Genomic DNA, 216,869 nt, shown 5'->3' on the forward strand with positions numbered 1-216,869 from the left:
AAGGACAGGTGCATGGCCCAGCAATGTTCGATCGATGATTTGGGATGGTGTCGATTACGGAAATGAAGCCTGGAGCGAGCGGCGCACTGCCTCAGGCTACAGTGACCGCTCGTCCGGCGCCCCCGCCAATGCCGCCGTTCAAGCCCCCCGCCCGTCCGAACAGCATCGCGTGACGTAACCCCAAGGCCTGTGAATACGCATGCTGCACTGCGATCTGTCAACGCCGCCAATCAGGCTGGTGATAGCCGATTTAACAGCCCGAACAGGCGCTTATGGACGGGTCACAGCCACTCAAAAGTGCCTGAAAAGGCGGTTTTCCGGGCTTTCTGACAAGCTGCCGCTGGAAACGGGCATGACAGCAGCCGGGGCTTTGGCGGGATTTGCGACCGCCTGAATTGTCTGACTTTTTCTGGGTCCTTTTGCCCAGATCCGATCTGTCGCGCACCGGCAGCAAAGAACCCCGGCACAAACCATGCAAGAGCAGACCATCGGAGGACGGCGGGCGGGACGACCGCCAATCCCGACGCGCTCGACGGCCGCTTCCCGAAGGGCCTGGTGGGCGGGCGGAGCTAAGGCCACATGGACTTCATTCCCCAGGGGCGTATGGACACTTCTTCGCCGCGGAGGTGCAGGCGACCGAGACGCAGCTGGAACAAAAAAAGCCCCGGCGAGAGACCGCCGGGGCTTTCTGTTTCTACCAACGCGACGCTTAGGCGGCGGCCGAGACCTCGGCGCTCGCCGCCACCGAAGCAATCGTCTTCAGGATCTGCGAGGCGATCTGGTAGGGGTCGCCCTGCGAGTTCGGACGGCGGTCCTCCAGATACCCCTTGTAGTCGTTTTTGATGAAGGAATGCGGCACGCGGATCGAAGCACCGCGATCGGCGATGCCATAGCTGAACCTGTTCCACGGCGCGGTCTCATGCTTGCCGGTCAAACGCTTGTCGTTGTCCGGTCCGTAGACGGCGATGTGATCCATCAGGTTCTTGTCGAAGGCCGCCATCAGCGCTTCGAAATACGCCTTGCCACCCACTTCGCGCATATAGGCGGTCGAGAAGTTGGCGTGCATGCCCGATCCGTTCCAGTCGGTGTCGCCGAGCGGCTTGCAGTGGTATTCGATATCGATTCCGTATTTCTCGGTCAGGCGCTGCAACAGGTAGCGGGCCATCCACATCTGGTCGGCGGCCTTCTTGGAACCCTTGCCGAAAATCTGGAATTCCCACTGGCCCTTTGCCACTTCGGCGTTGATGCCTTCGTGGTTGATGCCTGCGGCAAGGCAGAGATCGAGATGCTCCTCGACGATCTGACGGGCAACAGAACCGACATTCGAATAGCCGACGCCGGTGTAGTAGGGGCCCTGCGGTGCGGGATAGCCGCTTTCGGGGAAGCCGAGCGGGCGGCCGTCCTTGTAGAAGAAGTATTCCTGCTCGAAGCCGAACCAGGCGCCCTCGTCATCGAGGATGGTGGCGCGCTTGTTGGAGGCATGCGGCGTGACGCCATCGGGCATCATCACTTCGCACATGACGAGCACGCCGTTTGTGCGCGCCGGATCCGGATAGACAGCGACCGGCTTCAACACGCAGTCGGAGCTGTGCCCCTCTGCCTGTTGCGTCGAAGAACCGTCAAAGCCCCACAACGGAAGCTGCTCGAGCGTCGGGAATTCAGCGAACTCCTTGATCTGCGTCTTTCCGCGAAGGTTGGGGACCGGGGTGTATCCATCGAGCCAAATGTACTCGAGCTTGTATTTCGTCATTTTAGCCTCTCGTTGCTTGATCACCAAACCCTGGGTGGCGCCGATTTGTGGGAACCACCCAGCAGCCGACCTGCCGGATCACTAAAATGCAATTCGTGTGCCACTCTCGCCCCGAAAGGTGCGGCAAAATTGACGTCGTGTTCGGTTGAAGTTGGCAAGCCGCCTAAGCAATGCGTCCGGATCAACCACAGTCGCAATTCGCCCAAATATTAGGCAAATACTGATCTTTTCGTAGGCATATTGCCTAATTTGGTCGCAGACCTTATCTTCAGAACAAGTTGAATCGACAAGGTTCGGCAGAAGAAAGGAGCCCGACAATGGAAATCATTTCCACGCGTCCGTCGGCTAAAATTCTGATGTTCCCGGTGGCAGCGCGCGCCTCTGCCTCAAATTTGAGCGGAAAGGCTAAGTTTGCAGCAGAGCTTGCCTCGTTGCGCGGTGTTCAGACGGATTTCGGCGACGGCTGGTATCACGAGGCAGCCATCGAGGATACGAAGCAGGACCGGCAGAGCTAGTCCCTGCCCTCCTCGGGTCTCCACCAGCATTGAAAAACCCGGCGCGATCGCTCGCGCCGGGTTTTCTTTAGCCTACCGAGCCGTCAGCTATTGCTTGGTATGCAGGTCGGTTCCGAGCGTATCCCTGACGAAGATGACGCCGATGATCAGCGACATCGCCGCGACCGCGATCGGATACCACAGACCAAAGTAGATATCGCCCCTGGCGGCACTCAAGGCGAAGACCGTCGCCGGAAGCAGACCACCGAACCATCCATTGCCGATGTGGTAGGGCAGCGACATGCCAGTGTAGCGAATGCGGGTCGGGAACATCTCGACCAGGATCGCCGCGATCGGCCCGTAAACCATGGTCACGTAGAGGATCAGGATGAACAGGATCGCGACGATCTTTGTCCAGTTGACCTGCGCCGGATCGGCAAACATCGAGAAGGCCCCCGACGCGGGTATGTTGTAGACGGTCACGTCCTTGGCGCCGGCGGCTTCCTCGGACGTCAGCACCTTGTCCTTGACTGCCTGCTCGAGCGGAACCGTTGCCTTCTCACCGGCGCGGATGGCCGCTGCATCTAGTTTCAGTTCGGGATTGGCCGCGACGAAGGCGTCGAGCTTCTGGTCGGCCACCTTGGATGCTGCACGCTTCAGCGGATAGCCACCATCCTTGAGTGCCATGCTGACTGCCTTGGTGAAGGCAGCATCCTTGGCCTTGGCCTGATCGCCGGCGGCGATGGCGTCGTAGGATTCGACAGTCTCATTGCCGAGCTTCACCGTTGCCGGGGTCCCAGGCGCCGCCGTGGTGACGATGTCATACGGCACAGAACTCTTGGCAAGGAACGACGTGGCAATGTCGCACGACGTGGTGAACTTCGCCGTGCCGACCGGGTTGAACTGGAATTTGCAGTCGCCGGGCGCCACGGTAACCGTCGCACGCGTATTCTGCTGCGCGGCGGCCAATGCCGGATTGGCGGCCCAGGTCAATGCCTTGAACAGCGGGAAGTAGGTGAAGATCGCCAGAGCCAGCCCCGCCATGATGATCGGCTTGCGGCCGATCTTGTCGGAGAGCCAGCCGAATACGACGAAGAAGATGGAGCCGATCCCCAAGGCGATGGCAATCAGGATGTTGACCGTCTGCAGGTCGACCTTGAGCACGTTCTGCAGGAAGAACAACGCATAGAACTGGCCGGAATACCAGACCACGGCCTGGCCGGCGGTCAGGCCGAAGAGGGCCAGGATGGCGATCTTGGCATTCTTCCACTGTCCGAAGGCCTCCGAAAGCGGGGCCTTGGAGCCTTTGCCCTCGTCCTTCATGCGCTGGAAGGTCGGCGATTCACTCAGCGTCAGGCGAATCCAGACAGAAATACCGAGCAGGATGACCGAGACGAGGAACGGAATGCGCCAGCCCCAGGCGGCGAAGTCTTCCTTGCTCAACATCGCCTGAACGCCGAGGATGATGATCAGCGACAGGAACAGGCCGAGTGTTGCCGTTGTCTGAATCCACGAGGTGTAGAAACCACGGCGGTCGTCTGGGGCGTGTTCGGCGACATAGGTTGCCGCACCGCCATATTCACCGCCAAGCGCCAGACCCTGGAGCATGCGTAGCCCGACCAGGATGACCGGAGCAGCAATGCCCCAGGTCGCTGAACCAGGAAGCAGGCCGACCAGGAACGTCGAACTGCCCATGATCAGGATGGTGACAAGAAACGTATATTTGCGGCCGACGAGATCGCCGATGCGACCGAACACCAGCGCGCCGAACGGACGCACCAGGAAGCCCGCGGCGAAGGCCAGCAGGGCGAAGATGTTGCGCGTTGCTTCCGGATACTGGCTGAAGAAGGTTGCGCCGATGAAGGCGGCAAGCGAGCCGTAAAGATAGAAATCATACCATTCGAAAACGGTGCCGAGCGAGGAAGCGAAGATGACCTTCTTTTCTTCCCGCGTCATGCCGCGGCTTGCTCCGCCGGCGGTCGATGCCATTGCCATTGCTATGTCCTCCCGTGAGACCCTTGTCCTCGATACTGCCCGTCATCATCCGCGTTCTCCTCCGAACACGGACTCAAGCACAGCAATCACGGAAAAATGACAGAAAGCGCCCCCCAACGGCAGAGCGCCTTTGGGATTATGACTTTGGTCTAATGTGCAGTGCGGGAAGAGTTTGAACGAGCGGTGAGACCGTCAGCCCTTGAGCGCTTCGAGCAGACCGGCGGCGGCCATCATGTCGCGCTTGCGGGCGGAGCGGCGCGCGACGGCCTCCGCGTCCTGGCCCCACTGCTCGATCTGCCAGTCCTCGTCGACATGGCCGGCGGACCAGGCCGCCTCCGTGTCGAGTTCACCGAAATCGACAGCCAGCGCCAGCAGCGCCGAGCCGGTCAGCGACGTCATGACATGAATGGCGGCCAGCCGCAGCGGATCGGCACGCTGGCTGAGATGGACACCAAGCACCGCAATGGTCTCGCGCGGCTGCTCGACATGGATGATGCCTTGGGCGAGGTTGAAACGAGCCCCGAGTGTCGCCCTCGCCCAGTCGATCACCGGATCCCAGTGCTGGTTCTGCCGCTCGACCAGCCCTTGCGGCGCATCGGCGCGGTAGCAGAGCAAGTCGGCGGAAGCGAAGCGCAGAATGTCTTCCAGCACCGCCTGCGGGTCGCTGGCGACGCCGTCGATGGCGGTGTTTACGAGGCGCATCACTGGCATCGTTACCGGATTGATGGTCTCGCCCTGGGCGGCGAACTCGGCAGCGACGAGCGCTGCCGCTCTCTCTGTCGGCAGCGCCAGCAGCGCCTTGCCCGGCGTGCGTACCGGCTTGCCGTCGAGATGCACGGCAAAGCCGTCTTCCGCCGGCACGACGGTGGCCGTCTTGTAAAAGCGCTTCGGCAGATGTGCTTTCATCTGGATCTGGGCGCGGCGCACCGGGTCCGGATCGGAAAGATATTTGCCCGCTTCGAGGTCGTCGAGGATATCACGCATAAGAAATCTCTCTCACATCGGCACCAGCTTGCGCGACGGCCGGTTGACGATGATCAGTCCGGCGGCAATGAGGCCAAGTGCCAGAAAAATGCGAATGGTCAGCGGCTCATTCAAGAAGATGCCGCCACACAGCACGCCGAAAACCGGTGACAGGAAGGTGAAACTGGACAGGCCCGAGGCCGGATAGCGGCGCAGCAGCCAGAACCACAGCACATAGGTGAAGGCGACGATGTAGACCGCCTGGAAAAGCAGGGCCAATGTCGGCAACACGGACGGGTCGCGAATGGGCGGACCGGCGAGAGGCAACACCAGCACGCCAACAATTGCCGCGCCGGCGAGTTGATAAAGCAGCAGCTTTTCGGCGCTCGCCTCAACCAGCTTCGACCGTTTGATGAGGATGTTGGTCAGGGCCCACAAAAATCCGGCGCCGAGGCTCAAGAGATCACCGAACAATATGTCGCCGCTACCGCCAAGCTTGTCGGAGAAGACCGCGGCAAGGCCGGCAAAGGCCAGCAACAGACCGAGGAACTTGTGCAAGGTGATCTGCTCGCCGAGCAGGAAGTGCCCGCCGATCAGCATCCAGAAAGGCATCGTGTTGACCAGTAGCGTGTTGCGGGCGACGGTGGTGTGCTCCAGGCCAACATAAAGGCAGAGGAACTCGATGCCGAAAAGCGCGCCTACCGCGATGCCGGCAAGCAGCGTTCCATCGCGGGTGAACAGCGCTATGCCGCGCCAACGGCACCAGAGGAAAACGCAAAGGCCGCCGATGATCGACCGGGCAATCGACAGGAAAACAGGATCGTAGCCGGCGTAGGAGATCTTGGCGGCGACGTAGTTCAGCCCCCAGGAAAAGGTCAGGCCGACCATGATGGCGGCGGCGGCCATATCGACCGTGTCGCGCCGGTCCAGCGCGTCGGTGGCCCCGCTCAAGATCAGTCCTCCGCGCTGGCGTCGTCGAAGCCGATCAGGTTCCAGCTCTGGCGCATATGCGGCGGCATCGGCGCGGTGACATCGATGACGCCCTTGTCCGGGTGCGGAATTATGATACGGCGCGCGTGGAGATGCAGGCGGTTCTGAATGCCGCCGGGGAAATCCCAGTTGGTGTCGGCCTCGAAATACTTCGGATCACCGATGATCGGACAACCAATGTAGGCGGCATGGACACGAAGCTGGTGGGTGCGGCCCGTATAGGGTTCCATTTCCAGCCACGTCATCGTCTGCGCCGCCTGCTCGATGATGCGGTAATAGGAGACGGCATGGTCGGCGCCCTTTTCGCCATGCACGGCGACGCGAACCCGGTCACCGTCAGGCGTCGGCTCCTTGATCAGCCAGGTCGAGATCTTGTCCTCACGCTTGGGCGGCACGCCCTTCACCAGCGCCCAATACGTCTTCTTGGTCTCGCGGGCGCGAAACGCTTCGGACAGCTTCATGGCGGCAAGCCGGGTGCGCGCGACGACCAGCACGCCCGATGTGTCGCGGTCGAGCCGGTGAACGAGCCGCGGCTTCTCACCCTTCTGGTTGCGCCACGCCTCAAGCATGTCATCGACATTGCGGGTGACGCCCGAGCCGCCCTGCACGGCAAGGCCCGCCGGTTTGTTGAAGACAAAAACCTTCGGATCCTCGTGGATGAGCATTTTCGCCAGAACGTCGGCATCGCCCTGGTTGCGGATGGAATGACCGGTCAGCGCGCTCTCGCCCTTCTTGTCGACCTCGAGCGGTGGAACGCGCACCATCTGGCCGGGCTCGACACGGGTGTCGGCCTTCACACGGCCGCCATCGACGCGGATCTGGCCGGAGCGCAGCAGCTTCTGCAGATGGCCGAAGCCAAGGCCCGGGAAATGGGTCTTGAACCAGCGATCGAGCCGCATGCCCGCCTCGCCGGCCTCCACCGTGATCTGTTCAACACCTGCCATGGTTCTCGCTTTATCCGTTTTCCAAGCAGGACGGAGCCTGCTCTCGGCGCGGCAATAGCATTAAGGCAGGCTTCTTGCGAGCCAAAGACCAAAAAACAGGGCGAAGATCGCGCCAGTGACGCTGGCCAGCGCATAACCGAATGCCGGCAACGTCGCTCCCCGCTCCCATAATGTCGCGAAATCGAGCGAAAACGCGGAAAAGGTGGTGAAGCCGCCAAAGATGCCAGTGGCGACGAACAGCCGAAGCTCGTTCGACCCGCCGCGACGTGACAGGGCTGCGATGAACAGGCCCATGGCGAAAGAGCCGACGATGTTGATGGCCATCGTGCCCCATGGAAAATTCGGACCGATGAGCCGCAACGCGCCCATATTGGCTAGGTGGCGGATGCCGGCGCCAATGCCGCCGCCCAGAACAACGAGAAGGAGATTGAGCATGGCGGTTTTCTGCCCTCGCGGGGCGGCCCGGTCAATCCCCCGTGCGTGTGGGCGCTGGCACCGCACAAACAGTTGAACGCGTCAGGAACCGCCTCTCGCGTCCATTGTCGAGCGAGAACATGCCGCCCCTGCCCGCTACCACATCGATGATGAGATCTGTGTGCTTCCACACCTCATGTTGCGAAGCGCTGATGTAGACTGGAGTCTCGCCGATTTCGCCGAGCATGACATCCTTGTCGCCGACGATGAAATCGCTTCGGGGATAGCACATCGGTGAGGATCCATCGCAGCAACCGCCCGACTGGTGGAACAGCACCGGGCCGTGATCGGCGATGATTTCGGCCAGAAATGACCGGGCCGCCGGCGTGGCCGATACTTTTCCCAGGGAAACCTTGTCGAGCATGCCGTCCTCCATCACGAAGCGTGCTCCTCCACAAGGGACCGCGGCGCGGCGATGAAAGCCGCGCCTCTTGTGGAGGTCGCGCATGATCCTTGCGACAGGATCATGCGCTGGCTCGGGAGGTGATCAGAAGAAACCGAGCTTCTTCGGGCTGTAGCTGACCAGCATGTTCTTGGTCTGCTGATAATGGTCGAGCATCATCTTGTGGTTTTCCCGACCAATGCCCGATTGCTTGTAGCCGCCAAACGCCGCATGCGCAGGATAGGCATGATAGCAATTCGTCCAGACGCGGCCAGCCTGGATGGCGCGGCCGAAGCGGTAGCAGCGGTTCGCGTCACGGCTCCAGATGCCGGCGCCAAGGCCGTAGAGCGTGTCGTTGGCGATCGACAGTGCCTCATCGTCATCCTTGAAGGTCGTCACCGAGACCACCGGTCCGAAGATCTCCTCCTGGAAGACCCGCATCTTGTTGTGCCCCTTGAACACGGTCGGCTTGACGTAGTAGCCGCCTGCCAGATCGCCCGGGAGGTGGTTCCGCTCGCCACCGGTCAGCACTTCGGCACCTTCCTGACGGCCGATGTCGAAGTAGCTTAGGATCTTCTCCAGCTGTTCACTCGACGCCTGCGCACCGATCATCGTTGCCGGATCAAGCGGATCGCCCTGGACGATCGCCTCGACGCGCTTCAGCGCACGCTCCATGAACTTGTCGTAGATCTTCTCATGCACCAGCGCCCGGCTCGGGCAGGTGCAGACCTCACCCTGGTTGAGGGCGAACATGACGAAACCTTCGATCGCCTTGTCGAAGAAGTCGTCGTCCTCGGCGGTTACGTCCTGGAAGAAGATGTTGGGCGACTTGCCGCCGAGCTCCAACGTTACCGGGATGAGATTCTGGCTGGCATATTGCGAGATCAACCTGCCGGTCGTCGTCTCGCCGGTGAAGGCGATCTTGGCAATGCGGTTCGACGAGGCGAGCGGCTTGCCGGCCTCGAGGCCAAAGCCGTTGACGATGTTGAGCACGCCATCCGGCAACAGGTCGCCAACCAGATCCGCCCACAGCATGATGGTGGCGGGCGTCTGCTCGGCTGGCTTGAGGACGACGCAATTGCCGGCGGCAAGCGTCGGCGCCAGCTTCCACACCGCCATCAGCAAGGGGAAGTTCCAGGGAATGATCTGGCCGACAACGCCAAGCGGCTCATGAAAATGATAGGCGACGGTGTCGTTGTCGATCTCGGAGATGCCGCCCTCCTGGCTGCGTACCGCGCTGGCGAAATAGCGGAAATGATCGATGGCCAGTGGCAGATCGGCGGCGGTCGTCTCGCGTATCGGCTTGCCGTTGTCCCAGGTCTCGGCGAGCGCCAGAAGATCGAGATTGTCCTCCATGCGGTCGGCGATGCGGTTGAGGATCAGCGCACGGGCGGCGGCACTTGTCTTGCCCCAGGCATCCTTGGCCTTGTGCGCGGCATCGAGTGCCGCCTCGATGTCCCCGGCGTCGGACCAGGCAACCTCGCCCAGCGGCCGGCCGTTCACCGGCGAGATGTTTTCAAAGTATTTTCCGGAAAGCGGAGCGACCCATTTGCCGCCGATAAAGTTGTCGTAGCGCTTGGCGAAGGGAACCTTGGCCGTGCGGGAAAATTCTACCTTGTTCATCGTCTTCCTCCCAAGAAGCAACGCCACGGGATGCGGCGTGTCGGAGGGAAGAGTTGCCGATGAGGTCGGACTTGTCAGCCCAGGTCCAGCACTGGCCGACGCCAACTGTCGCAGAACTGCGACAGTCGCGGGCCTCAAAGGTCAATGTGGACGGCGGATGCCGAAGCGGGCAAGCTTGCGGTGCAAGGTAGCCCGCGAAATTCCAAGATTGCTGGCGGCGGCCGAAACATTGCCTTCGGCGCGCGCGATGGCGCGCTGAACCACGCCGCGCTCCGCTTCATCCAGGTCTTCGGCAGTGTTGGCCGAGCCGCCAAGGATGTCGGCTGCCGGCAGCCCCTTGGCGAGCGCCTGCTGTGTGATACCGAGGGCCAGCCGCGCGGAGCGCGTAGCGCCGACCACGAGATCATCGCCATTGACCGCGATCAGCGCGCCGGCGCCTCGCTCCGCCGCCGAGGCAAGCAGAATGCGGGCATTGGGAAAAGACAGGCGAAAATTCTCGGCCTCGATACGGCGCGCGGCATCGCCGACCGCGATGGCGATCAGGCCGACAAAGCCTTCGGTCAGGTCCGACCTGCACGACGAGACATCGAGCGCGGCCGCCAGATTGCCTTCGTGGTCATAGATCGGCGCGGTGGTGCAGCTGAGCAGCGTGTTGCGTGAAAAGAAATGCTGGTCCCGGTGAATGGTCAGCGCACGCTGATCGGCAAGGCATGTGCCGATGCCGTTGGTACCCTCGGAGTCCTCACTCCAGACGGTGCCCGTCCATAGCCCCCACTCGTCGAACGTGTCGTCGTCCGCGACTGCGCCACGGCGTTCGACCGGGATGCCATTGCGATCGGCAAGCAGCACACAGCAACCGACACCGCCGACAGCCAGATACAACCGGTCGAGGCTCGCATCGGCGGCACGACGCAATGGCTCCATACGCTGCCTTGCTTCGTTCAGCTCGCCCTCGGTCAAGCGTCGTGGCGCCTTGCGCTCGGCCGGATCGAGACCATGCAATGCAAGCGAACGCCGCCAGGAAGCGACCAGCGCCGAGCGGGCCGCATCGCGGCTGGCGATGGATGCCTGTATGAAATCCGCATGATGGCCGGTCGGCTGCTGTCCGCTCACCTATCCTCCCAAGGCGAATGTCGCTTCCAACTCACAGTAGCGTTATATCTGTTGAGATACATCCGCTGCGTCGAGTTGTAGAGGAACAAGGCCCGATCGCGCTATAAGACGTTGGTTCAAGACCATTCGCTGAGAGTAGCCGATCGAGCCTTGCCCAAGCGCAACCAACATGATCGTCACCACCCAGACGTCGTCCAGCCCGGGTATTTTTTTCTGAACTCGCCGTAAAGGGCATCGATTTCGGTTTTGCTGACCGGGCGCACTTGCTCATAGAGGTAACCGTTGACGCCGCCGGACAACTGGTATGCCTCGACTCGCTTATATGCGGCACCGATGCCTTTCCCTTCGACGATGTGTTGGGCCGGTAGCGTGGTACAGATCTGCGCACCCGACTGCAAATGAGTCACGGGAGGATCGGTTACAACAATGTATTTGGATTTCAAAGTTTCCGGCCTGAATTTATCACGACTGTCTACCTGGCAAGACCAGACTATGTAGGGATAAACGTCCTTTTTCATTTCAAACAACAGCGAGTCGCTCATGATCGAACCTGAGGCGAACACTGAAAAATGGTCACCAGGTGCCATTTTTCTAACAAGGTCATCAACAAGGCGCCGGTATTCAGAAAGATTGTCAAGGTGCAGAGGAAGCGTGGCTTCCCTGGCAAAAACGTAGCCGATCGGCGACAGCAGTTGACGACCGATCGGAAAGAAAGTGCCAAAAAAAGCAAAAGCAGCGGCAATGGCTATGACGACGGTCGACCATCGTGATTTCAGCGCCGGCATCGAAACGATCGCAACAATTGCTTGGGCGTATGCAGGAAAGAGCCAAAGAAACATTGGCATTGAATGGTGACGGTCCGGATCCTGCGTCCGGGTAAAGAGGAAAAACGTGAGTGCCGAGGCAACGGCACAGAACAAAGAAAAACCGTTGCGACGTGTCACAGAAATATAAAGGCCAAATACGATCAATAGCCAATTTACATAGCTGAGCCTGGATCCTACCTGGTCAAGCTGGGAGACGAAATTCGTCCTGTATCCGGCGTAAATGTCCCCATAGCTGGTTCCTAGAATCTTGGCGATCAACGGTAACTGAAAACTCCATGCGGACCCGATAATAACGAAAATTGCACACACACCGCCCAATAACGCTTTTCGCAGATCCGGGTAGTTCCGATATTTTGCAACATTCAACAAACAGAACAAGGCTGCGGAAATTCCGACACCTATGACACTGTAGGCGTACCAGCGGCGCAGCATGAATGCCAACCACAGGCACGCGCCAACGCATATTCCGCTGATCACTGGTTCACGGGTCAGAAGCTTTGACTTCCAAAGAAAACAAGTTGCCGCGACAAGCGCCAAACAACCGGCAACATCTGGCAACCCACGAAGCGTCGCCGCCCAGAACGGGGTGTAGAGACAGGCCGCGATCCACACGGCGGGCCAGCTTCGGGGTGGAGATGTCTCGTAGACCGCCTCCAGATAGCTCATTCTTCCCATGAAAAGAGCTGTCGGGACCAGGTAAACCGCGACTATCCCGGCGACATATGAAAGCCTGGAGCCGCCAAAAAATATGTGAAACGGCATCAGAGGCGCCAAAATCGCCGCACTGTAATCTTCCGTCGCGATAGAGGTCTTCAACTGGCTCAGCCACTGAACAGGCGCCTCAGCCAAGAGCGCGCCCTGCTCGTTGAACCTATCGAAATAGCCAGCGAAATCCCAGTAATAGACGGAATCTTCAATTTTTATATAGATTGCCGCTAAAGCAACACCAAGCAACGCGCTGCATATGTAAGTTCTCGCCCAGAATCCGAGGGTCTTGTTCGTTGTCACTTGAGGCCGCCAAGAGTGGGAAGAAACAGAACTGTCGAGGTCAAACCGGAACTAACGCTGATACAGCCGAGAGCCGTTCAGGCGAACAGGAATCCCCACGGGATTCATACGATAAATTGTTGAGGGCTTGAATGGGATCAAAACTTGAACGCAGGGGCGTCGCAAGCGTCGAGCGCGCCTTCAAAGGACAATCGCAGGGATAGAGTTTCCAAACGGGCTTTTGGCATATCGAGGCTTGTGGGCAGTGCATGAGCAGCCGGCAAAAGATGGCCAGACAGCACATGCAAGGCACGCCAAAACGCTGCCGACAGGGCCGGCAGCGTCGACGAATCTCAGGTCAGGGGGTTCCGACCTTTTTGGGCTTGGTCGAACCGATCATCTTCCAGTTCTTGTAGAACATCGAATTGATGCGCTCGACGCTCACCGAGACTAGGGCAAGAAGGCCCGCAATGAGCCCGGGGACCGGGGACGGGCGAATGATGTCCATGAACACGCAGTAGCGCCGCCCGTCATATTCGTTGACCGAGCGGTGCAGCAGCGTGTCGTCGAAGATGAACAGCGGATTGTCGTACCAGTAATTCTTGACGTTGCCGCATTCGACGAAGATTTCCGATTTCACCGGAATCAGGTTGTAGAGAATACGCAGGCTGAGCCGCAGCGGGCCGAAGTGCCAGGACGTCGATTCACGCTTGCTGAAGACGGAAACGGCGATGGTCTTTATGTATTTGAAATCCTTGTTGAACTCGGCGACGTTGTCGATCTTGTGCTTGCCGTACCACTGGTAGACATACATGCCGCGCCGGCCGGCGCCAAAATTGGCGTCGATGTCGGCGATGATCTCGTCCTTGCGCGCCTTGAAGACGTCCAGAACCTCGTTGACCTCGCGCTGATAATCCTCCGGGAACTGCTCCAGCTTCCACACGCCGGGGTTCCTGTAGCACAGGAGATCGACCAGCAGGTTGAACGGCGAAAGCAGCCAGGTGAACAGGCCGTTGCCAAGGAAATAGCCGCTGAACAGCGACATATCCTTGCGGTCGTTGCGCAGGACATCGATGAGGCCGAGGACGATGAAGATCGTCGTCAGGATCGGAATGAAATAGAAGCCGAGGGCAAGAAGCGGAATAGCAATGGCGAATTTGCGAAGGGTTTTGCGAAGGGTTTTTGTCATTTTTGCACGCGCGGAGCGCGATCCTGTTGCGAAAGAGTAGCGCCAAATCGTGGCAGCGACCACCGCCCCGGCCGCGCGCCTTGATAAGGTTTTTTGGGTCGCCACACAACGCCCCTTGGCGTTGCGGGTGGTCAGCCGGGTAGAGCCGATATCGGTCAATGCACCGCCGGCAAGCCGAGTTCGTCCCATTTTTCCCTGGCCACGGGATCGCCAACCAGAAACTCAAAGCCGACGACGCTTTCGCCATCATGCGCCAGTTGGCATTTGAACTTCAGGCCGTACCAGTTCCTGCGGCTGCGAAAGGCAGCGCCGTTGGCGGCGATCGTCGTGCCGGTGATCTTCTCCTCCGCCGTTGCATAGGGCACGACCTGCTCTGGCTGAAAATCCGCACGCCATCGGCGAATCTGATCCATCGCCTCGAGATTGCACAATTGCACCATGCGCTCGTCGGAAGCGAAGGTCGCGAGATCGGCGAGCGCCTGGCGGCTGCGTGGATCGGCGAGCGTCTTGGCCGACAGCATTTCGGTCGGCCGGATCATGGCCGGTGCGCTGGGCGGTTGAGATTGAGGAGCACTCGGCGATGGTGTTCGTGCCGGTGCCGGCGCTTGTGCCTCGAGCGCCGAAGGCGGTGCTGGCGCCGGCGGCGGCCTTGTCGCGGCCTCGAATTGCTGCGGCGTCAGAATGTCGACCGACACCCGCTCCTCATCCAGCCGTTTCGGCCTCTTTGGCAGCGGCATAAGTGCCAGCGTCGCGGCCAATAGCGTGTGGAGAACAACCGAGGTTGAAATGCCCCATGGCGAAGCCTCGTTTTGAAGCGTGACGACGACCGGGCCACGCAAGCCTGCTATTCCCGCTCTTTGCGCAGCTTTGCCCAGTAGTCGAGCCGCTTCCTGATGTCGCGCTCGAAACCGCGTTCAGGCGGATCATAGAAGGTCTGGCGGCCCATCTTTTCGGGGAAATAATCCTGGCCCGAAAAGGCATCCGGCTGGTCATGGTCGTAGCGATAGCCGGCGCCGTAGTCCTCCTCTTTCATCAGCTTGGTCGGCGCGTTGAGGATGTGCTTGGGCGGCAGCAGCGAGCCGTATTCCTTGGCGGCACGCGTGGCCGCCTTGAAGGCGGTGTAGACGGCGTTGGATTTGGGCGCGGTGGCGAGATAGACGGTGGCCTCGGCGAAGGCGAGTTCGCCCTCGGGCGAGCCGAGATAGTCGTAGGCGTCCTTGGCGGCGTTGGCGACGACCAGCGCCTGCGGATCGGCAAGGCCGATATCCTCCATCGCCATGCGCACCAGCCGGCGGCCGAGATAGAGCGGATCCTCGCCGGCATCGAACATACGCGCAAGATAGTAGAGCGCGGCGTCTGGATCGGAGCCACGCACCGATTTGTGCAGCGCCGAGATCAGATTGTAGTGACCGTCCTGGCCCTTGTCGTAGATCGGCGCGCGGCGCTGGACGATGCGCTGCAGCCCCTCGGCATTGAATATCTCGCCTGGCTTGGCGGCGCGCCAGACCTCTTCGGCTAGTGTCAGCGACGCGCGGCCGTCGCCATCGCTCATGCGGATGAGCATCGCCTTCGCCTCGTCATCGAGCGGCAGCGCCCTGCCCTCGATTTCCTCCGCCCGCGCCATAAGCTTGGCAATGCTCTCCTCGCCGAGCGAGTGAAAGACCAGCACACGCGCGCGTGACAAAAGAGCCGCGTTCAGTTCGAAGGACGGATTTTCGGTGGTGGCACCGACGAGCACGACGGTGCCGTCTTCCATGACCGGCAGGAAGCCATCCTGCTGCGCACGGTTGAAGCGGTGAATCTCGTCGACGAACAACAAGGTCTGGCGGCCGTTGGCGCGGCGCAGCTTGGCTGCTTCGAACACCTTCTTCAGGTCGGCGACGCCGGAGAACACCGCCGATATCTGCTCGAAGGCGAGGCTTGTTTCGCCGGCAAGCAACCGTGCCACCGTGGTCTTGCCGGTGCCGGGCGGTCCCCAGAAGATCATCGAGCCGAGCGAACCGGAGCCGATCAGACGGGTCAGCGCACCGTCAGGGCCGGTCAGATGTTCCTGGCCGACGACCTCACCGAGGTTTCTTGGCCGCAGCCTGTCGGCCAGCGGCCGCCCGGGCGGTGCCTTTTCCGGTTCGTCGACGCTGAACAGATCGGCCATGCACTTCTTTTTGGTTGGAGCAGCATGAGCCCGATTGCACGGGCCCGTGCTCTAATAACGCAACACCTGACGCAGTATCTGCCCGCCGCGCTCGACGGTAAAGCGCCACCAGCGCGTATCCTGCTGGGCGACCTGCGCCAACGTTGCCGCTGTATCGATGGTCGTGCCGTTCACCTCACGCACGATGTCGCCGGGCTGGAAGCCGAAATCGGCGGCCGGGGAATCGCGGTTGATGTCGATCACCGTCACGCCTTTGAGGTCGGTGCGCAGGCCGAGCTTCTGGGCGAGCCGCGGTGACAGTTCCGCGACCTTGGCGCCGGAGAATGGGCTGCGGCCATGCAGCGTCACTTCCGAGGCTTTTGCACCTTCCGGCGCGCGCTCGAGCGCGATGTCCATCGCTGCTTGTTGTCCCTTGGTCAGGATCGCGAAGTTGGCCTTGGTACCGATCGACAGCGTCGCCATGCGATAGTCCAGCGCCTCGATGCTCTCGACAGGCTTGCCGTTGATCTGCAGCACGACATCGCCCGGCTTCAGCCCGGCCTTGCCCGCCGGGCCCGCCGCGTCGACCGAAGACACCAGCGCGCCGGTCGGCTTCTCCATGGCAAGCGATTCGGCGATCTGCGGCGTCACCGCTTCGAACTCGGCGCCGATATAGGGCCGCTCGAAGAAATCGAGGCCGGCCTTGGCGGCATCGGCAAAAGCCCGCACCATATTGGCGGGGATGGCAAAGCCGATGCCGATCGAGCCACCGCTGCGGCTGTAGATGGCGGTGTTGATGCCGACCAGCTGGCCGCCCATGTTGATCAGCGCACCACCGGAATTGCCGGGATTGATGGCGGCATCGGTCTGGATGAAATAGCCCGAATCCGAAACGCCGATATGGCTGCGGGCAAGCGCCGAAACGATGCCGCTCGTCGTGGTCTGTCCGACGCCGAAGGGATTGCCGATGGCCAGCACCAGGTCGCCGACCTCGAGCGCATCGGAATCGCCGATGGCGATGACGGGAAACGGCTTGTCGGACTCGATCTTGAGCACGGCAAGATCGAGCGTCTCATCTTTCAGCATCACCTTGCTGGTGAATTCGCGCCCATCGGCGGTCGCCACCTTGACCTCGTCGGCGTCCTTGATGACGTGAAAATTGGTGACGATGACGCCGCTTGGATCGACAAGCACGCCCGAGCCAAGCGAAGACTGCGCCCGCGGCTGCGCGCGGCCGAAAAACTCCTCGAAGAACGGGTCGCCTTCAAAAGGCGACGTGACCTTGGCCGTCTGCGAGGCATAGACATTGACCACGGCGGGCGCCGTCTGCTTGACCAGCGGCGCGAACGACAGTTGCACCTCCTCGCGGCCGAAGGGCACGCGCTTGTCAGGCCCCGATGTGGTGTTCTCGCCTTCCACGCCGTGCAGCAGGTCGGTCAGGACGTCGGAGAGACCCGGGTCAGCCTTGGGGGCATCCTCGGCAAGAGCCTGCCTGACTGCCGGCGCGGCTGCGAACGCCAGCATGGCGCAGAGCAGAACAAGGGACAGTCTTTTGGCGCGCATTCGCGAATCCTCCAAGGCGAGTTCGGGCGCATTGTCCCGACGATTGTGCAAAATGAAAGGCTAAGCCCCTGAAATCCGAATATTTCAGCCAAAAGGCCCTCGGTTCCTGGCAAGAAATCCGGTTCGCCGCAAATTGCCGCTTCAAGAAAACAAAAGGGGCCCGCAGGCCCCTTTGAACTCTCTAGCAAAAGCCGAGCCTTATGCGGCCGCGGCTTCCTCGTCGGTGCCTTCCGCCTCGATGCGGGCGCGGTCGCCGGCGCCCTTGGCCGAGGTGTCGCGGTCGACGAATTCGATGACCGCCATCGCGGCGTTGTCGCCGTGGCGGAAGCCCGCCTTCATGATGCGCAAATAGCCGCCGTTGCGGGTGGCGTAGCGCGGGGCGATGGTGTCGAACAGGCGCTTGACGACGCCTTCGTTGCCGATCTGCGCGATCACCTGGCGGCGGGCGTGCAGGTCGCCGCGCTTGCCCAGCGTCACCAGCTTCTCGACGATCGGACGCAGGTCCTTCGCCTTCGGCAGGGTGGTGAGGATCTGCTCGTGCTCGATGAGCGACACCGCCAGGTTGGCGAACATCGACTTGCGGTGGCTTATGCTGCGGGCGAACCGGCGGCCCTTAAATCCGTGGCGCATGGCTCTTCTCCTTCATTGCGGGTTCGAGAGGCCTCAGCCTCAATACTGATCTTCGTAACGCTTGGCGAGGTCTTCGATGTTTTCCGGCGGCCAGTCCGGCACTTCCATGCCGAGGTGCAGGCCCATCGCCGCCAGCACTTCCTTGATCTCGTTCAGCGACTTGCGGCCGAAGTTCGGGGTGCGCAGCATCTCGGCTTCGGTCTTCTGGATCAGGTCGCCGATATAGACGATGTTGTCGTTCTTCAGGCAGTTGGCCGAACGCACCGAAAGCTCGAGCTCGTCGACCTTCTTGAGCAGCGCCGGGTTGAAGGCGAGCTCGGTGACGGCTTCGGCGGCGACTTCCTTCTGCGGCTCGTCGAAGTTGACGAACAGACCAAGCTGGTCCTGCAGGATGCGAGCGGCGAAAGCCACCGCGTCCTCGCCGGTGATCGAACCATCGGTCTCGATCGTCATGGTCAGCTTGTCATAGTCGAGAACCTGGCCCTCGCGGGTGTTCTCGACCTTGTAGGAGACCTTCTTGACCGGCGAATAGAGGCTGTCGACCGGGATGAGGCCGATCGGCGCGTCCTCGGCGCGGTTGCGGTCTGCCGGCACGTAGCCCTTGCCGGTGTCGACGGTGAATTCCATGCGGATTTCAGCGCCTTCGTCCAGCGTGCAGATGACGTGGTCGGGGTTGAGGATCTCGACGTCGCCAACCGTCTGGATGTCGCCGGCGAGAACCGCACCCGGTCCCTGCTTGCGAACGACCATGCGCTTGGGGCCATCGCCTTCCATGCGGATGGCGATTTCCTTGATGTTCAAGACGATGTCGGTCACGTCCTCGCGCACACCGGCGATGGACGAGAATTCATGCAGAACACCGTCGATCTGCACGGCGGTAACAGCCGCACCGCGCAGCGAAGACAGAAGCACGCGACGCAGCGCGTTGCCCAGCGTGAGGCCAAAGCCGCGCTCGAGCGGCTCGGCGACCAGAGTGGTCAGTGTCTTCTTCTTCGACGAGAACTCGATCTTGTTCGGCTTGATCAGTTCCTGCCAATTTTTCTGGATCATGATGCTTTCCTTCCGTTGACCCGCCACCATCCAATCGTGGCGGGCGACCTGGAATACCGCGGAGGAACGCTCTTGGCGTTCGCGCGGCGTTCGGTAATTTCTTAGACGCGGCGCTTCTTGCGCGGTCGGCAACCATTGTGCGGGATCGGCGTCACATCACGGATCGAGGTGATGGTGAAGCCGGCCGCCTGCAGGGCGCGCAGCGCCGATTCACGACCGGAGCCGGGTCCGCAGACCTCGACTTCGAGCATGCGCATGCCGTGTTCCTGGGCCTTCTTGGCAACGTCCTCGGCAGCCATCTGGGCGGCAAACGGGGTCGACTTGCGCGAACCCTTGAAGCCCTGGGCACCGGCCGACGACCAGGCAATCGAATTGCCCTGCGCGTCGGTGATGGTGATCATCGTGTTGTTGAAGGTCGAATTGACGTGGGCAACGCCCGACGAGATATTCTTGCGTTCGCGACGGCGAACACGAGCGGCTTCCTTGGCCATGATAGTCCTTTCAGTTGATCTCTACACCGCCGTAATGCCAGCGGCTCCACCCTTCCCGTTTTTCAGTTGCCGGGAAAACGCAACCGGCAGCCGAAGCTGCCGGGCGAGACGGACAAGCCGTCCGAAACTTACTTCTTCTTGCCGGCGATCGACTTGGCCGGGCCCTTGCGGGTGCGCGCATTGGTATGCGTGCGCTGGCCGCGAACCGGCAGCGAACGGCGGTGACGCAGGCCGCGGTAGCAGCCGAGGTCCATGAGCCGCTTGATGTTCATCGACACTTCGCGGCGCAGGTCGCCCTCGACCTGATAGTCGCGGTCGATCGTTTCGCGGATCTGCAGCACTTCCGCGTCGGTCAGCTGATTGACGCGACGTTCGGCCGGGATGCCGACCTTGTCGACGATCTCCTGGGCGAACTTCTTGCCGATGCCATGAATGTACTGAAGCGCGATGACGACGCGCTTGTTGGTCGGAATGTTAACGCCGGCTATACGAGCCATGTTCTTCTCTTCTCCATGTGGGCCGGACGAACCGGCGCTATCTTAAGTTGCCCCGCGTCCGGTGGAGGCCGGCCCATGCGGGAGTTTCCAGTTCAAAGCGGCTGCCTTGCCCTTGCGGACAAGCAAAGCCCATGCCTGATAGGAAGACGGGCCGCCATACCGCAGCGAACCGCTCCCGTCAAGCGCAATCGTTAATTTCGCCGCGTTGCCGCCTTGAGCACTGCCTCGATCTGCTCCGTCACCTGATCGATGTCGGCCATGCCGTCGACGCTCCTGAGCTTGCCCTTGGCATAATAGTAGCCAATCAGCGGCGACGTCTTCTTGTAGTACTCTCTCAGGCGTTCCTCGAAGACGGCCGGATTATCGTCCTTGCGTACGGGCAGACCGGCGGCCTGTGCCTCATTGGCGCGCTTGACGATTCGACCAACCAGCGCCTTGTCGTCGACGACAAGTTCGACAACGGCATCCAGGCCCTGGGAACGATCCGAAAGCATTGCTTCCACCGCGTCCGCCTGAACCAGGGTTCGCGGGTATCCGTCGAGGATGAACCCCTTCGCGCAATCGGCCTGATCGATACGCTCGGCGACGATCGCATTAACGATGGCATCGGACACCAGTTCACCGGCATCCATCACCGCCTTGGCGCGCTTACCGACTTCGGTACCGGCCTGGACGGCAGCACGCAGCATGTCGCCCGTCGAAAGCTGGGGTATGCCGTGTTTTTCTACCAGTCTTTGTGCTTGTGTCCCCTTGCCCGCCCCTGGCGGCCCAAGCAAAATCAACCTCATCTGGCTTTCTTCCCCCCGCGCAGCTTCGACTTCTTGATCAGGCCTTCATACTGGTGCGCGATCAGGTGTCCCTGAATCTGCGCAACCGTATCGAGCGTGACACTGACCACGATCAGAAGCGATGTGCCACCAAGGTAGAATGGTACGCCAGTCGCCGAGATCAGGAACTCCGGCAGCAGGCACACCAGCACCAGATAGATGGCGCCGACGACGGTGATGCGGGTGAGAACGTAATCGATATAATCGGCGGTGCGCTCGCCCGGGCGATAGCCCGGGATGAAGCCCGAATGCTTCTTGAGCTGATCGGCGGTGTCCTTCGGGTTGAAGACAATCGCAGTATAGAAGAAGGCGAAGAACACGATCATCGCCGCATAGAATGCCATGTAGAGCGGCTGACCGTGGCCGAGCGAAGCCAGGATGGTGCTCGCCCAGGCCGGCATGTTGGTCGTCTGCGAGAAGCCGGCAACGGTGGCCGGCAGCAACAGCAGCGAGGAGGCGAAGATCGGCGGAATGACGCCTGATGTATTGAGCTTCAGCGGCAGATGCGAGGTGTCGCCCTGGAACATGCGGTTGCCGACCTGACGCTTCGGATACTGGATCAGCAGGCGGCGCTGGGCACGTTCGAAGAACACAATGAGGGCGATGACGACGATGGCCAGGACGATGATCGCCAGGATGAGGCCGGTCGACAAGGCGCCGGTGCGGCCAAGCTCCAGCGTGCCGGAAATGGCGCGCGGCAGGCCGGCGACGATGCCGGAGAAGATGATCAGCGAAATGCCGTTGCCGATGCCGCGCGCGGTGATCTGCTCGCCGAGCCACATCAGGAACATGGTGCCGCCGACCAGCGTGACGACGGTCGAGAGGCGGAAGAACATGCCGGGATCATTGACGATGCCGTTGCCGTTCTCCAGGCCCACCGAAATGCCATAGGCCTGAACCAGCGCCAAAAGCACGGTGCCGTAGCGCGTGTACTGATTGATGACCTTACGGCCCTGCTCGCCTTCCTTCTTCAGCGCTTCCAGCGACGGGATGACCGAGGTCATCAGCTGCATGATGATGGAGGCGGAAATGTACGGCATGATGCCCAGCGCGAAGATCGCCATGCGCTGCACGGCACCGCCGGCGAACATGTTGAACATGCCGAGCACACCCTTGCTCTGCGAGGAGAAGGCCTGCGCGAAGGCGTCGGGATTGATGCCGGGAAGCGGAATATAAGTGCCGAGTCGATAGACGAGCAACGCGCCGATGGTGAACCAGATGCGTTTCTTCAGGTCCTCCGCCTTGGCGAAGGCCGAGAAATTCAGATTCGAGGCTAGTTGTTCAGCAGCCGAAGCCATGCCTGATTCTCCGCTTGGTAACGCTTGATGGCCCGAAGGTCAGGCGGTGCGTTTCACCGAAGCTCACGAGATAAGCTCCGGGCTCTAAACATGCAAGCGGCCGCGTTGACGCGGCCGCCTAATTGAGCAGATCAAAGCGCAATCGTGAGCAAAAACGGATCCCACTCTTGCCGATCGCGCTTCAAATTGCCGTTACTCGGCAGCTGCCTTTTCCGGCAGCTTGACCGAACCACCGGCCTTTTCGATCTTCTCGATCGCGGCCTTGGAGGCGCCGGCAACGTCAAAGGCGAGCTTCGCCTTGATCTCGCCATCGGAGAGGATGCGCACGCCGTCCTTGACGCGGCGAATGACGCCGGCGGCAACGAGAGATTCAGCCGTCACGGTTGTCTTCGCGTCGAGCTTCTTGGCGTCGATGGCGACCTGGATACGGGCCAGCGACACAACGGTGAAGCTCTTGGCGAAGATGTTGTTGAAGCCACGCTTCGGCAGACGCCGATAGAGCGGCATCTGGCCACCCTCGAAGCCGTTGATGGCGACGCCGGAGCGCGCCTTCTGGCCCTTGACGCCGCGACCACCGGTCTTGCCGGAGCCGGAGCCGATGCCGCGGCCGAGACGCTTCTTGGAATGCGTCGCGCCGTCCTTGTCACGCAGATCGTTGAGTTTCATCTGGGTTCTCCTGCGCTTTGGCTCAGCCCTCGTCCACGACGCGGACGAGATGCTGGACGGCGGCGATCATGCCGCGCACGGAGGGCGTATCTTCCAGCGTGCGCTGCTTGTGCATCTTGTTGAGGCCGAGCCCGACCAGCGTCGCGCGCTGCTCCTTCGGACGGCGGATCGGCGAACCGATCTGCTCAACGGTGATGGTCTTGGTTGCTTTCTTGGCCATGGTCAAAATCCCTGGTCAGCGTCGACTATTCTTCAGCCGCAACGGCGGTGCCGCGGCGGGCCTGAAGGGTCGAATACTTGATGCCGCGCGCAGCAGCCACATCCTTGGGATGCATCTGGCTCTTCAGCGCGTCGAACGTGGCGCGAACCATGTTGTACGGGTTCGACGAACCCATCGACTTGGCGACCACGTCATGCATGCCGAGCGTCTCGAAGACAGCGCGCATCGGGCCACCGGCGATGATGCCGGTACCTTGCTTGGCGGCGCGCAGCAGAACACGGCCAGCGCCCCAACGCCCTTCGACGTCGTGGTGCAGCGTGCGACCCGAGCGCAGCGGCACGAAAATCATGTCGCGCTTTGCCGATTCAGTTGCCTTGCGGATAGCTTCCGGCACTTCGCGCGCCTTGCCGTGACCAAAGCCGACACGGCCCTTCTGGTCGCCGACGACGACGAGTGCTGCAAAACCGAAGCGACGGCCGCCCTTGACGACCTTGGCGACGCGGTTGATGTGGACGAGCTTGTCCACCATGCCGTCATCGCGTTCTTCACGATCGCGGCCGCGGCCGCCATCCCTACGTTCCTGTGCCATATCCTGTTCCTTGTTTTTTTCCGGAAGCACGGTTGCTGATAAGATCCGGCGCCTCTGTGGGTCACCGGGGGCGAAAGTCATTTTTTCCTTCGCATGATCCTTATCCGAAAAGTCTGCAACTTTTCGGGATCATGTTTAGAAGCTCAGACCACCTTCACGGGCAGCCTCGGCCAGCGCCTTGACGCGGCCGTGATAGATGTAGGCGCCACGGTCGAAGACGACTTCCTTGACGCCAGCCTTGGTGGCGCGCTCGGCGATCAGCTTGCCGATCGCGGCAGCGGCGGCGGTGTCGGCGCCGGTCTTGAGCGAACCCTTGAGGTCCTTCTCGAGCGTCGAGGCCGCGACGATGGTGTGACCCTTGGCGTCGTCGATGACCTGCACATAGATGTTCTTCGATGTGCGGTGGACCGACAGACGCGGACGCTCACCGGCGACCTTCTTGATCTGACGGCGAACGCGCTGCGCGCGGCGCTGGATGGATTCCTTGGTAGCCATGATAGTTCCTTGCCTTCACAAAACGGGGGCCGCCCTATGCGGTAGGCGAAAGCGCCTCCCGCGACCGCTCCCCGCGGCGTTACATCTCTTTAGCTTGGTCCTTTCCGAAAAGTCTGCAACTTTTCGGGGCCAAGCCTACTACTTCTTCTTGCCTTCCTTGCGGACGATCTTCTCGCCAGCGTAGCGGACACCCTTGCCCTTGTAGGGCTCAGGACCGCGATATTCGCGGATCTCGGCGGCAACCTGGCCGACCTGCTGCTTGTCGATGCCGGTCACGGTGATTTCCGTCGGCTTCGGCACAGTGATCGTGATGCCAGCCGGGGTCTCGTAAACGACATCATGGCTGAAGCCAAGGGCCAGTTGCAGGTTCTTGCCCTGCATGGCGGCGCGATAGCCGACGCCGGTGATCTCGAGCTTCTTCTCGAAACCGTCCTTGACGCCCTGCAGGATGTTGACGATCTGCGTGCGCGACATGCCCCACTTGGAGCGGGCCGTCTTGGTCTGGTCGCGCGGCTGGACAGCGATCTCGCTGCCTTCCATCTTGACCAGGACTTCTTCGTTCACCACGAACTTCAGCTCGCCCTTGGGGCCCTTCGCCGTCACGGTCTGGCCGTTGACGGTCGCGGTCACGCCCTGCGGCAGCGAAACGGGTTTCTTTCCAATACGAGACATTTTGTTGTCCTCGTCACTTCTCTTGTTTCAGGTCTCTGTCTTCGGGCATGATCCCGAAAACCGGATTCCGATTTTGCCGGTCACGCGCCAGATCAGAAGATCTGGCAGAGGATTTCACCGCCGACGTTCTGTTCGCGTGCTTCGTGGTCGGCCATCACGCCTTTCGGTGTCGAAAGGATGGCGATGCCGAGGCCGTTGGCGACGTGCGGGATCGACTTGGCCGAAACATAGACGCGGCGGCCAGGCTTCGAGACGCGGGCGATTTCGCGCACCACCGGTGCACCGTCGAAATACTTCAGCTCGATTTCGATTTCGGACTTGCCGTTGTCGAAGTCGGTCTGGCTGTAGTCGCGGATATAGCCTTCAGCCTTCAGCACGTCGAGGACGCGGGTGCGCAGACGCGAAGCCGGCGTCGAAACACTCGACTTCTTGCGGCCGTAGGCGTTGCGGATGCGGGTCAGCATATCGCCGAGAGGATCGCTCAATGACATGTTATGTCCTCCTTACCAGCTCGACTTGACCAGGCCCGGGATCTGGCCGTTGTTGCCGAGATCACGAAGCGCGATGCGCGATACTTTGAGCTTGCGATAGTAGGCGCGCGGACGGCCGGTGACTTCGCAGCGGTTACGGATGCGGATCTTGGCCGAGTTGCGCGGCAAGGCAGCAAGCTTGAGCTGAGCGCGGAAGCGCTCCTCCATCGGCTTGGACTGATCCATGATGATCGCCTTGAGGGCTGCACGCTTGGGACCGTACTGGTCGGCAAGCTTGCGGCGCCTGTTGTTCTTCTCGACTGAGCTGGTCTTTGCCATTTCAGATTTTTCCTTTTCTCGCTGCCGTTACTGGCGGAAGGGGAAGTTGAAGGCCTTGAGCAATGCCCTGGCTTCGTCGTCCGTCTTCGCAGTCGTACAAACGATGACGTCCATGCCCCAGATCTGATCAACCTTGTCGTAGTTGATCTCCGGGAACACGATGTGTTCCTTGATGCCCATGGCGTAGTTGCCACGGCCATCGAAGCTCTTCGGATTCAGCCCGCGGAAGTCGCGGACGCGTGGCAATGCGATGTTCACGAGGCGGTCGAGGAACTCGTACATGCGTTCCTTGCGCAGCGTGACCTTGGCGCCGATCGGCATCTTCTCGCGGACCTTGAAGCCGGCGATAGAATTGCGAGCGCGGGTGACGACGGCCTTCTGGCCGGCGATCATCGCCAGGTCCTCGGCGGCGATCGAAGGCTTCTTCGAATCGCCGGTCGCTTCGCCGACGCCCATGTTCAGCACGATCTTGTCGATGCGCGGAACCTGCATCTCGTTCTCGTAGCCGAACTGTTCCTGCAGCGCCTTGCGAATGGTCTCGTTGTAGACCTGCTTGAGACGCGGCGTGTTCTGGGCAGTCGCCTGCTTGGATTGAGCCTTAGCCATTGATGACTTCTCCCGAGCGCTTGGCGACGCGCACCTTCTTGCCGTCCTTCTGGAAGATGAAGCCGACGCGGGTCGGCTTGCCATCCTTGGGGTCGGCCAGCGCGATGTTCGACAGCTGGATCGGCGCTTCCTTGGTTATGATCCCGCCCTCTTGGGACTGGGATTGCTTCTGGTGACGACGGATCATGTTGACGCCGCGCACCAGCGCGGTATCTTCCTTCGGCTGTACCGAGAGGACTTCGCCCGAACGGCCCTTGTCCTTGCCGGCCAGCACGACGACCTTGTCGCCTTTTCTAATCTTTTGCATTGGTCCGGCTCCTTACAGCACTTCAGGCGCGAGCGAGATGATCTTCATGTGGTTCTTGGCGCGGAGTTCGCGCGGAACCGGTCCGAAGATACGCGTGCCGATCGGCTCTTTCTTGTTGTCGACGAGAACGGCCGCGTTCTTGTCGAAACGGATCACGCTGCCGTCCGGGCGGCGGATGTCCTTGGCCGTGCGAACCACGACCGCCTTCATCACATCGCCCTTCTTCACGCGGCCGCGCGGAATGGCTTCCTTGATCGACACCACGATGATGTCGCCCACGGAAGCGTATTTCCGCTTCGAGCCGCCCAGCACCTTGATGCACATGACACGACGGGCGCCGGAATTATCCGCGACGTCGAGGTTTGTTTGCATCTGAATCATGACTGGCCGCCTTCTTCTTTTCTAACGGGACGGGCTCAAAGCCCCTCCCCGGTCTGTCCAAAATTCGTTTGTTTACGCCTGGTCCGAAGACACGACGATCCAGCGCTTATCCTTGGAAATCGGCTTCGATTCCTGGATGAACACCTGATCGCCAACCTTGTGGGCGTTGTTTTCGTCGTGCGCCTTGTACTTCTTGGTCATGCGCACGGTCTTCTTCATCACGGGATGCGTGAAGCGCCGTTCGACCTTGACGACAACCGTCTTCTCGTTCTTGTCGCTGACGACGGTGCCCTGCAGAATGCGCTTTGGCATGGTTTTCGTCCTTAAGCCTTCTTAGCCGCGGACTTTTCCGCAGCGATGGTCTTGATACGCGCGATGTCCTTGCGGACCTGCCTCACGCGTGCGGTCTTCTCGAGCTGGCCGGTGGCCTTCTGGAAGCGCAGGTTGAACTGCTCCTTCTTCAGGCTGGCCAGGTCGTCGGTCAGCTGGTCCTGGGTCTTGGTCCGGATGTCTTCGGCTTTCATGATCAGCCCGTCCTTATTCTGCGATGCGCTGCACGAAGCGCGTCTTGACCGAGAGCTTGGCCGCGCCGAGACGCAGTGCCTCACGGGCGGTTTCTTCATTGACGCCGTCGATCTCGAACATGATGCGGCCCGGCTTGACGCGCGCCGCCCAGTAGTCGACCGCGCCCTTGCCCTTACCCATACGAACTTCGGTCGGCTTCGAAGTGACCGGCACGTCCGGGAAAATACGGATCCAGACGCGACCAGCGCGCTTCATTTCGCGAGTGATCGCGCGGCGAGCCGCCTCGATCTCACGCGCGGTGACGCGGTTCGGCTCAAGCGCCTTCAGCCCGAAACCACCGAAATCCAGATTGGTGCCGCCCTTTGCGGTACCATGGATACGGCCCTTGAACTGCTTGCGGAACTTTGTGCGCTTTGGCTGCAGCATCGTTCTAACTCCAAATTCCTAAATGTCTCAGGCGTTTTCGCGACGACGACCGCGTTCGCGATCACCACCACCGCCATGCGCATTGTCGCCTTCAGTGGCGCGACGCTCCGAAGCCATCGGGTCATGCTCAAGGATCTCGCCCTTGAACACCCAGACCTTGACGCCGCAGATGCCGTACGCCGTATGCGCCTCGGCCGTGCCGTAGTCGACATCGGCGCGCAGCGTATGCAGCGGCACGCGGCCTTCACGGTACCATTCCATGCGCGCTATCTCGGCACCGCCAAGACGGCCGGCGCAGTTGATGCGGATGCCTTCGGCACCGAGGCGCATCGCCGACTGAACGGCACGCTTCATGGCGCGGCGGAACGCGATGCGGCGCTCGAGCTGCTGGGCGATCGACTGGGCGACCAGGGTCGCGTCGATCTCCGGCTTGCGCACTTCAACGATGTTGAGGTGCGTCTCGGACTTCGTCATCTCCATCAGCTTCTTGCGAAGCTTCTCGATGTCAGCGCCCTTCTTGCCAATGATCAGGCCCGGACGCGCGGCATGGATAGTGACGCGGCACTTCTTGTGCGGACGCTCGATCACGACCTTCGAGATCGCGGCCTGCTTGAGTTCCTTCTCAAGATACTTGCGGATCTTGATGTCCTCATGCAGCAGCTTGCCGTACTCGCCGGTGTTCGCGAACCAGCGCAAATCCCAGGTGCGGTTGATGCCGAGGCGAAGACCGATCGGATTGACTTTCTGGCCCATTATGCGGCCTCCCCTTTTTCTTCGACTTCACGAACAACAATCGTGAGGTGCGAGAACGGCTTCTCGATACGGCTGGCGCGACCACGTCCACGGGCATGGAACCGCTTCATGACGATCGACTTGCCGACGTAGGCTTCCGCCACGATCAGCGCATCGACGTCGAGGTCGTGGTTGTTTTCCGCGTTGGCGATCGCCGATTCCAGCGTCTTCTTGACCGTGCCGGAAATCCGCTTGGCCGAGAATTCGAGGTCGGATAGCGCTGTCGCGACCTTCTTGCCGCGGATGAGCGCGGCAACCAGGTTCAGCTTCTGCGGGCTGATACGGATCGTGCGCAACACGGCGCGCGCTTCGTTGTCAGCAAGCCTGCGCGGAGCTTTGGCCTTGCCCATGATTATTTCCTCTTCGCCTTCTTATCCGCGCCGTGACCGTAATAGGTCCGGGTCGGAGCGAATTCACCGAACTTGTGACCGACCATGTCCTCGTTCACCGAGACGGGAACATGCTTCTGGCCGTTGTAGACACCGAAGGTGAAGCCGACGAACTGCGGCAGGATGGTGGAGCGACGGCTCCACATCTTGATCACCTCATTGCGACCACCTTCACGAACCTTGTCCACCTTCTTGAGAAGGTAGCCGTCAATGAAGGGGCCTTTCCAAATCGAACGAGTCACTTGGCGTTACCTCTTCTTAGCTCTTGCGCTGATGGCGCGAGCGCAGGATGAACTTGTCGGTCGCCTTGTTGGACCGCGTCTTCTTGCCCTTGGTCGGCTTGCCCCAGGGGCTGACCGGATGACGGCCACCCGAGGTGCGGCCTTCACCACCGCCGTGCGGATGGTCGACCGGGTTCATGGTCACGCCGCGATTGTGCGGACGCTTGCCGCGCCAAACCGTGCGACCGGCCTTGCCGTCGTTGATGTTGCCATGATCCGGATTGGACACGGCACCGACGGTGGCCATGCAGGAGCCGTGAACGACACGCTGCTCGCCCGAGTTGAGGCGCAGGATCGCCATGCCCTGGTCACGACCGACCAGCTGGCCATAACCGCCTGCCGAACGGGCAACCTGGGCGCCCTTGCCCGGCTTCAGCTCGATGTTGTGGACGATCGTGCCGACCGGCATCGAAGCCAGCGGCATCGCATTGCCCGGCTTCACATCGACCGATTCACCGGACACGATCTTGTCGCCGGGAGCCAGACGCTGCGGAGCGATGATGTAGGACAGCTCGCCATCGTCGTACTTGATCAGCGCGATGAAGGCGGTGCGGTTCGGATCGTATTCAATGCGCTCGACCGTGCCGACGACGTCGAACTTGCGGCGCTTGAAGTCGATGATGCGGTACGAACGCTTGTGACCACCACCTATGAAGCGGGCGGTGATGCGACCGTGGTTGTTGCGGCCGCCCGACTTGGTCAGGCCTTCGGTCAGACCCTTCACGGGCTTGCCCTTGTAGAGGCCCGAGCGGTCGACGATGACCAGCTGGCGGGTGCTCGGCGTTACCGGGTTGAATTTTTTCAGTGCCATTGTTCTGTCCTCGCGGCCTTGCTCAGAGACCCGTCGCGACGTCGATCGACTGGCCGTCGGCCAGCGTCACAATCGCCTTCTTGACGTCGCTCTGGCGGCCGATCGTGCCGCGGAAGCGCTTGATCTTGCCCTTGCGGACAAGCGTGTTCACGGCCATCACCTTGACGCCGAACAGCGCTTCGACGGCAGCCTTGATTTCCGGCTTCGACGCCTTCTTGGCGACGTTGAAGACGACCTGGTTCTGCTCGGAAGCCATGGTCGACTTTTCGGTGATCGCCGGGCTGACGATCACGTCGTAGTGACGAAGGTCGGTCATTTAAAGCGCTCCTCGAGAGCCTCGACGGCGGCCTTCGAAAGGACCAGCGTGCCGCGGCGCAGAATGTCGTAGACGTTGATGCCCTGGATGGGCAGCACGTCGATGTTCGGGATGTTCGTCGCGGCCAGCTTGAAGTTCTTGTCAAGCTCGGCGCCGCCGATCAACAGGGCGTTGCTCAGGCCCAGCGTCGCGAAATTCGCGAGCAGCGCCTTCGTCTTGGCCTCGGTCAGCTTCAGCTCGTCGATGATGATGATCGACGCGCTCTTGGCCTTGGCCGAGAGGGCATGCTTGAGGCCGAGCGCGCGCACCTTCTTCGGCAGATCGTGCTCGTGGCTGCGGACGACCGGGCCGTGGGCCTTGCCACCGCCGCGGAACTGCGGAGCGCGTGCCGAATGGTGACGGGCGCGGCCCGTACCCTTCTGCTTGTACATCTTGGCGCCGGTGCGCGCGATCTCGGCGCGGCCCTTGGCCTTGTGCGTGCCCTGCTGCTTCTTGGCTAGCTGCCAGCGCACGACGCGCTGCAGGATGTCCTCGCGCGGATCAAGGCCGAAAATCTCCTCGGAGAGTTTCACCTTGCCGGCGTCCTTGCCGCCAAGCGTTGTGATCTTGAGATCCATTATTCCGCTCCCTCTGTGGCCGGAGCCTCGTTCTTAGCAGCTGCCGCAACTGGGCGGATCGCGGCGGGCTTCGGCGCATTGGCCGGCAGTGCCACCTTGGCCGCATCGCGGACCAGGATCCAGGCGCCCTTCGATCCGGGAACCGCACCGCGGATCAGGATCAGGCCGCGATCGGCGTCGGTCGAAACGATCTCGACATTCTGCGTTGTGACGCGGGTGTCGCCCATGTGGCCAGCCATGTGCTTGCCTTTGAACACCTTGCCGGGGTCCTGGCGCTGACCGGTCGAACCGTGGGTACGGTGCGATACCGAGTTACCGTGGGTCGCGCGGCCACCACCCATGTGGTGACGCTTGATCACGCCCTGGAAGCCCTTGCCGATCGTCGTGCCCGTCACATCGACCTTCTGGCCGGGAACGAAGTGCTCGACAGTGATCTCGGCGCCGACATCGATCATGTTGTCCGCGGAGACGCGGAACTCGGCGACCTTCGCCTTCGGCTCGACGGAAGCGGTCGCGAAATGGCCGCGCATCGCCTTCGACGTGTTCTTCACCTTGGCAAGGCCAACGCCGAGCTGAACGGCGGTGTAGCCATTCTTCTCCTGCGTGCGCTGCGCCACGACCTGGCAGTTCTCCATCTGGAGAACGGTGACGGGAACATGTTCCCCGGCATCGTTATAGATGCGGGTCATTCCCACCTTCTTTGCAATCACACCTGAACGCATCGGTTCAATTCCTTTAGAGTTCCGGGCCAGGGGCACCGCCCCTTACCGCGCTCTCATTCCCTTAGAGCTTGATCTCGACGTCCACACCGGCGGCCAGATCGAGCTTCATCAAAGCATCGACCGTCTGCGGGGTCGGATCGACGATGTCGAGCAGACGCTTGTGCGTGCGCATCTCGAACTGCTCGCGGCTCTTCTTGTCGACGTGAGGCGACCGGTTGACCGTGAACTTTTCGATCCGCGTCGGCAGCGGAATGGGGCCGCGGACGTTGGCACCGGTGCGCTTGGCCGTCGACACGATTTCCTTTGTCGAGGCGTCGAGCACGCGGTGATCAAACGCCTTCAGGCGGATGCGGATATTCTGTCCGTTCATGCGTCACTTCCTTGTTCTGGCGCGGCGCGGGCATATCCTGCGCCCGCGACAGATCGGTTTAAGTCCAAATTACTCTTTGATGGTGACGACGATGCCGGCACCGACGGTGCGGCCGCCTTCACGGATGGCGAAGCGCAGCTTCTCTTCCATGGCGATCGGCACGATCAGCTCGACATCGACCGTGATGTTGTCGCCCGGCATCACCATCTCGGTGCCTTCCGGCAGCGACACGATGCCGGTCACGTCCGTCGTGCGGAAATAGAACTGCGGACGGTAGTTGGTGAAGAACGGCGTGTGGCGGCCACCCTCGTCCTTGGTCAGGATGTAGGCTTCGGCCACGAACTTCTTGTGCGGCTTCACCGTGCCGGGCTTGGCCAGAACCTGGCCGCGCTCGACACCTTCACGGTCAACGCCGCGCAGCAGCGCGCCGATGTTGTCGCCAGCCTGGCCCTGGTCGAGCAGCTTGCGGAACATCTCGACGCCCGTGCAAGTCGTCTTGGTCGTCGGACGGATGCCGATGATCTCCAGCTCCTCGCCGACCTTGACCACGCCGCGCTCGACGCGACCGGTCACCACCGTGCCACGGCCCGAGATCGAGAATACGTCCTCGATCGGCATCAGGAACGGCTTGTCGAGCGGACGAACCGGCGTCGGGATGTAGGCATCGACCGCCGCCATCAGCTCGCGGATCGCGTCCTCGCCGATCTTCTTGTCCGAATCTTCCAACGCAGCCAGCGCCGAACCCTTGACGATCGGAATGTCGTCGCCGGGGAACTCGTTCTTGGTCAGAAGCTCGCGAACCTCGAGCTCGACCAGTTCGAGCAGCTCGGCGTCGTCGACCTGGTCGACCTTGTTCAGGAACACGACGATCGACGGCACGCCGACCTGGCGGGCAAGCAGGATGTGCTCGCGGGTCTGCGGCATCGGGCCGTCGGCAGCCGAAACAACCAGGATCGCGCCGTCCATCTGCGCGGCACCGGTGATCATGTTCTTCACATAGTCGGCGTGGCCGGGGCAGTCGACGTGAGCGTAGTGGCGGTTGGCCGTCTCGTATTCAACGTGAGCCGTCGAGATCGTGATGCCGCGCGCCTTCTCTTCCGGCGCCGCATCGATCTGGTCATAGCGCTTGTATTCGCCAAAATACTTCGTGATCGCCGCCGTCAGCGACGTCTTGCCATGGTCAACGTGACCAATCGTGCCGATGTTCACATGAGGCTTAGTGCGCTCGAATTTACCTTTTGCCATGTGATGTCTCCAATCCTGCTCGCCCGTGCGGGCCTTGAATTAAGTTACCGCTGCAACCCGTTCGAGTTACGCGTATTTCTTCTGGACTTCCTGGGCGACCGCGGTCGGCACAGGCTCGTAATGGTCGAACTGCATCGTGTAGGCCGCGCGGCCCTGGCTCATCGAGCGCAGGTTGTCGACGTACTTGAACATGTTGGCCAGCGGCACCATCGCGTTGATGACAACTGCAACACCACGCGCTTCCTGGCCCTGGATCTGACCGCGACGGCCGTTCAGGTCGCCGATGACGCTGCCGACGTAGTCCTCCGGTGTCACCACCTCGACCTTCATGATCGGCTCGAGCAGCTGCACGCCAAGCTTGGGCGCGGCTTCACGGAAGCAGGCGCGGCCGGCGATTTCGAAGGCCAGAACGCTGGAGTCCACATCGTGATAGGCGCCGTCGATCAGCGTCGCCTTGACACCTATCATCGGGAAGCCCGCGAACGGACCCGAGGTCATGACGCTGTTGATGCCCTTTTCGACACCGGGGATGTATTCCTTCGGCACAGCACCGCCGACGATCTTGGTCTCGAACTCGAATTCGCTGCTGTCCGGATTCGGCTCGAAGAGGATCTTGACGCGAGCGAACTGGCCGGTACCGCCGGTCTGCTTCTTGTGCGTGTAGTCCTGCTCGTGCTTGCGGGTGATCGTCTCGCGATAGGCCACCTGCGGAGCGCCGACATTGGCTTCGACCTTGAACTCGCGACGCATGCGGTCGACGATGATGTCGAGGTGCAACTCGCCCATGCCGGAGATAATGGTCTGACCGCTTTCCTCATCGGTCTTGACGCGGAAGGACGGATCCTCGGCGGCCAGACGGTGAAGGGCGAGGCCCATCTTTTCCTGGTCGTTCTTGGTCTTCGGCTCGATCGCGATCTGGATGACCGGATCGGGGAATTCCATGCGCTCGAGAATGACCGGATGCGCCGGATCACTGAGCGTGTCGCCGGTGGTCGTATCCTTGAGGCCGGCCAGAGCGACGATGTCGCCGGCGAAAGCCTCCTCGACGTCGGCGCGCGAATTCGCATGCATCTGCAACATGCGGCCGATGCGCTCTTTCTTGCCCTTGACGGTGTTGTCGACCGAAATGCCCTTGGTGAGCTTGCCCGAATAGATGCGGGCAAAGGTCAGCGAACCGACGAACGGGTCGTTCATGATCTTGAAGGCCAGCATCGACAGCGGCTCGCTATCGTCGGCATGACGCTCGATCTCGGCGTCGGTCTTGGCGTCGACGCCCTTGATGGCGGGAACATCGGCCGGCGACGGCAGATATTCGACGACGGCGTCGAGCAGCGGCTGCACGCCCTTGTTCTTGAAGGCCGAGCCGCAGAACATCGGATAGAACTTCACCGCGATGGTGCCCTTGCGGATCAGCGCGCGGATCTCGTCATTCGACGGCATCTTGCCTTCGAGGTAGTTCTCGAGCGCCGTCTCGTCCATTTCGACGGCGGCCTCGATCATCTTCTCGCGGTATTCTTCCGCACGAGCCTTGAGGTCGGCGGGGATCTCGACAACGTCCCAGGCAGCGCCCAGCGTCTCGTCGCGCCAGACCAGCGCGTTCATCTCGACGAGGTCGACAACGCCCTTGAACTCGGTCTCGGCGCCGATCGGCAACTGCATGACGACGGCATGTGCACCAAGGCGCGAACCGATCATCTCGACCGAGCGGTAGAAGTCGGCGCCGATCTTGTCCATCTTGTTGCAGAAGATCATGCGCGGGACGCGGTACTTGTCGGCCTGACGCCAGACGGTTTCCGTCTGCGGCTCGACACCGGCATTGGCATCGAGCAGCGCGATGGCGCCGTCGAGAACGCGCAGCGAACGCTCGACTTCGATGGTGAAGTCGACGTGTCCGGGAGTGTCGATGATGTTGAAGCGGTACATCTTGCCGCTGCGACCCTTCCAGAAGGTCGTGGTCGCGGCCGACGTGATGGTGATGCCGCGCTCCTGCTCCTGCTCCATCCAGTCCATGGTGGCAGCGCCGTCGTGGACTTCGCCGATCTTGTGCGACTTGCCCGTGTAATAGAGGACGCGCTCGGTGGTCGTCGTCTTGCCGGCGTCAATATGCGCCATGATACCGAAATTGCGGTAGTCTTCGATTTTGTATTCGCGGGCCATCGTAGCTGCCTCTCAGTCTCGTTCGCGCTTTACCAGCGGTAGTGCGCGAAAGCGCGGTTGGCTTCAGCCATCTTGTGGGTGTCTTCACGCTTCTTGACAGCCGTGCCGCGGTTGTTGGCCGCGTCCATCAGCTCGCCGGAGAGGCGGTCGACCATGGTGGTCTCGTTGCGGTTGCGGGCAGCAGCGATCAGCCAGCGGATGGCCAAGGCCTGACGGCGCTCGGGGCGCACGTCGACCGGAACCTGGTAGGTGGCACCGCCGACGCGGCGCGAACGCACTTCGACATGCGGCGCGACATTGTCGAGCGCCTGATGGAAGACGGTGACCGGCTCCTGCTTGGTCTTCGACTGAACCTGGTCGAGCGCACCGTAGACGATGGTCTCGGCAACCGACTTCTTGCCGTCATACATGACGGCGTTCATGAACTTGGTAACGATCAGATCGCCGAACTTCGGGTCCGGATTGATCTCACGCTTTTCTGCACTGTGACGACGGGACATTTTTTCTCTGCCTCAATTATGCGTGGTGGCCTGGATCCCGGATATTTGCCGGGATGACCTTCGCTACGCTTCGGTCACTTCGGACGCTTGGCGCCGTACTTCGAACGACGCTGCTTGCGGTTCTTCACGCCCTGCGTGTCGAGCACGCCGCGGATGATGTGGTAACGCACGCCCGGAAGATCCTTGACGCGGCCGCCGCGGATCATGACCACGGAGTGTTCCTGAAGGTTGTGGCCTTCGCCGGGGATGTACCCGATCACTTCAAAACCATTGGTCAGGCGGATCTTGGCCACCTTGCGCAGCGCCGAGTTCGGCTTCTTCGGCGTCGTGGTGTAGACGCGCGTGCAGACGCCCCGCTTCTGCGGGTTCTGCTGCATGGCCGGGACCTTGTTGCGCTTCACCGGCGCTATGCGCGGCTTGCGGATCAGCTGGTTGACGGTAGGCATTAAACCCTCTTGTCTCTCAATTCCGTGTCTCGCCCGGTCAGGGCCGCTCAAAGCGTCATTTCCATACGCAAATTCGGGCCACAAACCGCGCCTCGCGGTCTTGCCCGAACAAATGGCAGAGGAAGCGGAAGCCGCTTCGTGCACGCCGGAAATGTCTTTTCGCTCGTAAAACGAACCCTGTTTGAAGCAAACTCCAAAGCGTGTCGCTTCGGAAGGGAGAGCCTCACATCGGTTCTGACTGGCCGGCTTCTACTCGTAAGCCCGCGAACCGTCAACCCCGGAGTGGCAAATATTGCATTGAAGCCGGGGCTTGGCAGCCATGCGAAAATCGCATGTAATTTTCTTTCGCCATTTTGCAAGGGCGAGGAAGAAAGTGACCGGCTGTAGGCTGTTGCGCGGCCCTGCTTTCATGCGAAAAAGCCGCATGAGCAGTCAAGATCCCCTCGCCCGGAGGAATCGGCCCGTGAACGACAATGAAGAACGCCCGGTCACCATCATCACCGGCAGGGTGTGGAAGAGAAAGGGCGGCAAGCCGGAAGGCGTGCACGTGATGCTGGTTGCGCCCGATGACGATTCGGCGGTGCGCCGCGTGCTCGAATCGCTTGCCGCGGAGGGGTACGCGGAGGCCGAGCTCGACCAGATCGGCGATATGGAGGGCGTGCCGGACGAGGAGCCGCATCTGTCGGCCTTCCAGGGCGCGCTCGAAGGTGAAGTGTCTATCGTTACCTTTGACGTGCCGATCTGAAACCAGGTCACTAATGATGGCTGGATCAAAAGCGGCTGGACCTGCATCCCGAGCCTGGGCCGACAGGGCGGTCGCCGCGATCGAGGCCGACCAGCGCCGTTCGGCCGACACGCATCTCTGGAAGCTTGATCTGCCGGCGGTGGCCGGCATCGACTTCTACCTCAAGGATGAATCCACCCATCCGACCGGCAGCCTGAAGCACCGGCTGGCGCGCTCGCTGTTTCTCTATGCGATGTGCAATGGTCTCATCCGCGAAGGTGCGCCGGTGATCGAAGCGTCGTCGGGTTCGACGGCGGTCTCGGAAGCGTATTTCGCCCGCATGATCGGCGTGCCGTTCTATGCCGTGATGCCGCGCTCGACGTCGCGCGAAAAGATCACCGCGATCGAACACTATGGCGGCACCTGCCACTTCATCGACGATGGCAGGCGCATCTATGCCGAGTCGGCCGAACTGGCGGCGAAACTCGGTGGCCATTTCATGGACCAATTCACCCATGCCGAGCGGGCGACCGACTGGCGCGGCAACAACAACATCGCTGAATCGATCTTCGGGCAAATGCGCGAGGAGCGTCATCCGATCCCGGCCTGGATCGTTATGAGCGCCGGTACCGGTGGCACCACCGCCACCATCGGCCGCTTCCTGCGCTACAAACAGCATTCGACGCGGCTGTCGGTCGCCGACGTCGAGCGTTCCGCTTTCTTCGACGGTTTTGCCACCAAGAACGCCGACTGCCGCTGCGAACAGCCGTCGCGGATCGAAGGCATCGGCCGGCCGCGCGTGGAGCCCTCCTTCGTGCCGGGCGTTATCGATCATATGCTGCGGGTGCCGGACGCGGTGTCGCTGGCGGCGATGCGGGTTCTGTCGCGCCGACTCGGTCGCCGAGTCGGCGGCTCGACCGGCACGAACTTCATCGCCATGTGCCTCCAGGCCGCGCGCATGGTCGAGGAGGGCAAGACCGGCTCATTGGTGACGCTGATGTGCGATTCCGGCGACCGCTATGCCAACACCTATTATTCCGACGAATGGCTGGCAGCGAACAATCTCGACCCCTCGCCTTTCGAGCCGGCGATCGAGGCTTTTCTGGCGGGCGGAAAATTGGCGCTGCAGTTCGAGGAAAGCTGGGGCTGACCTTCCGGCTTCGGCTTGCCCGGGGCAAGTGTTCTGATAAGAAACGCTCACCATCATCCAACAGACGGAGCGGCCGTGTCCCAGCCCATCAAGATAGGCATCGTCGGTGTCGGCAAGATCGTCCGCGACCAGCACCTGCCAGCCCTGGCGAAAGACCAGAACTATCGTCTCGTCGCGGCCGCCAGCCGGCATGGCAAGGTGGATGACATCCCGAATTTCCCCGATATCGAATCCATGCTCGACGCGGTGCCGGAGCTCGAGGCCGTATCGCTCTGCATGCCGCCGCAATTTCGTTATGACGCCGCGCGCGCGGCGCTCGAAGCGAAGAAACATGTCTTCCTGGAGAAGCCCCCGGGCGCCACTGTCAGCGAGGTCGAGGACCTGAGGGCATTGGCGGTGAAGAACGGCGTCTCGTTGTTCGCCAGTTGGCACTCGCGCTATGCGCCGGCGGTCGAGGCCGCGCGCGCGTTTCTGAGCTCGGCCCGCATCAGCTCTGCCGCCGTCAACTGGAAGGAAGATGTGCGCCGCTGGCATCCGAACCAGGAGTGGATCTGGGCCCCCGGCGGCTTCGGCGTCTTCGATCCCGGCATCAATGCGCTGTCAATCGTGACCCACATCCTGCCGGCACTGTTCATCACCTCGGCGGTTCTCGACTTTCCAGCGAACCGCGACGCTCCGGTCGCGGCACACGTCGCCTTCCGCACCTCGAACGGGTTGCCAGTGACGATGGAACTCGACTGGCTCCAGACCGGCCCGCAAAGCTGGGACATCCTGGCCGACACCGACAAGGGCGCGATGGTGCTGTCGGGCGGCGGCTCGAAGCTCGCCATCGACGGCCGCGTCGTCCATGACGAACCCGAAGCGGAATATCCGATGCTATACAAGCGCTTCGCGGAGATTGTCCGTGCCGGCACCTCGGATGTCGATCTCGCTCCGCTCCAGCACGTGGCCGACGCTTTCATGCTCGGCAAGCGCAACGTCGTCGAGGCGTTTTTCGACTGAGCCACGAGGTTGCAAAAAGCGACCTCTGCTCCGATTCTCCGATCATCTCACGCGCGGCGCGCCGCCCTACTCCGTCGCCACTGGCATGGATTGGCCGACTGCAACGCAGAAAAAATAGGCCGCCGGGTTGCCCCGACGGCCTCGTTGCCTGAGATTTCTACCGTCGCGTTTACTGAGCGGCGGTAACCATGTCGGTCAGCATCGGCTCGGCGACTTCCACACCGGAGGCCTTGCGGCGCTCGTCGATGATCAGTTCGTCGCGCGAGGTGGCGATGCGCCGGATCTGGCTCATCGTGCCACCGGTACCCGCTGGGATAAGCCGGCCGACGATGACGTTTTCCTTCAGCCCCTGCAGCATGTCGGTCTTGCCGGCAACAGCGGCTTCCGTCAGCACCCTGGTCGTCTCCTGGAAGGAGGCGGCCGAGATGAAGGACGGTGTCTGCAGCGACGCCTTGGTGATGCCTAGGAGCACCGGCTGGCCTTCGGCCGGCTTCTTGCCGTCCTCGATCAGCCGCTCGTTGACCTCTTCCAGCTCGATCACGTCGACGTGGTCGCCCGGAATGTAGGTCGAGTCGCCCTGCGTGGTGATCTCGACCTTCTGCAGCATCTGGCGAACGATCACCTCGATGTGCTTGTCGTTGATCGACACGCCCTGCAGACGGTAGACTTCCTGGATCTCGTTGACGAGGTAGGAAGCAAGTGCCTCCACGCCCTTGATCGCCAGGATGTCGTGCGGCGCCGGATTGCCGTCGAGGATGTAGTCGCCCTTCTCGATGACGTCGCCGTCCTGGAGATGGAACGGCTTGCCCTTCGGGATCAGGTACTCGACCGGCTCAAGCGTCGAGTCATGCGGCTCGATGATGATGCGGCGCTTGTTCTTGTAGTCGCGGCCGAAGCGGATCGTGCCGTCGATCTCGGCGATGATGGCGTGATCCTTCGGACGACGTGCCTCGAACAGTTCGGCAACACGCGGCAGACCGCCGGTGATGTCCTTGGTCTTGGCGCTTTCCATCGGGATACGCGCCAGCACGTCGCCGGGGCGAACCTGCGCACCCGGCTCGACCGAAAGAATGGCCTCGACCGAGAGCAGGAAGCGGGCGTCGCCACCCTTCGACAGCTTGCCGACCTTGCCCTTGGCGTCCTGGATGGCAATCGCCGGCTTGAGGTCGTTGCCGCGTGGCGTCGAGCGCCAGTCGATGACCTCACGCTTGGTGATGCCGGTCGACTCGTCGGCCGTCTCCTGCACGGAAATGCCGTCGACCAGATCCTCGTACGACACCCTGCCCTCGATTTCGGTGAGGACCGGACGGGTATAGGGATCCCACTCGGCGATACGCTGGCCGCGCTTCACCTTGTCGCCATCGTCCACGAAGATACGCGAACCATAGGTGAGACGGTGCGTGGCGCGCTCCTTGCCGGCTTCATCGAGGATCAGCACCGCCATGTTGCGGCCCATGACCATCTGCTGGCCGTCGGAGTTGCGCACCACGTTGCGGTTGCGGATCTCGACCTTGCCCTCATACGAGGCTTCAAGGAACGAGCTGTCCACCACCTGCGCGGTGCCTCCCATGTGGAAGGTACGCATGGTGAGCTGAGTGCCCGGCTCGCCGATCGACTGCGCCGCGATGACGCCGACAGCTTCACCCTGGTTGACCGGGGTGCCGCGAGCCAGATCGCGACCGTAGCAGACCGCGCAGACGCCAACCCTGACTTCGCAAGTCAGTGCCGAGCGAATGCGAACCGACTGGACGCCGGCCTTTTCGATCTGTTCGACGTCACGCTCGTCCATCAGCGTTCCGGCCTTGACCAGGATCTCTCCCGACACCGGATGGATGATGTCGTCGAGCGACGTACGACCCAGCACGCGCTGGCCGACGGAAGCGACGACCTGGCCGGCATCGACGATCGGCTGCATGGTGAGGCCCTTGTCGGTGCCGCAGTCGACGGAGTTGACGATGCAGTCCTGCGCCACGTCGACCAGACGACGGGTGAGGTAACCCGAGTTCGCCGTCTTCAAGGCGGTGTCGGCCAGACCCTTGCGGGCGCCGTGGGTCGAGTTGAAGTACTCGAGCACGGTCAGGCCTTCCTTGAAGTTCGAGATGATCGGCGTCTCGATGATTTCACCCGACGGCTTGGCCATCAGGCCACGCATGCCGGCGAGCTGGCGCATCTGGGTGGGCGAGCCACGCGCACCGGAGTGTGACATCATGTAGATCGAGTTCATCGGCTTCTGACGGCCATTGTCCTCGAACTCGACCGCCTTGATGCGGGCCATCATTTCGTCGGCGACCTTTTCCGAGCACTTGGCCCAGGCGTCGACGACCTTGTTGTACTTCTCGCCCTGCGTGATCAGACCGTCATTGTACTGCTGCTCGTATTCCTTGGCCAAAGCCTCGGTGTCGGAGACCAGCTTGATCTTGGCGTCCGGGATCAGCATGTCGTCCTTGCCGAACGAAATGCCGGCGCGGCAGGCATGAGCGAAGCCGAGTGCCATGATGCGATCGCAGAAAATGACTGTCTCCTTCTGACCGCAATGGCGGTAGACGGTGTCGATCATCTTGGAGATGTTCTTCTTGGTCATCTCCTGGTTGGCGGTCTCGTAGGGCACGTTGACGTTCTTCGGCAGAAGCTCGCCGATGATCATGCGGCCAGGGGTGGTGTCATGGATCTTCGACACGACCTTGCCTTCGGCGTCGACCGTGCGGAAGCGACCCTTGATCTTGGCGTGCAGCGTCACCGCCTTGGTCTCGAGCGCGTGCTGGAGTTCGCCCATGTCGGCAAACACCATGCCTTCGCCGGGCTCGTTCTGGTTGACGATCGAGAGATAGTAGAGACCGAGAACCATGTCCTGCGACGGCACGATGATCGGCGCGCCGGAAGCCGGGTGCAGGATGTTGTTGGTCGACATCATCAGCACACGGGCTTCAAGCTGCGCTTCCAGCGACAGCGGCACGTGAACGGCCATCTGATCGCCGTCGAAGTCCGCGTTGAAGGCCGTGCAGACCAGCGGATGCAGCTGGATCGCCTTGCCTTCGATCAGGATCGGCTCGAACGCCTGGATGCCGAGGCGGTGCAGCGTCGGCGCACGGTTCAAGAGCACCGGATGCTCGCGGATGACCTCGTCGAGGATATCCCAGACTTCCGGACGCTCCTTCTCGACCAGCTTCTTGGCCTGCTTGACGGTCGAGGAGTAACCCTTGGCGTCAAGACGGGCGTAGATGAAGGGCTTGAACAGCTCGAGCGCCATCTTCTTCGGCAGGCCGCACTGGTGGAGCTTGAGCTCCGGACCGGTGACGATGACCGAACGGCCGGAATAGTCGACGCGCTTGCCGAGCAGGTTCTGGCGGAACCGGCCCTGCTTGCCCTTGAGCATGTCGGACAGCGACTTCAACGGACGCTTGTTGGCGCCGGTGATGACGCGGCCGCGACGGCCATTGTCGAACAGCGCATCGACGGCTTCCTGCAGCATGCGCTTTTCATTGCGCACGATGATGCCGGGGGCGCGCAACTCGATCAGCCGCTTCAGACGGTTGTTGCGGTTGATGACGCGGCGGTAGAGATCGTTCAGATCCGAGGTGGCGAAGCGGCCGCCGTCCAGCGGGACGAGCGGACGCAGATCCGGCGGGATCACCGGAACCACCTTCATGATCATCCATTCCGGACGGTTGCCGGATTCCATGAAGTTCTCGACGACCTTGAGCCGCTTCAGATACTTCTTCTGCTTGAGCTCGGACGTGGTCGAAGCCAGTTCCGAACGCAGGTCGCCGGCGATCTTCTCCAGATCCATGCCGGCCAGAAGGTCATGAATGGCCTCGGCGCCGATCATGGCGGTGAACGAATCCTCGCCATACTCGTCGACGGCGATCATGTACTCTTCCTCGCTGAGCAGCTGGTGCTCCTTCAGCGCGGTGAGGCCAGGCTCGGTGACGATGTAGTTCTCGAAGTAGAGGACGCGCTCGATGTCCTTCAAGGTCATGTCGAGCAGCGTGCCGATGCGCGATGGCAGCGACTTCAGGAACCAGATATGGGCGACGGGCGCGGCGAGCTCGATATGGCCCATGCGCTCGCGACGGACGCGCGACAGCGTGACTTCGACGCCGCACTTCTCGCAGATGACGCCCTTGTACTTCATGCGCTTGTACTTGCCGCACAGGCATTCATAGTCCTTGATCGGGCCAAAAATGCGCGCGCAGAACAGACCGTCACGCTCCGGCTTGAAGGTGCGGTAGTTGATGGTCTCCGGCTTCTTGATCTCGCCGAACGACCAGGACAGAATCTTCTCAGGGCTGGCGAGCGATATCCGGATGGAATCGAACACCTGCGCCGGCGCCTGGGGATTGAAGAGATTCATGACCTCTTGGTTCATGCCGTTCTCCTTTTCGGGGTCCTCGAAAACCCCTTGCATCTAGCGCGGGCCAAACGCCCGCCGTCTTTTGTCGGCCACCGGCCGAAGAATTGGTGCGTCCGGTCGCGGAAACCGCGACCGGACGTCTTGCTTACTCGGCCGCGTCGGGCAGCCGGACAGGGTTGTCGTCGAGCTTGGTGTTCTCCAGCTCGACATTGAGGCCGAGGGACCGCATTTCCTTGACGAGCACGTTGAAGCTCTCGGGAATGCCGGCCTCGAAGGTATCGTCGCCACGGACGATCGCCTCGTAGACCTTGGTGCGGCCGGCGACGTCGTCCGACTTCACCGTCAGCATTTCCTGCAGCGTGTAGGCGGCGCCGTACGCTTCCAGCGCCCAGACCTCCATCTCGCCGAAGCGCTGGCCACCGAACTGCGCCTTGCCGCCCAGCGGCTGCTGGGTGACGAGCGAGTACGGACCGATCGAACGCGCGTGGATCTTGTCGTCCACGAGATGGTGAAGCTTGAGCATGTAGATGTAGCCCATCGTCACCTTGCGATCGAACGGCTCGCCGGTGCGTCCGTCATAGAGCTGCGACTGACCGCTGGTGTGCAGGCCCGCCTGCTCCAGCATGATGTTAATGTCAGCCTCGTGCGCGCCGTCGAACACCGGTGTCGCGATCGAGACGCCGCGGCGCATCTGCTCGCTGAGGCGAACGATGCTCTCGTCGTCATATTCGCGAACCGGCTCGTTGCGGTCGTTGGCCGGGATGAAGCTCTCGAGCGTCTTGCGCAGCGGCTTGATGTCGCCGGCTACCTTGTACGCGTCGATCAGCTCGCCGATCTTCTTGCCCATGCCCGCGCATGCCCAGCCCAGATGCGTTTCCAGGATCTGGCCGACATTCATGCGGCTCGGCACACCCAGCGGGTTAAGCACGATATCGGCATGCGTGCCGTCCTCGAGGAAAGGCATGTCCTCGACCGGAACGATCCGCGACACGACACCCTTGTTGCCGTGACGGCCGGCCATCTTGTCGCCTGGCTGCATCTTGCGCTTCACGGCCACGAAGACCTTGACCATCTTCATGACGCCGGGAGGCATCTCGTCGCCGCGCTGCACCTTCTCGACCTTGTCCATGAAGCGCTGTTCGAGCGCCTTCTTGGAGTCGTCGTACTGGCCACGCAGGGCTTCCAGTTCGCTCTGGAGCTTTTCGTTCTCCACGGCAAACTGCCACCACTGCGAACGCGGATACTCGTCGAGCGTATCCTTGGACAGCGTCGAGCCCTTCTTGAAGCCCTTCGGTCCAGCGATTGCTTCCTTGCCGACGAGCACGTCGGAAAGGCGCGCGTAGACGTTGCGGTCCAGAATCGCCTGCTCGTCGTCGCGGTCCTTGGCGAGGCGTTCGATCTCCTCGCGCTCGATCGCCATGGCGCGCTCGTCCTTCTCCACACCGTGGCGATTGAACACGCGCACCTCGACGACGGTGCCGAAGGTGCCCGGAGGCATGCGCATCGAGGTGTCGCGCACGTCCGAAGCCTTTTCGCCGAAGATGGCGCGCAGAAGCTTCTCTTCCGGCGTCATCGGGCTTTCGCCCTTCGGCGTGATCTTGCCGACCAGGATGTCACCCGGCTGAACTTCGGCACCGATATAGACGATGCCGGCTTCATCGAGGTTCTTCAGCGCTTCTTCCGAGACATTGGGAATATCGCGCGTGATTTCCTCTGGTCCGAGCTTGGTATCGCGCGCCATGACCTCGAACTCCTCGATGTGGATCGAGGTGAAGACGTCGTCGGCGACGATGCGCTCGGACAGGAGGATCGAGTCCTCGTAGTTGTAGCCGTTCCACGGCATGAACGCGACCAGCACGTTACGGCCGAGCGCCAGATCACCGAGCTCGGTCGACGGGCCGTCGGCAATGATGTCGCCCTTGTTGACCCGGTCGCCCATGCGCACCAGCGGACGCTGGTTGATGCAGGTGTTCTGGTTCGAACGCTGGAACTTCATCAGCCGGTAGATGTCGACGCCGGACTTGCCCGGGTCGAGATCCTCGGTGGCGCGAATGACGATACGCGTCGCGTCCACCTGATCGACGATGCCGCCGCGGCGGGCGCCGATGGCGGCGCCCGAGTCACGAGCAACGATCGGCTCCATGCCGGTGCCGACAAACGGCGCTTCGGCGCGCACCAGCGGCACGGCCTGACGCTGCATGTTCGAGCCCATCAGAGCACGGTTGGCGTCGTCGTTCTCGAGGAACGGGATCAGGGCCGCGGCCACCGACACCATCTGCTTGGGCGACACGTCCATCAGATCGACGTTTTCGCGCGGCGCCATCATCACTTCGCCGGCGCTGCGGCAAATGACGAATTCGTCGACGAAACCACCATTCTTGTCGAGCTCGGCGTTGGCCTGCGCGACATGGTGCTTGGCCTCTTCCATCGCCGACAGATAGACAACGTCATTGGTCAGTTTGCCATCGACGATCTTGCGGTACGGGCTCTCGATGAAGCCGTACTTGTTGACGCGTGCGAAGGTGGCCAGCGAGTTGATCAGACCGATATTCGGGCCTTCCGGCGTCTCGATCGGGCAGATGCGGCCGTAGTGCGTCGGGTGCACGTCGCGCACCTCGAAGCCGGCACGCTCGCGGGTCAGACCACCCGGTCCAAGCGCCGACAGACGGCGCTTGTGGGTGATTTCCGAAAGCGGGTTGGTCTGGTCCATGAACTGCGACAGCTGCGAGGAACCGAAGAATTCGCGCACGGCGGCGGCCGCCGGCTTGGCGTTGATCAGGTCCTGCGGCATGACCGTGTCGATCTCGATCGAAGACATACGCTCCTTGATCGCGCGCTCCATGCGCAGCAGGCCGACGCGGTACTGGTTTTCCATCAGTTCGCCGACCGAACGCACACGGCGGTTGCCGAGATTGTCGATGTCATCGATCTCGCCCTTGCCGTCGCGCAGTTCGACCAGCGTCTTGACCACGGCCAGGATGTCGTCCTTGCGCAACACGCGCACGGTGTCCTCGGCCTTGAGTTCAAGGCGCATGTTCATCTTGACGCGGCCAACGGCCGACAGATCGTAGCGCTCGCTGTCGAAGAACAGCGAGTTGAACATGGCTTCGGCGGTCTCGAGCGTCGGCGGCTCGCCGGGGCGCATGACACGATAGATGTCGAACAGCGCGTCCTGGCGGCTCTCGTTCTTGTCGACGTTGAGCGTGTTGCGGATATAGGCGCCGACATTGACATGGTCGATGTCGAGAACCTTGATCTCGTCCTCGCCGGTGCCGAGCAGCACTTTCAGCGTCTTTTCGTCGATCTCATCGCCGGCTTCGAGGAAGATCTCGCCCGTGCCATAGTTGACGATGTCCTCGGCCAGATAGTTGCCGAGCAGATCCTCGTCGGTCGCCTTGATCGCCTTCAGACCCTTCTCGCCAAGCTGACGTGCCCGGCGGGCGGTGATCTTCTTGCCGGCTTCGACAACGATCTCGCCCGTATCGGCATCGACCAGGTCGCCGACGGCCTTGAGGCCGCGGAAACGCTCGACGTTGAACGGAATGCGCCAGTGGTCACCGGCCCGCTTGTAGGTGATCTTGTTGTAGAAGGTCGACAGGATCTCTTCGCCGTCCATGCCGAGCGCCATCAGCAGCGACGTCACCGGAATCTTGCGGCGGCGGTCGATGCGGGCGTGCACGACGTCCTTGGAATCGAACTCGATGTCGAGCCACGAGCCGCGATAGGGGATGACGCGCGCGGCGAACAGAAGCTTGCCCGACGAATGCGACTTGCCCTTGTCGTGGTCGAAGAAGACGCCCGGCGAACGGTGCATCTGCGAAACGATGACACGCTCGGTACCATTGACGATAAAGGTGCCGTTCAAGGTCATGAGCGGCATGTCGCCCATGTAGACGTCCTGCTCCTTGATGTCCTTGATCGACTTGGCGCCGGTATCCTCGTCGATATCGAACACGATGAGGCGCAGCGTCACCTTCAGCGGCGCGGCATAGGTGAGGTCGCGCTGACGGCACTCGTCAACGTCGAATTTCGGTCCTTCGAACTCGTACTTCACGAACTCCAGCATCGAGGAGCCGGAAAAGTCCTGAATCGGGAAAACCGACTTGAAAACGGCCTGCAGTCCCTCGTCCGGACGCCCACCCTTGGGCTCCGCCACCATCAGGAACTGGTCATAGGATGCCTTCTGAACCTCGATGAGGTTCGGCATCTCCGCAACTTCCGGGATCTTTCCGAAGAACTTGCGTACGCGTCTGCGGCCATTGAAAGTCTGGGTCTGGGCCATCGTCGCTCCTTAGCTCTAAACTCGGGACGAGCCTCGCCGCGGCCCGCCTTGCATTCTGAGCCACCTCGGCGGCGGCCCTCTATCTGTTCTCCGGCCGCCTGTCGGCGCCGGCTAAAACGGGAGAAAACCCGTTTCCTGAAGGCCGGTTGGCGGCCCTCAGGAAAGAGGTTCTCGTACGTCTCGCGCTACGCGTGCTCCCTTGGCGCCAAGGGAGTGGCGGACGGCGCGAGGCCGTCCGCCGCTTTTACGCTTACTTCAGGTCGACCTTGGCGCCGGCTGCTTCCAGCTGGGCTTTGAACTTCTCAGCGTCGGCCTTGGAAACGCCTTCCTTGACCGGCTTCGGAGCCGCTTCGACCAGATCCTTGGCTTCCTTGAGGCCAAGACCGGTGATAGCGCGGACTTCCTTGATGACGTTGATCTTCTGAGCGCCTGCCTCGGTGAGGACGACGTCGAATTCCGTCTTTTCCTCGGCCGGAGCAGCTGCGGCCGCACCACCGCCAGCGGCGGCAACAGCCACCGGAGCAGCGGCGGAAACGCCCCACTTTTCTTCCAGAAGCTTCGACAGCTCGGCCGCCTCGAGGACGGTCAGCTTCGAAAGGTCGTCTACGATCTTTGCGAGATCAGCCATTGTTGTATTCCTTCATAAGGTTCGAACGTGTGTTTGTGATAGCGAGGAACGGCCTCATGCCGCCTCGTCCTTCCGGGCGTAAGCGCCGATGACGCGCGCGACCGAGGCCGCTGGCGCATTGACGATCTGGGCGATCCGGGTTGCCGGCGTGGCGATCATGCCAACCAGCCCGGCGCGCAGCTCGTCGAGCGACGGAAGTGTGGCGAGTGCCTTCACACCGTCGGCGTTGAGCGAGGTGGTGCCCATTGCGCCGCCGAGAATGACGAGCTTGTCATTTCCCTTGGCGAAATCGGACGCGACCTTCGGCGCCGCAATCGGATCCTCCGAATAAGCGATCAGCGTCTGTCCCTTGAACAGGTCGATGATCGATGCGGAGTCCGTGCCCTGAAGAGCGATTTTGGCGAGACGGTTCTTCGCGACTTTGACGGTGCCACCGGCGGCGCGCATTTTCGACCGAAGGTCGTTCATTTGCGCGACGGTGATACCGGCGTAGTGGGCCACGACCACTGAACCTGCGTTCGAGAACGCACCGTTCAGGCCCGTGACGAGTTCGCGTTTTTCCGCTCTGTCCACTGCCTATCTCCAGTTGCCCCCATCCTGTTAACGGGAACATTCCCATTCACGAGGACAGGCGTCGGGTTGCCTTTTGTCGGCCGGGCCATCCAGTAACGGATCTCCCGAACGACGCTCGAGGATCCTGCCCCCTTTCGCCACACCGACGGCCAAGCCGACGATGCGCAGACAAAAGGCAAACACGGTTCGAACCTTTCATTGGAGCACTTGCTCCTTTGTCAGGTCTTCACCCGTCTCATGCAGGCCCACATGAATTAAGGCTTTTGGGCCGCCTGCAATCTCGGACAGGATGTCCGGAAGCCTTTCGACTTCCGGCACCGGGCCCAGGATAAATCCGAGGCCCGGAATTCTTTGCAGATCAGCTATGTAGCAGCCGATCCGGATGGTCGTATCAGGACGCGGCGAGCGTCGCGACGTCGAGCTTGAGGCCCGGGCCCATCGTCGAGGTGACCGACACCTTCTTGACGTAGTTGCCCTTGGCGCCAGCCGGCTTTGCCTTGTTCACCGCGTCGGTGAAGGCGCGGATGTTCTCTTCCAAGGCCTTGACCTCGAACGAAACCTTGCCAACGCCAGCATGGACGATGCCGGCCTTTTCGACGCGGAACTCCACAGCGCCACCCTTCGACGCCTTGACGGCGGCGGCGACGTCGGTGGTGACGGTGCCAACCTTCGGGTTCGGCATCATGCCGCGCGGGCCGAGCACCTTACCAAGACGGCCGACCAGCGGCATCATGTCCGGCGTGGCGATGCAGCGATCGAAATCGATCGTGCCCTTCTGGACGATGTCGACCAGATCCTCGGCACCGACGATGTCGGCGCCAGCGGCCTTGGCTTCCTCGGCCTTGTCGCCACGTGCGAACACGGCGACACGAACCGAGCGGCCGGTGCCGTTCGGCAGATTGACCACGCCGCGGACCATCTGGTCGGCATGACGAGGATCAACACCGAGGTTCATGGCGACTTCGATGGTCTCGTCGAACTTGACCGAAGAACGGTCCTTGAGCAGCTTCAGCGCTTCACCCAGGGCATAAGCCTTGTTGGGATCAATGCCTTCGCGGGTCTTCGATACACGCTTTGCAATCTTTGCCATGATCTTAGCCCACCACTTCCAGACCCATCGAGCGGGCGGAGCCCTCGACCATGCGCATGGCCGCCTCGACGTCGTTTGCGTTCAGATCCTTCATCTTCTGCTCGGCGATGGCGCGCACCTTGTCGCGGCCGATCGTGCCGGCCTTGATCTTGCCCGGCTCCTTCGAACCCGACGTCAGGTTCGCCGCCTTCTTCAGGAAGTAGCTCACCGGCGGCGTCTTCATGACGAAGGTGAAGGACTTGTCCTGGTAGTAGGTGATGACGACCGGAATCGGCGATCCCTTTTCCATTTCCTGGGTCTGCGCGTTGAACGCCTTGCAGAATTCCATGATGTTGATGCCACGCTGACCAAGCGCCGGGCCGATCGGGGGAGACGGCGTGGCCGATCCCGCTTTCACCTGGAGCTTGAGCTGGCCTGCAATTTTCTTAGCCATCTCTTTTCCTGCCTTTGTCTGTGCCGGACCCCACTATCTGGGAAACCCCGGCGGTTGCAGTCTGGTGGTGCGGTTCCCGCGGCCGGCTAAGCCGCCTTCGCCTCCCACCGTTCTCAAGACCGCGCAATTGCTTGCGCCGTCTCCCCTGATCGCCAAACCGGCGCCAGGGGTTCCGGATCAGCCCTTTTCGACCTGTCCGAATTCCAGATCGACAGGCACGGCGCGCCCGAAGATCGAAACTTCCACCTTGAGCCGCGCCCGCTCCTCGTCCACTTCCTGGACGAAACCGTTGAACGACGCGAAGGGACCATCCGAAACGCGGATCGCCTCGCCGATCTCGAACGTGACCGACGGCTTCGGCCTCTCGACGCCCTCCTGCACCTGGTTCAGGATGCGCTGGGCCTCGACCTCGGTGATCGGCACCGGCTTGGAGTCGCCCAGGAAGCCGGTGACCTTCGGCGTGTTCTTCACCAATGAGAAGACAGCGTCGGTCAGGTTGGCCTTGATGAGCACATAGCCCGGGAAGAACTTGCGCTCGGCATCGACCTTGCGGCCGCGACGAACCTCGACGACCTTCTCGGTCGGCACCACGATCTGCTCGATATCGGCGGAAAGGCCCTTCTGCTTGGCCTTGTTGACGATGTCCTCGGCGACCTTCTTTTCAAAGTTCGAATAGGCGTGGACGATGTACCAGCGCGCGGTCATTTCAAGACTTCTCCGTAATCGCCGGACTTAGCGTCCGATGCCCAGAATCTGTTCGACCGCAAGGCCCATGAGCTGATCGGCGGTGAAGAAAAAGATCATCGCAATCACAGCGAAGGCCAGAACCATCACCGTCGAGATCATCGTCTCGCGCCGCGACGGCCAAGTCACCTTGGCGGTCTCCGCGCGAACCTGCTGGAGAAAGACGAAAGGATTTGTGGTTTTCGAAGCCATATGCCGCTCTGTCTTCAAGACCCGTTGGCCGGGTCTCCTGGATGATCCCGCTGGCCGGGACGTGCCGCCTGAGCTCAAGTTAGCGCCGAATCAGCGCAATCATTTCGCCCATGCAAATCAGACGCGTAAAGCCGGCTTCCCAGCTCCACGCGTCGCGTGTCTGTTTCGTCTACATAAAACCGATTCTTGATCCACGCAAGTGGCAAGTGTCCGCTTTATGACCAAACGCCGCCTCGGAACCATCCAGTCGTTCCGTCCCGGCTATGGGGCTCTTATGCCTCAGTCGGTCTAATATGGCAAGCGGGTCGCCAATTTTCAAAGGCGCGCCGGCAGAAATATCGTTCTTTGATGGCCATTTCGAGAAATGGCACGGGCAGCAGGGCTCGAACCTACGACCTGCGGTTTTGGAGACCGCCGCTCTACCAACTGAGCTATGCCCGTATCGTGCGCATGTCGGCGCAGCAGGCGCTTCCTAAAAGCTTCCGCACGCTCTGTAAAGAGTGGTTTGCAAGCAAACGCGCCTTAACCCCTTTGCCAGAAATCTGGATAGCTGACGACCAGCCCATCGCGGTCGATCTCAAGCTCACGCCTGAAGTCGCTGGCGCGCGATTCATAGAGATATCGCCTGCCCTCTTCGAGGCATGTGTAGCGCTGCGGGTTGCTCATCACGGTGAGCGCCGGGAAATCGACGAAAGCAGTGATGATCTCGGCACTCTGCCCGGTGGACAGCCGCAATCGCCGGATCGGCAGCGTGTTGGTGAACGGGGTGACGGTGAGATCAGGGTCGAGAACGCCGCCAAGCTCGGGCATCGGCAAGCCGTCCCTGGTCCAGTGACCATCGCCATCGGAGGCAAGAACAAGTGTCTGGCCGGTGCCGATCATGTCGACAGTGACGCTCCTGGCACGCCAACCGACGTCGCAGACGATGCGATAGCGGACGGCGAAGGGCGTTTCGCCGGAACAGATGACGACGGAGTCGGCCGAAATCTCCCCTGCCCGCTCCCGCAACACAAGGTGTTCGAGACCGGGGCCGTCCCACTCGCGCCAGCGCACGATCTTCGTATCTTCCGGCATCGGCCTTCCGTGGCGACTGGAAGCTATTTGGCGTCCGGCACTCGATACGGCCCGCCAGGCACACCCCAGCCCCAGGCGGGCATCGGTTCCGTCTCGGGGTCGCAGGTCTCGCCGAGATTGGAATTCATCTTGGCCAGCCGCGATCCCCATTCGACATAGCCCATGAAGGCCGATCGGAATTCAGGATCGTCGGGCAGGCCAACCGCGTCGGCGGCATCGGCCAGAAGATTGATCCAGCGGCGACGCTGCTCCTCCGTCAGATGCTTGCCCAGATGATGCATGACCATCTCGCGGTGGCCACCAAATTTTTCGCTGTAGGTTTTCGGCCCGCCGAAAACCTCGCCGATGAATGCCGCGACGTGGGCGGGGTGATCGGGCGACATGGTCCGGAACACCGGTCCGACGATCGGGTCTTGCGCCACCTTGTCATAGAAAGTCTGGGTCAGCCGGTTCAGGGCCTCAATGCCGCCGGCCCATTCGTAGAGTGTCGGGATATCCTCGCTCATTCTCTATCCTCCGCCAGCCCCGGCGCCGCCAGCAGCGACGATAGCGGAAGAATCCAGCATGGCTCAACCTACCTCGATGGCCAGTTGCCGCCACGCGCTACAATTTGGCGGGCGCGTCGGCCTCGGCATTGGCGGATGGCAGGATCCGGCAATTTTCGGGCCTGGGAACAGCCTTGCAGATGGTGGCGCCGGTCAGCGCGTCGACCGATTGCGGTCCCGTTGTCAGTCCGACCTTCAGCATCATGTCGGGTTCAAGCCGACGCTCGACCGGGCGTCGCTCAATCGCCGTGAACAGGCCAGGATCGATCGCCATCTCCTCCAGGAAAGCCTTGACCACCTGCTTCTGCCCCGTCAGGTGCAGGCCAAGCCGCGCCTGGGGACCGACAAGCCGCCTGACGCCGCCGGCAAGCATGAGCGCGCAGGCCGAACCGCACTCCACTCCCGCATCGATGCTCAGCCCCGCATAGGCGCCATCTTCGGCCGCACAATCCGCCTCTACCGGGTCGCAGCCAACGAAATCGGTGCGGCCAACGGCGACGTCGAGCTTCTTTTCATGGATAAGTCGTCCAGCCGCCAGAGCGCCAAACAGGTCGCCTCCCCGCGAACTGATCACCACAGGCAGCCGCCGGTCGCCAAGCGTGGCCAGCAACTGGCGCAGCTTCTGCGGGGTCTGGGGCGTAATCGCGCCTTGCGCCGAGATCCATTCCGGGCAGTCGGGATTGCAGAGCGGATTGCTGCCGCGAACCACGACAAAGCGCATGTCTTCATCGCTTTGTGCGCCCTCCACCGGTGGCGGCGAGGGTTTGGCTGCGGCCGTCGGGCCGCCGGCAGGCTTGCTCGCCGGTATTTCCCGGCAGTTCGGAGCCAACTGGTCGGGCAGGCACAGGCTTGCGCTGGTCAACAGGTCTACAGCGTCCTTGCTGGTGGCCAGCTTCATCGTCAGCATGTCATCGAGGCTGATCTGGCGGATTTCGCTGGCCGGCGTGCTCTTCATCGTTTCGAGCACGCCCTGGTCGACACCCATCTCGTCCAGATAAGCCGTCAGCCTTTTCTCCACCGCCTTGCTCATCTCATAGGTCTTGTAGCTGCCGGCATTCTTTCGGCTGACGATCTTTGAGTTGAGTATCTTCTTCTTGCCCCCCACGACGCGATAGGTGGTGCGATATTGCAGTTTCGTGCGGACATAGGTCGTGGTGATCTGATGAACACCAAGATAGGCCCATTCGCCGACGATACGCCGGACACCGCCGGCAAACATCAGCGGACAGGCGGAATTGCACATCGAACCGCTGGCATAGGGCTCACCGAAATAACGGGCACCCTTGCCGTCATTCGCAGTGCAGTCCTTCACATCGGGCAGACAGCCATCGAACCAGGTCTTGCCGACGGCGACATCGAGCTTGTTCTTGCGGATCAGCCGGCCAAGAGTCAGCGCCGCATCGACATTGCCGCCGGGAGAATCCACGACGATCGGCAGTTTTCGCCCGCCAAGCGTCTTCAGCATGCGTTTGAAGAGAGCTGGCGTTGCGGCTTCTATCGAGCCTTCAGCCGAGATCCATTCCGGGCAGATCGGCTCGCAACCCGGTGCATTGCTGCGGACAACGACAAACCGCATCGTCGGACCGGGGTTCGGAGTTGTATCCGTCGCAAAGGCCGAATGCCCCATCACAAGCAACGCCAGCAGGCAGATCAGCCTCAGCAACCACAATGCCTGACGATGGGGAAGGCGCACTGGAAGCATTTGGGAAAAGCCCCTCGATGCAACCATACTAGACAAGGTCCAAGGGCTTGCAACAGGTTCGGGCAACAATATGGGCAACCGATCAAAAGAAGATCAAAAGAAAAGGGCGGCCCAAGGACCGCCCTTTCTATCTCGAATCCAACCCGGCAAATGCCGGCCTCGATTACTCTTTGATGGTGACGACGATGCCGGCACCGACGGTACGGCCGCCTTCACGGATGGCGAAGCGCAGCTTCTCTTCCATGGCGATCGGCACGATCAGCTCGACATCGACCGTGATGTTGTCGCCCGGCATCACCATCTCGGTGCCTTCCGGCAGCGACACGATGCCGGTCACGTCGGTCGTGCGGAAATAGAACTGCGGACGGTAGTTGGTGAAGAACGGCGTGTGGCGGCCACCCTCGTCCTTGGTCAGGATGTAGGCTTCGGCCACGAACTTCTTGTGCGGCTTCACCGTGCCGGGCTTGGCCAGAACCTGGCCGCGCTCGACACCTTCACGGTCAACGCCGCGCAGCAGCGCGCCGATGTTGTCGCCAGCCTGGCCCTGGTCGAGCAGCTTGCGGAACATCTCGACGCCCGTGCAAGTCGTCTTGGTCGTCGGACGGATGCCGATGATCTCCAGCTCCTCGCCGACCTTGACCACGCCGCGCTCGACGCGGCCGGTCACCACCGTGCCACGGCCCGAGATCGAGAATACGTCCTCGATCGGCATCAGGAACGGCTTGTCGAGCGGACGAACCGGCGTCGGGATGTAGGCATCGACCGCCGCCATCAGCTCGCGGATCGCGTCCTCGCCGATCTTCTTGTCCGAATCTTCCAACGCAGCCAGCGCCGAACCCTTGACGATCGGAATGTCGTCGCCGGGGAACTCGTTCTTGGTCAGAAGCTCGCGAACCTCGAGCTCGACCAGTTCGAGCAGCTCGGCGTCGTCGACCTGGTCGACCTTGTTCAGGAACACGACGATCGACGGCACGCCGACCTGGCGGGCAAGCAGGATGTGCTCGCGGGTCTGCGGCATCGGGCCGTCGGCAGCCGAAACAACCAGGATCGCGCCGTCCATCTGCGCGGCACCGGTGATCATGTTCTTCACATAGTCGGCGTGGCCGGGGCAGTCGACGTGAGCGTAGTGGCGGTTGGCCGTCTCGTATTCAACGTGAGCCGTCGAGATCGTGATGCCGCGCGCCTTCTCTTCCGGCGCCGCATCGATCTGGTCATAGCGCTTGTATTCGCCAAAATACTTCGTGATCGCCGCCGTCAGCGACGTCTTGCCATGGTCAACGTGACCAATCGTGCCGATGTTCACATGAGGCTTAGTGCGCTCGAATTTACCTTTTGCCATAGTCTCTTTCCTTGGACGGCCTTGACCTTCAGTTCAGTCGAATGCGGGGCGATTAGCGACAAAGGTCAAAAAACACAAGCGTCTTTTGGCCGGGCGCCGTCTCACTCGGTCCGAACCCGAGATCCGGTTGCGGGATGTGGCGCTGATATAGGAATGCCCGCGGAGGAATGAAATGGGCGAGAGACCGATCGAACGAAGCCGATTGCGTCCTCGTCCTTGCCCACCACTGTCTGATACACGGCCAGCTCATGGCCCATTGCGGTCATCATCCAGGTCTGATCTCCTGACTGGATGCATTTCCTTCCGACGACCGTTCGCGGCCCGCTGTTCATGATCATTTCGACCGGGTCGTATCTCGTCAACGATACGATGATGAAACTCGCAACGTCAGGCCTGCCGTCCTACGAAGTGCTGTTTCTGCGCGGCGCGGCCGCAACGCTCTGGGGCTTCCCGCTGCTGTTCGCGCTCGGCTACGGCAAACAGATTCCGCTGATCTTCGACAAGCGCGTGCTGCGCAGGAACCTGCTCGAGCTGGCGGCGATCCTCTGTTACGTGGTGGCGCTCGCCAACATGCAGATCGCGGATTCGACCGCGCTCGGACAGATCACGCCACTCTTGATGCTGGTCGGCTCGTCGATCCTGTTTGGCGAGCGGATCGGCGGCCAGCGCATGGCGCTGATCGGGCTCGGCTTCATCGGCGCGCTGATGGTGGCGCAACCGACCATGCAAGGCATTTCGGTCTACGCCTTGCTGGCGCTGGGCAACGCGGCGCTGGCGGCGGCGCGCGACCTTGCCGGCAGGCGGGTCTCGGCCGAGGTGCCGGGGATGATCGTGGCGATTTCCGCCGTCGTGGTGGTGCTGATCGGCGCAGGGGCCGCGCATCTGGTCTCAGAGCGCTGGGTGATGCCCGAGACGCGCCACCTGCTGCTGATGGCCGGCGCCGGATTTTTCCTGATCTTCGGTCACTTCTTCATCTTCATGGCCTATCGCGTCGGGCCAACCAGCGCCGTGGCGCCGTTCTATTACTGTTTCACCGTCTGGGCGGTCATTTCGGGCCTGCTGGTGTTCGGGCAATTCCCCAATGCACTTGCCGTCTGCGGCATCCTGCTGGTTGTCGGCAGCGGACTGACCATCGTGTCGCTGGATCAGCGCCAGCGCAGGCTGACCGTCGTCGCATAGCACCCGTCACCGGGCGCAAAGCGTTGGTAAGGATGAAGGTCTGGAGCGAATACCGCCTCCCGATATTCCGTCCGGGAGCCAATAGCGCGCCCTCGAAGCGTTCACGCCCGTGCGCGGCAGGATACCCGCTTGATTGAACGCTTTGGCGTACAACGGGACGTCAGGTCAGAGGTACTTGGCGTAGGCCTTTGGAGCGGGTAGCGGGAATCGAACCCGCACTGTGAGCTTGGAAGGCTCTTGTGATACCATTTCACCATACCCGCATACACTGACCTAGCTAGTCGACGTTGTTGCGAAGGTCAAGGACCGTCAGTCCGGCATTCGGAGCCTGCAAATCCGCCAGCCCATCCGAACACTTTCGGTCAACACGGTGCCAAACTCGACCGTTCAGGGCGCCGATTTTGCCCGTCACGGCTTTGCGTCGACAGCCTGTCGGCGAAACCTGCCGGTTCAACGCTCGAAAGCCGCCCGGATTTGATTTCGCGCAAGGAAGGACGCGGTTGTGATTTCTACCTTCCGCATATGGTCCTCAATCTGCTCATCGGCACCGTCATCATAAGTCTGACAGTCCTGGTCCACACCTTTGGCCTCATCGCTATCACGCATGCGATGGGATACCTTGTCGCGCGGTTTCGCATGCATGGGCGTCGCAGCCGCACTGTTGCTATGATCAGCGTGGTGATGGGGCTTTTCGCCGTCATGACCACCGAGGTCTGGCTTTGGGCCGGGCTGTACCGGTTGCTCGATATCTTCGTCGACTTCGAAACCGCCCTGTACTTTTCAACCATCACCTTTGCCACGGTTGGCTATGGCGACGTCGTGCCTGCTCATGGATGGCGTATGCTGGCGGCGCTCGAAGGCGTGAACGGGTTTCTGCTTATCGGCTGGTCTACCGCCTATCTGATCGCTGCCGGAACGCGCATCGGCCCGTTCAAGGCGGGGGAGCATTTCTGAAGGGGTCCATTGTCGGACCGCCACTGAATGTCAGACCGCCACTGAATGCCTGCTCTTCCCGGTTTCGAGATATTTGTCGAACTTCGCGGCAATGCTTCTGACAAAGGGGCGACTTTCCGCCGGCACGACGAAACAGTCGCCGTCCAGCTCAAGCAACCGGTCGGGATTTTTGAGAGCCATGGAACTTGCCTCGAGAAGGAGCCGTTGGCCGCGCTCGCCGAAGCGCTCCACCAGATCGATTGCCGAGAAGGCGAAATCGCACATCAGGCGCTCGATGATCCAGCCACGGACGCGATCATCATCGGACAATGCGATGCCACGGATCGCGGCCAGTCCGCCGCCTGCGACCATGCGTCCATACTCGGCGGTTGAAGGCATGTTCTGCGCATAGCCTTGGCGAAATTGGCTGATGGATGACGGGCCGAGGCCGATCAGGGTTTCGCAGCGATCCTCGGTGTAGCCCTGGAAGTTCCGGTGCAATGTCCCCGAGCGGGACGCGACCGCCAGCGCATCGCCGGGTTTTGCGAAATGGTCGAGCCCGATGGCCTCGTATCCCTTGTCGACGATCGCCCGCGCGGCCAGTTGCGATTGCGCAAAACGCTCCACGGGACCGGGCAACCATGCCTCGTCGATCATCGTTTGATGTTTCTTGAACCACGGCACATGGGCGTAGCCAAAAAGCGCTATCCGGTCTGGCTCCAGGGTCAGCGCCTGCTCGACGGTGGAGGAGACGCTCTCCCTGGTCTGATGCGGCAAGCCGTAAAGCAGATCGAGGTTCACGGACTTTACACCGCGTGAGCGAACCCCGTCGACGACAGCCTTGGTCAGCAGGAAGCTCTGCTCGCGGTTGATCGCCTTCTGCACCTTCGGATCGAAATCCTGTACGCCGAGGCTCGCTCGCGTCATGCCGATTTCGGCGAGTGCGTCGAGGCGTCCGTCGTCCATATCGTTGGGTTCGATTTCGACACTGATCCTGGCGTCTGGAAGAAAATCGAAGCTGGCGCGCAATGCCGCACCCAGCGCCACCATGTCCTCGGGCTTCAGCATCGTCGGAGAGCCGCCGCCGAGGTGGACAGCACGCACCCCGGCCTTGCCGGCGACGATACGGGCAACCGTGTCGATCTCCGCATGCAACGAACGGAGATAGGCGGTCACCGGTTCATAGTGACGTGTCTGCTTGGTATGGCAGGCGCAAAACCAGCAGAGCCTGTCGCAGTAGGGGATATGCAGATAGAGTGAAATCTCATCGCCGTTCCCGAGCGCTTCCAGCCAGCCTCGACAGACAGCGGCATCGACCCCCGCATGGAAATGCGGCGCGGTCGGATAACTGGTGTAGCGCGGCACGTTCTCGCCAAGTCTGGCAGCTAGTTCCGGTCGCATGTCACGATCCCTATGTTTTTATGGTCGAGGAAATGGCCGCATCGGCACGCCAATGCCTTGATTTCGGTCAAAGCCTCTTCAACGGACAAACTGCCGCAAGGCATTTTCAATGGCCGATGCTATCTTGCCGGCATTCTGGATCCACGGACAACCGCGATGACAGTGCGTCAAGATGTTCACAGCGCCGGCATTCCCGTGCTTTGCCAATCCTGCGAGGCAAGGCATCGCGGCGTTTGCGGTGCGCTTGACCCCGACCAGTTGGTCGCGCTCTCCAAGACCTCATCGAGGTACACGATTGAACCAGGAGCAGAACTGATCGGCGATGCCGAGACCGTCAACAGCTATTCCAACGTGCTTTCCGGCGTGGTGAAGCTGACAAAAGGCCTTTCGGACGGACGTCAGCAGATCGTCGGCCTCCAGTTCGCCCCCGATTTTCTGGGGCGACCTTTCAAGGTTGAAAGCGAGATCAACGCCGAAGCGGCAACAGCCGTCTCCCTGTGTTCATTTCCAAAGGCGTCCATCGAAAGGATGATGAGGGAGTCGCCGGAGCTTGAGCATCGCCTGCTCAAGCAGACGCTGAAGGAGCTCGACGAAGCACGCGAGTGGATGGTGACGCTGGGACGCAAGACCGCTTCGGAGAAAGTGGCGAGCTTTCTGCTGATGATTGCCAGGAATATCGATCCTGCAACTGATCCAGCCACCAATTCGACGAGCTTCGATCTGCCGCTCACACGCGCCGACATCGCCGATTTTCTCGGCCTGACGATCGAGACGGTGAGCCGCCAGTTGACCAGACTGCGGGCGGAGGGCGTAATCCGGATCGAAAACAATCGACATGTGACGGTGGAAAGCCTGAGCCGCCTGGAGCGCCGCTCCGGGGCCTAGCGCGCGTCCGCGATCCCGATCATCGGCAAGACATGCTCGCGTTCAAATGCAATGTGCCTGCGCATGCTTTCGAAGAAACCGCGCAGCATGAAGCCTATGGCCTCTGGATTCTCGACAGGCCTGCCGTGACCGATCGCGAGCAGAATTTCAGTCACCTCGCCGGCAAAGCACTCGTCTTCCACATGTTCGGCCCGCAACCGCCGGGTTGAGGCAAGGTTCGCATCGCTGCCGACCACCGCCTCTTCGTAGGCGGGGAAAATGATCTTCTCTTCATATTGATGAATGTTGCGCAAAAGCGGCAAGATCGCGTTGGCCGTGCTGAGACACATCAGGGGATCGACGCCTGGCAACGCATCGGCGATTTTCTCTAGGGTATCGCAGAGCCGCAGTTTCTCGCCATGCGCGCGCCTCATCACGGCTGCGGGCACGGCCTCCCTGTCGAATCGTCCAGCCAGCGTGGAAATTTCGCGGCGGTTTTCAAACAGCGGCGATCCTCGCGCTTTCTCCGAATTCAATGGCAACCTCCCGGTCGTTTGAGAGACCGACGCTGCCCAATCCGAACGTGCCGAGCTTTGACATGGATCAAGGCGGCGACAAAGCCGCTGCTAAATGGTGCTGCCGCGGATTGATGTCCGCGAATCGGAATCTGAGGTCGGGGATATGTCATGAAATTCGGCACTGAAATCGTGGCTCTAGGCCTGTTCGCGTTTGCGGCCCTGGTGGCGGCCGGGTTTGGCGTGGACGAACCCTTTCGCCAGCATATGTGGGTGCTGTTCGCCGTGCTGGTGGGCTTTACCGTTGTTCTTCTTCGCAACACCAGTTTCGCGCGGGCGGCCGCGGTTGACCCATCGGCCTACATGGATGGGCCGATCCGCTACGGCGCCATCGCCACCATGTTCTGGGGTGTTGTCGGCATGCTGGTCGGCGTGATCATCGCGCTGCAGCTCGCTTATCCGGACCTCAATATCCAACCCTGGTTGAACTTCGGCCGGCTGCGGCCATTGCACACATCCGCCGTCGTCTTTGCCTTCGGCGGCAATGCGCTGCTCTGCACGTCCTTGTATGTGGTGCAGCGCACCAGCCGCGCGCGGCTGTTTGGCGGCGGCCTCGCCTGGTTCGTGTTCTGGGGATATCAGCTTTTCATCGTCATGGCCGCGACCGGCTATCTGCTCGGCATCACCGAGAGCCGCGAATACGCCGAACCCGAATGGTACGTGGACATCTGGCTGACCATCGTCTGGGTCGCCTATCTCATCCTGTTCCTTGGCACGATCCTGAAGCGCAAGGAGCCGCATATCTACGTCGCCAACTGGTTCTACCTCTCCTTCATCGTCACCATTGCGATGCTGCATGTGGTCAATAACCTGTCGATGCCAGCGTCATTCCTGGGCTCCAAGAGCTACTCCGCTTTTTCCGGTGTCCAGGATGCGCTGACGCAATGGTGGTACGGTCACAACGCGGTCGGCTTCTTCCTCACCGCCGGCTTCCTCGGCATGATGTATTACTTCGTGCCCAAGCAGGCGAACCGGCCGATCTACTCCTATCGTCTCTCGATCATCCACTTCTGGGCGCTGATCTTCCTCTACATCTGGGCCGGTCCGCACCATCTCCACTACACCGCCCTGCCCGACTGGGCGCAGACGCTCGGCATGGTGTTCTCGATCATGCTGTGGATGCCGTCATGGGGCGGCATGATCAACGGCTTGATGACGCTGTCCGGCGCTTGGGACAAGCTCCGCACCGATCCGATCATCCGCATGATGGTGATGGCTATCGCCTTCTACGGCATGTCGACCTTCGAAGGCCCGATGATGTCGATCAAGACGGTCAATTCGCTGTCGCATTATACCGACTGGACCATTGGCCACGTGCACTCAGGTGCGCTCGGCTGGGTGGGCATGATCTCGTTCGGCGCGATCTACTACATGGTGCCGAAGCTGTGGAACCGCGACCGGCTCTATTCGCTGCGGCTGGTCACCTGGCACTTCTGGCTGGCGACGCTCGGTATCGTCGTCTACGCCGCGGTGATGTGGGTGTCCGGCATCATGCAGGGCCTGATGTGGCGCGAATACGACGAGCAAGGTTTCCTGGTCTACTCCTTCGCTGAAACCGTCGCCGCCATGCACCCCTACTACGTCATGCGCGCCGTCGGCGGGGCGATGTACCTCTCCGGCGCTCTGATCATGGCCTGGAACGTCACCATGACCATCCTCGGACACCAGCGCGAGGAGGAGCCAATGCCCGGCTCCGTTCCCGCCCTTCAGCCTGCCGAATAAGGAGCCAGAAAATGGGCTTGATGGACAGACACGCAATCATCGAGAAGAACGCCACGCTTCTTCTCGTTGGCTCTCTTCTTGTGGTGACCGTCGGCGGCATCGTCGAGATCGCACCGCTCTTCTATCTCGACAATACGATCGAAAAGGTCGAGGGCATGCGGCCCTATTCGCCGCTCGAACTCGCCGGACGCAACATCTATGTGCGCGAAGGCTGCTATCTCTGCCACAGCCAGATGATCAGGCCGTTCCGGGACGAAGTCGAACGCTATGGTCACTACAGCCTGGCGGCCGAGTCGATGTACGATCATCCTTTCCAGTGGGGATCGAAGCGAACCGGGCCGGACCTCGCCCGGGTTGGCGATCGCTACTCGAATGGATGGCACGTTCAGCACCTTACGGATCCGCGTTCGGTGGTGCCGGAATCGATCATGCCGAGCTACGCGTTCCTGAAGGACCAGCCGATCGAGGTGAAGGATTTCTCGACACATCTGGTCGCCAATGGGCGGGTCGGCGTCCCCTACACCGATGACATGATCGCTCACGCCAATGCCGACCTGATGGCGCAAGCCGATCCCAACGCCGATACATCCGGTCTTGAGACCCGCTACCCCAAGGCCAAGATCGGCGACTTCGACGGCAACCCGCAACAGGTCACCGAAATGGATGCCCTCGTCGCCTACCTGCAGATGCTCGGCACCTTGGTCGATTTCAAGAACTACGACGAAGCCGCCGGCTATCGCTGAGGAGTTTTATCGATGGATTACAATTTGATGCGAGAGTTTGCCGACAGCTGGGGCCTGGTTGCCATGGCTCTCTTCTTTGTCGGCGCAGTCGCCTTCGCATTCCGCCCCGGCAGCCGCGGCCAAGCGGACGAAGCCGCCCGTATTCCTCTCAAGGACGATTGACGATGAGCAACGAGCATATCGACGAGGTCACTGGTGTCTCGACCACTGGCCATGAGTGGGACGGCATCAGGGAGCTCAACAATCCGCTTCCGCGCTGGTGGATCATAACGTTCTACATCACCATCGTCTGGGCGATCGGCTATACCATTGCGTACCCGGCATGGCCGATGCTGACCTCGGCAACCAAGGGTGTGCTCGGCTATTCGAGCCGTAACGACGTCGGCAACGAGCTGGCGGCGGCCGAGGTTGCCAAGGGCAAGTATGTCGCGGCAATTCAATCGAAAACCGTGTCCGAGATCGCCTCCGACGATGCGTTGCGCGAATTCGCCATCGCCGCCGGTAGCGCCGCGTTCAAAGTCAATTGCGTGCAGTGCCACGGCTCCGGCGCGCAAGGATCCAAGGGCTTTCCCAACCTGAACGATGACGACTGGCTGTGGGGCGGCAAGGCCGAGCAGATCCAGCAGACGATCACGCACGGCATTCGCTTCGCGTCCGATACGGATACCCGCGTGTCCGAAATGCCTGCCTTTGGCGACGTCATCACCGCCGACCAGATCCAACAGGTCAGCGCTTACGTCGCCAGCCTGTCCGGCACTGTCAGCGATCAGGCATTGGTCGCGCCCGGCGCCAAGGTCTTTGCGGAAAATTGCGTGGCCTGTCACGGCGACAACGCGAAAGGCAACAAGGAACTCGGCGCCCCCGACCTGACCGATGCGATCTGGCTCTACGGACCCGGCGAAGCAGCCATCGCCGCCCAGGTCCGTGCGCCGAAACACGGCGTGATGCCGGCCTGGGGCGCGCGCCTGGGCGAAACCAAGGTCAAGGAACTGGCGGTCTATGTGCATTCGCTTGGCGGTGGAGAATAGGAAGCGGGGGCCCATTCTCTGGCCATCGTCGCCCAGGCGACGAGGCCCGGCTGAGCCGGGCCTCGATTTGCATTCCGGCGACCCGGTTTGACTTGCATCAACGCGGTGCGGCTTGCCATGCGGCAAAGCTTCGCCGACGCGCGGCACTCAGGACGCCAGTAGAATCGGGAATGTCCGGTTGCACGGCAAACCATCGGTTGCGCGATTGGAGATACTCGTGCTGGACAACACACAGGTAGAACGGCTCGAAGCCGAGGCGGTCAACTCCGCCAAGACCCGTCAGCCACTTTACGCGGCACGCAAGAAGATATTCCCGAAACGCGCCTCAGGCAGCTTTCGCCGCTTCAAGTGGCTGGTGATGGCAATCACGCTGGGCATCTACTATCTGACGCCGTGGTTGCGATGGGATCGTGGCCCATTCGCCCCGGACCAGGCCGTGCTGCTTGATCTCGCCAACCGGCGATTCTACTTCTTCTTCATCGAGATCTGGCCGCAGGAGTTCTACTATGTGGCCGGCCTGCTGGTCATGGCCGGTGTCGGTCTTTTCCTGATCACGTCGACTGTCGGACGTGCCTGGTGCGGCTACACATGCCCACAGACCGTATGGGTCGATCTGTTTCTGGTCGTCGAGCGGGCCATCGAGGGTGATCGCAATGCGCGCATGAAGCTCGATGCCGGGCCGTGGACCGTCCGCAAACTCGTGCTGCGGGTATCGAAACACGCCATCTGGCTGGTCATAGGCGCGGCGACCGGCGGCGCCTGGATCTTCTATTTCGCCGATGCGCCGACGCTGGCTGTCGAGCTCTTCACCGGCACCGCGGCGCCCGTCGCCTACATCACCGTCGCCGTGCTGACGGCAACGACCTATACGTTCGGCGGGCTGATGCGCGAGCAAGTCTGCACCTACATGTGCCCGTGGCCGCGCATCCAGGCGGCCATGCTCGACGAGAATTCCCTCACCGTCACCTACAATGACTGGCGCGGCGAGCCGCGCTCGCGTCACGCCAAGAAGATCCTTGCCGCAGGGCAGCCCGTCGGCGACTGCGTCGACTGCAATGCCTGCGTCGCGGTCTGCCCGATGGGAATCGACATTCGTGATGGCCAGCAGCTCGAATGCATAACCTGCGCGCTTTGCATCGACGCCTGCGACGGCATCATGGACAAGCTCGGCAGGGAGCGCGGGCTGATCTCCTACGCGACGCTCTCCGACTACAACGCCAACATGATGCTGGCGACCGCTGGCGGTTCCAGCTCCGTCAATCCGGCGCTGGTCAGGACGGCAGATGGCACGTTCTCCGACAAGGTGGCCCATTTTCATATCCGCAAGATCTTCCGGCCGCGCACCTACGTCTACATGGCTATGTGGTCGCTGATCGGCCTGGGCCTGCTCTATTCGCTGCTGACGCGCGACCGGCTCGAAGTCACGTGCTGCATGACCGCAATCCGCAGTTCGTCACGTTGTCCGACGGCTCGATCCGCAACGGTTACACCGTCAAACTGCTCAACATGATCCCCGAGCCAAGGACGATCGTCGTCACCATTCAAGGCTTGCAGGGAGCCGAGATGAGCGTCGTTGGCATCGATGTGCCCGTCGGTCGTTCCGTCCCGATTTCGGTCGAACCCGACCGGCTGAAGATGCTGAAGGTTTTCGTGCGCCAGCCGGCAGGTCAGATTCAGGGCACGGCGCAGACCTTCAAGTTCCGGGTCGAGGACAAGGCGAGTTTCGAGTCGGACGAGTACACCGCCACCTTCAACGCACCGGAGACCGCCAGATGACCGCCAAGGCGCAAAAGCCCCGCGAATTCACCGGCAAGCACATGTTGGCCGTCATCCTTGCCTTTTTCGGCGTGATCCTCGCGGTCAATCTGACCCTGGCGACGCTCGCCAACACAAGCTGGACTGGCCTTGTCGTCGAGAACACCTACGTGGCGAGCCAGCAATTCAACAAAAAGGCCGAGGAAGGGCGGGCGCAGGCAGCCCTCGGCTGGACCGGCAAGCTGACCATCGCATGGGGCGAGGTCCGCTACAGCCTCGCTGATGCCGCCGGCAAGCCGGTTGCCTTGCATGGTGTCAAGGTGCTGTTTCGCCACCCGGCTTACGAGAAAGAGGACAAGTCCGTCACGCTCGCCCTCGCCACCGGCCAGGAATTCGCCGCCCAGCACATGCCAAAGGACGGCGTCTGGATCGTCGAGGTGGACGCCGATGCCGGTCTCGCGGAGCCCTATCGCGAGGTCCGCAGGATCATGATTTCCCATGGAGCGCTGCAATGAGTTGTTGTGCGCCGGGCGCGGAAATGGCGCTGGATATGGACAGCGGCACATCCGTCCTGCCGTCGAGCCAGGAGATCAAGCTGGCGAGCCGATCGCTCGGCGATGGTCTCAACCAGACTGACCTTTCAGTTCCGACGGTTCATTGCGCGGCCTGCATCCAAACGATCGAGACGGCGTTGGGAAAGCTCGATCGCGTGGAGAGCGCTCGCGTCAACCTGTCGACCAAACGGGTTTCGGTCCAGTGGCGTGGCGACGACGTTCCGCCGCTCGTCGCCGCGCTTGGGCGGCTCGGCTACCAGGCACATCTGTTCGCCCCCGAGGTCGATGAAAGGGACAAGACGCTTGCGGAGCTGATCCGCGCCGTCGCGGTTGCCGGCTTTGCGGCCGGCAACATCATGCTGCTTTCGGTCTCGGTCTGGTCCGGTGCTGAAGGCCCGACCCGCGATCTGTTCCACTGGGTCTCGGCGCTGATCGCCATCCCGGCGCTTGCCTTCGCCGGCGGCATCTTTTTCCGCTCGGCCTGGAATGCGCTGCGCCACGGCCGCATGAACATGGACGTGCCCATCGCGGTCGGTGTCTCACTCGCCTACGCCATGAGCCTCTACGAGACGATCAACCATGGCGATCACGCCTATTTCGATGCGTCGGTATCGTTGCTGTTCTTCCTGTTGATCGGCCGCACGCTGGATCACGTGATGCGCGAACGAGCCCGAACCGCCGTAAAAGGCCTGTCGCAACTGGCGGCGCGTGGCGCCATGGTGGTGCGCGGCGATGGCGCGCGCGACTACCTGCCGATTGGCGAGATCGAACCAGGCATGCAGTTGCTGATCGCCGCCGGCGAAAGGATTCCCGTCGACGGAAAGATCCTTCGGGGATCGTCGGATCTCGATTGCTCTCTGGTTTCCGGCGAGAGCACGCCCAGAAACGCGGCGCCGGGGGAATCCGTGCAGGCCGGCGTGCTCAACCTTACCGGTCCGCTGACGATCCAGGCGACAGCCGCCGCGAAGGACTCTTTCCTGGCGGAAATGGTTCGCCTGATGGAAGCCGCCGAGGGCGGCCGCGCGCATTACCGCCGCATCGCCGACCGCGTTTCGGCGCTTTACGCTCCGGTGGTTCATCTCACGGCCTTCGCGACATTCCTTGGCTGGATGGCGGCGACCGGCGACTGGCATCGGGCGATGACCATCGCCATCGCCGTTCTCATCATCACATGTCCGTGCGCGCTGGGCCTCGCCGTACCGATCGTGCAGGTGGTCGCGGCGCGGCGCCTGTTCGAAAACGGCATCATGGTCAAGGACGGTTCGGCCATGGAACGCCTGGCTACGATTGATACGGCGGTGTTCGACAAGACCGGCACGCTCACGCTCGGACAGCCCCGTCTCATCAATGCGTCGTCGATCGATCCAGCCATGCTGGCCATCGCAGCCGACATGGCCGCGCATTCGCGTCACCCTTATTCAAAGGCCATAGCCGGCTTCGCAGGTCTTGCCGGCCGGCCGAAGCTCGAATCCGTCAGCGAGCACCCTGGTTTCGGGATTGAAGCCAGCGCGGCGGGAAGCACCTGGCGGCTGGGTCGACGCGGATGGGCTGGATGGAAGGCGCGAACCGGTGGAGAAGGCAGACATGGCCATGGCGGAACGGTTCTGACGAAAGACGGGATCATTGTCGCGACCTTCGACTTCGAGGATGCGTTGCGTGCCGACGCCAGGGCAGCCATACTGGAATTGAGGGATGCCGGGGTGTCGGTCGAGATGCTCTCGGGCGATACCGCCGGGGCTTGTGGCAAAGTCGCGGAGATGCTGAACATCGACAGCTTCGTCCCGGCCCTGCTCCCGTCCGGCAAGGTCGAGCACATCGAAACCCTGGCGAAAGCCGAACACAAGGTCCTGATGGTCGGCGATGGGCTCAACGACACGCCGGCACTGAGCGCGGCGCATGTCTCGATCGCTCCGGCCACCGCGGCCGACATCGGCCGCAGCGCTGCGGATTTCGTGTTCCTGCGCGAAAGCCTTCTGGCCGTGCCGCTTGCCGTGGACGTCTCGCGCAAGGCGGGAAGCCTGATTCGTCAGAACATCGCCATCGCGATCGTCTACAATGCCGTCGCGGTACCGATCGCCATCCTAGGCCACGTCACACCGCTGATCGCGGCGATCGCCATGTCCGCCTCGTCGCTGCTTGTGATCGGAAATGCGCTACGCCTGCAAGGCTTTGTGGCAAACGCACCGGCGCAAGACGCGCGACGGGATAGGCGCGCCAGGGGCGACCAACTGGCACAACCCTCATGACGACGCTTGTCTACCTCATACCCGTGGCCCTTTTTCTCGGCGCGCTGGGCCTGGCTGGCTTCCTGTGGGCCTTGAGGAGCGGTCAATATGAGGATCTCGACGGAGCCGCCGAGCGGATCCTTATCGATCGGGACGACAAGCCGGACCTCTGATCTGGATGGCTTTGCCGACACCGATGTCGGCCGTCAGCGCGTTGCCAGCGCTCCGCACCATGTGACGCGCACGGTTGCCCTTGGTCGAGGGCTCATGCCGGCCAACCAATGAAACTCACCCAGTTTGCGCCAACGCAAAGAGACGCTGCGTCATCTCAGGTATGTTCTGCCCATCAGCAACGGTTGAGAGACAGGAGACTAACATGTTCACGCGACGCGAAGCCCTCTTCGGAGCAGCCATTGGCGCTGCCGCCGTGGCGGCGATGCCGGCATTTTCCGCAACGGTCACACAAGCCGACATCAAGGCGCTGCCGCGCGAAAAGATCAAGCTTGTGGCGCCGCCTTTCGTCCATCCGCACGATCAGGTCGCCAAGACAGGACCGAAGATCGTCGAATTCACCATGACGATCGAGGAAAAGCCTGTCGTCATCGATGCCGACGGCACGAAGCTCAATGCCATGACCTACAATGGCTCGATTCCTGGCCCGCTGATGGTCGTGCACCAGGACGACTATGTCGAACTGACGCTCATCAACCCCGATACCAACTCCCTCGCCCACAACATCGACTTCCACGCAGCGACCGGTGCGCTGGGCGGCGGCGGCCTCACCTTGATCAACCCCGGCGAACAGGTGACCCTGCGCTTCAAGGCAACCCGGACGGGAACGTTCGTCTATCACTGCGCGCCCGGCGGTCCGATGATCCCCTGGCATGTCGTCTCCGGCATGAGCGGCGCGATCATGATCCTGCCGCGCGACGGTCTCAGGAACGACGAGGGCAAGCCGATCAAGTACGACAGGATTTTCTACATCGGCGAGAACGACTTCTACATCCCGCGCGACGAGAAGGGCAACTTCAAGAGCTACGAGTCGGCCGGCGACGGTTACGACGACATCGTCAAGGTGATGCGTGGGCTGATCCCGACACATGTCGTGTTCAACGGCAAGGTCGGTTCACTGACCGGCGACAACGCCATGAAGGCCAAGGTCGGCGAGACCGTGTTGATCGTCCATTCGCAGGCCAACCGCGATACGCGGCCGCATCTGATCGGTGGGCACGGTGATTATGTCTGGGAGCAGGGCAAATTCGCCAATCCGCCGGCCAAGGATCTGGAAACCTGGTTCATCCGTGGCGGCTCGGCGGGTTCGGCGCTTTATACGTTCCTGCAGCCGGGCATCTACGCCTATGTCAATCACAATCTGATCGAGGCCGTGGAACTCGGGGCGACCGCTCATTTCATGGTCGAAGGCACGTGGAATGACGACCTGATGACGCAGGTCGAGGCGCCGAAACCCATCGCCTTGAACTGACGATACCGAAAACTGCCCGGACAGCGATGCTGTCCGGGCTTGGACAAAAGCCATGTCGCTTTCCATCTTGAAGCTTGTGTCGGTCGCCATGGCGGCCGCGACTGTACCGGTAGGACTGTCGATGCAGGCAGTCGGCGGGCATCGACAGTCCGGCCCCGTTGCCATGACAACCTTGCTTCCCGGTTCCATCACCTACCCGATGCCCGGCGAGTTCCTGAAAGGCGGACGCCCGCAAGCCAATCCCCGTCTCGAACGGCAACTCGACAAGCCTCTTGAAATCATGACCTATCAAGTCAGCGTCGGCGACTATGCGGCCTGTGTCGCGGCCGGCGGCTGTCAGCCACCACAGGAGACACGCGCGGTCCCGAGCGATGCTCCCGTGACCGGAGTGAGCTATCTCGACGCCGACGCCTATGCCCGGTGGTATTCGGAAGCGACCGGCGACCACTGGCGGTTGCCATCCGACGAGGAATGGGCATTTGCCGCGGCTGAGCGGTTCGCAGGTGAATTCGAGGGCGTGGAAGACGACGCCAACAACCCCGCCAGGCGCTGGCTGACCAGCTACAAGGCCGAGGTGGAACTCAAAATCAAACCGGACCCCCTGCCCAGGAGCCGTGGCTCCTTCGGAGTGAATTCCCGAGGCCTCGCGGACTTCTCCGGCAATGTCTGGGAATGGACGTCGACCTGCTATGTCCGCATAACGTTGGCCGCCGATGGAACCGGCGTTGCGAGTTCGGTCGATAATTGCGGCGTCCATGTCCTTGAAGGGCGCCACAGAGCCTATATGTCGAACTTCGTCAGCGACGGAAAAAGCGGAGGCTGTGCCGTCGGAACGCCTCCCGACAATCTGGGATTCAGATTGATCCGGGACCATGCGGGATGGGCGAACCGGATCTTCGGCTGGCTGGGCATCGTCTGAACAGCACATCAACGTCTTTTCGACCCGTCACGAGCCCGCCTGCCGCTGCGCCGCTCACCGTGCTTTTGGCGTCATCAACGCGGTTCCATAGGTCAGCATGAAGCCGGCAAATGCCGCCACCCACGCGGTGCCGGCAATGTCGATCATCACGCCGTAGGGAACGAAAGTGGCCAGGATTCTCAGCGATCCCGCGAGAAGGATGGCCACGAAGATAAACGAGGCGCCTCTTCCGGCCTTGAGTTCTCCTCCGGTGTGCCCGAGCGTTGCGCGGATCATCACGGCGAGCGTCATCGAGCCAACCGCACCGGTTCCGAGGGCGTGCAGTCCTGCCGCCGCCGGCACGGCGCCTGGGAAGAAGATCGACGCCGAGACCAAGGCAAGGCCGACCGGCACAAAGGCGTATGCGAGATGAAGTACCAGCACGAGCGGATCCCGCAAGGTGCGCTCGCCAGCCCACCGCGATAAACGCCATGCCTGGCCAATTGCGGCGGTCGCCAACAGCAGCGCGGAGACGATGCTTTCCGGGGCGAATGTCCATGCTCCCAGTGCGATGGCCGAGATGGCTATCGATGCCATGTCAAAACGGTCGAAAGGCGCGGGAAGCCTGCCAGGATTTTCGCGGACGAGCCAATTGCGCGTGAAGCTCGGAATGATCCGTCCACCGATGAGCGAGATGAGCATGATCGCCGCAGCCATGCCAAGCCTTCGGCTGACGTCCGATGTGCCTTGAATATGTGCCTCGATATGAAAGACGCCATTGGCGCAAGCCAGAACGGCAAGCGGCAGCAGCACCTTGAGGTTGCGCCAGTTGCGTCCGGCGACAATTTCGCGTGCCGCCGCCGCGGTGACCGCGAGCGGAAACGCACCGTCGATCAGCGCGCCTGCTTCCCAGCCGATATCCGCCGAGAAGAAAACAGCAGCGCGACCGGCAATCCACAGGACAACCAATGCCAGCAATGGCAAGCCTTGCACAGGCAGCCGGCCCGTCCAGTTCGGGATGGCCGTCAGCAGGAATCCGGTAACGATCGCCGGCAGATAGCCGAACAACATCTCGTGGACATGCCAGTCGACGGGAACGAACGCACTGTGGGCGTCGAGTTCACCCGCATAGATCGGCAGCCAAAGCAGAACGGACAGTCCGGCATAAAGCGATCCCAGGAAGAAGAAGGGCCTGAACCCGTAGGAAAGAAACGCTGGGCCGGTGTAGGCCCGCAGGCGTGGAATTCCCATGACTTGCATCCTCAAATGAAAAGGGCCGGATGAACCGCCGCCCTCGGTCCGTCCGGCCCTAGCCTGCCAGTTATGCCGGCAGGCATGGCTGTATCGATTGCCGGTCAGTTGGCCGGGATCTGGCTGAACAGGTCGGCGAACACCGTCTTTGCCTTGCCTGGGTGCTTGACCGCCTTGGCGGCATCGAGGTTGACCGGCTTGCCGACAACGATCAGGGCGACCATGCCCATGCCGTAGTGAGGTGCGCATCTGACACCGTAGACGCCCTCCTTCGTCAGTGTGACGGTGATTTCCTCGCTGGGCTTTCCCTTGAAGGGTTCAGCGCCATCCGGAAGCATGCCCTTGATCGACTCAGCGTCGTGCGTCTTGTCGGTCGGCACGAACTTGACGGTGTCGCCGGGTGCGGCCTTGACGAAGGCCGGCTGGAAAACCATTGCGCCTTTTTCGCCTTTGTTGAGCATTTGCACCACGTGCTCTTCGGCGCTTGCGCCGCTGGCGAGCGCGAGGATGGAGATTGCGGCAGCGAGGATGGAAAGTTTCATCGATTTGTCCTTTGTTTCGTCTTCGCGGCATTGGCCGTTCCATGCCATTTAGCCTGATATGCGCCGGCAGAATTTGCGCTGGCGCAAACTCGGGGTAGAAAGGTTTCCCGCACGACTGGTGCGGAACAGGCCGTGGGGGATCCGCTTGGCTGCGCTGGACCGATCGCTGATATCGCGACTGCCGCTCTTCCGGGACCTGACGCCCGACGAGCAGACCGAGCTTCTCCGAGGCGCGAAATCGTCACGCTATGCCAAGGACACGGCGATCTTCGAGCAGGAAACCGAGGCCCATTCCTTTTTCGTTCTGATCGCGGGGCACATACGCGTCGTTCGTACCACGCCGGACGGACAGCAGGTCATCGCCAGGTATATCAGCGAAGGCGAGATTTTTGGCGTGGCCGCGGCGCTTGGCCGGACGACCTATCCCGCCAGCGCAGTCGCCGCGGTGGACTGCGTGGTGCTGGCCTGGCCCAACGCGCTTTGGCCGGAGCTGGCGCGACGGTTCCCTGCGTTTGGCGCGACGACCTACAGGACGGTTGGGAACAGGCTGCAAGAAACCCAGACGCGGGTGATGGAGATGTCGACGGAGCAGGTGGAGCAGCGGGTCGCGCATGCGCTGCTCCGACTGGCGAACCAGACCGGCCGAAAAACCGACAGCGGCATCGAAATCGACTTCCCGATCTCGCGGCAGGACATTGCCGAGATGACTGGCACGACACTTCACACCGTCAGCCGTTTGCTCAGCAAGTGGGAAGAGAGGGGGATCATTGTCAGCGGGCGCCAGAAAGTCACGGTCAAGGATCCGCATCGCCTGGTGGTCCTGGCCGAGAACCGGGACAAGGGCTGACGGTCACCGGTCTCCTCGAACAACCGATTCCAATTCGAGGAGAAAGTCGCCCTCGTCGATCTGATGTTCTCGGCATGCCTCCGCCACGGTATGGAAAGTGCCGATCGGACAGCCGACGCAAAGCATCCTGTATCTCAACAGCACCGTCACCGTTGCCGGCCATCGCCTCATGATCTCGTCGACGACCATGTCGGGTTTGATGGAACTGGCTTGCTTCATGGTCGAACCTTCGCCTCCACAAAACGCATTCATATGTCCAGCGCATCCTGCCTTCGTTGCGCTTTCGCAACTTGAAGAACAGCAGAGGCCGGATCGGGCTCCCCGGGCCAGACCCCACGAACTTGGGAAACAGTCGATGCGAGGATTTCGGCGGAGCCGCCGTGTCCGGCAGTCCATTGCCGGCGCGCCCCGGAATGTCACGCCGCCGGCTTTAACGCCGACCGCACCCAACACTGCAAGGACAGCGGAGAGGCAGACACGGCGGCAACAAGTGATGCCGCCGCCAAGACCGGCACCATCGCCAATGGCGTGGTGGCGCCCCCTGACAGCCAATTGACAGCTCTTGCGTGAGATATTGCGGTTGAAGCGATCCGAAACGGATTCGCCAGTGCAACCTGGAATGCAATGCAAATGAAGCAGATTGCCTTGTCACTTTTCGTGATCGCCGCCTCTGGCGCCTATGTGTGGGAACAGGCCGGTACGGCCCCTGCGGACGACATGCTGGGTTCGACGCAGCCCGCCGACGCCGCCGAGGGAGGTACCGCGCAGCCGGTAATCCCCGCCGCGCCAACTGACAACGCCCCGGCTCCGACCATGCCTGTCATTCGCCAGCAGAGCGTCCGGCTCGAGCCCCAGTTCAACACGCCGCCGGCGATTGGCAGGGAAACAACCGCCGCCATCACAGCACCCACCCGGAAGCTGGAACCCGTCGTAAAGCAAGCGCAGGTTTCGCGGACAGTCGCCCCGACACCAGTACCGACTGGAGCCGCAACCGTACCGGCCGCCGTTCCCGCGCCTGAAACGCCATCCTTCGTCATCACTCCGGCCGTTTACATACCCATCCCGCAACCGCGGCCGGACTATGCGGAAGCAACCGCCCGCGTCATCCGTACAGGCATGAAGGCGACCGTGAATGCCGGCACGAAGCCGGCCGCGCATGGCTTCGTCGATGGCACCTACACCGGTCCCGTCGCGGATGCCTATTACGGGCTCATCCAGATTCAGGCTTCCATCCAGGGCGGTCGCCTGACGGCGCTGAAAGTGCTGAAATACCCATCTGACCGCCGCACCTCCGTCAGCATCAACCGGCAGGCACTGCCGATGCTGCGCGACGAGGCGATCAGCGCGCAAAGCGCCCATGTCGACATCATTTCGGGCGCGACGCTGACCAGCAGGGCCTTCATCCAGTCGCTTGGCGGCGCGCTGAAGAAAGCCGCTTCGTAGGTCCATGCGTGAAACCCGGATTTTGATGGGCATGCCCGTCACCGTCGATGTCGGCGGCGCTTCGCACGCGTTGATCGACAAGGTCTTCGATTATTTCGAGCACATCGATCGGCGCTTCAGCACGTACAGGACCGAGAGCGAGATTTCCGCCATCAACCGAGGCGACGTACCGGTCAGGGACTGGAGCGGCGAAATGATGGAAGTGCTGGCGCTCGCCGAACAGACGAAAAACGAGACGGACGGATACTTCGACATCCGCAAGCCTGACGGTTCCCTTGATCCGTCCGGCATCGTCAAGGGCTGGGCCATCCGCAACGCGGCCGAAATCGTTCGACAAGGCGGGGTCAGCGATTTCTTCATCGAGGCCGGCGGCGACATCCAGGCGTCCGGGAGAAACGGCGAAGGAAAGGACTGGAGCGTGGGCATCCGCAATCCCTTCAATGCGGATGAGGTCATCAAGATCGTTTACCCGCGCGGACGCGGCGTCGCGACGTCCGGTACCTATGTACGCGGCCAACATATCTACAATCCGCATGGGGCTGGCACCCCGATCGGCGACATCGTCAGTTTGACGGTGATCGGGGCGGATGTCCTCGAAGCGGATCGTTTCGCCACGGCGGCCTTCGCCATGGGACGGGACGGCATCTTCTTTCTCGAGCAAACGCCAGGTCTGGAAGGCTACGTCGTCGACATCGATGGCCGTGCCACGCCGACCAGCGGCTTCGGAGCCCTTTGCACGCCATGATCAAGACCATTGACCGATTTCTCGACCGGCTGACCATGTACAGGTTGATCCTGTATTATCTCATGGCTTTGGTGGCCACGGCCCTGGTGTTCGGATTTGCCGGCCTGGTGCCGCATGATCCGGTAGCGCTCGCTTTCACCACGGCCCTGGCGTTGGCGGCGTGCTGGATCGCCAACAAGGTCTTCGCCCGCATCTTCGAAGTGCCGGCCAACAGCGAGTCGGTCTACATCACCGCGCTTATCCTGGCGCTTATCCTCGACCCGGTGGCCGTCACCGATCTTGCGGGCATCGGTGCCGTGGCATTCGCTTCCGTCTGGGCGATCTCGTCCAAATTCATCTTCGCCGTCGGCAGAAAGCACCTGTTCAATCCGGCTGCCCTGGGTGTGGCATTGTCGGCGTTCCTGCTCGACAAGCCGGCGACCTGGTGGGTTGGCGGCAATTTGTGGCTGCTCCCCGTTGTGCTGGTTGGAGGTATCCTCATTGTCCGCAAGCTGCGCCGGCTGGATCTTTTCGCGACCTTCGTTGCCGTCACGCTGGCGACGATCCTGGCGACCACCGAGCCCTCGCAATATGTCGTCGCGCTCAAGGAAACCCTGACTTCGTCGCCGCTGTTGTTCTTTGCCTTCGTGATGTTGACGGAGCCATTGACGGCGCCGACGGCGCGTTTGCCGCGCATCGCCTTCGCCGCCATCGTCGGCTTCCTGTTCGCCCCGAACATCCATATCGGCTCGTTCTATTTCACACCGGAGCTGGCGCTGCTGGCTGGCAACCTGTTTGCCTACGCAGCCGGCCCGAGGGGACGCTTCGTGCTGACATTGGAACGCATCGAGCGCTCGGCCGTCGACAGCTATGATTTCATCTTCCGGTCACCACGAAAGCTGGCCTTCCAGGCTGGCCAGTATCTTGAATGGACGCTTGGCCTCGACCGTTCCGATAATCGCGGCAACAGGCGCTACTTCACGATCGCCTCCGCACCCACGGAGGAAACGGTTCGCCTCGGCGTCAAATTCTATCCCGAATCCAGCGCCTTCAAGCGCGGGCTTATGACCCTCAAGCCCGGCGACCGGGTTCATGCCGCGCAATTGGCCGGAAGCTTCACGTTGCCCGCCAAGCCCGAAACCAAGATTGCCTTCCTTGCCGGAGGCATCGGCATCACGCCGTTCCGTTCCATGCTGCAACATCTTCTTGACCGGAAGGAGAGACGGCCGATCGTCATCCTCTATGGGACCGAAGGCCAGCAGGATATCGCCTATCGCGACGTGCTCGGCGCCGCCAGGCGAGAACTCGGCATCCGGACGGTTCATGCCGTTGCCCGCGGTGGTGAACACGGCCAGTATCAAGGCTATATCGACGAGCGTCTGATCCGCTTGGCCATACCCGACTACCTTGAGCGGACATTCTACATCTCCGGCCCTCAGGCGATGGTCAAGGTGTTGCGCCAGAAGCTTCGCGCGATGGGCGTTCGCCGCTCGCGAATAAAGGTCGATTACTTCCCGGGGTTTGCGTGAAGCGGGGTCAACGGTGTCGTGGCAAGGAAATGGTCACCACCAGGCCGGGGTTGGCGTTGGCCATGTCAAGGCGTCCGCCGTAGGCTTCGACAATGTCCGAGACGATGGCAAGGCCAAGCCCGCTGCTGCCACCCTTGCTGTCCAGCTGGACACCGCGCGACAGGGCGGATTGCCGATCCGCTTCAGGAATACCAGGTCCGTCGTCCGCGACGGCAATGACGACTCCGCCGGAAGTCGCGGATGCATCGACCCGCACCTCGGATTTTGCGTAGCGCACCGCATTCTCGACCAGATTGCCGAGGATTTCGGACAGGTCACCTTCATCGATTGACGCCATCAGATCGTCGGCAATCTCCACCTTGAACGAAAGCTGCTCGCCGCCTGGCGTGCGTTTGACCACGGCAATGACGCCCGCCGCCGTTTCCCGAATGCGGCAAAAGGCCTTGGCCGATACGCCGGGCGCGAGGCGGGCGCGCGCGAGTTCCCGCTCGACGTGACGTCGGATCGCCGCCGTGCTCTTCTCGATTTCGTCGGCCAGGCTGGTTTCGCCCTTCTTGCGCAAGGCGCGAATGTCGGCCGACAAGACCTGCAGCGGTGTCTTGAGGCCATGCGCCAGGTCTGTCGCTCGGGATCGGGCGCGCGCCAGCGCCTTCTCCTGGGCATCGAGCAGCCGATTTATTTCATCGGCAAGCGGCTGCACCTCGCTCGGCGCCGCTACATCCAATCGCGCGGCTCGCTGTGCAATCACGTTTCGAACCGCGACCCGCAGGCCTTCCAACGGAGCAAGACCGACGGTGATCTGGATGAAGAATGCTGCCATCAGGGCGAGGGCAAGCAGGATCAAGGCCGGCGCAAGATCGCGGACATATTCACTGACCGCCAGTTCCACGCCGCGATGGTTTTCCGCGACGATGGCGCGAAACGATCGGCCGTCGACATCGGTGACCATGCGCTCGACGGCGATGGCCAGCTCTCCGTCGGGCCCTTTGAATTCCTTGAATTCCCTGAGTTCGCCGCCGGTTCCGAGGGCCGGCAAGGCAAGGGTTGCATCCCATAGTGAACGCGAGCGGACGAGGCTGCCGGAACCGACGTCCTCCACCTGCCAGTAATGACCGGACAAGGGAATGGAAAAGCGCGGGTCTGTCAGGGCCGCCTGAACTGAAAGGCGGCCGTCGGAGCCGTATGTGGTAGCGCCGATCAGGTCGTTGAGGTCGACGGTCAGCTCACTGACGACGCGCCGTTCGACATTCAACTCGAATAGATAGCGCAGTCCGACTCCCGCCACCGCAAGTGCGATGAGGATTGAGACCGTCGCTGCCAACCAGAGCCTGAAGCGGATCGAGTTGCCCATCAAGGGGGCTCATCGGGTATCAGATACCCGAAACCGCGCCGCGTTTCGATGACGTCGCTGCCAAGCTTGCGACGCAAACGCGCGACAATGACCTCGATCGTGTTCGGATCGCGGTCATTGCCTGAATCATACAGGTGCTCGGCCAGTTCGGTGGGCGCCACCACGCTCCCGGCATGATGCATCAGAAACGCCAGGAGCCGATACTCCAGCGGCGAAAGCGAAACGGGAATGCCGCGCAGCGAGATACGCATCTGGCGTGTGTCCAGAAGCAGAGGCCCTGACTTCAGCACGGGCGCCGCCTGCCCGGTCGAGCGCCGCAGAATTGCCCGCAACCGGGCAAGCAGTTCTTCCATTTCGAAAGGCTTGGGGAGATAGTCATCGGCGCCGGAATTGATGCCTTCGACACGCTCCGTCCACATGCCCCTGGCCGTCAGGATGAGAACGGGAAACCGTCGGCCATTGGCCCGCCAGCGTTTCAGGACAGTGAGGCCGTCTAGCTTGGGCAATCCGAGATCCAGAATGGCAGCGTCATAGGTCTCGACGTCGCCTGAGAACCATGCGGCTTCGCCATCGCGCACGATATCGACCGCCATCCCGGATGCCTTTAGGGCAGCCGCGATGTCGGCCGCGATGCGCGGCTCGTCCTCAGCAAGGAGAATCTTCATCAGTCGCCCTCCTCGCCCCCCATGATGACGCCGGCATCGGCGTCGACATCGACGATCTTGCGACGACCATCCGCGACGATGATCTGGAACCGATAGACCCATTTGTCGCCGAGGCGGATGAGGTCGACCGCGACAACATCGCCGGGCGTTTTGGCGCGAACGATGTCCAGGATTTTGGCAAGGCCTTTGATTTCGCCGTGTTCGTAGAGGTCCCGCGCCCGATCGTGGTCGCCGTCGTCATCCTCGTCGGCAAGCGCGGCAAGCGGCTGGACCAGGGCAAGCCCGATCAGACCCATCACCATGAGACACTTCAGCTTGGCTATCATCAACAAGGCATCTCGCACACGGAAGCTGTCAATCTGCTGTCAGCCATCCTCAGCCGCCAGCAAGCAAGAGTTCTCTATTGGGTGTCATCGCGTCCAATCATGGCCGCGCTGAGAAGGATATCGAAATCATGCGCAATTCCATGTTTTTGCTTGTAGCACTTGGAGGTCTCACAATCTTTGCCCTGCCGGCGGCCGCTGAATCGAACGAAGGATCATGTGGAGCGCCAGCTGCCGTCGCCCCTGCCGGCCCAATCGATCTGGAGGCCATCCCGATGAAGGACGCCACCGGCCCGAAGGCAGTCAAAGGCGTCGGCGACGATGAGTGCGATGATCGGTCCGCCAGTGGTGTCGTTGGCGAAAGCGAAGCATCAGACGACGACTAGTTCCTCGATCAGCGCCAGCGGCTCTTTCAGTCTTTCCGGACCCGGTCAATCGTTCTGGCCAACCGCCTGCGATTGATCGGGAAAGGTCGCTCGCGTGCAAGCCAATCCTTCCCATGCCAACGCCACCTGGCCACACGATACGCGACGCTGCCCTTCGCCGAAAATGATTCAGATCAAGGCATGCCGCGGCCATCATGCCGATAAATGGCAAGAACACGCGTTTGAGGAGGCATCCATGCAAGCCGAAACCATAATGACCGCGCCAGTGGTCGGAATAGCACCGTCCGCATCTGTCGCCGACGCGGCTCAGTTGATGCTCTCGAACAGGATCAGTGGCCTGCCCGTCATCCGCGGCGACGGCACGTTGGTTGGAATGGTCAGCGAAGGCGATTTCCTGCGCCGTGGAGAACTCGGCACTGAGCGCAAGCGTTCGCGTTGGCTGGAATTTCTCGTCAGTCCCGGAAAAGCCGCTGATGAATACGTCCGAGCCAACGGGCGACAGGTCGAAGAGGTGATGTCCGATGATGTCGTCACGGCGACCCGCGACGCTTCGCTGGCAGAGATCGTGGAACTGATGGCGCGTCACCGCATCAAACGCGTGCCGATCGTCGAAGCCGGCAGGGTTGTCGGCATCGTTGCCCGCTCCGACCTTCTTAGGGCATTGCTTCTCCCGCAGTCAGCCGTGGCCCCGATGTCCGTCGACGACGAACAGATCCGCCAGACTATCCTGGCCGAACTCGCTGCCCAGAAATGGGCTGTCAAGGACATGATAAATGTCACCGTCGACAAGGGCGTGGTGACACTGAGCGGCGCCATCTTCGATGAACGCGAGCGCCAGGCAGCAATTGTCGCGGCGGAAAACGCTGCCGGCGTCAAAGCCGTCAAGGATGATCTGTTCTGCGCCGACCCTCTGTCCGTCATTCTGGTTTCGTAGCGCCTGAAGCCAGCACCACGATCTTGTCGACGCGAACGGTGTGTTCGCTCGGCGCTCTAACGTTCGCCGGCCGCATGTTGCAGCCGTGCGATCAAGTCACGGTTGCGGCAATAATCCGGCGGGTTATCGGCTTGCTGATGTTCGTCGAGCCAAATCGAGCATTCGCCCTGATGGCCGCAGGAGCGGCAGCGATCCACTGCCCGACTCGTGACGGCTATATGGTCCGGCACCATTTTCAATTGCTTGTCGACGCCCAGCTTGCGCATCATGCGGTCCATCAAGGCGGTCCTGGTATCAACCGAAATCAGGTAGTCGAGAAAGCTCATGTCGGTCACTCCTGCCTTTCTGGCATCATTGCCAAGCTGGCGACCCACGACATTGATCTCGGTCAACAGGCGGAGCCGTTGCCAAGTCCGAGCGGTGAAGCGATGGATTGAAGCTCCCAAGCCGTCAAAACAGGAAGACTTTCAAGTCCAAGCCATGCCGCTGGCTAGATGGACGCCACAAGCCGGTCGAGGAAGGACCGCTGGCCGGCAAGCATCTTTTCCCGAGCCTGGGCAAGATCCAGCCACTCACCACGATCGATCTCGGGAAAGGACTGCACGCGGCCACTGCGCGGCGGCCATTCCATTTCGAACATGTTGCTGCGCAGCGTAGCGGTGTCGAAATCGCCTTCGACCGCGAAGGCCGTGATGAGCTTGCCTCCGCGCTGGCGCAACTCGCGCAAGGGAAGCAGCGGTGCCCCGCTGAGCTCCCAGCCGGTTTCCTCGGCGAATTCGCGACGCGCCGCTGCCTCGGGCTGTTCGTCATCGCCATACTCGCCCTTGGCGATGGACCACGCGCCGAGATCGCGGCTTTGCCAGAACGGGCCGCCCGGATGGACAAGCAGCACCTGTAGGCCGCTGTTCGACCTGCGATAGGGCAGGATGCCCGCGCTTTTCTTGGCCATGACTTCACGCCCTCGCCATACAGCCTGTCACCTGGGGGCAGGCTGAACAGGTCGTCCGCCGCGTAGCGCTCTCGGTCGCCGTGGGCATCAATACGACATGAAGCGGTTGATGCCGCTTTCCTCAATCAGCGAGCGCGTGACGCCGCCGAACGCCCATTCCCGCAGACGGCTATGACCATAGGCACCGGAGACGATCAGGTCCGCATGGATCGACCGCGCAAATGTCAGCAACTGATCGCCGTCAGCCTCGCCGGCGATCGATTCGGTTCGTGCCATGATACCGTGATGTTCGAGAAAGACTGCGACATCGGCGAGGCTGTCGCGAATGCCTTCGTCGCGGTCGGTATCGATTGTGGCAACGACGACTTCGTTGGCCTTGGCCAGAAAAGGCAGGGCATCTGCTATCGCCCGCCGCGCTTCCCTGGTGTCCTTCCAGGCAACCAGCACGGTTTTTGCCATGACATGCTCGACATTGCTCGCGGCAACCAGAACCGGTCGGCCTGCACCGAGCACGAGGCTGCCGACATCCACTGCTCGAAAGACATTTTCCCCTTTCTCGCTGCCGGTAACGATAAGATCGGCCACACGGGCCGAAACGCTCAGAAAACGAGTCGGGCTGGAAACGGATTGCCCCCATTCGCTGAAGATCGATGCGGGAACCAGCCTCTCGAATTCGGCTCGCAATTCGGCAAGCCGCTTTTCGATTTCCGTGCGCTGGATCTGCATGATCTCCCCTTCGTAGACCATCCCGTTGCCTGTCGCGACCAGGGGCGGAACATCCGCAGCCGCCAGGCCGATGAGACGGGCGCCAAACCGCTCCGCAAGCTCGATCCCCAATTTCACCGTCGCTGCAGGAGGTGCATCCACGGCAAGATTCACGATGATTGACTTGTAGGACATGATGGGCGCCTCTCGTTGGACCGGTGGAATGCGAGGATGAAATGCATCCACCGAAGCTCGATGCCTTGATGCGGGTCAAAAAGACTTTTTCTCAATTGCCGGTCCACTCGATCACGAGCCTCTGGCATGATCGGTTTTGCGTGGGCAGAGAGGGCGATGAATGATAACTAGGCCAAATTGCACGTCCCTACATCCAAGGACTTGATGTGAACGACAAGGAAACGCGCGTTTTGCCGACCGGTGAAACCATGCTGAAATCGGTGTCAGCGTTCGGTAACAGCGAGATCGGCAGGCTGATCATGTCTTATGACTGGTCAACTTCGCCGGTTGGCTCGATAGGGTCGTGGTCTCAGACGCTGATCAACACCGTCTGCACCATGCTCCCGGCCCGCACGCCGATAGCCCTGTTCTGGGGGCCCGACCTTGTGGCGCTCTACAACGATGCCTGTGCCTCATTGCTCGCCGGAAAGCATCCGCTGGCGCTCGGTGGCCCGGCGTCGGCAAATCGAGCAAAGCTGTGGGACGACCTCGAACCATCGCTTCACAAGGTACGCACCTCCGGCGAGACTGTCTTTGCGCATGCGAAGCCACTGCAGAGTGAACGGTACGGCATTGCCGAAGAGGTCTATTTCGACATCTCATACTCGCCGGTCATCGAGGTGGACGGCACGGTCGGTGGGGTGCTGTGCATTCTGAGCGAAGTCACCGACCGAGTTCGCGGCGAGCAGCGGACCATGGCCGAGCATGACCGGCTGGCCCTGATGTTCGAGCAGGCCCCGGGGTTCATGACGTTGATGCGCGAGCCGGGTCATGTCTTCGAGTTGACCAATGCCGCCTACCAACGGCTGATTGGCGGTCGGCAAGTGATTGGGAAGTCGGTGCGCGAAGCCCTGCCCGAACTCGAGGGCCAGGGTTTCTACGAACTGCTCGACCAGGTGTATGAAACCGGCGAGCCGTACAGAGGTCGGGCAGTGAAAGTCGCGCTTCGCAAGAAGGATGGCGAATCTGTCGAAGAGCGCATTCTCGATTTCGTCTATCAGCCGATCAAGGCCGACGACGGCCGTATCGCGGCAATCTTTGTCGAGGGCACCGACGTCAGCGAACTTTCCTTCGCAAACGCTGCCCTTCAGTTGCGCGAAGATCACTTGCGTTCGATCCTGGCGACCGTGCCCGATGCCATGGTCGTCATCGACGAAAAGGGCCGGATCCAATCCTTCAGCACCGCGGCCGAAACCCTGTTTGGCTATCAGTCGAGCGAAGCCATCGGTCAAAACGTCAACATCTTGATGCCGGCGCCCTATCATGGCGAGCATGACGCGTATCTCCACCGCTACCTGACGACGGGCGAGCGCCGGATCATCGGGCTCGGCCGCACGGTGACAGGGATGCGCAAGGATGGCTCGACCTTTCCGATGGAGCTTTCCGTCGGCGAAATGCATCCGGGTACCGGCCGGTTCTTTACCGGCTTTTGCCGCGACCTGACCGAACGCCACAGGGCGGAAGCAAGGATACAGGAGCAGCAGCAGGAGTTGCTGCACATGGCGCGGTTTACCGCGCTTGGCGAAATGGCCTCGACATTGGCGCATGAGATCAACCAGCCTCTCACCGCCATCACGAACTACCTCAAAGGCAGTCGCCGACTGCTCGAGAAAAGCACGGAAGAGAATGCGCCCATGCTGCGCGAGGCTGTCGAAAAGGCAGCCGAGCAGGCGTTGCGGGCCGGAGATGTCATCCGACACCTCAGGGACTTCGTCGCGAGAGGCGAGAGCGAGCGTCAGGTCGAACGCTTGCCGACGCTGATCGAAGAGGCCTCGTCGCTGGCCCTGGTCGGCGCAAGAGAGATAAATGTCCGTGTCAGCTACAAGCTCGACCCGCTGGCCGAACTGGTCTTGACCGACCGCATCCAGATTCAGCAGGTTCTGCTCAATCTGATGCGCAACGCGGTGGAAGCCATGCAAGGTGCGCCACGCCGCGAATTGCACGTCATCACCGTCGCCCGGGATGACGGGATGGCCGAGGTCAGCGTGATCGATACAGGCACAGGGCTTGCGCCAGAGGTCGCGGCCCAGCTTTTCCAGCCATTTGTCACCACCAAGAAGCAGGGCATGGGTGTCGGTCTCTCGATTTGCCGTACTATCGTCGAATCGCATGGCGGCCATATCTGGGCGGAGGCCGCCCCTGGCGGAGGGACCGCTTTCCGCTTCACCTTGCGCATCGTTGAAAAGGGAGAGGTCGCCAATGACCGCTAATGATCTTGTGCACGTGGTCGACGACGACGTCGACGTCCGCAAGTCGCTTGGTTTTCTCCTTGCGACGGCCGACTTTGCCGTGCGCCTGCATGAATCGGCGACAGCCTTCCTGGCTACCGCGACAGGCGATCTCGATGGCTGTATCGTGACCGATGTGCGCATGCCCGGCATTGACGGCATCGAGTTCCTGCGCCAGCTCAGAGCCCGCGGGCAGGCGATCCCCGTCATTGTCATGACGGGTCATGCCGATGTGGCGCTGGCCGTTCAGGCGATGAAGGAAGGGGCGTCCGATTTCATCGAGAAACCGTTCGACGATCAGGTTTTGATCGATGCGATCCGCTCAGCGTTGGACAACCGCAACCAGGTCGGCGCAACGCACCCACAATCAGCGGAAATCCATGGGCGCATGGCGTCGCTCTCTGAGCGGGAGCGGCAAGTGCTGGACGGGCTGGTGTCGGGTCTGCCGAACAAGACGATCGCCTATGATTTGGGCATCAGTCCGCGCACGGTCGAGATTCATCGCGCCAATGTCATGAGTAAGATGGGCGCGGGCAGCCTGTCGCATCTCGTGCGCATGGCGCTGATCGTGGAATCCAGACCCTAGGAAGCGTCACCCAGGGACTTGCCGCCGTCTGTCGGCATTGCCTTCGACTCCCAGTAGCGCCAATGGGTCGGGCGGATGTCGACGCGAACGCCAGTCGCGGCGTTCGTCCAACCCTGCCGCCCCTTTATGCAGGGAAATACGAGCGCATGTTCGCCGTCCTCGTCCAAGACGGCGAGTTCAAGGTCGCGACCAAACGGAGCGCTTAGGATTGGTTTCCACATCGCCATATGATGCGCGGAAGCGCCAACTTCCGCCTTGATTTGAATCATATTCCGGCAAAGCAACGCGCCATCGAACTGGCAGTGGTGCGCTCCACCGGCCAACGCCGGCGCGACTGGTGGGAACATGGCGCACTCAAGCCGGCCATTCCCCTGGTTGCCGACAGCGTCCCGCACGTCTTCTTTCGGATATCGATCGAGCAGGTGTCCGGACGCGAAGCGAGCGCGTGAGCCGCGGCGGCGACACCGACAGCATGCTGGCGAAGCACGTCGGCGACTGAACGGTTCGAGTTCGGCAACCGATCGACCGCGACCTTGACACCATGCAGGGCGGCTCCAGCGTCAACCGCGCCCTGGATGGGACCGGCCGATTGCCGCGCCGTTCGATGTCCCGTTCGCCCATGATTTAGGCGATCGTTATCTGCCCGCCAAAGAACTGGTCCTAGGTAGTTTCCCGTAGGGACATAACCGAATTTCGTCACCCACGGATTCGCGCGATTGCTGTGTCGCGGATCAACCGGGAAAACAGCCATGCACACCTACACGACCTCCAGAATTCCCCTGCCGTCACGGTCCCCCCAGCCGACCCTGCCAGAGGCTTTCGAGCCCGCGCTGCTGCAGCCGCTGAGCTTCTTTCCCGCCGGCGCGGAAATCTATGCCCAGGGCGAGAAGGCCGGGCCCTTCTACCAGGTCGAGTTCGGCGCCGTCCGCATCTACCGCCTGCTCGCCGATGGCCGTCGCCAGATCAGCGCCTTTCACCTGGCCGGAGAGACATTCGGCTTCGAGGCCGACAGCACGCATCATTTCTTCGCCGAGGCAATCAACGCCACCGGCATCCGCGTCTTTCGCTTCGCCACGGGTGCGGACATCTCGCGTCAGGTGCTGCCGCTGGCGCTCAAAGGACTGACCAGGGCGCAGGAACACCTGTTGGTCCTCGGTCGCCAGAATGCCATCGAACGCGTCGCCGCCTTCCTCCTCGACATGGCCGAGCGGCAGGGCGGATTGCAGCCGATCGAGCTGCCGATGTCGCGCATGGACATCGGCGACTATCTCGGCCTCACCATCGAGACCGTGTCGCGGGTGCTGACCCGGCTGAAGGACAAGGGCGTGATCCGCCTCACCAGCCTGCGCAGCATCGAAATCGTCAAGCACGAAGCGCTTCAAGATATGAGCGAATGAGACTGGACCTGATGATCTACAGGAGTGCCACGGACTGGAGACGGTGACTAGTAGCGCCGTCGATCCGCCCCTCAGGATTTCTTTCCGGGGCAAGCGTCCGCTTCCATACCCGCCTCGCGTTTCAGGGCTTCCGGGCCGGCAGTGGTGGAGAGGGTTGGATTCGAACCAACGTAAGCTAAGCTAACGGATTTACAGTCCGTCCCCTTTAACCACTCGGGCACCTCTCCAGTCTGCCGCCGGAGCCATGCAACGAGGCATTCGCGCCAATTCGGACCCGAGTTGTATCTTCTCCGAAACCAGCGAAGCGCCTTATGGCGGCAAGGCCAGTGGGTGTCAACCGCGCAGCCAGGGTTTTTCAACCTTGTTCGCCGGCTGCGGCGACGGGCCATATCCTTAGCCGTAGGAGACGGCTATAGAAGCCGGTCATGAGCAACAACGCCAACACCCCAAAAGACACTCATTACGCCAAGCTTCGCCGCGCTTATCGCGACGAGAAAAGCGGCGGCGCACCGGCCTTCCGGCCACGCCAGCCCGTGCCGCCGGGCGAAAACGCCGCGGACGGCCTGGTGCGACTCTACGGCCTGCACACCGTGCGGGCGGCACTCGACAATCCGCGCCGCAAGATCAGGAAGATGCTGGTGACGCGCAATGCGGCCGAGCGCCTGGAGATAACCGATCTCGCCGCCCTGCCCTTCAAGGCGGAACTGGTCGAGCCCAGGGATATCGACAAGGTCACCGGCTCGGACGCCGTGCATCAGGGCGTGCTGATCGAAGCAGAGCCGCTGAAGCCCAAGCGACTTGATGCACTTGGGGATGCAAAGCTGGTTCTGGTGCTCGACCAGGTCACCGATCCGCACAATGTCGGCGCCATCCTGCGTTCGGCGGTCGCCTTCGGCGCCGGCGCGCTGATCACCACCGCGCGCCACAGCCCACAGGAATCGGGCGTGCTGGCAAAATCCGCCTCTGGTGCGCTGGAGCATATCGACCAGATCGAGGTGAAGAACCTAGCCGATGCGCTCGGGCAATTGCACGAGGCCGGCTTCCGCACCATCGGGCTTGATTCGGATGGCCCTGCGGAACTCGAAAAAAGCTTTGCCGGAGAAAAAATCGCCCTGGTACTGGGCGCCGAGGGCAAAGGCCTGCGCCAGAAGACGCGTGAGACGGTAACGATCTTGGCGCGGCTCGACATGCCGGGCGCCATCCACTCACTCAACGTATCGAACGCCGCGGCGATCAGCCTCTATGTAGCGCGAGCATTCCTGAAGCGCGGCTAAAGCGGCAACCCGCTTGCCGAGAAGCATCTCCAGACGAGAAACGGGTTCCGGCGACGCAGGAACCCGTTCTCCGACAGGGAAAGAGTTGGCGGCTTGGGAACGTTGCGCCGCCTTCTCCTGACCTATGCCGCTTTGCCTTTGACTTCGGCTGCGTCGCCGCCGACCTCGAAATTGGCCATCCGCTCCAGCGCGCGAACCAGCGCGGAGTGATCCTCCTTCGCACCGCCATTGGCGGCGCAGGAATTGAACAGCTGCTGGGTGGTCGAGGTGTTCGGCAACGACACGCCGAGCGCTTTCGCACCCTCCAGCGCGAGGTTGAGATCCTTCTGGTGCAGTTCGATGCGGAAGCCCGGCGCGAAGGTGCGCTTGACCATGCGCTCGCCATGCACTTCGAGAATGCGCGAGGCCGCCAGCCCGCCCATCAGCGCCTGCCTGACCTTGGCTGGGTCGGCACCGGCTTTCGACGCAAAAACAAGAGCTTCGGCGACGGCTTCAATGGTGAGTGCAACGATGATCTGGTTGGCCACCTTGGTGGTCTGGCCAACACCGTTCGGTCCGACCAGGGTGATGTTCTTGCCCATCTTCTCGAAGATGGGTTTGGCGCGCTCGAACGCCCTTTCCTCGCCGCCAACCATGATGGTCAGCGATGCCGCCTTGGCGCCCACTTCACCGCCCGAGACCGGCGCGTCGAGATAGTCGCAGCCCAGCTCATTGATTCTCCCAGCGAAAACCTTGGTCTCGATCGGCGAGATCGAACTCATGTCGATGACCAGTTTGCCCTTGGACAGGCCGGACGCGACGCCGTTCTCGCCGAACAGCACATCGGCCACCTGCGGTGTGTCGGGCACCATGGTGATGATGATATCAGCCGCCTTCGCCACGGCGGCATGGCCGGCGACCGACTTCAGGCCCTTGGCAACGAGATCAGCCGGCGGCTTGGAGCGGTGATCGCTGGCGATGACCTTATAGCCCGCGTCCAGCAAATGCCCCGCCATCGGCGCGCCCATGATGCCGAGGCCGATGAAGCCGATGGTTTCCATTGTGGTTCTCCCGAAAATCTTTGTTCGAATGTTCTTCGACGTTGGCGCTGCCCCTCATCCGCCTGCCGGCACCTTCTCCCCGTATAGTGAGGGGAGAAGGGAGATGGCCGCATCGCTGGCGCCACCCTCTCCCCGTTCTTCACGGGGAGAGGGTAAGGGTGAGGGGCAGCGCCAGCGCTTGGCAATTCGCGCCAGCTACGCCGCCGCGCTGCCCTGCCCGGCCAGATCCCGGAACCAACCCAGCCCGGCCTCGGTGCCCGCCTTCGGCTTGTACTCCGCTCCGACCCAGCCGGAGTAACCGATGCGGTCTATGTGATCGTAGAGGAAGGGATAGTTGATCTCGCCCGTCCCCGGCTCGTGACGGCCGGGATTGTCCGCAAGCTGGATATGCGCGATGCGGCCGAGGTTTGCCTCGATGGTACGGGCGAGATCCCCCTCCATGATCTGCATGTGATAGATGTCGTATTGCAGGAACAGGTTCTTTGACCCGACACGGTCGATGAGCGCCAAGGCCTGATCCGAATAGTTGAGGAAGAAGCCCGGAATATCGCGGGTGTTGATCGGCTCGATCAGCAGCCTGATGCCGGCCTGCTCCAGCTTCCCCGCCGCGAAGGCGAGGTTTTCGGCAAAGACATCCTCAAGCACCTTGCGGTCGACACCCGCCGGCGCGATGCCGGCCAGGCAGTTGACCTGCTGGCAGCCGAGCGCCTGCGCGTAGGTGATCGCCTTGGCGATGCCCTGGCGGAATTCCGGCACGCGATCCGGCAGCACGGCGATGCCGCGCTCGCCCTTGCCCCAGTCGCCGGCGGGCAGATTGAACAGCACCTGCGTCAGGCCGTTCTTCTTCAACCGCGCGGCGACGACATCGGGCGCGTGATCATACGGGCCGATATATTCGACGCCCTTGAAGCCGGCGCGGGCGGCGGCATCGAAACGGTCGAGGAAGTCATGCTCGCCAAAGAGCATGGAAAGATTGGCTGAAAACCGTGGCATAGTGCAATTTCCTCACAAAATGAATCAGTCGAGCATGACGATCGACGTCGGCGCATCTTCGTGGCTTTCGGCAAGTTCCTCGAATTCGGTGACCTTGTCGATCTCGGTGCCCATGGAGATGTTGGTGACGCGTTCGAGGATGAATTCGAGCACGACCGGAACCTGGTGCTCTTTCATCAGCCGCTGCGCCTCCTTGAAGGCGGCGGCGAATTCCTCGGGCTTGCGCACCCTGACCGCCTTGCAGCCCATGGCTTCGGCCACCGCAACGTGGTCGACGCCATATCCGGCTTCGGGATCGCCGGCGCGGTTGATGTTCTCGAAGGCGAGGCTGACCTCGAAATCCATCGAGAAGCCGCGCTGCGCCTGGCGGATCAGGCCGAGATAGGCATTGTTCACGACGACATGGAGATAGGGCAGCTTGTGCTGCGCACCGACCGCCAGTTCCTCGATCATGAACTGGAAATCATAATCGCCCGACAGCGCCACGATGGTGCGGTCGGGATCGGCGGCGCGAACGCCAAGCGCCGCCGGCAAGGTCCAGCCAAGCGGGCCGGCCTGGCCGCAATTGATCCAATTACGCGGCTTGTAGACATGCAGGAACTGCGCGCCGGCGATCTGCGACAGGCCAATGGTGGTGACATAGGTGACATCGCGGCCAAACGCCTTGTTCATCTCCTCGTAGACACGCTGCGGCTTCAGCGGCACCTGGTCGAAATGTGTCTTGCGCTTCATGGTCTTCTTGCGACCCTGGCATTCCTTCGCCCAGCCGGACCAGTCGCGCAGCTTGCCGGCCGTCTTCCACTCGGTGGCGACGTCGAGCAGCATCTTCAGCGCCGCACCCGCATCCGAAACGACGCCGAGGTCCGGCGCGAAGACACGGCCGATCTGCGTGGGCTCGATGTCGACATGGATGAACTTCTTGCCCTTGGTGTAGACGTCGACAGAGCCGGTGTGGCGATTGGCCCAGCGGTTGCCGATGCCGAAGACGAAATCGGCTTCCAGCATCGTCGCATTGCCATAGCGATGCGACGTCTGCAGCCCGCACATGCCGGCCATCAGCCTGTGATCGTCGGGGATCGCGCCCCAGCCCATCAAGGTCGGAATGACCGGCACGCCTGAGATTTCGGCGAATTCGATGAGCAGATCCGACGCATCGGCATTGATGATGCCGCCCCCGGCGACGATCAGCGGCTTTTCGGCCGCGTTGAGCATCGCCAGAGCCTTTTCGGCCTGCGCGCGCGTCATCGCCGGCTTGAACGGCGTCAGCGGCTCATAGGCGTCGATGTCGAACTCGATTTCGGCCAGTTGGACATCGACCGGCAGGTCGATCAGGACCGGCCCCGGCCGCGACGAGCGCATCAGATGGAACGCCTTCTGCAGCGCCATCGGCACCAGATAGGGTTCCATGACGGTGACCGCCCATTTGGCGACGGGCGAAGCGATGGCGGCGATGTCGACGGCCTGGAAATCCTCCTTGTTCAGCCGCGCGCGTGGCGCCTGGCCGGTGATGCACAGGATCGGAATCGAATCCGCCGCGGCCGAGTAAAGCCCGGTGATCATGTCGGTGCCGGCCGGGCCCGAGGTGCCGATGCAGAGCCCGATATTGCCTGATTTGGCGCGGGTGTAGCCTTCGGCCATGTGCGAGGCGCCCTCGACATGACGGGCAAGGACATGGCGGATCGTGCCCCTCGCCTTCAGCGCCGAGTAGAGCGGATTGATCGCCGCGCCCGGCACGCCGAACGCGCAGGAAATACCTTCCTTTTCGAGAACGAGAACCGCGGCATCGACAGCGCGCATCCTGGCCATTTTCCGGCCCTCCACAGGGTTTGTCATTGTTGGATGGCCGATGATGTCAGCAAGCCGGCTATTTTTCAATTTTTTCAGAATATTTTTTCATTTCTAGAAAACGACAGTTAATATCTGATTTCATTGTGTTTTCTGTTTTCCAAGAATTCGACCTCTCTTCGAGTGGAAAACTTTTTCATTGCGTGTTTGGCGAGATCAGCCAGAATGACGGCATGGAAACGACCGAGAAACGCCAGCGCGGCCGTCCACGCGCCTTCAACGGGCCTTCCGAGGCCAATTCAGTGCAGTCGCTCGATCGGGCCCTGCGCATCCTGGCCATTGTCGCCGAGGGCAGCGGCCTTTCCTTGAGCGAGATTGCCGCGCAGAGCGGCCTCGCCGCCTCCACCGCCTACCGCATGCTGACGACGCTGCAAAACCACGGCATGGTTGAATTCGATACAAGCGACCAGCTGTGGTCGATCGGCGTCGAGACCTACCGCATGGGCGCGGCGTTCCTGCGCCGCCGCAAGCTGGTCGACCGCGCCCGCATCGTCATGCAGGAACTGATGGAGAGGACCGGCGAGACCGCCAATCTCGGCGTCGCCGAGGATGATTGCGTGGTGTTTGTCAGCCAGGTCGAGACGCACCAGGCGATCCGCGCCTTCTTCCGGCCGGGCACGCGCAGCCCTTTCCATGCGTCCGGCATTGGCAAGGCAGTGCTGGCGCATCTCGAGCCGGAACGTGTCGGAACCATCCTGCGCAAGGCCGGGCTGCAGCGCTTCACCGACAAGACGCTTTCCGACATTTCCGCCCTTGCCCACGATTTGGCGACGATCAAGCTGCGCGGCTGGTCTGTGGATGATGAAGAGCGGCACCCAGGCATGCGCTGCGTGGCCGCCGCCATCTTCAATGAATTCGGCGAGCCGATCGGCGGCGTCTCGGTGTCGGGGCCGACCGTGCGGGTGACGCCGGAGCGGCTGGCCGAGATCGGGCCCATGGTGCGCAGCGCCGCCGCCGAAGTGACAAGGATGATCGGCGGCGTGCAAGCCGGCTGATCAAGCTGCCCCGGGCAGCGCGCTCTTGGTCGCAATATCGAAGAAATCCAGCAGGATCGCCAGCCCTACTCCGCAGGCGGTCAGGATGATGCCGGCCATGAAGATGCGGTTGGCACGCTCGTAGATCTGCCGGCGCAGCGAATCCACGTTGAGCAGCAGCGACAGCGCCCGCATCTGCAGGGCGATGCCGACCAGGATCGGCAGGACGGCGACAAGATGGTAGGTCTGCCATGGTATCGGGTTGGCCGCCCAATGCGTGACGAAGCCCAGCGAGAACGCCAGCAGGATGCCGACGGTGGTTACCGTGCCATTGCGGAAAACCGGCTCGATCAGGTCTTCCTTCGGGTCCTGATTGTCCAAGCCACCCTCCGTGTTGGCCATCGGAATAGACTAGACGCTCCGAAAATCGCTGTATAGCGCCGCTACATGGGATTTCACCGTCTTGCCGTGGCGTTCGAATGCATGCGAAAGGGCACGGATGAGGAATACGGCTCAGCTTCTGCTCGCCGCTTTACTTTGCGGATGCGTAACGACAGCGCCCAAACCCGATCCCGGCGACCAGCGCGTGAAACCCATCCCGATCTCGCTCGCCTTGGAGGAGATCATCACGACCGGCATTCGTCAGCGGCTGCAGGACCCTGCCTCCGCCAAGTTCGGAACGATGCTTGCCGGCGAACGGACCCTCGGCGGCGGCCGGGAGATCGTGGTCTGCGGCCATGTCATCGTCAAGAAATCTTCCGGCGGCCATGGAACCGACGAACCTTTCGCCGCCAGGATCTATCCAGATGCGGGAAGTACCTTCGAGCTCGTCGCGATAGGTGATGAGTCGCCGAATACGAGTCTCATTGGTGACGCCTGCCGTGCGGCCGGATTGGCGATCCAGGACTCCAAGCCGAAGGCTGATCTTTGAGCGCGGTCTTCAGGCGCCTTCAAACGAGAGAAAAGGGGCTGCGTACAGCCCCTGTTTCCTGTGTTGGTGCCCCTTCGCTCAAAGCCGGCAGTAGTGGCGATAGCCGTCGTAACCGATGTAGGTGTCGGAGTCCGGATCGTAGCTCGAATATCGATCGAAGCAGCGGCGGACATGCCATGAGCCGCCGTCTTCGTCGACATAGACGGTACGCGGCTGCTGCTGGGCGAGCAGGCTGCCCAGGACAAACCCGCCGACGCCGGCGGCGATGCCAATGCCAAGGTCGTGGTGATGCGAATGAGCTGCCGAGGGCTGGACGGTGCCGACCAACGTGGTGGCGGCGACGGTGGTGGCGATGAGGCCGGAAACGAGTGTGCGCTTGAACATGATGATCTCCTTGCTTCGTTGACCGAGGCGATCCATCCGCCTCTTGATCATCTGTCGTTGCGGGCAAGAAAAAGGTTCGAATCTTTTTTGATTTTTTGGCACGCCCGCCCGCTTGGCATGTCCAGCTTCGTCTCCGGCGATTGCGAAGACCGCACAGAAAGAAGGGCGGCCGAAGCCGCCCTTCTTGGGAGAATGGGTCCCTCCATCAAAGGAAAATGATCACCTTGCCATGGCCGTGGTGATGATGGTTGTGGTGCCACCACCAATGCCTCTTGAAATGGTGATGATGATGATGGTGGTGATGGAAGCCGTGAGCCGAGGACGACTGGACGGTGCCGGCGAGTGCACCGGTGGCGACGAAAATGGCGACGAGGCCCAATGTCAGAGTGCGCTTGAACATGATGATCTCCTGGATCCTTGATCGAGGCGACCCATTCGCCTCTGGAGATCAGTCGGCGCGGCATGGGAAAAGGTTCGAAAGGTGGAGGAGATCTTTTGTGGCACGGCCTGGCGCACAAGCAAGTAGCGAAAGGCAGGAACACCAGAGTGCCCAGTCACTACTGACCATTCCCTATTCCCTATTCCCTCTCTCTCACCCCATGCCGGTGATATGGCGAAGCCAGAAGGCGAGCGCGATGAAGCCGATGATCGTGGTCACGCCGGTCCAGTCGACATTGGCCTTCTTCACATCGTTGATGAGCTTCACCAGCAGCATCCAGGCGATGACGACGACTGGGAGAATGATGACAAATCTGATCATGCGACACCCCGGTTCGAAGCGATTGCACCTTCTGCATATGTAGGAAGCGATTGCGCGATTTTCAGGATGCGTCCGCAGCGGCGTCATTCACCACGGCAGGTAACCGAAAACGGAGTTTTGTCTTTACTGGCGCAACAAATATGCTAACCGGAGCGCCGTGCCCTTGTAGCTCAGCTGGTAGAGCAGCGGTTTTGTAAACCGAAGGTCGGCGGTTCGATTCCGTCCGGGGGCACCAATAAAATCAATAACTTAAGTCCATATTCCCGCCGCTTGCATGTCGCATGCTGTTGCAAACCACTTCCGTTGATTCCCAACGTTTCCCGGCGACTAGCGGCACGTCCACGCGACATGGCCGCAACATGAAAAGCCGCCACCGTGAGGCAGCGGGCTTCTCCATTGCTTTCCTGCCCCTACCGGCGCCTACTGTGCACGCGCTTGTGAAAGCGCGTGGGGTGATCAATGGGCTGGCTTGGCAACAAAGTTCTTGGCTGGTCGACGAACGTTCAGAAGCGTGAGTTGGAGGAGTTTGTCGGACGGCTTCGAGCCTTAGACGGCCACGAGGTTGGCATGATTGTCGCCTGCGCTACCAATCACAGAAATATGGTCGCACAAACGAGAGGGTGGAACCTGCTGGAGCCCGCTCTCTGCGAAATGCAGGAACCCCTGCTGGCGCTGAAAATCGGGCAGCTTATCAAGGAATTGCAGACCAAGAACCGACCTGAGCTTGCCGTTGGCTTTTTCGTTTGGCTGCACTCTGTCCGGGCTGCGAACAATCCAGATCTGCGGCAACTCGGGCGCGATATGTGGAAAGAACTGGGCCGTGGTTTCGAACACGTTGAAGACGCTGCGGAAGGTTTCGAGACGCTGACGGGATTCGAGTTCAAGACCGACGGGTACGATGCATATCCCGCCGGTCTTACGCCGGCCCCGGTGTGAGGAAATCGTGGGCGATCATTCCGCTTCCGAAATTAAAAGCCCGCCACCGAGAGGGAAGCGGGCTTCAAGTGTCCGAAGGGCAATTGATCAGGCTTTGGTGTCTGCCTGTCTCGTTTTTGCCAACTCCAAGACATTAAGCGATTCCCCGGTCTTCCTTCCCACCATCCGCAACAACCTCACGATGTCGCCAACGGCTTCGTTGACAAGCGCGTCTTGGCCCAGCCCGGGGATTGTCTCCATCGCCAGTTCGCAAACGCGGACTATCGCGCATGCATCATAGCCGCGATCGATATCAGCCTCGGTGATTAGGCCCCGATCCGGCGCGACAGACAGGGCGGCGTTCATGCGACACCCCCTTTCCGAGCGACGCGCGCAATGTCGGCCATGATATAGTTGATGTCGTCGCCTTCGAACTCCCACACCCGATGAACCCGCGCCTTGGCCGCGATGTCGCCAAAGCTTTGGGCAGGGCATCGCACGAGCCGATTTGCGGCGGCGTAGGCGCGGTCCAACTGGCGCACGAAAGCCCGATCCATCTTGGCGAAGCCCGTGCGGCGCCGGGCCAGTCCATCGGCCTTGGCATAGGTGCGTATGGCCTCGGCATATTCGTCGGCAGCGTTGCCGAACGATTTGAAGTCGCGCAATTCACCAATCGTCAACCGGCGGATGGCCTCGATTTCTTCTGGCGAGGTTTTCCGCATAACCGGCCTCACCAACTTTTCGCGTTCCGCAAAATAGGCTATCTCAGCCGCGTTGTGTTCTGGCAACATTTCCCGATGTTTCTGCCATTCGGTATGAAAGGCGGCTTCAAGCTCGGCAACCTTGCTGATAGTCGCGGCCGGCGCCGGCTTCGCAATCATAGCAGTTGCAGCGAGAGCAAGCCCCGCACCAGACAGATTGAGCAGGCGGCGGCGGTCGATATTGGGCATACCTTCGGCGGCAGCCCGAACAGAGGTGTTCGGCATGTGGTTGGTTCCTTGTTAACTAGTAAAATTTACCTGTTCACCATGAATTGGAATTAGCTTGCCGTCAACAGCAAACTATGAACAATTACTAGTTAGATAATAGAGGGACATAGAATGCTCACAACCGGAAATCAGCTTCGCGCCGCCCGCGCCTTGGTTGATATGGACCAAGGGACGCTTGCGAAGCGTGCCGGGATCAACATCAACACGATAAGCGCTATGGAGAAGAAAGGCGCCCATGGTTTGACTAGCGGTCTCGACAAGGTGCGCGCCGTCATGACCGTTCTTGAGGAAGCTGGCATCGAGTTTCTGAATCACGGAAGCCCAGGGGTTCGGTTGCGGTCGAAGGGATAACGACATGCGAGTTTTGGTTTTAGCGCAATGCTTGCTGCTCGCCGGGCCATTGGCTGCGGAGGCACAAACCTTCGGCCTCGTTGGTGGAGGTATGGACTCATGCGGGCAATGGGTGAGCTCGTCCAACAATGGGATGCACGTCGTCTATATGAGTTGGGTGCTCGGGTATCTCTCGGCGTACAGCATGATGAAAGCGGTTCGGACCGGTCAAGATACTCGGTTGTCCCAAAGCGATTTGCAGGCCTTGGACCTGTGGATGACCAACTACTGCAACGCCAATCCGCTGAAATCGATCAACGATGGCGCTTATGCGCTTGCCGTCGAGTTGACAAAGTGACTGAACCCACACCCCGCACCCGCATGTCGGCAAAGCGGCTACAAGCCATCTTCACCGAGCATTGCACCGGCCACAACGTCGCGCCGTGCTGGTTCGGGCGCTAGATTTCGATCGCCATCCATTTCGCCCAAAACGGATCGTGTGCCCTATTGTCGCTCAACGCGCTGAAAGAAGTCGCTCATTGTTCGCCCCACTCGATCGCGAGCTTTCCACCCAGGGCATAGATGCCCCGCACGATAGCTCCGTAGTTGAAATATCTCTTTGCCCGCTTTCCCTTCCAACTCTTATTTTTGAAGTAGCCTCCTCCGTTTGCAAAGAGGTCCAGGTCCTGCATGGATAGTTTCCGTTTGAAACACTCTTCCCTCAGGCGATCAAGAAGGTCATCACCCGTAGTGATGTAGGCAGCCCTGGGTCGAGACAAATTAAGTTTCTGCCCCTTGTGCATAAGACTTGCCGAGCTACGGTTCGGAAATGCCTCAAGCAATTCTTTGCGGCTGGCGGTGGTGAACATCTTCCGGAATCGGGATTGCTCCTGCGCTGTCCAGATGGGCAATCTTTTGGCTAGTTGTAATTCGCTGCAATGATGCCTTATCGCTAAAATGGTCCGATGAGGGAGCGCTCTGCATAGGGCCTGATAGTCTGGGAACAGCTCGCGGCATTTCCCGTTTTCTTCTTCAGACCAGATCAGTGCGCCGGAGGCGGTGACACCTCGCTTCCGAAGTCGACGTCGTCGACTTTGGGCGCTGTTGGCGTGCTTCGAAATGTCGGCTAGGTACATCGCTGCTCAGTCCCTCTTTCTCGACCGCCGCCCGCCGCGAACGATCTGATGTGGTCAAGAAGGCACTTTCCAATCAAGAAGCGATTCCGTCACCGATAAACACAGGGTCAACAGGGATTGGTGTGGACGGAAGCCTCTTGTGAGAGGAGCTAGAATCCGCAAGCATCTTGCTATGGCCCGAATATCCATCGCCGACGAGCTCGAAAGCGCCGCCAACAGGATTGCGGATATGTCGCGGCCGGATCTGCAGATCATCTTGCGGCGTGCGGCGCTCATGCTCCGAAATGTGGCTGGCGTGCCGCTGGACCCGGCGACCGAAGAAGCTCTGAACTCCATTGCCGCCGAGATGAAGATAGGTCGGTCGGACCTCGTCCAGATCGTATTGAGGGAGTGGTTGGAGACGAACGCCTATCTGCCAGTGCATGAGTTCGATGACGACAGCGAGACAGAGGGGCGCGCGTGACGCCCCATCATCGTATTGCGCCGCTGAGGTGCCTCAAGTATTAGCTGTCCAAACAACAAAGGGATCAATCAGCATATGACCGTCCAAACAACCGCCGGCCCAGAGCTTATCGAGCTTACAGCGGATATTGTTTCTGCCTATGTAAGCAATAACCCATTGCCAGTTGCGGGCCTATCGGACCTGATCGCATCGGTTCACTTGTCGCTGACGAGCGTTGGCGGGCCGATCGCGCCGGCCCTAGAGCCGCAAACACCTGCGGTCAACCCGAAGAAGTCGGTGTTTCCCGACTACATCGTCAGCCTGGAAGATGGGCGCAAATTCAAGTCAATGAAGCGCCATCTCGGCTTGTTAGGAATGACGCCTGACGCCTACCGCGCCAAATGGGGATTGCCCCGTGACTACCCGATGGTAGCTCCGAACTACGCCGCAACTCGGTCGGCGCTCGCCAAGGCTAGCGGGCTCGGCCGCAAGGCTGCGGCCTTTGAGGCGGTGCCGCAGCCTAAGGCTAAGCGGAGGGCGAAGGCTGGCCGCCCATCCTGACGGGCACCTGCGAGAAGTGAGCCTAACACACCTAGGGCCAGAGTCCGTCGAACGGATACAATAGGATACCCAATTGGCGTAGTCCCTCCCGTGAGAAATGTTGATATGTTTCCAGGGTTGTTAACCGAAGCTTGGATGATCCCGGCTTCAGCGAACATACGGGAGAACTAACATGAGAAGCGCAATATTTAGGGTGCTGGCTATCGTCGTCCTGTGCACTACCGCGGTCGCAACGACGACCAGCTTCAGCATGGCTGGTGACCCCCGCGATGCTGGCCACAAGCCAGGTGATAGAGGCAATTGAAATCAGGCAGGACCGCCGCGCGGTCGATGATGCCAAGCGCAGCCCATGCGACGCGTTTGAATTCCCATCAAAAGCCCGCTGCTTCACGGTGGCGGGCTTTTACAAGGGTGTAGGCCGGGTTGCGTGCCGGTTTTGTAGGTCGAGCGGCAAGAGTGGGTCACACCCATCCCTCGCTGCTTAGCGATATGAGCGGCTCCTCAGAAGCAACGGCTATTTTCGCGTCGACTGAATCCTCAGAAGGCCGTCAAGCTTCCCTACGATCAATTCTAAATTATGGTCCATTGCGGACAGCGCTATCGCGATATGCTCTAGGGCTTCGGCAATTTTTTCGTCGGTCTTCATTTCGCCTGTGATGTCTGGTATCGGATTGAACGGGCGAGTAACCCCTTTTGGCCCTGACTTGCGTATGCGCTGCATTGTGCATTCCTCTTAAAATCGGATGAAAGCACGAATCCTGGCATGCAGGTGAATCTTGATCCGCTAATTTAGCAGTGCCTTGAACGGCAATCCCGACCGCTTTAGAATGCGGTCATGGAATCCGAGCGGATGAAGACAGCGATCATGGTGGCCATTATCATCGCCATTGCCGCCGGGTTTGGTGTCCTGGTCTCGGTTATCGCCCTGTATACCGGGGATGCTCCGACGAGCAGCGTGGAAAGCGCTACCCAGCCGTAGGGGAATGGCGGGGGATCCCGGTTCCATATATGTTCGATCCCTCCAAGGGAGGGCGAGGATGTTTGGTATCGAATCTTATAAAATTGTTTGGGGTGTGCTATTTCTGATCGTTGAGTTTCTTCTGGTTTATGGGGCGCTCCACCAGATCGTAGTTCCGGAAATCGGGAACTCCCGTGACGCGAAGCGCTTCAATGAGAGCGTCAAATATGCAACTAGCGCGATGAACACGCTAGCGGTTGGCATGATAGCGGCGGCTGTGATAGTACCTGCCATTAACCAGCAGACCATACAATTGTGGTCATTAAGTTGGGCGTCAGCCGGTTTCGCCCTACATATCATGGGGCACTTGACGCTTAGCTTGATGAAAAAGGAGGACGGCTATGAATGAATTCCTAGTTTTCGTGCCTCTCGCGGCACTGGTTTTCGGCGCTGCGCTTTATTTTGCGCTACGCGGGCGACCCAAGGACAAGCACCATTCGCTGTTCGGACATTAAGACGAAGCCCGCCTAGGCGGGCTTTTTCTTTGGGGTTTCGTCCTTCGGTGGAACCGCCTTCACCACCTTTTCAACACGCGGTCAAAGGCTTCCTCTGACTGGTCAGTTTCCAGCTTGCGCGCGGCTTCCCAGGAACTTCGTGAGGGGTAACCTACGCCCCTCACTCGAAGGTCGGCTTCCAGTCGCGATTGCGCTTCGCCTGGAGGGCTTCGTAATCAGGAACAACCGTGAAGAACACAGGTTGGCGGTCACGTCCTGCAGCGTTGCGAACAGCCGGACCAGATCCCAATGCATGGAACCGTGGTCCGCGCCGAGCCGATTGATAAGCGCTTGGATATCGAGCTTTGTCGACCTGCAGCACGCCGGATGCCCGCAGTTCAAGTAGATGGTCTCACGGGCGGCCACGGTATCGGCGAGGGTCTTGTGGGGCATGGCAATCTCCGATGATGGGATCGCCGCAACGGAAGAGTGTATTCCCGATCCCGATAGCGCCGGCAAGTGAAATGCGCTTATTCCGGCAGGCCTGGGTCATAGTGGACGATGGCATCGAGAATCGTTCGATAGAGGCTGTCGACTTCCTCATCGATTTCTTCCCGCTTGATGCCGAGCGCCTTGGCGTCGGCGATCACCTTGTGTGTGAGTTCGTCGACTGAGATGACGTCCGCCGTCGTCGTCTCCGGGACATTGTTGATTAGCCATTGATCTAGGAAGTTGATGCCGCGTGTGCTCATCCAAACCAGCCAAACGTGAGGCTAACCATCACCACCGCGATCAGGATTGAGAGCGGCACTGCGGCGAACAGCCCTGCTTCCAAAACTCGTGTTTCTTTGTCACTGAACATTAGATGCGCCTTCAGCATGTTTCGTTGAAGCTTAGAAGCTGCGGACCCCTGATTTGGTTCCGCGTGCCGGCGGCGAGTTGCAAGGGAGACAGTCGGCTTACCGGTCCGAGGGCGCCTCGAAATCACCAAGGTCGGATTCAAAGCCGGACGGACTTCAAACGCATGAACGGACCCGCAAAACCGCAATTCAATTAGCCAGCGCTAAATATCGTCCCGGAACGCCTTAGACGAATTGAAAATTCAAAACCCGCCGCTGGTCTTTCAATCAGGTGGATTTCGGCATATCTTGCCGCCCCATGTCCAGGAACGCCGCACTTCAACTCATTGCCGCCGCGCTCTTCGTTGCCATACTTGCGGGCATCCAACAGGGGCTAGGCTGGATCCTGGATCAGATGACGCCGCAATTTGCCTATGGAGCGCTGTCTGGCGCCCTGGTCGTCATGCTGATGTTCGCCATTGGCATATGGATGGACCGTTCAGCGACCTTCGGCAGAGGACAGCAGAAGCGCCCGGGCGACACGATCGACCTGTGACTGTTGCAACGGAGATCCGCGACCGGCCTTCATGAGAGCCGCCAACACCGGGCTCTGCTGTCCAGTTGTCAGCGCCCGTGCCATTTCCGATACAGCTTTCTCGTTCCCTCCCGACCGGAGCGCGGCAAGTACCTTCTCCGCCGCCTTGTAGCCAGAAGCTCGGGCCGCGCCGCGAACGCCGCCGGCCATGAACGCTTCCGGTACGCCGAAGCCCCTGCCCGATCCGCCCGTGACGGCATCCTGGGCGGCAATGCGCGCTGCGCTTTCAGAGTTTCGCGTGACAATGCTCGACGTGTCGGCAAAGAGTTTTTCTCGGTCTAGCAGATCAATAATTCTATCGGCCCTATCCTTGCCCCATAGCGTCGCCAGTCGGTCGCGGTTCCAGTCGCCTTCGCCTTTGATTATCTGCTGAAGCGCAACGCGGTCGTTTGCCTTGGTGCCAACGATACGCTCAATCTCAGCGCGCGCGCCTTCCCGAAGCCTGACAGGCACAGCAGACGGGCCAATCTGCATGCCCTGTGGCAGCGCGCCTTGCTGAAACTCCTGGGCGAGTTCGGCAGGGCGTGGCGATTCGCGACCGCTGGACAGGACCGTCTGCCCCCGCTGCACCGCGTCACGCTGGCGTGCCAGCTCGGAATATTTCGCGTCAACTTCCTTGATACCGGGGACCGACGCGCGAAGCTCGTCGTCGACAGCCTGACGCGCCGTGGTCAGCGCATTGATGGCGTTCGTCCCCTGTGTCGTTTCCAGCATATCGTCGATGGCTTGCCGGGTGTTCAGCAACTCCCCAGCGTCAGTTACGAGTGACGTTCCGGGGGGCGGCTGGCCGTTGGCGCGCGCCTGGGCAATCTCTTGTGGCGTCGGCGCATGGTCAAGCATGCCACGCACGCGCTGCACGGCACGCTGTGGCTCGCCACGCAATGTCTGTACTTCCTGGTCGAGATAGCGCGCAATCGGAAGGGTATCGACCGGGGCGGCGTCTCGCAGCGCCATCTGGTATTCCGGTGAAAGCGCCCGCTGGTTGGCCTCTATGCCGGCATTGATCCGAGACGGGACCGGCGCCGAGCCTAGCTCTTGATCAAGTGCGCTTCGAATGCGCTGGTTTGCGCTCGTTTCGCGAGCCTCGATCGCGCTGCGCACAATCTGCTTTCCTTCGCCCGGCGTGGCCGCAATCGCTCCGGCCGTGTGGCGCATGTTGGGGCCAAGATCCATTACCATGCCGTCATTGCCGAGCTTTGCCAAAGCAGCCGGGTCAATCGCATCTTGTCGCGCGGCGTCCGCCAGGACAGACACGGCCCGCTTGTCGAGGCCAAGGGCCCGAGCGATAGCGCCAACGTGCAGATTGTCGGCGACCGCCTTCACACCCTTGCCGATGATCGGGCCAACGACTGGCCCCGCGATCCCGGCTCCCAAGCCCATCAAACCGCCTTTGGTCGTTTCCCACGGGTCACCACCGGAGCGAACAGCGCTATCTGCCGCGCTGATGCCGCCACCAGTAATACCGCTCGCGAGCATTTTAATGGGCATGCTGGCAGCACCAATGCCGAAGGCCTCCGGTGCCGCCATCATAGCCGGCAGCGTACCGGCAACCGCTCCCGTCACGTTGCCGAGGGTGCGCGCGACGGGATGAGCGTCGCGGCTCACCTCGTTCATGCGGGTCATTTCGGCATTGACTTTGGAGTAAGGCTCTCCGGTCAACAGTGAGCCGATGCCAGCAGACGCTGCGGTCAGGCCCTTGTCGATGTACGGCCCAGCGATCGGGACGCCTTCCCCCGTCGAAGTGAGGAAGGTTCCGCCAGCGCCCATGTCGGGATTGGGCACGAAAGCGGGAGCATCGTGGCCACCTTTTGCCTTGGGGCCACCGCTGGCCATGATCGCCTGTGCTTTAGCTATGCCGGCCTTTGCCCGCGCCTCTGCATCGACGGCGTCGCCGCTCAGCGTCGAAGCCGCCGGCAGCGACTTGGCAATCTCTTCAACAGCCGCGTTTTGCTGCTCGGGCGTCATCGATAGAAAGGCGTCGTCGACTTTGACCTTCTGGCCTTGGATGTTGAGCGTTGCCATTACGGTTCAAGGCTCCATTTCAGCCCGTTGCTCGTCGTGCCGGCACCCGTCCCGGCAGAAGCGGGAGGTGCATTGTCCCCGCCGTTCTTGATGGCGTCGACCATCTGCCGGACGCGCGCCAGCTTGTCATCAACAGAGGCCTTCGCCTCGCCCGGCTTCGGCGTCAGGATCGCTGCTTGATTTTCTACTTCGGCCGGCGCCGCAGTCGCGCCTGACACGCTGTAGAGGTAGGAGGCAATGATGGTGCGCAGCGAGTTCGACGCCCGCTGATATTCGGGCGATTTCAGATAATCGGCTCCATAGTCGGAACCGTGCGGAACGGCCGAAAGCGCCTGATCCGACAGATTGGATAGGGCAGAGAAATTATCCTCGACAATCTTCAGTTCGGGACCGACCACTGAATACAGCTTGGCGTCCCGCTGCTGCTGCTCATTCAGCGGCTTCGACTTCGGACCAGTCAGCGGCACAATGCCCGTGTTCGGGCTTGGAGGCGGATTCGCTGCGCGCGGGCTTGTCGGTTCAGGGACGGCAGCGGGCGGCGTCTGCACAGGCGGCGGTGTGGCTGGCGCTGGTCCGGGAGCAGCAGGACCAGGCGAAGCAGCGGCGGGCGGCGTGATCGGTTGCGGCGCCTGTCCGGGCATCTGCGCGACGATACCAGAGGGCGTCAGGAACATCATTTCCCCATTCGGGCCGGTGATCGTTTTTCCGGCGCCGACCTGGGCGGCCTGCTCTTCGGTCAACTTGCCATTCTGAACGAGCCAGTTGAGTGCCTGGGCGTCAACCGACGTGCCTTTGAACAAAGGCGCTTTGCCGCCATCCTGTTGGGCGATGGACTTCGATTCTCCGGTGCGCTTGTTGTAGAGCGTGTTGTCGTCCAGCTTCTCCCAATCGGTCTGCTGCCCCGTATAGACGGCCTGATGCGTGTTAGGGTCGACAAGCGAGCCGCCGACTTCGATCAGCTTGTTTTGATCTGCCTGAAGCTTCCGTTCGTCGAAGTCGAGCCGCGCCTTTTCGGCCGGCGTCATCTGCGGGTTGCGCAGCCGCTCCGTCTCGATGCGGGTCTTCTCCATTTCGAGGCGGTTCTTTTCCATCTCCATTTGCGTGGCCGGGTCGGCCTGGTCCATTTTCTTTTTCAGGAGCAGGCTGACGACGCCACGCTGTTCAGGGCTCAACCGGGGATCTGTCGCCGCTTGCATGAGCTGCTGAACGGTCGGGCCGCCGCCCGCGACCTGAACGCCGCCACTCTGCGCCGCCGGAGCCGCGCCAGTGTTGACCGGAATCCATCCGTGGTCGCCTGTTGCGCCAGCCATGCCGGTCGTCTCGACATACTGATAGGTCTTGCCATCCGGTCCCTTGCGGATAGCACCGGGAGTCGGGTTGGCGCCAAGCATCGGCGCGCCGCCACCGTCAGCGGCACGCGGAGACTGCACGACGCGAGAGGCAGGCGCAGGCACGGGAACCCCAGACAGGGCTTGCGCGGGCGTCTGCTGCGGTCCAGAGGCGGCAGGAGCAACGAGCGCGTTGGCGACGGCACTGCCGGCTGCGGGTGCCATCCCTGCGGCGGGGTCAAGGCTCGCGACTTTCACCGGGTCCGAGGTGGAACCGCTGAACCGCGATACAAACGAGTTTGCCTGTGCGATACGCCGCGCGGCCTCGCCGCCTGGTCGATCATAGCCCGCGAATTTCCAGGCGTTGTTCATGATTTGCTGGGCTTCGGTCGGCGACTTCGCCGCGTTCAGCCGATCGATCAGCGTCGGGTCTTCCTGCAGGAAGAACTGTGCCTGGAGCTGCGGCGAAGGATTGCTGGGATCGCCGCCGTTCTTGGCCGCGAATTGTCGCATCGCCTCGAAACGCGGGCCGCGCCAAGACAGGATGCCGCCAGCCGTGCCAGCCCGACCGCTTTCACTCGGGTCCGACCACGATCCGAAGGCGTTCTTCGGATTGAACCGGCTTTCAGCGTTCGCAGTCGATGCGACGGCTGCGAGGCCATTGGGATTGGTGACCTTGCTTTTCACCGTGTCCATGAAACCGGAATAGATGTCGTTGCCCGACAGGTCCGGAGCCGGGCCAGCCGCGCCGCCTTGGCTGGGCGTTGCAACGTTGCCGCTGTCGGCCGTGGGAGCCCCGCCAGCGCCAGTGGAGCCAAACAGCGCCGAAAACACGCTGTCACCGCCTTTGCGCCAATCTGCTTCCGCTTTGTTGGCCCTGCCGTTGGCCAAGCGGTAGCCAAGAGCCTCGCCGACCGCAGAAAGGCCCTGCCCGACCGTCTTCGGCGCCACAGGGCCGCGAAGAGCGTCAGCGATGGCGCGAAGGCGCGCGAGTTCTTCCGGCGTCTGTACGCCAGTGTCCCCGCCGAAGATGAAACCCGGCTGCACCGTCATGCGAAGGCCCTCCCGTAATCAACGGCGTCGAAGCCGTCGACCTTCGTCACCGCATAGGGGCGATAGGCGCGAACCTCGTCAGCCATGACGCCGACCTGTTCGCCATCCCCCCACAGGTATTCGAAGACGTATTTCGTCAGGCCATTGGGATAGGTGCCGATCGCCCTGATGTTCTTTTTCAGCCTACGGTCCGAAAACTTGATCAGGTTCGCGCCGAGACCGAAGAGACCGCCGAGCAGATCGTTGCTGCTGGCCGCGTCCTGCTGCCATGCCTGGAGCTTCTGATTGTAGTTCGTGTTGATCAGCCCGGCCGTGTCGGTGGTCGGGATGGTCGGCATGTTGGCATTGACGAAATTCGGCTGACTAACCTGTGAGCCCGAGAGCAGCGCCGTCAGATTATTGATCGGCGCCGAATTCTGCGCCAAGGCCTCTTGCACGGCCTGCCCGCGACCGGACAGCAGCAGGGAGTTGTAGGCGTCGTTTTCGCCCTGGTCCTGGATGTTTTGCGCCTGGGCGTAGTTGTCCGAACCGGGACGGATGCCACGGTTGATCAAGTCGGCTTCGTTGGACTGCCGACGAGCATCCAGCGCCGGCTGAAGGCGCTTCATGCCGAGATCCATCAACCGGGCTTCGGTTGCGTCGTTAGACAGATCGACCGGTTTGGCTAGGAAGTCGTTCAGGAACGCCGATTGCGAATTGGCCAGCTTGCCGAGGTTCAGTTGCGCCGCGTCGGTCTGGTCCTTGATCGCCTTGCCGGCATCCGACAGGCTTTGCGTGGCTGTGTAGGTCGGGATGTCATAGGACTTGCCCGTATACGGGTCATTCCATTTGTAGGTACCAGACTGGTCATAGGTCAGGCTCCCGTCGGGCGTCACCTGGTTGACGTTGCCCAGATTGGCATTGGCAATCGCGGTGCCGACATTCGTTGCGGTCGACGCGGCGGAGGTTTCCTTGGGATCGGGCGGAGCCGGAGCTTTGGGAGCGCACATTTTCAGTTGTCCTCGAAGAACAGGGTCATTGCGTGGGCCGTGTGACGAAAGCCGACCCGTTCGCAGAGCTTGGCAACGCGAAGGTCGGTCATCGTCGTGACGTGAGCCCGCTTGACGCCGCGCGAGCGAAGTTCGTTCAGAATGTGCTTGGTTAGCTTCATGCCAATCCCGTTCCGGTGATCTGGCCGGACGTAAATCGCATCCTCTTGCGAGATGAGTTCGCTGTTGTGCATGTCGAGGGCGAGCCAGATCAGCGCGTAGCCGACGGCCTCCCCCTTTTCGGTCCTGACGACGAACAGCAGGATGTCGCCGCTGTCGCTCGACGCCACATAGGTCCCGAGCCGTGGGTTGTACGGCGGGCAGCGCATGCCCTGCCCCTCCAGCCGAGCCTGCATCTCGCCATAGTGTCGGACCAGCAAGGGCTGGACGTCGACATAGGCCGCGCCGAAGTTCTCGATGGTGATCCGGTAGTCGGTCATACGACGATGCCCCCGTTTTCAAAGGTGACGTCGAGCTGCACGAATTCGGTGGCCGGTCGCTGATTAAGGAAGCCTGTGATCTGCAACTGCGGCTGCATGACGTATCCGGTCTTTCCAACCGAAATCCATTGCCCGCCGCCGACTGACGCCACCGGCTGGGCCTGGTCCCATTTCGCAACATCCCACTGGCCGGAATCCCAAAGGTCAGCAGACCCGCCATCGGCCGCCGCAGGTGCCGGGGGGAGCTGGACGGAATAGTTGACCGAGAATGAGATTTTCGGATTGTACGGCGTAGCGCTGAGAAAGGTCGGCCGGGCCTGATGCACGGTCTTCAGCCCGCCCAGCGACTTCATATGGTCGGGATTGCCGACATAGGTGTAATAGATCGGCAGGCCGTCATCGTTGCCGCTAATCTGGCCTTCGAAAACCTCTCCGTCATTGGTCCCGAAAAAGAGCCGGCTATCGTGCAGTTCGATGCAGCGCGTGGCCCAGCCGACGAACTTGCACCAAGCGCCAGTTTCAAGGTTGACGACGAATGCCCAGGACTCTTGCCCATCTGCCGTGACCGGCAATGAGACAATGGCGTAGTTCATATCCGGCCATTTGATGATTTCCCAAGGCAGGGAAAGCCGCCTGGCGGCCTCACGCTTCCAATCGGGCTCGATATTGCGCGAGATAGCCGCAAGCGACAGGGCGGCTGCATCCTTGTTGATCGCCGCCGAAATAGGCACCAAGCCTTCTTTCGTCGCGACGATCAGGTCGCCGCCAGCTCGCATCGTCGCGCGCTTGCCCAGCGGGTCTGTCAGGTCATAGCGACCTACCAAGTTCCATTCGGCTTGCGTCGAGCCGGCCGGATTAGATCCTTCGAAGATTGCTGCCTCGCCCTCAGTCGTGACGAAGACGCATTTGTCATCGATGCCGTCGCCAGCATCGAGCGACCATGTCGCGCCGAAGAGCAGCGAGCCGCCGCGCTGGAAAATGCCCGACAGGTTGAGCGAGCCCAGGGCGCCGGTCACGCTGTCAACGCCGAGATAGCGGGCGCGCATTGTGCCGCCTTCGATGAAGAAAAGGCGGTTGCGGTAGAGCCAGACATGAGACAGGGCCGAAGTCGCCACGCCGGTAATCGCGGCGGAGATCTGGACCACGCCGCCTGGAATGTCCGCCTTGGCAGAGCCGGCAATCGACCCTGTGACGGTTTCGTTGTCCTGGAACGTGCCGGTGATACTCTGAATGAACAGAGAGCCGGTCGTGCCATTGTCGATCGACTTGACCACGGTCGCGGTTGCGCCGCTGGTGCCGCCCGTGATGGTCTGACCGGCGACATAGTTGACCGTCTGGGTGTCGAAGTTCAGCCGATAGGTCGCGAGACCGTTGACGGCCGACCAGTCGAACGTCGTGCTGTAGAGCTGCAGAAAATCTGTGCCGTTGACCGCCACCACGAACGAGCCGCCGGACGTGGTGAAATTGACGTAGGAGTAATAGCCGGATGTCTGCCCGGAGACGGAAGCGACAGGCGGAACGGTCGGCGAAGCCGGCGACGTGACATCGCGGATTGTGGCAGCATCGCAGGCCCAAATTTTTTTCGTGCCGCCGGCATTGTAGGTGATGAAGCTTTCAACCGGGTCTGTGCCGACAGTCGCGCGCTTCACAGAGCCGCCGCGCAAAATGATGCCGGTCGAAGTCGGGAGACAGTTTTCAAGCGTCTGGGCTGAAAACGGCTTGGATTTGACCAGGCTCTGGTTGGTCACCCAGCCAGCGACAGGCGCGCCAAAGGTATACGGCTCAGACCTAGCCGCCGCTTGGACCGGAACGGCCTTACGGCGACCAGGAAAGCGTTCCGCCCTCACGGCGCACCTGTGACTGTCCCAGGCCACGCCACATTGCGACCACGCCAGCTAAGGGGCGGCTGACCAGACACTACCGGCTTGGAGCCGGGATCTTTGTCGATCAGCCGCAGCTTCAATGTTTCGAAGTCGTCTAGCGCCTGCTGATAGGCAAGGCCCTTGTTCTGCTTCCACCGGTAGATGATCGCCAGCTTCAGCAGACGCTCGGAAAGCCTGAACGTGTCGGCGTCTTCCGTGAACATCGTCTTCAGCGAATTGTCGCTCGCTTTGACCAGATTATTCGAGACATAGAAGAACTTCACGGTTTCGCCGGAGCCTATGACCGGCCACTGGTGAAACTGATCGCCGAAGATGATCCAGTAGCCGTTCACGCTGGCGACGGGCGTCACCTGAAGCTCAAGCCATTGGTCCGGACTGGTCAGATGGTTCGTCGCCCAGAGCCAGCGGGACGACCAGAGCGACGATGTTTGCTGCATCCGCTCATAGTCGTCAGGGAGGTTGAAATCGGCCGCAATGCCATCGCCTGTGAACGTCTTCAAGACCAGCAGCTTTTGCCAATCGTAGGCGTCGACGATTTCCGACGCCATGACGTTGGCAAGTTCCTGCATCTCGACCATTTCCCGGGTGGAGGCGCCATAAACCAGCGTCGGCACGTCCATGCCGAGTACGGTCGCTGCACCTTTCACCACATCGAGAATGGACATCAGGCGGCGTCCTTCGCGCCCTTGCCTTTGGCCGCCGGCTGGGTCTGCTCTTCAAGCAGTGCCTCCATCGCAGCCAGGCGCTCCGCCATCTGCTCGATGATGGCGTCCTTCTGGGCTTCGCGCTCGGATGCCTTGGCGGCGTCGGTGTTTTCCAGGAACAGCTTCGCCTGCTTGCGCATCTCGCGCATATTCGGCAGCCGGACCTTGTCCATCTGGCCTTCCTGAAGGTCGCGAACCTCTTCCACCGTCCGAATACCAGACAGGCGAAGGACTTCGGCCTGCTCGGGAGAAACGCCGGGCCACGCAGCGAGAGCCATGCCGTTGACCGGGATATCCTGACCCTTCTTGAACGCCTCATAGGCCGGCTCGATCTGCATCCAGCGCGCCGTCATGAACTTCAGCTTCTCGCCGTCCTGGTCCTCGCCCATCTTCGACGGGTCCGGGAGCATCAGGCGAACGCGTTCGGTCGTCTTGGTGTTCATTGGCGAGTGCGAGGGCGAATAGGTCACCCAGTCCTCCGCCTGCCGTTCGAGAAAGCGGCGCCCGCTTGCGTCGAGCCTGTAGCCCTTCAGGTCGCACTTCTCCGTAACCGGATCACCCTTGATCGGCAGCATCTCGTAGCTCGTCTTGAACCCCATCACTCGGATCATCGGGGCTTGGTTTTCGGCCATATTCTTTGCTCCTGAAACGTGGCGGGCGCCGAAGCGCCTCTTGAGGAATGGGGCGGAGCCGAAGCCCCGCCCTGTTGCCGTCAGTACGGGAAAGCGCACATGACAATCTTCGCCGAGGCGTCGATCGCGTAGGCGCAGACCGTGTCGGTGACGGCGGCGGCAACCTTCAGGGTGCCATCCGTGGTGCCGGACAGGATCAGGGCGTTGCCGTCAGCACCCGACACGAGAGCCGTGGCGAGCGTGGCCACGCCCTTGACCTGGATCCAGCCATATTCGCCATTGCCAGGGGCAGCAGCGAGAACGCCAGCACCGTTTGCAGCGGTGTCGGACACATCCGAGGTCACTTCGTTCGACTGGCCGGCAGAGACGCCGCCCGGTGCATAGAAGCCGACCACGTTGTTTGCGACGGCGGCGATGGCGCCGGCCCCCTGGTTGTATTTCACGAACCGGTAGACCTTGCCGTCATACGATTCGTAGGTGTCGCCAAGGCGGGGAGCCTTGCCGCTTTCCGCGCCCGTGAGATCGGCCGCGGTGTAGGTCTTGGTGATGTTTGCGCCAACAAAAGAGGTCATGATTTTCTCTCCTTATGCCGCGTCGAACAGGACGCCCTGAAGCGACCGGTTCGAGGTGACGAGATTGCCCATCCAGTAGAAGGGGATCACAACCGCATCCTGGTTGACGGGCTTCTTCTCGTCGTCCTGAGTCCACTGCGCCTCCTTATGCTGGTCGACGTAGACGTAGTCCGTGTTGAGGAAGTAGCCCTTCTCGGCCGTGGTCGTGAAATTCGTGTTGTCGTCGAACATCACGTCGGCGGTCTTGTACTTCAGGCCGATGAACCCGGACTGGGCCATGTCGGCATCCATGTACCTCTGAAGCTGCTGCTCACCGAGCTCGTACAGCGAGTAGAAGTCATGGCTGAAGGTGATGATGTCCGGCTTGTCGGCGCCGCGCGTCAACGAGAGCCAGAGCTTGTTCATGTCAGCCTTGAACGACGCCGCATTCGCTGCGGAAGGCGCCGCAGCAAGGTTGGTGCCGGTGGCCTCCAGGAACTTGTTGCGCCAGAACGTCCACATTGCGGAGTCAATGCCGCCGACCGTGCCCTGACCGTTGGTCTGGAGGATGTTGGCCAGGCCGCCGATCTGGTTAGACAGCGAGCCGTCCGAATACAGGTCGACAGAGAAGTTGTTCGCGGCGGTCTTCAGCGCATTGTTCTTCTTGGTTTTGACGAGGTTGATCATCGCGAACTTGCCGCTGTTCTGGCGAAGCTCCTTGCCGCTCGACACGACATGCAGCGCGACCTGCGCCCAGTCGAATTTCGCGGACGTGACGACATCCGAGCCGTTGGTGTTCAGCGTATCGAGGCCGGCATAGCGCTGGTAGGTGTTGTTCTCCGCGTACTCGAGCTGCACCTGAATTTCGGTGCCGCCGTCGAGATTGCGGATCTTGTTCTTCTTCTTCAGCCGGTTGAGGAAGGCGTTGTTCTTCGAAACGTTGTCCGCCACCTCGTTCGCGCTGTTGCGAAGCGTGGTGGACACCATTTCAGTGAAGGTGGTCGACGGACCAGCCATCGGGTTTAACCTTTCTGATTGCGCTCATAGACAGCGGCCAGCTCTTCATCTTCGGTGAGAGCCCGACCCTTGCCCGATGCTGTTGAGGGGATGTTGACGGCGGCGGCACGACGAGCGCCTTCGACCTTGGCGGCGCCATTGGTAGCGGCTGGCTTTGCAGCGGCTGCTTTAGCCCTAAGATCGGGATCGGCGTTCACGGCCATGTCGTAAGCCAGTCCGAAAACGGCCTCTTTCGAGGCGGCATCGCCGAGCTTCCTTCGCGCCTTGTGGATTGCTTCAACCATGTCGACTTCAGGGATTTCGGAGTAGAGCGGCTTGTCGGCTGACAAGCGGGTCAACTCGTCGGCGGCCGACTGCTGGTCGACGCGCTCCTGAAGCTTCTGGTTTATGCGGTCGTCGATCGTGGCGGGGTTATGGACAGATGAAAGCATCTGCTTAAGCCCGGCGATTTCCTGCCGCAATTCTGACTCGCCCTGCTGGACGGTTTGACCAAAGGCTGCCGCGATTTTGTCGCGCACGCCGTAGCTGTCGATGATCGCCATGATGGATTCGACGGGAGCCCGGTCCAGATTGGCCTGGGCGTTGAACAGGAAATCGATCGCCTTTGCTGGCGTGACGACTGACCCATCTGCCAGTTTGCGGCCCTTCTGCGGGTCGAAGTAGTGGGCATGCCGGTCGATTACCTCCTGGATCGGCTTGACCGTCGAAAGCTGCCGGCCGTGATCGGAAAGCCTGCTCTGCAGCTCTTGCTCGCGGGCAGCCACAAACGCCCGGATTTCAGCCGGCGTCTTCTCCCATGCGCCCTTGACGACATCGGCGCCCTGAAGGCCTTTCCAGTTGTCAGGCAGGGGAACCGAACCAGCGCCAGGCGTCAGACCATCGCCAGCCGGTTCCCCGCCATCACCGCCTTTCGGCGATGCCGTTGTGCCGGTCTCTTCCGTACGCTCTGGGCTGGCAAATTTGCCGCCTTCGCGTTCGGCGCCATTGTCGCGCTCGTTCTTGTTCCAGATTGCTTCAAGCGCGGAATCGTCGACGCCAGCATTGTCGTTCACGACGACATCAACAGTGGGGGTGGCTTCGGCAACGTTAGCGAGAGCGTTCATCGAAATTCCTCTGACACCTGAAGGCCCCGCTTCTTGCAAAACTCGGGGTTTTTGAATTTGCCCTTGGTCGGGGAAAGGCTGGGCTCGTACTCGACGCAATTGTGTTTCTTCAGATCGTCGCGCCGCTGAGAGCGCGAGCCGATAACCGCGCCGTTGATCGGCGAGCGGTATTCAGGAATGTCTGACATGACATTCGGCATGGTGATCTGACCCGCAAATGGCTTCTCCATCGGAGCGCCCGTCTGCCGGTCCACAAAGATGCCGTTTCGAAACACGTACCGAGCCATTTCAAGTCCCGCTTGGAGGCAGGACGAAGGGTGCGGTCGATCGGTGCGAAAAGATAAGCCGTTTGAAAAATCAGGCGAGCAGCAGGGCTGTCACGGCGTCATCGTCGGCCATGTCCGCCAAATAGCGCTGTATCATCAACTGGCCCATCGTCTGTTCAAGCATCGCGGCGCGGTCCACGGATGCAGGCCGATCCACAGGAATGCCTGCCTGTAGCGCGGCGATCACTTGCGGCGAAAGTTCCGGCCATGCAACCACTTCAACGATCGGCTCTTGCGGCTCGTTGAGGTCGACAATCTTGCCGTCTCGGATATACTTGATGGGACGACGGTAGAATCCGCCGTCGCCGCCAACGGGATGCGAGATGACAGGCGATTCCGCCGCAGTTGGGAAGTACCTGTTCGGAAAGTACCGCTTTCCGAAATAGCGATCAGCAAACATCAGCTCGGGTCCAGCGTCACGCCCAGGCGATTGCCGTCAGCATCGACCGATGCGACGATCCGGTCTTTAGTATCCGAAACATCGCGGAAAACAGCCGTCGCGGTGGTCATTCCGCTAGCCTTCCCAAGCAACGATGCGTTCTGCAGCCTGGTCGACTGGCGGAAGGTCAGTGCCCCATCCACAACCGTGTCATGAACAGCAGTCGCGACTGTAGCAGCGCTCGGTATATCCCCGACTGCGGCCGGGGCTGTGGGGATGTTGTCGGTCTTGGCCTTGATGGCGTTCACCGTGCCGTTCACGGTGCCGAAGTTGGTGTTGACCGTGCCGAATGCCGCTGCAATGTCTGATGCGTCGGCCGGGTCGGGCGGCAGATTGGCCGTTTTCGAGTTGATGCCGGAAAGCTGGGTGTCGAGGTTGGCCGTAGCCAGGCCGACAGCGGTTCGAACACCGGGCGCGTCTAGATCGTTGAAGCCGGTCACGCCGGTTCCTTTCGCAAGGACGATGTTCGTTCCTGCCGTCAAGAGGCGCGTGGTAGTTGACCACACAGCATCGAGCGCATTCGCCGCGAATTTTGCCGCTGTCAGCGCGCCGGCTGCAAAGGTGTTGGCAGTGATCGCGCCGGAGTTCCATGCAGTGCCGCCGGCATTGACCACGTTGACACCAAGCTGGGCGCTGGCGGTGTTCACCGCCGCATTGGCGATGTTCTTCACGTTCACCTCAATCACGCCGGCCGTCGAAGGCGTGGCCGCCGCGCTGCCGAGCAACTGCGTCATGTTCGAGGCGATCACGCCCGCCGTGACGCTGAGCTGGCCACTACCGGTGCCCGACGAAACCAAGACGCTCGCGCCGATGTCACGCGCGGTTTGCGCGGTTCCGGCGATGGCTGAAACGTCAACCCTGCCGTTTGCGTCGACAAGCTGGGTTCGGCCGCTGGTCGTGTCTCGGCGGAAAAGCTCGATCACCCGCGTGACCGGCGCCATATTGGCCTGGGTAATGTGAACCGTGTACTCTTCCGCGTCGGATGCCGACGCGATGGTCGTGTCCTCGTCGATCAGCAACGAATAGACGCCGGGCATGTTGGCAGCCGACAGTTCGGCAATCGTCGGCGTGGTGTAGACCGTTGCGGTGCCGCCGTTGCGGCTCCGGTAGACCGTAAAGGTGGTCAGACCCGTCTTGCGGGTTTTCAGGTCGGCGCTATCGACAGCGACGAAGTAGATGTTTTGGTCAATCTTTCCGCTTGGAATTCTCATCTCACGGCCCCAGCGCTACATCGCCATTGATGCCGACGCTAAAGAAGTCGACTTCGGTATCGGGATTCGCGCCGCCGATGCTCAAGCCTGTCCAGCCGGCCGCCGAAATAGAGCTGTCGGTGTTGTTGGTGAACGCTGGCTCTGATTGGCCGTCGTTCCAAATCTTCATGCTCAACGTGGTCCCGTTCACGCGAAACCGGAACCACACCCAGTTGTTTACGGCATAGTTGGGCGAAGGGCCGTTCGCGACTGCCCCGATGGTCGTCGAGGCTCCAGCCACATATTTCTGATCGCTTTGGGCGTAGAGTGTTCCCACATTTCGGCCAAGAAATGTGCCGATATAACCCGTCTCGGCACCCGCAGTACCCGCGCCCCGGATGGAGGCTCGCATGAACACTTCGCTGTCTGCGTATGCCTCGATGGCGCGCGCCCTGAAAAGCACCTCACAATCGGCTACAGCAGGAACGCGGTCCCACGACAAAGCCTGCCTGCTGGCAGACGTCTTGGCCCAGCGGAGGGCTTTGCCGCTCATCGCCGCCGCCACGTTCTGCACCAAAGGGACATCGGTAGTAGCCCAGCGTTGGGTCCAGTCGGACGGTCTCGCGCCTACCGCATATTCAGAAAAGTCGGTGCGGTATTGGTTGGACCCGATGATGGGAGCAAGCAGGCCCTCCATGAACTGGATCGGTTGGCCGGGATAAAACTGATCAAACATTAGCTGTTCAGATCCACCGCAGCGACAGCATCGGCCTTGGCTTTCAAAGCCGTAAATTCGGTTGTCATCTTGGCGAGCTGGGCCTTCACCGCCGCCTCATAGGCGTTACCGGTGCCGAAGGCGTTCACGGTCGCGACGACCTCGACGAAGTCGTTCGGAATGGCGGCGAGTGCGGCCGATGCCGTGCCAGCGTTCGCCTTGACCTTCAACATGACCTGACGCTGATCGCTCAGGCGCGCGGCGATTGCGGCCATGCCAACTTCGATTTCACTGGTGGTTGCCATTTACTGCATTCCCTGTTGCTGTGGAGGCTGGACGGTTTCAACGCCGGCCGGGCGCCCCTGCTGGTCCTTGATGATCCGCTTCGGTGCCGTCAGCGCCTTGGTGACTTCGATCATGAAGTGGCCGAACATCTGCCGTTGCGCGGCGAGTTCCTTCAGAACTGCCTCGCCTCCAATCGGATCGATCTGGATCGGCGGAGGCACAATGCCGTTGGCGGCCAAGACCTGGTTCTGATCGGTTGCAGCCGCGATCTGTTTGGAGCGCAGATCGAACTGCTTTTCCTTCATCGTCATGTCGTGCTGCTCGCGGGCAAACTGCATGTATTGCGCGGCCTGTTCGCCTTTGATTTTCGCATCAGCAGCTTTTGCCGCCGCGTCCGCCTCTCGCGCCTTCGCTTCCGCTTCAGCTTTTTGTTGTTCGGGGTTAGGCTTTGGTGTCTCAGGCTGTTCGGCTTTCGCCTTGGCATCGGTGACCATCTTTTCCAGAACGTCTTCGACAGACTTGCCGAGGTTGAACAGGCGCGAGTTCGCCGCGAAGATTTCGACGGCAACCTCTTTCGGAAGCTCGCCAGACTGGACCATCGGGCCGACAGCAGCCCAATAGGCGCCGGCGCCTTGGAGGAATTCCGCTGCTTCGGCCTTCTGCCGCGACAGGTCCGCCTTCACTGTGGAATCGCTTTCGACATCGATGCGGTACATGGTCGATAGCTTTTGCGTGAAAAGCTGCTGAACGGCCTGCATCTGCGCCAGCTTGGCCTGCCGGGCTTTCTCCGCCATCTGCGCGGCCTGGGCGGCCTGCTGATACTGCTGCATCGTGTCGGGAGGCAGCTGCGCGCCCTCCGGAGGTGGCGGCGGCGGTTGAATGGGCGTGAGATCCTGTTGCGTCGGGATGATCTGGACGCCTGTCATCTGCTGGAGCGTCTCATGTGAGAATTTGGCCGGGATGATTTCCGACATCATCACGAACAGGTCACGCGCGCCGCGCTCCATCATGCGCTGCATCTTCTGGATGCGCAGCGAACCCCATTGCGTCTTGATCTGCTGGGCGCCAAGCGTCTCGCTGGCCTGAGAAGCACCGCGAACGATGTCCGAAATGCCGGTGATTTCGTATATGGCCTGCTTCGTCTGCTCACGGGCGTTGTACAGCTCGCGCAGAACGAGAATGAACTTTTCGACCGGCCAAAACGCGACGGCACCAGCCAAGCCGCCATTCGCCGCCCAGATTTCAGCATTGCCGATCGGGACAAATTCCGTGTCGTCGGCCGCTAGCATGTTGGCAATGTCGCCGGCATCGCCCGAATACCAGCCTTTGACCTTCATGTGGCCGGTAATGATGTTGATGCGCTTGGTGGTGAGGTCCAGCTCATCCGCGAGCTTGGAATAAATCGAGAATGGATTGACCGGCATCAGCCGCCCGGTGAGTTCGATCGGCTGCACGGGCGTTGCGATCGGGAAGAAGTTTGACAGGCCCAGAGGGTCGTCGACTGTCTTCAGGATCACACCCTGGTCATCGACGAAATAGACCTTGCGGCTGGTCCTACACCAGATTTCCCAACCCGTCAGGTCGCTGTCAGATTCGCCGCGCGCCTTCTTCTCCTGGTCGGTCGTCTGCATGCCGATCAAAGCGGTATCGAATGCAGCGTCTTCGTTTTCGCGCGAAACGACGAACCGGAACGCCATCCACGGGCAATCGCTCCAGCGCTTGGCAGGGCCATGACGGAAATCGCGCCAGCTTACGGCTTCGAAGTCGATGCGCTCGTTTGCGAGGCGTTCCATTCCTGGTTGCGCCACCACGTCGTTTGGCAGATTGGTCCCGTTGCCAGCCATTCCGGCGCCTGTGGATTGAGGCCGCACATAGCCTCCAGCCGATCCGCCGTTGCCTGCCTTGTCTCCGCTGTCTCCGCCGGCAGCATCAGCTGCGTCTTCTGCGGCGCTTGGCGTCTCGCCTTCGGATGTGTCTTCGAGGTCATCGGTCACGTCCTTCACGAAATCGCTTTTGAAACGAAGCCTGACGACACCACGGCCCGCTAGGAACGCGTCTTGCGCCTCCGCCTCCAGTTCGACCTGAAGCTTCGAATCGTCGACCTGGACCTTTATCGACCGCTCGATGATTTCGGCCACGTCCTTGCCGGCTGGGTCTTCATCGGCAAATCGGCGGCGAACGTCTGGCGCGGGCGGGCTGTTGATGACCGCCGGCACGATGGTTTCGACGTTGGCGTACAGAATGTTGAAATCGTAAGTGCTGCCAAGTGTGGTCGACGAGTTGTAATCACGGCTCGATACCTCGCCCGTGAAGGCTTTGACGGCCTTTTCGGCATCGTCCAGCCACTGCTTTTCAAGCTTGGTAGCGGCCTCTATGCGGGCAAGCCATTTGGCACCCTCGTCGCGGAGGGCCTTCCCCTGTTTCTGCTGGTCAGTGGTGAGCTTGTCCGCCTTGGCCATTCCAACACGATGGCGGAAGCACGCACGAAAACATAAGCCGTTTGGAGATTCGATATTTCCGTCACAGCCGGCCAAATGCTGACCAACCGTCAGGGCGCTGCGATTTTCGATGCGCTACGATGTTTTGACTGAATACGTAAACGCCCGCCAGCGAGGGCCGGCGGGCGCACTCAGGCGGAAGCGGCGCGGGTTTAGCCTAGCCGATAACAAAGTTAGGGTACAGGCGAGCATGGTGCAGCGACAAATGCACAACCAAGCGATTCTTAGTCTACAGTCACTATTGCGACGTTGAAATTGTCGGCAGGGAATAGGCGGTCGCCAGTATCCAGCGCCTTGTTTCTAAGGACCACCCATTCAGTTTCCCAATCGATGGCGATTGTCGTTGTCGTGCTGTACGTATTCTTAGTGACATCTGTCAGCAGGGCTATGAATCGATCACGTTCCTTGTTTTGGAAACTCAGTCTGCTTGAGGCGTTGTCGAACGTGACACCTGGGCTAGACATCGTCAATGCACGATCCATAACTTGTGCTACAGCTAGCACTCTCCCTGGTCCAACCACTTTAGCTTCCGGCATTTTATTTTCCTCCCTGTTTTGAGTGCATTCCTAAATGCTTTTCGACTACAGCTGCCGGATCCGCCGTAGTCAATTACGGAAAAAGTACTAGGTCAAAAGCTTCGGGGATCGATCTTCGAATCACTCTTCGCGAACCGGCTTGAATTTACGCACGATCATTTCGAACAGAATATCCGAGATCCACATTGCCGAGACGCCAATCAGGAACGCTGCTGCCAGCGTTGTCGTGTCGTCAGCGGGGGCCGGGATCGGCAAACCGGTTGCCTTGAAGTAGGAAACCGCCGGCAGGGTCAGATACGCTGCCGCCAGGGCCCCACAGATAGGCGAGGCCACCATTTCACGGAGCTTGTACCGGTGCCGTGACAGAGCCCGCAGGATGCCGCCTGAAAGGCCGGCAACGAGCACGGGAGCCTTGATGCCAAGGAGTTCGAAGAAATCATGCATCACGGCTTCCATCCGCACCAGTCAACGCCCTTGGCATTGAATGAGTTCATCTCGTCCAGTTCGGCACGACTCATCACCTGAACGACTACGAGCGATGGCCGGCGCGGCGTGTTGTGGTCGCACCAGACTTTGCGCGGGTCGGCGACCGGCGCCGTCGTGACGCATGCTGAGAGAACCATGAACACTGGGATTGTCAGCGCTTTGCCCATTTGGTGGCCTCCGCCCGCGCCTGGTCGTCTGTCATGCCGGCGGCCTGCCGCTCTGCCGCTGTGGCCTCGCGGTCCATCTCCAGACGATCCTGAGCCGCGGCTAGCTCTTTGGCTGCCTGCTTTGCCTTCTCTCGCGCACTCCCCTTGCGATAGGCCGTCCAGAGCCCGGCAAGTGCCATGACGCCAGCGAGGAGATACGGCCAAAGCTGTTCGATGAGCGCTGTGGCGATCGGGATCATTTGCCAATCCTCGTCTTCGCCCGAATACGACCCCAGATCATTCCGACACTTGTTGCAAAGCCGATCAGCGACGCCCCGAGCTCATGAATGTTCCCGGTGAAGTCGCCTGTGGAAAAGTCGATGTTGATGCCGGCCAGACCGACGGAATTGAGCAGCGAGAAGACGCCAGCCCAGACCGCAAGCGACTGCCACCATGGCTTTGCATTTTCCATCACTATTTCCTCTTGAAGATTGCGCCGACGACGGCGAACAGCAGGCGCCAGAGCCAATTCCGTTCGACAGTCACGGTTTCGGTAGTCGGTGTCGGCGCGGGATAGATGATTGGCGGGGCCGAAGGGGGTGCAGGCGGCGCTACGGGAGGCGCGGCGGGTTGCGGAGCCGCTGGAGCCGGAACGATCACCGAGACGGGGTTCGCAGGCTCGGGCGTTGTCTCGTCGCCGGCTTCTTTCCCGGCATAGCCGCCCGCTTGCAAGGCGGCCTCGAACGCCCTCGCGTAACCGGCGATGGTCGCACCGTTGCGCTTCACGTCCGCGTTGATAATCGATCGCGCATTGATGTAGTCGGCCGTGGTGCTGGTGATGTAGTCGGCCAGCCTCTTGCCGGTGAACAAGCCCCGAAGCATGCCAACGAACATGATCAGCACCGCGATTTTCGGCTTCAACGCTAGATCCGGATTCGCGACGAGATCAACGCCGATGGCCAAGCCTATCTTGGCGTACATCTCTTTGCCGGTGACCTGCGGCAGGCCCCGCCCGCGATAATCCCAACCATCATTCGGGCCAGTGTTGCCCATCCGGCCGCCGTAGACGAAATTGGCGAGCTTCTGCGGCTGGCGGACATATCCAAGCGTGCTGGCCGCTGTTGGGAAGCGGGAAGGCCACGCCTTCATCATCGCCTCTGTCGAGTAGTTCAGGTTTTCCGATATCGGCTGCATCGACGAGCCAACTTCGTGATATGGCGTGGCCAGGATGTAAGCAAGTTGCCGAAGCGGCACATCGCGCGCCTGGGCTTCGTCCAGGATCAAATCGAGGATTGCGACCTGACCGCTGGAAAGGCTCGTGCCGAAAACGCCCGAGTTCCGTGAGCGAAGAGCGGCATAGAAAGCGCTGCGATCCATGATTTTCCCTGCGGGTTGCGAACCGGCGCAGGATGGTAGGAAGTATGCGAAAACTATAGCCGCTTGGTTTTGAGGTTACCGCGCCGTCAAAGGCTTAGCCTCCATCCAGCGTTCGCCAGTTTGACATTAGCGCCGGATGTGTTTGCCCAGTATATGTTCGTCGATTCGAGCACCAAGTTGACCGGAGGGAACACGCCAATCCCCCACATTTGGCTCCAGACCCATGAAAAAGGCGGTGGATTGGTGGTGTTGTTGAAAGCTCCATATGAATTGTTGGGAGCTAGCATAAAACCCGTGCCATCTCCGCCAGGTGCGGATGCCACCGGCGTTACGAAAATCTCAGACGCTATTGGCGGGACGAATGCCGAGACTGAAACCGCCGTCCATGTTGGCGCCGAAATGCTCCCGCTGTTCCCGGACGCCAAGATTGGCATCCCTGTGGGGTTTGTCCCAATCGTCAATTGAGCTCGGGTTCCATACTGGATCATGCGCCAGAGGTTGGACGAAGCATCGTTTCGAAAGGCACTGACCAGCGTTTTGTGGGTGTAGGTCGCGGGAAGCGTTGGGGCTGATGCTGATGCCGAAATCAGCCCGATTGTGGTGGTGCCGTTCCAGCAGACCCAGCCATAATACCAAGTGTTCGAAGCTTCCGCGCCGGTATCGAGACCATTGGCCCCCGATGCCGTGATATCGGCAGTCACGTTGACGGCGGTCAGCCGAACCGCATTGCCGCTTGCATCCTCGACCGAGAGCGCGTCTGCGGTGATTGCCACCTGGGTGGCGCTTGAGATGGTGACCTTCAGATTTCGGAACCCGGCGACGAGCTGCTGTTTTGTGCTGAGCAACATCGTACCGTCGGCATCAGGGACAGACACCGTGCGCGTCGTCGCAGTCGTGATCCCCGAGACCTGAAGTTTCAGCTTTTTGGTGGCGTCGGTCTCGTCGACAAAAAAGGTCGTGTTGTCCTCAAGGCTCTTGTTCTTCAGGGTTTCGGTTGCGGTCGACGAGTACGGCGGCACAGCGGCGCGCTGATAGCCGACACATGTCCAGTTGCCGCTGCCCAGAGACCGAAGGGTCATGATGTCGCCAGCCGCCGTGGTGATGTTCTGGGCTCCAGGCAGGATCAGGCTTGTAGCGTTGTGTGTCAGCGTCAGAATGCCGGCGAACGTCAGAACGCGGACGGCGCCCGCCACCACTGTGCCGAAACCGGTAATCGTCACGGTTCCGGTGATGGTGACTGTCACGCCCGTTGCGTTGGCCAAATTGACCGTCGCAGCAGATGCCATATTTGCGCCGGCTGCATTGAGATTGTCGTTGCCACCCACCGCGCTCGATGCGCCGGAGCCGCCGGCCGTTACCGGCCTCGCGGCGTTTGCGTCGGCTACCAGATCGTCGACCAGCGCGTTGTATTTCGCGCTTTCGATCGTGGTGTTTGGTGTTCCAGCGGTCCCCGGAGGGGCCGAATATACTCCACCAGCGCGAGGCATAGCCGCTCCAATCCTATTGGTCGGCGCTAGGGTGCTGATGCCTCTACGAAAAGATAAGCCGTTTGAATTCGCCTTGGCTTCGGGTCTATCGTGTCAGCGGGGGAAATCGTGATGGACCAGAATAGCGGTTGCTTGCCGGTCTTGCTGGTGATCGGCATCGGCTTATGGTTTGCTTTCGGACACCCGGCCAAGACCGTTGCTGACTGGTACTGGCCGAACGATGCCGCGCCCTGGGAAACAGTCGACGCGTTCTACTATCCAAACAAAGGCGACCTGGGCACTGTCCGCGAGCAGCATGGATTGGCCGATGTACAGAGCTGCCGCGATTGGGTGAACGCCCAGGCCTACGCTGATGGCGACCCGACCATGACACGCTCTGACTATGAATGCGGCTTGGGCGAGCCAGAGCCTTACGGGATACTGAAAATCTACCGCGCTACAGTCGACTAGCGTCCCGCCCGCCGCCGTCTGACCATGGCGTCAACAGCATCCTTCACCGACTGATTGCTTCGGATCGATCCGTCAGGCATCGCCTGATAGGTGCCGGGGTCACCAGCAGGTTTCACCACTGCCACGATTGCTTCGCGCCAGGCGAGGCCTAGATACCGGAACGCGGAGGCGTAGTGTTCCGCCCAGTTCTTGACCGGGGTCGACAGAAACACCTTCTTCTCGTCGTCCCATTCCCGACGAAAGGCCTTCAGGCCCTCGATGCCATCGGCCACCCGTTCATTGTTCGCGAACCGGGCGAGCTTGATTGTCTGCCGGCCGGCGTTCACCCCATCGGCAAAGCTCGCTATGCCGACCATCTTCGGCTTGCGGCCATGATCCTTCAGTGTTTGCAGCCGCGTGCGCGCCGTTCCCCACTGCGGATGCATGATGTCATGCGGAACGTAGTCGTTGCCCTTGTAGCCCTTGTCGTCGAGCCACTTGCACCAGTCGGCGAGGTCTTCGCTGTCGGGTAGGTAGAAATCGACGATGATGGGCGTGCCGTCGATGACCTGAAAACACCAGATCGGGTTGTTGGACGCCTTACCCAGATCCCAGACCGTGTGAACCGGGTAGGCCTCATTGACCGCAATGGGTTTGCCAATGCGGCCTTCCCGCTCCGCCTTCGCTACTTCAGAACCCCAATACGAGCCCACCAGCGCGCCCGCGAACGAGCAATAGAATTCCTGGTCAATCAGGAGGTCGGCAACCTCTTTGCCGAACAGGCCGGTGTAAATCACCCGCTGCTCTTCGATGTCCTCCTGCGATATCGCCTGTGTGGCATCGACGCCCAGCACTTCCGTGAACCACCCGCGCGGGTTCGACTGCGGATGAAAGGCATTGCCCTTTGTCGCGTCCAGCATGCCCTTGGCGTGGTTGTTGCCGCGCGGCGTGGTGATGAATGAGGCCCAGCCACCATTTTCAGCCAGAATCGGCGACAGGTACGCCCACGCCGCCGGCTTAGCCAATGCCCATTCCGAGAAGGTGATCCCGACCGGTGGCGATCCAACCAGGCTGTTGAAGTTATCCGAGCCGACAACCTGAAACGTCGATCCGACCTTGAAGCGGATGAACATCTCATTGTCGTTCATGTTCTCGATTAGAGGCTCTGGGAAGGCCTCGAACAGTCGGCGCTTGGCAGTGTGAGGGTTCACCGCGTTCCAGATGGCTTTGCGGGCCTGTGCGGCCTCCGGCAACATGTGCCAGTAGGTGCCCGGCCGCTCATGGGCGGACACGGCGTGCATGTTCAGGTTGATTTCATCCTTGCCGGCGCGGCGGTGCCAGAACAAGAGCTGGCGCCTACAGCCTTGCTCCCAAGTGTCCCATGCTTTCTTCTGATACCAGCGTGGCCGCCAGCCGGCGTTAGGAAGCTGGATTGTCGGCATCAGGCTTTTCCGCCTCTGAGAGCTTCAGCACCTGAACGACCAGCGGCCCGCCGTCGGGATCGGTGAGCGCGACCTTGGCCCCGTATTTCTTCGGCCGCATGCGCTCTGCTATCCATTTGCGCGTGTCGATGCGCAGCCGCGACCGCTGGATATGCTCGCTGTTGACCTGCTCATAGGTCGAGCCGTCCGCATTCGTCTTGGTGATGTAGTCGTTGCTGCCGTCGTCGGCGATGTCGGGCATTTCATCCACATGCACGTCAGCCTGGAGTTCACGCGCACGCGTGTACTGGTCGCAGAACGCCGCCCGCGCCGGATCAAGTAGCCATCGCAACACGGTCGACTTGTTCGGCATGTCTTCATGCAGACAAATCGAGCGGAGGCTGTTGCCCTCTGCCAACCGCTGGCAAATGGTGTCCGCCAGATCCTGGGTGAAATCACTTGGCCGCGCCATTGCTCGCCTCCTTCAACCTTATCTGCACCAGCCGCACATTGATCCCGAGCTGTTTTGCAATCTCTCGGGCTGAGAGACCCAGCGCCTTCATGTCCTTGATCGACTTGCGCCGCTGTAAAGCGAGTTGCCGACCCCTATGTTTGAAAGGCCGTTTGACCCGCACGTCACCTTTTTCGCGCGCCCGCTTGACGTACTGAACGACCGTTGTCGGCGAAATGTCTAGACACTCCGCGATGGTCTCGTACGTCGCCATGTCCTGGTACATATCGAGCGCGCGGTTTCGGTTGCGCACTACGGCGTCAACCGCCTTGCCGCCCTTCTTATTGAAGGAGGAATAGGCATGAAATGGGAGGGAAGCACGATGCTTTGGCTTGGACATCCCGTGGTTCATTTGTCGCCATCCGTGTCATCGGCGCGCCAAAATGATTTGTATGGCTTGGGCTTTGGTAGAAGCTCGCCTCCCCGATACTCGTAGTTGCCGCCTTCTTCGGCGCGCCATATGGCGTTCTCCTGCCGGTGCTTACTTAGCGTGGCGCCAGTGGGTCGATATTCGACCAACAGCTCAAGGCTGGCATACATCCTCTTCGGAGGATCGATCCGGTACCAAACGCCGCCATGAAGGAAGAAACGTTGAAAGCCGAGCTCCGTTAGGTTGCTCATGCGCAACTCGCAGATCGCGCCATCTTCTTTTGCGTCGCCGATCGGTCGCCAGGGGTTTTCCCGTTCAAGCCTCTCACGCTCTCGCCGCTCATCAATGGTCATCCTGCTTCCCTTTCGATGCGAGGTAATCGGCAACGCTGACTTGCCGGACGGCCGAGGCCGCACCGAATGTGCCGAGCTGGGAGGTGTTGAAGGCCCGCTTGCCTTTCGGATCGAATTTCGCCGAGGCTCCCTTCCGCAACCAGCCTGGAGCCTTGGCCGCGTTGCCCCTCAGGCGATGCTCAGCCTTGCGCTGCTTTTTGGCTTCCTGCTTTGCCTTGCGGCTGGGCTTGGCCTCCCGTTCGGTAGCCAGCCCTTTGGACAGGATCTTGGTCGAGATCCAGTCAGCCCGCTTTTCGGCCGCCGATACGGGCGAGCCTTCCAGCCGATCGACCACACGCCAAGCCTGGGCATTGGTTTCGAACGGACCAGCAGCGACACAGCTCCCGTCGACAACGACGAAGCCGTCCTCAGTTTCAACCACTGTCATGCGACATGCCCTCCCTCTGGCTTGTTGCTTCGATAGGAGAGCCGGATGATTTCCGCCTGCACAGCCGACCAGAACGCGCCTAGATGCTCGTCTTGTTCGCTGTCCGATATGCCGGTTCTTGCCATTTGCCGGATCAGGCCATCGGTGACTTGGTCGCGGTAGGATTCCGCCGCTTTGTCGGTTGGCTTGGCAAGCATCTTTTCAGCTGTCGAACGAATGCGACCGACCCGTTTTCCCATCGGGAACAGGATGATTTGACAGGGAGTCGGCCAGTCAAACAGCGTTGGCTGCATGCTCGCCTCCCGCCGTTACCATCTGGTAGGATAAGGATGTCACAGAAACCATGACGGTTTGCTCTACAAAGCACCCGGTTCCGTCATGCTTCTTATGACAGCGCGTCCTAGAAATCATGACGCCCTCCTACGGTTCGTCATGGAAGTTAGGACAGGGTCGTCATTGTTTTCATGACGGGTTTTTGTTTTCCGTCGCAGGCCGTTGGTGCCAGTCGGATTGTTGGCACTCGGGCCTTTCACCGGAAACTCTCGGTCGGGGCGCCAGTCGCGGTAGAGCTTCCTGCCGTCCTGCTGCTTGTCGGTCCCAGGCATCTTGATTTCGGTGATTTCGTAAGACGGGCACTTTGCCGCGCCCTCCACACCTAGGCATGCAGCTTCCGTTTGAAACAGAAAGCCCTTCCGTTGGAGATCCCGGAAGCCTTCGGCGGCTGTATCGGTTGCACACCCCATACAGGCCGCCGCCTGCCGCACACTCAGCCTTATCTTGCCGTTATTGTTGGCATCAGGGCCGCGCCATTCGAGCTTGACCCATGGATAAAGCGCCTGAGCCGTAGAAGAGAGCGCGCGCCACGCGGGTTGCTCCATTGTGTGGCGAATAATCTTGGTGAAATGCTCGCCCGGCGGGTTTCGTCCGTTGCCCTTCCCCATCAGTGCGCCCTCGCCCGGATCAGCGCCGCTTGCCGGCAGGCCTCGACCGCGTCTTTGAGCGGCAGAGCGAACTTCTCCTGCAATTGGGGAATTATCGCCTTGGTACGATCGGCCGAACCGGTGGCGAGCCATGCCGCCGCCTCAGCGACAGCAAGGTCGACGGCAGGCCAATTCCATTGCGGCGCCTCGTCCGCGTTCAACTCGTCGGTGCCACTCATGCCGCCCGCTCCGCAGGCTCAATGATGCTGGTGGGTGACTCCAACTTGTACCGGCCATGTACCCCGGAAAAAGGCCCGCCGTGGCTTTCGCGCTTTGTCGAGATCACGAACCCATCGCGCCGGAGAAGATAGACGGCATGAGCGACCCTGACGCCGGTTGGCAACTCCAGGGACGTGATGCCGGCGGCACCGGCCTTGATCAGTTTTTCCATCATCCAGGCGGCTCTACCGTCTAGTCTCTTCACGGCGCCATCCGGCTCGACCTTAACAAGAAGGGAGTACTTCATGCCGCGTCCTCCATGAAGAATTTGGTAAGGTTGGATCGCTCGGCGACCCATCGACCTCCCACCTTGCGCGCCGGCAGTTCGCCCTTTTCCAGCATGTGAAATGTCGCCCGCTGGGTGCGGCCAATGAATACGGATATGGCGTCGGCTCCCCATACCAACTCCAAACTATGGTCGGATTTCGTAGACAAATCGTGCTCCTTTCGTTCACGGGTGCAACTTGCATCTATTGCCAAGAAGTACCCGGAACTGTGGATGAGTGCAAGTCGCACTCTTGCCTTTCATGGTGGCAAGTTGCACTTATCCCCAGCATGAGTGATGATGACCGCGAAAAATACCCTAGTGAGCTGGCCGAACGCTTTCAGGTCCGGCTTCCGCCTGGTTTGCGAGACCGCATTAAAGAAGCGGCAGACAAACACAGCCGTTCGATGAATGCTGAGATTGTCGCGCGTCTTGAAGACTTTCCGACGCTTCAAAAGACGTTGTTCGCTACGACGCGGGAGCGAGCGAAACTGGCGGACGATAAGGAGCGCCTTGAATGGGAGCTGGATCGGCTAGAACACTTGCGAAAACGCTTCTTTAACAAGGAGGGAAAGCCTGCCCCTGTTTTAGCAATTCCCCAGCCCTTGCTTGATCGCATTAGCCTGGAAGCGGAGCAGAACCACCGAACGCTTGACGCCGAGGCGATTGCCGCTCTTGAGGTTGCGTTCCCTCCAAAGTCGATAGACATCAATCTTCTATCGGTCTTTTTGGAAAGCTTGATCGGCGTCAGTGCTCCTGACGGGAACAGCGACTATCTGAATTATATCAATAATGCTCTTGCCGACGCCAAGCAGCCATGGACCGTCCGAGCTGGCTGGGACGGTGAGGTAAGCTTTGTTCCCTACGCCACCCGCGCCGAGCAATCGAACGACGAGGGCGGGAACGAATGAGCGTCCGTAAGCGCACATGGACCAATAGCCGAGGCATCGAAAAGGAAGCCTGGGTTGTCGACTATGTCGACGGAAAGGGCATCCGGCGGCTGAAGACATTCGCCAGAAAGAAAGATGCCGACAGCTTCCGCGACGGCGCCGGCGTCGAGATCCGCCAGGGCATCCACGTAGCGGACAGGGATAGCGTCAGACTGGCCAAGGCCGGGGACATTTGGATCAAGGGGGCTGTAGACGCCGGGCTGGAGCGCTCGTCCACCGAGGCATATCGATCGCACCTTGACCTGCATATCAAGCCGTTCATCGGCCAGGAGCGGCTTTCCGATCTAAGCGTCAGCACACTCCGGGCATTTGAAGACAAGCTTCGCGAGAATGGCCGATCACCCGTAATGGTGCGCCGGATCATGGTCAGCCTTGGCACACTGCTCGCAGACGCCCAGGAGCGCGGCTTTGTGGCCCGCAACGTTGTTCGGGACATGCGCGCCCGTCGCAGGCGCGGAGAGCGCCAGGACAAGCGTCAGAAGGGCAAGCTTAAGGTTGGGGTCGATATCCCGTCACGCGAAGAGATCAGGGCTATTGTCAACGCCCTCTCCGGCCGGTGGCGCCCATTGCTGCTTACGGCAATCTTTACCGGGTTGCGCGCTTCGGAATTGCGCGGGCTCCGCTGGCGCGATGTGCATCTAGACAAACGAGAACTGCATGTGCATCAGCGCGCCGACAGGTTCAATGCGATAGGCAAGCCGAAATCGGAAGCAGGCGAGCGAACGATCCCTTTGCCGCCGACAGTCATCAACGCGTTGCGGGAATGGAAACTTACTTGCCCGCGCAGGCGTACCGGAAAGCTGGACGAGGAAGGCAAGCCGGTCACTGTGCTGGAGCTGGTCTTCCCTAACGGCGCGGGCAACATCGAGGGTCTGAGCAACATCATTCGACGTGGCCTGATCCCCACGCAGATAAAAGCTGGCGTCACTGTGCCAATTCTAGACGAGCATGGCGAGCCGCAGCACCACAAGGACGGCAAACCCGTTGTCACAGGCAAATACACCGGCATGCATGCGCTTCGTCACTTCTATGCCTCGTGGTGCATAAACCGCACCGAGGAAGGTGGCCTGGGATTGCCCGCTAAGATGGTCCAGGAAAGGCTTGGACATTCGACCATCGTGCTAACGATGGACCGCTATGGGCACCTGTTCCCGCGCGGCGACGACGAGGCGGAACTAGCCTCTGCCGAGCGGCTGCTGTTGGGCTAACGCGACACAGGCGCGACATAGGACACTGAAAGCCTTATTTCCCATGACTTCGGAGCGGTTTTGTAAACCGAAGGTCGGCGGTTCGATTCCGTCCGGGGGCACCAGCTCGCAGCTAAAGCGTCATATGTAGCTTGCAACAGCGAGCCAAAGGAACATCTGCGAAATCGTAGTGAGCAGCATGTCGATGACCACGAGGCTGCGGCCATGACGCGTAAGAAATTCACGCACGCGTGGATAGCGCGACGCCAATGGTGACAGTCCGACCACGGCAAAGCTCAAACCGTTCAGGCAAAAAATCAGCAGAGACACGGTCAGCGTTGAATAGTCTGACTGCGTATGGATGCCCATCAGCGGGGTTCCGGCCGCAAGCGCCAGAACAAGCACCGTGCCGATCCCGAACACGACATAGCTTTCCTTGAAGGTGATCAGCCCAAGGGAGTCAGCAACCATGGCGATAACCAGTGTGCCCGACAGCAGCGAGAGCGGAAGAACGAAGGCCAAAATGCTTGCGGGCACCGTCAGGCCGTGCATTTGCAGCAGCGGCATCAGCGCAAACCAGGACAGAAAGATGGTTCGGTATTCCATGGTAGACGCAAGGCTGAAATGCACTCGGTAGACGATTTCGCCATTGCTTTCGTGAGAAGGTATGTAGGAGAGTAGGAAGGCATTGCTGATGTAGAGGATGAAGGAGACAAAGAACATCACTACAACGGTATCCATTGCCGCCGCGGAGAGACCAGGCTGGCTACGGGCAAGGCCAACGAGGATGACGATTCCAGTGATGGAAAAACCGGCAAGGCCGCCTATAATGGGAACGTGCTGCTTGGCCATGTCGTAGAGATTCCAAGGTGGCGGGGTGAGGCGAGGCTGACCTCGACTGGCTACGGCAAGTGCGGCGGCGACGCCGACTGCAGACGAAGCGACAAACCCAAGAACGATCCACCACATGGCACCTACCCTCCCTCGGTGAATGCTGACAGCGCGTTCGCGCCTTACGCTTTTTGAGGGACAAGCCTATAGTAAATTTCGCGAAACCGCTGCAGCCACTAAGATCTCTGGACTTTGACGTGCCGATATTCTGAAATACGAGATGATCCATGTCACGCTGTGGAGATGTCTACGAGAACAAGGTGACCGGTGAATTCGCCGTGATCCTGCGTGGCACCGAAGACCGCGACCAAGGACCTGGCATTGTTCATTTGACCGCTCGGCCGGGCGCTGCGGTCGTTGGCGAGCACTTCCATCCGAATATGATTGAACGGTTTACCGTCTTCAGCGGCCGGCTCGATGCCTCCATCGCCGGGAGGACATTTTCTCTGGGACCCGGCCAATCCGCAACGGTGGAGGCAGGAGTGGTGCACGATTGGTGGAACAGCAGCAAAACCGACGAGGCGCACGTCCTGATCGAAATCGAACGGGCGCCCGGCGCGGACCACATTGATCCGAACCGGTTCGAGCTGCTGATTGGCATGCTCTTCGGCCTCGCCAATGCTGGGCAGGTGGATAAAAAAGGCAGACCCTTCCTGCTTCAGGCGGCAGTCATCGCCAGAGAATTTGCCGACGTGATCGTCTTCACCCAGCCTCCACCGGCGATTCAGCGGGTGGCGCTCGCTATCCTGGCACCGCTCGCCAATCTGCTTGGCTATCAGGCGATCGACCCGGCCTTCTGCAGGCCGCACGCCCGTGTTACGCCGGCGCCCGAAATCCTCGCTTTGGCAGGCCTTCCGCCTGCCTGAGGTCGATGTCACAGGGAGGCCCGCGCCTCGCCGTCCAGCAGCCGGGCGACGAACTTCAGTCGCTCGTCCATGACGTTACACTCCTTCCAAGGCACCTTGCTCTCCTTCCAAAGGGCCGAAAGTGTAACCTGTCTATCCGGAATGAATTGTCACCCATCTCTCTGGAAGGGCAGCTCTTATGCGAATATTTGGACCGCGGACGCCTCTTTCAGGCGCTCGCGACTTGTCCAGATGCGCTCGCCCTGTCGAACGTGTTCCTCACCCTGACCGACTTGTAGACATAGGCGGCCCAGATGCCGGTCACCACGAACGAGGCTATGGGAGCCACCAGCGCGTCGCCTGCCAGCACCTGATTCACCGGGACGCCAAGGGTGGTCGAAATCCAGATCGTATCCAGGATAAACACGACAGGGATCGCAAGCCACTGGCACAGAAACAACTGCGGAAATCGATGGCTTCGCCTGAACATCGCAACGAGCACAACCAACTGAAGCACCAGAAATGCCAGGTTGAGAGCGACCTCGCCATACACAGCCAGCGGCCCATTTGAGAGGGTCATAAGTTGCTGGTAGCCATCGGCTGAATTGCCCAGTTCGGCGAGTGTGCGCAGCGGTGACAATGCCTGACCGATCGCCAGCAACATCAGCCAGCCGCCGAAGCCCACAAGAGCCTCAGGATTCTGTGACGGCTTCGCGGCTGATCGAACGGCAAAAAAGACAGGCACGCCGATCAACAGCAGCAGTATCGCCCAATGCCAGATTGAAAACGTTCCCATTTACCCCCCCAATTATGCCCCTCTAAGTTGTATCAGATTTCAAACTCAACTCAAGAGGTGAACCTCGTGTGAAACGACGTTTGATGCCGAGGCGACGATTTCTCCTGTCTTCTCCTGACTCCCTCACACCCCGATCGCCGCCACCAGGATCCGGTTCTGCCGGCGTATCGCCGCGCGCAGTTCCGGTATCCTTGCCTCGTCACGTTTCACGAACTCGATGAACATCATGTTCATGTTGTTGAAGATCAGTTCGCCGAGCGCCTGTCCGTCGATATCCTGCTTCACAAGGCCGAGCGCCTGCAGGCGGGCGATCAGCGCGCGGATCTGTTCGGTCAACGAGCGGTCGAGCGCGGTGTAGGCCTGGCCGAACGGGCCGTCGGGCAGTTGCGTCGAGATCGCCATCGCCTGCCGCCACATCTCCTTACTGAGATAATGCAGCGAGTGCTCGATATAGATGCCGAGCAGCGTATCCAGCGCGTCGCCGACATTGGCCGGCGGGTTGGCAACGACGCCGCGGCCGGCGTTGAGCACCTCATTGACCTCCAGCGAGACGATGGCGCCGAGGATGTCGCCCTTGTTCTCGTAGTAATTGTAGATCGTGCCGACCGAGACCCCGGCCTGGGCGGCGATCGCCTCGATCTTGGCGCCTTCATAGCCCGCCTCGCGAAAAAGCTCCGCCGCCGCCTCGATGATGCGGCGGTGCCGGTCTGCCTTTTGCCTTGCCCGCAATCCGCTCATATCAGCCTCTTGCCATAAAAACAGAATTGACTCAATTTTAGAATTGGTTCAATTTTTTGCAAGAAGCCACAAAGGCAAGGGAGAACACTCGATGTCCATGAAATCCGCATCCAGGAATCCGCTTTCCATCCTGAAGAGCCATCTGCACGCCGCGTGCGCCGCCACGGCACTTCTGCTCGCGACGGGCGCCCAGGCCGCCGATCTCAACGCGCTGATCTGGTGCGACCACTCCGATCCGGCGCTGCTGCAGCCTTTCGAGGAGGCCAACAACGTCAAGGTCAACGTCAAGGAATTCGAAGGCACCGGCGCAGGCCTCGCCATCGTCGAGCAGTCGCAGCCCGGCGACTGGGACGTGATGGTGATCGATAGCATCGACGTGCCGCGCGGTGTCGAGAAAGGCCTGTTCGAGCCGCTGCCGGAAGACAAATTGCCCGTCGCCGACCTGTTTCCGCAGGTGAAGATGGACGGTTCCACCGTCGTCGGCGGCAAGCGCTACGGCATCACCGAAAAGTTCGGCTACAACACGATCGGCTACAACAAGACCAAGGTCGACCCGGCCGACATGCAGTCGATGGCCGCGCTCACCGGCGACAAGTACAAGGGCAAGGTCGCCATCTACGACTATTACCTGCCGGTCATCGGCATGGCCGCGCTCGCCATCGGCAAGAAGACGGCCGAACTCACTGAAGCCGACCTGCCCGCCATCAAGGCCGAGCTTCTCAAGATGAAGGCCAATGCCAAGCTGGTCGGCGAAGTGACCGCCAGCCAGACAGCACTTGCGACCGGCGAAGTCGACATCCTGGTCGGTGGCGGTGAGTGGGTGACGGCGGGCACGGCCAAGGAGAACCCGGCGCTGGACTTCTCCATTCCCAAAGAAGGCGCCGTGCTGTGGTCGCAGTCGCTGGCCATGTTCAAGGATTCCAAGAACAAGGACATGGCGCTGAAATTCATCCAATACATCATGAGCCCGGAAGGCCGGGCGCGGCTTGCCACCTCGTCCTGCTACTGGGGCATGCCCGCCAACACCAAGGCGGCGCTGACCGACGACCAGAAGAAGATCCTGCGTTTCGACGAGCAGCCGGGCTTCCTCGCCCGCGCCCAGGCCTATCCGGCGCCGAATGCCGATCTCGACAAGAAGATGCAGGACATGTGGACTGAAATGCTGCAGACGAAGTGAGCGACTGCCGCTGATGAGCATAGCTGGAAACAACGGGCGTGCCTTGCCCCGGGAGGGCCGCGCCCTGCCCCGGGCGGGCCGTGCCCTGCCCTGGGCGCTGGTCACGCCGGCGCTCGGCTGGACGCTGCTGTTCTTCGTCCTGCCTTTCATCGCCATGGGGTTTTCCAGCCTCACGGCGCATGAGGGCGGCGGCTTCACGCTGACGAACTACAGCCAGTTCTTCACCAACCCCTCCTATTGGCAGGCGATGGTGAACTCGCTGCAGGTGACGGCAATCGTCACCGTGGTCTCGGTGCTGCTCGCCTATCCCTTCGCCTGGATCCTCGCCGAACAGGTGCCGGAACGCTGGCAGCGGTTGGCGCTGATGCTGGCCGTGCTGCCGTTCTGGACCTCTTATCTCGTACGCTCCTACTCCTGGCTGCTGGTGCTGGCGCAGAATGGCGTCATCAACCGGGTCCTGACCGGCTCCGGCCTGTTCAGCGAACCTGTGCAACTCGCCAATACGCGTTTCGCCACCGTCACCGGCTTCGTGCATTTCTTCGTCATGCTTCTGACGCTGACCATCTTCGCCAACCTGAAGCAGTTGAGCCCGAGCTACCGCAAGGCCGCCGCCGATCTCGGCGCCGGGCCGGTGCGCACCTTCCTGCATGTCGTGCTGCCGCTGACCTTGCCCGGCATCATGGTCGGCGCCTTCCTCACCTTCGTGCTGTGCATCGGCGACTACATCACGCCGCAGATCCTCGGCGGCAACAACGAGTTGCTGATGCCGCAACTGGTGATGATGCAGATCGGTCGGCGCGGCGACTTTCCGCTGGCCTCGGCGCTGTCGATCGTCCTGATGGCGGTCGTCACCGTCGCCTACCTCGCCTGCGCCCGCTGGCTCAAGATCGAGCGGGCCTGAAATGCGCCAGATCGTCCGCGTCGCTTCCTGGCTCTATGCGCTTGCCGTCTACGGCTTCATCTTCCTGCCGGTGGTCGTGCTGGTGCTGTTCTCGCTGCAGGCGACGTCGTTTCCGATCCCGCCCTTCACCGGCCCGTCGCTGCGCTGGTACGACGCCGTTCTCTCAGACCCGCGACTGACTTCGGCGCTGGTCAATTCGCTGCTGGTGGCGTCGATCTCGTCGCTTGCCGCCGTCACGCTCGGCTTCCTCTCGGCCTGGGGCTTTGCGCGCTTTCTCCTGCCTGGCTCGGGCCTGCTGCGTGGCCTGATCACGTTGCCGTTGACGGTCAGCTACCTCATCATCGGCATGGGGCTTTTGGTGCTGTTCAACTGGGCCGGCGTGCCGAAGTCGCTGCTTGCCGCAGGAATCGGCCATGTCGTGATAAACCTGCCGCTGTGTTTCGCCATCATCTACAGCCAGATGGGCGACCACCAGATCAACATCGAACGCGCCGCGCGCGACCTCGGCGCGCCGGAATGGAAGGTGCTGCTGCTGATCACCGTGCCTGTCATGGCGCCGGCCATTTTCGCCGGCTTCTTCCTGTCGATGACATTCTCCTGGGACGAGTTCGTGATTTCGTTCCTGTTGACCCGCTTCGACACAACGCTCCCGGTGGAGATCTGGAACCTGCTGCGTTCCGGCCTCAACCCGAAGACCAATGCGGTCGGCTCCCTGGTCTTTGCCGTCTCCATCATCCTGGTCGTGCTGTTTGAACTGACATTGCTGCGCAGGAGAAAAACATGACCGCCCCGCTGGTCGACATCAGCTCCGTCTCGCATCGCTTCGGCCACCAGACGGTGCTGAGGAACGTCTCGCTGCAGATCGAGCCCGGCAGCTACACGATCCTGCTCGGGCCATCTGGATCCGGCAAGACGACGCTGCTGTCCATTCTGGGCGGCTTCGTCACCCCGAGTGAAGGCAAGGTGTTCATCCGCGGCGAGGACTGCACATCGGTGCCGCCGGCAAAGCGGCCAAAGACGACGGTGTTCCAGGATTATGCGCTGTTTCCGCATATGAGCGTCGGCAGCAATGTCGGTTTCGGCTTGCGCATGCAGGGCGTGGACGCAGCCACACGCGCCGCACGGGCGCGCGAGGCGCTGGCCCTGGTTGGCCTCGCCGCCGCCTTCGACAAGAAGCCGCACCAGCTTTCCGGCGGCCAGCGGCAGCGCGTGGCGCTGGCGCGTGCGCTGGTCATCGAGCCGGCGGTGCTGCTGCTCGACGAACCGCTCGGCGCACTCGACCTCAAGCTGCGCCGGCAAATGCAGGACGAGTTGAAAGCCATCCAGAAGCGCGTCGGTACCGCTTTCATCCATGTCACCCACGACCAGGAAGAGGCGATGGCGCTGGCCGACCACTGCGTGGTGATGAACGATGGGCGCATCGAGGATGAAGGACCGCCCGAGCGTGTCTATGCCCGGCCGGCGACACGCTTTTCCGCGACCTTCATGGGCGAAAGCACGATTCTTGCCGGCACGGTCACGGAAGCCAAGAACAGGACAAGCGCTGTCGCAACGGCGGTCGGACAAGTGTCACTGCCCAGCGCGTTGGCTGTGGGTTCAGCCGTTGCGCTGGCCATCCGGCCGGAGCATCTCATCCTCGGCGCGACCGCGGGCACGGCAAGGCTGGGCACTGCCAGGGTGAGCGACGTCGTCTTCCAGGGCAGCTTCAAGCGCGTGCTCGCGGTTTCCGTCGAAGACCCCTCGCTGCAGTTCATTGCCAGGCTGCCCGCGACAGCCACTGTCCAGCCGGGCGACACGGTCGCGGTTTCGTGCGATACCGATGAGATCATCCTGCTGACGGATTGAACATGGGCACGCTTCCGGTCGTCGAGGCTCCAGACTGGTACGAGACCGTTCGCATGGCCGACGGTGTGACGCTGATCCACGAGCCGTGGATCAAGCCGTTCTTCCGCTGCAACATGTGGCATGTGCGCGGCCGAGATCGCGATCTTCTCTTCGACACCGGCCTCGGCCATTTCAGTCTCAGACGACACGTGACGCTGGTGAGCGAGCGGAAGCTCACCTGTATCGCCAGTCACACGCATTTCGATCATATCGGCTGCCATCACGAATTTCCCGACCGCTGCGTGCATCGCGCCGAGGCCGAAATCCTCGCCGATCCACGCAACGAATGGACCGTTGCCGACCGCTATGCGAACGACGACATGTTCGATCGACTGCCGGAAGGCTGGGACACGGCGCGTTACCGGATTCTGCCGGCGCCCGCCGGCCGGCTGCTCGAGCATGGCGACGTCGTCGATCTCGGCGACCGTGCCTTCGAGGTGATCCACACGCCCGGCCATTCGCCCGGCGGCATCGCGCTCTACGAGAAGAAGACCGGCATCCTGCTCTCTGGCGACATCATCTATGACGGCCCGCTGATCGACGACGTCTATCACTCGGATATCTCTGACTACGTCGCGACATTGCTCGGCATGCGCGACCTCGATGTCTCGGTCGTGCATGGCGGCCATTTTCCGAGTTTCGGCAAGGTGCGCTATCGCCAGCTCGTCGACGAGTATCTGGCGCAAAAACGGCAGGCCGGCTGCCACCTGCGGCAGAGCCGGTAAGGGCAGCTAATAAGCGTCCTGTCGCCGCCGACCTCGTCATGATATCGTCAAACACGAGACCGTTGATGAATTTGGGGCAAGTCGAGGCATGACCGCCGCGGCCTGCGGGGCTTGGATCAAGGTCATGCGCCTACTTCTGGCGGCCGTGCTGCTGATGACCATGGAGCTCTTGTCCGTCGCGCGCGGCGAGGAGCGCTTCGCGCTCGTCGTCGCCAACCCGACCTACGACAATGCGCCGGCCATCGCCAACGCCGAGATGAGCGCCGAACTCGTCGCGACTTGCCTGCGGTCGCTTGGCTTCACCGTCCGGCAAGTGACGGACGGCGATCGCGCCGACGTGGCGCGTGCCATGTATGATTTCGCCAAGTCGCTCGCCGCGCCCGATGCCGTCGGCATCTTCTACTATGTCGGCCATACGGCCCAGGCCAATGACAGGAACTATCTGCTGACGCGCGGCACGCGGACCGATTCAAAGGAGGCGGTAGGCCAGACGGCATTGCCTCTCGATCTGTTCACGCAGGCGCTCGAGGCCACACCGACACTGAAAGTGGTTTTGCTGGATGATCCCGGCGACGGATACAACCCCATCCCGGGCGTGATGCAAGGTTTGGCGGCAGTTGTTCCGCAATCCAATGCCATCGTCGCCTTTTCCGCCAAGCCGGGAAGCGTCGCGTTGAACGAACCCGGACCGGTCACCGTGTTTGCCGATGCACTCACGGCTGCGCTAACCAGGCGGGGCGTGGACATCGGCACAGTGCTGGCCTCGGCCGCGCAGACCGTCGCGGATAAGACATCCGGCGCGCAGTGGCCGTGGGTGGCATATGGCCCCTCGGCAGACAGGAATTTCGTGTTGATGGCGGATGTGCCGGCCCCTGCCGCACCGGCGCCGACCGAAGAGCCGCCGGCGCCCGTCGAAGCACCGCCGGAAGCGGCCGCGCCCGAACCCACGCCGGTGCCACCGATGGCAAGCGGCGGCGGCTACGATTCCGGGAGTGCCGGCTGGGGCACTGGCGGCAGTGACTATGGCAGCTTCGATGGCAGCGGCCGGGAGCCGCCTCCGATGGACGTGGCGCCGGGCTCGGGCAATCCCGCCGACGCCATGACCGGCAACGGCACCGATGAGGCAGCGCAATACGAGGAATACAAACGCCAGGAATTGCAGCGCCAGCAATATGAGGAACAGGCTCGACGACAGTACGAAGAGCAAAGGAGATATCAGGAAGACGCCGCCAAGGCCGCGGCCGCGGCGCAGAACAATCTTGGCGACAGCTATCCGAAGGACGGCGACGCCGGCGGCACGGAGCCCGGCCCACCACCGGCCGCTGAGCCACCTTCCGTGTTGCCCGATGTGGCGGCCGACGCGCCGTTGGAGGCGCCTCCCGGCGCGATTTCCCCAGCCGTCGACAACAATGCGATCAAGGTCGTGCGCCACCCCACCCTCGATGCGCCCGACCACGTCGTGGCCGGCGAGACGGTGACCGTTTCGATCGCGCTGACCGAAGAGCAATTGACGCCGGAGGTGAAGGTGAAGGCCGCTCCGGGCTCGTCGGTGACGGCCGACGGCGCCTTGGCCATGGCAATGCCGGCCGGGGCCGAGCAATGGCCAATCGATATCGATCTCTTCGCTTCCGGCTTTGACCTTGCCGATGGCGGCAAATGGAGCCGGCGGGCGACGCTCTACCGCGAAGGCGACAGCGACGTTGTCCGCTTCGACCTCAAGGCGCGGCCGATAGTGAAAGACAGCAAGCCCGGCCAGTTCATCGCCCGTATCTACAGCGCCGGACGGTTCCTGGGATCGGCATCGAGACCCGTCATTGTTCGTCGAACAGCGTCCGTTGAAGCCAGCGCCCAAGGTGCCACAGCCAACCGCACTGCCGCGCCGCTGATGCTAGCCTCCGCGCCGTCGCAGCAGGCGGTGACAGGCACTGTGCAGCTCGACGCAGCAGCCTCCGACGCAGTAGCCGATCTCGATGTCACCATTCTTTATGACGACCCAAGCGGATTGGGTCCGGGTCAGATCATCATCCATTCGCCGCATCTGGCTGGCCCGGTGACCGATACCTTCTCGACGCCACCGCAGATGGCGACATGGCTCGACTCCGAATACCGCCGCCTGTTGCAGCTCGGCATGAGCCTGCGCGGCGCTGTTTCGCTCCAGCAGCCTGCCGCAAACAGCGATCCGGAAGCGCAGAAACGCTTTGTCACGCTGGCCGCCGAAGGTTTTGGCGATGCGCTCTACCGGGACTATGTGCCCGAGGCGTTCAAGGATGTGTTCTGGTCGCTGCGCGACAGGGACGAACTGCATTCGATCCAGATCACCTCGAACAGCCCCACTCTGCCCTGGGAGCTGATCCGCCCGCAAAGTAGCGACGGAGCCACCCGCGACGGCTTCCTTGGCATGAGCTACCGGCTGGCGCGTTGGGCACCGCGCAGCACGTCCTCGCAGGTCGACAATCCGCTTGACCGGATGGCGTTCACCGGCGTCGCGGCCGTCGCGCCCTCCTATGTCGACAAGCAGTCGCTGCCGTTCCAGGAGGTCGAGATCGACGCGCTGAGCAAGCTCGCCGGCTACCGCCGCTTCGATGGTGATTTCGTCTCTTTCGAAAGGTTGGTCGGCGAGGTCTCGACCGGCTTCATCCATTTTTCCGGCCACGGCGAGGTCAATCAGCCAAGCAGCGGCCGGCCGGTCTTTGCCATCGATCTCGTCGACCAGTCGCTCGATCCCGACACGTGGCGCGCGCTGGTCGCGGCCGCGCATGGCAAGGGCAATCCCTTCTATTTCTTCAATGCCTGCGACACGGGCAAGTCGCGGATGCTCGGCGGCTTCGTCCAGGGCTGGGGCCCGGCGGTGCTGGCCGGCGGCGCGTCCGGCTTCATCGGCGGCATGTGGCCGCTGACCGACCGCGCCGCGGCCGCCTTCTCGAGCGATTTCTACGGCGGCATCAGCGCCCGACTCAAGGATGGACCGGTTTACCTGGCCAACGTCCTTCAAGGTGTTCGCAAGCGCTTCTATGAAACCGGCGACCCGACCTACCTTGCCTACACGTTCTACGGCAATGCCAACCTGGAGGTGGTAGCGCAGTGAGCCGCAGATTGGCGGGCGGAACCGGGCCGAAGCCCGGGCGTCAGCCCGTAGTGGCTGCCGGAAGTGAGATCGTGTAGCGCGGTGGTGTCGATGCCTTCCGGCCTCTTCTCCACTGCTTAAACCTGTCTCTCAAGCGGATCGGAGGTTTCTCGTAGATTGGCGGAGCCAGGCCGGTGAGCCCATAGTAGCCGTCGAGAATGTTGGTACGCAGCAATTGGCGTTCCTGCGGATAGAAGCTGAAATGCGCAACGATCAGGTCGCCAAAAATCTTGCCCGGCCGATCCAGTTTCATCGGCAGCGTTGCCGACAGCCACTCTTCCTCATCGCCTGACGGCGGGTGAAAGCGTTCCCCCAGACTGACAATGTCTGATCCGAAAAACCCGAGGGCGTTGATCGAAAATCGCGATAGCCTGATCTCCCGGTCCGGCACGCGGAAGTCATCAAGCCGGTTGGTCCGGACCGCTTCGATGAAGACCGGATGAAGCGCCTGCGGGAAGCTGGCATGGGCCCAGGAGAATTCGCACGAGGCCTGACAGGTGAGCGGGCCGTCCACCAGAACCCGGGAAAGCTGCTTGATCAGTGAATTGCAGATGGCGTTGTTGATGATCAACGGCGCGTACCAAATCGCCGATCCTCTTTCAGCCATGACCCTTGCCATGAACTTTTGAAAGAAGCCGTCCTCGACAAAAACCACATCGTCATCAAGGCGCAGATAGAAAGCTTCGGCATCGTCGCAGAAACGATAGAAATCGCCGATGACATTGAACCCACCATCGGCATGTGGAAGTTTTTTGATCCTGCAGCGTGGATCGGAAGCGGCCAGTCGTTCGAGGTAAGCCCGATCGGCTTCGTTGCGACAATTGTCCCAGAGGTGCCATTCATGCACATCGGAGCTCTTCAGAACATGGTGGCTTAGCAAGCGAAGATATTTCTCGCGGCCGGCTGGGGTCACAACAATCAGCTTCATGGAATGCTCGTCTCGTACTAGCGGCGCATCTAACCGGCGCATCTTGATCATCGGCAACTGCCACAATGACAGCGTGATAGTTCATCGCTGCAGCAGCCATCGGCATAGCAGGCTTCGAGCCTATCGCTTGGAGTTGTACAATGCAGTGGGTCGAGATGTACCGTCTCGACGCCCTAATAGTACCGCCACGACATCCCGTCCAGTCATGCCGGGAACAAGTCTCCCGCATAGTGGCCCTTCGCATCCATCTGGCTTTGGTGTAGGGCTCGCCAGGGCGGCAAGACTTTGGATAGGGTATGACTGTCGAAAGCAGACCGTTGCCGAGTGCCGCCAACAGCCGCAATCTCGTGATCGTCAGGGCCGGCGACAAGTCTCTCCATCGCGGATGGGGAGCGGACGATCCGGGATGCGAATTTGACTTGATCGTCAGCTACTACGGCACCGATCCGTCGGCGTTCCGTATGCCGTATGAAAACCGGGTCGACTACAAGGGCGGTAAATGGGACGGCATCCACGCTCTGCTCACGGAGCGACCTGAACTGCTTGATCGCTATCGATATATCTGGTTCCCGGACGACGATCTGGAAGCAGACCGGGCAACCATCGAGGCCCTGTTCACCAACATGCGCCGGCTCGATCTACACATCGCCCAGCCGGCACTGACGCTGGACAGCTATTATACCCACTTGCCGTTTCTTCGCTGCAAGAGCTTCGAATTTCGCCTGGTGGACAGGATCGAGGTCATGGCTCCCTGCATGCGGGCCGACATCGTGGCCAAGATGCTGCCTCTTTTCAAACACTCCATGAGCGGTTTCGGTCTGGACTCCTTGTGGACGCGACTTGCCGCAGACAACCATGGAACGTCGGCAGTTTTTGACGCCCTGCCCGTCCGCCATACGCGGCCAGTTGGAATTCACCTGGCTACATCGATGCTCACATCCGGCCGCACGTCAGAGTCAGAATACCGCCAACTGGCGTTGCGGTATGGATTTGGCGAGTTCTTTCCCTTGTCTTATGAGGCCATTGACCGCAAAGGCAGGCACTGGCGATCGCGACCGATTATTGGCTTGCGCATGGTGGCTGACTACGTGCTGGACCGAAGCGCCTTTCGCCAAGTGCACAAGTGGAAGAGACGTCTCTGGCACCTGCTGCGCAGGCAATATTCCAAGCCGGTAGACCTGTCTCAGATCATGCTCGAACCCTAAGGATGGCGGATTCGCGAATGGACAAGAACATGCTGACCGAGGCCGAGATTCTCATCGTCGGCGCGGGCTTTTATGGCGCGACTCTCGCTGAGCGCATCGCCACGCAGCTCGGCCGGCGCGTGCTGGTGATCGACCGCCGCCAGCACATCGGCGGCAATGCCTATACCGAGCAAGACCCTGTCACCGGCGTCGAAATCCATCGCTACGGCCCGCACCTCTTCCACACGTCCAATGAAGAGGTCTGGAACTATCTGCGGACCTTCACCGGCTTTACGACCTATCGCCATCGTGCGTTCTCGTCCCATCGCGACAAGGTCTATCCGCTGCCGATCAACCTGGCCACGATCTGCCAGTTCTTCGGCAAGCGGCTGAGCCCGGACGAGGCGCGCGGCATGATCACCGAGCAGGCGGCGGAACTCGGCGACCGCCCGCCCGCCAATCTCGAGGAGAAGGCGATCTCCCTCGTCGGGCGTCCGCTCTACGAGGCCTTCATCAAGGGCTACACCGCCAAGCAGTGGCAGACCGACCCGCGCGAATTGCCGGCGCAGATCATCGCCCGCCTGCCGGTCCGCTACACATTCGAGGACGGCTATTTCAACGACCGTTTCCAGGGCCAGCCTCTGGATGGCTACACGGCGATCTTCGAAAAAATGCTCGCGCACGAGCTCATCGAAACGCGGCTCGGCATCGACTTCTTTGACATCAAGGCCTTGCTGCCAAAGGACCTGCCGGTCGTCTATACCGGTCCGATCGACCGTTATTTCGACTATTGCGAGGGCGAGCTTGGCTGGCGGACCATCGACATCTACCTCGAGGTCATGAACACGCCGGACTATCAGGGCACGGCGATCATGAACTATGCCGACGAGGCCGTGCCCTATACCCGCGTGGTCGAATACCGGCATTTCAACCCGGAACGCCAGCACAAGACCGACAAGACACTCATCGGCCGCGAGTACTCCCGTTTCGCGCGCCGCGCCGACGAGCCCTACTATCCGATCGACACACGCAACGATCAGGCGATCTACCGCCGTTACCTCGACCGGGCCGCCAACGAGAAAACGCTGCATCTCGGCGGCAGGCTGGGCACGTACCGCTATCTCGACATGCACCAGGCGATCGCCGCGGCCCTCAAGGCCTTCGAAACCGTCTTTGAACCCCATTTCGCGGGTAAGCCGGATTCCCTTTCACGCTCGGCGTAAGCGATTGATCCGGAACGCGCCGGAGGCCTCCAGGCGTGTCAGCCCGTCGAAGCCACGTTGCTTGCGCTGACACTCTGCTGGCTTGTGCTGGCAATCTGCCGGCGAAACCATTCGAAGGTGCGCTGGATGCCGTCCTGATAGCTGGTCCTTGCTTCCCAGCCTGGAAGAACACGCCTCGCCTGGGTCAGATCCGGACACCGGTTTGTCGGGTCCTGGGGAACCGGAGGATGGTGCTGGATGCGGCTGCCAGGGACAAGCGAGCTGACGAACTTGGCCGTCTGCAGAACCGAAACCTCGTGATTGTTGCCGATGTTCAGGGGACCACGGTGCGTGATGCTGTCGCGCCAGAAGAAACGTTCCAATCCATCGACAATGTCGTCGACATAACCCCAGCTGCGCGATTGGGAGCCATCGCCGTAGACGGTGAGGACGCCTGTTGTCAGGGCCTGGCTGACAAAGTTCGAAATGGCGCGGCCGTCATCGATGCGGGTTCGCGGCCCATAGGCGTTGAAGAGCCTCACGACACGAACATCGAGCCCGCTGACGCGCTGCTGCTCGAACAAAAGCGCCTCGGTGCAGCGCTTGCTTTCATCATAGGAGGCCCGAGGACCGGTGCAGTCCACGGAACCCCTGTAGCTCTCGGGTTGCGGGGAAACCAGGGGGTCGCCGTAAACTTCCGAGGTCGAGGCAAAGCAGAAACGACCACCTGGCCTGAGCAACGCCAGAAGATTGAGCGCGCCTCCTATGTTGGCCTTGATGGTGCGCGCTGGCTCGCGCATGTACCATACCGGCGAAGCCGGCGATGCGAGATGTATGATCTCATCGAAGCGCTGAATGGATGCGAAGCTTTCGGCGTCGGCAATCTGCAGGCTGAAACGCGGGTCGGCGACATGCGCGATGTTGTCGCGCACCCCGGTCCACAGATTGTCGACGACGACCAGCTTCTCCACGTCGCTTCGCCGCAGCAGGCGGTCGACCAGATGCGAGCCCAGGAAACCGCAACCACCAGAAACCAATACGCTGCGCGACATGGAAAATTCCCCCTCCAGACACTCGGCTAGTCAACGAGCCGCAGGGCTTGTTTCCCAAGGAATACGAGGCCATCGCCACCGAATCCCAAAACCTTTCCGCCAGTCAATGCGCTCATCTACGCCGCGAAGGGCCACAAGCGCAACGAGCAAGCTCTGGCAATCCACACGGACTGGCGGCGGCCACCGGCCTCCGCTTTGAGAAGAAAAGCTGCTGAGCGAGGAGCGGCCGGGTCCCGGCGCGGAGCGCCGCCGAAGCAATCGTCGGGCAGACGATTGGTGTCCTCAGGCGATCTACAGCGCCCTTTGCGGGCATGGCGCTCCGGCTGCATCACCGCAGCGCGACGCCGTGGGCTGGGGTCGGAAACTCATCTCCCCGGACTGGCGCACCAACTCGGCGAAGACAAGAGCGAAACTTCCCAGCATCAGAAAGACGATGATCAGGCGTGTCACCGGCAACGGATCGGCCTCGACTGGCTAGGCCCCACGCCACCCGTCCAATGCCGGCTAACATGAACGGTCCGCCTTTACGAGAGTTTAAGCTCCGCCTTAACCATCACTTTCACCTGTCTCGCGACACGAAACGCGAGCCACCGAGACAGCGCCCTTGCTGCTTCACCCGAAAGGAGGCGGTCTCTCTTTGCAGACGTGCCCCGCCCATGCTACCCCGGCGCTGGCGCGGCCCGGCAACCTGCCGCAGCCAATCGCTCGCCATCGGGGAACCATGAGCACAGCCGCCAGCAGCATCGCCTTCGTCTCGTCCGACACAGCAGACGCCAAGGCGGCGCTGGAGAGCCTGTCGGCGCGCTATGGCCAGTGCTCGGTCGCGGATGCCGGGGTTGTCGTAGCCTTGGGCGGCGACGGCTTCCTGCTGCAGACCTTGCGCGACACGATGGGAACGGGAAAGAAGGTCTACGGCATGAACCGTGGCACCATCGGGTTCCTGATGAACGAGTACCGTTACGGTGGCCTGACGGAGCGTATAGCGGCCGCGGTCGCCGAAACGATCCGCCCGCTGGAGATGCTGGCCGTCACCTCTGAAGGCGAAACGGTTTCGGCATTGGCCATCAACGAGGTGGCGCTGTGGCGCCAGTCCTATCAGACGGCCAAGATCCGCATCAGCGTCGATGAACAGATCCGGCTCGAGGAATTGAGCTGCGACGGCGTGATGATCGCGACGCCGGCGGGTTCCACGGCCTACAATCTTTCCGCGCACGGGCCGATCCTGCCGCTCGACGCGCCACTGCTGGCGCTTACCCCGGTCAGCCCGTTTCGTCCGCGCCGCTGGCGCGGCGCCCTGCTCTCCAACAAGGCGACCGTCCGCTTGGACATCCTCGAGCCGGAAAAGCGACCAGTGAACGCCGCCGCCGATCATACCGAGGTCAAGGCCGTGACCTCGGTAACGGTGCGGGAATCGCCGACGGCGACGGCGACGCTGCTGTTCGATCCCAATCATTCCTGGAACGAGCGCATCCTGGCCGAACAGTTCCGTTACTGAGCCGGCACACAGACAAGCGGCCGAATTAAGCATCGCGATTAAGGTTACAACTTCACAATCGTTCCAATCCCGCCCGTTTGTGTTGACAAATCGCGGACTTGCGCCTAATCGCAATACCAATCTTGCAGGCGCGTGGCGCTTGCCGCGACAGACGCCGTTGCGCTTCCCCGAACCAGCCAAAGACAACAACACTTGTCCTCAGACACCACGATCGCTCAAGAAGCGTTGACCTTCGCAGACCTCGGCCTGTCGCCGAAGGTCCTTTCCGCAGTCACCGATGCCGGCTACACCCAGCCGACGCCGATCCAGGCCGGCGCCATCCCGCATGCCTTGCTCGGCAAGGATATTTTGGGCATCGCCCAGACCGGCACCGGCAAAACGGCGTCCTTTGTGCTGCCGATGCTAACCCGGCTGGAAAAAGGCCGGGCGCGCGCCCGCATGCCACGCACGCTGATCCTGGAGCCGACGCGCGAACTCGCGGCACAGGTCGAAGAGAATTTCATTCGATACGGCAAGAACCACAAGCTCAACATCGCGCTGTTGATCGGCGGTGTGTCGTTCGACGAACAGGACAAGAAGCTGGAGCGCGGCGCCGACGTGCTGATCGCGACGCCCGGCCGCCTGCTCGACCACCGCGAGCGCGGCAAGCTGCTGCTCAACGGCGTCGAGATCCTCGTCATCGACGAAGCCGACCGCATGCTCGACATGGGCTTCATCCCCGATATCGAGCGCATCTGCGAGATGATCCCGTTCACCCGGCAGACGCTGTTCTTCTCGGCGACGATGCCGCCGGAAATCACCAAGCTCACCGAGAAATTCCTGCACGCGCCGGTGCGCGTCGAGGTTTCGAAGGCGGCGTCCGCCGCAACCAACATCATCCAGAGACTGGTCAAGTCAGGCTCGAAGCCTTGGGACAAGCGCGAGACGCTGCGCAACCTGATGAAGGCTGAAGATGCCGAACTGAAGAACGCCATCATCTTCTGCAACCGCAAGGTCGAGGTGTCGGAGCTGTTCCGCTCACTGCTGAAGTATGATTTCGACGCTGGTGCGCTGCATGGCGACATGGACCAGCGGGCGCGCATGCAGATGCTGGCCAATTTCCGCGATGGCAAACTTCGCTATCTGGTCGCATCCGACGTCGCGGCGCGCGGTCTCGACATTCCCGACGTCAGCCACGTCTTCAACTATGACGTACCGATCCATGCCGAGGACTATGTCCACCGCATCGGCCGTACCGGCCGTGCGGGGCGCTCGGGAAAATCCTTCACCATCGCGACCAAAACGGACACCAAGTATATCGACGCCATCGAGCGGCTGATCGGCACCAAGATCGAGTGGCATGACGGCGACCTGTCGACGGTGGTCGCCAGCGAAGGCGAGGACGATGCTCCGCGCCGTGGCAAAGGCGCGCCGCGCCGTGCCGGCCGCAAGGACGATGATCGCAAGGACAGGGGCGAGCGCAAGCGGGGCGGCGAACACCGTGCCGGACGCAGCGAGGAAGTTGCCCCAGCGGTCGTTGCACAACAGCACGAGCAGCCTGACGTGGCTGAGACCGCCGCCGCCGAGAACGGTGAACGGCGCGCGCGCAAGGACGCAATCCGCTCGGACAACACCGAACGCAAATCCTCCGATCGCAACGAGCAGCGCGCACCTGAACGTGGTGACACCAGGCCGCAGCGAGACAACAGCCGCCCTGCCCGCCAACGCCACCAGGAAGACAACGATGCCACCGTTGGCTTTGGTGATGACATGCCGGCGTTCATGCGGATCGTCGCCAAGGTCTGATTCCAGGCCGCCTTCGAAGGCAAGCCGGCCATCCGGCTTGCGCTCTCGGTAAAGCCTCCTGAAGCACGTCGCTTTCGAACGGATCAAGGCGACGCGCTTTAGGTCTTTGTTTGAGGCATGTCGTGTTCCCAAAACCGGGTCCACTTTTGGGCGACATGCATCAGCCTGGCTCGCCCGTTACATCGGCCCAGGCATCATCTTGGTCGGTTTCTCCAGCATCGGAAACTCGGCCTTGGTGCATTTCACGTTCGGGTTGGTCGGACTGAACATGCCGTTCGGATTGTCACTGAACAGCCAGGCGTGAAGATCGTAGTGGACGAACTCCCTCGGGATGAGCGGATAGTGTCCCTCCATCGGGCCCATGAAGGTTTGGCCAAACAGCTTCGGCGGCGCTTTGACGTCCGGCGTCAGCGGCACCAGCCATTCCACCCCGACCAACTTCAAACCTTTCTTGGTCGGCTCGTAGATCAGGACGTTGGGCTTCATCGGGTCCAGTTTCTGGCCGACGCTTGGAACGTTGACGAAATGGATGCCCATGGCGCCTTTCGGGTATTCCATCGAGCCCGGTATCTTTTCACCGCTGTAATAGACGCAGCCGACTGTCGACAGATAGAGGTCGCGAACGGCGGCGGTGTAGTCCTCGTATTTGGCGAGCGATTTTTTCAAGGCATCGATGTCGGCCTTGTTGGCGTCCTCGGCCCGAGCCGTGGCGGCGCCCAACCATGCGCCGACAAGACTTGTTATAACGACGACGCCGAGGCGCCCAAGGCTGGCTGATCTTGTCATGCATTCCTCCCAGATTTTCTGATCTGGCCGTGCAAGACCGAGGCGGAAAAATGCTGATTGCGCGGCCAATTGTACCGCCTCATCCCCTCCGGAACAGCGACGATGCTAGTCCTTTCGATGGCTGCCGGAAAGTAGTTATTTAGAACTAGCTAATTCTATTCTGCGCCAATCTGAAGAGCGCCGACGTCCGCTCTGTCGACGTCCGCTCAAACAAAAACGGCCCCACATGGGGCCGTTTCGCATTCGCTTGCCGAACAGATCAGGTGAGCGGCGACAGCTGGATCTCGACGCGGCGATTCTGGGCGCGGCCTTCGGCGGTCGCGTTGGATGCGACCGGACGAGTCTCGCCGAAGCCGGTGACGGCGAAGCGGCGCTGATCGACGCCCTGACCGGCCAGATAATTGGCGACAGCCAGCGCGCGACGCTGCGACAGATCGAAATTGTGCTGGTCGCCGCCGGTCGAATCGGTGTGGCCGAAGACGTCGACCGTGGTCTGTTTGAACTTCTTCAGCACCAGAGCGACCGAGTTCAGCACCTGGTAGAAGCCGGGCTTCACAGCATCCTGATCCGTATTGAAGGTGATGTCGGACGGCATGTTGAGGATGATCTGGTCGCCGCTGCGGGTGACGCTGACACCTGTGCCCTCGAGCTGCCGGCGCAGTTCGGCCTCGTTCTGGTCCATTGTGGCGCCGATGGCGCCGCCGGCCAGCGCGCCGATACCGGCGCCGATCAGTGCGTTGCGGCGGTCATTGCCACCGGCAAGCAGACCAAGACTGGCACCCGCCAGAGCGCCAAGCCCGGCACCGGCGGCCGTGTTGGAAATCTTCTGGTCCCCGGTATACGGATCGGTGGTGGTGCAGGCACTCACGAACAGAGCCGTCGCCACAACGACGAGCACGGTCTTCTTCATAGGATGGTCCCTCTCCAAGTCGCGCCTTGAGACGGCGCCAAATCAGCCCTTCCCGCGTCTTGTACATGAAATGCGGCAAAAAGCGGAACGGCAAAAGCGCCGCCCACGGCTTTTCCCAAGGGACCGAATTGATCCGCAAAGCGCCATTGCCGGGTTGGGCTACCAGAGATTCTTGCCGTCGATAATCACCACTTCGACCTTGTCGAGATCGAAATCATCGAACAGCCGCGAATTGACGCTGATCTTTGGGTTATCGAAATCCGGCTTGCCAGTCGACCAGTCCGGTGTCTCCGTAAACGTGCCGCAGCCGCAGGTGGCGCAAAAACCATGCTTTACGGTTTTCGATCCCCACTCGTAGACAGAAACGTTTTCCGGTGGACTGGTCAGCTTGAATTGCGACGGCGTGTAGTAGGCCCACAGCGAACCCCGTTTCGAGCAGAATGAACAGGTGCACTGCGTTACCGTCTGCGGTGCCTGCGAAACCTCGAATGTCGTCGCCCTGCAATGACAGCTTGCCTTGATGGTCATCAACGAACTTCCTCCTGTCGCCCGCCGCCTCGCGCGGCAAGGGCAGCATAAAGGGGCGCTCCTGACAACTGTCCGTCAGCAGATCCGGCCAGAGAGCCTGATTCCTCCTTGGCTTGGTCCAAACCAAGAAGAGGCCTAGTAAGACGATGGCGGCACGAACAGGCAGATGGTCTTGCCGGCATCGAGCCCGGCCTGATGCGCGCACCAATGGAATTCGCCGTCGGGCGAATCCTTGATCCGCCTGTCGCTGTAGGCCACCACCTCTCCCGTGTCCTTGATGACATAGCCCTCCGGGCGCTCGCTGATCGAGGTCTGCGACACCTCGCGGCAGTCGTAATTCGCGCAGCAGGCGAACGGGTAGCTCCAGCCTTGCGGCTTCGCCGCTGTCGGCTTGGCGTCATGCGCCAAGGCCGGCGCCATCAGCGCCAAGGCCGCAAAGGTTGCGCACAAGGAGAGGAGAAGCTGGCCAACCGATTGAACGGCAATGGCCGATCTGGACCTGGCGGCAAACATGGGAACATTCCTTTCAAACGAGATTCAAGCGTTTCGCTTGCCCGTTCCCGGAACGTGTCTTCCCAGCGGCCGATCGTCAGCTTGCAGATACGCCGCGCCCGGCCATAGATGCTTTTTCTCCCCTCAACGCCGTGATGGTGAGCCGAAATGTGAGTCGGCGCAAGAAATTGCTGGTGGCCGGCCGACGCTATTCGTCGACGGCTTTGGCAGTCACGACATGCTCTTCATATTGCGGCAACTCGTCGGTGATGGTGAACCAGCCTGCCTTCGAACCCACGAAGATGTGGGCGGACGGACGAATCGACGGCTCGTCGACCAGGGTCCCCATGGCGACATGGAAGAAGGTTGCTTCGCGCACCAGCGAATAGAGCAGTGAACCACACAGCCCGCAGTGCGCGTCATGGCCGCTTTGGTCGCCAAAGATCAGAAGGTTGCCCTCGCCTTGCGTCAAGACAAGCTTGTTGCGCTCGATACCGGCGAACGGCTTGAAGGCCGAGCCGGTGGCTCGTCGGCAATTGGAACAGTGGCAGTTGGCCGCGTAAGCGAATTCGTCCGTCACGGCGTATCGCACAGCGCCGCAGAGGCATTTTCCGGCAAGCTTGCGCGCCATCGCCCAACCCGGATCCATTTCAGGCCGCAGTCCCAAGGCCTGAAGCGCGCTGCGTTGAAGCCGAGTCACGCAACGCGCTTTAAGCCCTTGTTTTTATGCATTTCGTTGCCCCAAAAATGCTGCGCACATTTGAGCAACATGCATCAATCCAGGTCGGCCACAACCTCACCCGCACCGCCCTCGATGCGCTGCGACAGCGAGGCTTCCATGAAATCGTCGAGGTCGCCATCGAGCACACTTGACGGGCTGGTGCTCTCGACGCCGGTGCGAAGATCCTTCACCAGCTGATACGGCTGCAACACATAGGAGCGGATCTGGTGACCCCAGCCGATATCGCTCTTCGACGCTTCGGTGGCGTTCGCAACCGCTTCACGCTTCTTCAGCTCTTCTTCGTAGAGGCGCGAGCGCAACATCTCCCAGGCCTTGGCCTTGTTCTTGTGCTGCGAGCGTTCGGCCTGGCAAGCGACCGCGATGCCGGTGGCGAGATGAGTGATGCGCACGGCCGAATCGGTGGTGTTGACGTGCTGGCCGCCCGAACCGGACGAGCGATAGGTGTCGATGCGGACATCGGATTCGGAAACATCGATCTCGATCGTGTCGTCGATGACCGGATAGACCCAGATGCTGGCAAATGAAGTGTGGCGGCGTGCATTGCTGTCGTAAGGCGAAATGCGCACCAGGCGATGGACGCCTGATTCCGTCTTCAGCCAGCCATAGGCATTGTGGCCCTTGATCAGCAGCGTGGCGGACTTGATGCCGGCTTCTTCGCCGTCATGCACTTCCAGAATCTCGACCTTGAAGCGGCGACGCTCGGCCCAGCGCGTGTACATGCGAAGCAGCATCGAGGCCCAGTCCTGGCTCTCGGTGCCGCCGGCGCCCGCATGGACTTCGAGATAGGTGTCGTTGGCGTCGGCCTCACCCGACAGCAGCGTCTCGATCTGGCGGGCCTTCGCCTCGCCACGCATCGAACGGATCGCGGCTTCGGCCTCGGCGACGACGCCTTCGTCGTGCTCTTCCTCACCGAGTTCAATCAGGCCGATATTGTCCTCCAGCGCCTGCGTCAGCCCCTTCACCGACGCGATGCCTTCCTCGAGGCCCTGGCGTTCGCGCATCAGTTTCTGCGCTTCCAGCGGTTCGTTCCAGAGGCTGGCGTCCTCGGCGCGCACATTGAGGTATTCAAGCCGCTTTATGGCTTGATCCCAGTCAAAGATGCCTCCTCAGCAGGGTTATCGCCTGCCTGATCTCGTCGACGATGTTTTGCGTTTCCGCGCGCATGGCTGGCTGTTCGTCCTGTTTGCTGAAATGGCGATCTGTCGGCGCGATACATAGGGAGGCTGCCGCCGGCTGTAAAGCAAAATGGGCTGGCGCAAGGCCAGCCCATCCGCCCATGAAAATCGTCAGTAAAGGCCGCCGCCGCCGTCCTGGATCTCCTGGTTGGCCTGCGGCGACAGTGCTCCGCCGGAACCATTGGAACCGTCGGCACCCATGCCGATCACCCAATAGCTGTCGGCGGGACCGGTACCCGGCTTGAAGGCTTCGATGATGGTGCCCGGATCGCCCGACGTGGCACGCATGCCGGTCTTGCGATTGATGGCGACCAGATTCATGCCATCCGGAACCTTGAAGTCGACATTGGGTGTGCCGTCCAGCGCCACCCGCATGAAGTCCTTGAAGATCGGCGCGGCGAGACCACCACCGGTGGCGCCATGGCCAAGGCCGCGCGGCGTGTCGTAGCCCATGTAGAGACCGACGACGAGGTTGGGCGTGTAACCGATGAACCAGGCGTCTTTTTCGTCGTTCGTCGTTCCGGTCTTGCCCGCGATGTGGCGGCCAAGTTCGCCGATGGTGGCGCCGGTGCCGCGCTGCACGACACCTTCCATCATCGAGGTGATCTGATAGGCCGTCATCGGATCGAGCACCTGCTCGGAATTGTCGACCAGCTCCGGCTCCGGCTGGTTCTGCCATTCGGCCGCGTTGCAGCCTTCGCAGCCGCGTTCGTCCTGCTTGAACACCGTCTTGCCGTAGCGATCCTGGATGCGGTCGATCAGCGACGGCTTGATCGACTTGCCGCCATTGGCCATGATCGAATAGGCCGATACCATGCGCATCACGGTCGTTTCGCCGGAACCCAGCGCCATCGGCAGATACGGCGCCAGGTGATCGTAGACGCCGAAGCGCTCGGCGTATTCCACCACCAGCTTCATGCCCATGTCATTGGCAAGCCGCACCGTCATCAGGTTGCGCGACTTCTCGATGCCAGAGCGCAGGGTTGCCGGACCCGCCACCGTGCCGTCGTAGTTCTTCGGTGTCCAGGTGGTGTTGCCGCTCTGGATGGTGATCGGCCCGTCCATGATCACCGAGGCCGGCGTATAGCCATTGTCGAGCGCGGCCGAATAAACGATCGGCTTGAACGAAGACCCCGGCTGACGCATGGCTTGCGTCGCACGATTGAATTCCGACTGTGCGTAGGAGAAGCCGCCGACCATGGCCAGCACGCGACCGGTGTGCGGATCCATGGCGATCAGGCCGCCCTCCACCTCAGGAACCTGACGCAGGCTGTAGGCGCCATCGGCGCCGTCGTTCTTCTGCACAAAGATGACATCGCCCGGCTTCAACACGTCCGCCGGCGACTTTGCCTTGACGGTCTTGCCGCCGACCACATGGCGCATGGCAAAACCCATGTCCTCCTTGCTGACGGTGCCTTCGACGCGTTCCTTGACGATATCGCCCGACGCCTGGCGCGCGGGTTGCAGGCCGATCGACAGACCGGACTCCGAACTGTCGAGCACGACGGCGAGCGACCATTCGGGCACATCTTCCAGTCCTTTGACGGCACCCAGTCGGGCGCCCCAGTCACCGGACACGTCGATTGACGTCACCGGCCCGCGATAGCCGCGCAACGTGTCGTATTTTATCAACCCGTTCTGCATCGCCGTGCGGGCGATGAGCTGGACTTTCGGATCAAGGGTCGTGCGAATGGAAAGGCCGCCCTCATAGAGCGCATTCTCGCCATAGCGGGCGATGATCTGCCGACGAACCTCTTCGGTAAAATACTCGCCCGCGAACAAATAGGAGCCGGTGCGGCGTGGGACGACGCCAAGCGGCTCGGCCTTCGCCTTCGCACCCTCTTCGGGGGTCACGTAACCGTTCTCGACCATCTGGCCGATGACCCAGTTTCGCCGCTCAAGCGCACGATCGGCGTGTTTGAAGGGATTGTAGTTGGCCGGACCTTTCGGGAGCGAAGCCAGATAGGCGGCTTCGGCCACGGTCAGTTCGTTCACCGATTTATCGAAATAGGTTAGTGCGGCGCCGGCGACACCATAGGCGTTGAAGCCAAAGAAAATCTCATTGAGATAGAGCTCAAGGATACGATCCTTGGAATAGGCCTGTTCGATGCGGAACGAAAGGATCGCCTCCTTGGCCTTGCGTTCCAGGGATCGCTCGTTGGTGAGAAGGAAGTTCTTGGCAACCTGTTGGGTGATGGTCGAACCACCCTGCATCGGCCCCCCCGAAACGTAAGTGAGCATGGCCCTGCCCAGTCCGGTTATGTCCACGCCAGGGTGGGTATAGAAATTCTTGTCCTCGGCGGACAAAAAGGCCGCCTTGACGCGATCCGGGATCGCCTGGATCGGCAAATACAGGCGCCGTTCGCGCGCATACTCCGCCATCAGCGAGCCATCCGAGGCATGGATGCGGGTTGTCACCGGCGGCTCGTACTTGGCCAGCACTTCGTAGTCAGGCAGATCCTTTGCTACATGGCTGATGTAAAGCGCAACGCCCGCCGCGACCAGAAGGGCCAGCGTCGTGCCGATGCCGAAAAAATAGCCAATGAGACGAATCATACCCGCTCCAGTCCTTGGTTCGGGAATTTCCTAAACGAAGCCGCCTTTCGCGCAAGCTTTCGAACCGGTCCCAAACCGCAATCGAAAACCCATGTCGCCACCATGTGGACAAAATACGGCAATGCCTGATTTCGTGACCGCCAGGCGGAAATAAAGGCACCAGGTGTTGTCGTCGCGCAACGCCGCCTCTGGTTGCAGGCCCGCCGAGCCTGTCAGCCTCCGGCGCCCGCTCCGGTGCGGGCGGAGGCGAACAACGCGACGGCATTGGTGATGCTTTGAGCCGCCTTGCCGCGCCAATCGGCGTCGAGCAGCTGCGCCTCGTCCTTGGCGTTGGAGAGATAACCGAGTTCGACCAGAACCGATGGCACGTCCGGTGCTTTCAGCACCTTGAATCCCGCGGAACGCTGCGGATTGTTGATGAGGCCGACACTGGTCGAAAGCTGTCCGACCAGCGTGTGGGCGAAACTCATCGAGAAATTGTGCGTTTCGCGGCGGATCAGGTCGATCAGGATGTCGGTCACTTCCTTGTTGTCGTTCTTGATTTCCATGCCGGCGAACTGGTCGGAGAGGTTTTCGCGGTCGGCGAGCGCCTGCGCCTCGGGATCCGAAGCCTTGTCGGAGACGGTGTAGACGGTGGCGCCGCGGATGCCCTTGACGCTGATGGTGTCGGCATGGATGGAAATGAGCAGATCGGCCTCGTGCTGCCTGGCGATGCGCACGCGGTCGTCCAGGCGCAGGTACTCGTCGGTATCGCGCGTCATGTAGACATCGTATTTGTCGACGGCTGCGAGCTTGTCCCGCAACTCCGTGGCGAAGGCGAGCGTGACATTCTTCTCGATAGTGCCGTTCAGGCCCTCGGCGCCGCCGTCGATGCCGCCATGGCCAGGATCGATGACGACGGTGAAGCGGTGACCCGGATTGGAGACCGGCCCGGTGCCGACCCGCCCCCCTTGTCGGTTGAAACCGTCGAGCCAGTGGTCAGCGCCTGATTGGCAAGCGCGGCGTCAAACTCCCGTTCGGAGGCCGCCGACATGTCGATGGCGATGCGGTAGCCGGTTCCATCCTCGTTCTTCAGCACATCGAGCTTGTCGACGGAGAACGGCCCTTTGCCGGTGAGAATCAGCCGCGAAACGCCCTCGCCGAGCGCGCCCAGGCGCACGCCCCTGACCAAGCCGCGCGCCTTCAGGTCCTTGGCGCCAATTGCAAATCTCGTATTCGCAAGGTCGATGACAAGGCGGTTGGGCCCCCGCAGCAGGAACCATTTGACATCAGGTTCGCGATTGAAATCGATGACGATGCGCATCTTGGTGGCATCGCCCGCCATCTTGTAGCCGGTTGCCACGAGCGGTGCGTCGGCGGCATTGGCAACGGTGGAAGAAGCAGAAGAGACCACCAGCAGCAGCAAAAGACAAAAAACGCCGAGAATCTGGCCGCCAACACGACATCCCTTGTCTGTGAAGTCCGCCAGTCCCATCTCTTTCCAGTCGCTCCCGGTTTGGCGCAGGCGCCCGGTCGTTTCGTCGAAGTGCCGGTTAGGCCGCGAACTCGATTAACGATTGGTATCCAGAGAAGGTTAACCAAGCCTTTTCATGCAAGGGTCTTAGCCTGTTCTTACGCTACGGAACCGCTTTTTGCCGGCATCGGAAATCGGGGTTGCCTTCCACCCCGCCAAATCATAAAAGCGATGGTGGATCACTGCAATCCTGGAACCGCCCTCCTCCGCAGCTTCCTGCTACAGGGTCAGACGAAGGGCGGCTCCTTTCGCTTCACGCGAAAAGGCCTCAGGTGATCGCGACGAATTTCGCAGGTGTGCGCCCGTGGCGGGGGAATCGCCTGCGTGAGGAAAACGGCCGGGTTTGTTCCCGCGCCGGCTCTGTATGAGCAAACAAGCTGGTCCGGTTTGCCGGGCTTTGGTTCAAAAGGTTCTGCTGGTGACGATGGCTTCAAGCGCAATCATGGAAAGGTCCGCATCAAACCGCGCCATTATGGCTGCGGGCGGCACCGCCATGGCGCTCAAGCGGCGGCCGGCGGACATTCAGACATCCGGCACCCACACTCCAGACACGCAGCAGCGGGCCTTGCCTTGCAAGCTGCGGCTGGCGGCTGCCGGGAGGAAACGAAATAATGCCCAACAAAATGCTGATAGACGCCTCCCACCCGGAGGAAACACGAGTTGTCGTCGTACGCGGTAACCGTATCGAAGAATTCGACTTTGAATCCCAGGACAAGAAGCAGCTCAAAGGAAATATCTACCTCGCCCGCGTAACGCGCGTCGAACCCTCCCTTCAGGCAGCCTTTGTCGAATATGGCGGCAACCGTCACGGTTTTCTCGCCTTCAGTGAAATACACCCCGACTACTACCAGATTCCGGTCGCCGACCGTCAGGCACTGCTGCGCGCGGAAGCGCAGGAGGCTGAGGACGAGGAGGACGAGGACGGCGAAGGCGACGATCGCCAGAGCCGCGATCGCGGACGGCGCGGGCGCCGGCGTGGCGGCAAGAGCCGCGACCGCGGTGAACACAGGCGCGATGCAGGCGCAGCCGATTCCGGTGAGGCGGGCGAAGGCAACGACAACAGCGCCGATGCCGATGCGGTTGCTGAAGACGCCTCTCCCGCTTTCGAGACCATCGAACACGCTGCCGATACATCGGAACACGCCGATACGTCCCACCATGACGAGGATTCCGCCGACCAGGGCGAAACCGAACCCCGCGAAGGCGGTCCCACGTCGATCGCGGCCTCCATCGAGGCCGATGTGATTTCCGAAGCCGTCCCGCAGGCGGAACAGGGAAGCGAAGCGACGTCCGGCGACAACGATCGTGGCATGCTGGAGGAGGTGCAGTCATCGCATCCGGATGATCACGAGATCGAATCGGTCGGCGCCGAGGATGCGCTGGAGGAAGTGCGCAACCGCCGCAAGCCGGTGCGCCGCCAGTACAAGATCCAGGAAGTGATCAAGCGCCGGCAGATCCTGCTGGTTCAGGTCGTCAAGGAAGAACGCGGCAACAAGGGCGCCGCACTGACCACCTATCTTTCGCTAGCCGGCCGCTATTCGGTGCTGATGCCGAACACGGCGCGCGGCGGCGGCATTTCGCGCAAGATCACCAGCGCGGTCGACCGCAAGCGCCTCAAGGAGGTGGTTGCCGATCTCGAAGTGCCGCAGGGCATGGGCGTCATCCTGCGCACCGCCGGCGAGAGCCGCACCAAGGCCGAGATCAAGCGCGACTATGAATACCTGATGCGGCTTTGGGAAAATGTCCGCAATCTCACCTTGCAGTCCACGGCCCCTGCCCTGGTCTATGAGGAAGGCAGCCTGATCAAGCGTTCGGTGCGCGACCTCTACAACAAGGATATCGACGAGATTCTCGTCTCCGGCGAGGAAGGTTATCGCGAGGCCAAGGACTTCATGCGCATGCTGATGCCCAGCCATGCCAAGGTCGTCCAGCCCTTCCGCGACACGACGCCGATCTTCGTGCGCAACGGCATCGAGGCACAGCTCGACCGCATGCTGCAGCCGCAGGTGACGCTGAAAAGTGGCGGCTACATCATCATCAACCAGACCGAGGCGCTGGTCGCCATCGACGTCAATTCGGGCCGCTCCACCAAGGAGCACTCGATCGAGGACACGGCGCTCCATACCAATCTGGAAGCGGCGGAGGAAGTCGCCCGCCAGCTCAGGCTGCGCGATCTCGCCGGCCTGATCGTCATCGACTTCATCGACATGGAGGAGAACCGCAACAACCGCTCCGTCGAGAAGCGGTTGAAGGACCACCTCAAGAACGACCGCGCGCGCATCCAGGTCGGCCGCATCTCGCATTTCGGCCTGATGGAGATGTCACGCCAGCGCATCCGCGCCAGCGTGCTGGAATCGACCATGAAGCCCTGCCCGCATTGCGGCGGCACCGGCCATGTGCGTTCCGATTCGTCCGTCGCGCTGATGGTGGTGCGGGCGATCGAGGAATTCCTGCTCAAGGATTCGCGCAGCCACATCACCGTGCGGACACCGGCGGCCACTGCGCTCTACGTGCTCAACCACAAGCGCGGTACGTTGGTGGAACTCGAAAGCCGCTTCGGCCTGACCATCACCATCGAGGCCGACGATTCGGTCGGTGCGCAGCACTATGCGATCTTCCGCGGCGCGCTGGCTGAAAAGCCGGAAGGCTTTGTCGAGGCCCGGAGCTTCCCGGCCTATGTCGAGCCGGACGAGCCCGAGGACGAGACTGTCGTCGTGGAGGAAGACGACGAGGCACCGGCGCAGGCCGAGCAGCCTCGCCAGCAGCCGCAGCAACAACAGCCGCGACCTGCCAGCGGAGAGGAAGGCGAAGGCCGTGACCGCAAGCGTCGCAAACGCCGCAGGCGGCGCGGCGGCAAGGATCGCGATCGCGAACATGGCGCCGCTACGGACGGTGCTTCTGTCGCAGCTCCGGCGGGCGATTCCTCCGAATCGGCGAACCTGACCGACGACGACACCGAAACCGAGGACACTGCTCCGCTCGGCGCCGCCGAAACGGACGAAACGGTCCAGGCTTCGGATGAGGGCCAGGGCAAGAAGCGCCGCCGCGGCAAGCGCGGCGGCAAGCGCAACCGCCGTGAAGACGGTGAAGGCGAGACCGAGGCAAGTGTCGGCGAAACGACCGAACCGTCCGAGGGCGACGCCTCCGCAAGCGAGGCTGCCTCGATCGAGCCGGCAATCGCCGCGCCCGTCGAAGAGCCAGTGGCTGCGGTGAGCGACGAAGCGCCGAGCGCCGAGAAGCCCAAGAAGCCGCGTCGCGCAGCCAAGCCGAAGAAGGCAGCGGCCGAGGTCGTCGCCGAGGCGACTTCTGTCGAAGCCGCCGAGGAAGCACCAATCGAGGCTCCGGTTGCGGTCGCGGACGAAACGGTGGTCGCGGCTGTCGAGGAAAAGCCCTCGAAGGCCCGGCCGTCACGGCGCAAGCCGGCAGCAGTCGATGCGCCGGTCGTGCCGGTGGTCTCTTCGATCGTTGTGGACGAGCCGGCAGCCAAAACCGAGGACAAGCCGAAGCGCGCAGGCTGGTGGCAGCGGAAGGGCTTTTTCTAAGCCTTTCAGTCGCTTGAATTGATCTTTTGACAAAGAGAATCCCGTGCCGTTCGAAAACGGCGCGGGATTTTTCATATCTGGCGCTCTGCTAGCTGGCGATATGCTATGGCGCGAAGATCGACCAGTTCATCATCCTGGCCAACTTCTCCAGCGCGATCGAGCCCAGCTTGGAATTGCCGTTGGCGTTGAGGCCGGGTGACCAGACGGCAAGCGAGGCGATGCCCGGCACGATGCCCAATATGCCGCCGCCGACGCCGCTTTTTCCCGGAATGCCGACGCGAAAGGCAAAGTCGCCGGAGCCGTCATAGTGGCCACAGGTCAGCATCATCGCGCCGATGCGGCGCGCGCGCTCGGCCGACACCACGGAATGCCCGGTCGCTGGATTCTTGCCGCCATGCGCAAGGAAGCGGCCGGCGAGCGCCAATTGCCGGCAGCTCATGGCGATGGCGCAATGGTGGAAATAGACGCCCAGCGCCAGCTCCGGCTCGTGATGGAGATTGCCGAAGGATTTCATATAGTTGGCGAGCGCGAAATTGCGATAACCGGTAGCCCTTTCGGAAGCGGCGACCTCGCGATCGATGATAATAGTCTCGTCATCGGCCAGGAACTGGATGAAGCGCAGGATTTCGCCGATCGCCTCGCGCGGCTGGTGGCCGGCAAGCAGGATGTCGGAAACGACAATGGCGCCGGCATTGATGAACGGATTGCGCGGAATGCCGTTCTCCTGCTCGAGCTGCACGATCGAGTTGAACGGATTGCCCGACGGCTCGCGTCCGACCCGCTGCCATAACGCGTCGCCGACATTGCCGAGCGCCAAAGTCAGCGTGAACACTTTCGAGATGCTCTGGATCGAAAAAGCCTGATCGGCATCGCCCGCCATCAGCACGCGGCCGTCATTGGTGACGGCGGCGATGCCGAACTTCTTGGGATCGACCTTGCCGAGTTGCGGAATGTAGGTGGCGACATCGCCACGATCGGTGCGTTCGGCCATTTCGGCGGCGACTTCGGCCAGCGCCTGCTCGAGCTCCGGCATGATGCTACCTCAACCAGCGTTCGATGCGCGCCATCGCCTCGACCATGTCGTCGTGGCTGCCGGCATAGGAGAAACGCATGGTGCGGTGCCCGGCCTGGGTGTCGAAGTCGCGGCCGGGCGTTGCCGCCACATGCGCTTCCGCAAGCATCTTTCGCGCGAAGGCCATGCTGTCATTGGTGTGCCTGGTGACATCGCAAAAGGCATAGAAGGCGCCATCCATGGGTGCAGCCAGCGGAAAGCCGAGTTCCGGCAGACGCTTCATCAGCAGTTCACGATTCCAGGCGTAGCGGCCCTTGACCGCTTCCAGCTCTTCGGTCGCGGCGAAGGCCTCGATCGCGGCGATCTGCGACAGCTCCGGCGGCGAGATGTAGAGGCTCTGGGCGATGCGCTCGACCGGCCGCACCAGCTCTTCCGGCAGCACCATCCAACCGATGCGCCAGCCGGTCATGCAATAGTATTTGGAGAAGGAATTGATCACCGTCACGCTGCTTCCATAGGCAAGAGCCGTGGTGTCTGGGGCAGCGTAGGCCAGCCGATGGTAGATCTCGTCGGAAATCACGGCGATGCCGAGGTCTTCCGCCGTCTTCACCAACGCCGACAGTTCGGCGGCGGGAATGACAGCGCCAGTTGGGTTGGCCGGGCTAGCAAACAGAACGCCCTTCAGCGGCTTCTCGCGATGCGCGGTCTCGAGATGGCCGGCATGCAGGTAGGCCTCGTCGCCAAGCTCGATCTCGACCACCTCGATGCCGAGCGCTGCCATGATGTTGCGATAGGCGGGATAGCCGGGCGCGGCGATGGCGACGCGGTCGCCAGGGTCGAACATTGCCAGAAAGGCGAGGTTGAAAGCGGCCGACGATCCGGTGGTCACCGCGATCCGGCTGGGTGGAACATCGAGGCCATAGTGATCGGCGTAGTGTTCGGCGACCGCCTTGCGCAGGGCGGCGAGGCCGAGCGTGTCGGTGTAGCCGATGCGTCCGTCCTGCAAGGCCTTGACCGCCGCCTCGCGGACACGAGCCGGTGCCGGATCGGAGGGCTGTCCGACGGCCATGGAAACGACAGGCACCCCTCGTGCCTTCAGCCGGTTTGCTTCGGCCAGGATGTCCATCGCGTGGAATGGCTCGACATTGCCACGGCGTGAAAGCGAAACGACCATTTAACCAATATTCCCGATGGCTGAGGGCGCCAACTTCTGGCGCATGCGCCGCACAAATGCCCGATTGATGTGAGGATCACAAGTTGAGGAAGTTTCCGGCGCCGACTTTTCATCCTTCGCCCGCTCGTCTACCAGTGGACACGTCATGTTGAGCCGACCCAGATCGACGATTGCCCAGGCAGCGCGCGTCTTCGCGACGCTTTCGCTCGGGGCTGTCGTTGCGGTGACGAGTTCGGTCAGCGCCTTCGCCCAGAACGTGCCCGTGATACGCGATGCCGAGATCGAGGCACTGGTGCGCGACTATGCGCGGCCGATCTTCAAGGCGGCGGGACTGGCGAATGACGGGATCGACATCGTCCTGGTCAACGATCAGAGCTTCAATGCCTTCGTCACCGGACGCCGGTTGTTCATCAACACCGGCGCGCTGATGACGGCCGAAACGCCCAACGAGATCATCGGCGTCATCGCGCACGAAGCCGGCCATATCGCCGGCGGCCACCAGCAGAAACTGCGCGACCAGCTCGAACGCGCCAAGACGATGGCGATCATCGCCACATTGCTTGGCGCCGGCGCCATCGCTGCCGGCGCCGCCACCAACAGCCGCGGCCTTGCCGGCGCCGGCATGGGCGTGGCGGCCGGCGGCGGCGAGATGGCACAGCGCAGCATCCTCGCCTATCAGCGCACCGAGGAGATGACCGCCGACCGTTCGGCGATCACCTACCTCAACGCCACCGGCCAGTCCGGCATGGGCATGCTGAAGACGTTCCGCCGTTTCCAGACGGCGCTGTCGCTATCGGGCGCACAGGTCGATCCCTACCGGATCAGCCATCCGATGCCGCAGGATCGTATCGCCAATCTGGAAGTGCTGGTGAAGCAGAGCCCTTACGTCGACAAGGTCGACCCGCCGGCGCTGCAGCAGCGGCACGACATGATGCGTGTGAAGATCGCCGTCTACATGGACGGCCAGGCGGCCGCGTCGCGGCTGATACGCAAGATGCCGGGCAGCCTTGCCGCGCAATATGGCGATGCCCAGGCGACCTACCTGTTCGGCGACATCGCCACCGCGCTCGCCAAGACCAATGCACTGATCAAGACCCAACCGAAAAACGCCTATTTTCAGGAATTGCGTGGCGATATCCTGATGAAGGCGAACAGGCCCAAGGATGCCGCGGACGCCTATGCCAAGGCGGTCAGCCTCGATCCGGCGCGGTCGGGCCTGCTGCCGGTTTCCTGGGGCCAGGCGCTGATGGCCATCGGCACGCCAGAATCCTTGAAAAAGGCGGTGGTGCAGATCAACAATGGTCTGGGGCGCGACAAGGAAAATTCCTCCGGATACCGTTACCTGGCGCAGGCCTATGGCGAACTGGGTGACATCCCGGGCGCCGAACTTGCCACCGCCGAAGGTCACTTCTATTCCGGCAACTACAAGGATGCGAAGATTTTCGCCATGCGGGCGCAGCAGCAGATGAAGCGCGGCGAGCCGCGCTGGCTGCGCGCTCAGGACATCATAAACTACACACCGTCAAACAAGATCAAGATCAAGTGAACCTTCCGGCCACGCGCTGCGACAGAGCCAGGCATACCGGGCCGGAAAACAGGCAAAAGGAACAGGAACGATGAAAAAAGCACTGCTGCTGGGCACCACGGGGATTGCGGTCGCCCTTGCCATGCTGGCTTTCGGATTCGTGGCCGGAAGCCCACAGATTGCAAAGGCCGGCACGGCGCAGCCTGTCCAGATGGCGGGCGACACCAAGATCGACCGCGCCGAGGTCGAAGGCATCATCCGCGACTACCTTTTGAAGAACCCGGAAGTGCTTCTGGAGGTCCAGGACGCGCTTGAGGCCAAGCAGAAGGAAGAGCAGCGCATCGCCCATCTGGGCGTGATCAAGGACGCCAAGGACCAGATCTTCAACTCGGCTTTCGACGGCGTCGTCGGCAACCCGAACGGCAAGGTCACCATCGTCGAGTTCTATGACTACAATTGCGGCTTCTGCAAACGCGCCATCGACGATATGCGGGCGCTGACCAAGGCCGATCCGGATCTGCGCTTCGTGCTCAAGGAATTTCCCATCCTCGGACCGGATTCGCAGAAAGCGAGCGTCGTCTCGATGGCGTTCCACCTGATGATGCCGGAAAAGTACGGCGAATTCCACAACGCGCTGCTCGGCGGTCAGGGACGCGCCACGGAGGCAGCGGCCATCAAGATCGCGCTTTCGCTCGGCGCCGACGAAGCAACGCTGCGCGAGAAAATGAAGGACCCGTCGATCCCCGAGGCTTTCTCCAAGACCTATGATCTTGCCAACAAGCTGGCGATCACCGGAACGCCATCCTATGTGGTCGGCAACGAGGTCGTGTTCGGGGCGCTCGGACAGGAAGTGCTCGCGGAAAAGATCCAGGCGGCGAAAGCCGCGCTTTGATCAACCTCGCTTTTCTTCACGGGCGCATTTCCGCCTGTTGTGGACAGTGAAAGAACGCACTTGCGCTCTTTTCGCGGACGTCTATGCCCATTATAGAGGGCCCAGCGCGCCGGCTTGACGTCGGCGCCTAAGAAGGTCGGCTTTTTTGAAAACTGTTTTCGTCCTGAACGGTCCCAATCTCAACGCGCTCGGCAAGCGCGAGCCGGGCATCTATGGCGGCAAGACGCTTGCCTCGATCGCCGACGACTGCAAACAGGCCGGCGCGTCGCTTGGGTTCGAGATCGATTTCCGCCAGTCGAACCACGAGGGCGACCTTGTCGACTGGATTCAGGAAGCCGGAGACAAGGCTGTCGGCATCGTCATCAATCCGGGCGCCTACAGCCACACCTCGATCGCGATCCACGACGCCATCCGCGCCGTCGCGCCGCTGCCAGTCGCCGAAGTCCATCTTTCCAACATCCATGCGCGGGAATCATTCCGCCACGTCTCCATGGTCGCGCCGGTTGCCGTCGGCATGATCTGTGGCTTTGGGCCGCTCGGCTACACGCTGGCGCTGCAGGCGCTGGCCGCACGCCTATGACCGGCCAACAACACGCCTATGACCGGCCAACAAACAGAAGGCTCGAAAATGTCGATAAAGAAGACCGGTGTTGACCAGCAACTGATCCGCGATCTGGCGGGCATACTGAACGACACCAACCTGACCGAGATCGAGGTTGAACTGGGCGACCTGAAGGTGCGAGTCTCGCGGCAGGCACCTGCCGTCCATGCGATCGCAGCGCCGCAACCAGCCTATGCGCCAGCAGCGGCCCAGCCCGCTGCCGCGGCTGGCCCGGCAACGGTTGATGTGTCGAAGAACGCGGTGGCCTCGCCGATGGTCGGCACCGCCTATCTGGCGCCGTCGCCCGACGCCAAGGCGTTCATCGAAGTCGGCCAGAAGGTCAAGGAAGGCCAGACACTGCTGATCATCGAGGCTATGAAGACGATGAACCAGATTCCCTCGCCCCGCGCCGGCACGGTGACGGCGATCCTGTTCGAGGACGCGCAGCCGGTCGAGTACGGCATGCCGCTCGTCGTGATCGAGTAGAGCGGGCCGGATGTTTCAGAAGATTCTCATCGCCAATCGCGGCGAAATCGCGCTTCGGGTGCTGCGCGCCTGCAAGGAACTCGGCATCCAGACGGTGGTCGTGCATTCGACCGCCGACGCCGACGCCATGCATGTGCGGCTGGCCGACGAGAGCGTCTGCATCGGGCCGCCGCCATCGCGCGACAGCTATCTCAACATCCATCAGATCGTCGCCGCCTGCGAGATCACCGGCGCTGACGCTGTGCATCCGGGATATGGCTTCCTGTCGGAGAACGCCAAGTTCGCCGACATCCTGGCCGCGCACAACATCACCTTCATCGGCCCGTCGGGCGACCACATCCGCATCATGGGCGACAAGATTGAGGCCAAGCGGACAGCAAAGCGCCTCGGCATCCCGGTGGTGCCCGGTTCGGACGGCGCCGTGACCGATCAAAAGGAAGCCAGGCGCATTGCCGCCGAGATCGGCTATCCCGTGATCATCAAGGCATCGGCTGGCGGTGGCGGGCGCGGTATGAAGGTCGCCCTTACCGAGGCTGACCTTGAGATAGCCTTGCAGACAGCGAGCACGGAAGCGGGTGCCGCCTTCGGCGACGATGCCGTCTACATCGAGAAATACCTGGAAAAGCCGCGCCACATCGAGGTGCAGGTGTTCGGCGACGGTTTCGGCCGCGGCGTCCATTTCGGCGAGCGTGACTGCTCGCTGCAACGCCGCCACCAGAAAGTCTGGGAAGAGGCGCCCTCGCCGGCACTCAATGCCGAGGAGCGCGCCCGCATCGGTGACATCTGCGCCAAGGCCATTGCCGACCTTGGCTACTCCGGCGCCGGCACGATCGAGTTTCTCTACGAGAATGGCGAATTCTACTTCATTGAGATGAACACGCGCCTGCAGGTCGAGCATCCGGTGACGGAAGCGATCACCGGTATCGATCTGGTGCATGAACAGATCCGCGTCGCCTCCGGCGGCGGCCTCTCGGTGAAGCAGGAGGACATCAAGTTCAACGGCCATGCCATCGAATGCCGCATCAATGCCGAGGACCCGCGCACCTTCACCCCCTCGCCCGGCACCATCACCCACTTCCACACGCCTGGCGGCCTCGGCATCCGCGTCGATTCCGGCGTCTATTCCGGCTACAAGATCCCGCCCTACTACGACAGCCTAATCGGCAAGCTGATCGTCCACGGGCGCAACCGCGTCGAGTGCATGATGCGGCTGCGGCGGGCCTTGGATGAGTTCGTCGTCGACGGCATCAAGACGACGCTGCCGCTGTTTCGCGATCTTGTCGGCAATGCGGACATCGCCAATGGCGACTACGACATCCACTGGCTGGAAAAATACCTGGCCAAAGGCGAATAGCGCGGGAACGCGATGACCCGTCCCTACGCGCCCGGCTATCGCATCCCCACCGACCTGCTGCTCAAGGCCTATGCCTTGGGCGTCTTCCCGATGGCCGAAAGCGCCAGCGATCCCGAAGTGTTCTGGGTGCGGCCCGAAACGCGCGGCATCATCCCACTCGAAGGTTTTCACACGCCCAAGAGCTTGAAGAAGACGATCCGCAAGCACCCGTTCGACATCCGTTTCGATTTCGATTTCGAAGCGACGATCGATGGCTGCGCCGAGAAGCGCGAGGAGCGCCGGTCGACCTGGATCAATGCGCCGATCCGCGAAGCCTATGTGCAACTGCATCGGCTGGGCCACTGCCATTCGGTCGAGGCCTGGCGCCAGGACCGACTGGTCGGCGGCCTCTATGGCGTGTCGCTCGGCCGGGTGTTCTTTGGCGAAAGCATGTTCGCCAGGGAGACCGACGCCTCCAAGACCTGCCTGTTTTATCTGGTCGAGCGGTTGAAGGAACGGGGCTTCGCGTTGCTTGATACGCAGTTCACCACCGAGCACCTGAAACGCTTCGGCGCGGTCGACGTGCCGCGTGGCAAGTACGAGAAGATGCTGGCCGAAGCGCTGAAGGGCGAGGCGATCTTTTTCCCTGACGATCAAGCCTCTCACTTCCGGGTCGCGGTCTCCAACGGTGTCTGCGAATGGAACATCATTTTCCAGCCGTTGACGCGATGGACATACCCGGTGCTGACCAACGCCGCGTAGGGTTCGCCGTTCTCGCGTGTCGCATGGGCCTCGTAGGTCAGCATGATGATATCGCTGCCCGGCTCGATTATTCCCTTGAGCTCGATATCGAGGTCGCGCCAGCGGTTGGGCTTGGTCGCGGTCTTGGCGAGATCGGCATTGTCCATCGCCTTTGCCATCTGCGGAAAGGCAACCAGGCATTCGGTGTCGGCATTGGCCGCGTAGTAGGCCGCATCGCCTGTCCAGAACCCCTTTTCGAGTTCGAGCAGCTCTTTCTTGCTGGCGGTGATCCGCTTGTGGTCTGACATGGAAAAATCATCCTCCAGGCGCATGGATGCGCTGTCGTTCGTGGCCCCAACGCATGATGGCGGCGACGGTTCCGGAGGATCAGTTGGCTTCGGTGGTATCCGGTTGTGTGGGATCGGGCTGCGCCACATCCGGGGTGGGTGCAGTCTCCGGCTTGGCTGCAGCAGGCTTCGCAGCGTCGGCGTTGGTCGCGTCAGCCTTGGCGGCGTCTGGCGCAGGGACATCCGATTTCTGCTTGCAGGCCTTCAGCCAGACGTCATAGACGGCATGCTCGACGGCGTTGAGGCCGGGGCTTTCGGCAAACATCCAGCCGGTGAAGATACGGCGAATCTTGCGGTCGAGCGTGATCTCGTCGACCTCGACGAAGGAATCGGTCTTCGGCTCCTCGGTCTGCGGCCGCGAATAACAGACGCGCGGCGTCACCTGCAAAGCGCCGAACTGCACCGTCTCATCGATATAGACGTCAAAGGTGATGATGCGGCCGGTGATCTTGTCGATGCCGGCGAATTCGGCAACCGGATTGGTGATGCGATCCGATCCAGCGGGCGCCACCGGCGCGGGCGCGGCAGGTGCGGGCGAAGCGGCAAAGGCCGCGGTGCTGACGGCAAGGCCGGCGGCTACCGTCAGGCCGCCCATCGATGTCAGGCTGAAAAAGCTCATATAGGGATACCGGTGGTTCGCGCCCGGGTGATTCTGTCGATCGCCAAGGCTAGTCGCCGTTTTCTGATCAGCAAGCAGCTAAACACCAATTGTGGCGATAAAGGATCGGCCTGCACTTGCGCCGTTACAAGCCGGGGCCGTTACGACCCGGGCGTCCAGGCGTCGTAATCGCCAGTGACCTGCGGGCGATGCTGATTGGTCAGCACCGAGCCCTTCGGCCGATAGGCCGCCGGGCTGCCGGTCAAATTGGGCTGATGCGGCTTCTGCCAGTCGCGTGGCTTGTAGTCCTCGCTCGGCGGCGCGACATCGACACGGTGATGGATCCAGCCGTGCCAGCCGGGCGGAATGGCCGAAGCTTCCGAATAGTTGCGATAGATGACCCAGCGGCGCGTGCGGCCTTCCGAATCGGTGCCGCCCTCGTAGTAGACGTTGCCCGTCTCGTCCTGGCCGACCTTCCTGCCATGCCGCCAGGTGTGCAGGCGCGTTCCCAGCGTCTGGCTGTTCCACCAGGTGAAAAACTGCGTAAGGAAAGTCTTCATCTCAGAACCCTCGCGCCGACGGCGCCCGTTTCCTGCTTATGGCGTCAGGCCTTCGGGAAGGCAAGGCTTTTGCCGCAGGGAGCGCACAAATGGCTTGCCGGAGACCCGACAAAAGCCCGTGATCTTGTCCTTAACCGGATGCGCGCTTGCCAAGCCTTTGCGGTCTTTCTAAAGCTCTGCGCGCCCATGCGGGTATCCAACCCGGCTGCGGCCGAAGGAGGTGACGATTGGCCCCGGAATTGCCGACCACCGACATTCGCATCAACGCCGATCTGATTCGCCGCCGCAAGGGCGGCACGCCGATCGTCTGCCTGACCGCTTATACCTATCCCTTTGCCCGTTTGCTTGACGAGCATGTCGATCTGCTTCTGGTCGGCGACAGCGTCGCCATGGTCCTGCATGGCCACCAGACGACGCTGGGTGCCTCGCTCGAGATGATGATCGCGCATGGGCAAGCGGTGATGCGCGGTTCGGCCAAAGCCTGCGTCGTCGTCGACCTGCCGGCCGGCAGTTATGAGGATTCGGCAGCGCAGGCCGTTGCCTCGGCGCGGCGCGTGATCGACGAAACCGGCTGTCAGGCGGTGAAACTCGAAGGCGGCGTCGACATGGCCCGGCAGATCGCGGCGATCGTGACCGCCGGCATTGCGGTCATGGGGCATATCGGCCTGCTACCGCAATCGGTCGAGAAGGATGGCGGCTACAAGATCAAGGGCCGGAGCGAGGAGAACGTGGCGGCATTGGTTCGCGACGCGCTCGCCGTCGAGGAAGCCGGTGCGTTCTCGGTGGTTATCGAAGGCACGGTCGAGACAGTTGCGGCCGATATTACCCACCGCATCGCCATTCCAACCATCGGCATCGGCGCCAGCCGCGATTGCGACGGCCAGATCCTGGTCATCGACGACATGGTCGGGCTGACCGTCGACCGGGTGCCGAAATTCGTCAAGGAATATGCCGATCTGCGCAGCGTGATCTCTCATGCCGCGGCAAGCTACGCATCGGAGGTGCGAAGCCGGGCTTTCCCCGGCTCCGGCCATGTCTTCCCGGCCAAAAACCGTAGGGATGACGCGTGAGCCGGCCCGTAGTCGTCGATAGCGTTGCCGCACTCCGCGCGCAGGTCCATGGCTGGCGGCGCGACGGCCTTCGCATCGCCATGGTGCCGACCATGGGCGCGTTGCATGACGGGCACATCTCGCTGATCAGGATCGCGCTCGAAAAAGCCGAACGCTGCGTCGTGTCGATCTTCGTCAATCCGACACAGTTCGCACCGTCCGAAGACCTCGACAAATACCCGCGCCAGCTCGCCCGCGACCTCGACCGGCTGGGACTGGCTCGGGCCGACCTTGCCTTCACACCAACGGTCGGCGAGATGTACCCCGCCGGCTTTGCCACCAAAGTCTCGGTCGGCGGCCCCGCCGCCGGGCTCGAATCGGACTTTCGCCCGACCTTTTTCGATGGCGTCGCCACAGTGGTGGCAAAGCTCTTCCTGCAGGCAACGCCCGACTGCGCGGTCTTTGGCGAGAAGGACTACCAGCAGCTTTGCGTCGTCAGACAGCTCTGCCGCGACCTGGACCTGCCCGTCGAAATCATCGGCGCACCAACGATCCGCGACGCGCATGGCCTCGCCATGTCGTCACGCAACGCCTATCTCGGCGAAGCCGAACTCAACATCGCCCGCCAATTGAACGTTATCCTGCGAAAGGCGGCCGCGGAGATGGCGGCCGGTGCCGACCAAAAAGACGCGACCGGCAAAGCCAGCCGTGCCCTCATCGCGGCCGGCTTTACAGAGGTCGACTATGTCGAGGCGCGCGAAAGCCTGACGCTCGCGCCATGGCGTCGCGATCGTGAAGGACGCCTGCTCGCGGCGACATGGCTCGGCAAGACCAGGCTGATCGACAATGTGGAAGTCCCCACCACCTAGGGCGCAGGTTCGATCAGTCGCTTTTCGCTTCCTGCCACGCCTAACCCTGTCCTTTTCGCACGCTGGTCCTGACGAACAATTGCCCCACGACGATCCCGATAGCCCCAGCCGATGCTTTCACGAGTGCGTCGGCAAGGTGCGCGTGGCGGCCGGGATCAATGACCTGAAGCAGTTCCAGCATGCCGGCGGTCACGACAACAAAGATCAAGGCTTGATACAGACGGTTGGGGAAACCCAGCGCCAAGGCGAACCCCAACAGCACATAAGCCAGGGCACGCTCAACATTCGCCTCCGCCATGTGGGGCCGCATCTGGATCGGCGACAAGGTCGCGAAAATGATGATGGCGAGCAGCGCCAGCGCTGTGATGCGGGACAGTTTGGTCATGCCCTTGCATATCTGTCGTGAGCCGGCACAGCAAATGCGAGGATGACGCAGGGCCGCACCTGGAGCGATCTTCATCGCCGCCGCCGGCACCGCCCCGATCCCTGCACTGGAGGCGATCGGCGCGCTGTTTGGCCTGACCTCGGCGGAAAAGCGCGTTGCCGGCCATGTCGCCGCCGGCAAGACGCGCAAGGAGATTGCCGCCGCCAGCGGGGTCTCGGATGGTACGATCAAGTCGCAGCTGGCGACGATCTTCGACAAGACCGGAACCGGCGATTAGTGCGAACTCGAATTGCTGATCCGCGAATTGTCGCCGCCCTTGCGTTCACGCAACGGGGCGTGACCTGACGCATCGGCGCCTATTCCTCGCTCGGCATATGCAGATACATCGACTGGATGCCGACCCGGCCAGGGCCAGTGAAGCGGTTGACGATGAAGTTCATGTTGGCGCCGAAGAAGCCGCTCGACAGGCGGTCGATCTTCGTTTCCATCCGGACCGAGACATCCTTGAACAGCCAGCCGCCCGGCTCGATATCGATCGTCTCGCCGGCGGCAAGCGTCTTTTCGAAGACATTGCCGTAGCCGTGCAGCCAGACGATGCCGTCGCCGGCATCGCCGCGAAAACGGTCGATGAAAAAGCCGCTTTGGCCGAACAGCATCGTCGCCAGGCCGCGCACGCGCTCGAAGGTGTAATCGACGTTGCCGGTGGCGGCGAGAAACTGGTGCTCGCGCACCTGAATCTCCTCGCCGTGCCTGAGGTGGATCGGCACGATATGGCCGGGCCCATCGCGGCTGAAAGCAATGATGCCTGCTCCTGACGCCTCGGTGACGAAGATCTGCATGCCGGCCATCATGCGCTTCAGTGCGCCCTTCAGCGATTTCAAGCCGATGGTGATGGTGGAGTTCTTCCACAGCAGGATGTGGTGCTCGAAATAGACAGGCATCCGCGTCACATCGACCGAAAGCACGGGCACCAGTTCGCCCGCTATGTGATAGGTGACGCCACCAAAGGTTTCGTCCGACACCTGTGTCGGCATCAGTTCCGGCAAGCTTGGCATGGTTTCCCCCCAGCGCTACCCAGCGTGCCGGTCCATTCCGGCTTCCGCGCGGTCAGCACGGCAGCTTTGGGGCGGGGCCCCCAGGCCGTCAAACAAAAACGGGGCGCATGCCGCGTCGCTCGCGCGAAGGTGATCCAGACAGGTGCGCGCCGAAGCGATCAGCCGGCAAGAGGCCGGCGATAGACCAGCATCGTCTCGCCGGAGACACCGGTGTGCTCGCCGGCATCGCCGGATCGCACGAAGCCGTTTGCTTCGTAGAAGGCGATGGCGCGCGTGTTCTGCGCCTCCACTTCCAGACGGATGGAGTCGGCCTCGGGAAAACTTTCGATGATCTCGTCGAGCAGCATGCCGCCGATGCCCCGCCCCTGCAGGCTGGGAAGCACGTAGAGCTGCCTCAGGACAACCATCTTGCCGCTGTCGATGCTTTCGGCGAAAGCCACGCCGCCAATGCGCTTGCCGTCATCGGCGACGAGAAACTCGCTGACCGGCTTGGTCAGCCGCGCCTTCAGCGAGGCAATCGAGTGCCCTTCATCGGTGATTTCGGTGACCTTGGCGGCGCCGTAGATAGCATCATAGGTTGCATGCCAAGTTTCAACCAGCAGCGCCCGGATGGCAGCCAGGTCGCGTTCCCCGGCAGTGCGGACAAACATGGTTCTCTCTCCAGCCTATGCCGCGACGCGATTGCGTCTGAAATCGATTGCCGCAAGCAGCACGACCCAGACCAGGAGGACCATGCTGCCCGGCATGTTGGCAGCCATGGCAACGCCGGAGAAACCGGTTGCCGCGGTGGCAAAGCCACCGAACAGGACGCCTACGGCGCCGGCGGCGCCCAGCAGCGACAGCCACAACGGACAGCGCCTGGCCCGATACAGCGCGAAGTTGGCGAACAGAACCGTCAGGCCAAGCAGCATGGCGCTGATCGCGGCAAAGCCGACCTCGACCTGGCGCACCGCGAAGGCGGCGCTGAACAGCGACGGCTTTGTCGCCGCATCGGCCCTGGCCCAGGCGTTGACCACCGCCTTCAGCGCAATGCCATCGACAGCCTGCAAGGCAGCGGCGGCCGCCAGCGATGCCGCGCCGAACACGATCGTCAGAAGGGTCCAGCCGCGGGCCGGCCCCTCCGACAGACGGCCAAGGATCAGCAGCAACCCCGCGAGCATCGCGAAGACACCGGCAAGCTGTGCCATGTGGCTATAGAGCCAGATATGGTCGGCTGCATATTCACCGAAGGCGGCAAGCGCGTCATTCGGATCTTCATGCATCGGATGCAGCGACGTGCCGACAAAAAGCAGCACGGCGCCGGCAATCAACAGGACCGACGAGACGCTCGCCGGATTGCCCGGCTTTGCGTCTCCGCTCATTGATCCGATATGCCGAGCTTGGCCTTGACGAGGTCGTTGACCGCCTGCGGGTTGGCCTTGCCGCCTGTCGCCTTCATCACCTGGCCGACGAACCAGCCTGCCATGCTCGGCTTGGCGCGTGCCTGTTCGACCTTGTCCGGGTTGGCTGCGATCACCTCGTCGACAGCCTTCTCGATGGCGCCGGTGTCGGTGACCTGCTTCATGCCGCGGCTCTCGACCAGCTGGCGTGGATCGCCGCCCTCGTTCCAGACGATCTCGAACAGATCCTTGGCGATCTTGCCGGAGATGGTGCCATCCTTGATCAGATCGATGACCGCGCCGAGCTGATCGGGCGAAACCGGAGCATTTTCAATATCCTTGCCGGCCTTGTTCAATTGCCCGAGCAGATCGTTGATGACCCAGTTGGCAGCAAGCTTGCCGTCGCGGCCGGCGGCCACCTTTTCGAAATAGTCGGCGATCGGCTTTTCCGACACCAGGATCGACGCATCATAGATCGACAGGCCGAGTGAGGAGATCAGCCGCGCTTTCTTGTCGTCGGGCAGTTCCGGCAATTCCTTCGCCAATGCGTCGACATAGGCTTGGTCGAATTCCAGCGGCAAGAGGTCGGGATCAGGGAAATAGCGGTAGTCGTGCGCCTCTTCCTTGGAGCGCATCGAGCGCGTCTCGCCCTTGACGGCGTCGAACAGCCGCGTCTCCTGGTCGATCTTGCCGCCATCCTCGAGGATGGCGATCTGCCGGCGGGCCTCATAATCGATGGCCTGGCCGATGAAGCGGATCGAGTTGACGTTCTTGATCTCGCAGCGCGTGCCGAACTCGCCGCCGGGCTTGCGCACCGACACGTTGACGTCGGCGCGCATCGAGCCTTCGTCCATGTTGCCGTCGCAGGTGCCGAGATAGCGCACGATGGTGCGCAGCTTGGTGACGTAGGCCTTGGCCTCATCGGCCGAGCGCATGTCGGGTTTCGAGACGATCTCCATCAGCGCCACCCCGGAGCGGTTGAGATCGACATAGGACATGGTCGGATGCTGGTCGTGCATCGACTTGCCGGCATCCTGCTCCAGATGCAGCCGCTCGATACCGACCTCGATGTCCTCGAACTCGCCCTGACGGTCGGGCCCGACCGAGACGATCACGGTGCCCTCGCCGACAATCGGCTGCTTGAACTGCGAGATCTGGTAGCCCTGAGGCAGGTCGGGATAGAAGTAATTCTTCCGGTCGAAGACGGACTTGTGGTTGATCTGCGCCTTCAGTCCGAGGCCGGTGCGGATCGCCTGCTTGACGCATTCCTCGTTGATGACTGGCAGCATGCCCGGCATCGCCGCGTCGACCAGGCTGACATTGGCGTTGGGCGCAGCGCCGAAAGCGGTCGAGGCGCCGGAAAACAGCTTTGCCTCCGAGGTCACCTGCGCATGCACCTCAAGGCCGATGATGATCTCCCAGTCGCCGGTGGCGCCCGGGATCAGGCGCTTCGCGTCGGGAGTGCGGGTGTCGATGAGGGTCATGGCGGGCCTGCGAATTACGGGAGTGAACTCACGTTTGAACGTGACTTTCACGTCTGGCGTGAAAGCCATTCGCTAGTGCAAACAGCCAAAAGAGACAAGCGCAGAAAGCTGAAGCGGAAGAAAGCCGTTTCGTCGTCGGCTGGCGGATCCTACCAAATAACCCAGCGCGGGCTCGCACTCGTCCGCCCCGAGCTCGACAACAGGTGACCCCGCCGGTCGGGTCTCCGGCCGGCGGTTCCTTTCGCCGATCACGCGGTGGCGATGTAGGCTCTGATCTCGTCAGCCTCGCGCTCGACGTCCTCGATGCGGCGCTTGACCACGTCGCCGATGGAGATGATGCCATCAAGCATGCCGTCCTTTTCCACCGGCAGATGGCGGAAACGGTGCCTGGTCATGATTTCCATGACCTCGTTGACCGTGTGGTTCTCGTTGCAGATCTTCACTTTCGGCGTCATCGCCGAACGCACGGCTATATCGAGCGCCGCAGCGCCTTCCTTGGCGACGACCCGCACGATGTCGCGTTCCGACAGAATGCCGACGATCTTGCGATCGCCATTGGTGATGACCAGCGCGCCGATCTTGTGTTCGGCCAGGATACGGATCGCTTCGCTCAGTTTTTCGTTCGGCCCGAGCGTCAACACGTCATGGCCTTTTCTTTCGAGAATTGCCTTAACCGTCATGGCGTCCTCCTCTGCTTTTGCCTGCCGGTTCCTGCCCTGACCGGCTTCACGTAAGAGTGAACATCGTGCGCCGTGATCGGTTGCATTTCAAGTGCGGCGGTCGGTGGTCTCCCACTCAGGCGCCTGCCATCGCCTGTCGAACCAGCGCAGGCCGAAGAAGCCGGCGACAAAGCCGCCAACATGGGCCTCCCAGGCGATCTGCCCGTCTGTTCCCGGGGCAAAGCCGAGAAGGCCGGTGGCGAGATTGATGATCATCCACATGGCGAGGAAGATCACCACGCCGCGCGAGCGCAGCACCATTGCGATCGGCAACACAGGGCCAGCGAAGGCAGCCTTGCCGGCCGAGCGGTCGGTGCGGAAACCGAAACGCGCGGCAGCGCCCATCATGCCAGAAATGGCGCCCGACGCACCAACCAGAGGCGCCTCTCCGTACGGATGCATGGCCCAGAAAAGCACAACCGACGCCAACCCGGTCAGGGCGAAGAACAGCGCGAACCAGAGCGCACCGAGACGGTTGGCCAGCGGCGAGCCAAAGGCTGCGAGCCACACCATGTTGATGGCGATATGGGCAAAACCGCCATGCATGAAGGCATAGGTGAAGGGGCGAGAGAACAGGAACCAGTCGAAGCCGTATTTCCCGGTGTAGAGAACGGGGATGAAAGCCCCATCGTAAAGCAGGGTCAGCTGTTGCGTTTCAGTCAGCACATACTGCTGCAGCAGATAGACCACGACGCAGATTCCGATTACCGCCAGCACGACCGGCGGCAGGTTGAACACCGGCTCGCGACGCGGCTCGGGCTTGCGCTCCGTCTGTTCCATTTCCGGTGGGCTTACGGGCTCGTTCATGCGTGCTAGCACTCAGTCTAGGGTTTGAATCAGGTGAGCATCTAGACCACCGCCCGCCGACTCACAAATGGCGAATCGCCTCGGCGCGAATCAAAAAAAACCGTTCAAGGTTTCCCTTGAACGGTTGGTCGAGCCCCCTGCTCCCCTAAAACTCTTGACTGAAGTGCTGCCGATCGTCGCGAAACGACCGCTTCTGGAGTGGTTTTTGTGTGCCACGGGCCTCGCCTCGGCGCAACGTAAACCACTTGTTAACCTTAACGGTCCCGACCCGTGAACAAGTGTTAACGACGCTGGCACGCTTCCTGCTGCGCAACGCATGTAAGTCATCGGAGGGCGCCCTTCTGTTCACCGATGGGACATCAGACGACAGATTGCGCGGAGCAGCATAGCATGAACCAGAACGGATCGATCACGCTGTTCCAATATTGGAATCGCCTGCGTGACGGACGCCCCGCTCCGAAGCGTTCGGAAGTCGAGCCGGCCGACATCAAGTCGCTGCTGGCCGATACGTTCATCCTGGAAAGGGACACCCGTGGGCAAGCCGTATTCCGGTTGGCTGGTACAAGGCTTTGCGCCTACTACGGCCGCGAGTTGAAGGGGTTTTCCTTTCCGTCGCTGTGGCGCGAGAAGGACCAGCGGCTCGTCTCGCGGCTGATCCATGGCGTCTTCGACCAGAAATCCGTTGTTCTCATTGCCTTTGAGGGTTTCAGCCGCAGTGGCCGCTCCAACAGGTTCGAACTGCTCGCCTTGCCGCTTGACGGCGGCGTCGAAAGTCCGCGCTGCCTCGGCGTGATCAGCGCCGTGGAAAAGCCCTTCTGGCTCGGCGCTGACCCGATCACCGACGCACTGATCGATTCCATCCGCGTCGTCGATCCGGAGAAGGAGCTGCTGAAGAACCGTCCGGCGATCAATGTTCCCTCGCTCGTTCCCGACGACCTCGAGGCACCCGAGACGATTTCGGCGCTCGGCCGGGTTCGTCGCATCCGCCATCTCGTCGTCTTCGACGGCGGGCGCGAGGAATAGTCCGCAATCCGGCGGCGTAGAGCGCCCGCTTTTCCCCTTTGTTAACCCGTTTTGTTGTACTTCTGCGATGAAGTTCCTCGCATCGACGCGTGGGATGCCAAAAGGGGTGTAGGCAGTTATGAGGTCAGCGGCGGTCGACTACTCGCCGTCCCAAGCTGAAAGGCGTAACTTTCAGCGCGTCCGGGTCAAGATATACGGGCGCTTCATGCTGGAAGACCGCACCGAACACCCCTGCCAGGTGGTCGACATGTCACCCGGCAACGTAGCGCTTCGCACCGATCGTGTCGGCATGCCCGGCGAAAAGGTCATCGCCTATATCGACCATATCGGCCGCATTGAAGGTGTCGTTACCCGCACCTTGCAGGATGGTTTCGCGATGACCGTCATCGCGTCGGACCGCAAGAAGGACAAGCTTGCGGCGCAGTTGACCTGGCTTGCCAACAAGCACGAGCTCGACCTGCCCGAAGACCGCAGGCACGAGCGCGTAGCGCCACGCAATCCAACCAGCGTGCTGCAACTCACCGATGGCCGTCAGTACCAGTGCCGTATCATTGACCTGTCGCTTTCCGGCGCGGCGATCGAGATCGACGTCAAGCCGGCGATCGGCGTCCAGGTCATGCTTGGCACCATGCGCGGGCAGATCGTTCGCCATTTCGAGGATGGCGTCGCCATCGAATTCGCCGTCATCCAGCGCCCGGAAACGCTCGATTCCGAATTCAACACGCCGCGCGCCTGACAAGGGCCGACAGACGTACACGAGAAACCGGCCGTTGCTGCCGGTTTTTTTCGTTCATAGCATCGGCGATCGAGATGCTCCGGCCAGGATCGAGACCGCTCCGGCAAGGTCCGATACCGAGGCCCGGAAGGATTAACCCTCCCGGAAATTCCAAACAATTCAATACTCAAATGAATCAAATTTTATGTTTATTCTACGGGCGTTTTACTTAAAATCTACTTCGCGCTTTTGCGTCAAATAAATCCACTTGTGGCAATGTCTCCCTCGAACGGGGAGACTACAACAATGAAAAGAACGAGGGGCAGGCTGTTGCTGGTGGCAATGGCGATGCAGCTTTCCGCCTGGGGATCGGCATATGCGGCGGGACCCGCATTCATGCACACCGGCGGACGCACCACACAACCTGTTGGCCACTATGAATTCTGCCAGCGTATGCCTGGCGAATGCAGCGAACGGACCCCCAGCGGGGCGCCGGTCGAACTGACCCGCAAACTGTGGGCGGCGATCGTCAACATCAACAATTCGGTCAACACACGAATCAAGCCGCGCACCGACATGGAAAACTACGGTGTCGAGGAATACTGGGCCTATCCCGACAATGGCTATGGCGATTGCGAGGACTACGCGCTGGAAAAGCGTCGCGAACTGATGGATGCGGGCGTGCCCGCCGGCAATCTGCTGATGACGGTTGCGCGCCAGCCAAATGGCGACGGCCACGCGGTGCTGACCGTGCGCACCAGCCTGGGAGAATTCATCCTCGACAATCTGGAAACCAAGGTGCTGTCCTGGACGGACACCGACTACACCTACCTCAAGCGCCAGTCAGACCAGAATTCGGGCGCTTGGGTGACGATCAACGACGGCCGCTCCGACGCGGTCGCCAGCGTCCGCTAGGGACGCCGACGCATGTCCCCCCAAAAGCGCGAAGCGGTTTTTGGGATGACGACATGCATAAAACAGAGGTCAAGCCCGTCGCCTGAATGCAACGCGCTTAAGGAGAAACCCGGTCGCGTCCCCACCCTCCCCGTCCCCAACGACCGGGTCAAAGGAGCCGGCCCCGTCCCCGGGCCGGCTCCGCCATTTCTGGCGGTACGTCATTGTTGCGTTGCACGAGGACAACTACCGGCCCTAATACGACGAACGGATCAGGGGCGAGGCTCAGACCTTCTTCAACCCCGCCTTGAAGCGTTTGCCGTTGGCGACGTAATGCGCCGCCGAGCCGCGCAATCTTTCCACGGCAGCGTCGTCCAGCACCCTGATCACCTTGGCCGGCGAGCCGACGATCAGCGAATTGTCCGGAAACTCCTTGCCTTCGGTGACCAGCGCACCGGCGCCGACCAGTGAATTCCTGCCGATCTTCGCACCGTTCAGCACGATGGCGCCCATGCCGATCAGGCTGTTGTCACCGATCGTGCAGCCATGCAGCAAGGCACGGTGGCCGATCGTACAGCCCTGCCCGATCGTCAGCGGGAAGCCGGGATCGGTGTGCATGACCGTGTGTTCCTGCACATTGGTGTCGGCGCCGATGACGATGGGCTCATTGTCGCCGCGGATGACGACACCGAACCAGAAGCCGGCGTTGCGGCCGACGCGCACATCGCCGATCAATGTCGCATCGGGCGCGATCCAGTTCGAGTCCGGATCCGCGAAACCGGGCTCTTTTCCATCAATCGCATAAAGCGGCATTTCGGTCTCCGAATCGTCTCAGGCGGGGAAGCTGGAGACTAGGAGACCGGCCGTCCACGAGGCAATGGCAAGCACGACGACGCCCAGCGCCAAAGCCCAAGCCGCCGCCGTGCAGCCGCAGGACATCAGCGCCACTGTTGAAATGCGGCGCTCGCGCCGGGCATCGAGGGCGTCGTTGACCAGCATGAAGGGCCCGGCACAGGCAGCGGCGACCAGCGAGCGCAGCACATGCGACGGCGACACGTAGGGCTCGGTGAAGGCGACCTTGCGCCCATAAACCAGCTCCATCGCCGATCCGACCAGCCCGCAGGTCGTGAGCCCGACGACAAAAGCGAACAGAGTGAGTTCCAGCTGGCCCATCTTTACTTTCCATTTACCATGAAATCGCACAGTCGTGCGTAGCGCGCTGCAAAAGCCATGCCGCGCAATGTGTGCCGCCCGAGGACACCCAGGGGCACAGCAGAGGTAGCCGAGGAACTGAGATGAAGCAGGCAGTGATTGCCGACGGCCCCGAACTCACCGTGGTCGATTCCACGCTGATGAAGCGGGTGTTCTACGTGTTCGCGGCGTTGGCCTTGCTTTCGATAGCGATCAGCCTTGGCGGCAAATGGTTCGGCCGTTCGATCGCGATGGCCGGATACACCGACGATGCAACGATCCACGAGGTCGTGATCGGCAACAATGTCGTCGCCGTGCCGGCCAACGTCATCCGTTTCGACCAGGCCCGTCGCGACGGCATCGCCTCACGTCTCGACCTCTATCTGCGCTACCCCCAGATGGACGGCTACAGCGAGGCCGCGCGCGACGATTTCAACCATACGGGGTTGAGCAGGAACATCATCTTCCTGTCCTTCGAGCAACAGATGATGTCGCGTGACATGAGCGGCCGTTTCGCGCCGATCTACAGCGCGCTGATCACGCAGCCCGGCATTGCGGGACCTGGCGGCACGACGGTCTACGGCTTCAATGAAAAATCAGGCTATCTGAACGAGGTGCTGGTTGTCGGCAAGCGTCCCGGCAAGGACCCGTTCGTGGCCCGCTGCCTGAGCGGGCCGACCGCCGACGAATCGCTGGCGCCCTGCGAGCGTGATATCCAGGTTGGCGATGAGCTCAGCCTCACCTATCGCTTCCCCAAGGAGTTTCTGGGCGATTGGCAGGCGCTTGACGCGGCGATCGCCACCGAAGCCGCGCGCATGCTGAAAACGAGACATTGAGAGATTTGGGTGGCAAGGCCGGCCGCCGCCGTGCGGCCCGGCCAGCCTTGGCTCCGCAGGCTCACGCCAGATCGATGTCGAGGATCGCCATCGAGAAATTGTAGTCGCCGTCGTCCTCGTCCTTGAAGACGATGCCGAGGAACTCGTCACCGACATAGACCTCGGCCGAATCTTCCTTGCGCGGCCGTGCCTTGACCTCGATCTTGGGATTCTGGAAGACGCGCTTGAAGTAGGCGTCCAGCTTTCTGATTTCGTCCGGCTTCAAAAGTCTTCTCCGATCATCGGGCTTGCTCGTTCGAACGCGCTTCTGGCACGTCGACAATGGCGATGTAAAGGCAAGCGGCCTGATAAGACGAGAACAACCGCCACTCATACCCACGGCCGGAATCCGGCCGTGGCCGGCGTCTGCGTGAAAATCAGATGTCGAAGCTGACGACCTGATCCATCGTCTGCGAAGGCAGAAGCTGGTCCATCTGACGCGACGGCTGATCGCAGCCGGTTTCGCCGACGACCCGGGCCGGCACGCCGGCAACCGTCTTGTTGTGCGGCACTGGCGACAGCACCACCGAGCCGGCCGCGATCTTCGAGCAATGGCCGACTTCGATGTTGCCGAGGATCTTGGCGCCAGCGCCGATCAGCACGCCGTAGCGGATCTTGGGATGACGGTCGCCGCCGGCCTTGCCGGTGCCGCCCAGCGTCACGCCGTGCAGGATCGACACGTCGTCCTCGATCACCGCCGTCTCGCCGACCACAAGCCCGGTGGCATGATCGATGAAGATGCCCTTGCCGATGCGGGCAGCCGGATTGATATCGGTCTGGAAGACCGAGGATGAACGGCTCTGCAGGTAGAGCGCGAAATCCTTGCGACCCTGGTTCCACAGCCAATGCGCCAGCCGATGCGTCTGGATGGCGTGGAAGCCCTTGAAATAGAGCACCGGCATGATGAAACGGTCGCAGGCGGGGTCGCGGTCATAATAGGCCTGGATGTCGACGCGCACGGTCGTCGGCCAGTCCTTGTCGTCGGCCAGCATGGACTTGAAGGTCTGGCGGATGAGGTCGGAGCCGATGTCCTGATGGGCGAGCCGCTCGGCCAGCCGGTGGATGACCGCCTCCTCCAGGCTGTCCTGGTTAAGGATCGTAGAATAGAGGAACGCTGCCAGCAGCGGGTCGCGGTTGACCGCTTCCATCGCCTCGTCGCGGATAGAGCGCCAGATCGGATCGACCGGCTGCAACGCGCTGTGTCGGGAAATGCTGATGCTGTTCATCGACGTCTCGTCCTGCCGGCTTGCCTAGTATCCGGCCGCACATATAAGCCAGATCGTAGCATGATTGAACTCAATTTTCCTTAGTGCTTTGTCAAATGGATTTGGTTCGCGGGATTTCAAGCAGCCATGGAAAACGAACCCTTGATCGACAACGCACCGAAAAGCGCCCTTACCGCGCGGTGCAACGATCTGGCTCCAGTGAGCTCAAACTCACCGCGACATCGATGACACTGCGCTGCGATGGCGGCTTTTCACGTCGGCAGCGGCTTGCCGGCCTGTTCCGCCACCAGGTATTCGGCGTACCAGTCTGGCCAGTTCTCATCGCGCTGTCCGCCGGTCCGCTTCTCGTGCTCGCCATGTGCGGCCGCCGCACGCCGCAGCGCTGCGGCAAGCTCGGCCGATGAGGTGAATGTCGTGTCATGGGCATCCACGCGCCCAGGCAATCGATGGGTGATCTCCTGCAGCAGCCAGCTGTTGCCGTCCGGATCGCTGAACGAGGCATAGGAGGAATAACTGCGCCCCTCCGGATCTCTGCCGCTGACCGGCGGCTGGCCGGGGCCCGCACGGTGGAACACTTCGCTCGCATCGACCCCACGCGCCACCAGTTCGGCACGTGCCGCCTCGATATCGGAGACCACGAGATAAAGACCCTTTGCCGAGCCTGGCACGGCGGTCGTGAGCCCCTTGCCGAAATGGATCGAGCATGGTGACCCCGGAGGCGTGAACTGTACGACGCGAAACACATCGCCAACGACGAAGTCGGCGTCGAGCCTCCAACCCAAGCCGCCATAAAAACGCTTGGAGCGGTCGGCATCCGCAACGGCGATGATGACGGCCTCCAGCTTCATATCGATGGTTCCCGGTCGCGGCGTTTCGCTGCTGGACGACGAGATAGTGGTCATATCAGCCTCCTTGACTACTCTCGGAATGACAACATTCCTCAGAGCCCCTGCCGGTGCAAGGGTTCAGAGTGATTGGTTTTGACTCGGAGTGGCTAAGATCGATTAACTGGATGGATGACAGAAATGAAGGACCAGCCCGTGATCGACGAGCCGCTGAAACAGGAACTCTCGGCACTCTATCGGGCCGAAACCCGCCACTATCACAACCTCGCCCATATCGAGGCGATGCTGGTGCTGGCCGGAGACTATCGGGGGGTGCTCGGCGATCCCGAAGGCGTCGAAGCCGCGATCTGGTTCCACGATGCCATCTATGACAGCAAGGCCAAGGACAACGAGGCACGAAGTGCTGCCCTTGCCGAGAAAAAGCTCGCTGGCCGCGTCGATGCCGAGCGCCTCGGCCGTATCACGGCGATGATCCTCGCCACCGCCACGCACCAACTGCCACAGGTTGGCGACGCCACGGCCATGCGGGACGCCAGTCTTTTCCTCGACATGGACCTGTCGATCCTGGGCGCCGCGCCGGACGCCTTCGACGCTTATGAGCGCGCGATCCGCCGCGAATACGACTGGGTGGAAGAGCCGATGTGGCGCGCTGGCCGCGGCACGGTCCTGAAGAGTTTCCTCACCCGCCAGCACATCTTCCACACCGAGGAGTTTCGCCAGCGTTTCGAAGAACAGGCCAGGCTGAACATGGCACGGTCGCTGGAGGCGCTCGCCACGGGCTAAGGTCAATCAGGCAAAAGCGCCTATCGTCGACGCCGTCGCCGTGAGAATGCCAAGCCCTGCCAGCACCGACAGACTGTTGAGGACTATCCCCAGAAGGCCAATCGAGCGACTGTCGTTAGGACGCGCCGCCACCAGGCTGGTTATCGCGATTGCCCCGGCGGCGAATGCCAACAATGCCAAGACGACCGACTGTTTGCCGAATTTACCTTGCGCCACCGCGCCCGGCATCACGACGGTGCCGTCCCGATTGTGCCACTGTTGCCCGCTCCCCGCTCAAAGCGGATTTTCGGCGTAGAACTCCAGCACGCGCTGCTTGAAGGTCTTGTCCCCGACAGCCAGCATATGGTCGCGACCCTCGATGTGAAAGGCCCTGGCGTTCGGCATCAACGCCGCCAGTTCGTCGGGCGAGCCGCCAATGTCGTCCGTTGTGCCGACAGCGATCAGCGTCGGCTGTGCGATACGGGCAACTTCTTCCTCGCTCAGCAGCTCCCGCGAGGCGACGATGCAGGCGGCCAGCGCCCGGCGATCACTCCGGGTCTGGTCGGCAAAGGCGCGAAACGACCGGCCGCGCGGATGGCCGGTGGTGGCGGGATCATCGGCGAGCAGGGCCGCGGCGATCGGATCCCAATCGCCGACACCGTCGATCATACCGATGCCGAGGCCACCAAAGACCAGCGTCGCCACCTTGTCCGGATCGGACAGCGCCAGGAACGCCGCTATGCGCGCTCCCATGGAATAGCCCATGACATGGGCGCGCTCGATGCCGAGATGATCCAGCAAGGCGGCGGCATCCGAGGCCATTTTGGCCGGCGTGTAGTCAGCCTCATCATAACTCTTGGACGACGAACCGTGGCCGCGATTGTCGAAGGCGATGGCGCGGTAACCAGCATCGTTCAGCGTCTTGAACCAGCCGGGCGACACCCAGTTGACATAGTGGGTCGAGGCGAAGCCATGGATCATGAGCACAGGATCGCCCTCGCCCGAGGCCGGCTGGCGGTCGAGGAAGGCAAGATCGAAGCCGTCATGGGAAAAAAACTTCATCGAAAGGCGATCCTTCACGCTCAGTCGGGATCGACGCTCGGCGAATCGCCCTTGTCCGCCGGCGGCATGCCGGGAGATGACGCGGTGCCGATTGCCGGATGACGCAACAGGTCGCCATCGGCGATCCCATCCACGGCAGCTGTGCCGGCCTTGAGCTCGAGCACGAAGCGGATCGGCTCACCGGGCGAGATGATCGCCTCGGATTGCGGTTCGCCTGGTTTGATCGCGCGGATCCTGCCGTCCTGGCCGACGAATATCAGGTCCAGCGGCATCGGCGTATTCTTCATCCAGAAATTGACGTCGCGTGTCTCCTCGAAGACGAACAGCATGCCATGATCGCCGGCCATGTCTTCGCGAAACATCAGGCCGGCCTCGCGCTCGGCCTCGGTATCGGCGACTTCGATCGAGAAGGAGCGTTCGCCGCTTTTTGTCACCACGACCAATGGCGTCGGGTCGACAGGCAGGATCATCGCCTGGCCATCGGCCGCGCTGGAGTTCTCGGAATAGAAGAAGGCGCCAGCGGCGACGATGACGGCAATCACGGCGCACATCACGCCCGCCGTCAGCCAGTTCCTGTGGGTCATAAGAAGTCCTCGGCCGGAACCGCCCTAGTGCGAAACCGGCAAGGTGCCCATATCGGGGTGAATTTCGGCGGCCATAAGGCCTTTGTCGCCGCGCCCGAAACGAACAAGCACGACCTGCCCCGGCCGAAGCTCGGTGATGCCGTAGCGGCGCAAGGTCTCCATGTGAACGAAGATGTCCTCGGTGCCCTCGCCGCGCGTCAGGAAACCAAACCCCTTGGTGCGGTTGAACCATTTCACCAAAGCGCGTTCGAGGCCGCTCTCCGGGGTCACCGCGACATGGGTGCGCTGCTCCTGCATCTCGGCCGGATGGACCGCGGTGGTGACATCCATGGAGAGCACCCGGAAAGCCTGTAGTCCGCGTTCGCCCTGCTTGACGAGACAGACCACGCGCGCGCCCTCCAGGGCAGTCTGGAAACCATCGCGTCGAAGACATGTCACATGGAGGAGAATATCGCCCGAAACGCCGTCATCCGGGAGAATGAAACCGTAGCCCTTGGCCACATCGAACCACTTGATGGCGCCGGCAATTTCGGTCAAGTCGGCAGCATCGCCGCCTTCGTCGTGCCTCAAGGCGTCGCCAAGGGTTCCGGCCCGCCCCGTCAAAGAGGCCTTTTCCCCCATAAGAATGCCCCCTTTTTTCAAGAACACCGCAACTGATTCTTGACACCAGATTAACACTGGGGCTTCCGGTGTGTGCAAGACCTGCCGTGCCTTTTTTCACGGTTCATTGCGGCAATACCGGATTTGTTCTTTGCCGGCATTGCCCGCCGCAGGCGGATTGCCCTTTGACCGGGCCGACCCTATCTTGCGCCGCACCCAACAGATCGAGGAAAAATACATGCGCTATCTGCACACCATGGTCCGCGTCGCCGATGTCGATGCCTCGCTCGATTTCTACTGCAACAAGCTCGGCCTGAAGGAAGTGCGCCGCCATGAGAGCGAGCAGGGCCGCTACACGCTGATCTTTCTGGCGGCCCCCGAAGACGAGCAGAGCGGCATCGCCGACAAGGCTCCACTCGTCGAACTGACCTACAATTGGGACCCGGAAGATTACAAGGGTGGGCGCAATTTCGGCCACCTCGCCTATGAGGTCGACGATATCTACGCCACCTGCCAGCGGCTGATGGACAGCGGCGTCACCATCAATCGCCCGCCGCGCGACGGCAACATGGCTTTCATCAAGTCGCCGGACGGCATCTCGATCGAGCTTTTGCAGAAGGGTCCGGCGAAGGCCAAGGCCGAACCCTGGGCGTCAATGCCCAACACGGGAAGCTGGTAGCCAATCACGCTATCTTGAGCGGACAATGCTCGGCTGACAGGCGTGGTGCCGTTTGGCATTTCCCGGGACGGCTCACTATCTGTCCGGCTACGGCGCCTGCCCCCCAGGCTGGCGCCATGTCACGCAAACAGGCGCTGTCCAGGAGAGTTCATGCCGACCAGCCATGCCGACGTCACCACCGAACATGCCAGCCGCTACCTGCAGCAGCTCTGCAAGCACTGGGCGCACAAATTCCCCGTCGAGTTCGATCCCACCCATGGCACCATCGACCTCTCGCTCGGCCGCACCGTCATGGATGCCGATGCGGCCGCACTGCACATCACGGTGTCGACGGACGAAGCCGGGTCGATCGAGCGCCTGGAGAGTGTCGTCGCCGATCACATCAAGCGCTTTGCTTTCCGCGAGGAACTGACCTTCGACTGGAAGCCGGCCTAGGCAGCGCAGCGGTCTACTTTCCGCCGGCCATCTCCAGCAGCGCCAGCACCGAGCGCCAGTTGCGCGCGGTACCGGGCACCTTCAGGGTGCGCGGGATCAGCCCGGCAAACACCGATTTGCCAAGCCCATCCGGCGCGTGCAGGTAGAGCACGTCACCCTTGATCTCGAAGCTTTCAGGACCGGTGCACTTTTCAGCCAGCCGCGCCGCCTCGTCGGCAGTCGGCTCGCGCTCCAGCACATAGGCGTGCAGCTTCGTGTGCTCCGCCGCCGCTTCCGGATAGGGATTTTCGGCCACCAGCCGCTCGAACCAGCCGAGATCACGCACCATGATGCGCGAATGGAAACCCCATTTCTTCTCGAAGGCTGCTTCGATCTGTTTCGTCAGCGCGGCCGCGTCGCCCTTCTTCGCCCGGAACACGGCGTTGCCGCTCTGCACATAGGTGGCGACATCGGCAAAGCCGAGATCCTCGAAGAACGACCTCAACTCCGCCATCTTGACGATGCGGTTGCCGCCAACGTTGATGCCGGAAAACAGCGCGATGAAGACTTTTCCCGCACCGCTCATATGATGAACCCCGCCAGCGTCTCATTGTCGGTGATGTCCTGGTACTGGACGCCCTCGGCCTCGAAATTCGCCTTGAGCAGGTCGAAATTGCGACGGTCCTTGGTTTCGATGCCGATCAGCACGGAACCGAAATTGCGCGCCGATTTCTTCAGATATTCGAACCGGGCGATGTCGTCGTCGGGCCCCAGCATTTCAAGGAAGTCGCGCAGTGCGCCCGGCCGCTGCGGGAAGCGGATGATGAAGTATTTCTTCAGCCCCTCGAAGCGCAGCGCCCGCTCCTTCACGTCCGGCAGCCGCTCGAAGTCGAAATTGCCGCCCGAAACCACGGCCACGATGGTCTTGCCGCGGATCTCCTTCCTCGAAAAATCCTTCAGCGCATCGATCGCCAGGGCGCCGGCCGGTTCCAGCACGACGCCTTCGACATTGAGCATCTCGATCATGGTGGCGCAGAGCCGGTTCTCCGGGATCAGCCGCACGGTGTCGGCCGGAAAATCCTTGAGATGCCGCAACGGTTCGCGGCCGATCTCCGCCACCGCCGCGCCATCGACGAAATTGTCGACCTTTGCGAGCTTCAACCGCTTTCCGGCCGCCAGGCTCTCGTGCAGGCTCGGCGCGCCGGCCGGCTCGCAGAAGACGTAGCGGGTTTCCCGGTCCTGATCGGCGAAATAATGCGTGACGCCAGCGGCAAGCCCGCCGCCGCCAACCGGCAGCATGATGATGTCGGGCATGCGCGCGCCCGGCATCTGGTCAGCGATCTCATAGGCGACCGTCGCCTGGCCTTCGATGATGTCCTTGTGATCAAAGGGCGGCACCATGTGGGCGCCCGAGCTTTCGGTGAATTCGAAGGCGGCACGATAACAATCGTCGAAGAAATCGCCGACGAGCCTGATCTCGACGAAATCGCCACCGAACAGCCGTGTCTTGTCGATCTTCTGCTGCGGCGTCGTTACCGGCATGAACACCACGCCCTTCTTGCCGAAATGGCGGCAGACAAAAGCGAAGCCCTGCGCATGGTTGCCGGCGGAAGCGCAGACGAACAGTTCGGCCTGGTTGCCCGCCGCAAGCGCCTTGCGGAAGAAATTGAAGGCTCCGCGGATCTTGTAGGAGCGCACCGGCGATAGGTCCTCGCGCTTCAACAGCACCCGCGCACCGGTCTTTTTCGACAGATAGTCGTTTTCCTGCAGCGGCGTTTCCGGGAAGATCTGGCGGATCGCGGAGGCAGCAACAGCGACGCGGGAAGAGAAACTGGTCATTGGAAAATCACTTTGCACCGCATGTCTTGTGCCGACCTCTATCATCGATCAGGCCGCGCACCCTTTGTTTGTTGCGCGCCCTGGCCTCGTGCAGCCGATCCTGCCTATTGCATATCCGGCCCCTCGACGCCATTGCCCGGCCATTCATGCCCCTCCGAAACAGGTATTCGCAGAATCCTAGCAAGCACTTGGAGGCGTTTGTTCATGCTGTTGCATCGCCCGGCCTCAAAACCATGTCGCGGCCGGAATTCGGTGAGCCGACGGTGATGCCCTTGGTTGAGCGCCCCCACGAGGCCCGCATTCCGGCATTTCTCCCGCCGTTCTGGCTTTCACGCAACAGTGCGATGGTTGTCGCAAGGCGCTGATCACATTTCGACCGGAAATGACTTACTTCCGCCGCACTTAAACTGTCCGGGAGGTGTCGCGGGGGTAGACAGGCCTTTTGGCCGGAGTGGAATTTCAGACGTGCCTTTGAAGAAGATTTTTGCGGTTGCCCTTGCCCTGCTCGTTGCCGGCTGCGCCGGCCAGCAAACACAGGAATTGCTTGGCAGCGCCATCGTCGCGACGCCGGTGACGGAGATTGCCGGCAATCACAGCATCTTCATCGCCACGACGCGCAAGAAGTCCGACGATCCGAACAAGGTTTTCGACGGCGAGCGCTCGGCCACGCTGAATTATGCCCGCGTCAACGTCACCGTGCCCGGAATCCATCAGACTGGCCAGATCGAGCGGCGTTCGCGCGGCAAGTCGGATGATCCGGCCAAGTACTTCATGGCTTCCGAGGTCGTCGGCTACGACGCACAGCCGAAATTCTCCAGCGCGCTCAACGCCGACATCGCGGCACGCGGCGGCCGTGTCATGGTCTTCGTGCACGGCTACAACACGGGCTTTGACGACGCGGTCTACCGCCTGACCCAGATCGTCCATGATTCCGGCTATCCGGGTACACCGGTGCTGTTTTCCTGGGCCTCGGGCGCCCGGACCACCGACTATGTCTATGACAAGGAAAGTGCGAGTGCCGCCCGCGACCAGCTGGAAGTGACGTTGCGCATGCTGGAGCAGTCCGGCGCGCGGCGCATCGACATCGTCGCGCATTCGATGGGAACCTGGGTGACCATGGAAACGCTGCGCCAGATGGCCATCAGCGGCGACCGCGATCTCGGCGGCAAACTTGGCGACGTGGTGCTCGCCTCGCCCGACATCGATGTCGACGTGTTCAAAAGCCAGATGCGCCGCTACGGCAAGCCCGACAAGCCGTTCATCCTGCTCTTGTCGGATGACGATCGCGCGCTGAGGCTTTCCGGCCTGATCGCCGGCTCACGGCCACGCGTCGGCGACTACAAGGATGCCGCCGACCTTGCCTCCTATGGCGTGACGGTCGTCGACCTCTCCAAGGTCAAGGGAACCGATAGCTTCAACCACACGAAATTTGCCGACAATCCGGCACTGGTGAAGATGATCGGCCAGCGGCTGCGCGAGGATGACGGCTTTGCCAGCGACCGTGAGGTGACTGACCGCATCGGCCTGCTCGGACAATAGATGCACTGGCGAGGCGTTCGCCCCGCCCGTCACCCTTGCGGAAGCCTCGGCGCACTTTGAACTGGACCGCGCCGGCCTATGGCTTTATCGGAATAGCCAGCGACGTCATGCGTTTGACGTCCCCCTTTGCGGGAGCCGGCGTGTGACCGTGCGTTTGAAAAGCTTAGTCATCGTCGCGTTCGCGCTCGCTGTCACCGGCTGCGCCGGCCGGAACACGCATGACCTGCTCAACAGGACGACGGTCGCCGCCGCTGCGTCCGACATTGCGGCCACGCATGAGATTTTCGTTGCCACGACACGCCGCAAGGCCACGAAGTACCCTCGGCAGGTTTTCGACGGCGATCGCTCGCTGACCACCAGCTACGCCCGCGTCGACGTGACTGTTCCCAAAACCCACCAGGTGGGAGCGATCGAGCGGGCCAAGGGATCCGCCAACAGCAATCCGGCCAAGGATTTCACGGCGAAGGACGTCACCTTCTATGACGGCTCGCCGCAATTCGCCAAGGCGGTCGGCGCAGACATCGCCATGCGCGGCGGCCGTGCGCTGGTTTTCGTGCACGGCTTCAACAATGGTTTCGATGACGGTATCTACCGGCTGACACAGATCGCGCACGACACCAAGTTTCCCGGCACACCGGTGCTGTTCTCCTGGGCGTCCAGCGGCAAGACGACCGGCTATATCTACGACAAGGAAAGCGCCAACGCCGCCCGCGATGACCTTGAAGCGACGCTCAGGATGCTGGCCAAGACCCAGGTCAAGAGCATCGACATCATCGCCCATTCGATGGGAACCTGGGTGACTATGGAGGCGCTGCGCCAGCTCGCCATCACCGGCGACCGCGATCTCGGCGGCAAGCTCGGTTATGTTATCCTGGCCTCGCCCGATATCGATGTCGACGTGTTCAAGAAGCAGATGATCCGCTATGGCAAACCCGATAAGCCGTTCGCCATCCTGCTCTCCGCCGATGATCGGGCCCTCAAGCTCTCTTCCCTGATCTCGGGCGACAAGCCGCGTGTCGGTGACTATGGCAACGCCGCTGATCTCGCCAGCTATGGCGTGTCGGTCGTCGACCTTTCCCAAGCCAAGGGCGGTGATCGCCTGAACCATGCCAAATTCGCCGACAATCCGATCCTGGTGCAATTGCTCGGCGACCGGCTGCGCACGCCGGCCGGCCTGGCGTCGGACGAGACATCGCCCGCGCAGCTCGACAATCTTGGCCAGGGCCTCGGCAAGGCCGTCGGCTCGGTCGCCGAAATAGTCATCACCACGCCATTCAAGGTGCTGACCATCGCCACCGGTGGGTAAGCAACGAAGCGCGGACGGCTGATCTCAGACGAACAGATCGACCTTCTGGAAAGTCGTCACGTCGATCAGGCCGACATCGGAGATCCTCAACTCCGGAATGACGACCAGCGCCAGCAGCGAGTGCTGCATGTAGGCGTTGTTCAGCGAACAGCCCATCTTGCGCATCGCCTCGGTCAGTTTCTCCGCCTTTGCCGCCACGATTTCGGCGCGCTCGTCCGACATCAGCCCGGCGATCGGCATCTCGACCAGCGCCAGTTCCTTACCCTTGGAGAACAGCACGACGCCGCCGCCGACCTCGCCCAGCCGGTTGACCGCCAACGCCATGTCCTGCTTGTTGGTGCCGACAACGATGATGTGGTGGCTGTCATGCGCGACGCTGGAGGCCATGGCACAGTCGCCCATGTAGCCGAAACCGGAGACGAAGGCGTTGGTGACGCCGCCCGTGCCTCTGTGGCGTTCGACCAGCGCGATCTGGCAGACGTCGTTGCGGCGATCCATGGCGACCAGCCCGTCCTCGACGGGAAGGTCGGCCTCGAGCGCGCGCGTTGGTGCCTGGTTCTCGATGACGCCGATGACGCGCACCCGCACTTCGTTGGCGCCCTTGGGGGCAACGATGTCGAAGTCGCCGGCCTTTAGCCTCTTGCCGAGCTTGACGGTGTTCTTCGCCGTCCGGGGATAGTCATAGGCCGGAATGTCGATTTCGAGCTTGCCGCCCTTCGCCAGCCTGACGCCACGCGCATAGACCTCATCGATGGCCATCGCGGTCAGATCCGAGACGATCAGCAGGTCGGCAAGCCGGCCCGGCGCGATCGAGCCGATCTCGCGCTCCAGTTTGAAATGCTGGGCGGTGTTGAGCGTCGCCATCTGGATCGCCGTCACCGGCTTCAACCCCTGTTGGATGGCGTGGCGCACCACCCGGTCCATATGACCTTCGTGGACCAGCGTGCCTGAATGACTGTCATCGGTGCACAGGATGAAGTTGCGCGGATCGATGCCGCCTTCCGTGACCGCCTTGATTTGCGAGGCGACGTCGTACCACGCCGAACCCAGGCGCAGCATCGCCTTCATGCCCTGGCGCACACGAGCGATGGCGTCCTCGGCGCGCGTGCCCTCGTGGTCGTCCTCCGGGCCACCCGCGACATAGCCATGGAACGGCAGGCCGAGATCGCGCGACGCATAGTGACCGCCAACCGTCTTGCCCGCTTTCACCGTGGCGGCGATCTCACCCGACATCACCGGGTCGTTGGCGACGACGCCGGGAAATTCATCACTTCGCCAAGGCCGATGATGTTCTCCCAGGTCATCGCTTCCGCGACATCGGCGACCGTCAGCTCGGCGCCGGCGTGTTCCAGCCCCGGTGCCGAGGGCACGCAGGACGGCATCTGCACGTGCACGTTGATGGGCATGGCCACGGCCTCGTCATGCATCAGCCGCACGCCGGGCAGGCCCAACACATTGGCAATCTCGTGCGGATCGATGAACATCGAGGTGGTGCCGTGCGGAATGACCGCACGGCAGAACTCGGTCACCGTCACCATGCCGCTCTCGACATGCATGTGCGCGTCGCAGAGGCCGGGCACCAGATAGCGGCCGCCGGCGTCGACCACTTTGGTGCCCTGACCGATGGCGTGGCTGGCGTTCGGCCCGCAATAGGCGAAGCGACCGCCGGCAATGGCGATGTCGGTGCCGGCGATGATCTCACCCGAATGAACGTTCACCCAGCGCCCGTTTCGGATGACCATATCGGCGGGTTTCCGGCCCATGGCGACGTCGACCAGATGCGTCGCCATCTCGGTCCACGGTCTGGGTTTCGTCGCATGCGCCGACGGCTTCTTTGCCATGAAGGACTCCTGTTTGCCCGACTGTGCCAAGCCAGCGTGGTTTTGACCAGCGCCAAACAGTGGATCGCTTGAGGCCCACCCCCATCTTCACGGAGCTAACCCGGCTTTCACGAGGGCTGTTCAGCCTTTACGTCGACCGTGACTTTTGCCTTTCCGGCCGAAATCCGCTCCGCGAGGCGCCTAGTTCGGCCCCGGCGAAGGTACCGCTGACCGTGACCTCGCCGCCGAGTATGGGTTCGACCAGCCGCGACAATGCCGTCTGTCCTCGCCTTGCCGATGCCGGCGCGGCGAGTGATATTTACCAGAGTCAGAAATAAGATTCCGTTTTGGCGCAAATCGCGTTACTTTCCGCGGAAGGATCTTTCTGAATCCTCTTTCGGGGAGTTCGATGCGTCGCCTGATGGTCGCAAGTGCCGGTTTTCTTGCCGCTCTGGCCGTGCCGGCTTTCGCGGCCGACCCGGCAGTCGATGTGCCGATGACCGCGCCCGGCTTCGACTGGACCGGCTACTATGCCGGTCTGCAGGCCGGCTATGGCTGGGGCCAATCCGATATATCAGGGACAGATGGTGGGCCATTTTCCGTCTCGCCCGACATCGACGGCGGTTTCGTCGGCGGCCATGTCGCCGGCCTGTGGCAGTTCGACCAGGCGGTGCTCGGCGCCGAGGCAGACCTCAACTATTCCTCGATCAACGGCACCGCCGAAGCAGGCCCGGGAAACACGTTCGGCACCGACATCAAATGGTTCGGATCTGTCAACGCCAAGGCCGGATACGCGATGGATCGCCTGCTGGTCTATGGCATCGGCGGCGTCGCCTTTGGCGGTATCGAAACCTCGCAAGCCGTGGGTTCGGCGTTCTCCAGGACACGCACGAATGTCGGCTGGACCGTGGGAGCAGGCATCGACTACGCGCTGACCGACAAGTTCGTCGTCGGCGCGCAATATCGCTACTACGATTTCGGTTCCGAGCACTACGACACGCCGGATCCCTTCGTCGATCGCGATCAGAATGTGAAGCTGAACACGGTCGGCATCAACCTGAGCTACAAGTTCTGAACCTCACCGGCAACGTGACGCCACCGGCCAAGGCGGTAGCTCGAGGAGCTATCTCAGTGGAAGGGAGCGGCCGACGCCCCCAGTGGGCGGGGGAATGGGGTGGGCCTGAGAAGCGCCGGCCTAGGCGGATCCGATCCGCCGAGCGACATCATAGCGATGCCTGCAGGGCGGGTAATTCCGTGATCACGCCACATCACCACGCCACAAGGTCTGGTTTGCGCGTTCAGGCGGCCAAGATCACGACTTGACGGCCTGTGTCTGGCGTCTGAAAAGGGCTGGCCTGCGGACGTGGCGGAATTGGTAGACGCAAGGGACTTAAAATCCCTCGATCTCTGATCGTACGGGTTCGATTCCCGTCGTCCGCACCACCACTGCTGCTATTTTGCAACTTGTCGGTTCGACTTTCAGGCAGCCTGGAAGCGACGGTATTTTCAGCGCTGCCATCGCATGTCGAGCATTGCGATACGAACAGGATGCGTCCGGGATCGCCGCGCGCCCCGTGAATTAGATAGGCGCAACGCCGTTCACGAAGACATCAGACACGATGGCCGTTAAATCAGCTGTGTCCCGCTCGCAGTGACGCCATGCCGACCAGGGTTTGCGCGTGAGCATGGAGCTCGCGGGCAGCCCGCCGGTACTCGATCTCGTCGCCGCTGCAAACGACCATGAACTGCGCCGCGAACTCATGGGTGCTCGTGGCCGGGGTTGCGAACATGGTTTCCACGATCTCGGACATGCTCCTGTGGACACGCTTCAGATCTTTGTCGGAAATGCCAAAAGTGATCGAATTCCTGAGCGCCTCCCAACGCCGGAAGCCGGCCAGGATCGGGCTTTCGTTCACGTTCGCGGCAGAAGCCCTCTCCACTGCAGCGGTTCCCATGGCTGGAATGGAGACGACCGTGCCGAGCGCGGCGCTTCTGGTCGTTGCATGAAAAATCATGTCCAAGTCCCTACGGTTGAACTCGACCTCTACGACCGGCGACCCGACGCCGCATTGCTCTGAGTCAAATCGTCGGCGAGGGCCAAAAGCCGGAAGCGTGGAACAAACAGGGGATTCAAGCAGGGATCGGGTTCAGCTTCAGATGCTGGATCAGAATGATGGTCTTGGCATCGATGATGCGGCCATCGGCAATGCCGGCCAGCGCCTCGTCGAGCGGCATTTCCAGAACCTCGATGTCCTCGCCCTCTTCCGGCGCGCCGCCGCCAGCCGAGATGCGGTCAGCCGGCGAATAGCGGGCGACGAAGAACCACAGCCGCTCGGTGACGCTGCCCGGGCTCATGTAAGGCGAAAACAGCCGCTCGACATCTTTCAACCGGTAGCCGAGTTCTTCCTCGGCTTCCTTGCGGATGCAGGTTTCCGGATCGTTTTCGTCCAACAGACCGGCACAGGCCTCGATCAGCGGCTCGCGATGGCCCGTGACGTAGGCGGGATAACGGAACTGGCGCACCAGCAACACGGTCGAGCGCGCCGGATCGTATGGCAGGATCACCGCACCGTCGCCACGATCATAGGTTTGGCGAATCTGCGTCTCCCACTGTCCGTCCCGCCGGCGATAGTCGAGGACGGTTTTCTTCAGGACGGCCCAGTCGTCGGAGAGTACCTCCTCCGAACGGATGCGAACGCGATCTTCCATCATGGTCTCCATGCTGTTGGTCGAGGGGTAGCCGCGAACGGGCATTTGCGCAATGTGGGCAATCGGTTCAAAAAAGGCCGTCTCACCGTCTCGTGTCTGGCGCGCCTTCCAACCATTGCCTAGATAACGGCTTACCCCTCCCGGAGCCTCATTTCATGACAGCATCGCTCTTCCAGCCGATCACCCTTGACGGCCTCACCTTCCCCAATCGCATCGCCGTCGCGCCGATGTGCCAGTATTCGGCCGAAGACGGCTCGGCCAGCGACTGGCACCTCTACCACTGGATGAACCTTGCCATGTCCGGCGCCGGCATGGTCACCGTCGAGATGACCGATGTCGAGCGGCGCGGACGCATCACGCATGGCTGCCTCGGTCTTTACTCCGAAGACAATGAGGCGGGCGCCCGCCGGGCGCTGGACGCGGCCAGGCGCGTCGCTGCTCCCGGCACCAGGTTCGGCACCCAGCTTGCCCATGCCGGCCGCAAGGCCTCGAACCGCAAGCCTTGGGAGGGCGGCGGGCCGCTGCAGCCAAACGAGGATCCCCGGCAGACTGTCTCGGCTTCGGCCATCGCCTACGACACCGGCTGGAATGTGCCGCGCGCGCTGGAGGAGGAGGAAATCCTGCAGCTCATCGAGCGGTTCGCCGAGGCGGCAAGGCGGGCCGAGCGCGCCGGCTTCGACTTCATCGAACTGCACGCCGCGCATGGCTACCTGATCTTCCAGTTCCTGTCGCCATTGTCCAACCAGCGCACCGACCGCTGGGGCGGCTCGCTGGAAAACCGCATGCGCCTGGTCGTCGAGATCGCCAAGGCCGTGAAGAAAGCGGTTCCAAACCTGATGCTCGGCGCGCGGCTGTCGGTGAAGGATTGGGTCGATGGCGGCTTCGACGTTGAAGACGCGATCGAGGTGGCAAAGGCGTTGAAGGCCGTCGGCGTCGCCTATCTCTGCTGCTCGAGCGGCGGCAACTCGCCGTTGCAGAAATTGCCCACCGGCCCCGGTTACCAGGTGCATCTTGCGGAAGCCGTGCGCAAGGGTGCGGGGATTCCGACCCGGGCGGTGGGCCTGATCGATGACCCGAAGCAGGCCGAGGCAATTGTCGCCGAGGGCCGCGCCGACATGGTGGCGCTGGCGCGCGCCTTCCTGGCCGACCCGCGTTGGGGATGGCGTGCGGCCGCCACGTTCAGCGAGACAATCCACCCGGCGCCGCAGCTGGCCCGTTCGGTCACCACGATGCAGCACTGGATGAAGGCGGCGGGCTGACCCGGCCGTTCTCCCGACACCGGCGCGGCCCTGCCCTGGTTCTGGACTGCTTGCACAGCTTCAATTTTGTCCGCGACCTGTTACGTTGGGTGAGGCCGCGGAGGGCGCGGCCAGGCTTGGGAGGAAATCATGTCGTTCAGGACATTCTTGCCGGTTGCAGCGCTGACGGCTGTGGCTGGGCTTTGGATCGGCGCGGCGACGCCGGCCGGCGCGCAATATTGCGAGGGCACGGTGCACGGCCTGTCCGGCCGCTACAATCTGGCCACTGGCAGCGGCTTTCTCGCCGTGCGGGCACGGCCGAATTCGTCGTCGCGGATGATCGGACAGCTGTTCAATGGCGATCATACCGAGATCTTCGACAGGCGCGGCAACTGGTATCAAGTCGAGATCGGCGGCACGACCGGCTGGGCAAACGCACGCTGGCTGCGCAACGATTGCGGCTACTGAGACGCCGTGCACGTCACCCAAAAATGGATCCGCTTTTGGGACAACGACATACATCGAACAAAGAGCTAAAGCGCGTCGCAAACGCGACGCGACGTTTGGGCGCAGGCTGAAGGACATGGTTGCAACCAAATTGGCTGCTTTGCGTTGCGGCCATGATGGATAAAAAACCTTTCGAAACGCCAGTCGTGGTCGAGCTCGGCCATGTCGGCAAATATCGCCATATCCGCAGCACCCAGGAGGCGGCGGAGTGCCTGATGACGGTGTGGCCGCTCAATCGCGGCCAGCGACATCGTGATGCCCTCGACACTTGCCTCAAAGTGCTGGAAGGTTATCGTTCGACAGCGGATGCGCGCCGGGCGCTGATTGAAGCCGCCAAGGAAGCGGAAGTGCTGGTGCCCGACGACAGACTGCCCGACGACCGGCTGCATTGAGCAGCGGACCTTTCAACCGGAGGATTTCATGGCGAAGCTGACTTATAAGATCGTCGAGCATGACGGCGGCTGGGCCTACAAGGTCGGAGCGACCTTCTCGGAGACGTTCCCCACCCATCACGACGCATTGCGCGCCGCCGAAATCGCTTCGGCCGAGCAGCAGGTCGCCGGGGCCACCGACGGCATCCAGTACGAGGATGCCGACGGCAAATGGCACGACGAACTGGCCGACGGCCGGGACCGGCCGCAGACAGAGATCTCCGACTGAATTTGGATCGTCGACCGGGTTCGGCGACGAGCAGGCAGGGCGCCGACCGTGGACGTCCGGAGAGAAGACGTTCCGCGGCCGGCGGCCACCCTGCGGGCTTTCTGTTTGTTTTAGCGTTGTCTTTCCCGAAAACCGGTACGCCCTTTTCGGGATCGTGCTCTGACTACTTGCCGCAATACTGATCGTTGACGTTCCGTCCGGCATTGGCGTCGGGGCCGGCCGTGTTGGAGGCACAAGGCCCGACGGCCCCCGGATTGCCCAGGCTGTTCAATCCGGAGCGATCGCCGTTGATACTGCCGGTGGTCGTGGTGTCCACGGTCGCGGAATCCTCGTTGCCGAAGAGCCAGTTGTGGTGGTTGGAATAAGTGCTGTCCGCCGACTGCGCCAGCGCCGACGTGGCGAGACCGATCGTCAGAACGGATGCTGCGAGAAGTTTCGTGTACATTGAATTACTCCGTATCTTGGCCGCCTTGGGTGCGACACGGGGGTAAACCCGGCAATCAGCCGAATGGTTCAGTGAAATTGTCGTGAGGCCGTGGTGATGTCCGAACGGAAAACGCGCAGGCTGCAATGCGCTCGATGAAGGCAATGACCCGTTCCGGCTCGACGAATTGTGGCATGTGGCCGAGACCGTCGACAGCTTCAAAATCGAGCCCTTCGATCTTGTCCTGCATTGGCTCGCCATGGGTGCGGATGTCGATGACGCGATCGGCGGCCCCGAAGAGAATGCCGGCCGGCATGGCGATCTCCCCATAGCGGCCCTCGATGCGGCCGAGATCGCGTTCGATCGCCACGACATCGGAGGACGTGGCATAGAAATGGGCTGGCCTGAGCCCGAGCCACCCGCCTGCCGCGACCATGTATTCGGCGGGCGGGACTTGCGGCGCGAAGATGAATTCCATTGTCGGCCGCGCATATCTGAGGCTTGTCGGGATGGCCATCGTATGGGCCATGACCCGGCGCAGCAGGCGTGAGGGAATATAGAGCGGGCCGAACTTTTCGCGCCCGCCACCTTCCAGATGGGTCAATGGCGCCAGCAGGGCGATGCCGGAAATCGCCTCGGGATGTTCCACGGCCAGGGTCAGCGCGATGGCGCCGCCCAGGGAATGACCGACCACCAGCGGCTTTTCCAGCCGCAGCGTTTCGATGAAGCACCGCACGATCTCGGCCTGTTCCGGCAGCCGGCCCGTGGCGCCGCGCGCCCGCACCGAATAGCCCGACCCCGGGCGATCGAGCGCGATCAGCCGGTAGCCCGGATCGACCCGCCCGAACAGGGTGGACCTGAAATGATGAAGCTGGGCGCCGAGCCCGTGCAGGAAGACGATCGGCCGCCCCTCGCCCACATCGACATAGTGGATGCGGTTGCCATCTATCTCGATGAATTTTCCGACCGGCGGCACCAGCCTTTCGGCCTTCGCCGCGATCCACTGCGTCGCCAGCACCAGACTGGCGATCCCGAGGACCGCCAGCAGGATAAGCACGGCCAGCAGCCACGACAGAATCGAAAACAGCATTGTTCACCCGGACCAGAACCAGCGTCAGCTTAGCCGCATCCGGTCGTGCCGCAACCTTGCATAGAACCGGATGGTGCGAGGCCGCTCGTACAGGGTGGCATTGCGGCCGCAGCCATGGCGCGCTATCTGACTTGGACCCGTCCCTCCGGAGCCTTCCATGCCCGAAATCGTTACCGCCGCCATGCTCGTCATCGGTGACGAGATACTGTCCGGCCGCACCAAGGACAAGAACATCGGCCATCTCGCCGACATCATGACCGCGATCGGCATCGACCTGAAGGAAGTGCGTATCGTTCCGGACGAGGAAGACGAGATCGTCGCGGCGGTGAATGCCGTGCGCGCACGCTACACCTATGTGTTCACCACCGGTGGCATCGGCCCGACCCACGACGACATCACCGCCGATTCGATTTCCAAGGCCTTCGGCGTGCCTTGCGAATACCATGCCGATGCCTATGCGATGCTGGAGGCAAGCTACGCCGCGCGCGGCATCGAATACACCGAGGCCCGCAAGCGCATGGCGCGGATGCCGCGCGGTGCCGATCTCATCGTCAATCCGGTGTCCGTCGCGCCCGGCTTCCGCATCGGCAACGTCCATGTCATGGCCGGCGTGCCGTCGATCTTCCAGGCCATGCTCGACAATGTCGTGCCGACGCTGAAGGCCGGCACCAAGATGCTGTCGGCAACGGTGCCTTGTCCGTTCGGCGAAGGCCTCATCGGCGGGCCGCTGGGCGACATCCAGAAAGCGCATCCGGACACGATCATCGGCTCCTACCCGAAATATGGCGATGGCAAGTTCTGGACTGAACTGGTCGTGCGTGCCCGCAGCCAGGACGCGCTGGACGCGGCGCGCGCCGATGTCGAGGCGATGGTGGCCGGCTTCGCCAGCGATCCCGGCTGATCTGGTGCAGCCCGGAACCAAGCACGACGCCGCAACGTTTCGTCCGCGCGAGTTCGATCGCCCGTAAACCGAGGGATTACCATGCGATTCAAAACCATCGTCGCCATTCTGCAGAACGAACAGGATGCGGAGCGCGTGCTGGACTGCGCCATTCCGCTCGCCAGCCGGTTCGAGAGCCATTTGATCGGCATCCATGCCGAAACGCTTCCGGTGCCCTACACTTCGGCCACCGGCTTTCCGGACACCGAGTTCCTGCAGGTCTCGGCCGACATGAACCGGGAGCGGGCCGAGAAGCTGCAGGCCGTCTTTCTCAAATATATCGAGAATTCCGGCCTTTCCTTCGAGTGGCGCAGCCTGGAGAGTTTTTCGGGCGACAGCGCGCTGACCGGCATTTCGAGCGTTCGCGCCGCCGATCTGATCATCGCCGCGCAGCGTGAGACGGGCGGTGACCCGAGCGCTGATGTCGACACGCTGGTCTACGACGCCGGCAGGCCGGTGCTGGTGGTGCCGCATTCGGGCCCCCTGATCACCACCTTCAAGCGCGTGCTGCTCGCCTGGAACGGCAGCAAGGAAGCGGCCCGCGCCGCCTTCGACGCTCTGCCCTTCATCATCGAAGCAGAGAAAACCGACATACTGGTCATTGACCCACCCGACTCGCTCGACGAGAGCCCGGAGGCCGCCGGCGCCGAGATCGCTTCCGCCCTTTCGCGCCACGGCGCCAACGTCAGCGTCTCGGTGCAGAGATCGGGGGGCAGCTCGGTCGATGATATCATCCAGACGCGGATCACCGAGACCGGCGCCGATCTGCTGGTGCTCGGCGCCTACAGCCACTCATGGCTGCGCCAGCTTCTGTTCGGCGGGGTAACCCGCACTGTGCTGCGCACGGCGCCGATAGCGGCCTTCCTGTCGCGCTAAGTCCACAGCGATCGCTCAGGCCCGCCCTTGCCAAGGCCAAGGCTTTCCAGTTAATTCCGCGCGCATTCCCCTGTTTTCTTGCGCGCGGCGCTCGCGCGCTGCGGAGTGCGCGAAATGTCCCTTCCCGAAAAAGCCTTTCCGGTCTCCTGGGACCAGTTCCATCGCGACGCCCGCGCACTCGCCTGGCGGCTGGCGGGCACCAACAAGGGGCAATGGAAAGCGATCGTCTGCATCACCCGCGGCGGCCTCGTTCCCGCGGCGATCATCTCGCGCGAGCTCGGCATCCGCGTCATCGAGACGGTCTGTGTCGCTTCCTACCACGACTATACCAGCCAGGGGCAGCTACAGGTGCTGAAGGAGGTGACGCCGGCGTTGCTGGCTGACGACGGCGCCGGCGTGCTGATCGTCGACGACCTGACCGATACCGGCAAGACGGCGGCAATCGTGCGCGCGATGATGCCGAAGGCGCATTTCGCTACCGTCTATGCCAAGCCGAAGGGCCGGCCACTGGTCGATACTTTCGTCACCGAAGTCAGCCAGGACACCTGGATCTATTTTCCATGGGACATGGGCTTCACCTATCAGAAACCGATAGCCGACGACCACGCCGGCTGATTCGTAACCCCTGCCTGTTCCAGATCAGCTGCCGCCGTTGGGCATCGTTTGCTTTCGCAAATGGTCCCGGCAGGCCGGATATTTTGCGGAATCGACCTCTATTGGCGGTAATCGGCGAGATAAGTGAAAGTTTTTACTTTTATTGCGGACAATTGGCCGTAAGATTCGTGAGACGGCAAACGATTCTGGAGGCTGGGGCTAGCTTCTCCGATGTTGACGAGGCCAACGACGCACAATCATCTGGCCGAAAGGGTCCGACGGCTCTTCGGCACGGCGCCGTGCCGCCTGCAGGTTGCCGCCCTGCCCTGGCGCGATACCGGCAACGGCGTCGAGGTCATGCTGATAACCAGCCGCGATACAGGTCGCTGGGTGCTTCCCAAGGGTTGGCCAGAGGCCAGGGAGCCGCTCTGCGAGGCCGCGGCGCGCGAGGCCGGCGAGGAAGCCGGACTGCGCGGAAGTGTCTCCCATCTCGAAGCCGGCCGCTACTTCTATGCCAAGGTGTTGGCTTCCGGCGAGGAAGTCCCGTGTGAAGTTCTTGTGTTTCCCCTGCAAGTCGACAAGGTCGCCGACCGCTGGAAGGAAAAGCGCTCCCGCATCCGCAAATGGGTGAGTTCCAGCGAAGCGGTGCGCATGATCAACGAACCCGACCTTTGCCAGATCATCGCCTATTTTTGCGCCGACCCGCACAGCTTCCCCTGACCCTGACGTCAGGCGATCGCGCCGCGCTGCATTGCCAGACAAAATACGCATCAATGTGAATGCTTTGCTAACGAATCGGGAATACGATTCGGCGGCTTTGGCAAATTCATCGATGGCAACCCCTGCAAAACCAGTTCCGGACGAATCCGATGAGCCCCGGCGCGAGCGCCGCCAGCGTGTCCTCAAGGGTGGCGCCATCATCACCGGAATTTCGAATTCGGAAGTCAGCTGCACGCTGCGCAATCAGCATGAAGGCGGCGCCGAACTGAAGATTACGGTCGAAGCCAGGGTACCGGATCGCTTTCTGCTCTATGTGCCGGTCGACGGCGTTGCCTATCGCTGCGAGGTTCGCTGGCGCCGCAACGACCGGATCGGGGTGCGGTTCACCGGCACCGAACCAAAACCCAGGCTGCATTACGGCTGAACGTGGCGGTCGGGCCCGGCAAGCTCGCGCTCGGCTGGATTGTCGGCCGCATATGCATTGCCCTCAGGCGGCAAATCGCGATCACCGCACCGCAATTCTTTCCCCGTTATCCACATATGTGACACACAAGATGTTGGGGTCACAAAAGCTACGCAAACGAATCCTTGACGGCGCAAAACGAGTCGCCTTTTATAGGCCATGTGCTCCTGTTGAGAGCGCGACCGGAAAGTTCTGAGGCCGGTCTTTTTCCCGGATTATGTGAGTTTTTTCCCGCATTTCCGCCTGTTTGCGAGGCCGGCGGAAGCGTTGGAATTGTGGCGGCTTGGGGGACGATAGGGAGAATTGTCGGACTGGAATAAATTGTCTGTTAATACTATATTTAGTGTTTGCAGCTAGGTTCGACGCTAGATAGTGTGAATTTCCCTCGGTCGAGGGAATCGGAAAAAATCAGTTTTGAGGGACCCGTGGGGTTCGTCAGCGAGTTGGACAGGCGCTTCGCAAGGAGTTTGACCAGCAGGGCGGACGAAGGCTGCGAAATGGAGAGCCGGCCGTTTTCGAACGCCGGCAGACGGCGGACATGCGCGTTTCGCGTTGGGGGCAGAAATCCCCGAGGAAAAGCGCTATATATAGACAAAAGGGACCGGACCAATGCGCATCGAGCGGCGTTTCACCAAGCAAGGGCAATCGGCTTACGCGGAGATCGAATTCCGCAAGGCGCTTTCGGAGATCAAGAATCCGGATGGCTCGGTGGTGTTCCGCCTCGACAACATCGATGTGCCGGCGCAGTTCTCCCAGGTCGCCGCCGACATCCTGGCGCAGAAGTATTTCCGCAAGGCCGGCGTCCCCGCGCGGCTGAAGAAGGTCGAGGAGAACGATGTCCCCTCCTTCCTGTGGCGCTCCGTCGCCGACGAGGCCGAACTTGCCAAGCTGCCGGAAGCCGAGCGCTATGGCTCCGAGATCGACGCCCGCCAGGTCTTCGACCGGCTGGCCGGCACCTGGACCTATTGGGGCTGGAAGGGCGGCTACTTCAAGGCGTCGGAGGAAGACGCGCGCGCCTTCCGCGACGAGCTTGCCTACATGCTGGCCACGCAGCGCGTCGCGCCGAACTCGCCGCAATGGTTCAACACCGGCCTGCACTGGGCCTATGGCATCGACGGCCCGAGCCAGGGCCACTTCTATGTCGACCCGTTCACCGGCAAGCTGACCAAGTCGAAGTCCTCCTACGAGCACCCGCAGCCGCATGCCTGCTTCATCCAGGGCGTGCAGGACGACCTCGTCAACGAGGGCGGCATCATGGACCTTTGGGTGCGTGAAGCGCGCCTGTTCAAATATGGCTCGGGCACCGGCTCCAATTTCTCGCTGCTGCGCGGCGAAGGCGAAAAGCTGTCCGGCGGCGGCCGCTCGTCCGGCCTGATGAGCTTCCTCAAGATCGGCGACCGCGCCGCGGGCGCCATCAAGTCGGGCGGCACGACGCGCCGCGCCGCCAAGATGGTCATCGTCGACGCCGACCACCCCGATATCGAGGAGTTCATCGACTGGAAGGTCAATGAAGAGCAGAAGGTCGCCTCGCTGGTGACCGGCTCCAAGATCGTCAAGAAGCATCTCGAAGCGATCATGAAGGCCTGCGTCAACTGCGAAGGCAATGGCGACGACTGCTTCGACCCGTCGATCAACACCGCGCTGAAGCGCGAGATCAAGCTGGCCAAGAAGGACGCGGTGCCGGAAAACTACATCTACCGTGTCATCCAGTTCGCCAAGCAAGGCTACACCTCGATGTCGTTCAAGACCTACGACACCGACTGGGATTCGGACGCCTACCTCACGGTTTCGGGCCAGAACTCCAACAATTCAGTGTCGCTGAAGGACAATTTCCTGCGCGCCGTCGAGGATGACGCCGACTGGCACCTCACCGCCCGCAAGGACGGCAAGGTCCTGAAGACGCTGAAGGCGCGCGACCTCTGGGAAAAGATCGGCTATGCAGCCTGGGCGTCGGCCGATCCGGGCCTGCATTTCAACACGACGATGAACGACTGGCACACCTGCGCCTCCGCCGGTGCGATCCGGGCGTCCAACCCGTGCTCGGAATACATGTTCCTCGACGACACCGCCTGCAACCTCGCCTCGATCAACCTCTTGCCTTACCGCAACGCGGACGGCGCCATCGACATATCGGCCTACGAGCACACCGTGCGGTTGTGGACCATCGTGCTCGAAATCTCGGTGATGATGGCGCAGTTCCCGTCGAAGGAGATCGCCAAGCTCTCCTACGAATACCGCACGCTCGGCCTCGGCTATGCCAATATCGGCGGCCTGCTGATGACGTCGGGCATTCCCTATGATTCCGACGAGGGCCGCGCCATCTGCGCAGCGCTCACCGCGATCATGACCGGCACCGCCTATGCCACCTCCGCCGAGATGGCTTCCGAGCTCGGCGCCTTCGCCGATTACGACCGCAACGCGCAGAACATGCTGCGCGTCATGCGCAACCATCGCCGCGCCGCCTATGGCGACAAGGACGGCTACGAGAAGCTGGCCGTCAACCCCGTGCCGCTGGTCGCTTCCGACCTCAAGCAGCAGGCGCTTGCCGAGCATGCGAAAGCCGCCTGGGACCGCGCCATCGAGCTCGGCGAGGAACATGGCTACCGCAATGCGCAGGCGACCGTGATTGCGCCGACCGGCACGATCGGCCTGGTCATGGATTGCGACACCACCGGCATCGAACCCGACTTCGCGCTGGTGAAGTTCAAGAAGCTGGCCGGCGGCGGCTACTTCAAGATCATCAACCGCGCCGTGCCGGAAGCGCTGCGCACGCTCGGCTATTCGGAAGCCCAGATCGCCGAGATGGAGGCCTATGCGGTCGGCCACGGCAATCTCAACCAGGCACCCGGCGTCAATCCCGGCTCGCTCAAGGCAAAGGGCTTCACCGACGACAAGATCGCGGCGCTCAACGCGGCGCTGAAGTCGGCCTTCGACATCAAGTTCGTCTTCAACCAGTGGACGCTGGGCGCCGACTGGGTGAAGGAGACATTCGGGTTCACCGACGAGCAGCTCAACGACTTCTCGTTCGAGATGCTGCCGGCGCTCGGCTTCGCCAAGAAGGACATCGAGGCCGCCAACATCCATGTCTGCGGTGCCATGACGCTGGAAGGCGCGCCCTTCCTCAAGGCCGAACACCTTGCCGTGTTCGACTGCGCCAGCCCGTGCGGCAAGATCGGCAAGCGTTCGCTGTCGATCAACAGCCACATCCAGATGATGGCCGCGGCGCAGCCCTTCATCTCCGGCGCCATCTCCAAGACCATCAACATGCCGAACGATGCGACGGTGGAGGACGCCAAGGGCGCCTACATGCTGTCGTGGAAGCTGGCGCTGAAGGCCAACGCGCTCTATCGCGACGGCTCGAAGCTGTCGCAGCCGCTGAATTCCTCGCTGCTCGCCGATGGCGAGGACGACGAGGAGGAAGCCGTCGAGCAGCTGATCGCCGCGCCCGCCGCGCAGCGTGCGGTGCAGATCACCGAACGGATCGTCGAGCGCATCATCGAGCGCGTGTCGCGCGAGCAGGAAAAGCTGCCCGGCCGCCGCAAGGGCTACACCCAGAAGGCCAAGATCGGTGGCAACACCATATTCCTGCGCACCGGCGAATATGATGATGGCCGCCTCGGCGAGATCTTCATCGACATGAACAAGGAAGGCGCGACCCTGCGTGGCCTTCTCAACAACTTCGCCATCGCCATCTCGCTCGGCCTGCAATATGGCGTGCCGCTCGACGAATATGTCCACGCCTTCACCTTCACCAAGTTCGAGCCGGCCGGCATGGTGCAGGGCAACGACGCCATCAAGAGCGCGACGTCGATCCTCGACTACGTGTTCCGCGAACTGGCCATCTCCTATCTCGGCCGCAACGACCTCGCTCATGTCGACCAGTCGGACTTCTCCAACACCGCGCTTGGCCGCAACATCAGCGAAGGCAAGACCGACGCCGTCTCCAAGGGCCTGACCCGTGGCGCCTCGCCGGTGAAGCTGGTGTCGCGCGTCAGCGGCAACGAGCCGAAGGGATTTGCCGGTTCAGCACCTTCCGGCGCCCCTGCCCGCTCGGCGCCCACCGCCTTCTCCGGCTCCAACGTGCTGGCGCTGAAGCCGGCCAGCGACGAGGCGGTCGCCTACAAGCGCGACTATGAGGAGCGGGCCAAGGAACTGGCCGAGGAGATCGCCTTCGAGGGAGCGGCGGGCGCTGCTTCCGAGGCTTCGGACGCCACGGCGGCGCTGTTCACCGACGCCGCGGCCAATGAAGCAGCCGAAGCGAAGAAACTCGCCGCCGACCGCCGCGCCAGGTCGTTGCTCCAGGGCTACACCGGCAATTCCTGCTCCGAGTGCCAGAACTTTACGATGGTGCGGAACGGGACCTGCGAGAAGTGCGACACCTGTGGTGCGACGAGCGGGTGCAGCTGAGAAAGACGGAATCGCGAGTCCCTCCTGACCTGACGCGCCACGACATCTTGTTCAAGGTCAAAGATAGATGGCTCGCCTGACACTCGAAGTTGGCTCACCCTAGGAAAAAGAAGGCCCGGACGCTTTGGCGTCCGGGCCTTCGACTATTTGTGCCAACGCGACGATCCGAACCGCTTAAACGACGCGGGATGATCGCGGCTCAAAAGGCCCGCTAAGCGCGCTAGGAGCATTCCAGGAAAAGTGTGAAACGGTTTTCCCGGGAAAAGCGCACAGCGCTTTCCCTTGGGAATTGCGTCAAAACGAAGAGTTAGAGCGGTTTGCCGTTTCCGTGAAACGGTGAACTGCTCTAGGAGGGGCCATCTCAGCCCGCGCTAGGAAATAGGCCCGCAGGCGGACTGACGGTGGGCCGCGCTATCGACCCAAGTCGTACGCTGGGGATGACCGCTTGCAGGCACTTGTCCACTGCAAGCATCGCCAGCGACCTGCCGCGCGTCAGTCGCGCGATATGGACAGTCCCGCGAGAAGCGGCGCGTACGCGGCGAGCCTGCGGGATATGAATTCGGTGAAGAGCCGCACGCGCTTTGTCTTGCGAGTCTCACCCTGTGTGAGAAGCCAAACGGTTCCGTACATGTGCAGGTCGGTGCCCGGCACCCTCACCAGCAGCGGGTCGGCATCTCCGACGAAGCACGGCAGCGTCGTCATCCCGACCCCTTGCCGTACGGCAACGATCTGCGCCTCACCGTCCGTGGTCCTGAACGGAACCCCCGTGGTGCGAACCTCGCGGACCCAATCGGGGATTCCATGCATGCTTATGACGATCCACCGGATGGGACCAGGCGCGCCCGCACGCGACACGGTTAGCCGATCCCGGGACATGTAGACGCCTCCGAACAGCTCCGGTCCCTTCAGTCCGTGAAGATTGAGCGGTAAAGTTTTGCGGTCGTAGACGACGCGGATCGCCACGTCGGCCTCTCGGTTGGTCAGATTTGCCAGCTCGCCGGACGACAAGATTTCCATCTCGATGTCCGGATGCAGACGCGCGAAATCGGCGAAGTCCGGCATGAGCAGGTGTGTCGCGAGGGTCGGAGCCAGCGTCACCCTCAGAAGCCCGCGCACGCCTTGGTCGCGCCCGAGGACGCGCGTTTGTAGCTGGTGGGACGACGCTTCCATCTGTTCCGCGAGCTCGAGAACCTCCTCGCCCGCGGCGGTCAGGCGGTAGCCCGAGGGCAGCTTTTCGAACATGTGTGCCCCAAGGCGTTCCTCGAGCTGAGCGATGCGTCGCAGCACGGTTGAATGATTCACCCCGAGGTGTGCGGCGGCAGCCCGCACCGAGCCTCCGCGTGCGACGGCAAGAAAGTAGCGAACGTCATCCCAGTCTATCATGGTGCAATCCCGCACCGCGCGGCGCGCCTTCCAAGCCCGTGTCTAGCACGCCAACCACAGGCATGGCGACCGTCACGGTGACATCAGTCGCCCAGCCGGATCGATTTCGCACCACCGATGTGCGCGCTTGCGCACTGAACGTCTCACTCCGGCGGACCCATCTAGAGCGTCTCGGGACGTTCCCGAATGGCCAAGGCGGAAGCCTGGAAGGATGCACGACATGACCAGATTGAATGGAAAGACCGCCGTGATCACCGGCGGCGCCACCGGCATCGGCCGCGCGGCGGCAAAGCGCTTCATCGACGAAGGCGCCTTCGTCTTTATCTTCGGCCGCCGCCAGGAAGCGCTCGACGCCGCTGTGGCTGACCTCGGGCCCAATGCCCGCGCGGTGAAGGGCTCGGTCTCGGATGAGGCCGACCTCGACCGGCTCTACGCGGCGGTGAAGGCCGAGCGCGGAACCCTCGACATCGTCTTCGCCAATGCCGGGGCCGGAGGCCCGCTGCCGCTCGGCCAGATCACCGCCGAGCACATTGATGAAACCTTCGACACCAATGTGAAGGGTACGATCTTCACGGTCCAGAAGGCGTTGCCGCTGATGGGCCCGGGCGGTTCGATCATCCTGACCGGATCGAGCGCCGGCACCACGGGCGCCCCGGGATTCACCGCCTACAGCGCCAGCAAGGCGGCCGTGCGCAACCTCGCGCGGACCTGGGCGGAGGACCTGAAGGGCACCGGCATCCGGGTAAATGTATTGTCGCCCGGGGCGACGGCGACCGAACTCGCGAAGGAAGCGCTGGGCGAGGAGGGCCAGAAGGCCTACGGCGCGATGACTCCGCTCCAGCGCATGGCCGATCCGACGGAGATCGGTGCGGTGGCCGCCTTCCTCGCGTCGTCGGACAGCAGCTTCATGACTGCCAGCGAGGTCGCCGTCGACGGCGGCCTGGCGCAACTCTGACCCCAGCGCGGTCCGTGCCTGGCCCGCGCGCAAAGAAAGACAAAGATTATGAAAAAACTCGAAGGTAAGATCGCAGTCATCACGGGCGGAAGCAGCGGGATCGGATTGGCCACAGCCAAGCGCTTCGTAGAAGAAGGAGCGCACGTCGTGATTACCGGGCGAAGAGAGAAAGAGTTGAAGGAGGCCGCGGCCTTCATCATGAGAAACGTTACGACGGTCGTGGGTGACGTATCGCTCTTGGAAGATCTGGATCGCCTCTATGCCGTCGTGAAAGAGAAACATGGTCACATCGACATTCTCTTCGCGAACGCGGGCGCGGGGACAATCGCACCGCTCGCGGTCGCCACTGAGGCACATTTTGATCAGACCTTCGATGTGAACGTGAAGGGTCTGTTCTTTACGGTTCAGAAGGCCCTTCCCCTGTTCAAAGACGGCGGTTCGATCATCCTGAACTCTTCAGTGTCGAACGTGTTGGGGCTTCCTGGGTTTAGCACCTACGCCGCGAGTAAGGCGGCTGTACGCAACTTCGCGCGCGCTTGGACACTGGAGCTCAAAGACCGCAAAATCCGCGTCAATGCAATGAGTCCCGGAGCAATCGAGACGCCGGCCTTAGAGACAACGACTGGCCTTACCCCTGAGCAAGCCGAGCAAGCGGCCGCCCAGTTTGCGTCACAGATCCCAATGGGTCGCAGGGGCAAACCAGAGGAAATCGCGGCTGCCGTCACGTTCCTCGCCTCCGATGAAAGTTCTTTCATCACTGGCGTGGATCTCGCCGTCGACGGAGGCATGGCGCAGGTCTGACCCCGGCGTTAAACAAGATCGGAGAAGCATTATGAGCTATTCAATTATAGGATTTGGCAATATCGGCCAGGCTTTGGCCAAGGCGTTTGCCCGCAAAGGCATCGAAGTATCCGTTGCAACCACGCGCGACCCGGAAAGCTTTGCATCCGCTGCGGCCGCGGTCGGACCCACGATCATTCCTAAAAAACTGGCGGAAGCGATCAAGGCGGACATCATCTTTTTGGCTGTCCGTTTCGAGTCGCACCCGGAGGTCGCGAAGGCGCTCGCCAGTTGGCAGGGGAAGACCATCGTCGATGTGACCAACGCCTACGGCGTGCCTCCTGAAAAACTGGGGGGACAGCCTTCTTCCAAGTTCATCACACAGGCATTCTCTGGTGCAAAACTGGTCAAGGGCTTCAACCATCTGGTCGCTGCCGTGCTTGACCAGGATCCGGCCGTGCATGGTGGCAGGAGGGTCGTGTTCCTGGCGAGCGACGATGACGCTGCCGCAGCGGAGATTGGTGTGCTTGCGGAAAAGCTCGGTTTCGCGCCGATCAAACTTGGCGGGCTTTCGGAAGGCGGATTGCTCGTCCAGGCGCGCGGAAACAGCTGGGGTCAACTGATCTTCAAGGACCTGGTCAAGTTCGACGGATGAGCATGAAGTGCCAACCGGCAGGACCAGGATGCACGGATCGGATCGAGCACGATGCGATCCGTGCGAAATGGAGAAATTCCCATGAGCATTGAGAAGAACATCCAGACGGTGAAGGACTTCTTCGCCGCGATCGGCCGCGGCGACAGGGAGGCTCTGTTGGCGCTGGCCGCCGAAGACATCGAGTGGATCATCCCCGGCAAGGACTGGCCGTTGGCCGGAACGCGCCATGGACACGCCGGCTTGGCGGATTTGCTTGAGACGGCATCCAAGTCGATAGAAACGTCCACGGAACCCCGGGAGTTCGTGGCGCAAGGAGACCGGGTCCTCGTCGCCGGCTTCGCCAAGGGGAAGATCAAAGCCACGAACAAGACGTTCGAGGACGACTGGGTCTTCGCCATCACGGTCCGGGACGGCAGGCTGACCAACATCCGGGAATACGTCGACACGCAAGCACTGGCCCGGGCCTCGCAGATGGACGTGTCCGGGCCGGCCATCTTCGGCCATCAAGTCGGGTAGACGGTAGATCAGCCGTGGATCGCCCCATTGTAGGCCGCGCACTCGTCGAATGCCCAACCGTAAGGAGATTCCAATGTACGACCAATCCAAGCTATCCGAGTTGATCCGGTTCGCACGTGTAGATGCGGGCTCCACTGTCATTGACGTTTACCCAGGCGACGGCGACTGGACGCGCCTGTTCTCCGACATCGTCGGACTCAAAGGACGGGTCTACAGCTTTGTGCCGGCCGAAGTCGCCCACTTCAAGAACGATCCGGTCGGCCTCATGCGGACGCTCGCGAAGGAGCCGGGCCGAGAGAACGTCGAGGCCGTCTCGGCGGACCTCGTCGCGATGCCGGAGGTCACCCAGCCAGCCGATGTTGTGTGGTTGCACCTGTTCTACCACGATCTCCACACCGCGCTGATTCAGAAGAAGGGCGCGACCGCGGGCCTCTTCAATCGAGCCGTCTACGAGCGGCTGAAGCCCGGTGGTTTCTACGTCATCGTCGACCACGCCGCAGCAGCAGGGTCGGGCACGAGCGACACCCAGGCGCTGCATCGGATCGATCCTGCCTCCGTCCGCGAGGAGGTGGAGGCGGCTGGCTTCGTACTGGACGCGCAAAGCGCCATGCTCGCGAGCAAGGATGATGCGCACTCGATCAAGGTGTTCGATCCTTCGATCAAGGGCGAGACCGATCGCTTCGCCTATCGGTTCGTGAAGCCCTGACAGGTCCCGGCACCGACTTCATGTCAACCTCCTCGATGGGTGCAGCAAGCTCATCGAGGACATCGAGGCAACCCTGCTTGCCGCCACGTCAGGCACCTACTCGTCCCGCAACACACGCAGCGTCTGCTCGTCAAACAGCGGCTCATCCTGGCCGATGCGGACGAACAGCAGTTTGCTAGCCTCGCCCGCAGGCACTTCGAAATACTGGATGCCATCAGGCATTT

At 61.6% G+C, this 216,869-nt stretch carries 237 protein-coding genes, 6 tRNA genes and 7 pseudogenes (1 of these 250 cut by a window edge); 91 read left to right on the top strand and 159 right to left on the bottom strand.

The window, feature by feature from the left end:
- Positions 1–709: 709 nt before the first annotated feature.
- Positions 710–1,750, bottom strand: a complete 1,041-nt coding sequence (locus AC56QQ_RS19095; RefSeq protein WP_497123023.1) for a glutamine synthetase beta-grasp domain-containing protein — start codon at positions 1,748–1,750, stop codon at positions 710–712.
- Positions 1,751–2,067: 317 nt separating this feature from the next.
- Between AC56QQ_RS19095 and AC56QQ_RS19100 the strand changes: the two genes are divergently transcribed.
- Positions 2,068–2,265 carry a DUF2735 domain-containing protein gene (locus AC56QQ_RS19100; protein ID WP_497123024.1) on the top strand — a complete coding sequence of 66 codons (198 nt, stop codon included), beginning with the start codon at positions 2,068–2,070 and terminating at the stop codon, positions 2,263–2,265.
- 87 nt (positions 2,266–2,352) lie between these two features.
- Here AC56QQ_RS19100 and AC56QQ_RS19105 read toward each other — a convergent pair whose 3' ends face one another.
- The 44 genes from AC56QQ_RS19105 to rpsL form a co-directional block, all read right to left on the bottom strand.
- Entirely contained in the window at positions 2,353–4,239 is a 1,887-nt protein-coding gene (locus AC56QQ_RS19105; RefSeq protein ID WP_489861241.1) for an MFS transporter, read from the bottom strand.
- A 192-nt stretch (positions 4,240–4,431) separates the two neighbouring features.
- Positions 4,432–5,223: an ATP12 family chaperone protein gene (locus tag AC56QQ_RS19110; protein ID WP_497123025.1), complete on the bottom strand. Its 792-nt coding sequence runs from the start codon at positions 5,221–5,223 to the stop codon at positions 4,432–4,434.
- A gap of 12 nt (positions 5,224–5,235) precedes the next feature.
- Positions 5,236–6,108 (bottom strand): DMT family transporter, encoded by an 873-nt coding sequence (locus AC56QQ_RS19115; RefSeq protein ID WP_497129054.1) that lies wholly within the window; start codon positions 6,106–6,108, stop codon positions 5,236–5,238.
- A gap of 47 nt (positions 6,109–6,155) precedes the next feature.
- Positions 6,156–7,136 carry an RluA family pseudouridine synthase gene (locus AC56QQ_RS19120; RefSeq protein ID WP_489861239.1) on the bottom strand — a complete coding sequence of 327 codons (981 nt, stop codon included), beginning with the start codon at positions 7,134–7,136 and terminating at the stop codon, positions 6,156–6,158.
- A 60-nt stretch (positions 7,137–7,196) separates the two neighbouring features.
- Complete coding sequence (crcB, locus tag AC56QQ_RS19125) at positions 7,197–7,571, bottom strand: fluoride efflux transporter CrcB (RefSeq protein WP_497123026.1); 375 nt, start codon at positions 7,569–7,571, stop codon at positions 7,197–7,199.
- A gap of 31 nt (positions 7,572–7,602) precedes the next feature.
- A complete protein-coding gene (locus AC56QQ_RS19130) occupies positions 7,603–7,974 on the bottom strand; it encodes a DUF779 domain-containing protein (RefSeq protein ID WP_091584811.1) in 372 nt (123 codons plus the stop codon).
- A 123-nt stretch (positions 7,975–8,097) separates the two neighbouring features.
- A complete protein-coding gene (gene adh, locus AC56QQ_RS19135; protein WP_497123027.1) occupies positions 8,098–9,615 on the bottom strand; it encodes an aldehyde dehydrogenase in 1,518 nt (505 codons plus the stop codon).
- A 141-nt stretch (positions 9,616–9,756) separates the two neighbouring features.
- Positions 9,757–10,728, bottom strand: coding sequence for a helix-turn-helix domain-containing protein (locus AC56QQ_RS19140; RefSeq protein WP_497123028.1), 972 nt, complete (start codon positions 10,726–10,728; stop codon positions 9,757–9,759).
- Positions 10,729–10,904: 176 nt separating this feature from the next.
- Positions 10,905–12,563, bottom strand: a complete 1,659-nt coding sequence (locus AC56QQ_RS19145; RefSeq protein ID WP_497123029.1) for a hypothetical protein — start codon at positions 12,561–12,563, stop codon at positions 10,905–10,907.
- A 337-nt stretch (positions 12,564–12,900) separates the two neighbouring features.
- Positions 12,901–13,731 carry an aspartyl/asparaginyl beta-hydroxylase domain-containing protein gene (locus tag AC56QQ_RS19150; protein WP_489861234.1) on the bottom strand — a complete coding sequence of 277 codons (831 nt, stop codon included), beginning with the start codon at positions 13,729–13,731 and terminating at the stop codon, positions 12,901–12,903.
- 155 nt (positions 13,732–13,886) lie between these two features.
- Complete coding sequence (locus tag AC56QQ_RS19155; protein WP_497123030.1) at positions 13,887–14,570, bottom strand: DUF930 domain-containing protein; 684 nt, start codon at positions 14,568–14,570, stop codon at positions 13,887–13,889.
- A 5-nt stretch (positions 14,571–14,575) separates the two neighbouring features.
- Positions 14,576–15,883 carry a replication-associated recombination protein A gene (locus tag AC56QQ_RS19160; RefSeq protein WP_497123031.1) on the bottom strand — a complete coding sequence of 436 codons (1,308 nt, stop codon included), beginning with the start codon at positions 15,881–15,883 and terminating at the stop codon, positions 14,576–14,578.
- A gap of 51 nt (positions 15,884–15,934) precedes the next feature.
- Entirely contained in the window at positions 15,935–17,425 is a 1,491-nt protein-coding gene (locus AC56QQ_RS19165) for a DegQ family serine endoprotease (protein ID WP_091584622.1), read from the bottom strand.
- Between the two features lie 198 nt (positions 17,426–17,623).
- Positions 17,624–18,055, bottom strand: a complete 432-nt coding sequence (gene rplQ, locus AC56QQ_RS19170; RefSeq protein WP_023799277.1) for a 50S ribosomal protein L17 — start codon at positions 18,053–18,055, stop codon at positions 17,624–17,626.
- A gap of 39 nt (positions 18,056–18,094) precedes the next feature.
- The gene (locus AC56QQ_RS19175; RefSeq protein ID WP_013531438.1) at positions 18,095–19,105 is read right to left on the bottom strand and encodes a DNA-directed RNA polymerase subunit alpha; all 1,011 of its coding nucleotides are present in this window, start codon (positions 19,103–19,105) and stop codon (positions 18,095–18,097) included.
- 101 nt (positions 19,106–19,206) lie between these two features.
- Complete coding sequence (gene rpsK / locus AC56QQ_RS19180) at positions 19,207–19,596, bottom strand: 30S ribosomal protein S11 (protein WP_006205444.1); 390 nt, start codon at positions 19,594–19,596, stop codon at positions 19,207–19,209.
- Between the two features lie 128 nt (positions 19,597–19,724).
- Positions 19,725–20,093, bottom strand: a complete 369-nt coding sequence (gene rpsM / locus AC56QQ_RS19185) for a 30S ribosomal protein S13 (protein ID WP_006205445.1) — start codon at positions 20,091–20,093, stop codon at positions 19,725–19,727.
- Positions 20,094–20,284: 191 nt separating this feature from the next.
- Complete coding sequence (locus AC56QQ_RS19190) at positions 20,285–20,881, bottom strand: adenylate kinase (RefSeq protein ID WP_497123032.1); 597 nt, start codon at positions 20,879–20,881, stop codon at positions 20,285–20,287.
- On the bottom strand, positions 20,878–22,218 hold the full coding sequence (secY, locus tag AC56QQ_RS19195; RefSeq protein WP_091584616.1) for a preprotein translocase subunit SecY: 1,341 nt from the start codon (positions 22,216–22,218) through the stop codon (positions 20,878–20,880). Before secY ends, AC56QQ_RS19190 begins: the two co-directional genes overlap by 4 nt.
- A 192-nt stretch (positions 22,219–22,410) precedes the next feature.
- On the bottom strand, positions 22,411–22,884 hold the full coding sequence (rplO, locus tag AC56QQ_RS19200) for a 50S ribosomal protein L15 (protein WP_497123033.1): 474 nt from the start codon (positions 22,882–22,884) through the stop codon (positions 22,411–22,413).
- 22 nt (positions 22,885–22,906) lie between these two features.
- Complete coding sequence (gene rpmD, locus AC56QQ_RS19205) at positions 22,907–23,104, bottom strand: 50S ribosomal protein L30 (protein WP_006205449.1); 198 nt, start codon at positions 23,102–23,104, stop codon at positions 22,907–22,909.
- Positions 23,105–23,129: 25 nt separating this feature from the next.
- On the bottom strand, positions 23,130–23,693 hold the full coding sequence (rpsE, locus tag AC56QQ_RS19210; RefSeq protein ID WP_006333394.1) for a 30S ribosomal protein S5: 564 nt from the start codon (positions 23,691–23,693) through the stop codon (positions 23,130–23,132).
- A 135-nt stretch (positions 23,694–23,828) separates the two neighbouring features.
- Positions 23,829–24,188: a 50S ribosomal protein L18 gene (gene rplR / locus AC56QQ_RS19215; protein ID WP_091584612.1), complete on the bottom strand. Its 360-nt coding sequence runs from the start codon at positions 24,186–24,188 to the stop codon at positions 23,829–23,831.
- A 138-nt stretch (positions 24,189–24,326) separates the two neighbouring features.
- Positions 24,327–24,860, bottom strand: coding sequence for a 50S ribosomal protein L6 (gene rplF / locus AC56QQ_RS19220; protein ID WP_091584610.1), 534 nt, complete (start codon positions 24,858–24,860; stop codon positions 24,327–24,329).
- Between the two features lie 92 nt (positions 24,861–24,952).
- Positions 24,953–25,351: a 30S ribosomal protein S8 gene (rpsH, locus tag AC56QQ_RS19225; protein WP_006205453.1), complete on the bottom strand. Its 399-nt coding sequence runs from the start codon at positions 25,349–25,351 to the stop codon at positions 24,953–24,955.
- 12 nt (positions 25,352–25,363) lie between these two features.
- On the bottom strand, positions 25,364–25,669 hold the full coding sequence (gene rpsN / locus AC56QQ_RS19230) for a 30S ribosomal protein S14 (RefSeq protein ID WP_010909282.1): 306 nt from the start codon (positions 25,667–25,669) through the stop codon (positions 25,364–25,366).
- A gap of 27 nt (positions 25,670–25,696) precedes the next feature.
- Positions 25,697–26,275, bottom strand: a complete 579-nt coding sequence (rplE, locus tag AC56QQ_RS19235; RefSeq protein ID WP_091584608.1) for a 50S ribosomal protein L5 — start codon at positions 26,273–26,275, stop codon at positions 25,697–25,699.
- Positions 26,268–26,582: a 50S ribosomal protein L24 gene (gene rplX / locus AC56QQ_RS19240; RefSeq protein WP_013531428.1), complete on the bottom strand. Its 315-nt coding sequence runs from the start codon at positions 26,580–26,582 to the stop codon at positions 26,268–26,270. Before rplX ends, rplE begins: the two co-directional genes overlap by 8 nt.
- Before the next feature lie 12 nt (positions 26,583–26,594).
- Positions 26,595–26,963, bottom strand: coding sequence for a 50S ribosomal protein L14 (rplN, locus tag AC56QQ_RS19245; protein ID WP_006205457.1), 369 nt, complete (start codon positions 26,961–26,963; stop codon positions 26,595–26,597).
- Between the two features lie 72 nt (positions 26,964–27,035).
- The gene (gene rpsQ, locus AC56QQ_RS19250) at positions 27,036–27,275 is read right to left on the bottom strand and encodes a 30S ribosomal protein S17 (RefSeq protein WP_010909280.1); all 240 of its coding nucleotides are present in this window, start codon (positions 27,273–27,275) and stop codon (positions 27,036–27,038) included.
- Positions 27,276–27,286: 11 nt separating this feature from the next.
- A complete protein-coding gene (gene rpmC / locus AC56QQ_RS19255; RefSeq protein WP_006205459.1) occupies positions 27,287–27,487 on the bottom strand; it encodes a 50S ribosomal protein L29 in 201 nt (66 codons plus the stop codon).
- Between the two features lie 13 nt (positions 27,488–27,500).
- Entirely contained in the window at positions 27,501–27,914 is a 414-nt protein-coding gene (gene rplP, locus AC56QQ_RS19260) for a 50S ribosomal protein L16 (protein ID WP_013531427.1), read from the bottom strand.
- A 27-nt stretch (positions 27,915–27,941) separates the two neighbouring features.
- The gene (gene rpsC, locus AC56QQ_RS19265) at positions 27,942–28,667 is read right to left on the bottom strand and encodes a 30S ribosomal protein S3 (RefSeq protein ID WP_497123034.1); all 726 of its coding nucleotides are present in this window, start codon (positions 28,665–28,667) and stop codon (positions 27,942–27,944) included.
- The gene (gene rplV, locus AC56QQ_RS19270; RefSeq protein ID WP_006205462.1) at positions 28,667–29,056 is read right to left on the bottom strand and encodes a 50S ribosomal protein L22; all 390 of its coding nucleotides are present in this window, start codon (positions 29,054–29,056) and stop codon (positions 28,667–28,669) included. The genes rpsC and rplV overlap by 1 nt, the downstream gene beginning before the upstream one ends.
- A gap of 2 nt (positions 29,057–29,058) precedes the next feature.
- The gene (gene rpsS, locus AC56QQ_RS19275; RefSeq protein ID WP_006205463.1) at positions 29,059–29,337 is read right to left on the bottom strand and encodes a 30S ribosomal protein S19; all 279 of its coding nucleotides are present in this window, start codon (positions 29,335–29,337) and stop codon (positions 29,059–29,061) included.
- 16 nt (positions 29,338–29,353) lie between these two features.
- On the bottom strand, positions 29,354–30,187 hold the full coding sequence (gene rplB, locus AC56QQ_RS19280) for a 50S ribosomal protein L2 (protein ID WP_024505067.1): 834 nt from the start codon (positions 30,185–30,187) through the stop codon (positions 29,354–29,356).
- Positions 30,188–30,209: 22 nt separating this feature from the next.
- Positions 30,210–30,503: a 50S ribosomal protein L23 gene (locus AC56QQ_RS19285; RefSeq protein WP_010909275.1), complete on the bottom strand. Its 294-nt coding sequence runs from the start codon at positions 30,501–30,503 to the stop codon at positions 30,210–30,212.
- The gene (gene rplD, locus AC56QQ_RS19290) at positions 30,500–31,120 is read right to left on the bottom strand and encodes a 50S ribosomal protein L4 (RefSeq protein ID WP_489861230.1); all 621 of its coding nucleotides are present in this window, start codon (positions 31,118–31,120) and stop codon (positions 30,500–30,502) included. Before rplD ends, AC56QQ_RS19285 begins: the two co-directional genes overlap by 4 nt.
- The gene (gene rplC / locus AC56QQ_RS19295; RefSeq protein ID WP_091584603.1) at positions 31,120–31,842 is read right to left on the bottom strand and encodes a 50S ribosomal protein L3; all 723 of its coding nucleotides are present in this window, start codon (positions 31,840–31,842) and stop codon (positions 31,120–31,122) included. The genes rplD and rplC overlap by 1 nt, the downstream gene beginning before the upstream one ends.
- A gap of 61 nt (positions 31,843–31,903) precedes the next feature.
- A complete protein-coding gene (gene rpsJ / locus AC56QQ_RS19300; protein ID WP_010909272.1) occupies positions 31,904–32,212 on the bottom strand; it encodes a 30S ribosomal protein S10 in 309 nt (102 codons plus the stop codon).
- A gap of 69 nt (positions 32,213–32,281) precedes the next feature.
- Positions 32,282–33,457, bottom strand: coding sequence for an elongation factor Tu (gene tuf, locus AC56QQ_RS19305; RefSeq protein WP_256753628.1), 1,176 nt, complete (start codon positions 33,455–33,457; stop codon positions 32,282–32,284).
- 66 nt (positions 33,458–33,523) lie between these two features.
- A complete protein-coding gene (fusA, locus tag AC56QQ_RS19310; protein ID WP_497123036.1) occupies positions 33,524–35,614 on the bottom strand; it encodes an elongation factor G in 2,091 nt (696 codons plus the stop codon).
- A gap of 29 nt (positions 35,615–35,643) precedes the next feature.
- Positions 35,644–36,114 carry a 30S ribosomal protein S7 gene (gene rpsG / locus AC56QQ_RS19315; protein WP_008875664.1) on the bottom strand — a complete coding sequence of 157 codons (471 nt, stop codon included), beginning with the start codon at positions 36,112–36,114 and terminating at the stop codon, positions 35,644–35,646.
- A 74-nt stretch (positions 36,115–36,188) separates the two neighbouring features.
- Positions 36,189–36,560 carry a 30S ribosomal protein S12 gene (gene rpsL, locus AC56QQ_RS19320; protein ID WP_006333356.1) on the bottom strand — a complete coding sequence of 124 codons (372 nt, stop codon included), beginning with the start codon at positions 36,558–36,560 and terminating at the stop codon, positions 36,189–36,191.
- Between the two features lie 463 nt (positions 36,561–37,023).
- Here rpsL and AC56QQ_RS19325 point away from each other — a divergent pair, with 463 nt between their 5' ends.
- The 3 genes from AC56QQ_RS19325 to AC56QQ_RS19335 all read left to right on the top strand — a co-directional run bounded on the left by AC56QQ_RS19325 (position 37,024) and on the right by AC56QQ_RS19335 (position 39,436).
- Complete coding sequence (locus AC56QQ_RS19325; RefSeq protein WP_489861229.1) at positions 37,024–37,305, top strand: transcriptional regulator; 282 nt, start codon at positions 37,024–37,026, stop codon at positions 37,303–37,305.
- Between the two features lie 16 nt (positions 37,306–37,321).
- Positions 37,322–38,434 (top strand): PLP-dependent cysteine synthase family protein, encoded by a 1,113-nt coding sequence (locus tag AC56QQ_RS19330; protein ID WP_497123037.1) that lies wholly within the window; start codon positions 37,322–37,324, stop codon positions 38,432–38,434.
- Between the two features lie 75 nt (positions 38,435–38,509).
- A complete protein-coding gene (locus AC56QQ_RS19335) occupies positions 38,510–39,436 on the top strand; it encodes a Gfo/Idh/MocA family protein (RefSeq protein WP_489861227.1) in 927 nt (308 codons plus the stop codon).
- A 169-nt stretch (positions 39,437–39,605) separates the two neighbouring features.
- Here the strand turns inward: AC56QQ_RS19335 and rpoC are convergent, their stop codons facing one another.
- The 13 genes from rpoC to tuf (AC56QQ_RS19400) form a co-directional block, all read right to left on the bottom strand.
- Positions 39,606–43,802 (bottom strand): DNA-directed RNA polymerase subunit beta', encoded by a 4,197-nt coding sequence (gene rpoC, locus AC56QQ_RS19340; RefSeq protein ID WP_489861226.1) that lies wholly within the window; start codon positions 43,800–43,802, stop codon positions 39,606–39,608.
- 130 nt (positions 43,803–43,932) lie between these two features.
- A complete protein-coding gene (gene rpoB / locus AC56QQ_RS19345; protein ID WP_497123038.1) occupies positions 43,933–48,069 on the bottom strand; it encodes a DNA-directed RNA polymerase subunit beta in 4,137 nt (1,378 codons plus the stop codon).
- Between the two features lie 250 nt (positions 48,070–48,319).
- Positions 48,320–48,697 (bottom strand): 50S ribosomal protein L7/L12, encoded by a 378-nt coding sequence (gene rplL / locus AC56QQ_RS19350; RefSeq protein ID WP_091586446.1) that lies wholly within the window; start codon positions 48,695–48,697, stop codon positions 48,320–48,322.
- Between the two features lie 54 nt (positions 48,698–48,751).
- On the bottom strand, positions 48,752–49,270 hold the full coding sequence (gene rplJ, locus AC56QQ_RS19355; protein ID WP_497123039.1) for a 50S ribosomal protein L10: 519 nt from the start codon (positions 49,268–49,270) through the stop codon (positions 48,752–48,754).
- 391 nt (positions 49,271–49,661) lie between these two features.
- Positions 49,662–50,360, bottom strand: coding sequence for a 50S ribosomal protein L1 (gene rplA, locus AC56QQ_RS19360; protein ID WP_091586448.1), 699 nt, complete (start codon positions 50,358–50,360; stop codon positions 49,662–49,664).
- Positions 50,361–50,364: 4 nt separating this feature from the next.
- Entirely contained in the window at positions 50,365–50,793 is a 429-nt protein-coding gene (rplK, locus tag AC56QQ_RS19365; protein WP_006333334.1) for a 50S ribosomal protein L11, read from the bottom strand.
- A 177-nt stretch (positions 50,794–50,970) separates the two neighbouring features.
- Positions 50,971–51,498 (bottom strand): transcription termination/antitermination protein NusG, encoded by a 528-nt coding sequence (gene nusG / locus AC56QQ_RS19370; RefSeq protein ID WP_256753630.1) that lies wholly within the window; start codon positions 51,496–51,498, stop codon positions 50,971–50,973.
- A 27-nt stretch (positions 51,499–51,525) separates the two neighbouring features.
- Positions 51,526–51,729 (bottom strand): preprotein translocase subunit SecE, encoded by a 204-nt coding sequence (secE, locus tag AC56QQ_RS19375; RefSeq protein ID WP_013531408.1) that lies wholly within the window; start codon positions 51,727–51,729, stop codon positions 51,526–51,528.
- 365 nt (positions 51,730–52,094) lie between these two features.
- A tRNA-Trp gene (locus tag AC56QQ_RS19380) sits at positions 52,095–52,170 on the bottom strand.
- A gap of 81 nt (positions 52,171–52,251) precedes the next feature.
- Entirely contained in the window at positions 52,252–52,803 is a 552-nt protein-coding gene (locus AC56QQ_RS19385) for a putative glycolipid-binding domain-containing protein (RefSeq protein ID WP_497123040.1), read from the bottom strand.
- Between the two features lie 23 nt (positions 52,804–52,826).
- Positions 52,827–53,309: a group II truncated hemoglobin gene (locus AC56QQ_RS19390; RefSeq protein ID WP_497123041.1), complete on the bottom strand. Its 483-nt coding sequence runs from the start codon at positions 53,307–53,309 to the stop codon at positions 52,827–52,829.
- 97 nt (positions 53,310–53,406) lie between these two features.
- Positions 53,407–55,050: a COG3904 family protein gene (locus tag AC56QQ_RS19395; protein ID WP_497129057.1), complete on the bottom strand. Its 1,644-nt coding sequence runs from the start codon at positions 55,048–55,050 to the stop codon at positions 53,407–53,409.
- Positions 55,051–55,213: 163 nt separating this feature from the next.
- Positions 55,214–56,389: an elongation factor Tu gene (gene tuf, locus AC56QQ_RS19400; RefSeq protein WP_256753628.1), complete on the bottom strand. Its 1,176-nt coding sequence runs from the start codon at positions 56,387–56,389 to the stop codon at positions 55,214–55,216.
- A gap of 291 nt (positions 56,390–56,680) precedes the next feature.
- Here tuf (AC56QQ_RS19400) and AC56QQ_RS19405 point away from each other — a divergent pair, with 291 nt between their 5' ends.
- Complete coding sequence (locus AC56QQ_RS19405; protein ID WP_489861222.1) at positions 56,681–57,568, top strand: DMT family transporter; 888 nt, start codon at positions 56,681–56,683, stop codon at positions 57,566–57,568.
- A gap of 189 nt (positions 57,569–57,757) precedes the next feature.
- On the opposite strand, the gene AC56QQ_RS19410 is transcribed toward AC56QQ_RS19405, so the two are convergent.
- A tRNA-Gly gene (locus AC56QQ_RS19410) sits at positions 57,758–57,831 on the bottom strand.
- Positions 57,832–58,042: 211 nt separating this feature from the next.
- On the opposite strand from AC56QQ_RS19410, the gene AC56QQ_RS19415 reads away from it, so the two are divergent.
- Positions 58,043–58,522, top strand: coding sequence for a potassium channel family protein (locus AC56QQ_RS19415; RefSeq protein ID WP_489861221.1), 480 nt, complete (start codon positions 58,043–58,045; stop codon positions 58,520–58,522).
- 30 nt (positions 58,523–58,552) lie between these two features.
- Here AC56QQ_RS19415 and hemN read toward each other — a convergent pair whose 3' ends face one another.
- Entirely contained in the window at positions 58,553–59,902 is a 1,350-nt protein-coding gene (gene hemN, locus AC56QQ_RS19420; RefSeq protein WP_497123042.1) for an oxygen-independent coproporphyrinogen III oxidase, read from the bottom strand.
- 156 nt (positions 59,903–60,058) lie between these two features.
- On the opposite strand from hemN, the gene AC56QQ_RS19425 reads away from it, so the two are divergent.
- Positions 60,059–60,787, top strand: coding sequence for a Crp/Fnr family transcriptional regulator (locus AC56QQ_RS19425; protein ID WP_091586372.1), 729 nt, complete (start codon positions 60,059–60,061; stop codon positions 60,785–60,787).
- Here the strand turns inward: AC56QQ_RS19425 and AC56QQ_RS19430 are convergent.
- On the bottom strand, positions 60,784–61,200 hold the full coding sequence (locus tag AC56QQ_RS19430) for a hemerythrin domain-containing protein (protein ID WP_497129060.1): 417 nt from the start codon (positions 61,198–61,200) through the stop codon (positions 60,784–60,786). The genes AC56QQ_RS19425 and AC56QQ_RS19430 overlap by 4 nt on opposite strands.
- A gap of 252 nt (positions 61,201–61,452) precedes the next feature.
- On the opposite strand from AC56QQ_RS19430, the gene ccoN reads away from it, so the two are divergent.
- The 10 genes and pseudogenes from ccoN (at position 61,453) to AC56QQ_RS19480 (ending at position 71,770) form a co-directional block, all read left to right on the top strand.
- Positions 61,453–63,063 carry a cytochrome-c oxidase, cbb3-type subunit I gene (ccoN, locus tag AC56QQ_RS19435; RefSeq protein ID WP_497123043.1) on the top strand — a complete coding sequence of 537 codons (1,611 nt, stop codon included), beginning with the start codon at positions 61,453–61,455 and terminating at the stop codon, positions 63,061–63,063.
- 11 nt (positions 63,064–63,074) lie between these two features.
- Complete coding sequence (gene ccoO, locus AC56QQ_RS19440; protein WP_497123044.1) at positions 63,075–63,806, top strand: cytochrome-c oxidase, cbb3-type subunit II; 732 nt, start codon at positions 63,075–63,077, stop codon at positions 63,804–63,806.
- Between the two features lie 12 nt (positions 63,807–63,818).
- Positions 63,819–63,968: a cbb3-type cytochrome c oxidase subunit 3 gene (locus AC56QQ_RS19445; protein ID WP_091586321.1), complete on the top strand. Its 150-nt coding sequence runs from the start codon at positions 63,819–63,821 to the stop codon at positions 63,966–63,968.
- Positions 63,969–63,970: 2 nt separating this feature from the next.
- Positions 63,971–64,834 (top strand): cytochrome-c oxidase, cbb3-type subunit III, encoded by an 864-nt coding sequence (ccoP, locus tag AC56QQ_RS19450; protein WP_497123045.1) that lies wholly within the window; start codon positions 63,971–63,973, stop codon positions 64,832–64,834.
- Between the two features lie 217 nt (positions 64,835–65,051).
- Positions 65,052–66,610 (top strand): annotated as a pseudogene (gene ccoG, locus AC56QQ_RS19455) (cytochrome c oxidase accessory protein CcoG).
- Positions 66,607–67,104 carry a FixH family protein gene (locus AC56QQ_RS19460; protein ID WP_489861215.1) on the top strand — a complete coding sequence of 166 codons (498 nt, stop codon included), beginning with the start codon at positions 66,607–66,609 and terminating at the stop codon, positions 67,102–67,104. The pseudogene ccoG and the gene AC56QQ_RS19460 overlap by 4 nt, the downstream one beginning before the upstream one ends.
- The gene (locus tag AC56QQ_RS19465; protein WP_497123046.1) at positions 67,101–69,389 is read left to right on the top strand and encodes a heavy metal translocating P-type ATPase; all 2,289 of its coding nucleotides are present in this window, start codon (positions 67,101–67,103) and stop codon (positions 69,387–69,389) included. The genes AC56QQ_RS19460 and AC56QQ_RS19465 overlap by 4 nt, the downstream gene beginning before the upstream one ends.
- On the top strand, positions 69,386–69,541 hold the full coding sequence (gene ccoS / locus AC56QQ_RS19470) for a cbb3-type cytochrome oxidase assembly protein CcoS (protein ID WP_091586331.1): 156 nt from the start codon (positions 69,386–69,388) through the stop codon (positions 69,539–69,541). The genes AC56QQ_RS19465 and ccoS overlap by 4 nt, the downstream gene beginning before the upstream one ends.
- 203 nt (positions 69,542–69,744) lie before the next feature.
- On the top strand, positions 69,745–70,851 hold the full coding sequence (gene nirK / locus AC56QQ_RS19475; RefSeq protein WP_489861213.1) for a copper-containing nitrite reductase: 1,107 nt from the start codon (positions 69,745–69,747) through the stop codon (positions 70,849–70,851).
- Positions 70,852–70,903: 52 nt separating this feature from the next.
- Positions 70,904–71,770, top strand: coding sequence for an SUMF1/EgtB/PvdO family nonheme iron enzyme (locus AC56QQ_RS19480; RefSeq protein ID WP_497123047.1), 867 nt, complete (start codon positions 70,904–70,906; stop codon positions 71,768–71,770).
- A 54-nt stretch (positions 71,771–71,824) separates the two neighbouring features.
- Here the strand turns inward: AC56QQ_RS19480 and AC56QQ_RS19485 are convergent, their stop codons facing one another.
- On the bottom strand, positions 71,825–73,000 hold the full coding sequence (locus tag AC56QQ_RS19485; protein ID WP_497123048.1) for an NnrS family protein: 1,176 nt from the start codon (positions 72,998–73,000) through the stop codon (positions 71,825–71,827).
- Between the two features lie 104 nt (positions 73,001–73,104).
- Entirely contained in the window at positions 73,105–73,542 is a 438-nt protein-coding gene (locus AC56QQ_RS19490) for a pseudoazurin (RefSeq protein WP_489861210.1), read from the bottom strand.
- Between the two features lie 145 nt (positions 73,543–73,687).
- On the opposite strand from AC56QQ_RS19490, the gene AC56QQ_RS19495 reads away from it, so the two are divergent.
- On the top strand, positions 73,688–74,389 hold the full coding sequence (locus tag AC56QQ_RS19495) for a Crp/Fnr family transcriptional regulator (protein WP_497129062.1): 702 nt from the start codon (positions 73,688–73,690) through the stop codon (positions 74,387–74,389).
- Between the two features lie 3 nt (positions 74,390–74,392).
- Here AC56QQ_RS19495 and AC56QQ_RS19500 read toward each other — a convergent pair whose 3' ends face one another.
- Positions 74,393–74,608, bottom strand: a complete 216-nt coding sequence (locus AC56QQ_RS19500) for a DUF1858 domain-containing protein (RefSeq protein WP_497123049.1) — start codon at positions 74,606–74,608, stop codon at positions 74,393–74,395.
- A 411-nt stretch (positions 74,609–75,019) separates the two neighbouring features.
- On the opposite strand from AC56QQ_RS19500, the gene AC56QQ_RS19505 reads away from it, so the two are divergent.
- Genes AC56QQ_RS19505 through AC56QQ_RS19515 form a run of 3 tightly spaced genes read left to right on the top strand, consistent with a single transcriptional unit; the run spans position 75,020 to position 78,085 of the window.
- Entirely contained in the window at positions 75,020–75,832 is an 813-nt protein-coding gene (locus tag AC56QQ_RS19505) for an FMN-binding protein (protein WP_497123050.1), read from the top strand.
- A gap of 31 nt (positions 75,833–75,863) precedes the next feature.
- Positions 75,864–76,577: an FAD:protein FMN transferase gene (locus AC56QQ_RS19510; protein ID WP_497123051.1), complete on the top strand. Its 714-nt coding sequence runs from the start codon at positions 75,864–75,866 to the stop codon at positions 76,575–76,577.
- A complete protein-coding gene (locus tag AC56QQ_RS19515) occupies positions 76,574–78,085 on the top strand; it encodes an RnfABCDGE type electron transport complex subunit D (protein ID WP_497123052.1) in 1,512 nt (503 codons plus the stop codon). Before AC56QQ_RS19510 ends, AC56QQ_RS19515 begins: the two co-directional genes overlap by 4 nt.
- A 7-nt stretch (positions 78,086–78,092) precedes the next feature.
- Here AC56QQ_RS19515 and AC56QQ_RS19520 read toward each other — a convergent pair whose 3' ends face one another.
- The 3 genes from AC56QQ_RS19520 to AC56QQ_RS19530 are packed head-to-tail and all read right to left on the bottom strand — an operon-like array spanning position 78,093 to position 80,427.
- Positions 78,093–79,436, bottom strand: coding sequence for a sensor histidine kinase (locus AC56QQ_RS19520; RefSeq protein ID WP_497123053.1), 1,344 nt, complete (start codon positions 79,434–79,436; stop codon positions 78,093–78,095).
- The gene (locus tag AC56QQ_RS19525; RefSeq protein WP_489861203.1) at positions 79,436–80,101 is read right to left on the bottom strand and encodes a response regulator transcription factor; all 666 of its coding nucleotides are present in this window, start codon (positions 80,099–80,101) and stop codon (positions 79,436–79,438) included. Before AC56QQ_RS19525 ends, AC56QQ_RS19520 begins: the two co-directional genes overlap by 1 nt.
- A complete protein-coding gene (locus AC56QQ_RS19530; RefSeq protein WP_497123054.1) occupies positions 80,101–80,427 on the bottom strand; it encodes a PepSY domain-containing protein in 327 nt (108 codons plus the stop codon). Before AC56QQ_RS19530 ends, AC56QQ_RS19525 begins: the two co-directional genes overlap by 1 nt.
- Positions 80,428–80,504: 77 nt before the next feature.
- Here AC56QQ_RS19530 and AC56QQ_RS19535 point away from each other — a divergent pair, with 77 nt between their 5' ends.
- Complete coding sequence (locus tag AC56QQ_RS19535; protein ID WP_497123055.1) at positions 80,505–80,810, top strand: hypothetical protein; 306 nt, start codon at positions 80,505–80,507, stop codon at positions 80,808–80,810.
- Between the two features lie 235 nt (positions 80,811–81,045).
- Complete coding sequence (locus AC56QQ_RS19540; protein ID WP_497123056.1) at positions 81,046–81,744, top strand: CBS domain-containing protein; 699 nt, start codon at positions 81,046–81,048, stop codon at positions 81,742–81,744.
- Positions 81,745–81,800: 56 nt separating this feature from the next.
- Here the strand turns inward: AC56QQ_RS19540 and AC56QQ_RS19545 are convergent, their stop codons facing one another.
- The 3 genes from AC56QQ_RS19545 to AC56QQ_RS19555 form a co-directional block, all read right to left on the bottom strand.
- Positions 81,801–82,136 (bottom strand): DUF6455 family protein, encoded by a 336-nt coding sequence (locus tag AC56QQ_RS19545; protein ID WP_497123057.1) that lies wholly within the window; start codon positions 82,134–82,136, stop codon positions 81,801–81,803.
- A 98-nt stretch (positions 82,137–82,234) separates the two neighbouring features.
- The gene (locus AC56QQ_RS19550; RefSeq protein WP_497123058.1) at positions 82,235–82,693 is read right to left on the bottom strand and encodes an NUDIX hydrolase; all 459 of its coding nucleotides are present in this window, start codon (positions 82,691–82,693) and stop codon (positions 82,235–82,237) included.
- An 87-nt stretch (positions 82,694–82,780) separates the two neighbouring features.
- Positions 82,781–83,593, bottom strand: coding sequence for a universal stress protein (locus AC56QQ_RS19555; RefSeq protein ID WP_497123059.1), 813 nt, complete (start codon positions 83,591–83,593; stop codon positions 82,781–82,783).
- 734 nt (positions 83,594–84,327) lie between these two features.
- On the opposite strand from AC56QQ_RS19555, the gene AC56QQ_RS19560 reads away from it, so the two are divergent.
- The 4 genes and pseudogenes from AC56QQ_RS19560 to AC56QQ_RS19575 all read left to right on the top strand — a co-directional run bounded on the left by AC56QQ_RS19560 (position 84,328) and on the right by AC56QQ_RS19575 (position 87,843).
- Positions 84,328–85,842 (top strand): PAS domain S-box protein, encoded by a 1,515-nt coding sequence (locus AC56QQ_RS19560; RefSeq protein ID WP_489863420.1) that lies wholly within the window; start codon positions 84,328–84,330, stop codon positions 85,840–85,842.
- The gene (gene fixJ / locus AC56QQ_RS19565; RefSeq protein ID WP_489861201.1) at positions 85,832–86,446 is read left to right on the top strand and encodes a response regulator FixJ; all 615 of its coding nucleotides are present in this window, start codon (positions 85,832–85,834) and stop codon (positions 86,444–86,446) included. Before AC56QQ_RS19560 ends, fixJ begins: the two co-directional genes overlap by 11 nt.
- A gap of 323 nt (positions 86,447–86,769) precedes the next feature.
- A pseudogene (locus AC56QQ_RS19570) lies at positions 86,770–86,895 on the top strand (pyridoxamine 5'-phosphate oxidase family protein); the annotation flags it as partial.
- Positions 86,896–87,195: 300 nt separating this feature from the next.
- On the top strand, positions 87,196–87,843 hold the full coding sequence (locus AC56QQ_RS19575) for a helix-turn-helix domain-containing protein (protein WP_497123060.1): 648 nt from the start codon (positions 87,196–87,198) through the stop codon (positions 87,841–87,843).
- Between the two features lie 142 nt (positions 87,844–87,985).
- Here AC56QQ_RS19575 and AC56QQ_RS19580 read toward each other — a convergent pair.
- Positions 87,986–88,070 (bottom strand) — tRNA-Tyr (locus AC56QQ_RS19580).
- A gap of 198 nt (positions 88,071–88,268) precedes the next feature.
- On the opposite strand from AC56QQ_RS19580, the gene AC56QQ_RS19585 reads away from it, so the two are divergent.
- The gene (locus AC56QQ_RS19585) at positions 88,269–89,117 is read left to right on the top strand and encodes a TrmH family RNA methyltransferase (protein WP_497123061.1); all 849 of its coding nucleotides are present in this window, start codon (positions 88,269–88,271) and stop codon (positions 89,115–89,117) included.
- Positions 89,118–89,239: 122 nt separating this feature from the next.
- Here the strand turns inward: AC56QQ_RS19585 and AC56QQ_RS19590 are convergent, their stop codons facing one another.
- The 3 genes from AC56QQ_RS19590 to gcl form a co-directional block, all read right to left on the bottom strand.
- Positions 89,240–90,157: a 2-hydroxy-3-oxopropionate reductase gene (locus AC56QQ_RS19590; protein ID WP_497123062.1), complete on the bottom strand. Its 918-nt coding sequence runs from the start codon at positions 90,155–90,157 to the stop codon at positions 89,240–89,242.
- Between the two features lie 195 nt (positions 90,158–90,352).
- Positions 90,353–91,150 (bottom strand): hydroxypyruvate isomerase, encoded by a 798-nt coding sequence (gene hyi, locus AC56QQ_RS19595; protein ID WP_497123063.1) that lies wholly within the window; start codon positions 91,148–91,150, stop codon positions 90,353–90,355.
- Positions 91,151–91,174: 24 nt separating this feature from the next.
- Positions 91,175–92,956 carry a glyoxylate carboligase gene (gene gcl / locus AC56QQ_RS19600; protein ID WP_497123064.1) on the bottom strand — a complete coding sequence of 594 codons (1,782 nt, stop codon included), beginning with the start codon at positions 92,954–92,956 and terminating at the stop codon, positions 91,175–91,177.
- Between the two features lie 212 nt (positions 92,957–93,168).
- On the opposite strand from gcl, the gene bhcR reads away from it, so the two are divergent.
- Positions 93,169–93,990 (top strand): HTH-type transcriptional regulator BhcR, encoded by an 822-nt coding sequence (gene bhcR, locus AC56QQ_RS19605; protein WP_489861194.1) that lies wholly within the window; start codon positions 93,169–93,171, stop codon positions 93,988–93,990.
- On the opposite strand, the gene AC56QQ_RS19610 is transcribed toward bhcR, so the two are convergent.
- Positions 93,991–94,350, bottom strand: coding sequence for a hypothetical protein (locus AC56QQ_RS19610; protein ID WP_489861193.1), 360 nt, complete (start codon positions 94,348–94,350; stop codon positions 93,991–93,993).
- Positions 94,351–94,432: 82 nt separating this feature from the next.
- Here AC56QQ_RS19610 and AC56QQ_RS19615 point away from each other — a divergent pair, with 82 nt between their 5' ends.
- Entirely contained in the window at positions 94,433–94,900 is a 468-nt protein-coding gene (locus AC56QQ_RS19615; RefSeq protein WP_497123065.1) for a hypothetical protein, read from the top strand.
- 78 nt (positions 94,901–94,978) lie between these two features.
- Here AC56QQ_RS19615 and AC56QQ_RS19620 read toward each other — a convergent pair whose 3' ends face one another.
- The 3 genes from AC56QQ_RS19620 to AC56QQ_RS19630 all read right to left on the bottom strand — a co-directional run bounded on the left by AC56QQ_RS19620 (position 94,979) and on the right by AC56QQ_RS19630 (position 96,044).
- Positions 94,979–95,284, bottom strand: coding sequence for a BA14K family protein (locus AC56QQ_RS19620; protein WP_256751009.1), 306 nt, complete (start codon positions 95,282–95,284; stop codon positions 94,979–94,981).
- Positions 95,285–95,489: 205 nt separating this feature from the next.
- Positions 95,490–95,684, bottom strand: a complete 195-nt coding sequence (locus tag AC56QQ_RS19625; RefSeq protein ID WP_497123066.1) for a hypothetical protein — start codon at positions 95,682–95,684, stop codon at positions 95,490–95,492.
- Between the two features lie 192 nt (positions 95,685–95,876).
- The gene (locus AC56QQ_RS19630) at positions 95,877–96,044 is read right to left on the bottom strand and encodes a hypothetical protein (protein WP_497123067.1); all 168 of its coding nucleotides are present in this window, start codon (positions 96,042–96,044) and stop codon (positions 95,877–95,879) included.
- 159 nt (positions 96,045–96,203) lie between these two features.
- On the opposite strand from AC56QQ_RS19630, the gene AC56QQ_RS19635 reads away from it, so the two are divergent.
- Positions 96,204–96,279 (top strand) — tRNA-Thr (locus AC56QQ_RS19635).
- Positions 96,280–96,503: 224 nt separating this feature from the next.
- The gene (locus AC56QQ_RS19640; RefSeq protein WP_489861188.1) at positions 96,504–96,980 is read left to right on the top strand and encodes a hypothetical protein; all 477 of its coding nucleotides are present in this window, start codon (positions 96,504–96,506) and stop codon (positions 96,978–96,980) included.
- Positions 96,981–97,067: 87 nt separating this feature from the next.
- Here the strand turns inward: AC56QQ_RS19640 and AC56QQ_RS19645 are convergent, their stop codons facing one another.
- Together AC56QQ_RS19645 and AC56QQ_RS19650 are read right to left on the bottom strand one after the other, a co-directional pair.
- Positions 97,068–97,325, bottom strand: a complete 258-nt coding sequence (locus tag AC56QQ_RS19645; protein WP_489861187.1) for a hypothetical protein — start codon at positions 97,323–97,325, stop codon at positions 97,068–97,070.
- Positions 97,322–97,945 carry a hypothetical protein gene (locus tag AC56QQ_RS19650; RefSeq protein ID WP_489861186.1) on the bottom strand — a complete coding sequence of 208 codons (624 nt, stop codon included), beginning with the start codon at positions 97,943–97,945 and terminating at the stop codon, positions 97,322–97,324. The genes AC56QQ_RS19645 and AC56QQ_RS19650 overlap by 4 nt, the downstream gene beginning before the upstream one ends.
- 114 nt (positions 97,946–98,059) lie before the next feature.
- Here AC56QQ_RS19650 and AC56QQ_RS19655 point away from each other — a divergent pair, with 114 nt between their 5' ends.
- Together AC56QQ_RS19655 and AC56QQ_RS19660 are read left to right on the top strand one after the other, a co-directional pair.
- Entirely contained in the window at positions 98,060–98,299 is a 240-nt protein-coding gene (locus AC56QQ_RS19655) for a hypothetical protein (protein ID WP_489861185.1), read from the top strand.
- Between the two features lie 4 nt (positions 98,300–98,303).
- Entirely contained in the window at positions 98,304–98,636 is a 333-nt protein-coding gene (locus AC56QQ_RS19660; RefSeq protein WP_489861184.1) for a hypothetical protein, read from the top strand.
- Between the two features lie 178 nt (positions 98,637–98,814).
- On the opposite strand, the gene AC56QQ_RS19665 is transcribed toward AC56QQ_RS19660, so the two are convergent.
- The gene (locus AC56QQ_RS19665; protein WP_489861183.1) at positions 98,815–99,147 is read right to left on the bottom strand and encodes a hypothetical protein; all 333 of its coding nucleotides are present in this window, start codon (positions 99,145–99,147) and stop codon (positions 98,815–98,817) included.
- A 496-nt stretch (positions 99,148–99,643) separates the two neighbouring features.
- Here AC56QQ_RS19665 and AC56QQ_RS19670 point away from each other — a divergent pair, with 496 nt between their 5' ends.
- Entirely contained in the window at positions 99,644–99,877 is a 234-nt protein-coding gene (locus tag AC56QQ_RS19670) for a hypothetical protein (protein ID WP_489861182.1), read from the top strand.
- A 75-nt stretch (positions 99,878–99,952) separates the two neighbouring features.
- Positions 99,953–100,417: a Ros/MucR family transcriptional regulator gene (locus AC56QQ_RS19675; RefSeq protein ID WP_489861181.1), complete on the top strand. Its 465-nt coding sequence runs from the start codon at positions 99,953–99,955 to the stop codon at positions 100,415–100,417.
- 514 nt (positions 100,418–100,931) lie between these two features.
- On the opposite strand, the gene AC56QQ_RS19680 is transcribed toward AC56QQ_RS19675, so the two are convergent.
- The gene (locus AC56QQ_RS19680; protein WP_489861180.1) at positions 100,932–101,138 is read right to left on the bottom strand and encodes a hypothetical protein; all 207 of its coding nucleotides are present in this window, start codon (positions 101,136–101,138) and stop codon (positions 100,932–100,934) included.
- A 129-nt stretch (positions 101,139–101,267) separates the two neighbouring features.
- Here AC56QQ_RS19680 and AC56QQ_RS19685 point away from each other — a divergent pair, with 129 nt between their 5' ends.
- The gene (locus AC56QQ_RS19685; RefSeq protein ID WP_489861179.1) at positions 101,268–101,396 is read left to right on the top strand and encodes a hypothetical protein; all 129 of its coding nucleotides are present in this window, start codon (positions 101,268–101,270) and stop codon (positions 101,394–101,396) included.
- Between the two features lie 58 nt (positions 101,397–101,454).
- Positions 101,455–101,784, top strand: coding sequence for a hypothetical protein (locus AC56QQ_RS19690; protein ID WP_489861178.1), 330 nt, complete (start codon positions 101,455–101,457; stop codon positions 101,782–101,784).
- 615 nt (positions 101,785–102,399) lie between these two features.
- On the opposite strand, the gene AC56QQ_RS19695 is transcribed toward AC56QQ_RS19690, so the two are convergent.
- The 24 genes and pseudogenes from AC56QQ_RS19695 to AC56QQ_RS19810 form a co-directional block, all read right to left on the bottom strand.
- Positions 102,400–102,621, bottom strand: coding sequence for a DUF768 domain-containing protein (locus AC56QQ_RS19695; RefSeq protein ID WP_489861177.1), 222 nt, complete (start codon positions 102,619–102,621; stop codon positions 102,400–102,402).
- Positions 102,622–103,207: 586 nt separating this feature from the next.
- Positions 103,208–105,325, bottom strand: coding sequence for a hypothetical protein (locus AC56QQ_RS19700; RefSeq protein ID WP_497123069.1), 2,118 nt, complete (start codon positions 105,323–105,325; stop codon positions 103,208–103,210).
- Positions 105,325–106,716 (bottom strand): hypothetical protein, encoded by a 1,392-nt coding sequence (locus AC56QQ_RS19705; RefSeq protein WP_489863714.1) that lies wholly within the window; start codon positions 106,714–106,716, stop codon positions 105,325–105,327. Before AC56QQ_RS19705 ends, AC56QQ_RS19700 begins: the two co-directional genes overlap by 1 nt.
- 279 nt (positions 106,717–106,995) lie before the next feature.
- Positions 106,996–107,706 (bottom strand): annotated as a pseudogene (locus AC56QQ_RS19710) (phage tail tip lysozyme); the annotation flags it as partial.
- Positions 107,703–108,695 carry a tail fiber domain-containing protein gene (locus AC56QQ_RS19715; RefSeq protein ID WP_489861174.1) on the bottom strand — a complete coding sequence of 331 codons (993 nt, stop codon included), beginning with the start codon at positions 108,693–108,695 and terminating at the stop codon, positions 107,703–107,705. The gene AC56QQ_RS19715 and the pseudogene AC56QQ_RS19710, both read right to left, overlap by 4 nt.
- A 2-nt stretch (positions 108,696–108,697) precedes the next feature.
- Positions 108,698–109,174, bottom strand: coding sequence for a GNAT family N-acetyltransferase (locus tag AC56QQ_RS19720; RefSeq protein WP_497100843.1), 477 nt, complete (start codon positions 109,172–109,174; stop codon positions 108,698–108,700).
- Positions 109,171–110,922, bottom strand: coding sequence for a hypothetical protein (locus AC56QQ_RS19725; protein ID WP_497123070.1), 1,752 nt, complete (start codon positions 110,920–110,922; stop codon positions 109,171–109,173). Before AC56QQ_RS19725 ends, AC56QQ_RS19720 begins: the two co-directional genes overlap by 4 nt.
- Positions 110,923–111,017: 95 nt before the next feature.
- Positions 111,018–111,677: a hypothetical protein gene (locus AC56QQ_RS19730; RefSeq protein ID WP_497100841.1), complete on the bottom strand. Its 660-nt coding sequence runs from the start codon at positions 111,675–111,677 to the stop codon at positions 111,018–111,020.
- A gap of 44 nt (positions 111,678–111,721) precedes the next feature.
- Entirely contained in the window at positions 111,722–112,393 is a 672-nt protein-coding gene (locus AC56QQ_RS19735; RefSeq protein ID WP_489861171.1) for a hypothetical protein, read from the bottom strand.
- A gap of 80 nt (positions 112,394–112,473) precedes the next feature.
- On the bottom strand, positions 112,474–112,965 hold the full coding sequence (locus AC56QQ_RS19740) for a hypothetical protein (protein ID WP_489861170.1): 492 nt from the start codon (positions 112,963–112,965) through the stop codon (positions 112,474–112,476).
- A gap of 12 nt (positions 112,966–112,977) precedes the next feature.
- Positions 112,978–113,961, bottom strand: a complete 984-nt coding sequence (locus AC56QQ_RS19745) for a phage major capsid protein (protein ID WP_489861169.1) — start codon at positions 113,959–113,961, stop codon at positions 112,978–112,980.
- A gap of 5 nt (positions 113,962–113,966) precedes the next feature.
- Positions 113,967–115,163 (bottom strand): hypothetical protein, encoded by a 1,197-nt coding sequence (locus AC56QQ_RS19750; protein ID WP_497123071.1) that lies wholly within the window; start codon positions 115,161–115,163, stop codon positions 113,967–113,969.
- A gap of 258 nt (positions 115,164–115,421) precedes the next feature.
- Positions 115,422–115,790 (bottom strand): hypothetical protein, encoded by a 369-nt coding sequence (locus AC56QQ_RS19755; protein WP_489861166.1) that lies wholly within the window; start codon positions 115,788–115,790, stop codon positions 115,422–115,424.
- The gene (locus AC56QQ_RS19760; RefSeq protein ID WP_489861165.1) at positions 115,790–117,040 is read right to left on the bottom strand and encodes a hypothetical protein; all 1,251 of its coding nucleotides are present in this window, start codon (positions 117,038–117,040) and stop codon (positions 115,790–115,792) included. Before AC56QQ_RS19760 ends, AC56QQ_RS19755 begins: the two co-directional genes overlap by 1 nt.
- Before the next feature lies 1 nt (position 117,041).
- Entirely contained in the window at positions 117,042–117,755 is a 714-nt protein-coding gene (locus AC56QQ_RS19765; protein ID WP_497123072.1) for a hypothetical protein, read from the bottom strand.
- Positions 117,755–118,039, bottom strand: coding sequence for a hypothetical protein (locus AC56QQ_RS19770; RefSeq protein ID WP_497123073.1), 285 nt, complete (start codon positions 118,037–118,039; stop codon positions 117,755–117,757). The genes AC56QQ_RS19765 and AC56QQ_RS19770 overlap by 1 nt, the downstream gene beginning before the upstream one ends.
- Complete coding sequence (locus AC56QQ_RS19775) at positions 118,040–120,478, bottom strand: hypothetical protein (protein WP_497123074.1); 2,439 nt, start codon at positions 120,476–120,478, stop codon at positions 118,040–118,042.
- 263 nt (positions 120,479–120,741) lie between these two features.
- Positions 120,742–121,053: a hypothetical protein gene (locus tag AC56QQ_RS19780; RefSeq protein ID WP_489861160.1), complete on the bottom strand. Its 312-nt coding sequence runs from the start codon at positions 121,051–121,053 to the stop codon at positions 120,742–120,744.
- Between the two features lie 120 nt (positions 121,054–121,173).
- Positions 121,174–121,497 (bottom strand): hypothetical protein, encoded by a 324-nt coding sequence (locus AC56QQ_RS19785; protein WP_489861159.1) that lies wholly within the window; start codon positions 121,495–121,497, stop codon positions 121,174–121,176.
- Positions 121,497–121,706, bottom strand: coding sequence for a hypothetical protein (locus AC56QQ_RS19790; protein WP_489861158.1), 210 nt, complete (start codon positions 121,704–121,706; stop codon positions 121,497–121,499). The genes AC56QQ_RS19785 and AC56QQ_RS19790 overlap by 1 nt, the downstream gene beginning before the upstream one ends.
- Positions 121,691–121,945: a hypothetical protein gene (locus AC56QQ_RS19795; RefSeq protein ID WP_489861157.1), complete on the bottom strand. Its 255-nt coding sequence runs from the start codon at positions 121,943–121,945 to the stop codon at positions 121,691–121,693. Before AC56QQ_RS19795 ends, AC56QQ_RS19790 begins: the two co-directional genes overlap by 16 nt.
- On the bottom strand, positions 121,942–122,157 hold the full coding sequence (locus AC56QQ_RS19800) for a hypothetical protein (protein WP_489861156.1): 216 nt from the start codon (positions 122,155–122,157) through the stop codon (positions 121,942–121,944). Before AC56QQ_RS19800 ends, AC56QQ_RS19795 begins: the two co-directional genes overlap by 4 nt.
- A 2-nt stretch (positions 122,158–122,159) precedes the next feature.
- On the bottom strand, positions 122,160–123,062 hold the full coding sequence (locus AC56QQ_RS19805; protein WP_497123075.1) for a hypothetical protein: 903 nt from the start codon (positions 123,060–123,062) through the stop codon (positions 122,160–122,162).
- Between the two features lie 86 nt (positions 123,063–123,148).
- Positions 123,149–124,549, bottom strand: coding sequence for a hypothetical protein (locus tag AC56QQ_RS19810; protein ID WP_489861154.1), 1,401 nt, complete (start codon positions 124,547–124,549; stop codon positions 123,149–123,151).
- Positions 124,550–124,660: 111 nt separating this feature from the next.
- On the opposite strand from AC56QQ_RS19810, the gene AC56QQ_RS19815 reads away from it, so the two are divergent.
- Complete coding sequence (locus tag AC56QQ_RS19815) at positions 124,661–124,999, top strand: hypothetical protein (RefSeq protein ID WP_489861153.1); 339 nt, start codon at positions 124,661–124,663, stop codon at positions 124,997–124,999.
- Here the strand turns inward: AC56QQ_RS19815 and AC56QQ_RS19820 are convergent.
- The 10 genes from AC56QQ_RS19820 to AC56QQ_RS19865 all read right to left on the bottom strand — a co-directional run bounded on the left by AC56QQ_RS19820 (position 124,996) and on the right by AC56QQ_RS19865 (position 129,694).
- Complete coding sequence (locus AC56QQ_RS19820) at positions 124,996–126,420, bottom strand: hypothetical protein (protein WP_489861152.1); 1,425 nt, start codon at positions 126,418–126,420, stop codon at positions 124,996–124,998. The two genes, AC56QQ_RS19815 and AC56QQ_RS19820, sit on opposite strands and share 4 nt — an antisense overlap.
- Complete coding sequence (locus AC56QQ_RS19825) at positions 126,398–126,871, bottom strand: terminase small subunit-like protein (protein ID WP_489861151.1); 474 nt, start codon at positions 126,869–126,871, stop codon at positions 126,398–126,400. The genes AC56QQ_RS19820 and AC56QQ_RS19825 overlap by 23 nt, the downstream gene beginning before the upstream one ends.
- Complete coding sequence (locus tag AC56QQ_RS19830) at positions 126,855–127,262, bottom strand: helix-turn-helix domain-containing protein (protein WP_489861150.1); 408 nt, start codon at positions 127,260–127,262, stop codon at positions 126,855–126,857. The genes AC56QQ_RS19825 and AC56QQ_RS19830 overlap by 17 nt, the downstream gene beginning before the upstream one ends.
- Positions 127,259–127,633, bottom strand: coding sequence for a hypothetical protein (locus AC56QQ_RS19835; protein ID WP_489861149.1), 375 nt, complete (start codon positions 127,631–127,633; stop codon positions 127,259–127,261). The genes AC56QQ_RS19830 and AC56QQ_RS19835 overlap by 4 nt, the downstream gene beginning before the upstream one ends.
- On the bottom strand, positions 127,623–128,060 hold the full coding sequence (locus tag AC56QQ_RS19840; protein WP_489861148.1) for a hypothetical protein: 438 nt from the start codon (positions 128,058–128,060) through the stop codon (positions 127,623–127,625). Before AC56QQ_RS19840 ends, AC56QQ_RS19835 begins: the two co-directional genes overlap by 11 nt.
- On the bottom strand, positions 128,057–128,353 hold the full coding sequence (locus AC56QQ_RS19845; protein ID WP_489861147.1) for a DUF6074 family protein: 297 nt from the start codon (positions 128,351–128,353) through the stop codon (positions 128,057–128,059). The genes AC56QQ_RS19840 and AC56QQ_RS19845 overlap by 4 nt, the downstream gene beginning before the upstream one ends.
- Before the next feature lie 114 nt (positions 128,354–128,467).
- On the bottom strand, positions 128,468–129,001 hold the full coding sequence (locus AC56QQ_RS19850) for a hypothetical protein (RefSeq protein WP_489861146.1): 534 nt from the start codon (positions 128,999–129,001) through the stop codon (positions 128,468–128,470).
- On the bottom strand, positions 129,001–129,219 hold the full coding sequence (locus AC56QQ_RS19855; protein WP_489861145.1) for a hypothetical protein: 219 nt from the start codon (positions 129,217–129,219) through the stop codon (positions 129,001–129,003). Before AC56QQ_RS19855 ends, AC56QQ_RS19850 begins: the two co-directional genes overlap by 1 nt.
- Complete coding sequence (locus AC56QQ_RS19860) at positions 129,216–129,506, bottom strand: winged helix domain-containing protein (protein ID WP_489861144.1); 291 nt, start codon at positions 129,504–129,506, stop codon at positions 129,216–129,218. The genes AC56QQ_RS19855 and AC56QQ_RS19860 overlap by 4 nt, the downstream gene beginning before the upstream one ends.
- Positions 129,503–129,694, bottom strand: coding sequence for a DNA-binding protein (locus AC56QQ_RS19865; RefSeq protein ID WP_489861143.1), 192 nt, complete (start codon positions 129,692–129,694; stop codon positions 129,503–129,505). Before AC56QQ_RS19865 ends, AC56QQ_RS19860 begins: the two co-directional genes overlap by 4 nt.
- Positions 129,695–129,814: 120 nt before the next feature.
- On the opposite strand from AC56QQ_RS19865, the gene AC56QQ_RS19870 reads away from it, so the two are divergent.
- The 3 genes from AC56QQ_RS19870 to AC56QQ_RS19880 all read left to right on the top strand — a co-directional run bounded on the left by AC56QQ_RS19870 (position 129,815) and on the right by AC56QQ_RS19880 (position 131,786).
- Positions 129,815–130,435, top strand: a complete 621-nt coding sequence (locus tag AC56QQ_RS19870) for an Arc family DNA-binding protein (protein ID WP_489861142.1) — start codon at positions 129,815–129,817, stop codon at positions 130,433–130,435.
- Positions 130,432–131,682, top strand: coding sequence for a tyrosine-type recombinase/integrase (locus AC56QQ_RS19875; RefSeq protein WP_489861141.1), 1,251 nt, complete (start codon positions 130,432–130,434; stop codon positions 131,680–131,682). The genes AC56QQ_RS19870 and AC56QQ_RS19875 overlap by 4 nt, the downstream gene beginning before the upstream one ends.
- Positions 131,653–131,786, top strand: a tRNA-Thr gene (locus AC56QQ_RS19880). Before AC56QQ_RS19875 ends, AC56QQ_RS19880 begins: the two co-directional genes overlap by 30 nt.
- Before the next feature lie 16 nt (positions 131,787–131,802).
- Here the strand turns inward: AC56QQ_RS19880 and AC56QQ_RS19885 are convergent.
- Positions 131,803–132,630, bottom strand: a complete 828-nt coding sequence (locus AC56QQ_RS19885) for a hypothetical protein (protein WP_497123076.1) — start codon at positions 132,628–132,630, stop codon at positions 131,803–131,805.
- Positions 132,631–132,812: 182 nt separating this feature from the next.
- Here AC56QQ_RS19885 and AC56QQ_RS19890 point away from each other — a divergent pair, with 182 nt between their 5' ends.
- Positions 132,813–133,418 (top strand): cupin domain-containing protein, encoded by a 606-nt coding sequence (locus AC56QQ_RS19890; RefSeq protein ID WP_497123077.1) that lies wholly within the window; start codon positions 132,813–132,815, stop codon positions 133,416–133,418.
- Between the two features lie 208 nt (positions 133,419–133,626).
- Here AC56QQ_RS19890 and AC56QQ_RS19895 read toward each other — a convergent pair whose 3' ends face one another.
- On the bottom strand, positions 133,627–134,193 hold the full coding sequence (locus tag AC56QQ_RS19895) for a DUF2569 family protein (protein WP_489861139.1): 567 nt from the start codon (positions 134,191–134,193) through the stop codon (positions 133,627–133,629).
- Positions 134,194–134,316: 123 nt separating this feature from the next.
- Entirely contained in the window at positions 134,317–134,931 is a 615-nt protein-coding gene (locus AC56QQ_RS19900; protein WP_497123078.1) for a TetR/AcrR family transcriptional regulator, read from the bottom strand.
- Between the two features lie 91 nt (positions 134,932–135,022).
- Between AC56QQ_RS19900 and AC56QQ_RS19905 the strand changes: the two genes are divergently transcribed.
- The 6 genes from AC56QQ_RS19905 to AC56QQ_RS19930 all read left to right on the top strand — a co-directional run bounded on the left by AC56QQ_RS19905 (position 135,023) and on the right by AC56QQ_RS19930 (position 142,703).
- Entirely contained in the window at positions 135,023–136,108 is a 1,086-nt protein-coding gene (locus AC56QQ_RS19905) for a polyamine ABC transporter substrate-binding protein (RefSeq protein WP_497123079.1), read from the top strand.
- A gap of 13 nt (positions 136,109–136,121) precedes the next feature.
- Positions 136,122–137,009 carry an ABC transporter permease gene (locus AC56QQ_RS19910; protein ID WP_497123080.1) on the top strand — a complete coding sequence of 296 codons (888 nt, stop codon included), beginning with the start codon at positions 136,122–136,124 and terminating at the stop codon, positions 137,007–137,009.
- A 1-nt stretch (position 137,010) separates the two neighbouring features.
- On the top strand, positions 137,011–137,793 hold the full coding sequence (locus tag AC56QQ_RS19915; RefSeq protein WP_497123081.1) for an ABC transporter permease: 783 nt from the start codon (positions 137,011–137,013) through the stop codon (positions 137,791–137,793).
- Positions 137,790–138,854 carry an ABC transporter ATP-binding protein gene (locus AC56QQ_RS19920; RefSeq protein ID WP_497123082.1) on the top strand — a complete coding sequence of 355 codons (1,065 nt, stop codon included), beginning with the start codon at positions 137,790–137,792 and terminating at the stop codon, positions 138,852–138,854. Before AC56QQ_RS19915 ends, AC56QQ_RS19920 begins: the two co-directional genes overlap by 4 nt.
- A 2-nt stretch (positions 138,855–138,856) precedes the next feature.
- Positions 138,857–139,618: an MBL fold metallo-hydrolase gene (locus tag AC56QQ_RS19925; protein ID WP_497123083.1), complete on the top strand. Its 762-nt coding sequence runs from the start codon at positions 138,857–138,859 to the stop codon at positions 139,616–139,618.
- Positions 139,619–139,742: 124 nt separating this feature from the next.
- Positions 139,743–142,703: a caspase family protein gene (locus AC56QQ_RS19930; protein ID WP_497123084.1), complete on the top strand. Its 2,961-nt coding sequence runs from the start codon at positions 139,743–139,745 to the stop codon at positions 142,701–142,703.
- A gap of 40 nt (positions 142,704–142,743) precedes the next feature.
- On the opposite strand, the gene AC56QQ_RS19935 is transcribed toward AC56QQ_RS19930, so the two are convergent.
- Positions 142,744–143,670, bottom strand: coding sequence for a hypothetical protein (locus tag AC56QQ_RS19935; protein ID WP_497123085.1), 927 nt, complete (start codon positions 143,668–143,670; stop codon positions 142,744–142,746).
- A gap of 296 nt (positions 143,671–143,966) precedes the next feature.
- Here AC56QQ_RS19935 and AC56QQ_RS19940 point away from each other — a divergent pair, with 296 nt between their 5' ends.
- On the top strand, positions 143,967–144,875 hold the full coding sequence (locus tag AC56QQ_RS19940; protein ID WP_497123086.1) for a hypothetical protein: 909 nt from the start codon (positions 143,967–143,969) through the stop codon (positions 144,873–144,875).
- Positions 144,876–144,892: 17 nt separating this feature from the next.
- Positions 144,893–146,077: a UDP-galactopyranose mutase gene (glf, locus tag AC56QQ_RS19945; RefSeq protein ID WP_497123087.1), complete on the top strand. Its 1,185-nt coding sequence runs from the start codon at positions 144,893–144,895 to the stop codon at positions 146,075–146,077.
- A gap of 38 nt (positions 146,078–146,115) precedes the next feature.
- Here the strand turns inward: glf and AC56QQ_RS19950 are convergent, their stop codons facing one another.
- Complete coding sequence (locus AC56QQ_RS19950; protein ID WP_497123088.1) at positions 146,116–147,108, bottom strand: NAD-dependent epimerase/dehydratase family protein; 993 nt, start codon at positions 147,106–147,108, stop codon at positions 146,116–146,118.
- 721 nt (positions 147,109–147,829) lie between these two features.
- Between AC56QQ_RS19950 and AC56QQ_RS19955 the strand changes: the two genes are divergently transcribed.
- Together AC56QQ_RS19955 and AC56QQ_RS19960 are read left to right on the top strand one after the other, a co-directional pair.
- Entirely contained in the window at positions 147,830–148,603 is a 774-nt protein-coding gene (locus AC56QQ_RS19955; RefSeq protein WP_489861128.1) for an NAD kinase, read from the top strand.
- A 192-nt stretch (positions 148,604–148,795) separates the two neighbouring features.
- Positions 148,796–150,388 (top strand): DEAD/DEAH box helicase, encoded by a 1,593-nt coding sequence (locus AC56QQ_RS19960; protein WP_489861127.1) that lies wholly within the window; start codon positions 148,796–148,798, stop codon positions 150,386–150,388.
- A 177-nt stretch (positions 150,389–150,565) separates the two neighbouring features.
- Here the strand turns inward: AC56QQ_RS19960 and AC56QQ_RS19965 are convergent, their stop codons facing one another.
- The 8 genes and pseudogenes from AC56QQ_RS19965 to AC56QQ_RS20000 all read right to left on the bottom strand — a co-directional run bounded on the left by AC56QQ_RS19965 (position 150,566) and on the right by AC56QQ_RS20000 (position 159,051).
- Positions 150,566–151,174 carry a hypothetical protein gene (locus tag AC56QQ_RS19965; protein WP_497123089.1) on the bottom strand — a complete coding sequence of 203 codons (609 nt, stop codon included), beginning with the start codon at positions 151,172–151,174 and terminating at the stop codon, positions 150,566–150,568.
- A 259-nt stretch (positions 151,175–151,433) separates the two neighbouring features.
- Positions 151,434–152,084, bottom strand: a complete 651-nt coding sequence (locus AC56QQ_RS19970) for a YiaD family glycine zipper/OmpA-like lipoprotein (RefSeq protein WP_256750989.1) — start codon at positions 152,082–152,084, stop codon at positions 151,434–151,436.
- A 159-nt stretch (positions 152,085–152,243) separates the two neighbouring features.
- Positions 152,244–152,612, bottom strand: coding sequence for a GFA family protein (locus tag AC56QQ_RS19975; protein WP_489861125.1), 369 nt, complete (start codon positions 152,610–152,612; stop codon positions 152,244–152,246).
- Between the two features lie 135 nt (positions 152,613–152,747).
- Positions 152,748–153,125 carry a hypothetical protein gene (locus AC56QQ_RS19980; RefSeq protein WP_497123090.1) on the bottom strand — a complete coding sequence of 126 codons (378 nt, stop codon included), beginning with the start codon at positions 153,123–153,125 and terminating at the stop codon, positions 152,748–152,750.
- A gap of 187 nt (positions 153,126–153,312) precedes the next feature.
- Positions 153,313–153,735, bottom strand: a complete 423-nt coding sequence (locus tag AC56QQ_RS19985) for a GFA family protein (protein WP_497123091.1) — start codon at positions 153,733–153,735, stop codon at positions 153,313–153,315.
- A 143-nt stretch (positions 153,736–153,878) separates the two neighbouring features.
- A protein-coding gene (gene prfB / locus AC56QQ_RS19990) for a peptide chain release factor 2 (protein ID WP_256750985.1) occupies positions 153,879–155,010 on the bottom strand; the annotation gives its coding sequence in 2 pieces (ribosomal slippage) (positions 153,879–154,943 and positions 154,945–155,010; 1,131 coding nt in all).
- A 122-nt stretch (positions 155,011–155,132) separates the two neighbouring features.
- The gene (locus AC56QQ_RS19995; protein WP_497100785.1) at positions 155,133–157,577 is read right to left on the bottom strand and encodes a penicillin-binding protein 1A; all 2,445 of its coding nucleotides are present in this window, start codon (positions 157,575–157,577) and stop codon (positions 155,133–155,135) included.
- Positions 157,578–157,789: 212 nt separating this feature from the next.
- Positions 157,790–159,051: pseudogene (locus AC56QQ_RS20000) on the bottom strand (N-acetylmuramoyl-L-alanine amidase).
- Positions 159,052–159,701: 650 nt separating this feature from the next.
- Between AC56QQ_RS20000 and AC56QQ_RS20005 the strand changes: the two are divergent.
- Positions 159,702–162,632, top strand: coding sequence for an Rne/Rng family ribonuclease (locus tag AC56QQ_RS20005; protein WP_497123092.1), 2,931 nt, complete (start codon positions 159,702–159,704; stop codon positions 162,630–162,632).
- A 103-nt stretch (positions 162,633–162,735) separates the two neighbouring features.
- Here the strand turns inward: AC56QQ_RS20005 and AC56QQ_RS20010 are convergent, their stop codons facing one another.
- Entirely contained in the window at positions 162,736–163,665 is a 930-nt protein-coding gene (locus AC56QQ_RS20010) for a glutaminase (protein WP_489861120.1), read from the bottom strand.
- 4 nt (positions 163,666–163,669) lie between these two features.
- Positions 163,670–164,818: a pyridoxal phosphate-dependent aminotransferase gene (locus AC56QQ_RS20015; protein WP_497123093.1), complete on the bottom strand. Its 1,149-nt coding sequence runs from the start codon at positions 164,816–164,818 to the stop codon at positions 163,670–163,672.
- Positions 164,819–164,963: 145 nt separating this feature from the next.
- Between AC56QQ_RS20015 and AC56QQ_RS20020 the strand changes: the two genes are divergently transcribed.
- From AC56QQ_RS20020 to aat, 6 genes and pseudogenes are all read left to right on the top strand, one after another.
- Positions 164,964–166,364, top strand: a complete 1,401-nt coding sequence (locus tag AC56QQ_RS20020; protein ID WP_497123094.1) for a M48 family metalloprotease — start codon at positions 164,964–164,966, stop codon at positions 166,362–166,364.
- Positions 166,365–166,434: 70 nt separating this feature from the next.
- On the top strand, positions 166,435–167,235 hold the full coding sequence (locus tag AC56QQ_RS20025) for a DsbA family protein (RefSeq protein WP_497123095.1): 801 nt from the start codon (positions 166,435–166,437) through the stop codon (positions 167,233–167,235).
- A gap of 145 nt (positions 167,236–167,380) precedes the next feature.
- Positions 167,381–167,815: a type II 3-dehydroquinate dehydratase gene (gene aroQ / locus AC56QQ_RS20030; RefSeq protein WP_489861116.1), complete on the top strand. Its 435-nt coding sequence runs from the start codon at positions 167,381–167,383 to the stop codon at positions 167,813–167,815.
- Positions 167,816–167,863: 48 nt separating this feature from the next.
- Positions 167,864–168,322 carry an acetyl-CoA carboxylase biotin carboxyl carrier protein gene (gene accB / locus AC56QQ_RS20035; RefSeq protein WP_091578528.1) on the top strand — a complete coding sequence of 153 codons (459 nt, stop codon included), beginning with the start codon at positions 167,864–167,866 and terminating at the stop codon, positions 168,320–168,322.
- A gap of 10 nt (positions 168,323–168,332) precedes the next feature.
- Entirely contained in the window at positions 168,333–169,676 is a 1,344-nt protein-coding gene (gene accC, locus AC56QQ_RS20040) for an acetyl-CoA carboxylase biotin carboxylase subunit (RefSeq protein ID WP_489861115.1), read from the top strand.
- A 12-nt stretch (positions 169,677–169,688) separates the two neighbouring features.
- Positions 169,689–170,303: pseudogene (aat, locus tag AC56QQ_RS20045) on the top strand (leucyl/phenylalanyl-tRNA--protein transferase); the annotation flags it as partial.
- A 14-nt stretch (positions 170,304–170,317) separates the two neighbouring features.
- Here the strand turns inward: aat and AC56QQ_RS20050 are convergent.
- The 3 genes from AC56QQ_RS20050 to AC56QQ_RS20060 all read right to left on the bottom strand — a co-directional run bounded on the left by AC56QQ_RS20050 (position 170,318) and on the right by AC56QQ_RS20060 (position 171,901).
- Positions 170,318–170,704 carry a hypothetical protein gene (locus tag AC56QQ_RS20050; protein WP_489861113.1) on the bottom strand — a complete coding sequence of 129 codons (387 nt, stop codon included), beginning with the start codon at positions 170,702–170,704 and terminating at the stop codon, positions 170,318–170,320.
- Positions 170,705–170,783: 79 nt separating this feature from the next.
- A complete protein-coding gene (locus tag AC56QQ_RS20055; RefSeq protein ID WP_497123096.1) occupies positions 170,784–171,362 on the bottom strand; it encodes a DUF2155 domain-containing protein in 579 nt (192 codons plus the stop codon).
- A gap of 140 nt (positions 171,363–171,502) precedes the next feature.
- Positions 171,503–171,901 (bottom strand): NADH:ubiquinone oxidoreductase subunit NDUFA12, encoded by a 399-nt coding sequence (locus AC56QQ_RS20060; protein ID WP_489861111.1) that lies wholly within the window; start codon positions 171,899–171,901, stop codon positions 171,503–171,505.
- Positions 171,902–172,128: 227 nt separating this feature from the next.
- Between AC56QQ_RS20060 and panB the strand changes: the two genes are divergently transcribed.
- Entirely contained in the window at positions 172,129–172,971 is an 843-nt protein-coding gene (gene panB, locus AC56QQ_RS20065) for a 3-methyl-2-oxobutanoate hydroxymethyltransferase (RefSeq protein ID WP_497123097.1), read from the top strand.
- Entirely contained in the window at positions 172,968–173,819 is an 852-nt protein-coding gene (gene panC, locus AC56QQ_RS20070; RefSeq protein WP_497123098.1) for a pantoate--beta-alanine ligase, read from the top strand. The genes panB and panC overlap by 4 nt, the downstream gene beginning before the upstream one ends.
- A gap of 40 nt (positions 173,820–173,859) precedes the next feature.
- Here panC and AC56QQ_RS20075 read toward each other — a convergent pair whose 3' ends face one another.
- Complete coding sequence (locus AC56QQ_RS20075) at positions 173,860–174,393, bottom strand: VanZ family protein (RefSeq protein WP_497123099.1); 534 nt, start codon at positions 174,391–174,393, stop codon at positions 173,860–173,862.
- Positions 174,394–174,397: 4 nt separating this feature from the next.
- Here AC56QQ_RS20075 and AC56QQ_RS20080 point away from each other — a divergent pair, with 4 nt between their 5' ends.
- A complete protein-coding gene (locus AC56QQ_RS20080) occupies positions 174,398–174,481 on the top strand; it encodes a hypothetical protein (protein ID WP_497129064.1) in 84 nt (27 codons plus the stop codon).
- A 79-nt stretch (positions 174,482–174,560) separates the two neighbouring features.
- Here the strand turns inward: AC56QQ_RS20080 and AC56QQ_RS20085 are convergent, their stop codons facing one another.
- The 4 genes from AC56QQ_RS20085 to gatB all read right to left on the bottom strand — a co-directional run bounded on the left by AC56QQ_RS20085 (position 174,561) and on the right by gatB (position 178,122).
- Positions 174,561–175,259 carry an AIM24 family protein gene (locus tag AC56QQ_RS20085; protein ID WP_497123100.1) on the bottom strand — a complete coding sequence of 233 codons (699 nt, stop codon included), beginning with the start codon at positions 175,257–175,259 and terminating at the stop codon, positions 174,561–174,563.
- A 158-nt stretch (positions 175,260–175,417) separates the two neighbouring features.
- Entirely contained in the window at positions 175,418–175,909 is a 492-nt protein-coding gene (locus tag AC56QQ_RS20090; protein WP_497123101.1) for a GNAT family N-acetyltransferase, read from the bottom strand.
- A 15-nt stretch (positions 175,910–175,924) separates the two neighbouring features.
- Positions 175,925–176,620, bottom strand: coding sequence for a hypothetical protein (locus AC56QQ_RS20095; RefSeq protein WP_497123102.1), 696 nt, complete (start codon positions 176,618–176,620; stop codon positions 175,925–175,927).
- Positions 176,617–178,122 (bottom strand): Asp-tRNA(Asn)/Glu-tRNA(Gln) amidotransferase subunit GatB, encoded by a 1,506-nt coding sequence (gene gatB / locus AC56QQ_RS20100; protein WP_497123103.1) that lies wholly within the window; start codon positions 178,120–178,122, stop codon positions 176,617–176,619. The genes AC56QQ_RS20095 and gatB overlap by 4 nt, the downstream gene beginning before the upstream one ends.
- A gap of 102 nt (positions 178,123–178,224) precedes the next feature.
- Here gatB and AC56QQ_RS20105 point away from each other — a divergent pair.
- Positions 178,225–178,329, top strand: a pseudogene (locus tag AC56QQ_RS20105) (YjhX family toxin); the annotation flags it as partial.
- Positions 178,330–178,370: 41 nt separating this feature from the next.
- Here AC56QQ_RS20105 and AC56QQ_RS20110 read toward each other — a convergent pair.
- Both AC56QQ_RS20110 and AC56QQ_RS20115 read right to left on the bottom strand, forming a co-directional pair.
- On the bottom strand, positions 178,371–178,802 hold the full coding sequence (locus tag AC56QQ_RS20110; RefSeq protein ID WP_091578414.1) for a CBS domain-containing protein: 432 nt from the start codon (positions 178,800–178,802) through the stop codon (positions 178,371–178,373).
- Positions 178,803–178,889: 87 nt separating this feature from the next.
- The gene (locus AC56QQ_RS20115; RefSeq protein WP_497123104.1) at positions 178,890–179,648 is read right to left on the bottom strand and encodes a rhomboid family intramembrane serine protease; all 759 of its coding nucleotides are present in this window, start codon (positions 179,646–179,648) and stop codon (positions 178,890–178,892) included.
- Between the two features lie 67 nt (positions 179,649–179,715).
- On the opposite strand from AC56QQ_RS20115, the gene AC56QQ_RS20120 reads away from it, so the two are divergent.
- The 4 genes from AC56QQ_RS20120 to AC56QQ_RS20135 all read left to right on the top strand — a co-directional run bounded on the left by AC56QQ_RS20120 (position 179,716) and on the right by AC56QQ_RS20135 (position 182,301).
- Entirely contained in the window at positions 179,716–179,922 is a 207-nt protein-coding gene (locus AC56QQ_RS20120; protein ID WP_489861102.1) for a hypothetical protein, read from the top strand.
- Between the two features lie 116 nt (positions 179,923–180,038).
- Complete coding sequence (locus tag AC56QQ_RS20125) at positions 180,039–180,671, top strand: PAS domain-containing protein (RefSeq protein ID WP_497123105.1); 633 nt, start codon at positions 180,039–180,041, stop codon at positions 180,669–180,671.
- A 118-nt stretch (positions 180,672–180,789) separates the two neighbouring features.
- Positions 180,790–181,407: a PilZ domain-containing protein gene (locus tag AC56QQ_RS20130; protein WP_140766875.1), complete on the top strand. Its 618-nt coding sequence runs from the start codon at positions 180,790–180,792 to the stop codon at positions 181,405–181,407.
- 285 nt (positions 181,408–181,692) lie between these two features.
- Positions 181,693–182,301, top strand: a complete 609-nt coding sequence (locus AC56QQ_RS20135) for a transglutaminase-like cysteine peptidase (RefSeq protein ID WP_497123106.1) — start codon at positions 181,693–181,695, stop codon at positions 182,299–182,301.
- Between the two features lie 264 nt (positions 182,302–182,565).
- On the opposite strand, the gene AC56QQ_RS20140 is transcribed toward AC56QQ_RS20135, so the two are convergent.
- Both AC56QQ_RS20140 and AC56QQ_RS20145 read right to left on the bottom strand, forming a co-directional pair.
- Positions 182,566–183,093, bottom strand: a complete 528-nt coding sequence (locus AC56QQ_RS20140; protein WP_497123107.1) for a gamma carbonic anhydrase family protein — start codon at positions 183,091–183,093, stop codon at positions 182,566–182,568.
- An 18-nt stretch (positions 183,094–183,111) separates the two neighbouring features.
- Positions 183,112–183,453 carry a DUF6949 family protein gene (locus AC56QQ_RS20145; RefSeq protein ID WP_497123108.1) on the bottom strand — a complete coding sequence of 114 codons (342 nt, stop codon included), beginning with the start codon at positions 183,451–183,453 and terminating at the stop codon, positions 183,112–183,114.
- Positions 183,454–183,575: 122 nt separating this feature from the next.
- Between AC56QQ_RS20145 and AC56QQ_RS20150 the strand changes: the two genes are divergently transcribed.
- Positions 183,576–184,307: a hypothetical protein gene (locus AC56QQ_RS20150; protein ID WP_497123109.1), complete on the top strand. Its 732-nt coding sequence runs from the start codon at positions 183,576–183,578 to the stop codon at positions 184,305–184,307.
- A gap of 61 nt (positions 184,308–184,368) precedes the next feature.
- Here AC56QQ_RS20150 and AC56QQ_RS20155 read toward each other — a convergent pair whose 3' ends face one another.
- From AC56QQ_RS20155 to AC56QQ_RS20165, 3 genes are all read right to left on the bottom strand, one after another.
- Positions 184,369–184,572 (bottom strand): DUF3126 family protein, encoded by a 204-nt coding sequence (locus AC56QQ_RS20155; protein WP_091578397.1) that lies wholly within the window; start codon positions 184,570–184,572, stop codon positions 184,369–184,371.
- A gap of 151 nt (positions 184,573–184,723) precedes the next feature.
- The gene (gene cysE / locus AC56QQ_RS20160) at positions 184,724–185,572 is read right to left on the bottom strand and encodes a serine O-acetyltransferase (RefSeq protein WP_497123110.1); all 849 of its coding nucleotides are present in this window, start codon (positions 185,570–185,572) and stop codon (positions 184,724–184,726) included.
- A gap of 251 nt (positions 185,573–185,823) precedes the next feature.
- Complete coding sequence (locus AC56QQ_RS20165; RefSeq protein WP_497123111.1) at positions 185,824–186,474, bottom strand: VOC family protein; 651 nt, start codon at positions 186,472–186,474, stop codon at positions 185,824–185,826.
- Positions 186,475–186,597: 123 nt separating this feature from the next.
- Between AC56QQ_RS20165 and AC56QQ_RS20170 the strand changes: the two genes are divergently transcribed.
- Positions 186,598–187,200: an HD domain-containing protein gene (locus AC56QQ_RS20170; protein ID WP_497123112.1), complete on the top strand. Its 603-nt coding sequence runs from the start codon at positions 186,598–186,600 to the stop codon at positions 187,198–187,200.
- Positions 187,201–187,206: 6 nt separating this feature from the next.
- Here AC56QQ_RS20170 and AC56QQ_RS20175 read toward each other — a convergent pair whose 3' ends face one another.
- Genes AC56QQ_RS20175 through AC56QQ_RS20190 form a run of 4 tightly spaced genes read right to left on the bottom strand, consistent with a single transcriptional unit; the run spans position 187,207 to position 189,446 of the window.
- Positions 187,207–187,428, bottom strand: a complete 222-nt coding sequence (locus tag AC56QQ_RS20175) for a hypothetical protein (protein ID WP_497123113.1) — start codon at positions 187,426–187,428, stop codon at positions 187,207–187,209.
- A 45-nt stretch (positions 187,429–187,473) separates the two neighbouring features.
- Entirely contained in the window at positions 187,474–188,241 is a 768-nt protein-coding gene (locus AC56QQ_RS20180; RefSeq protein WP_497123114.1) for an alpha/beta fold hydrolase, read from the bottom strand.
- A gap of 20 nt (positions 188,242–188,261) precedes the next feature.
- Positions 188,262–188,825, bottom strand: a complete 564-nt coding sequence (locus AC56QQ_RS20185) for a DUF192 domain-containing protein (protein WP_497123115.1) — start codon at positions 188,823–188,825, stop codon at positions 188,262–188,264.
- Positions 188,826–188,849: 24 nt separating this feature from the next.
- A complete protein-coding gene (locus tag AC56QQ_RS20190) occupies positions 188,850–189,446 on the bottom strand; it encodes a cold-shock protein (protein WP_256751030.1) in 597 nt (198 codons plus the stop codon).
- 217 nt (positions 189,447–189,663) lie between these two features.
- On the opposite strand from AC56QQ_RS20190, the gene gloA reads away from it, so the two are divergent.
- Together gloA and AC56QQ_RS20200 are read left to right on the top strand one after the other, a co-directional pair.
- On the top strand, positions 189,664–190,104 hold the full coding sequence (gene gloA, locus AC56QQ_RS20195) for a lactoylglutathione lyase (protein ID WP_489861089.1): 441 nt from the start codon (positions 189,664–189,666) through the stop codon (positions 190,102–190,104).
- Positions 190,105–190,254: 150 nt separating this feature from the next.
- On the top strand, positions 190,255–190,539 hold the full coding sequence (locus AC56QQ_RS20200) for a DUF2218 domain-containing protein (RefSeq protein ID WP_489861088.1): 285 nt from the start codon (positions 190,255–190,257) through the stop codon (positions 190,537–190,539).
- Between the two features lie 13 nt (positions 190,540–190,552).
- On the opposite strand, the gene AC56QQ_RS20205 is transcribed toward AC56QQ_RS20200, so the two are convergent.
- Positions 190,553–191,104 (bottom strand): DUF1697 domain-containing protein, encoded by a 552-nt coding sequence (locus AC56QQ_RS20205; protein ID WP_489861087.1) that lies wholly within the window; start codon positions 191,102–191,104, stop codon positions 190,553–190,555.
- A complete protein-coding gene (ilvA, locus tag AC56QQ_RS20210; RefSeq protein ID WP_497123116.1) occupies positions 191,101–192,357 on the bottom strand; it encodes a threonine ammonia-lyase IlvA in 1,257 nt (418 codons plus the stop codon). The genes AC56QQ_RS20205 and ilvA overlap by 4 nt, the downstream gene beginning before the upstream one ends.
- Positions 192,358–192,822: 465 nt before the next feature.
- Here ilvA and AC56QQ_RS20215 point away from each other — a divergent pair, with 465 nt between their 5' ends.
- Positions 192,823–193,896, top strand: coding sequence for an alpha/beta hydrolase (locus tag AC56QQ_RS20215; RefSeq protein WP_489861085.1), 1,074 nt, complete (start codon positions 192,823–192,825; stop codon positions 193,894–193,896).
- A 142-nt stretch (positions 193,897–194,038) separates the two neighbouring features.
- A complete protein-coding gene (locus AC56QQ_RS20220; protein ID WP_489861084.1) occupies positions 194,039–195,202 on the top strand; it encodes an alpha/beta hydrolase in 1,164 nt (387 codons plus the stop codon).
- Positions 195,203–195,226: 24 nt separating this feature from the next.
- On the opposite strand, the pseudogene ade reads toward AC56QQ_RS20220, so the two are convergent.
- Positions 195,227–197,043 (bottom strand): annotated as a pseudogene (gene ade / locus AC56QQ_RS20225) (adenine deaminase).
- Between the two features lie 388 nt (positions 197,044–197,431).
- Here ade and AC56QQ_RS20230 point away from each other — a divergent pair.
- A complete protein-coding gene (locus tag AC56QQ_RS20230) occupies positions 197,432–198,097 on the top strand; it encodes an outer membrane protein (protein ID WP_489861082.1) in 666 nt (221 codons plus the stop codon).
- Between the two features lie 282 nt (positions 198,098–198,379).
- Positions 198,380–198,465: transfer RNA gene (locus AC56QQ_RS20235), tRNA-Leu, on the top strand.
- Positions 198,466–198,653: 188 nt separating this feature from the next.
- Here the strand turns inward: AC56QQ_RS20235 and AC56QQ_RS20240 are convergent.
- Positions 198,654–199,037, bottom strand: coding sequence for a hypothetical protein (locus AC56QQ_RS20240; RefSeq protein WP_497123117.1), 384 nt, complete (start codon positions 199,035–199,037; stop codon positions 198,654–198,656).
- A 115-nt stretch (positions 199,038–199,152) separates the two neighbouring features.
- Complete coding sequence (locus AC56QQ_RS20245; protein WP_497123118.1) at positions 199,153–199,731, bottom strand: NUDIX domain-containing protein; 579 nt, start codon at positions 199,729–199,731, stop codon at positions 199,153–199,155.
- A gap of 155 nt (positions 199,732–199,886) precedes the next feature.
- Between AC56QQ_RS20245 and AC56QQ_RS20250 the strand changes: the two genes are divergently transcribed.
- From AC56QQ_RS20250 to AC56QQ_RS20265, 4 genes are all read left to right on the top strand, one after another.
- Entirely contained in the window at positions 199,887–200,990 is a 1,104-nt protein-coding gene (locus AC56QQ_RS20250; RefSeq protein WP_497123119.1) for an NADH:flavin oxidoreductase/NADH oxidase, read from the top strand.
- Between the two features lie 129 nt (positions 200,991–201,119).
- Positions 201,120–201,437, top strand: a complete 318-nt coding sequence (locus tag AC56QQ_RS20255; protein WP_269905802.1) for an SH3 domain-containing protein — start codon at positions 201,120–201,122, stop codon at positions 201,435–201,437.
- 152 nt (positions 201,438–201,589) lie between these two features.
- Positions 201,590–201,868, top strand: a complete 279-nt coding sequence (locus tag AC56QQ_RS20260) for a DUF982 domain-containing protein (protein ID WP_497123120.1) — start codon at positions 201,590–201,592, stop codon at positions 201,866–201,868.
- Positions 201,869–201,896: 28 nt separating this feature from the next.
- Positions 201,897–202,136, top strand: a complete 240-nt coding sequence (locus AC56QQ_RS20265) for a DUF2188 domain-containing protein (protein ID WP_091578370.1) — start codon at positions 201,897–201,899, stop codon at positions 202,134–202,136.
- Positions 202,137–202,299: 163 nt separating this feature from the next.
- Here the strand turns inward: AC56QQ_RS20265 and AC56QQ_RS20270 are convergent, their stop codons facing one another.
- Together AC56QQ_RS20270 and AC56QQ_RS20275 are read right to left on the bottom strand one after the other, a co-directional pair.
- Positions 202,300–202,581 (bottom strand): hypothetical protein, encoded by a 282-nt coding sequence (locus AC56QQ_RS20270; protein ID WP_489861077.1) that lies wholly within the window; start codon positions 202,579–202,581, stop codon positions 202,300–202,302.
- 55 nt (positions 202,582–202,636) lie between these two features.
- Positions 202,637–203,650, bottom strand: a complete 1,014-nt coding sequence (locus AC56QQ_RS20275; RefSeq protein ID WP_497123121.1) for an alpha/beta fold hydrolase — start codon at positions 203,648–203,650, stop codon at positions 202,637–202,639.
- 157 nt (positions 203,651–203,807) lie between these two features.
- On the opposite strand from AC56QQ_RS20275, the gene AC56QQ_RS20280 reads away from it, so the two are divergent.
- From AC56QQ_RS20280 to AC56QQ_RS20305, 6 genes are all read left to right on the top strand, one after another.
- Positions 203,808–204,551 carry a competence/damage-inducible protein A gene (locus tag AC56QQ_RS20280; protein ID WP_497123122.1) on the top strand — a complete coding sequence of 248 codons (744 nt, stop codon included), beginning with the start codon at positions 203,808–203,810 and terminating at the stop codon, positions 204,549–204,551.
- 81 nt (positions 204,552–204,632) lie between these two features.
- Positions 204,633–205,466, top strand: coding sequence for a universal stress protein (locus AC56QQ_RS20285; RefSeq protein ID WP_489861074.1), 834 nt, complete (start codon positions 204,633–204,635; stop codon positions 205,464–205,466).
- 114 nt (positions 205,467–205,580) lie between these two features.
- Complete coding sequence (gpt, locus tag AC56QQ_RS20290; protein WP_489861073.1) at positions 205,581–206,081, top strand: xanthine phosphoribosyltransferase; 501 nt, start codon at positions 205,581–205,583, stop codon at positions 206,079–206,081.
- Between the two features lie 210 nt (positions 206,082–206,291).
- Positions 206,292–206,780: an NUDIX hydrolase gene (locus AC56QQ_RS20295; RefSeq protein WP_256750935.1), complete on the top strand. Its 489-nt coding sequence runs from the start codon at positions 206,292–206,294 to the stop codon at positions 206,778–206,780.
- A 112-nt stretch (positions 206,781–206,892) separates the two neighbouring features.
- A complete protein-coding gene (locus tag AC56QQ_RS20300; protein ID WP_497123123.1) occupies positions 206,893–207,204 on the top strand; it encodes a PilZ domain-containing protein in 312 nt (103 codons plus the stop codon).
- Between the two features lie 648 nt (positions 207,205–207,852).
- Entirely contained in the window at positions 207,853–211,650 is a 3,798-nt protein-coding gene (locus AC56QQ_RS20305; RefSeq protein WP_497123124.1) for a vitamin B12-dependent ribonucleotide reductase, read from the top strand.
- A gap of 492 nt (positions 211,651–212,142) precedes the next feature.
- Here AC56QQ_RS20305 and AC56QQ_RS20310 read toward each other — a convergent pair whose 3' ends face one another.
- Complete coding sequence (locus AC56QQ_RS20310) at positions 212,143–213,033, bottom strand: LysR family transcriptional regulator (protein WP_497123125.1); 891 nt, start codon at positions 213,031–213,033, stop codon at positions 212,143–212,145.
- 220 nt (positions 213,034–213,253) lie between these two features.
- On the opposite strand from AC56QQ_RS20310, the gene AC56QQ_RS20315 reads away from it, so the two are divergent.
- The 5 genes from AC56QQ_RS20315 to AC56QQ_RS20335 all read left to right on the top strand — a co-directional run bounded on the left by AC56QQ_RS20315 (position 213,254) and on the right by AC56QQ_RS20335 (position 216,645).
- Positions 213,254–213,988, top strand: a complete 735-nt coding sequence (locus AC56QQ_RS20315) for an SDR family NAD(P)-dependent oxidoreductase (protein ID WP_497129066.1) — start codon at positions 213,254–213,256, stop codon at positions 213,986–213,988.
- 48 nt (positions 213,989–214,036) lie between these two features.
- Positions 214,037–214,789 (top strand): SDR family NAD(P)-dependent oxidoreductase, encoded by a 753-nt coding sequence (locus AC56QQ_RS20320; protein WP_497123126.1) that lies wholly within the window; start codon positions 214,037–214,039, stop codon positions 214,787–214,789.
- 31 nt (positions 214,790–214,820) lie between these two features.
- Entirely contained in the window at positions 214,821–215,423 is a 603-nt protein-coding gene (locus AC56QQ_RS20325) for an NADPH-dependent F420 reductase (RefSeq protein ID WP_497123127.1), read from the top strand.
- Positions 215,424–215,504: 81 nt separating this feature from the next.
- Positions 215,505–215,939, top strand: coding sequence for a nuclear transport factor 2 family protein (locus AC56QQ_RS20330; RefSeq protein ID WP_497123128.1), 435 nt, complete (start codon positions 215,505–215,507; stop codon positions 215,937–215,939).
- A 73-nt stretch (positions 215,940–216,012) separates the two neighbouring features.
- The gene (locus tag AC56QQ_RS20335; RefSeq protein WP_497123129.1) at positions 216,013–216,645 is read left to right on the top strand and encodes a class I SAM-dependent methyltransferase; all 633 of its coding nucleotides are present in this window, start codon (positions 216,013–216,015) and stop codon (positions 216,643–216,645) included.
- A gap of 96 nt (positions 216,646–216,741) precedes the next feature.
- Here AC56QQ_RS20335 and AC56QQ_RS20340 read toward each other — a convergent pair whose 3' ends face one another.
- A protein-coding gene (locus AC56QQ_RS20340; RefSeq protein WP_497123130.1) for a hypothetical protein crosses the window boundary here: on the bottom strand, positions 216,742–216,869 show its final stretch. 487 nt of this gene lie beyond the right edge of the window; 128 of the gene's 615 nt are visible here — the last part of the coding sequence; its start codon lies off the right edge, out of view — the gene reads right to left on this strand; its stop codon occupies positions 216,742–216,744.

This window comes from Mesorhizobium sp. RCAM 05099 (genome assembly GCF_059683685.1).

Bases quoted from the DNA above. Each gene is read 5' to 3' on its own strand.
- AC56QQ_RS19095 (WP_497123023.1), bottom strand. From the start codon at position 1,750: ATGACGAAATACAAGCTCGAGTACATTTGGCTCGATGGATACACCCCG.
- AC56QQ_RS19100 (WP_497123024.1), top strand. From the start codon at position 2,068: ATGGAAATCATTTCCACGCGTCCGTCGGCTAAAATTCTGATGTTCCCG.
- AC56QQ_RS19105 (WP_489861241.1), bottom strand. From the start codon at position 4,239: ATGGCAATGGCATCGACCGCCGGCGGAGCAAGCCGCGGCATGACGCGG.
- AC56QQ_RS19110 (WP_497123025.1), bottom strand. From the start codon at position 5,223: ATGCGTGATATCCTCGACGACCTCGAAGCGGGCAAATATCTTTCCGAT.
- AC56QQ_RS19115 (WP_497129054.1), bottom strand. From the start codon at position 6,108: ATGGCCGCCGCCGCCATCATGGTCGGCCTGACCTTTTCCTGGGGGCTG.
- AC56QQ_RS19120 (WP_489861239.1), bottom strand. From the start codon at position 7,136: ATGGCAGGTGTTGAACAGATCACGGTGGAGGCCGGCGAGGCGGGCATG.
- crcB (WP_497123026.1), bottom strand. From the start codon at position 7,571: ATGCTCAATCTCCTTCTCGTTGTTCTGGGCGGCGGCATTGGCGCCGGC.
- AC56QQ_RS19130 (WP_091584811.1), bottom strand. From the start codon at position 7,974: ATGCTCGACAAGGTTTCCCTGGGAAAAGTATCGGCCACGCCGGCGGCC.
- adh (WP_497123027.1), bottom strand. From the start codon at position 9,615: ATGAACAAGGTAGAATTTTCCCGCACGGCCAAGGTTCCCTTCGCCAAG.
- AC56QQ_RS19150 (WP_489861234.1), bottom strand. From the start codon at position 13,731: ATGACAAAAACCCTTCGCAAAACCCTTCGCAAATTCGCCATTGCTATT.
- AC56QQ_RS19160 (WP_497123031.1), bottom strand. From the start codon at position 15,883: ATGGCCGATCTGTTCAGCGTCGACGAACCGGAAAAGGCACCGCCCGGG.
- AC56QQ_RS19165 (WP_091584622.1), bottom strand. From the start codon at position 17,425: ATGCGCGCCAAAAGACTGTCCCTTGTTCTGCTCTGCGCCATGCTGGCG.
- rplQ (WP_023799277.1), bottom strand. From the start codon at position 18,055: ATGCGCCACGGATTTAAGGGCCGCCGGTTCGCCCGCAGCATAAGCCAC.
- AC56QQ_RS19175 (WP_013531438.1), bottom strand. From the start codon at position 19,105: ATGATCCAGAAAAATTGGCAGGAACTGATCAAGCCGAACAAGATCGAG.
- rpsK (WP_006205444.1), bottom strand. From the start codon at position 19,596: ATGGCCAAGGAAGCCGCTCGTGTTCGCCGTCGCGAACGCAAGAATATC.
- rpsM (WP_006205445.1), bottom strand. From the start codon at position 20,093: ATGGCTCGTATAGCCGGCGTTAACATTCCGACCAACAAGCGCGTCGTC.
- AC56QQ_RS19190 (WP_497123032.1), bottom strand. From the start codon at position 20,881: ATGAGGTTGATTTTGCTTGGGCCGCCAGGGGCGGGCAAGGGGACACAA.
- secY (WP_091584616.1), bottom strand. From the start codon at position 22,218: ATGGCTTCGGCTGCTGAACAACTAGCCTCGAATCTGAATTTCTCGGCC.
- rplO (WP_497123033.1), bottom strand. From the start codon at position 22,884: ATGAAACTCAACGATCTGCGTGACAAGGACGGCGCGACGCATTCCAAG.
- rpmD (WP_006205449.1), bottom strand. From the start codon at position 23,104: ATGGCCAAGAAAGCAACCAAGACCATCACCGTTGAGCAGATCGGTTCG.
- rpsE (WP_006333394.1), bottom strand. From the start codon at position 23,693: ATGGCACAGGAACGTAGGGATGGCGGCCGCGGCCGCGATCGTGAAGAA.
- rplR (WP_091584612.1), bottom strand. From the start codon at position 24,188: ATGGCTACCAAGGAATCCATCCAGCGCCGCGCGCAGCGCGTTCGCCGT.
- rplF (WP_091584610.1), bottom strand. From the start codon at position 24,860: ATGTCTCGTATTGGAAAGAAACCCGTTTCGCTGCCGCAGGGCGTGACC.
- rpsH (WP_006205453.1), bottom strand. From the start codon at position 25,351: ATGTCATTGAGCGATCCTCTCGGCGATATGCTGACCCGCATCCGCAAC.
- rpsN (WP_010909282.1), bottom strand. From the start codon at position 25,669: ATGGCAAAGACCAGCTCAGTCGAGAAGAACAACAGGCGCCGCAAGCTT.
- rplE (WP_091584608.1), bottom strand. From the start codon at position 26,275: ATGGCTAAGGCTCAATCCAAGCAGGCGACTGCCCAGAACACGCCGCGT.
- rplX (WP_013531428.1), bottom strand. From the start codon at position 26,582: ATGCAAAAGATTAGAAAAGGCGACAAGGTCGTCGTGCTGGCCGGCAAG.
- rplN (WP_006205457.1), bottom strand. From the start codon at position 26,963: ATGATTCAGATGCAAACAAACCTCGACGTCGCGGATAATTCCGGCGCC.
- rpsQ (WP_010909280.1), bottom strand. From the start codon at position 27,275: ATGCCAAAGCGCATTCTGCAGGGCACCGTCGTCAGCGACAAGAACGAG.
- rpmC (WP_006205459.1), bottom strand. From the start codon at position 27,487: ATGAAAGCCGAAGACATCCGGACCAAGACCCAGGACCAGCTGACCGAC.
- rplP (WP_013531427.1), bottom strand. From the start codon at position 27,914: ATGCTGCAGCCAAAGCGCACAAAGTTCCGCAAGCAGTTCAAGGGCCGT.
- rpsC (WP_497123034.1), bottom strand. From the start codon at position 28,667: ATGGGCCAGAAAGTCAATCCGATCGGTCTTCGCCTCGGCATCAACCGC.
- rplV (WP_006205462.1), bottom strand. From the start codon at position 29,056: ATGGGCAAGGCCAAAGCTCCGCGCAGGCTTGCTGACAACGAAGCGCGC.
- rplB (WP_024505067.1), bottom strand. From the start codon at position 30,187: ATGGCACTGAAAAAATTCAACCCGGTAACGCCGAGCACCCGCCAGCTG.
- AC56QQ_RS19285 (WP_010909275.1), bottom strand. From the start codon at position 30,503: ATGACCGACCTTCGTCACTACGACGTGATCGTCAGCCCGGCGATCACC.
- rplD (WP_489861230.1), bottom strand. From the start codon at position 31,120: ATGGATCTCAAGATCACAACGCTTGGCGGCAAGGACGCCGGCAAGGTG.
- rplC (WP_091584603.1), bottom strand. From the start codon at position 31,842: ATGCGTTCAGGTGTGATTGCAAAGAAGGTGGGAATGACCCGCATCTAT.
- rpsJ (WP_010909272.1), bottom strand. From the start codon at position 32,212: ATGAACGGACAGAATATCCGCATCCGCCTGAAGGCGTTTGATCACCGC.
- tuf (WP_256753628.1), bottom strand. From the start codon at position 33,457: ATGGCAAAAGGTAAATTCGAGCGCACTAAGCCTCATGTGAACATCGGC.
- fusA (WP_497123036.1), bottom strand. From the start codon at position 35,614: ATGGCCCGCGAATACAAAATCGAAGACTACCGCAATTTCGGTATCATG.
- rpsG (WP_008875664.1), bottom strand. From the start codon at position 36,114: ATGTCCCGTCGTCACAGTGCAGAAAAGCGTGAGATCAATCCGGACCCG.
- rpsL (WP_006333356.1), bottom strand. From the start codon at position 36,560: ATGCCTACCGTCAACCAGCTGATCCGCAAGCCGCGCATAGCGCCGGTG.
- AC56QQ_RS19330 (WP_497123037.1), top strand. From the start codon at position 37,322: ATGGCTGGATCAAAAGCGGCTGGACCTGCATCCCGAGCCTGGGCCGAC.
- rpoC (WP_489861226.1), bottom strand. From the start codon at position 43,802: ATGAACCAAGAGGTCATGAATCTCTTCAATCCCCAGGCGCCGGCGCAG.
- rpoB (WP_497123038.1), bottom strand. From the start codon at position 48,069: ATGGCCCAGACCCAGACTTTCAATGGCCGCAGACGCGTACGCAAGTTC.
- rplL (WP_091586446.1), bottom strand. From the start codon at position 48,697: ATGGCTGATCTCGCAAAGATCGTAGACGACCTTTCGAAGCTGACCGTC.
- rplA (WP_091586448.1), bottom strand. From the start codon at position 50,360: ATGGCAAAGATTGCAAAGCGTGTATCGAAGACCCGCGAAGGCATTGAT.
- rplK (WP_006333334.1), bottom strand. From the start codon at position 50,793: ATGGCTAAGAAAATTGCAGGCCAGCTCAAGCTCCAGGTGAAAGCGGGA.
- nusG (WP_256753630.1), bottom strand. From the start codon at position 51,498: ATGACCGCGCGCTGGTACATCGTCCACGCCTATTCGAACTTTGAAAAG.
- secE (WP_013531408.1), bottom strand. From the start codon at position 51,729: ATGGCTTCGAAAACCACAAATCCTTTCGTCTTTCTCCAGCAGGTTCGC.
- AC56QQ_RS19385 (WP_497123040.1), bottom strand. From the start codon at position 52,803: ATGCCGGAAGATACGAAGATCGTGCGCTGGCGCGAGTGGGACGGCCCC.
- AC56QQ_RS19390 (WP_497123041.1), bottom strand. From the start codon at position 53,309: ATGAGCGAGGATATCCCGACACTCTACGAATGGGCCGGCGGCATTGAG.
- AC56QQ_RS19395 (WP_497129057.1), bottom strand. From the start codon at position 55,050: ATGCTTCCAGTGCGCCTTCCCCATCGTCAGGCATTGTGGTTGCTGAGG.
- tuf (WP_256753628.1), bottom strand. From the start codon at position 56,389: ATGGCAAAAGGTAAATTCGAGCGCACTAAGCCTCATGTGAACATCGGC.
- AC56QQ_RS19405 (WP_489861222.1), top strand. From the start codon at position 56,681: ATGCATTTCCTTCCGACGACCGTTCGCGGCCCGCTGTTCATGATCATT.
- hemN (WP_497123042.1), bottom strand. From the start codon at position 59,902: ATGCGACCGGAACTAGCTGCCAGACTTGGCGAGAACGTGCCGCGCTAC.
- AC56QQ_RS19425 (WP_091586372.1), top strand. From the start codon at position 60,059: ATGACAGTGCGTCAAGATGTTCACAGCGCCGGCATTCCCGTGCTTTGC.
- AC56QQ_RS19430 (WP_497129060.1), bottom strand. From the start codon at position 61,200: ATGAGGCGCGCGCATGGCGAGAAACTGCGGCTCTGCGATACCCTAGAG.
- ccoN (WP_497123043.1), top strand. From the start codon at position 61,453: ATGAAATTCGGCACTGAAATCGTGGCTCTAGGCCTGTTCGCGTTTGCG.
- ccoO (WP_497123044.1), top strand. From the start codon at position 63,075: ATGGGCTTGATGGACAGACACGCAATCATCGAGAAGAACGCCACGCTT.
- AC56QQ_RS19445 (WP_091586321.1), top strand. From the start codon at position 63,819: ATGGATTACAATTTGATGCGAGAGTTTGCCGACAGCTGGGGCCTGGTT.
- ccoP (WP_497123045.1), top strand. From the start codon at position 63,971: ATGAGCAACGAGCATATCGACGAGGTCACTGGTGTCTCGACCACTGGC.
- AC56QQ_RS19460 (WP_489861215.1), top strand. From the start codon at position 66,607: ATGACCGCCAAGGCGCAAAAGCCCCGCGAATTCACCGGCAAGCACATG.
- AC56QQ_RS19465 (WP_497123046.1), top strand. From the start codon at position 67,101: ATGAGTTGTTGTGCGCCGGGCGCGGAAATGGCGCTGGATATGGACAGC.
- ccoS (WP_091586331.1), top strand. From the start codon at position 69,386: ATGACGACGCTTGTCTACCTCATACCCGTGGCCCTTTTTCTCGGCGCG.
- nirK (WP_489861213.1), top strand. From the start codon at position 69,745: ATGTTCACGCGACGCGAAGCCCTCTTCGGAGCAGCCATTGGCGCTGCC.
- AC56QQ_RS19480 (WP_497123047.1), top strand. From the start codon at position 70,904: ATGTCGCTTTCCATCTTGAAGCTTGTGTCGGTCGCCATGGCGGCCGCG.
- AC56QQ_RS19485 (WP_497123048.1), bottom strand. From the start codon at position 73,000: ATGGGAATTCCACGCCTGCGGGCCTACACCGGCCCAGCGTTTCTTTCC.
- AC56QQ_RS19490 (WP_489861210.1), bottom strand. From the start codon at position 73,542: ATGAAACTTTCCATCCTCGCTGCCGCAATCTCCATCCTCGCGCTCGCC.
- AC56QQ_RS19500 (WP_497123049.1), bottom strand. From the start codon at position 74,608: ATGAAGCAAGCCAGTTCCATCAAACCCGACATGGTCGTCGACGAGATC.
- AC56QQ_RS19505 (WP_497123050.1), top strand. From the start codon at position 75,020: ATGAAGCAGATTGCCTTGTCACTTTTCGTGATCGCCGCCTCTGGCGCC.
- AC56QQ_RS19510 (WP_497123051.1), top strand. From the start codon at position 75,864: ATGCCCGTCACCGTCGATGTCGGCGGCGCTTCGCACGCGTTGATCGAC.
- AC56QQ_RS19515 (WP_497123052.1), top strand. From the start codon at position 76,574: ATGATCAAGACCATTGACCGATTTCTCGACCGGCTGACCATGTACAGG.
- AC56QQ_RS19520 (WP_497123053.1), bottom strand. From the start codon at position 79,436: ATGGGCAACTCGATCCGCTTCAGGCTCTGGTTGGCAGCGACGGTCTCA.
- AC56QQ_RS19525 (WP_489861203.1), bottom strand. From the start codon at position 80,101: ATGAAGATTCTCCTTGCTGAGGACGAGCCGCGCATCGCGGCCGACATC.
- AC56QQ_RS19530 (WP_497123054.1), bottom strand. From the start codon at position 80,427: ATGATAGCCAAGCTGAAGTGTCTCATGGTGATGGGTCTGATCGGGCTT.
- AC56QQ_RS19540 (WP_497123056.1), top strand. From the start codon at position 81,046: ATGCAAGCCGAAACCATAATGACCGCGCCAGTGGTCGGAATAGCACCG.
- AC56QQ_RS19550 (WP_497123058.1), bottom strand. From the start codon at position 82,693: ATGGCCAAGAAAAGCGCGGGCATCCTGCCCTATCGCAGGTCGAACAGC.
- AC56QQ_RS19555 (WP_497123059.1), bottom strand. From the start codon at position 83,593: ATGTCCTACAAGTCAATCATCGTGAATCTTGCCGTGGATGCACCTCCT.
- AC56QQ_RS19560 (WP_489863420.1), top strand. From the start codon at position 84,328: ATGGCCGAGCATGACCGGCTGGCCCTGATGTTCGAGCAGGCCCCGGGG.
- fixJ (WP_489861201.1), top strand. From the start codon at position 85,832: ATGACCGCTAATGATCTTGTGCACGTGGTCGACGACGACGTCGACGTC.
- AC56QQ_RS19575 (WP_497123060.1), top strand. From the start codon at position 87,196: ATGCACACCTACACGACCTCCAGAATTCCCCTGCCGTCACGGTCCCCC.
- AC56QQ_RS19585 (WP_497123061.1), top strand. From the start codon at position 88,269: ATGAGCAACAACGCCAACACCCCAAAAGACACTCATTACGCCAAGCTT.
- AC56QQ_RS19590 (WP_497123062.1), bottom strand. From the start codon at position 90,157: ATGGAAACCATCGGCTTCATCGGCCTCGGCATCATGGGCGCGCCGATG.
- hyi (WP_497123063.1), bottom strand. From the start codon at position 91,150: ATGCCACGGTTTTCAGCCAATCTTTCCATGCTCTTTGGCGAGCATGAC.
- gcl (WP_497123064.1), bottom strand. From the start codon at position 92,956: ATGGCCAGGATGCGCGCTGTCGATGCCGCGGTTCTCGTTCTCGAAAAG.
- bhcR (WP_489861194.1), top strand. From the start codon at position 93,169: ATGGAAACGACCGAGAAACGCCAGCGCGGCCGTCCACGCGCCTTCAAC.
- AC56QQ_RS19620 (WP_256751009.1), bottom strand. From the start codon at position 95,284: ATGTTCAAGCGCACACTCGTTTCCGGCCTCATCGCCACCACCGTCGCC.
- AC56QQ_RS19625 (WP_497123066.1), bottom strand. From the start codon at position 95,684: ATGTTCAAGCGCACTCTGACATTGGGCCTCGTCGCCATTTTCGTCGCC.
- AC56QQ_RS19630 (WP_497123067.1), bottom strand. From the start codon at position 96,044: ATGATCAGATTTGTCATCATTCTCCCAGTCGTCGTCATCGCCTGGATG.
- AC56QQ_RS19640 (WP_489861188.1), top strand. From the start codon at position 96,504: ATGGGCTGGCTTGGCAACAAAGTTCTTGGCTGGTCGACGAACGTTCAG.
- AC56QQ_RS19645 (WP_489861187.1), bottom strand. From the start codon at position 97,325: ATGAACGCCGCCCTGTCTGTCGCGCCGGATCGGGGCCTAATCACCGAG.
- AC56QQ_RS19650 (WP_489861186.1), bottom strand. From the start codon at position 97,945: ATGCCGAACACCTCTGTTCGGGCTGCCGCCGAAGGTATGCCCAATATC.
- AC56QQ_RS19655 (WP_489861185.1), top strand. From the start codon at position 98,060: ATGCTCACAACCGGAAATCAGCTTCGCGCCGCCCGCGCCTTGGTTGAT.
- AC56QQ_RS19660 (WP_489861184.1), top strand. From the start codon at position 98,304: ATGCGAGTTTTGGTTTTAGCGCAATGCTTGCTGCTCGCCGGGCCATTG.
- AC56QQ_RS19665 (WP_489861183.1), bottom strand. From the start codon at position 99,147: ATGTTCACCACCGCCAGCCGCAAAGAATTGCTTGAGGCATTTCCGAAC.
- AC56QQ_RS19670 (WP_489861182.1), top strand. From the start codon at position 99,644: ATGTCGCGGCCGGATCTGCAGATCATCTTGCGGCGTGCGGCGCTCATG.
- AC56QQ_RS19675 (WP_489861181.1), top strand. From the start codon at position 99,953: ATGACCGTCCAAACAACCGCCGGCCCAGAGCTTATCGAGCTTACAGCG.
- AC56QQ_RS19680 (WP_489861180.1), bottom strand. From the start codon at position 101,138: ATGCAGCGCATACGCAAGTCAGGGCCAAAAGGGGTTACTCGCCCGTTC.
- AC56QQ_RS19685 (WP_489861179.1), top strand. From the start codon at position 101,268: ATGAAGACAGCGATCATGGTGGCCATTATCATCGCCATTGCCGCCGGG.
- AC56QQ_RS19690 (WP_489861178.1), top strand. From the start codon at position 101,455: ATGTTTGGTATCGAATCTTATAAAATTGTTTGGGGTGTGCTATTTCTG.
- AC56QQ_RS19695 (WP_489861177.1), bottom strand. From the start codon at position 102,621: ATGAGCACACGCGGCATCAACTTCCTAGATCAATGGCTAATCAACAAT.
- AC56QQ_RS19700 (WP_497123069.1), bottom strand. From the start codon at position 105,325: ATGGCAACGCTCAACATCCAAGGCCAGAAGGTCAAAGTCGACGACGCC.
- AC56QQ_RS19705 (WP_489863714.1), bottom strand. From the start codon at position 106,716: ATGCTTGGCGCCAACCCGACTCCCGGTGCTATCCGCAAGGGACCGGAT.
- AC56QQ_RS19715 (WP_489861174.1), bottom strand. From the start codon at position 108,695: ATGTGCGCTCCCAAAGCTCCGGCTCCGCCCGATCCCAAGGAAACCTCC.
- AC56QQ_RS19720 (WP_497100843.1), bottom strand. From the start codon at position 109,174: ATGACCGACTACCGGATCACCATCGAGAACTTCGGCGCGGCCTATGTC.
- AC56QQ_RS19730 (WP_497100841.1), bottom strand. From the start codon at position 111,677: ATGGACGTGCCGACGCTGGTTTATGGCGCCTCCACCCGGGAAATGGTC.
- AC56QQ_RS19735 (WP_489861171.1), bottom strand. From the start codon at position 112,393: ATGGCCGAAAACCAAGCCCCGATGATCCGAGTGATGGGGTTCAAGACG.
- AC56QQ_RS19740 (WP_489861170.1), bottom strand. From the start codon at position 112,965: ATGACCTCTTTTGTTGGCGCAAACATCACCAAGACCTACACCGCGGCC.
- AC56QQ_RS19745 (WP_489861169.1), bottom strand. From the start codon at position 113,961: ATGGCTGGTCCGTCGACCACCTTCACTGAAATGGTGTCCACCACGCTT.
- AC56QQ_RS19755 (WP_489861166.1), bottom strand. From the start codon at position 115,790: ATGTTTGCTGATCGCTATTTCGGAAAGCGGTACTTTCCGAACAGGTAC.
- AC56QQ_RS19760 (WP_489861165.1), bottom strand. From the start codon at position 117,040: ATGAGAATTCCAAGCGGAAAGATTGACCAAAACATCTACTTCGTCGCT.
- AC56QQ_RS19765 (WP_497123072.1), bottom strand. From the start codon at position 117,755: ATGTTTGATCAGTTTTATCCCGGCCAACCGATCCAGTTCATGGAGGGC.
- AC56QQ_RS19770 (WP_497123073.1), bottom strand. From the start codon at position 118,039: ATGGCAACCACCAGTGAAATCGAAGTTGGCATGGCCGCAATCGCCGCG.
- AC56QQ_RS19775 (WP_497123074.1), bottom strand. From the start codon at position 120,478: ATGGCCAAGGCGGACAAGCTCACCACTGACCAGCAGAAACAGGGGAAG.
- AC56QQ_RS19780 (WP_489861160.1), bottom strand. From the start codon at position 121,053: ATGCCGGAAGCTAAAGTGGTTGGACCAGGGAGAGTGCTAGCTGTAGCA.
- AC56QQ_RS19785 (WP_489861159.1), bottom strand. From the start codon at position 121,497: ATGCATGATTTCTTCGAACTCCTTGGCATCAAGGCTCCCGTGCTCGTT.
- AC56QQ_RS19790 (WP_489861158.1), bottom strand. From the start codon at position 121,706: ATGGGCAAAGCGCTGACAATCCCAGTGTTCATGGTTCTCTCAGCATGC.
- AC56QQ_RS19795 (WP_489861157.1), bottom strand. From the start codon at position 121,945: ATGATCCCGATCGCCACAGCGCTCATCGAACAGCTTTGGCCGTATCTC.
- AC56QQ_RS19800 (WP_489861156.1), bottom strand. From the start codon at position 122,157: ATGGAAAATGCAAAGCCATGGTGGCAGTCGCTTGCGGTCTGGGCTGGC.
- AC56QQ_RS19805 (WP_497123075.1), bottom strand. From the start codon at position 123,062: ATGGATCGCAGCGCTTTCTATGCCGCTCTTCGCTCACGGAACTCGGGC.
- AC56QQ_RS19810 (WP_489861154.1), bottom strand. From the start codon at position 124,549: ATGCCTCGCGCTGGTGGAGTATATTCGGCCCCTCCGGGGACCGCTGGA.
- AC56QQ_RS19815 (WP_489861153.1), top strand. From the start codon at position 124,661: ATGGACCAGAATAGCGGTTGCTTGCCGGTCTTGCTGGTGATCGGCATC.
- AC56QQ_RS19820 (WP_489861152.1), bottom strand. From the start codon at position 126,420: ATGCCGACAATCCAGCTTCCTAACGCCGGCTGGCGGCCACGCTGGTAT.
- AC56QQ_RS19825 (WP_489861151.1), bottom strand. From the start codon at position 126,871: ATGGCGCGGCCAAGTGATTTCACCCAGGATCTGGCGGACACCATTTGC.
- AC56QQ_RS19830 (WP_489861150.1), bottom strand. From the start codon at position 127,262: ATGAACCACGGGATGTCCAAGCCAAAGCATCGTGCTTCCCTCCCATTT.
- AC56QQ_RS19835 (WP_489861149.1), bottom strand. From the start codon at position 127,633: ATGACCATTGATGAGCGGCGAGAGCGTGAGAGGCTTGAACGGGAAAAC.
- AC56QQ_RS19840 (WP_489861148.1), bottom strand. From the start codon at position 128,060: ATGACAGTGGTTGAAACTGAGGACGGCTTCGTCGTTGTCGACGGGAGC.
- AC56QQ_RS19845 (WP_489861147.1), bottom strand. From the start codon at position 128,353: ATGCAGCCAACGCTGTTTGACTGGCCGACTCCCTGTCAAATCATCCTG.
- AC56QQ_RS19850 (WP_489861146.1), bottom strand. From the start codon at position 129,001: ATGGGGAAGGGCAACGGACGAAACCCGCCGGGCGAGCATTTCACCAAG.
- AC56QQ_RS19855 (WP_489861145.1), bottom strand. From the start codon at position 129,219: ATGAGTGGCACCGACGAGTTGAACGCGGACGAGGCGCCGCAATGGAAT.
- AC56QQ_RS19860 (WP_489861144.1), bottom strand. From the start codon at position 129,506: ATGAAGTACTCCCTTCTTGTTAAGGTCGAGCCGGATGGCGCCGTGAAG.
- AC56QQ_RS19870 (WP_489861142.1), top strand. From the start codon at position 129,815: ATGAGTGATGATGACCGCGAAAAATACCCTAGTGAGCTGGCCGAACGC.
- AC56QQ_RS19875 (WP_489861141.1), top strand. From the start codon at position 130,432: ATGAGCGTCCGTAAGCGCACATGGACCAATAGCCGAGGCATCGAAAAG.
- AC56QQ_RS19885 (WP_497123076.1), bottom strand. From the start codon at position 132,630: ATGTGGTGGATCGTTCTTGGGTTTGTCGCTTCGTCTGCAGTCGGCGTC.
- AC56QQ_RS19895 (WP_489861139.1), bottom strand. From the start codon at position 134,193: ATGGGAACGTTTTCAATCTGGCATTGGGCGATACTGCTGCTGTTGATC.
- AC56QQ_RS19900 (WP_497123078.1), bottom strand. From the start codon at position 134,931: ATGAGCGGATTGCGGGCAAGGCAAAAGGCAGACCGGCACCGCCGCATC.
- AC56QQ_RS19905 (WP_497123079.1), top strand. From the start codon at position 135,023: ATGTCCATGAAATCCGCATCCAGGAATCCGCTTTCCATCCTGAAGAGC.
- AC56QQ_RS19910 (WP_497123080.1), top strand. From the start codon at position 136,122: ATGAGCATAGCTGGAAACAACGGGCGTGCCTTGCCCCGGGAGGGCCGC.
- AC56QQ_RS19915 (WP_497123081.1), top strand. From the start codon at position 137,011: ATGCGCCAGATCGTCCGCGTCGCTTCCTGGCTCTATGCGCTTGCCGTC.
- AC56QQ_RS19920 (WP_497123082.1), top strand. From the start codon at position 137,790: ATGACCGCCCCGCTGGTCGACATCAGCTCCGTCTCGCATCGCTTCGGC.
- AC56QQ_RS19925 (WP_497123083.1), top strand. From the start codon at position 138,857: ATGGGCACGCTTCCGGTCGTCGAGGCTCCAGACTGGTACGAGACCGTT.
- AC56QQ_RS19930 (WP_497123084.1), top strand. From the start codon at position 139,743: ATGCGCCTACTTCTGGCGGCCGTGCTGCTGATGACCATGGAGCTCTTG.
- AC56QQ_RS19935 (WP_497123085.1), bottom strand. From the start codon at position 143,670: ATGAAGCTGATTGTTGTGACCCCAGCCGGCCGCGAGAAATATCTTCGC.
- AC56QQ_RS19940 (WP_497123086.1), top strand. From the start codon at position 143,967: ATGACTGTCGAAAGCAGACCGTTGCCGAGTGCCGCCAACAGCCGCAAT.
- glf (WP_497123087.1), top strand. From the start codon at position 144,893: ATGGACAAGAACATGCTGACCGAGGCCGAGATTCTCATCGTCGGCGCG.
- AC56QQ_RS19950 (WP_497123088.1), bottom strand. From the start codon at position 147,108: ATGTCGCGCAGCGTATTGGTTTCTGGTGGTTGCGGTTTCCTGGGCTCG.
- AC56QQ_RS19955 (WP_489861128.1), top strand. From the start codon at position 147,830: ATGAGCACAGCCGCCAGCAGCATCGCCTTCGTCTCGTCCGACACAGCA.
- AC56QQ_RS19965 (WP_497123089.1), bottom strand. From the start codon at position 151,174: ATGACAAGATCAGCCAGCCTTGGGCGCCTCGGCGTCGTCGTTATAACA.
- AC56QQ_RS19970 (WP_256750989.1), bottom strand. From the start codon at position 152,084: ATGAAGAAGACCGTGCTCGTCGTTGTGGCGACGGCTCTGTTCGTGAGT.
- AC56QQ_RS19975 (WP_489861125.1), bottom strand. From the start codon at position 152,612: ATGACCATCAAGGCAAGCTGTCATTGCAGGGCGACGACATTCGAGGTT.
- AC56QQ_RS19980 (WP_497123090.1), bottom strand. From the start codon at position 153,125: ATGTTTGCCGCCAGGTCCAGATCGGCCATTGCCGTTCAATCGGTTGGC.
- AC56QQ_RS19985 (WP_497123091.1), bottom strand. From the start codon at position 153,735: ATGGCGCGCAAGCTTGCCGGAAAATGCCTCTGCGGCGCTGTGCGATAC.
- AC56QQ_RS19995 (WP_497100785.1), bottom strand. From the start codon at position 157,577: ATGATTCGTCTCATTGGCTATTTTTTCGGCATCGGCACGACGCTGGCC.
- AC56QQ_RS20005 (WP_497123092.1), top strand. From the start codon at position 159,702: ATGCCCAACAAAATGCTGATAGACGCCTCCCACCCGGAGGAAACACGA.
- AC56QQ_RS20010 (WP_489861120.1), bottom strand. From the start codon at position 163,665: ATGCCGGAGCTCGAGCAGGCGCTGGCCGAAGTCGCCGCCGAAATGGCC.
- AC56QQ_RS20015 (WP_497123093.1), bottom strand. From the start codon at position 164,818: ATGGTCGTTTCGCTTTCACGCCGTGGCAATGTCGAGCCATTCCACGCG.
- AC56QQ_RS20020 (WP_497123094.1), top strand. From the start codon at position 164,964: ATGTTGAGCCGACCCAGATCGACGATTGCCCAGGCAGCGCGCGTCTTC.
- AC56QQ_RS20025 (WP_497123095.1), top strand. From the start codon at position 166,435: ATGAAAAAAGCACTGCTGCTGGGCACCACGGGGATTGCGGTCGCCCTT.
- accB (WP_091578528.1), top strand. From the start codon at position 167,864: ATGTCGATAAAGAAGACCGGTGTTGACCAGCAACTGATCCGCGATCTG.
- accC (WP_489861115.1), top strand. From the start codon at position 168,333: ATGTTTCAGAAGATTCTCATCGCCAATCGCGGCGAAATCGCGCTTCGG.
- AC56QQ_RS20050 (WP_489861113.1), bottom strand. From the start codon at position 170,704: ATGTCAGACCACAAGCGGATCACCGCCAGCAAGAAAGAGCTGCTCGAA.
- AC56QQ_RS20055 (WP_497123096.1), bottom strand. From the start codon at position 171,362: ATGAGCTTTTTCAGCCTGACATCGATGGGCGGCCTGACGGTAGCCGCC.
- AC56QQ_RS20060 (WP_489861111.1), bottom strand. From the start codon at position 171,901: ATGAAGACTTTCCTTACGCAGTTTTTCACCTGGTGGAACAGCCAGACG.
- AC56QQ_RS20085 (WP_497123100.1), bottom strand. From the start codon at position 175,259: ATGCCAAGCTTGCCGGAACTGATGCCGACACAGGTGTCGGACGAAACC.
- AC56QQ_RS20090 (WP_497123101.1), bottom strand. From the start codon at position 175,909: ATGTTTGTCCGCACTGCCGGGGAACGCGACCTGGCTGCCATCCGGGCG.
- AC56QQ_RS20095 (WP_497123102.1), bottom strand. From the start codon at position 176,620: ATGAGCGGAGACGCAAAGCCGGGCAATCCGGCGAGCGTCTCGTCGGTC.
- gatB (WP_497123103.1), bottom strand. From the start codon at position 178,122: ATGACCCTCATCGACACCCGCACTCCCGACGCGAAGCGCCTGATCCCG.
- AC56QQ_RS20110 (WP_091578414.1), bottom strand. From the start codon at position 178,802: ATGACGGTTAAGGCAATTCTCGAAAGAAAAGGCCATGACGTGTTGACG.
- AC56QQ_RS20115 (WP_497123104.1), bottom strand. From the start codon at position 179,648: ATGAACGAGCCCGTAAGCCCACCGGAAATGGAACAGACGGAGCGCAAG.
- AC56QQ_RS20120 (WP_489861102.1), top strand. From the start codon at position 179,716: ATGGCGAATCGCCTCGGCGCGAATCAAAAAAAACCGTTCAAGGTTTCC.
- AC56QQ_RS20125 (WP_497123105.1), top strand. From the start codon at position 180,039: ATGAACCAGAACGGATCGATCACGCTGTTCCAATATTGGAATCGCCTG.
- AC56QQ_RS20130 (WP_140766875.1), top strand. From the start codon at position 180,790: ATGAGGTCAGCGGCGGTCGACTACTCGCCGTCCCAAGCTGAAAGGCGT.
- AC56QQ_RS20135 (WP_497123106.1), top strand. From the start codon at position 181,693: ATGAAAAGAACGAGGGGCAGGCTGTTGCTGGTGGCAATGGCGATGCAG.
- AC56QQ_RS20140 (WP_497123107.1), bottom strand. From the start codon at position 183,093: ATGCCGCTTTATGCGATTGATGGAAAAGAGCCCGGTTTCGCGGATCCG.
- AC56QQ_RS20145 (WP_497123108.1), bottom strand. From the start codon at position 183,453: ATGGGCCAGCTGGAACTCACTCTGTTCGCTTTTGTCGTCGGGCTCACG.
- AC56QQ_RS20150 (WP_497123109.1), top strand. From the start codon at position 183,576: ATGAAGCAGGCAGTGATTGCCGACGGCCCCGAACTCACCGTGGTCGAT.
- cysE (WP_497123110.1), bottom strand. From the start codon at position 185,572: ATGAACAGCATCAGCATTTCCCGACACAGCGCGTTGCAGCCGGTCGAT.
- AC56QQ_RS20165 (WP_497123111.1), bottom strand. From the start codon at position 186,474: ATGACCACTATCTCGTCGTCCAGCAGCGAAACGCCGCGACCGGGAACC.
- AC56QQ_RS20170 (WP_497123112.1), top strand. From the start codon at position 186,598: ATGAAGGACCAGCCCGTGATCGACGAGCCGCTGAAACAGGAACTCTCG.
- AC56QQ_RS20175 (WP_497123113.1), bottom strand. From the start codon at position 187,428: ATGCCGGGCGCGGTGGCGCAAGGTAAATTCGGCAAACAGTCGGTCGTC.
- AC56QQ_RS20180 (WP_497123114.1), bottom strand. From the start codon at position 188,241: ATGAAGTTTTTTTCCCATGACGGCTTCGATCTTGCCTTCCTCGACCGC.
- AC56QQ_RS20185 (WP_497123115.1), bottom strand. From the start codon at position 188,825: ATGACCCACAGGAACTGGCTGACGGCGGGCGTGATGTGCGCCGTGATT.
- AC56QQ_RS20190 (WP_256751030.1), bottom strand. From the start codon at position 189,446: ATGGGGGAAAAGGCCTCTTTGACGGGGCGGGCCGGAACCCTTGGCGAC.
- gloA (WP_489861089.1), top strand. From the start codon at position 189,664: ATGCGCTATCTGCACACCATGGTCCGCGTCGCCGATGTCGATGCCTCG.
- AC56QQ_RS20200 (WP_489861088.1), top strand. From the start codon at position 190,255: ATGCCGACCAGCCATGCCGACGTCACCACCGAACATGCCAGCCGCTAC.
- AC56QQ_RS20205 (WP_489861087.1), bottom strand. From the start codon at position 191,104: ATGAGCGGTGCGGGAAAAGTCTTCATCGCGCTGTTTTCCGGCATCAAC.
- ilvA (WP_497123116.1), bottom strand. From the start codon at position 192,357: ATGACCAGTTTCTCTTCCCGCGTCGCTGTTGCTGCCTCCGCGATCCGC.
- AC56QQ_RS20230 (WP_489861082.1), top strand. From the start codon at position 197,432: ATGCGTCGCCTGATGGTCGCAAGTGCCGGTTTTCTTGCCGCTCTGGCC.
- AC56QQ_RS20240 (WP_497123117.1), bottom strand. From the start codon at position 199,037: ATGATTTTTCATGCAACGACCAGAAGCGCCGCGCTCGGCACGGTCGTC.
- AC56QQ_RS20245 (WP_497123118.1), bottom strand. From the start codon at position 199,731: ATGGAAGATCGCGTTCGCATCCGTTCGGAGGAGGTACTCTCCGACGAC.
- AC56QQ_RS20250 (WP_497123119.1), top strand. From the start codon at position 199,887: ATGACAGCATCGCTCTTCCAGCCGATCACCCTTGACGGCCTCACCTTC.
- AC56QQ_RS20255 (WP_269905802.1), top strand. From the start codon at position 201,120: ATGTCGTTCAGGACATTCTTGCCGGTTGCAGCGCTGACGGCTGTGGCT.
- AC56QQ_RS20260 (WP_497123120.1), top strand. From the start codon at position 201,590: ATGATGGATAAAAAACCTTTCGAAACGCCAGTCGTGGTCGAGCTCGGC.
- AC56QQ_RS20265 (WP_091578370.1), top strand. From the start codon at position 201,897: ATGGCGAAGCTGACTTATAAGATCGTCGAGCATGACGGCGGCTGGGCC.
- AC56QQ_RS20270 (WP_489861077.1), bottom strand. From the start codon at position 202,581: ATGTACACGAAACTTCTCGCAGCATCCGTTCTGACGATCGGTCTCGCC.
- AC56QQ_RS20275 (WP_497123121.1), bottom strand. From the start codon at position 203,650: ATGCTGTTTTCGATTCTGTCGTGGCTGCTGGCCGTGCTTATCCTGCTG.
- AC56QQ_RS20280 (WP_497123122.1), top strand. From the start codon at position 203,808: ATGCCCGAAATCGTTACCGCCGCCATGCTCGTCATCGGTGACGAGATA.
- AC56QQ_RS20285 (WP_489861074.1), top strand. From the start codon at position 204,633: ATGCGATTCAAAACCATCGTCGCCATTCTGCAGAACGAACAGGATGCG.
- gpt (WP_489861073.1), top strand. From the start codon at position 205,581: ATGTCCCTTCCCGAAAAAGCCTTTCCGGTCTCCTGGGACCAGTTCCAT.
- AC56QQ_RS20295 (WP_256750935.1), top strand. From the start codon at position 206,292: ATGTTGACGAGGCCAACGACGCACAATCATCTGGCCGAAAGGGTCCGA.
- AC56QQ_RS20300 (WP_497123123.1), top strand. From the start codon at position 206,893: ATGGCAACCCCTGCAAAACCAGTTCCGGACGAATCCGATGAGCCCCGG.
- AC56QQ_RS20305 (WP_497123124.1), top strand. From the start codon at position 207,853: ATGCGCATCGAGCGGCGTTTCACCAAGCAAGGGCAATCGGCTTACGCG.
- AC56QQ_RS20310 (WP_497123125.1), bottom strand. From the start codon at position 213,033: ATGATAGACTGGGATGACGTTCGCTACTTTCTTGCCGTCGCACGCGGA.
- AC56QQ_RS20315 (WP_497129066.1), top strand. From the start codon at position 213,254: ATGACCAGATTGAATGGAAAGACCGCCGTGATCACCGGCGGCGCCACC.
- AC56QQ_RS20320 (WP_497123126.1), top strand. From the start codon at position 214,037: ATGAAAAAACTCGAAGGTAAGATCGCAGTCATCACGGGCGGAAGCAGC.
- AC56QQ_RS20325 (WP_497123127.1), top strand. From the start codon at position 214,821: ATGAGCTATTCAATTATAGGATTTGGCAATATCGGCCAGGCTTTGGCC.
- AC56QQ_RS20330 (WP_497123128.1), top strand. From the start codon at position 215,505: ATGAGCATTGAGAAGAACATCCAGACGGTGAAGGACTTCTTCGCCGCG.
- AC56QQ_RS20335 (WP_497123129.1), top strand. From the start codon at position 216,013: ATGTACGACCAATCCAAGCTATCCGAGTTGATCCGGTTCGCACGTGTA.